This is a genomic window from Pedobacter sp. UYP24 (genome assembly GCF_054057295.1).
On record NZ_JBSRZD010000008.1, the window covers coordinates 1 to 195,695 of the forward strand.

The window sequence follows — 195,695 nt, forward strand, 5'->3', positions numbered from 1 at the left end:
GGAGGGCCTTTCGTGCAGGCTACTAGGTATCTTGTAGCACTAGAGGTACCCTTTTCCCCTCCAAAGTACCTATAAAAGTGGTTTGAGTGCTACAATACCCCTAACAACTTGTCATACTTAAATTGAAAAAAAGTAAAAATTCTGAGTTTCTGCAGCGGTATCTTTGATGATTTTTAGGAATAGAAAACCGACGGTTCCCGACTACAATCAACATATCTGCCATGCTGGTTTATTCCTAGCTAAAACAAATGGCACAATAGCTTATTTTCATGCTATTTTATTATCAAAAACTCATTATCAAAAATAGAAATATTGATTTGATTAATGGAATGGGTTTATGATAATCAGTAAAAAGAAGAAAGATTTTGCAGGCTTAATTGGGACAGGTTTGACTTGGTTTAGTACAAGAGTTTTTGATCAAGATATTTATTATTATACCAGGGAATAGTGATAGAAATTTCACCTCATCCACTGTTTGCTTACTCTAAATTGCTAATGTATGCGTTGACTTCTGACATATAAAGATCACTGTCGGTATCCTTTGTCATTTTGTAAAAGCATTCTAAATGGTTACAATCCCAGGTTACCAATCTCGATTTTGCATTAAGGTTAATGAACTCTGAATAATCTGTTGACTTTGTAACAATGTCTTTTAAACCGGAAAATAGCAAGATTGGAATTGATGATGGTTTTTTGTTAGATTCAGAATACTCATGTGCAACATTTGGAAGTAATACATGCTTGTTTTTTATTTCCAAAATTCTGTTAACAACTAGATTAGGGTCAATTACAAAAGAATCCAATATAACCCCATTGATGGACGTGTCCTTATTCAGGACGCTTTTTGAAATAATCGTGCCCATGGATAATCCGTATAGAACAACCTTCTTCGGCGCGTAAGCCTTTCTTACAAAAAATAATACTGTTCGCAAGTCTTCTGCAAATTCCTCATAATACATCATGTTGCGGTTTATTTCAAAGTCAGAGCTTTCTCCAAATCCTCTATAGTCATACAAGATGACATTGTATCCTGCTTTGAAAAATTCACTAGCTTGCCCTAGGCAATTTGACATGTTTCCAGCATCAGAATTGGAAACAATTATGAATGGTTTGCTCTTATTGTCTTGTAGGAAAATCCAAGAGTTAAGTTCGACACTAGAGTTAACTTTAATTTTTTTGGCCTGATATTTCAAACCAAGCTGTTCAGGTCTAACTGAATACTCCCGCACCGGATTGATAGCCATAGCATGAAATGAAAGAATTAATAGAACAATTAAAGTAGCAAGTTTTTTCATTGAGGTTTTTAATTTTGTTCAGGTATATGTTTATGGAATTGGTTAAAGTTAGTCTTTTCACGAATGTTTTCAGTTGTTATCTTCAATAATCAAGATGACTAGTATCCTGTTCAGAATTGAAGTAATTACGGCTTAGGAGACACTAAACTGGCATTATCATTTAATGGTGGATTTTTAATAATTCAAATTGTACTTTATCAGATAGCCAAGGTTGTTGATTAAATAATTAGTGACTCAATGTCAAACCCTGTCGGTCATTCTTTAACAAATTTTCGGTAAGGTGCTACCGTTCTTTCAGATGGAGCTTACTCTTCCTCATCAACAAACTCGCTTTTGTTAAAATCTTCAATAATCTTTATAGCCTGGTCATAATCAGCACTTGAAACGATAACCTTAACGGGATTAAATCCACCCGCTGAAACTCTCCAGGGAGCAATAGTTCCCATTAGCTCATTTTCTAGGAATACTTTAATTTGATTGTCTTCTAAAATATTCTGAATCATTGTAGCTTGCCAGAGTTCGCCAGCAAATGCTTCAATTAAATTAATTTCGCTTTGGTCTGCCATTGTTATATATTAAAAGAATAAAATATTGTCTTCTTGCGGTCTTTAACGTTTGTATTTAACTAGTAGATATTACTAATACTGTAAATCAGTTAAACAAATATTACACCAGGTAAATTATTTTTTGTGCACAACCTTTCGACCAATTTCCATTAATTTTTAGAAATAAACAAATCTGGTTTTAAATCCGCTATCTACCACGTTTAATGGTACTCACACCAATTGGGGTTGTAATCAGGTAGTTGTAGGAAGTACATAAGTAGGCGATCATTTGTTAAAGTATCTTAATCAAAAATCACTATACTTTATTTATCGTTATTATTGAAAATTTCTTTGTAAGCTGTTTCCATGCTACCAATTTCTCCTTCAGTCAACTTCGCAAAGTCTTTACGCCGCCTGTTAGGGAACACACCTTTGTTTTGATGTAAAAATATAATCATCAAATCAATATCCTTATCAGGCATATCAACAATGTTCTGCAACTCTCGTTTCAATTCATCGTAGTGCTGTATAAATTCTAACTCTTCCGGCATATCCTGGTTGATGGTTTCCTGTATGGTTTGAGCTAAAAACACAGATTGAGCTGTTAGATCAGGATAACGAAAATAGGCTTCGACTTCTTCGGGATTAGTGACCTCTAATGTTCCACCCGCTTTTTTGGTGTAACTGATTTGTTGAATTAGCGGCATGGAATATTGTTCCAAAGCACTATCATATTCCTGCATATTGTTGAGCATGTGAGCGGATACAGGAATAATTAAACCATCTGGCACCACGCCATCCCTAACCAACATGTCGTGTATTAGGAAACGATGTAATCTTCCGTTTCCATCCTCAAATGGATGAATAAACACAAATCCAAAAGCGATTAATGCGGCTCTTATGATAGGGTATGTACCTTCTGTTTTATCTGCTGCTATCTTTAGCCCATCCATTAATGAAGCCAAATATTGTGCTGGCGGACAGATATAATGGATTAGTTCATTGCCATAAGGTAGCGACTGTCCAATATAGTTTTGAAAATCGCGAAAGCCTGGAGAAGCAAAGCGGGGGTCAACAATCGAATTTTGTAATGTGGTCAAACTTTCTTCACTAAGCATTTTTTCGCTTGGCTTTCTGCCGGCTTGCATTAATAGCGCAATAAATCGGTTCATTCGTTCTACGGATGGTTTTTCCTTTTCTATTTCATAGGAGGAGCGGGTTTCTTTACTATACAGGTAATTGGTGGCCCTCCGAAAAATATCTGCCGAATAATTTGCTTTTAGGTCTTCAATCTGCGATCTAATGTCTGTGCTTAATAGTTGATTTAAAACGGTCGTTCTTCTTATTACCGGACAAAATAAAAATGTGCCTAATAAATTATTATTGATCCTCCAGCGGTTATCTTTTATGCTCCGGCCTGTTATATATTCGCTTTCCTCCAACAGGTTGGTATAATTACCTGAAATCAGGTATGGTAACTCCAATACTATATCACAAAGAAATTCATATAGAAAACCAATTTTGCGTGCGTACTTGCCTGATGGGGATGCCGAAATGAAATCTATAATTTCTTGTGGGCTATGCTGATTGAAAACCGCTTTTAGAAATGAAAGATCTAAATGATCATATTTTAATGAAAAAATGACATGTGCTAAAGGTGTATCTTCTTCCGGTATATATTTTCTACCGTAAATTTGACTTACCTCACCTTGAGCATTTATTTCCACTTTCTCATTGTTTCCTATATAAGAGTTATGCGTTAAGCGGTAATTTTTGAGATTAAAATGCTCCCGTAGCCATAAATTACCAACAGTTCTTAATGCCATGTGTTACGAGTTACGGTAAAACTGATTTTTTGTACTGTAATTTGATTGTAATGGTATAAACATACAGTAAAACAATTATATGGTATGATGTTTTAGCATATATTATTTGGGAAGGTGTATTTGGCCTGCTTTAAGTTGAACATAAATGTATGTCTTTATGCTCAACCTTTCGACCAGGTTCAAAAAATATTAAGCTTAAATTGTCGTTTTAACTTCTTTCCCATTGCTTTAATTTGCCACTTCCTATGCGAATCTTACCAAATACTATTTTATCATTGTAGGCCGGTAGGTATTAGTACATTTTTGATGATGTAATAATTAAGGTTTTAAAATTAGCATCATGAAAAAGTCATTACTCATTTTTTGGTTAAGTTTCCAAGTTCTCGCTCCAGCTATTTCCTGGGCTCAGTCTAGACAATTCTTTCAATTTGACCTCAAAAGTCGTCGTTTTCCCAGTAATACAGATCTGGAAACTCTTTCGGTTTCAGATACGGCGATTTACCAGGCTTTTAATTTCATGTCTCCAAAAAACCAAGATATGGAACCGAAAAGCCCCATTATGCTTGGGGTTAAGTTCAGGTCGGCAGGGTATAAAGGCTCCGGATTTAAAGTAAGTTCCATGAATAAAGTTTACGCTGCATATTTCCTTAAAGATAGCGATGAAGTAACAGTTATCGCGTTAGGGATAAATGAAAGAAACATCAATGATTATCAGTATCGGGTTGTAGAAAATGACAGCAGCGAAATCACGCCTTGGTCCAAGATCCCAAAACTAGAGCAAAAATACGGTGCAAAAAAAGCCTATGGCTTTATTAACAAGTTCAAAGCGCCTGGGAAGCAGTTATTTTTAGAGGTAAGGAACAAGAGAAATTATAGTATAAGAGATGGCGTAATATTCGACTGGCGGCGGGATTTCAAGCCGTTACTTAAGCAAGTTAACCTTACTGTTAAGTTAAACGATACACTGTTTACAACGGTTTTAAAGGACGACCAATATAAACTAGGTTTTACAAAACTAGTGGATTCAAAAACTAATGTTCCCATTGATTTCAAATTTAAAGGGGGCTTAGTTAAGGGAATCACCTTATATTTCAACAACCACGGAACTGTTCCATACGATATCTTCATCAGCCGCAAGACCGAAGGAGATACACTTCAAAAATGGCTGGAAGTTTATTCTTTTACTGAAGACAATAAGACGATTTATGACGAATTTGTTTACCCTGGAAAATATGAGATAATTGTTAGCCGCAGCGAATCAATCGGTAAATCACCAGAAAAAGATATATTAAGAATACCTTTTGAAGTGCTGCCAGGGCAGGTTGATTCTAAAGCTCCACCCATTGAACTGGTGATTATGCTTTCTCTAATTGTCATTCTTTTGGGGCTACTAATATTTCTAATTTATTACAATCGGAGTAAGAGAAGGCTTCAAAAATCCAAACAAGAACAGCAAGTGGCAGTGTTAAAACTGAAGTCAATCCGGTCGCAGCTTAATCCGCACTTTATGTTCAACGCATTAACTTCCATTCAGAATTTGATTAACAAAAATAACATTGGCGATGCGAATTTCTATCTGTCAAAATTTGCTGGGCTCACCAGACAAGTGCTGGACAGTAACAACGAAAACCTTTTGAGTCTCGAAGACGAGGTAAAAATGTTGACCGATTACTTGGAGATGGAACAGCTCCGATTTAATTTTCAATTTGAAATGCAAGTAGATCCCTCTTTAAATCAGGCCAATATTGAAGTCCCGGCAATGTTGTTGCAACCTTTTGTAGAAAACGCGGTGAAGCATGGCGTTTCTGGAATTCATAAGGGAGGCAAGATTCAAGTCATAATTAAAGAAATTGGTGCAGACCTCGAAATGCGGGTTCAGGATAATGGTGGAGGGTATGACCAGAATGCAGCCTCATCAGGCTACGGAATTAAGCTAAGTGAGGAACGTGTGGAACTATTAAATCAACTTTATAAAGATCAATCGATATCTTTATCAACGGACTCAACAGTAGCAGGAACCGTAATTACGATACGTTTATCTAACTGGATATCATAAAATGATCAAAGCCATTATTATAGACGATGAGGCAAACAACATCGAAAATCTACAAGCCATCATTGCGAAAAACTGTAGCAACATTCAGCTGGTCGGATCAGCGTTAGACGCAGATACAGGAAGGCGACTGATCTCTTCGAAGTTGCCCGACCTTATATTTCTGGATATTCAAATGCCAGGTAAGTCAGGCTTTGATCTACTGAAAGAACTTCCTAAAATAGATTTTGAAGTCATATTTATTACTGCTTATGATCGCTATGGAATTCAGGCAATTAAGTTTTCTGCATTAGATTACCTGCTAAAACCCATAAACATCAATGAGTTTCTATTAGCTGTGGAAAAGGCGGAACAGAAGATTAGCTCCAAGAAGGAAAGCAACAATCTGGAAAACCTGTTAAAGTACTTAAAAGGCGGTAAAGAGGTTCCGAAGATCGCTTTGCCTACACTTAAAGAAATCATGTATGTCAAAGTTTCAGATATTTTGAGGTGTGAAGCGGAAAACAATTACACCAATTTTCACCTGCTAAATGGAGAGCAGATATTGGTTTGTAAAACGCTCAAAGAATTTGCTGATTTACTGAAGCCTCATAACTTTCTCCGCAGCCATCAGTCGCACCTGGTAAATATTGAATGTGTAAAAAGCTTCCTTAAAGAGGATGGAGGGACGCTACTTATGACAAATCTAGAGAGAGTTCCTATTTCCAGACAAAACAGAGAAATGGTTAAAGAAGTACTTAATAGGGTAAATTAATCTAAATTAGACTGGTAACAACTCTGTAAAGGTTGCATAAAATGTAAGTGAGGTAGCCAACCTATAGATTTCATTAATAGCTATAGAGGTATGTATCAAAAAAATAAAATATTTTGTCAGGTTTTCAGTTAAACTACGACTACTTATACAATAAATCAATTATTTACTTAAATCAAAAAAAATGAAAAAATTATTAGTTGTAACGATGCTATTTATGAGCATTGCAATTACCGGGTTTGCACAAAAGGTTAAAGTTATCGCACTGGTAAACAAAGCCTCTTGGTGCCATGTTTGTAAGGAAAATGGCCCTCGTTTCGAGAAAGACATTATGCCGATGGCAATGCAAAACAAGAAAGTGACAGTTGTTATGAACGACCTTTCAGACGACAAGACCAAAGCCGCTTCATTGCCTATGCTTCAAAAAGCAGGCGTCGCAGCATTCGCGAAGAAAAACACGGGAACTGGTATGTTGTACTTTATTAATTCAAAATCAAAAAAACTGATTGCCGAAGTTAGCCTCGCGGAAAGTAACGAAGAGATTAAAAAAGTTTACATGGCAGCTCTTGCTAAAAGCTAAATTAAGACATAAATAGAAGATGGGTGGCTTGTCTTTAATATTAAAGTTTATGCCTTAAAACTCGCAGCGTTACTGCCGGAAGAAAGACAGCAAAATTATCAAAAGCTGAAATATTGAAGGTTGTTGCAGATGCCTATGATAGTGGACTTAAGGGATATTGAACTTATTGTTTACCTGCGCCTAAAAGGGATTAAATCGCCAGATTAATTTGGCTAGTAAAGCTACCTTGATGCATTAGGTAAGTTTTCTTGCGCATTTATGGAACACGCCATCAGAGACTTTGAGAATGTTTCTGAATTTCCTGGCAGCGTTCATTTGCGTTAATTTTAGTTCTGAAAGCAACATCTCCTTAGCAAGTGTTTGGTAAAGTTGTTTGGTACCGCTATCGGCCTCGGCCATACCCGGCACGTTATGCACGGCAATTGCCAGTGCATAGTCTACCAAATGGGGCAATTTTTGAGATATTAGCTTTGTTTTCATAGGTAATCAAGTATATCCAAAATCCGTGCCTGTTTAACAATTCCCTTAAGATTATTATATGAAAATCATCTTACTCATAATCAGTCTATAGCGGGTTTTTTACAATAAAATGTCTAATAATACTTGTTGCTATGCTCGGTTTTGCTAATATTTGTAGTATTATGGCATTGAAGCTAACTATTACCGTTTTAGCAATAAAAGAACCCCGGCCGGGAGTTGTGTTACCTCTTGAAAAAGTTATGGACGACAGGCTAAATCGTCTTGCTGCAGAAATGGCTGCTGCTTTGGAGGATCGAGTGGGTAATGAGCAAGAATTTGATGATCTTGTAGTTTGGTTGAGCTACAGTTCTAGCTATGCTATTCGCTGGAAAATTGTAAATGATGTTCCCTCAAGGATTGAAGAAGTAGTCAACAAACTCTGCGCAATTTTAGGTTATGTGGTTTGGAAGGGGAGTGTACTTGATTTAAAATCTAAACGCTAATAAATAAGATAATTAAAAGAGTTTCTTCATTTCCATCAGGCCAAACCTGATTCTGCTTTTTACTGTTCCTAGTGGAAGACTAAGTGCTTCAGCAACTTCAGTATGTGTGTAGCCTTCAAAATAAACCATATTAAGAACCACACGATGTAATGGGTTCAGCAGCCTCATTAAACCACGAACACCTATCGTATCTGTGTTGTAAGAACTGGCTTTAATTACATCTATTTCAAAAGAGATTTCTCCTATATCTACATTTTTGCTACTGTTGATGTGACTTTTTCTTCTTAATTGATCCAATGCAACATTACGGGCTAGGGTAGACATCCAAGTAAACAATCGTCCTTTAGCATCCTGATACTGATGAAAAGAGGTCCAGATTTTCACAAAAGTTTCCTGTAACAGATCTTCTGTTAATTCTTCGTTTATAACAATGCGATGGATGATCCCTTTAAGGGCTGGTCCATATAATTTATATAATCGCGAGAGCGATTTCTGGTCTTTAAGTCGTAACCCTATGATCAGCTCCCTTTCCATATCAGACGGAATACTCCCCGTTGGGGGAATAGGCAATCTGTTTATGTGTGGTAGTGCAATCATGATAATTTGGTTAGACTAAAGTAGTTGCAAATGTTATGCCCTAAATAACTGTTATTCCATTTAAGTGTAAAGGCCTTTGTTTTCAGTATTAAATTTCCCCTTATTCTAGTTTATATACGAGAATGATAACCACAAAGTTGCTTGACGGATTATTTAAGTAAACTAAATTTGTTAGCAATTTTTACAGATATTTTAAATAATAATCTAGTTTTGTAATAGTTTTAAAAATTAGTTTACCTAAAATGGAATTCATTAATAGGGGTTTTATCGGGGAAACACCATGGCACCGTGATTGGAAGATGGCATTTCCAAAGGAATTTAGGGAAGTATGTACTACGAACATGCTAACTGGAGAATTGCATCGGGCTGATGTATACACGTATTGCGGTACAACGATTGAGTTTCAGAATTCACCCATTACGGCAGAAGAACTATTGAGCAGGGAAGCATTTTACCCTAATCTAATTTGGGTACTTAACGGTAAAAAATTTGGTGGTTTTCGTATTCTTAAACACCTTCCGGATATAGATGATCCGAAATTAGCAGCGTACGAGTTTAGGCATACAGATCATTTATCTATGGTTAGAAAAACTGAGGTAATGCAAGGAATAAGTAAACCTAAGGTATTGAATTTTCATCATCCAGAGATTAGGCATTTGGTGCTTTCAAGTTCTTATTATTCATTTTGCTGGAAAAGACCACATAGGGTTTGGTTGAAATCTAAGGCACCTATATTTGTGGATTTGGGTGGACACTTTATTTATCAAATAAAGCTACGCAGACAGCTTTCAGAAGATTATCCCTATCTGCACATGATATCCAGAAAGTCATTTATAGACCAGTTTTTGCCATCTTGAATTTAAATTTGTTTACATTTGTTGCCCGGTATCAATTGAAATTGATATAGAACTTAAAAAAAAAATCATATGAAAACATCAATTAAATTTCTTTCCTTTTTACTATTGTCAGCCGTTACAATTACTGCTTGTAACAGTGAGAAAAAAACAGATGCAACTACAACGGATTCAACTTCTGTAAAAGCTGTTGATTCTTCAGTTGTAGTTTCAGAGCCTGCGAAAGAAACTGTACTTAACCTGGAAGCGAACGATCAGATGAAGTATAATCTAACCGAGCTTAAGGCCGTTGCCGGACAACCAATTAAACTCACTTTAAAGCATACAGGTAAATTCCCTATTACAGCTATGGGACACAACGTTGTGATTTTAAAACCAGGTACTGATGTTGCTGCATTCGCTGCTAAAGCGCTTCAAGCAAAAGACACGCAATACATTCCTAAATCAGAAGAAAGTTCAATCCTTGCCCATACAAAGTTAGTGGGTGGTGGAGAAGAAGATACCATAACCTTCACGATTGCTGAAAAAGGAACTTACACTTATATCTGTTCTTTCCCTGGTCATTATACAATGATGAAGGGTGTTTTAATTGTTGAGTAATCTTCAAAAAGCGATTTTATTAAGCAGCCTTCTATAAGAGGGCTGTTTTTGTTTTTGATATTTCTTTTGCAAATGATGTGTACCATTAAATTCAAATAATCAAAGCAAGCAGCGTTATGAACGAGGCTTATGTTTAATGCAACCAAACCAATTAAATAAATTGTATGAAACCAATCTTCAGAAAATCTTCGCTTTTTTTTAGTTTGCTATTTGCCGGTTTTGCAGCATTGGCACAAAATGCAATTACTCCAGCAACTGCTTTAAAGCGGTACCTGGATAATGGCGACAAGACTTATAACTGGTTGGTAAAGGATTCGTTTACTGTAGCTGATGTTACTGTTTATAATATTTTGTTAACCTCTCAGAAATGGAGAGCGCATATTTGGACACATCAGCTGACTTTGCTGGTTCCGAAAGATACCAAGTATGATGGTGCACTTCTTTTCATTACAGGCGGCAGTATTGGTAAAGAAGGACAGCCCAATTGGACTGATAAAAGCAACAAAGAAATATATGGAATGGGGATAATAGCAAAGCAAAACAAAGCTATTGTAGCAGTTTTGAAACAAACACCCAATCAGCCCCTTTACAATGGTTTAACAGAGGATGCTTTGATTTCTTACACGCTACATAATTTTAAGAATGACGGCGATTATAGTTGGCCATTGCTATTCCCTATGGTTAAATCTGCTACTAGTGCAATGACTGCAGTTCAGGAGTTTGTCCAACAAGTGCTAAATAAGAAGATTGGTAGGTTTGTGGTATCTGGCGCATCTAAAAGAGGCTGGACTACCTGGCTAACTGGAGCAGTAGATAAAAGGGTAACTGCGATAGCCCCAATGGTTATCGACATGTTGAACATGCCGGTAAGTATGAACTATCAGATTAAAGTTTGGAAAGATTATAGTGTTCAAATTGAAGATTATGTAAAACTTGGTCTGGTTCAGGAAATGGGTACAAAAAGCAGCAATGCGCTCACCACTATGATAGATCCTTACTCCTATAGAAAGATGCTTATCATGCCTAAAATGATTATTATGGGTACTAACGACGAATACTGGCCAATTGATAACATTAAAAATTACTATGATAGTATACCTGGTCAGAACTTGATTAAGTATGTGCCGAACGTTGGCCATAACCTTGGTGATGGGGTTGAAGCTTTAACTAGCCTCAGCGCTTTTTTTGGTTATACATTGGCTAAAAGCCCTTATCCAGTCTGTAGCTGGAAATCTACGGTTAATAGTAAAGGAGTTAAGCTTAACATAAAAGCTACTGCAGATAAATTGGTGGATGTTATTGTCTGGCATGCAGATTCTCCAGACCTTGATTTTAGAAATGATAAATGGACATCTGAAACTCTTGGGATACATAACACATCAAAAGTTGAAACCCTGGAATCATTCCCTGCATCAGGATATCGAGCTTTTTATGTTAACCTGAAATACAAAGATGCGGTTGGAGGTGAATACACTGAAAGCACCAGAGTCTTTATGACTGATAGTAAGGTTTTATACTAATCGTATCTGATTGTTTTGGTGAATTTGAAGGTATTAGAATACAAAGATTAATATGATGATTGAAAGCGTAATACTTGTTGATGAAAAAGATAATATTCTAGGAACGATGGACAAAATGGAGGCGCATGTTTTGGGGAAACTTCACCGGGCATTTTCTGTATTTATCTTTAATGGAAAAGGAGAACTCCTGTTGCAACAGCGCGCATTTGATAAATACCATTCTGGCGGGAAGTGGACGAATACCTGTTGCAGTCATCCGCGGTTAGGTGAGGAAACATTATCTGCTGCCAAACGAAGACTTAAAGAAGAAATGGGAATGAATTGTGAGTTGGAATATAGCTTTAATTTTACTTACAAAGCCGCATTAAACGATGGTATAGCGGAACATGAATTGGACCATGTTTTTTTTGGTGTTTGCGATGATCTGCCAATAATTAATGAGGAGGAGGTAGCTAGCTATAGATATATGGCTATGGGAGATCTTTCTAATGAAATACTTGAACACCCAGAATTTTATACTGAGTGGTTAAAGATTTGTTTTAAACAAGTAGAACAAACTTATTCCACACTATTTTAGATATGAACTTTAAGATATAAGCTACTGTTATAATCGGGAAAGGACGGGTGTTTTGTTTCGATTAACTGGCTGTCATATTTTTTAAACATTACTTCTTTTTCAAAAATTTGGCCTAAATTTCCCGTCACAATGAGAAATCCTGCTATTTTAAGGTCGGTTAACGTTACTCGATACGTATCCCCATTAAGGGAGGGAGGATCCATGCCCGCTATTGCTGAAGCTGATGATGAATTTCTATATGTAGTGAAATTTAGAGGAGCTGGACAGGGCACTAAAGCATTAGTGGCAGAAATAATAGGAGGAGAACTGGCCAGGGTTTTGGGTTTCAGAGTACCCGAAATTGTTTATGTTAACCTAGATGCTGCTTTTGGTAGAACAGAGCCTGATGAAGAGATCCAGGATTTACTTAAAGCAAGTGTTGGTCTTAATTTAGGACTTCATTATTTATCCGGCTCTATTACCTATGATCCGGCAGTAGTAAATATAGATTCAAAGTTGGCATCTCAAATTGTATGGCTAGACTGTTTGCTTACCAATATGGACCGTACACCTCGTAATACCAATATGCTGATGTGGCATAAAGAGCTCTGGTTGATTGACCATGGTGCATGTTTGTATTTTCATCACAACCTGGGCAATTGGGAAGAGCAGGCCATTAAACCATTTACACTGATCAAAGATCACGTATTGTTACCACAAGCAGCTTTATTGGAAGAGGTGGATCAGGAGTTTAAATCATTACTTAATGAAGAGGTGATTAATTCAATTGTGGCAATGATACCTGATGAATTTCTAATAAATGAATATACAGTAGAGACAGCTGAGGAGATGCGTGCAATTTATGCCCATTTTCTATTGTTGCGTATAGACAATTCTCACACTTTTATAAATGAAGCCAACAATGCAAGAGCAACAGTTATATGAGTATGCGGTAATCCGCTGGGTGCCGCAGGTGGAACGTGATGAATTTGTAAATATTGGGGTGATCATGTACTGTTCAAAGCACAAGTATTTAAAGGTAGTTTATGAACTGGATTACAAGAGGCTTTTTTCTTTTAACGGTTTGTACAACGAATTGGAAGTAGAACCTCACCTTATGGCTATTGATTTCATCTGCAATGGCAATTTAACTGGCGGACCAATTGCGTTACTTGATTTAGCATCGCGATTTAGGTGGCTTACAGCTATGAGAAGTACAACAATACAAACATCAAGGGTGCATCCGGGGTTCTGTTTAAATCCCCAAGAGACACTGGCTAAGCTGTTTAAGCAGTTGGTTTTGCTACCATAGCAACCGGATATAATAATTAATTCTTTTTAACAAGATCAACAAATGAACGAGGACTTCTACCAACATTTACACCATAAACAGAATCTGATAGAAGCCGTGCCTTCTAATCAGGAAATATCAGAATGGGTAATGAACCTGCTCAATTTACTATATCCAGAACGCTTAACCACACCTGATTATTCTGTAAATGAAATTAAACGCTTGTTTCAAAAGCAGGAAAATGAATTGATACGAATATTGAACACGACCAAAGTATGCGAAGATTGCGACAATAAAGCGATTGCTGCAACCTTCTTTAGCAGCTTGCCTGAACTTTATAGAAAGATGAATTCAGATATCAATGCAATAATAACTGGTGACCCAGCTGCAAAGAGCGAATTTGAAGTGATACGTAGCTATCCTGGGTTTCTTGCAATTGCCTTGTATCGCATTGCTCATGCTTTGTTGAATGCAGATATTCCTATAATACCTAGAATACTTACCGAGTACGCCCATTCAGTGACTGGGATAGATATACATCCAGGAGCTAAAATTGGGGAACATTTGTTTATAGACCACGGTACTGGTATTGTAATAGGTGAGACGGCAGTTATCGGAAATCATGTAAAACTGTATCAGGGTGTTACATTGGGCGCATTAAGTGTAGATAAAAATAAAGCAAATACCAAAAGACATCCAACTATTGAAGACCATGTAATTATATATTCAGGAGCAACTATACTCGGTGGAAATACTGTTATCGGTGCTTCTTGTGTTATAGGTGGAAATGTATGGTTAACTAAAAGCGTTCCTGCTAACTCAACCGTATATCATCAATCTACTGTTAAAGTAGTAGAAACAAAAAGTACAATTTAATTATGGGTAATATTATTGATTTTGTAGGCAACACACCGCTGGTTGAGATCCAGAGAATGCATAATAATCCAACTGTTAAAATTTATGCAAAGTTAGAGGGTAATAATCCCGGCGGAAGCGTGAAAGACAGGGCCGCTTTAAATATGATTAAAAGTGCTATTAAACGAGGCGATATAAAAGAGGGGACTAAATTGATTGAGGCTACAAGTGGAAATACAGGTATTGCGCTTGCGATGATTGCTAGTATGTATGACCTGGAGATCGAATTGGTTATGCCATCAAATTCCACAAAGGAGAGAACCCTTACCATGGAAGCCTATGGCGCAAAGGTAACTTTGTTGGACAATATTGAGACTTGCAGAGATTATTCGGAAGAGAAGGGGTCGACTGATGGGTACTATTTATTGAATCAGTTTGCAAATCCTGATAATTACCTTGCTCATTACAAGACAACTGGTCCTGAAATATGGAAGGATACTGAAGGTAAGATTACCCATTTTGTAAGTGCAATGGGAACAACGGGAAGTATTATGGGTAACTCTATGTATTTAAAAGAGCAAAACAACGAAGTGCAAATTGTAGGTTGCCAGCCAACTGAAGAATCGTCTATTCCGGGAATTAGAAGGTGGCCGACAGCCTATCTACCAAAGATATTTGATGCGAGCCGCGTAGATCGGATTATGGATGTTTCGCAACAGGAAGCAACAGACATGACAAGAAAGTTGGCGAAAAAAGAGGGCATATTTTCCGGAATGAGCACTGGAGGTGCATTGGCATGCACGCTAAAATTGGCTGAAGAACTTGAGTCAGGACTAATCGTTTTTATTGCGTGTGATCGGGGTGATAGATACTTAAGCAGCACCCTTTTTGGCTAATTTACACGATAACGATTGCGTAAATAAAATCATGACAATGCAATCAATCTATATTTTATTTATGTAGACTTGTTCAAGCACTGTATGAATTTATTAAATGATCTTATCAAAGCAAACAATAGGCGAATTTGCGCATGCCGATATAGAACTCCCGGCTCAAACCAATTTTAATCTTCCTGAAAAGGTATTGCAATTTGGCACGGGTGTACTCCTGCGTGGTCTTCCAGACTATTTTATAGACAAAGCCAATAAAAAAGGAATATTTAACGGGCGCATTGTAGTCGTTAAATCTACAAACAAAGGAGATACGGCCGATTTTGAAAAACAGGATGGACTGTACACCATTTGTGTTAGGGGGCTGATAGATGGTAAAGATGTTAAAGAAAATATCATTAATTCTGCTATAAGCAGGGTATTGTCTGCCAGCGATCATTGGAGCGAAGTGCTAGCCCTGGCAAAACTTCCTTCACTTCAGATAATTGTATCTAATACCACTGAGGTTGGTATTGTATTGGTTAATGAATCTATAATACATGCTGATCCGCCAGTTTCTTATCCTGCCAAGTTGCTGGCAGTGTTGTATAGCAGATATCAGTCATTGAAAGGTGATAATGCAGCAATTGTGGTAATTGCTACAGAACTTATTCCTAATAATGGTAAAAAATTGAAATCTATTGTAGAGGAACTAGTTATTTATAACGATTTGGAGCATGAATTCTCTCTTTGGCTATCAGATTATGTAATATTTTGTGATTCATTGGTTGATCGTATTATTCCTGGTAAACCAGATCATCCTTTTTTAGCCGAACTATCCAAAGACTTGGGTTACGATGATGAATTGCTAATTATGGCTGAGCCTTATTGTTTATGGGCAATTGAAGGTGAGGAGCGCGCAGCACTTATTATTGATTTGGAAAAGGCAGATAGTGGGGTAATCATAAAGCCAAATATTGAAATATATCGGGAACTTAAGGTGCGTTTATTAAACGGCACCCACACATTGGCTTGCGGAATTGCCTGTCTTTCAAGTATCGATACCGTGGCTAATGGAATGAATGACCCGATATTAAATAGCTACATCGATGCTCTAATGCAGGATGAGATTATTCCGGCAATTCCTTATGAAGTAGCATTAGCTGATGCGCAGGCATTCTCAAAAACGGTATTGGATAGATTTGCAAATCCATACATCCAGCATCAGTGGATAAATATCACTTTTCAATACAGTATGAAACTAAAGATTAGGATTTTGCCTGTACTGATCGAGTATTTTAAAGTATTTAAGATTTCCCCTTTACGTATTGCCTTTGGTTTTGCAGCCTATTTAATTTTTATGAAGGTGGATAAGAAAGAAGGAGAAATTTACTTAGGGTATTTTGAAGGAAAAAATTATACAATTACTGATGATCAGGCTGAATACTTTTTAGGTAAAGTGGATGTGCCTGAATTTCCTGTTAACGTACTAAATGATAAAAATTTCTGGGGGCATGATTTAGCATCACTCCCGGGATTTATAGCAGAAGTTGAAGATAATTATCACCACATTAATAAATACGGAATTACTGCTGCCTTGTGCAGATTAAAATAATAATACTACACCAAACCAAATATAATGACTGGGAAAAAAGTTACCAAATACAGGTGGACTATTTGTGCATTGCTGTTTTTCGCCACTACTGTAAATTATCTTGACAGACAAGTATTAAGTCTTCTTAAACCTCATCTTGAGGATGTTTTTGGTTGGAGTAATAGCGACTATGCCAACATAGCTTCCGTATTTCAATTTACGTATGCTATTTCTATGATTTTTGCAGGAAGGATTGTAGATAAGCTTGGAACAAAAAAGGGCTATGCCTGGGCACTTATCATCTGGTCTATAGGAGCTATTGTCCATGCACTTGCTATTCCTATAGGACAGGGAATTGCTACGGTACTAGGGTTTGTGGGAATTACCTCAATTTCAATTTCTATTGCAGGCTTTATGTTCTCAAGGGCACTTCTTGGATTTGGTGAAGCAGGGAATTTTCCGGCTGCTATAAAGGCAACAGCAGAGTATTTTCCAAAAAAGGAGCGATCATTCGCAACGGGCATATTCAATTCTGGAACGAACGTAGGTGCGGTATTGGCTCCCTTAACTGTACCGTACATAGCAAAACACTGGGGTTGGGAAACAGCATTTTTAATAATAGGTGGTATTGGGTTTTTGTGGTTAATATTTTGGTTTAAATACTATGATAAACCAGAAGAGCAAAAAAGAATGTCAGCCGAAGAATTGGCTTACATAAATGATGAGAGAATTGAAGAATTTGTTCCAATAAAAGATCCCGTTTCGGCTGATGTAAAGGTGTCATGGATTAAATTATTAGGTTATAGACAAACATGGGCTTTCATTGTAGGGAAATTCATGACGGATGGGATATGGTGGTTTTTCTTGTTTTGGCTGCCTGCTTACTTAAAAGACCAGTATGGAATGGTTGATACGCAGATAATGCTTCCGCTTGCTGTACTTTATAGCATGACCATGTTTGGAAGTGTTGGCGGTGGATGGTTTCCTATGTACTTTATTAAAAAGGGTTTTGAGCCTTATGACGGACGTATGAAAGCAATGTTGATGATTGCGTTTTTTCCGCTTGTGGTACTTGCCGCACAGCCTTTAGGCCATATTAGTTTTTGGCTTCCTGTTATCCTGATAGGAGTTGGGGCATCAGCACATCAGGCATGGTCTGCCAATCTTTTTACTACTGTTTCAGATATGTTCCCCAAAAAAGCGATAGGTTCTGTTGTTGGTATTGGGGGAATGGTGGGCGGTCTTGGAGGTGTTTTTATTACCAAGTTAGGTGGTGCATTATTTGATAAATATAAAGCGCTAGGTACTATAGAAACTGGCTATACCATAATGTTTACGATTTGTGCGCTTGCTTATCTTGTTGCCTGGATTATAATGAAAATACTCGTTCCGAAATATAAACTCGTGACCGACTTGTAGTAGTGTAATCATTGCACAACGAAATGTTGTTAACACACAACTTAGCATTTATTTTTAGTTTTATTTTTGAAGGTAAAATAAGATATCTAATATGTGGAGATTTCGAATTATAGCCTGGAAAGTAGTAATGGTTTTTTGTTTTGGCTTTTTACAGTCGGCAAGTGCTAATTTGCAAACTAATAAAGCAAAAACGGTAACAATCCCATTTGGAAAATATTCGACGATAGTTTACAATTTTCAATCTGGAACGTATGATGTGAAAATCGGAACACAAATCGTTATCCATGCTGCCGGTAGTAAAGTACTAAATGGTAGCCAGATTTTAAAGAGTACAGATTACCAATCGATTAAACTAAATCAGTTAACTATAAAGGATCAATTTGGTGTAGGTAGAAAGTATGTGTTTATCCTCTCAAAAGTTGGTATGCCAACAATGGAGCAAGTTTTTTATACCTACACAAGTAAAACATATTTCCTTTCAGAAGTTGTGCTAAGAGGTGCCAAAATATCGAGTAATAATATAAGTCCGCTTTTCACCGGCAATGTGAATCTTCATGCGATAGGAGATAATCGAGTCCTTTTTGCACCGTTCGACAATGATACTTTTGTCAGGTATAATGCAAAATCAACAACAAAAGAAATTGAAAATACAAGTTCGGAAGTTGGCGCCCTGTATGACAATGACACCAGGAAAGGATTAATTGTAGGTTCTCTTGAACATACGGTATGGAAGACAGGAGTGAGAAGCAAGGGTATTGGAGACCAATTGTCAGAACTGGATGTGTTTGGCGGATATACTAGTGAGGAAAATACTAGAGATAAGATAGCTCATGGGTACATTTCAGGTAGTGCAATTAAATCTCCAAAGATATTTGTGGGATATTTTGAAGACTGGAGAAAGGGTCTGGAGGAATATGGTAAAGCAAATCGTTTGCAAGAACCACCGTTTGTTTTCAGCTGGACAAAACCAGTACCATTTGGCTGGAATAGTTGGGGTGTTATTCAGGAAAAGTTAACTTATCAAAAGGCAATTGACGTAGTAGACTACTTCTCCTCTGAACTGCCAGAATTTAGAAATGATGAAACCGCTTATATAGATCTTGATTCATTCTGGGATAATTTTACCGGTGGTATGCGTGGAGATTTCGGTAAATTAAAAGCCTTTGCAGATTACTGCAAGAGGAAAGGATTACAGCCAGGAGTTTATTGGGCACCTTTTACGGATTGGGGCTACAAATCCAGTAATGACCGCGAAGCGGAAGGGAGTAACTATAAATTCTCTGAAATGTGGACTAAAGTAGGAGTGGGTTATCATGATTTTGATGGAGCGCGAGCACTTGATCCCACTCATCCAGGTACATTGAGGCGCATAGATTACATTATCGACAAACTAAATGCATGTGGCTTTAAAATGATAAAGATTGACTTCCTTGGACACGCCGCAGCGGAATCCACAAATTTTTACGATAAATCGGTAAGTACGGGTATGCAGGCCTATCGCATCGGGATGGAGCATTTGGTGAACAGACTGGATAGTAAAATGTTAATATATGCGGCTATCTCCCCAAGTTTGGCAACGGGAAGATACGCCCATACCAGAAGAATAGCATGTGATGCATGGAAAACAATAAAAGATACTGAATTCACATTAAATAGTGTCAATTACGGATGGTGGCAAACTTATGTATATAATTTCATAGATGCAGATCACGTAGTGTTTAGTAATGAAAATGAGGGAACGAACAAAGCAAGGCTTGCATCTGCATTGATTACTGGTACACTAATTACGGGGGATGATTTTTCTTCTGATGGACCTTGGAAAGAACGTTCTAAAAGTTTGTTACAGAATAAAGATTTGCTTGAAGTAGCTCATAATGGTAAAGCATTTATGCCATTTGATGGGAACACAGGAACAAGTTCAAATACAATTTTTGTAAAGCATGTGGGTAAATCTCTTTATGTAGCATTATTTAATTTTTCGAAGGAGGATAAAGATTATGATGTTTCTTTTAAAAAATTAGGACTAACCAAAGATAAGTATGAAGCAGTAGAGTTGTTTAGTAAAGTTGTTGTTAAAATAAAGGGTAGTTTAAAGTACCGTTTAAACGGTACTGACGCAGTCATATTGAAAATTGAAATTTAGCAAATTTTGAGTTTTAACTCTAAATTTGCTTAACATTAACTTAACATTTAAAGTGCATCTTTGCATATGTTTTTATATACCATAGCGGCAGTATTCTTTTTATTTGCCATAATTGCTGCCTTTAAAATGGAATCTCCTTTAAAAGGTATTTTGTTTATACTATCGCTTATTCTGGTTTGCGGCGTTCTCTATATTTTTATTTTTTTTCCTGGCTTATCCGGCTTATCAGTAGCTTTAATGCTAATTGTTTTTATTCTTAGGCAAAATAAAAAGTAAGTGTTAAAAGATGTACTAAATGGCTCAGACTATCATTTAAAGTCACTAACAAGTTTAAATAGTTCTCTGCACCTTTTAGAAAGCCAATCATATCCGACAGCATCAGCTGGTTGATCGAAAAGCTTGGAGCCCAAACCAAGTGCAGTGGCACCAGCTTTGAGCCAGTTATTTACATTCTGATCTTCAAGGCTTACACCTCCGGTTGGCATAAATTTAAGAGATGGAAATAAAGGCTTTATGGCTTTTAGAAAACCAGCACCTAATACATCTCCCGGAAATAGTTTAATCAATTGAGCTCCCAGTTCATCTGCGACACTAATCTCAGTTGGAGTCATGCAACCAGGAATCCAGAAAACGTTATGCTTGGCAGTAATTGCCGCAATTTCGGGTTTTACAATTGGGCTAACAATGAAATCCGCATTAAGATTTATGTACTGCTCTGCTTTTTCTGCTGTTTTGATTGTGCCTATTCCAAGGATAAGACCAGGTAAATGCTTATCTCTGTAATTTAGCATTGCCTTAAAGTTGGTTAGGGCATTGACACCACGATCAGTAAATTCAAATACACGGATTCCTCCTTGATAACAACTGATTAAAATATCAATACATGTGGCTTCATCGTCATTATAGTAGACTGGAATAACTGGATTTTGTACTATGTGTTCTAGTATGGTGTTGTTCATAATGATCTCTTAAAATTGCCGTCGCCAAAGTCGCCTTTCACAAAAAGCTTATTATACCCAGCATTTGTTGCTACTTCAATAATTTGTTCTCCGTTTAATCCGCTAAAAATTCCATGTAGTAACCCTGCCATAAAAGCATCACCACTTCCAATTCTATCGATAACCTTGTTGGTCTCTAAAATAGCGGAAAGGTAATTGTTCTTTCTCGTATGGTACGCACCATAAAACAGATTATGTGTGTTATTGTCCATAAACCTAAATGTATTGGCAACATGATCACAAACCGGAAAATTTGCGAAAATTTCCTCTGCGTTTTTGATTGACTCTCTAAAATAAATATCCGGGCTGGTATGGCGGTCAAGGTTTTCATTTATGCTTGTCCCAAGCATCTTATTGGCTGCCCAAATATTACCCATAATCACATTACAGTGTCTAACAAGGTTAGGCATTATTTCTTTCGGTGTAGCGCCATAATCCCATAGCCTGTTTCTATAATTTAAATCTACAGATATTTTTAGCCCATTTCTTGTTGCAGCATCCAATGCTTCTTCCATTACAAGGCTTAGATTAGCACTTAACGCAGGAGTCAGTGCAGACCAATGAAACCATGTATGCCCTTTCATTATTTCATCCCAGTTGATCTGCCCTGCTTCAAGCATACTGAAGGCGGAGTGCTTTCTGTCGTACACAACTTCCCCATTGGTAAGACCATTTGGCGATAAAAGAAAGTATAGGCCTAATCTCGTCCCAGAAATCACTGATTTATCGGTTTTTACACCTAAGGATTTCAAGCTTTCCAAGGCCGAATCTGCTAAGGCATTTTCTGGACATGCTGTAATATAAGAAACAGAGTTGCCAGATTGAGCTAAAGATGCTGAAACGTTAGCTTCAGATCCCCCAGGAAAAATCGAGGCGCTATTTTGCCCATTAAGAAACTCAGCAGACGAGCTCAGCCTTATCAGCAATTCGCCAAATACTAATACATTGTAATCCTGTTGCATAATTGGTTAGAAACAATATTGCAATTATACATGTATTATAGTTAACCTAATAAGGATCTTTCAATTAAGCACGCAAACGATTTCGGGTAGAATCCCTTATCATTAAAATTGTATCCAGCACAATTGTTTCAAAGTCTGTAACGCTATACTTGCTTTCAATAAGTGAAATAAGTTTGCTTGCAGCTAATTGTCCAATTTCGAAAGCAGGTTGATGAACAGTACTTAATGAAGGATTTAGTGCATCTGCAAGATCGGTATTAGTAAAACCTATGATAGCAATATCTTCAGGTATCTTATATTTTAGCCTATTCAAAATTGCCAAACATCTGGTGGTTATCTGATCGGTTGCTGTAAATATTGCATCCGGCTTTACATCTAGATTCATGAGATATTGAATAGCTTGTTCCAGGTCAGTTATTAATTTTGCCGTGTCTGCATAATCACAAGATCTTACTAATTCTGGTCTGAATTCAATTCCATAATCTGTGAGCGCTTTTTTGTAACCATTTAGACGTTCTGTTGTAATGCTTAATGTAGTATCAGTATTTAAGTGAGCTATACGATTTCGACCGGTCTTTATCAAATGTACTGTTGCGTCATAAGCACCTTTGAAATTATCAGCCCCAACCTTATGGGTTTGAATTTGATCACTTAATCTATCAAACAATACAATTGGTAAACCACTATCCTGAAGTGAAATCAAATAACTTAAGTCCACATTCTCATAGGCTGGTGAAATGAGAATGCCGTCTACACCTCCGGCATATAAGAGGGAAAGACACGCGCTTTCTTGCTCATGAGACTCTTTGCTCTGCATGATGATGATCTGATAGGATTTTTCTGTGCTATATTTGTCAATACCATCCAACATTTGGGAAACAAAATTATTGTCTAAAGAACACACTACAACCCCTATTGATCTGCTCTTTCCTTCCTTAAGACCCTTAGCCATTCGGTTTGGAGAATAGTGGTGAGATTTAGCATAAGCTAAAACTTTCTCTTTTGTTTCCGCGCTGATCTCATAACTGTCGTTTAACGATTTAGAGATAGTTGAGATAGACAAATCTAATGCTTTAGCAATATCTTTTAGAGTTATATTGTTATTCATAAAAGCTTTTTATCCTAACCAATTATTTTAATTTATCCTATAATAATAAGCTTTTCTATTCGGTTTTCGTATTTGACAAATATATGATAGATTATATCAATTGTGTTTCTACTTTTGCTTAACGGTGTTAGATTATTTATTACTCTAAAAATCACATGGCAAGTAAAGAACGTATTGCACGACTAAAAGATGAAACCAGGACTAATATTTTGGATGCATCTTTGGATATAGTTAAAGAGGAGGGCTGGCAGTCATTAAGCATGCGTAAGATTGCAGATAAAATAGAATACACTGCGCCTATCATTTATGAATATTTTGCCAACAAAGAAGGCATTCTTTTGGAGTTGACCAGAAAGGGTTATTTAATTCTTGCTGCAGACGTAAAGCAGGCCATGAAGAAATCGGAAGAAACAGGCATGCAGTTGGAAAACATGTGGATTGCCTACTGGGATTTTGCATTCGCAAACAAAGAGCTTTATCAATTGATGTACGGCGTAGATATGAATTGTTGTGAGCTGAAGAAATCCATGCCTGAAGCAGAAATAGCAGATGATATGTTTTATGACACAATTGAAAAATTAATCAATAAGGAAAATCGAACAGAAGATTTTGTTTGTCGCAAATTCTATACTTTTTGGTCCGTTATTCATGGGCTCATCTCCATTAATCTGGTAAACAAAGGAAGAGGTCAGGAAATGAATCAGCACATTTTAAAAGATGCTTTAAAAGGAATTATAAAATACATCAACGAATAAAAATCTAAAGGTTTATTTAATAAGCCTTTTTTTGCCAGTTTAACTTAACGATGTTAAATTACTTAATCACGTTACAATAAAAATTAATCTTTAAAATTATGAACTACAAAACATCTTACACACAATTACTTAACAGTGTTAAATTATATAATATTGTTATAGTTATTTCATGCTTTACTTTTTTCCTATTATTTAGCTGTTCAGGACCAAATAAAATGCAGGTTTCAGCACCAGTTATCCAATCATTACCTGTAGTAACAGTGAATAAAAGCGCTGAGACTACTTATGCTGAGTATCCTGCTTCAATCGAAGGTACTGTAGACTTGGAGATCCGCCCTCAGGTTTCTGGAATGCTTGAAAAAGTATTCGTAAATGAAGGCGCAGCCGTAAAAAAGGGACAACTACTATTTAAAATTAATGAATCTACTTTTAGAGCAGCCCTAAATGATGCAAAAGCATCTCTTCAATCTGCAAAAGCCGCGCAAACTAATGCGCGACTTGAAGTAGAAAAACTTACACCTCTGGTTAATAGTAGAGTTGTATCAGACTTTCAACTTAGAAGTGCTAAAGCTACCTATGACGCTGCTTTAGCACATGTTGAACAAGCTCTTGCTGCTGTTGATGCTGCAAATATTAATTTAGCATACACTTTAATTAAAGCGCCTGTTAACGGCTACGTTGGGCGATTACCAAAAAAGCAAGGAAGTCTTGTTAGTTCAACAGATGTATTGCCATTAACACAACTTTCTGATGCACACGAAGTTCACGTATATTTTTCATTAGGTGAAGATGATTTCATTGATTTCAATGCCAGCTACAAAGGTAATTCTGTTGAGCAAAGGGTAAAGAATCTTCCTCATGTAGAACTTGTTTTGTCAGATGAAACAGTTTATGGTCTTAAAGGAACAATTGATATGGTTGACGGGCAATTCGATAAAAATACTGGTTCAATTTCACTGAGAGCAACATTTTTAAATACGAGTGGAGTTTTAAGATCTGGCAATACGGGTAAGATTCGTCTTGGATTAATACATACTGATGCACTGATTATACCTCAATCGGCCACATTAGAAATGCAAGATAAAGTCTTTGTATTTGCTTTAGCAGACAGCAATAAAGTAAAGAAAATGCCCATAACCATAACGGGGAAAAGTGGGAGTAACTACCTGGTGAAAGATGGATTAAAAGCCGGAGATCAAATTGTAATCAGCGGTATGGATAGATTACAGGAAGGACAGGTTATTAACCCTTCCAAGCCAGCAGAAAAAGTTGCCAAATTAAATTAATCAATAAAAAATTACAAAATGTTTAAGATATTCATTCAGCGTCCTGTACTTGCCACAGTTATATCGATACTACTCGTTATTCTTGGGGTACTGGGATTAACAAAATTACCCTTACAACAATTTCCAGACATAGCGCCACCATCAGTCTTGGTTACAGCCGTTTATCCTGGTGCCAATGCAGAAACAGTATTACGCTCGGTCGCACCCTCTTTAGAGGAATCTATTAACGGAGTAGAAAACATGAGCTACATGAGCTCTACTGCTAGTAATGACGGCTCATTAGCCATAACAGTTTACTTTAAATTGGGTACTGATCCAGATCAGGCTGCGGTTAATGTTCAAAATCGTGTAGCTCAAGCCACAAGTCAACTACCAGCAGAGGTGGTACAACAAGGTATCATCACTGCAAAACAGCAAAATAGCTTTATTATGGCTATAGGTTTGTATACAGAAGACGAGTCAAAATATGACCAAACTTTTGTAGCCAATTATGCACAGATAAATATCATTCCAGAGATTAAGAGAATTCCTGGTGTTGGCTCTGCCAGTATTTTTGGAGGAGTTAAAGATTATTCAATGCGTGTGTGGTTAAATCCTACGCAGATGTCTAATTACAAAGTTACGCCTAACGAGGTTATGGCTTCCATACAAGATAAGAGCCTTGAGGCTGCTCCCGGCAGATTTGGAGAAAAAAGTAAGGAAGTATTTGAATATGTAATCAAATATAAGGGTAAGCTGACAAAACCTGATGAGTATGAAAATATTGCAATTCGTGCTAATCCTGATGGTTCTATTTTACATCTCAAAGACGTAGCGCGCATTGAGTTTGGTGCATATTCTTATTCAAGTGTTACGCGCCTTAATGGAAAAAAAGGAATTGTTATCGGAGTTATACAACTGGCTGGTTCTAATTCAAATAACATTCAGGTTGAGATAAATAAACTAATGGATAAGGTGTCCAAAGATTTTCCACCTGGCATTAAAAAGAATATTTTTTATAGTACTAAGATTGCACTTGATCAGTCAATAGACCAGGTTAAACACACCCTGATAGAAGCATTCATCCTGGTGTTTATTGTAGTATTTATATTCTTACAAGATTTTCGGTCCACTTTGATTCCTGCAATAGCAGTTCCGGTTGCTATTTTGGGTACGTTCTTTTTTATGCAGTTATTTGGTTTTTCAATTAACCTGCTTACACTATTTGCCTTGGTTCTGGCTATCGGTATAGTAGTGGATGATGCAATTGTAGTAGTGGAGGCTGTTCACGCCAAAATGGAGCACAAACATCTCCCACCTAAACTAGCCACTGCCGAAGCAATGCACGAAATTACGGGTGCAATCATTTCAATTACGTTGGTAATGGCAGCTGTTTTTCTGCCGGTTGGATTTATGGAAGGCTCTACGGGAGTGTTTTACAGGCAATTTGCATTCACAATGGCCATTGCGATTGTAATTTCCGCAATTAATGCGCTAACTCTTAGTCCCGCACTTGCAGCCTTATTTTTGAAGGATAATCATGCCAATGGCCAACAGAAAAGAACATTTTCTCAGAAGTTTTTTAATGGATTTAATAACAGTTTTAACTCATTAAGCAACAGATATGTTGGCAGCTTAAAGTTCCTTATACGTAATAAGTGGGTTAGTTTAGGTGGATTGACCCTTATCACACTGGCAACAATCTGGATGGTAAAAACAACGCCAGCAGGATTTATTCCAACAGAAGATCAAGGCTTTATTGCAATTGCGGTATCTACGCCATCTGGAACTTCCTTGAACGGAACATCTGCAGTGATGACGGAAGCTGAAACGAAGCTAAAATCAATGGATGCTTCAAGATTTGTAACAGCAATCTCAGGCTTCAACCTTCTTACCAACTCAACAAGCCCCTCTTCTGCGGTATGTTTTGTTTTGCTAAAACCTACAGATGAAAGAGGTAAAATTAAAGATATCAATGCCATAATGGATTTAGTGCGTGGAGAACTTTCGGGAATTACCGGTGGAAGTTTCTTTGTTTTTAGTTTTCCTACCGTGCCGGGATTCAGTAATGTTGAAGCTTTGGATTTGGTATTGCAAGACAAGACCGGCGGTAAACTGGATAAGTTCAGTGGCATTGCGAATGGCTTTATTGGCGATTTGATGAAACGACCTGAAATTGCTGTCGCTTTCACTAGTTTCAAAGCAGATTATCCACAGTTAGAGTTAGAAATAAATGATGAAAAGGCAGATCAGCTTGGTGTGAATGTTAAAGATATATTGCAAACCATGCAAACTTACTTCGGTAGTGCACAGGCTTCAGATTTTAATAGATTTGGTAAATATTATCGTGTAATCGTTCAGGCAGATGTAACAGATAGGGCGGATCCTTCTGCTATTGACAAAGTTTTCGTCAAGAACAAAATAGGGGATATGGTTCCCGTCAAGACGTTAGTAAAACTTAAGCGCATCTATGGTTCAGAAACTGCTTCAAGATACAACCTCTTCAATTCAATCCAGGTCAATGCCATACCCAAACCAGGTTATAGCTCTGGTGATGCCATCAAAGCCATTCAGGAAGTAGCGCAACAACTGCCATCAGGTTATGTTCAGGAATTCTCTGGTCAAACAAAAGAAGAATTATCTTCTGGTGGTCAATCTACCATTATATTCCTGTTGTGTCTGGTATTTATTTATTTTCTATTAGCGGCACAATACGAAAGTTATGTACTTCCTTTGGCAGTTATACTATCAATTCCTGCAGGTATTTTTGGCGTATTCGTTGCCATTGGTTTAACCGGTATAGTAAATAATATATACGTTCAGGTTGCCCTTATTATGTTAATTGGTTTGCTTTCAAAGAATGCCATTCTTATTGTTGAATTTGCTGTGCAAAGAAGACGCTCAGGTCAGCCATTAGTTGCTGCAGCACTTGAGGCAGCCAAACTCAGATTACGCCCAATTATCATGACCTCTTTAGCTTTCGTAGTAGGGTTGATACCTATGATGAATGCTACAGGTCCATCTGCACAAGGTAACCACTCCATTAGTATTGGTGCCGCAGGAGGAATGATCTCTGGAGTAATTCTTGGATTGCTTATCATTCCGGTACTATTCATCATCTTCCAGTTTTTGCAGGAAAAGATCACCCCTAAACCTTCCCCTTCCATTCAAAAAAGTAACCATGTTAAAGAACTCATTCATGAAATCGCATAATATTTTATTCACACTGTTGATATTTATTACATTATCAGTGGGTTGCAAAGTATCGAAAGATGTTTTACGGCCTGCAGGCATTGCTCCGCAAAGTTTTAGAAATGCGAGCGATACATCAGGTAATAGCATAGGTAAGCTGAAGATCAATGATTTTATTGCAGATCCTCAAATTAGAGATCTGATTGATTCAGCAATATTGAGGAACTATGATTTGCAAATAGCACTTAAGAACGTTGAAGCATCAGCACTTTTATTAAGTCAGGTAAAGTTAAATGTACTTCCATCTGTTACAATGCAGGTTTCTGTAAGTTCTACCAGTCCTTCTGAAAATAGTCTTAATGGATTAAGTTCCAGTCAGTTTCTTGGAACAACACATATTGAAGATTTCAATGCTCAAATTGGTCTTAGTTGGGAGGCAGATATCTGGTCTAAAATTAAAAGCCAGAAGCAAGCTGCGCTTGCATCCTATTTGCAAACTTCAGAAGCGCGCAAAGCAGTGCAAACAAGAATTGTAGCAACAGTGGCACAGGGATATTATCAGCTTTTGATGATGGATACACAAATGCAGATAGCAAAGAAAAATATTTTGTTGAGCGACAGCACACTTTCTATGATCAAATTGCAGTTTGATGCCGGCCAGGTTACTTCCCTGGCTATTCAGCAAGCTGAAGCACAACTTTTAGTAGCTAAGCAGATTATTCCTAATCTAGAACAGGAAATAATCATACAGGAAAATGCGCTAAGAATCCTGACCGGAAAAATTCCTTCTGCTATTGCAAGACAGATAACACTTGCAGGTACTGACGTCCCAGAAAATTTATCAGCTGGAGTTCCAACTGAAATGCTGAGTACTAGACCAGATGTTAAAATTGCTGAATTATCCTTAATTTTAGCTAACGCGAAGGTTGGTGTGGCCAAGGCAAATATGTATCCTTCGCTTTACATTACTGCTGCCGGAGGATTAAACTCACTAAAAGCAAGTAACTGGTTTAATATCCCTGCATCACTTTTTGGATCTGTGGCAGGGGGTATTGTACAGCCTATTTTTCAACGCAGGCAATTAAAAACCCAATATGAGGTGGAGAAGTTGAATCGTGATAAAGTTGTGTTGGAGTTTAGGCAGTCTGTATTAAATGCGGTAGGTGAGGTTTCTGATGAGTTAACTAGAATTGAGAAACTAAAAGATCAATATTTCATCGCCCAAAACAGAACCTCTACCCTACAAAAAGCAGTCAATAATGCAAGTTTGCTATTTAAAAATGGTATGGCAACCTATCTGGAGGTGATAACGGCACAAAGTAATTATTTGCAAAGTGAGCTAGATTTAGCAGCGCTTAAAACAGCTCGCTTATCAGCAACTGTGCGCCTTTATCGCTCTTTAGGAGGAGGAGCCTAATTGTACATTTATAAACTGTAAGTAAAGTTTAGCGCTTAACATCAAATTGTGTTAGCAAAAAAAAACTTTATTCATCTGAATATCGTTAGTTTTGCTAACACATAAAGAAAACGGAATATGAAAAACTTGTTTTTAATGGCTTTTGCAGTGCTATTTAGCATGTCAGTTAGTGGACAAATCCTCAAACCAGTTAAATGGGGATATGTTGCTAAAAGAACATCTAAAACTGAGGCCACTTTATTTATTAGGGCAACAATAGAACAGGGATGGCATATCTATTCTCAGAACGTTGGAGAAGGCGGACCTATAAAAACTACATTTTCGTTTGTACTGGCTAAGGCCTATACATTAATAGGTAAGACAGTAGAGCCAAAAGCGATCGTTAAGTTCGAGAAGACTTTTGATATGAATGTTAGTTATTTCGAAAAGACGGTTACCTTTCAACAAAAAGTTAAAGTTGGCCCTTCAAAAACTTTAGTTAAAGGAAGTGTTGAGTTCATGGTTTGTGATGATCATCAATGTTTGCCACCAGAAACTATCGAGTTTTCCATCCCCGTTAGCTAATCATAAATGAATTTTAATTATTATAAAGTTACTTTTAGAGTGCTCCTTTTGGGAGTACTCTTTTTTTTAGGTTCTATACCAATATATGCTCAAAAGGCAGATACTTCTGTATCTGATCTGGAATTTACGGAGATAGTTCCAGATACAAGTGTAGCGGATACTGCTGTAACAACAATGGTAACCACTAAAGCTATTGCCGATACTACTTTGGCTGCAAAAGTTCCTGAAAAAACTCCTACAATAGCCAAAGAGGCTAAAAGAACTTTATGGCAAACATTCATTGCTGGTTTGATTGGTGGTTTCCTGGCTTTTTTAATGCCATGTATTTTTCCAATGGTGCCACTAACCATTAGCTATTTTACCAAAAGGGCTGGGAGCAAGCAAAAAGGCATTGGTCAGGCATTAATATACGGATTATCAATCATTGTAATCTATGTTGCATTTGGTTTATTGATTACTATTCTTTTTGGATCGGCAGGACTCAATGCATTCAGTTCGAGCGGTATTTTTAACTTCTTCTTTTTCTTGGTGCTGGTCACCTTCGCAATTTCGTTTTTTGGTGCATTTGAAATCACCTTGCCAAGTTCCTTTGTCAATAAAATTGACCAAAAAGCCGATGATAGTAAAGGTCTTGGTGGGATATTTTTTATGGCTGCATCTCTGGCACTAGTTTCTTTCTCATGTACAGGCCCAATCATAGGTACCTTATTGGTAGAGGCAAGTTCAAAAGGCACTTATCTTGGTCCGGCAGTTGGTATGTTTGGATTTGCCCTTGCTTTGGCATTACCTTTTACATTATCTGCTATATTTCCAGGCTTTCTAAATTCAATGCCTAAATCCGGTGGCTGGTTAAACAGTGTAAAGGTTTGTCTTGGTTTTTTAGAACTTGCATTTGCACTAAAATTCCTTTCTGCTGCAGATCTTGTGTGGCATTGGGAGTGGTTTGATCGTGAGGTATTCCTGGTATTATGGATTGTGATCTTCTTCCTTATGGGATTATACTTGTTGGGTAAATTGAAGTTTTCTCATGATAGCGACTTGCCTTATGTTTCTGTACCTAGGCTTTTTCTGGCAATTTTCTCTTTTGCATTTTCCATTTATATGATACCTGGATTGTGGGGCGCACCTGTAAGTGTACTTAGCGGACTTGCACCTCCTATGAATACACAGGATTTTATTCTTTCCGGTAATGATAATTCTCCAGTTTCCGCTAAAGACAGTGGGTTTCCGACTAGTGTAAAATACGATACTGTTTTTAAGAAGCCAGTTGGATTTACGCCGTTCTTTGATTTGGATGAAGGTTTGGCTTATGCAAAAAAGGTAAATAAACCTGTAATGATAGATTTTACGGGTTGGGCATGCGTAAATTGCCGTAGGATGGAGGATAATGTTTGGGTAAAACCACAAGTAGCCAATCTGATCAAGCAATATGTATTAATTCAATTGTATGTAGATGAGCGCAAAATAAAAATGCCTGCTGATAAAGTTCACTATTCGAAGATCCTTAGGCATAAAACCGATGATCTTGGTTGGTGGAATGGGGATTTTCAGGCAAGTCGATACAATACAAACTCACAGCCATTCTATGTGTTAACTAGTCAGGATTTGGAACCAATGGTAAAGCCTATGGGCGCCATATTTGATGTTGCTGAGTACGTTCAATATCTTCAAAGTGGACTTGACGTATTTGCTAAAAAGTAAAACAATACTTTTTGTTTTCTGGTAATAATCGGTCGAGATTCGCTTTGCTACCTACTTCGGTAGTATCTGCGTTTAGGGTTCGATTATCTTTTGTGTATGGTTAAAGTGTTATTTCGGTATGGTTGGAAGGTCAATTGACCTTCCAACCATACCGAAACCATCTACATACGATGCAGCAATGATTACCGAATACACTAGCCAGGACGAATCCATGCACTAGCCGTATCCCTATAGGGGCCAAGCCAAAATTACTGAATGATTTAGCAATATTGTTAATAAAAGGCTTACAGCCAAGGCTATCTTTGAAATAACAATCAAATAAATCTTTATGAGTATAAAAAAAACGTCTTTAAAAGTTTTGGCACTTGGACTATCAGTCATTGTAACCTCTGGTTCGGTATCTGCTAACACGCTGAAAGACTCTACTGGGTTTAAGCATCCAATTCCAGCAAAAGTAGAAACATCCAGAACAGCCTGGTGGGAGAAGGCACGTTTTGGTATGTTTATCCATTGGGGAGTGTATACCATCCCTGCGGGAAAATACAATGGTAAATATTACCCTGGTTTGGGAGAGTGGATCATGCGGGATGCAAATATCCCTGTATCAACCTATAAGGATTATGCAAAGCAATTTAATCCAACCCAATACGATCCAGAGGCCTGGGTAAAAATGGCTAAAGATGCAGGTATGAAGTATATTGTAATTACCACAAAACACCACGATGGATTTGCACTGTTTGATAGTAAGGCTTCTGATTGGAACGTGGTAAAAGCTACACCTTATGGCAAGGATTTAATCAAACCTTTAGCAGAGGCTTGCAGGAAATTAGGTATGAAATTAGGCTTCTATTACTCTCAGGCTAACGATTGGGGAAATAAAGGTGGAGCAACAGAGAGAGGATCTTGGGATAAGGATCAAGTTGGAAGTATGGACGAGTATATTGACAAAGTTGCTGTTCCTCAAGTCCGTGAAATATTAACCAATTATGGAGACGTTGCCGAATTGTGGTGGGATGTTCCTACAAACATGACAAAGGAACGTGCAGCAAAATTTCTTCCTCTTTTAAAATTACAGCCACAAATTATTACGAACGATAGGTTAGGAGGCGATATTAAGGGTGATTTATTTACGCCGGAACAGTATATTCCTGCGACTGGAATAAAAGGTTTATGGGAGACCTGTATGACCATGAATGACACTTGGGGATTTAAAACTGATGATCACAATTGGAAGTCAAGTAAACAACTTATTCGTAACCTAATAGAAGCTTCCTCAAAAGGTGGTAATTATTTACTAAACGTTGGTCCAGAACCAACTGGAAAATTTCCTGCACCCATTATTCAACGTCTTGCAGACATAGGAAAATGGATGAAAGTTAATAGTGAATCTATTTATGGAACAATTCCAGGTCCGTTCAAAGTAATTCCCTGGGGAAAAGTAACAGAAAAGCCTCTGTCTAATGGTAGTACTGCCCTTTATCTACATGTCTTTAACTGGCCAAAGGATAGGAAATTACTACTTCCCGGACTTAGTAATGCGCTTTCATCTGCCCAGCTTTTGGCTGGTGGTAAATCTCTTTTATTTAAAAAAGAAGACAATAATGTTGTAATCAATGTTCCTCAAAATGCGCCTGATGAGAATGCAACAGTCATTAAGATTGTTATAAAAGGAAAGCCTGAAGTAACTTCATTTATTCAAGGTCCTGAAGCTGATGGAAGTATCATACTTTATCCCGGATTGGCAGATTTCGCTGCACCTTCCGGAGCTGAAATGATGCGTCCTGAGGGTGGCGAAGAACAAAATATTGGTTTTTGGACCGATGCAAGATCTTCGGCAAGCTGGCAGTTCAACGTTAAAACGCCAGGAACTTATACATTAGAGACCTATGTAGGGACGGCTTCGGAAAGCTCTGTTATTATATTGAGCTCTGGAAATCAGGTGTTAACAAAAATACTTCCAAAAACAGGCGGATATAATATTTATAAAAAGGTCAATCTAGGGCAGTTTATATTTACCAAAGCAGGATTAACTATGATTAAATTAGCAGCAGAGTCTAACAATTGGTCGCCAGTAAATATGAAGAAAATTGTAATGATTCATTAATCAGAAAAAACATAGCAAAAGCCGTAGGCAGACGGCTTTTGTTAGTTTTTCATAAAGAGCATACGAATAATTTAAGAGCGTTATACAATTATTTAAAATAATTAACCTTAACCAGCACTAAAAACTTATTACAAACATAGCTGCTAAGTTGATTCAAGTCAACTGCGAAAACACACAGTTTTTTAATTGCCAAAAAGTGTTAGTTGGTGTGGATTAGTTTGTTTGTGATGTTCCAGTAAATCACCAAAGTTGGATAATGATATTCCCAACAGCCTTACCGCTTTTTCTTCCAGGTCTATGTTTGTAAGCAAAAATTTAGCGGTATCGAAAATGGTGGAGTAGTCTCCAATAGGATTTGCGAAAGAAGAGTTGCGGGTAATTTGCTTAAAATCGCTGAATTTTATTTTTAGTGTTAAGGTTCTTCCTTTCAGTTGATGTTTTTCCAATCTAACAGCAACTTTATCTGCTAACTTTCCCAGTTCAGTATTCATCTCCTCAATTGATATTAGATCATGTGCAAAAGTGTCTTCAGCAGCTAATGATTTAGCTTCTCTGTTCGATCGAACTGGCCGCTCGTCAATTCCTCTTACAATCTTAAAATAAAAGCTGCCTGATTTTCCGAAACAATTAATTAATTCTTGTTCGGTCCATTTTTTTAGATCTGCGCCGGTGTGCAAGTGCATACTTTTCATCTTTTTAGCAGTAACTTTTCCTACGCCAAAAAACCTTTCTACTGGCAATTGTTCCATAAAAGTGCTTATCTTGGATGGACCAACAAAAGTGAGTCCGTCCGGCTTATTCATGTCGGAGGCTATCTTGGCTACGAATTTGTTTGATGAAACACCAGCAGAGGCAGTTAAGTTTAATTCATCTTTAATGGCTTGTTTAATTTGTTTGGCTATTTCCAGTGCGTAGCCAATTTTCATTTTATCAGCTGTTACATCCAAAAATGCCTCATCCAGAGAGAGTGGTTCAATTAAATCTGTGTAACGACTAAATATTTCTCTAATATGAATGGAAACAGCTTTGTAAGCATCAAAACGAGGTCTCACAAAAATTGCATGCGGACAAAGCTGATAGGCCTGGCGAGAAGACATGGCAGATTTGATACCGAATTTCCTGGCTTCGTAGCTTGCTGTTGCAACTACGCCACGGCTTTCCGGTGATCCACCGACCACAATGGGCTTATTGCGGTACTCGGGAAAATCTCGCTGTTCAACTGATGCATAAAATGCATCCATATCAATATGGATAATTTTTCTCACTTCAAACAATAACTAGAACCCTTTGTTAGTAAAGTACAAGGAGCAAAAAATATGGATAATACGCAAGAAAAAGATCTAAATCCCTACGAATTTACTATCGAAATTGATGGAGAACCAAATGCAGTAAGGATAGAAGTCCCTAAAACAGGTGATTACATCGTTTACATAAACGGAGAACGTTTAGGGCACATATATTCTGAAGCTGAAGACGCAGAAAGAAAATGGAAAACCAAAGACGACATCAGTCAGCAACTTGTTGACAAGTTAGGTGCCCATATTGAAATTCTGGAGATCAATACTGCAGACTAGTGTCCGGAGTTTTTACTCTTTTTTATAAATGAAAGATAAAATGCAACAAAAATAATAACAGCTACAACACATAATAAAGTAATTAACGTTTGGGCTCCCTGGGCAGATTGATGATGTTCCATAGTCTTAATTTTTGATGAAGGTAAAAAAAATTGTTTGGATGAAAAACAAATATAAATTTAATGGATTAAAGGATTTGCAAGCCAAGCAGTTGGAACTGAAATCTGAAACACAACTTTCTGGTGAACACATATTGGCTAATGCAAAACTTATTGCAACAGATTTTTCCGTTAACAAATTATTTAAAGCTAAAATTCAAAAGAAATCTTTAATTTCTACTAAAAAACTCAACAGTAATGATATGCTGTCTGGTAAAATAGTTTCTTTTGCACTGCCATTACTACTTAATAAAACCATTTTTAAAGGTTCTGGAATACTCACTAAAACTGCAGTTGGTTTAATTTCAAGCAAAACAGGCGCAAAAATAGGAGGATATCTTTTCAAATTGTTAATGACAAAGGCAAAAGTATAAAGGCTAACGTACGGAATAGGCCGCTTACAGCTGGAGAGCTATAAGTACCGGTTAAATACATTAGCGTATTCACGATGGGATCCTCTACATAGAGGGCTTAAAAAACTACATATCTATCTACACTATATTTCTTTAAAATGATACGCAGTCGCGAAGGTCTTTAAATGTAATTTCAAAAGCCCTTCGCTATAATAATTACGTATATTGTATCTCAAAGCATTATACTAAATAAATGATTCTGAGGCTTCTTTCCATTCTATTAATCAGCCTAATAATTAGCCTCAATAGCTATGCTTCAATTAACGTTTCAGGTGTTGATGGCCCTCTTTCCGAAGCAGACGTTGTTATAACTTCTGCAAATTGTACACAAGGAGGCTCTTTGGTTATACCATTAACAAAACCAGCAACTTATACCTTTTCGTGGCGAAACTCATCTGATGTAGAGATAAGCAGCGATCAGTCTGCCCTTAATCTTTATCCAGGGGACTATAAATTGATTTATAGTCCAGATCTGGGGATAAATACTTATACTTTAAATTTCACTGTTAGGAGCAGTAAACCTACCACTGCAACACAAACACTTACTATACCATGCGGAGAATCTTCTCTAATGGTTCACGCAGACAATTTTTCAGGTAAACCAATCATAAAATACATATGGGAAGATGAATCCGGACGTGTGCTCTCTAATTTTGCAACTACCGCACTAACTGCTGGTAAATATTATATCAGCGTTACGGATGAGGCACAATGTACATCTGATAAAGCATTAGTTACCATTCTTCCTACACCATTTAGACCAACTATATATGAGGCTGATAAAATTGTAAATAATGCTTCATGTACCTCAAATGACGGCTCAATTACAGGGTTAAAAGTGGTTCTTTCAGAGCCAGGACCGGTTTCCTATCGCTGGGTCAATGATAAAGGCGATTTAATTGGGACTTCTATAGATGTTTACAATCTGCCCCCCGGAAAATATCGCTTAACAGCAGTTCAGTCTACCGCAGCATGCGAGTCTATATCTACGGAAATCACTATTCTGCTAAAGAATCAAATAACTTCAAATACAAATTTCAGTGTAACTAAAACTGCAGACTGCGGACTGCCAAATGGCAGCGTTACAGGCGTTATCACCAATGCAACCAGTTACCAATGGGTGGACGTGAATAATAAGGTTGTCGCTACTACACTTGATCTGACTAACGTAAGCCAGGGGTTTTATGATCTGATACTCTTTAACGATTTTGGTTGCAGCATTACTATCGGGCCTTTTCACATTCAGTCAGGCAGCCAGCCAATTCAGTTATTAACGCCAGCGGTAATTAAACCTGACAATTGTGGTTTAAATATTGGAAGTATTACGGGTATAACTGTTCCAGGATCAGGTATACGCTATAGTTGGACCAATGATGCAGGTCAACAAATATCCATAGATCCAGAGCTTCGTAATGTCCCTTCCGGTAATTATCATCTTCAGGTTAGAAATGCTTCATGTGATGAAACCTACGAATATTATATTCCTGAAGTGGACCTGTCCTTGCAAACACCATCAATAGGAGATAAGTTTATCTGTTCACCGACAGAAATAACTATTAATTTTGATGTAGTAGCACCCCTATATAGAGTTTATGACTCAAATGGGAGCCTCGTTAAAGAAAGCAAAAGCAAAGACTTTAAGCTCATTATAAAAGGAAATACAACTCTTTATGCTGCTGTGGCCAACGGAGCCTGCGAAAGTAGCCAAACAGAATTCAAAATTACCATCGGCGATGCTGCGCTCAAAATCCCAACTTCTTTTACACCCAATGGTGATGGAATAAATGATAAGTGGGTGATTAATGGTCTTGAATTGTATAGTTCGGCAAATATTAAGGTGTTTAATCGTTATGGTTCAACTGTATACGAGAGTTCAGATAACACAAATACTTTTGAAGGTAAAAATAAAGGTATTGAGCTGCCCGCTGGTGTTTATTATTATATCATAAAGCTTACAAGTGCTTGTAATCCCTTTAGCGGAAGTGTTACAATTATCAGATAATAATTGGTACACTTTTAGCGTACAATATCAAACACCAAAAAAATATATGAAGAAGATTAATGGTTTAATAACGCTCTTATTACTTTTAGTTTTAAATGCTTCAGCACAACAGCCGGGCTGGCTACATAAGGACCTTAAGACGGATAGCATTTTTGGAATAAGTACTGAAAAAGCTTATGCAGAACTTCTAAAAGGAAAGAAATCAACACAAGTAATAGTTGGGGTTATCGATGCCGGTATGGATTTTAAACATGAAGACCTCAAAAAGGTAGCCTGGGTCAATAAAAAGGAAAAGTCCGGTAATGGAAAAGATGATGACAATAATGGTTACGCTGATGATGTTAACGGTTGGAATTTCTTAGGTTCAGCAAAGGGTAGTGTAACTTATGATAATTTGGAACTGGCAAGGATTGTAAAAGCGCATCCCGAATCACCATTAAAAGATACTCTTGATCAGAAAATCGCAAAATCTACCCAGCTGCGTGATAATATGACGGGCTTTAAAACAATCTTGGATGGAATGCTTAAATCAATGGGCAATTCTGCTCCGGATAGTTCAACTTTTGCCAATTACAAACCTAAAACTATGTCTGAACAACAAGTTCAGAAGATAGTGCTGGAAATACTCAAAGAAATGCCTGGTGTAGCAGAAGTTGTAAAAGGGATCAATGGTGATATAAAACACGTTGAAGACGAATTGAAATATAATTACAATAAGGACTACAATTCTAGAGATACAGTAGGTGATGATCCGAAAAACATTGATCAGAAATTCTATGGGAATCCAACTGTGGATGCTTACGATTGTGATCATGGTACCCATGTTGCAGGTATTATTGCTGCAGACAGGACCAACAACATTGGTATTATGGGTATTGCTGATCATACACTGATCATGCCTGTTAGAGCAGTGCCAACTGGCGATGAACGCGATAAGGATATTGCAAATGCAATTTATTATGCAGTGAATAATGGCGCTAAAGTATTAAATATGAGCTTCGGGAAGGGTTATTCCCCTAATAAAGAAGCTGTTGATAAAGCAGTTAAATATGCAATTAGCAAAGATGTTTTAATCGTACATGCAGCTGGAAATGAAAGTTCAAATAATGATTTGGGACATAATTTCCCAACTGCATTATACCTTAACGGTGGAGATGCCAAAGGTAACTGGATCGAAGTAGGTGCATCAAGTTTTAAAGATACCGAAGCACTTCCTGCCAGCTTTAGCAATTATGGTTCTAAAATGGTCGATCTTTTTGCTCCCGGTGTCGCCATAAATTCTACTACTCCTGGATCTAAGTATGAGAATCATGATGGTACTAGCATGGCTTCACCGGTAGTAGTTGGCGTAGCAGCTCTGGTTAGAGAATATTATCCAAAGCTAACTGCCGCTCAGGTTAAAGAGATCTTAATGAAATCGGTAACTAAAGTTACGCATGATGTTTTACTTCCTGGTAGTACCGATGGCAAATTAGTTCCGTTTACTGATTTATGTGTCTCAGGAGGTATAGTAAATGCGTATGATGCTTTAAAACTAGCTGCTACTTATAAATAGCAGCTAGTTTTTCGTATATCTGTACTTAAAACGTGCATTGGGTGCAGTATCGCCATTGTCCATCCAATGCATTGGATCATTTCCTGTTAATCCGGCATTATCGGCCCATTTAAATAATACACTAAAATGTTTGGAGTTAATTATACCAAGTTGCTTTAATGAAATGCTTAACTCCAATTCATTACCTGCCATTTTATAGCGAATTATGTGTTTTTGTTTAGTGAAATTCCCCCTTGTAAAAGTGCTTAACGTGGTCGTTTCTGCGCTAAGCACTTTTTGATTCAATAGATATTGAAAATCCTGCCAGCTTTCTTTTTTAGTTCCCTCAATGCCAATATATAATTGCATCCAATCTACATCTTTCCAGTTACTTAGCTTCTCTTTAGTTTTAACATAGAAGTACACATTTCTTTTATCAGACGCAACTTTGCATTGAATGATATCATTTCTACCACTAGTATTAACATATTCTTTAATTCTACCCCAACCGGGGTGTTTTCTGTGATATGTATCCCCTTCATCATCTTTATATACTCCTTCAACATTAATCCAGTCACCAAATTTACCATCAACTAAAATGGTATGATCTATTACTTTCAAGGTTTGCAATTTCCTCACTCCCTTGAACTTCCTTATGTTATCTACTAATTGGTAATAATAATTATCTTTAGTTAAGCCATTCTCTGGTTCTGCATCTCTGCTAAACTCTGCATTATATAAGTCGACAAAATACGTCTCACCTTTACTTATTTTTTTGCCTAAAAATGTACCTGATGCCCCATCATTGAAACGCATTGCTACCCATTCATTCCATCCAGTTACAAATACAAATTCCGGATCTACTTCCAAAGCCCTCTTCCATTGCTCTTCAAAATAAAGCCCTTGCTCAGTAGAAGGTACCAAAGGCTCCTTTCCATTGTGGAAACTGCGACCGATGTTCGACATAGGATGCTGTGCAATTGAAACTGTTAATTGTTCTGGTTTATCTTTACTTTCATGCCATCCATAAGCTTGAGGGTAATGGTCTAACCATGGCCATTTATCATGCCCATCCTCAAACCACTTTTGTGCTTTGCTCCACGCCCATGATTGTCTTGACGAGAAAAATGAACCCGTATTTGAATCCAGTGCTTCAGGCGGACACAATAACAGTGGCTTTCCTTTCCAGTTAAACCAAAGATCTTTAAATAGACCTTTACTATAAATCTCTTTATATAACTTATCTACAGTCTGCTTAGGTATGCTGTTCACAATAAAAGAAATAGATGGTGTGCTAATTCCAGATGCCCTTAGTTTACTGTAAACTGTAGCAATTTTGGTTATCTGTGGTAGATATATTGCTGCATTTGTAGCATCCAGTATAATTACATCAACTCCGGCGTCAGATAACATTTGCGCATGCTTTCTAATTACCCATTCATCGTCGGCCAGGTAATACCCAAAATAGGGTTCGCCCCAATGATGAAATGCATTTATTGGACCATACTTTGGGGCCAAAGGATTTGCTTTTAAAAGCTTGGTAATATCATAAGGGCTAACAGTGTCCTGTGCTGTCTTAGCCATAATTCCGCCATCTGGTGCTCCACCACGATGGTGATCGTATCCGTGAGCGCCTTGCCATACAAAGTAAAAAATCCCAACATATTTATCTATACGTGTTTTTGGGTAGTTTTCAGGTTTTATCGTTCTACCTAAATCATCTTTTGCAATCCAGCCATCTGCTCCTGAGGAAGAAACAATACTTTTAGCAGATGATGGCGTGCTGAAGGTAGTGTTAATTGGTGAATTGGTAGTGGCAGACTGCGCAAAAATGCTTGAGGAAGTGATAATTAAGCATATGGTTAACAAAGGCCTTAGCATCTTAAAAAGTTAATGGGTTATCTCTAAATATACATTAATCAATTAAAAAAAATCATTTATCTTGCATTTAAATGAAACATGTATATACAAGATTGTTGTTCCTTGCGCTACTTTTATTAGTTGCAAATAGTGCCTTACCTCAAGCTAAAAAGCACATTCGCCTTTTTGATTTAAGTTACACTCTAAAATCTGATTTTAAGGATCCAAAAAATGTCAAAACAGCTTGGGAAGATGTCCATTTTGTTTCTTCTTTACAGGGTATTGTTAACCGCAACTCTTCAAAACTATATGTCTTTTTTGTAGCAAATGGAGACATTAACATCGATAAATATTGGTGGAATATGTATAGAAAACCTGCTCAATGGTTGTATGGTGCAGATACAACTTTCTATAATGATATCATTAGTCTTGTCAAATCATTCAGGTCAGACATCAATGGAGCAGTAGTTTATGACCCAAACGTAGCCGCTACAAGTAATGTGGCCTCTTCAATAGCAGGTGTAGAAAACTTGGTGGCTATTCGTTATGATACTTCTGCAACTAGTTTATATTCAAAGTTGGTGCTTAGCGGACCTAAACTGCCAGTTAAATCATGGCTCATCAATAAAGATGGATCTCCATTGTATACCGGATCAGGTTTCATTCCTGGTACCAAACGGATTTCTTCAGGCTCTGCAAAAAATGATGCTTATTTGTGGTTTCTGGAAAAATATATTAAAAAAGGAAAAGTAAATACCAAATATGGCGCTTATTACATTGATCAGGACTGGCTAAAAAACCCAGGCGCAGCAGGCCGTAACCACCATACACTATCTAACCATGATTTCTTTATCAGCAAAAGGGGTTTCTTTTTTGACCTAAGTCCATGGGCTGATGAACCAGCAACTGATGATCCATCGCAAAAAATAGGCACCGATAACAATACCCTAAAAGAACTATTAATGGAGGCTTACGAACAGAGAAAAGGAGCGGGGTTTGCGTATCTTGGAGGGTTTCCACCCTGGGCTTTTAAATATACGCAACATGCAGGTGGCAAACATGACGATGTGCCAACAGAATGGGAATACTCTCGAATAATTAGTGCCTATAATGCCTTTAAAGATGCCGATGCAATAGGCTATGGAGCACTTGCAAATGCCTCATTCTGGCAGCATTTTCCGCTAAAGGAAAAATATCCACAACCTTGGGTTAGTTCCAATGAACTTAAAGCAAGAGGTTATTTAACTGCAGATGGTAAAGTAGATTTTAAAGGTAGGCAGTTCATGATTTTTTACGTGGGCGATTATGATGCCTCTTCATGGGTTTCGCAAATGACACCTTACCTATGGGATAGTAAAGATAGGGGCAAGCTTCCACTCATGTGGTGCATTAGCCCGGTTTTGGAACAACGCATACCTATGGCGCTTGATTACATACGTAGATCGGCTTCTAAAAATGACTATTTCGCAGCGGCAGATAATGGTGCAGGCTACCTGATGCCAGGGATGTTACAAGCACCGCGACAAATTTCCGGACTTCCGGATGCAATTGATGCATGGGCAGTACACAACGCTCCATACTATAAACGCTGGGATATTACGATTACAGGATTTATCATAGATGGTTTGGCACCTGGTTTAAATCAGCGAGGTTTAGATGCCTATTCGAAATTCAGTCCAAACGGTATTGTTCCACAAAAGACTCCTTTAACGTTATTACATGGCGATATGCCTGTTATTAGAGCAGATGCAGATATTAATCAAGGTAATCCTAAAGAGGCTGCCGAAGCAATTATAGATAGGGTAAGCAAAAGGCCTATTCCTTTCCACTGGTTTCGCAATATTTTAAAAAGCCCAACATGGTATATCTCAGTTATGGATCAGCTCAAGCTAAAAAATCCAAATATCGAATTACTGGATGCACCTACATTTTTTGAATTGTACCGCATTTGGCTAAAGCAAAAGATTCTATGATTGGCCAAATTGCAAGGGTACAACCAAAATATGGGTAGGCATTATCTTTGAGGCTAGAGAAATCTCCTGTTGGACCATTTGGACCCATCATTAAGATATGGGATACTTCATAGGAACTCCAGCTAAATTCCTTTTTTAGTTATAATGCAAAAGCACAACCAAGCTTATCTAAAAAAGGAGAACTGCTGATCAGCTATAATGTCAATTCATTTGATTTTTTTAAACATATTGAAACACACCAGCATCTTTATAGACCACGCTTCATCACCTTGAAACTGGAATAGTAATTATTCAATACCTTTAACCTTCATAGGTATGGTGTAAATCGATTTTTTGGCAGTTACAAATAGTGTTTTCTTATCACTTCCTCCAAAGCAAACATTCGAAGTTCCAGGTATTTTAATTTGTCCAATCTCCTCTCCATCTTTACTGTATATGGTTATTCCATTGCCGGTCAGGTAGATATTACCTTTTTCATCAAGCGTCATTCCATCTGATCCTCGGTTAATAAAGAGCATCTTCCCACTTAGGGTCCCATTTTTACCAATGTTATAACGATAAATTTTGCCTGCACCTGCATCTGCAACATACAAAAGCTTTCCATCGGGAGATCCGCAAATTCCATTTGGTTGGTTCAGACTATCCGCTGCCAAAATCACTTTAGCACTACCTTTAGGTACCATGTAAACACTTTGCTTTGCAAGGTCCGGTTTTGTACGTATCCAATAATCGCGGTGATAATAGGGGTCTGTAAAGAATAAATTACCAGCCGGGCCTATCCAAACATCATTTGGGCCATTTAATTGCTTTCCTTCAAAGTCTTTTGCAATTACCTTGGCTTTACCACTTTTATCTAACGACCATAATTCTCCTTTTTCGTCAGCGCACAAAATCAGGTTTCCCTTTTTATCGAAAAACGTACCGTTTGCTCGTCCTGTTTTATCCAAAGCAATGCTCAACTTGCCATCGGTCCCGTATTTCCAAAGCTTATCGTTAGGTTGATCTGTAAAAAATACATTTCCAGCTTTATCTGCAGAACATCCTTCGGTAAAACTGAAATCGGAGGATACCAACTTAAGCTGGTCCTGATCAAAGAGATCAGATTTAACTGCAATTTCATTTTGTGCGTATAGTTGGGTAGTTGTAATCAATATCCCGCATAGGACGGTTGCAAAGTACTTTGGCATCATAAATTAAATCTTAATTTAAAAACAAGATAGCAGTTTAACCTTAAAAATGCTAATTCAACAAGGAAAGCTTAAACGTAGTACCAACATTCACCTCACTTTCTATAGAGATAGTGCCACCTAACGCCTCTATTTGGTTTTTGGTAATAAACAAGCCAATCCCTCTTGAATCTGGATGCTCATGAAAGGTTTTATACATGCCGAATAGCTTTTTACCATGTACATTCAAATCAATGCCCAATCCATTATCTGCAATTTCAAGTATAATTCTGTCACTTTCTACAAATCCCTTTACAGTAATGTCTGGTTGCCTATTGGGATGCTTGTATTTAATGGCATTGGTAAAGAGATTCAATAATATGCTTTCAAGATAGGCTGGATTGTAATTTACATTCAAATCTTCTTGCATTAAAATCGTGAATTTTGCATTCTCTTTTTCTACAAGTGCCTGTATGCCGTTTATGGTTTTTCGGATCTGTTCACGTATATTGATGGATTTGGTCTGCTTTTTATCATTTAGCTGAAAGCTTACCACCTCATTCAAGTTTGCAATCGTTTCAGACAAATTATTTGCATTTCGTGTCAGTAAACCAAGCATGTGTATTTTTTCTTTTTCATCCTGCTCTTGTTGGAGCAATTCCAGTAACATCTGGAAGTTTCCTGCATGGGAGCGTAGGTTGTGCGAAACGATATGCGCAAAATTGATCAGGCGCTTATTCTGATCGCTGATGATATTCATGGTATTCAGCTGTACCTCTTCTATTTGTTTTCTTCTTGAAATATCTTCCCGAGTGCCAAGCATAACCAGTGGTTTCTTGTCGGCCGACCATTTGATGACCTTCCCATTACTCTTAATCCATACCCAACTTCCATCTTTATGCCGCATCCGGTACTCACATTGATAGTAGTCGGTCTTTTGTCTAAAACATTCTTCAAGTCGTTCATTTATCATGAATACATCATCTGGATGAAGTTGAGCATGTAATACTTCAGTCTTTGCAATTTCTACTTCATCTTTTATGTAACCCAGGATAGTAAAGCAGCGCTCGTCGCTTGTTATTTTATTTTGCGTAAAATTCCATTCCCAAGTGCCAATACGGGTAGTTTCAATTACGTTGTTAAGTCGCTGGCGTTCCTTTTTAAGTCGCTCATTCTGTTTAGTATTGTCTGTAATATCTTGGATTTGTGAAATGAAATATAGTGGTGTATCATCAGCATTCCATACTATTGCTACAGTAAGATCACTCCATACTATTTCTCCATTTTTGTGGAAATAACGTTTTTGCATGGAATAAGTAGAGGCTTGCTTATTTAGTAGGCTAGACACATGTTCCAGATCTGTCTGCAGATCTTCAGGATGCGTAAGGTCTTGAAAGGTGAGCGCCATTAATTCCTCCCGCTCATAACCAAGAATAGAGCAAAGACTATTGTTCACCTTTATCCATTTGCCTTCGGGCGATACAAGCGCCATGCCAATTGGTGCATAATCAAAGGCCGTAAGAAATTTATAATGATTAAGTTCCAGATCTTCAATTAGCTTCTTGTTTGAAGTAATATCTTGTATAGTGCCTACTAGGCGTATGCAATCCTCTTTAACAAACTCTGCCTGGGAGTTGATCTCCACCCACTTGACGTTTCCTTTAAATGTTCTGATCTGAAATTGGCTTGTTATTGACTTTCCCGTCAATATTGTTTCACTAATTTCGTTTACTATGTGATCATTTTTTGTTCCTTCAACGTATAACGAAAGTGCCTCGTGTAATAAGGGTTGATAATTATCTGGTGTTTCAAATATTTTTTTTGTAATGAAATCCCAAAACAGCTCATTGTTCTTAATGGTAAGCTCCCAAATACCAATGTTAGCAAGTTCTGCGGCTTTTTTATATAAATCTAGTTCTCGGTTCATTTAGAAAGAGCAAAATATGAAGGCATTCAAATATAATAATCTAACAGCTAAGAATAAATATATATACAACATTGTGTTTTACTTACAGCTTTAGTTTAGCAGTCAAACTTTTTACCTCTTTTTTCGAAAGGATAAATGCATTAAAAATAATTGGAGTCAGTGGTACTGCCGATTTATCTGTTGCCACCTTATTAATTGCATCTGCAACCTCCTGTCCTTCAACAATTTCACCAAATAGGGTATAGTCCATATCTAAATGGGGTGTACCACCAAAAGTTTTATATACCTCACGGTGAGCAGCAGAAATTTTCCTGCCTGTACGTTTTTCTGTTGCATCTAACATTGCATCTGTTTGGAGCTTTCCGGAAACCAAATAAATCTGGTTAAAATAAGAGCTTTTATTAGGATTGTCGTCTCTTCCTGCGCCCAAAGCGCCTTTTTTATGAATCAGGTTACTATCCAACTCTGCAGCTAAACGCTTTGGTTTTATTTCTGGGTGTAGTTTTTCACGTGCTAATATAGGCTCATCGAGTTCACCGGCTTGGCTTACAAAATCTTTTATTACCCGGTTAAAATGTGCATTGTTATAAGTGCCATTCTTAACCGCATTTAAGAACATAGCTTTATGGTTCGGTGTGGCATCGTAAAGCATCAGTGTAATGTTGCCCTTGTCGGTTTCTAAGCGCACAAAATTGTGCTGTGCTTTTGTACAAAATGTAACCAACAAAAACAATAAAGTTAAGCTTAATCTTCTCATTTACATTTCTTCAGGTCAATTACAATCATTACCGGGAAATGATCTGATGGCAGGCGTGCCTCATATTCTTCAAGCTGAAGTTCTTTTGGAAAGTTGCCATTAGTTTTTACACTAGATTTTTTAGCAGCTGGGCTCCTGTAAGTATCTGTCAAAACGCCGTAACGTTTTACTACAATGCATTGCGATAAAAAGATATGATCAATTCGGCTATCCGTCTTCGCATTTGCATCAAAATGGTTAAATGTTCCGTTAACCGCATACCTGAAAGCTGAAGAAACATAAGCATCCTTTAATACTGAGCCATTTAAAATTCCATATATCTCATTGTTCTGATCCACATTAAAATCACCAGTTAGAATAGTAGGCTCGTCGCCTGCTAATACTTTGATCTTTTGTAAGATCAACTTGGAACTTTCGCGCCTTGCTATAATCCCCACATGGTCGAAATGTGTATTAAAGAAAAAGAACTTTACACCACTATTAATTTCTTCAAACTGTCCCCAACAACAAATACGAGGCAATGCGGCATCCCAGCCTCTGTTTGGCTTCTCTGTGTTTTCAGACAGCCAAAAGTTGCCGGCTTTCAATAACTTAAATTTTTCTTTTTTGTAAAATATGGGTGCATATTCTCCGGCCTCCTTCCCATTATTCCTCCCAACACCTACATATGTGTAGTCTGGCAAGCTATCTAACAGATCTACCAATTGCTCATGCAATACTTCTTGGGTGCCAAAAATATCAAAATCATGGAACTTAACCATTCCCGCAATCACGGGTTCCCTCAAATCCCAACCATTACCATCTCGCTTGTCGCCACCATTTTTATTCCTAATGTTATACGTAGCTACGTTAATTTGTTGGGCAAAGGACTGGCTAACAAAGGCCAATAGCATTGTTGAAAATAGGATTGTTCTTAACAGGGTTGAAAATTTCATTATTTGTTGTTCCTTTAATTTCACTTGAGGTCGGCAATATACCCAACATCTATTAATTACGTATATTGATTTTATTAACCTAAAGCTACCTTTTAATGATAATTAAACCCATTTTCACCTTAATTTTTACATTATTAAGCTTTTATGCTTATGCTCAAATTGATACTACACAAGCAACTAACCGTTACCTGGATGTCTACAAAGCAAACCGGGATTTTTCCTATACTTCGCCAAAAGGCGAACTTGGCAGTCCTAATAAATTTATTCTTAACGGTCGTTTAACAACCAGCTATTTTTTGCTAGCTAGTCCCAAACTACCCATTGCTTTCGCTCTTGTGCCAGATTTTACTGTTAAGGTTTTGGATCAGCGTTCGGCGGGGGTTAGAACGCCAAGTTTAAAAATTGGTGGTATCTTATACGTAAAACTTAATCAAAATACCTCCAATTATAGATATGCAACGCTGAGATTTACCCACCATTCTAACGGACAAGATGGCGATGCAATTAATACAGATGGTAGCATCAATACCGCAACTGGTAATTTTAGTACCAATTACCTCACCACATCTTATCATTTCGGTAAAACCATAAAAAGCAAAGAGGAGCGTAGTTATAGTTTAAATCACGACGGGGGAATAGAGTGGCACAAATGGTTTAACTATGAAAAGGCTTTAGAGAATGATTACGGTTTTACACGATTAATTTATAACTTCTCCCTTAGGAAATATTTTAAGGTGCATGAGAACTGGCGACTAAATGCAGGATTCAGTTATGCGATAAATAAGATGGAAATTTATAAAATTACCGCTGCTAAAAAGCGCCTTAATACTGAAGTTTCCTATCACTACAGTTTTCCATTTATGCATAAAGCATTTTTAATGGTTGCCGCAGGCTACTACGGCGAGGATCCTTACAATATTTACTACCGTGATAAGTATGGTTATTTAAGGTTTGGGGTATCAACAAATCTTTAAAAAACAGGAGTAAATGGATAAATCTACAACTCAGAAAGTTTGAATTAGTTATTTATTAAGCTTTTTTTAATAATTATTGTTTCATTTGAATAAGAATGCTAACACACACTGTACTCCACGCCAAATGAAACACTACCGAAAAGTAATCGCTATACTAATTATGCTTTCCTGCAGCTTTACGCTAAATCTGGCTGCTCAAAGTAAACATAGTAAATCATCGAAATTTACATCCTATAAAGGGTTAATAATGGCTGGCTATCAGGGATGGCACAATGCGCCAGACGATGGGGCAGGGCGAGGCTGGTATCATTACACTTCAAGAGGTAAGTTTGAGCCAGGAAGTACCAATATAGATCTATGGGCAGAGACTAAAGAGTACCCCGTTGTTTATAAAACCCCGTTTGTACTGGCAGATGGCAGTTCAGCCTACCTGCAAAGCGCATATGATGCCTCTACAGTAAATGTGCATTTCCGTTGGATGAAGGAATACGGAGTAGATGGGGTATTTATGCAGCGTTTCGTAACTGAAATACGAGGCCAATCTGGGCGCAATCATTTCAATAAAGTACTTAGTAATGCTTTGTTGTCAGCTCAAAAATACAGCAGGGCGATATCGGTGATGTACGATTTATCAGGTTGTCAAGATAGTGTTGATGTTCCAGTTTTGATTAACGACTGGAAAAATCTGGTGGATAGCCTTAAAATTACAAGTCGCGGTAATAATCAGAGTTACTTATATCATAACGGTAAACCACTTGTAGTACTTTGGGGTGTTGGGTTTAACGACAATAGAAAGTATACGCTTAAAGACGTAGCTAAAATTATAGATTTTCTTCAAAATGATCCCGTTTATGGAGGCTGTTCGGTTATGCTGGGCGTACCAACCTATTGGAGAGAATTTGGAAATGATACAATGAAAGATCCTACATTGCACGAACTGATCAAGAAAGTAGATATTGTTCATCCCTGGACGGTAGGCCGCTATGCCAATGAATCTGCATATAACCGATACGCGGAAGTCCAGCGCGGAGACATTTCATGGTGTAAGGCAAATAAGGTGGATTATGTTGGCGTAGTTTACCCTGGTTTTAGCTGGCATAACATGAATCCAAGATCTCCATCAAACCAAATCCCGCGTAATAGAGGGGTTTTTTTCTGGAAACAACTTTCCACTGCAATCAAAAATGGCGTAGAAATGCTGTATGTAGCTATGTTTGACGAAGTGGATGAAGGAACCGCAATTTTTAAGATCTCAAAAAATCCACCCGTTGGTGCCAGCACTTTTGTCCCATTTGAAGAAGGTATTCCTTCAGATTATTATTTGTACCTAACGGGATACGCTGGTAAAATGCTTAGAAAACAAGTTCCCTTTAGCTTTGAAGCTCCGGCTGTAAAAAGGTAAATATCGTTTTGTTAATTTTTCCATTCTACTAAGTCTCATCACATTCTCTGGATGGATGCGTAATACTTTTATACGCTTATAACCCTGGTTGGCCGGTTAAGGCTATTCCTTAACGACTTTTGCTTTTACTGTTTTTTTCTTAACTACTTTAACAGGTGTTTCTTTAGCTTGCTTTTCTTTGGAAACACTTTCTTTGACTACTTTCTCTTTGGCAACAGGCGTTTTAACAGTTTTCTTAGCAACTGGTTTTTCTTGAGTAACAGGTTTTGCTAAAGGCTTTTCCTTAGTTGCTTTCGCTTCAACAGGATCTTCAGTAGCAACTACTTCTTCTTCTGCAATTTGCTCTTTTGCTACCTTAGATTTAACAGGCTTTTTCAAATGAACTGCTTCCTCATTTAATGGTTTTTCAGTAACAGCTTTCGTTTTAACCACTTTCTTTTCTACAATTGGTTTTTCTGCTACCGGTTCTTCAACAGTTTTCAGTTTAACGCTAGGTTGTTCTTTTATAATAACTTGTTCTCTAACCGCAGGTTGTTCTTTAACAGGAGCTGGGTTGCTACGGTTAGTCAAGTAATTATTAAGAATATTTTTTAGATAAATATCTGGCTTAGGCATATTGATTACCGTTCCAGGCTCTTTATCCTGCGATTGCTTAATGTAAGTGGATTTAATCTTTCCCCAATCTTTTGAAAAAAGTTGGATAAAAGTTTCAACAAACTGCTTGTCGGTATATTTTTTAGGAAGCTTGCTTAATACTGCTTCTAATTTTTGCTCTTTATTGTGTAATACTGCCATGTTTGTTATGTAGAAAGAGGCGAAGTTACAATTAAAATAGCATAGTGTTAAAAAACAGTTCTCTATTAGGCCTTGTAACATTGTTGCAGGTGTGTTTCCAAATACAGGGTTGTTTACATACAGTTAGAGGTTGTTGTACCTAATCTGCAACCTCATCTAATTTTTTTCAAATTTATTTAGTAAAATAATATATTAATTCTATCTTTGCACCCTCTTCAAAAAGAGAATGATTCCGTAGCTCAGCTGGTAGAGCATTACACTTTTAATGTAGTGGTCCTGGGTTCGAATCCCAGCGGGATCACAGGGCCCTGCAAGACAAAGGATTGCAGGGCTTTATTTTACACTGATAAAATGACTTCGTAGCTCAGTTGGTAGAGCAACTGACTCTTAATCAGTGGGTCCAGGGTTCGAATCCCTGCGAGGTCACAAAAAACATAAGCCTTCAAAATAATTTATTTTGAAGGCTTATTTGGTTCTATTACCTTTTTTCTTGCACAGACCTTTTCAAAGGTTCGACTACGTCGATTTTGTCAATTTTGTGGACCAGGCGGACAGAGGCCTGTTAAGAAATATCGAAAATTAAGAAGTAGTCCATCAGCTATTTAACTGCCCCGAATGCAGCGAAGCACGAGTGTTTATGAAGGAGTTCAACACTACGAAATCCTACTTTCTCTAGTAATTTCATTTGAAAGTTGACCGAGCGCGCACTATCTTCCTTTGCAATATAGGCAAACACACTATCCCTATAGGTTTCGTCTTTCAACCCAACAAGGTAATTTCCATAACGCTCCTTGTATATCAGTTGCTGAATAGCGGAAGTTTCTTGTACAACTAAATCCGAAATCCACAGACTGCCACCTGGTTTCAACAGGCGATAAAGTTTAGTGAATACCGTTTCCCAGTCGCTGTTGTCTCGCAAGTGATGTAAAACAGCGGCAGCCATTATTGTACAATAATGATTATCCGGTAAGTTTGCAGTTCGTATATCATCCTGAACTAAGGTAATAGTGCCTTTATTCACAGCTTCAATACGTTCCTTGGCCCGGTTAAGCATAGGTAAACTAAGATCTAACAAGGTGCAATCTAGTGGAGCCTTTTTTGATAGCAGCTTCATTGTATAATTTCCCGCCCCACAGCCTACATCTAAGACCGTCTTCAAACCAGGTGAGTGAACCATTATGCTTTCCACGATGAGCTCCATGCTATAAGATGCATCGGTAGTAGTTTGCTGCCCCGTTTCCAAATTCGAAAAGCGGTCTACATCCTCATCAAAGCGCGCTTTAATTTCCTGTACGGTAGATTTTTCTGATAAATTTTCCATCATCTTTAATTATTTGTTTACAAAAATATCTTTCTTTATGATACTTTGAAAATACTATTATTTGCAATTATTAATACCTTTAAGGTATTATGGAACTTAGACACCTTGTTTATTTTAAAGCTGTAGCAGAGCTGTTGCATTTCAGCAAAGCTGCGGAGCAATTGCACATTTCACAACCACCCCTAACACGGCAAATCAAAGAATTGGAAAAGGAACTGGGTGCTGTGCTGTTTTTCCGAAACAATAAACGGGTTACGCTTACCGATGCAGGGCATTTCTTTCTGAATGAATGCGACTTGCTCATTCAGCAGTTGGAGCGTAGCAAACAGATGGTTAAGCAGATACACGAATCCGTAGGCGGTGATTTTCGTATTGGTTATATCAGTTCTACGCCGCTGACTTCCCTGGCTGCTATACTGCAACAATTAAAAAGTCAATTTCCGATGCTAAAAACTCGTCTTTATGAACTCCCTACCGCCAAACAGATTAAAGCCTTGGAACAAGGTAAGTTAGATGTTGGGATTCTCCGTGCACCCGTTACCTCCACCTCGTTGGAGATTACTTCGCTTTGGCAGGATCCGTTTATACTGGTTTCCCATGTCACAAATTCTAATACAATGACCGTGGCCGACCTTTCCTATACGCCATTCATTTCTTACAATAGTGGGTATGCTCCTTTTTATCATCAGCAATTTATTGCGTGCTGTAACCGCATTGGTTTTACACCACAGGTGATCCATGAGTGCAATAATATACATTCTATACTCAGACTAGTTGAAAGTGGATTAGGGGTTGCCATCGTTCCATCTTCAATAAAAAATCAGTACCCAAATCTATACCTACAGTTTACAGAACTGGACAATATTCAGATATATACCGAAATAGTTATGGCTCATCATCGTCAGACAGAACATCCTGCACTGACCAGCTTTAAAAGGCTGAGCCATCTTTTTCAATAGGTACAGCTCTTCGGCGCTAAAAGCTTAAAATCATCTATTAATTGGGTCGAGTTATGGAACTTCAGAAAGTTATGTTATGGCTTAGAAAAAATATTGAAAGTAAGCTTAATAGCTGGAAATTAACTGTACACATAAAAGATATAATGAAGAAAAATACTGCATTAATATAAACAATTCAATAGGGGTATTGTACTGCAAGTACTTTTACATTTAAACGTTCAAAAGTCTCCATCTTGATTGTCGGTAGTTGGTTTGCTTTGCCGCTGCTCCAATTTGCTAATATCACTACCTACAACAGATAGTCCTATAAATATCAGGTTATTTTAAGCTCCTATTAAAGCAGAATTACCAAAGAAAATATAGCTATACATCTGCCATAATTTTGGTTCAAAAACAAGCGTTAAATGGGCTTTAAAATCAGTCCTTTCTTAGTCACAAAAAATGTAAATAACTTACTGTAAATCAATGAGTTTAATTCTAAAAAATCCAATATTTTATTTGGAAATACCAACTATTTTACCTACATTTGCACTTGGAATAAAGAGAGCTTTTTAAAAGCCAAATTATACTAATCTATTGGATAAATCCGAATAGATTTTATGAGTATGGAACGCGCTCCACCATTGCTGATCAGCTAAAAATATTAGGCATTGTTCCTGTTTCAATTTTTAAATAAATCGACTAGTTAGATTTAACCTGCCAGCTGTGATAGCCGGCAGCAGAAGTTCATTGACATATTAAAAGCCTGTATGGCTTTATTATTAGACAGCCTTGGAACTGCTACGGTACTTCTTCGATACACAGACCATACTTCTTCGCAAAAAGGTACCCCTTTAGTGGAAAAGTATGGTCTGAATATGGTTCTAGTATGGTATTAGTGTAAAAGCAGGGGGTGAGCAGTCTTGATGGTGTTTAAAAATCCTACATACTCTTATAGCTAATAAAACTGGGTTCATTTTTGTCGCTTTCGTAATAGTAGCAAAAGAAGAATACTTTAGTAGGTTTAGTAAGGGTCTTATAGGTGCCAATCTTCAGATCTTTTTTTAAAAGCGCTAGATATGCTTGATTCATCTTCATATTCTTAAACTGTTTTAATGCTTTAATTTTACCGATTGATAAAATAGTTTTCACATCTACACTGTAAACCGCCATCCGATTTGCATTTTTATACCCTTTAAGTGAGGAAACATCTGGTGTATAAAATAAGCCAAAAATCCTATCCAAAACCGTTCTCATTGCGCTAAGCATTCCTCTAACATAGCAAATGATAATGGCAAACACTTCTTAAATGTTTTTGGTAAACTGGATGAATTTCAATTTAAATGTTAAATTTGATTAAGTAATACTATTAACGAATCTCAAATTTGATCAACCTATGCTTATACCTCATAGTCCAATTAAAGCAAAGGTCTCAATGGTCAAAATCCTTTTAGCACTTTGCTTTTTTATTTTACAGTATGTAAATTGTTTTCCCCAAACACCAACAACGATGGCATTAAAAAAGATTTTACAGGCATCCGGAAATTTTAACAAAACATTACCCCCCGAAAAAGTTTATATACAGACTGACAAGCTTGAATATTTTATTGGTGATACACTTTGGTTGAAGAGTTACGTTTTTACTGCCGCCGATCTCAAAGCTTCTCTAATCAGTCCGATTGTTTACGTTGAATTGCGAGATAGGGAAAATGAATTGGTGAGAAGAATTAGTCTAAAAATTACCAAGGGCGAGGGGAACGTTCAGATTCCTTTAATTCAGGAGATTTTTGCTCCGGGCGAACACACGCTTGTTGCTTACACAACGTGGATGCGAAATTTCCATCAGGAGATTTTTTTTAGGAAGAAAATCTATATCGGCGATAAAAGATCATGGCTGGTAAACCTTAAACCAATAGTTGCTGACAGTATTAGGAAAAATGATTTTACTATACGCTTTGATTTAAAGACAAAAGACTTGGAGCCAATCGGTTTAAAAGAACTTCAGTTAAGGGTTTTAGATGATGCAAAAATTTATTACGAAAAGGAAAGTAGAACATTGCAAGATGGAAGTTTGGCCTTTCAATATCATGCGGGAAATTCTGCCAATAGCGCCGGCGGATTGAGAATGGAACTAATTGACTTGAATAAAAGCAGTACTGTTCCCAAGACAGTATTTCCGCTAGACCTAAAGAGAAATGCTAAGCTTGACTTGCAGTTTTTAGTAGAAGGAGGTCACCTTGTAGCCGGAATAAAGTCTATCGTAGGATACAAAGCCTTGAATGAAAACGGTGTAAGTGTATCTGTTGAAGGCAAAATATTTGATAGTAAAAATAATTATATCGCAACCTTTAAGAGTCTGCATGATGGCATGGGTGTTTTCGAATTTATCCCCAAAGCCATGGAAACTTATCACGCTGTGACTAACGGAAATAAAACATATAAGCTGCCTGTAGTTTTGCCTGCGGGCAGTGTTCTTCATATTGATAATCCAGAAAGATCAGACTCGATAATCGTATACATCAACAGTTCCAAAGGGCTAATTACAGAGGGAAACTATTTTCTTCTTGGAACATCGAATGGTCAAATACGTTTTGCGCAAAACATCAATACTGCATCAAAAATAATTTCGATTCCTAAATCGCTTTTTCCAACAGGGACTTCTGCTATTACCTTAATGCGAGACACTATGGCAATAAACGAGAGGATGATTTTCATAGACCATAATGATGATCTGGATATTGCCATTCAGCCTCAAAAAAATGACTACAAAACAGTGGATAGCATTGTACTCCAATTAAAGGTTGCAGATCATATTGGAAAGCCGGTAAAAGGTAGCTTTTCTTTATCCGTTACCCATGATGGGTTAGTATCTTCAGATGAAGCTGAAAATTTTGGTATAAAAGCAAATCTGTTATTGAAAGTCAATCTTATGGGGAATGTTGAAAATCCTGGTTTTTATGTCAATAGGAAAAGCCCTGTAGCGTGGAAGGCTCTAGATAATTTGATGATTATTCAGGGTTGGAAAGGTTTTGAGTGGCAAGATGTTTTTTCTAAAGCAAAATTACACAATTACAAACCTGAACAAAATTATCAAGATGTGGATAGTTATGGAGTTGTGTCATTAACTCTTAACGATCAGAGCCAGTTAAATCCATGGTTTTTAAATACTTTGACATCCAATCCGGCATCAAAAGCAATATTACAACAATTGCAAGATGCAGAAAAAAGAATTACTGGGAATTTGCTGAGTGAAGTTGAGATCGTTTCACGAAAGCGTAACTATAATGCATTTAACTTAAATGGTTATGGACAAGCAGACATCATTTTGGATACAAATGACATTAGAACTTCCAAAACTGCCGGTCTTTATCAATTGCTCAAGCAAAAGTGGCCGGAACTGTCTATCGGATATACTTATGTAGCAGATAAAGTTCAGGGCATGACGCTAAAGACAAAGAATCATCAGCTTGTGAAAATTAGAATTGATGGCGGTATCTCTCAAATGTACCTTGGACATAATGTTGAAAGTCTGAAAAGGCTACTTAATAAGATTAAAGTTGATAATTTGCTAAGTGTTGAGATTATGTATTCTCAAAAGTACTTGTGGAAATATTTTCCTCCAGCGCTTCCAAAGCCTTTCGAGCCGGGAGAAAGGGCCAGAATTGTGGAAAGTTATGCAAAAGCTGGAATGTCTCCACCTACTAATGAGGTTAAAGAATATGCAGTAGTGCAAATTACAACTGCAAATAAGATTTTAAACAAGGTATATAGTTTTACTAATGCAGTAAAATATTATTCGCCTAAGTATTCAATTAAAACCCTTCCCGAACCAATAGATTTCCGGCCGACCGTTTTTTGGGAGCCTAACATAGTCACAGATGAATTCGGTAATGCAAAAATTACGTTTTATTCTAACAGGCTTTCAGGGTCATACACTTTGAATTTGCAGGGTGCAGATATGAATGGCCATATCGGAAGCTTCAAAACAAAGCTTGCAATTTCGAACGGCAACGGGAGGTGAGTTCAGTTGCTTATAGCACAGATAGATCAATGTTGTGGTGCATAAAAGGTTTATGACCTAATCAAAGGAATTCAGAGTCTTGAGATTAATTACGGATGTGAATAGCTTGACTAAATAAATTGGTTAACCTATTATTAAAAAGGTTGTCGTTCTATTTTATCCGGATTAAACGAATTGGTTCTGGTATATCTACAATTAGTGGTACCTGCTCAATAGTTACGAAACTAGAATCTAGGCCAAAACCCCTGCGCTCTGATATACTCAGTATTTTAAGTATTCTATGGCATGACATAGTTAAACGTTCAATGAAACGTAAGCTATTTGAGTTGGAAAGTATCTTTTCAATGACCACGAAACGGAAATCGCCAGGAATATTTTGTGCTTCAAGTGATTTATATTTACTGGTGATATCAAATTCGCCACTGGCAACCAACTCTTCTACTACTTTTCTAAAGAGTACGTTAATACGCTGCTCTACCCGGAAGCCGAGACGAAAATCAATCCTGATCAGCTTATCCTGTATCATTTGGTCTACTTCGTATTCCATAGTATAGGGTTCATCGGTTACATCAACGTGCAGCACCCAATATACATCTGCACGTTTTGGATGCTTTTGAATAATGGAATAAATTACTGATGATTCTATTTCTGTATTGAAATTTGCACTGGTAAGGTAAACTAGGTTAGATGCGTATTTTGGTATAGATTCATCAGTGCTAATGTTATTAAGCAGTGGAAAAAATGTTTCTATATCTACAAATTTCATGTAGCGGTTTCTGATGCGGCGACCGTTATGCCAGGTCCACATTATGGCAAACAAAGATATACCCATAATTAGGGTAAACCAACCACCATGAAGAATCTTAGCAGCATTACCAGCTAGGAAGGTCAATTCAATAACACCATAAACGGTAAGGAAAATGCCGACAAGATAGATCGGCACCTTTTTACGCATTAGGAAGACAGAAACCAGAATGGTGGTCATAAGCATTGCAACGGTGATAGAAAGTCCGTAAGCCGCTTCCATATTAACTGATTTTTGGAAAATTAGTACTACTATTATACAACCTGCCAGTAAAATCCAATTCATAGAAGGAACATACAATTGTCCTTTTTGCTCACTAGGATAGTTGATCTTTACTTTTGGCCAAAGATTCAGTCTTACCGCTTCTGCAATAAGGGTAAATGAACCAGATATAAGCGCCTGACTAGCTATTGCTGCAGCTACTGTAGCGATAAGAATTCCATAGATAAGGAACCAGTCTGGCATAAGGTGGTAGAAAGGGTTAACGTCGCCTAGCTTTGTGCCTTGCAGTTTCCACAGCCACACGCCCTGACCCATGTAATTCAGGATCAAGCAAATTTTAACGTAAATCCAACTGATACGTATATTTGCACGGCCACAGTGACCAAGGTCTGAATACAAGGCCTCTGCCCCAGTTGTACACAAAAACACCGCCCCTATAATAAGGAATGCTTCTGGGTTAGTACTTAGGATATGGTAAGCATAATATGGATTGATGGATTTAAGTATTTCCGGCAATTGAAGTACATAAGCCAGTCCCAATAGGGCAATCATGGTAAACCAGATCCACATAACAGGGCCAAAGGCCTTGCCTACCAAAGAGGTGCCAAATTGCTGAAGTACAAATAAAAATATTAATATGGCCAATACAATCGGAACTGTTGGTAGGTCTGAATAAATAAGTCCAAGTCCTTCAATTGCTGCTGAAACGGTTACTGCGGGTGTCATAATCCCATCGGCAAGTAGCGCTGCTCCACCAATCATGGCCGGAATGATGAGCCATTTGGCTTTTCGCTTCACCAGAGAATATAATGAGAAAATACCACCTTCACCCTTGTTGTCAGCCTGAAGGGTAATAATTACATATTTAAGCGTGGTTTGAAGTGTTAATGTCCAGAAGATACAGGAAAGGCCACCCAATATTAGATCTGGAGTGATTAACCTGTCGCCAACAATCGCCTTAAAAACGTAAAGGGGAGAGGTACCTATGTCGCCGTAAATAATCCCTAAACTAATTAATAACCCCGCCGCACTTAATTTTTGAATGTGTTTATTGTGACTCATTTTGCTTGAAAAAATAATTGGCCAAATGTATGAAAAAATAAAAGGCTGGTATACTATATACCAGCCTTTTACAAATATGTTTATAAAATTTATTTTACTACAGGAAAAGCAGAGATTCTAAGCCTTGCACCACCCATAGGAACAAGTGTTAAAACCGTTTCTTTTTCTGCATTGGCAACTGGGCTTTTGGGTAGTACATCAACCAGTCCATATTTGTCTATTTTCCATTCTGGAATCAGCTTGCCCTTAGCCCTAAGTTCTATAGGGGCATTTCCATGGGTGAATGGGTTATTGTCTTTAGGCCAGGCCTTTTTAACTACAGTAAAGGAATTTGCAGGATTTACTTTGTCCAGAAGTAAACCATAGTTCCAGGCTGATTTGGGGTGAATCTCAAACGATGGCCACTTTTTAGGGTCTGCACCTGGTTGCCATTGCGAATCTCCTATCGCAGTTTCTTTACTGTCTTTCTGGATATAGTCCTCGTCAATTTTTAATGAATAGGTTAGTGGTCCGTAATTAACGCTAATACTGTTTTTATTCTTTTCCCATTCTCTAACCTTCAATTCCATAGGGAATTGCAAGTTTACTTTATCACCATTTTTCCAAGTACTGGTTAGTTTTATATATCCGCCTGCGTTTGCTGCTACAGCAATAGTTTTATTATTTACTTTAACCACGGGATTTTTGCACCATACCGGTACGCGAAGATATAATGGAAAGCTAACCGGTTTGGTAGTTTTAACTTCTATATCAACTTGATCTTCAAATGGATATTTAGTGGTCTCATTAAGTGTTACTTCAATACCAGAACCAACTTTTGCCTTAACAGATGCTTCTGCATAGAGTTGAGCTGCAATGCCATTATCTGGTGTAGCCATCCATAGATTTTCTGCATAATACACCCATCCGGCAGCATGATTGTGCTGACAGCAACGGCTGCTAAAAGGGTTCATCATCAGGAATGGTCCTGAATTATCAATACCGGGACTGTGATTTTTTGCATCACTTACAACCATGTTAGGTGCAGTAAGATACCTAAGCGCTTTATAATCTGGTGTAAATGCGGCCGAAAAGGTATTAAATGCTACATCTTCGCAGTTTTCTGCCCAATAGGTATCACCTGTAATGCCCAGCATCATTTGGTCGGAGGTCATCTGTTCAACCAATCCACAAGTTTCTACGGCTTGTCGCGGATCATCATATCCCTTTCTAGAATTTTCGTCACCCCCGAACATACCACCAGGAACTTGTCCGTAGATGCTTCTAATCAATTCCTGGTTATTGTAACTGGCCTTTAAATCTGCATCATTATGACTTTGTAAGTAATAGGTTGCAGGTTCTCTAAAACACTGGGCTATATTTACATTATGCCAGTTGGGTAAATTTGTTGCTTGTCGCCAATTCGCTGTGTTTTTGTCCATTTTGGTGGCAAGGTCTAAAAGGAATTTATCACCTGTACGATTATAAAGCCAATAAATGCTAACAATGTTATCACCACCGCGGCTATTTTCCCAATAGTCTTCTAACAGTTGATCATCTGGAATAGTAAGCTGCCATTTAAAATATTTAGTCATTAACGGTATTACCCTGGCATCTTTACTGTATTCGTAGTAGGATTGAAGGCACCACAGCATTGGCATATTGGTCCATAGATCCCTTTTGCCCTTTCCTTTTTCTACAAAAGGACCAAAGTCGCCATTATCCCGTTGGTTTTTCAGTACTGCATCAATCCAGAATTTAGTTTCTGAAAGCATTTTAGGGTCTTTAAGCATATATCCTATATTGGCATAACCTTTTAACCAATAGGGAAGTTCTTCCCATCCATGTTTACCTATACCTTCTTTATTAAGCCACGCATTGTCGGTTTTGGATAGCCATATGCTAATCTCACCCAAATTTCCTGTTAAACCATCCTTTTGAAGGACCAGCACATTTCTTAACCATCCGCCTGGTTGTATACTGCCGATTGGTAATTTTATGAAGTGGTTTTTTAGTAATGGAGCTTTATTACTAACGTAGTAACTATTTGTAGCAATGTTGGCGGTGTTGGCAACAGCCTCGGCCTTTACCGATTGTGCCTGCGCACTTAAGCCCTGCAACCCTGTTAAAAGGATTGCAGCGGCTAGTGTTTGTTTGATGTTTAACATGCTCATCTTTCCTTACTTTAGCTGAACTAATGATTTGTTGTATAGTTTGTCAGTCACTGCCTTAAGCTTTTCTACAGGTACTTTGATCACTTTTCTGTCGTACGTCATGAAACCATTTGTCTCATTCTCTACATCAGTTGTCTGCGTGTAAACTGCTGCAGATAAACCTTTTTTAATTAGATCCTCCATCGTAACCATAAAGGATGTGTACTTGTCAAATAACTCATCAGCATTCTTGAAAGTTTGATAACCCCAGTTTTTATCTTTTAACCAGGTATGCTCTGGAACAGGTAAGCCTAAGCCACCAAATTCACCCAATACAACCACATGTGTTGGACCAAATAAGTCTGGTCTGGGCATTGCAGGATTTGGATAATGGTGAAGATCTACAATGTCTCCCGTGATCACATGATTACCACCACTTGCACTGTTTACAAGTCTGGAAGGATCTTTTTCTTTAGTCCATTCTGCAATTTCCTTAGTCTTAAACTGTCCCCAAGCTTCATTAAATGGAGTCCATACTACAATACTTGGAAAGTTGTGCAGGTGGTCCATAATCCTGTTCCACTCTTTTCTATAAATGGCTTCCGACTCAGCAGTACGGTCTTTGTCTTTACCGCCCATTTGACCCAGATTCGGCTCCCATTGATTTCCAAGATCGCCACTTGGCATATCCTGCCATACTAGTATCCCCAATTTATCACAGTTATAGTACCATAGGGCAGGTTCAACTTTAATGTGCTTACGAATCATATTAAAGCCCATTTCTTTTGTTTTAATGATGTCAAATACCAATGCCTCTGTTGTTGGAGCAGTGTATAAACCATCTGGCCACCAGCCCTGATCAAGTGGGCCATATTGGAACACAAATTCATTGTTTAATAACATTCTTTGAACACCATTTACATCAGGACCCATGGATGACTTACGCATAGCAAAATAACTACTGATCTCGTCAACTGTTTTTCCATTACGGATAACAGCAACTTTTAAGTCGTAAAGGAATGGCGTATTTGGCGACCATAACTTAGGATTTGGAATACTCAATAAAGCAGTTTCTGTCGCTTCAACTTGTGCTTCACCAACTTTGGTAGTGCCATCAAAAGCGGTTACTCTAAGCATATCACCTGGTTGTGCTGATGTTACATTAGCTGATAAAGAGAGTGTTTTGCTATCTATATCAGGTGTTTGTTTAGTAGTAGCAATGAACGTCTTAGCCACGCCTTCTAACCATACCGTTTGCCAGATACCACTTACAGGTGTGTACCAGATACCTTCAGGCTTTTTCTGTTGCTTGCCTCTTGGTTGAGGCCCCTCATCTGTCGGATCCCAAACGCTGATTACGAGTTCTTGTTTAGTACCTTTCTTTAGGAATGGGGTAATGTCAAAGCTAAAAGGATCAAATCCACCTTCATGGCTTCCTACTCTTTTTCCGTTAAGCCAAAGCTCGGTTTTCCAGTCCACTGCGCCAAAATGCAACAACACCGTATTCTTCATGTTAGCAGGAATAGTAAAGCTAGTTTTGTACCAGAGTAAGTTGTTCTTATCGATCGTTTTACCAACTCCTGAAAGCGAAGATTCAATAGCGAAAGGGACAAGGATTTTACCCTGATAAGATTTTGGTGCAGCTTCTTCTTTGTTGGTAATGGCATAATCCCATAGTCCGTTTAGGTTTTTCCAGTTGTTTTTGCGAACTAATTGAGGCCTTGGATATTCCGGAAGAGGACTTGCAGGATTTAATTTTTCTGCCCATGGAGTAGAGATCTTACCACCAACGGGTTTCCATGTTTGTGCGTTTGCCGGCAACGTTTGTACTAACGTTTGAGCCAGGCATAATCCAATAATATAGGATGTTAACTTCATAATGATGTATTTGGTTATTTATGTGTGTTTGCTGCAATTATGGTTGCAACTGATGATTCAAAATAAGGTATTTAGTTTTAACAAATCGGCTCAAACTTTTATCAATTTGTCTCAAATTGCCTTGAATTTCTTTATTTTGGCATCCTCAACCTGTTATCAGATATAAACCTTTAACTATTTTAGATTGAAAAAAATCTGTTTAATTCTTTTATTACTGATTAATGTTATTGCTAAACTTGCTGCACAATCATATGATTTTAGACATTATCAGGTGGAGCAAGGGCTATCTTACAACTCAGTTTTCGATATCACTCAAGATTCAAAAGGATTTTTATGGTTTGCTTCAAAAGATGGGTTAAATCGTTTCGACGGATATAGTTTTAAAATTTTCAGAAATGAACCAGCCGATACCAATAGTATAGGTAGTAATGTAACACTTTCGGTTTTTGAAGACCAGCAAAAGGAGCTGTGGATTGGTACATCTAAAGGTTTATTTCAATACAACGACACGACGGAGCGATTTAAAATTGTGCCTTTTACAAGAGATAAATACATTTCATCATTGAAAAGCGACGGTAATAATAACATTTGTTTTATATCCGATTCAAAGATTTTTAAGTATAATAAAACATCAGGTGAAGTAAGCTTATATTCTGATAAGCAGAATTTTAATGTATCATCTATGTTGTTCTTACCAGATGGTACATTATGGTTAAGTACAAATGATGGACTTCTCAAAAAGTACATGACTAAAAGTGATTCTTTCGTGAGTTATGACTTATTTAGTCATTCGCCAGGAGTTACCTCACGCTGGGTGGATAAGATTTATGCTACAAAAACAAACGCTATTTTTGTAGGTACTTCCCATCAGGGTGTAAAGCTATTTGATTTGGTAACCTTGAATTACAAGGACGTACTAACCTACAACAAAGATAGGACGGCTATTTTTGCGAAAAACTTTATCCATTATGATGGCGATATTTATTGGATAGCTACAGAATCAGGGATATTCGTTTACAATATTAAAACTGGAGAACATCAACAACTGAGAAAAAGTCCCGGCAATCCTTATGCCTTATCAGATAATGCGGTTTATACCTTTGCGAAAGACAAGGAAGGTGGTATATGGGTGGGTACCTATTTTGGTGGCGTAAATTATTACCCAAAACCCTTTAGTGCTTTTGATAGATATTTTCCAAAGAGTGATGTTTATCCGATCAGTGGAAATGCAGTAAGAGAAATAACTGCCGACCAATTTGGTGGTTTATGGGTTGGTACAGAAGACGTTGGGCTAAACAAGATAACTAAAACAGTAAAAATGTTTTTGCCGGATGGCACCAAAACAAGTATTGCCCATACCAATATTCACGGTTTACTTGCTACGGGAAATGAACTATGGATTGGCACTTATGAGCAAGGGCTTGATGTGATGGATGTAAGAACAGGAATGGTACTTCGCCATTATGATAAAGGAAATGGGCCAAATGACTTAAAAAGTAATTTTGTTGAATCAATATATGAGACAAAAAGTGGAGAAATCCTACTGGGCAGCTCTTATGGCATTTACAAATACAACAGATTAAGTGATAATTTTAGTTTGCTTAATGGCTTTCCAGATAACTATCATTATTTAACGATACTGGAAGATGATAAAGGAACGATTTGGGCGGGTACCATAAACAATGGATTGTATTTTGTCAACTACAAAAATGGCAAAAGTGGCGCATTTCGTTATGTGAAAGAAAGGGCCAATAGCATTAGCGATAACTTCATCAATTCAATATTTCTTGATAAGGATAAGAAGTTATGGGTGACTACCGAGAATGGCCTTAATAAATTTGATTCAAGAACTAATACGTTTCAACGTTTTGGTACAAAGGATGGTTTCCCCAGCAATGTGTTCTATTGTACAGAACAAGATGATTTTGGATATCTATGGTTAAGTACGTCCAGGGGTTTGGCAAAGTTTAATCCTAAAACGGATGAAGTTAAAGTCTTTACTCAAGCAAGCGGATTATTGAGCGACCAGTTCAATTATAATTCTTCATTTAAGGATGCCAACGGGAAACTCTATTTTGGTAGTGTTAACGGGATGATTGCTTTCAATCCAACTAAATTTACCCCTAACCAGGTAATACCTAATGTTTTTATCACTGGTTTTCAGGTTTTTAATCAGGAAGTACTCATTGACAATAAATTACTTAAAAAATCCATCACCTACACAGATAAAATAAAACTTGCTTATGATCAGTCTACATTTAGTATAGACTTTGCCGCCCTTGTATATACGGGGTTTGAAACTGCGCAATATGCATATAAGCTGGAAGGTTTGGATAAAGAATACACTTACTTGAAAAGAAATAGAAAGGTTTTCTATACAAAACTTTCTCCAGGTACCTATACTTTCTTGGTCAAAGGTGCTAACAGTAGTGGCATTTGGAACAGTAAACCTGCCAAGTTGATAATAGTTATTAGTCCTCCATTTTGGTTAAGTATCTGGGCGTATATATTATATCTTATAATACTGGTTGCAGGTATTTACTATGGAATTGTGTATCTAAATCATCGTGCTAAACTTAAGAACAAAAATAAGATAGAAGCATTAGAAAGCCAAAAAGAACGTGAAGTTTACCAGGCCAGAGTAGATTCATTTACCCACCTGATTACAATAGCACAATCTAAACCAGATCAGGCTTTGTTGAATAAATTGAACGATTACATTCATCAAAATTTATCTAATACCAATTTGGATGTAGATCTGCTGGCAGAAAGTTTAAACATGAGCAGGGCCACATTTTATCGGAAAATAAAAGCAATATCAAACCTTACACCAAACGAACTAATCAACATTACTAGACTTAAGAAAGCGGCAGAGTTGCTGTTAAATTCAAGTTTAAAGATACAGCAGATCGCAAATCAAACAGGATTTAGTTCTCAGGCACAGTTTGGGAGGTCTTTTACAAAGCAATTTGGGGTTCCCCCATCAGAATACGCACAAAGTAAACGCACGTTATCATAGTGGTCTAATTATTTTAAAGTGATCCCAAACTAAAATATACTTATTTTTGTTTAAGCATTATCTGATTATCATAAACTAGTTATAACTAATAATGCTAAATATTTTGCTCGCAATAGACCAGACGCTGGTTAGAGATGGAATTAAAATGCTGCTTGAAACAAGCGGAGGTATTTCTATTATTGATGAAGCTTCAAACCTTAATGAGCTATCTTCGGCAATTGTAAACCATATTGATGCCGATATTATTCTGCTTGATTTGGACTTCATAAATCCTGACTTACCAGCCACAATACGTCGTTTAAGAAGTTTGAACAAAAATGCAAAACTGATACTATTATCCTCAAATACTAACCTAAGGTTAATAGCCAGCCTTTTTGAAGCGGGCTTGTGTGGTTACTTGCTTAAGACAATTGGTAAACAAGAGCTGTTATTTGCACTTAACCATGTGCAGAAAACAGGGAAGTACATCTGTACAGAGTTTTCATCGCAACTGCTTGAAAAACTAGCTATAAGTTCTCAATTGGCAATTGATGAAAGCGCTCGTGCGGCATTATTCTCAGAAAGGGAGATGGAAGTACTCCAACTGATTGGTGAGGGTTTAACCAATGTAGAAATATCAGATAAGCTTTTCCTGAGCAAAAGAACGGTAGAGGGCCATAGACAAAACCTTATTGATAAAACGGAGTCTAGAAATACAGCAACTTTAATCCGTTATGCCCTCATAAATGGTTTGATCAACTAGTTCCTTTAATTTTCTAATCTGCCTACTCAAACAAATCTTTAAGTATTCCGTTGTTTAATTCAATAAAAAGATGGTTATGAAAGGGTATAAAATACTAGTGTTAATGGCATTTACTGTGCTATTCTACTCTTGTTCAAGTGATAATAGAAAAAATACAGCTGGCTCTGATTCATTGGATAAAGATACAGTAAGCACATCAAATGCAATTAAAACAGAATTAACTCAAGATTCTTTACTAATACCCGGTAAGTCTGCCGGATTAATTCACATTGATCAGGATGCTTCAGAAGTCATGAAAATTTATGGTAAAGCAGATTCTGGAGATGCGGCTATGCAAAAGGCAGTAGCAATTTGGTACAAGGATCATAATCCTAAGTCATATTCAACTGCAATTTATACAGTTAGGGATACAGGTAGTAATCCTCCCGCAAGGATAAGGCAAATTAGAGTTACGGCACCTGGTTTTAAAACTGCAGAAGGTTTGGGTATTTCATCTTCATTGGATAAACTATCAAAAACATATGCTATTAGTAAGGTAAAGCCAGGTAAAGACACTAATAAGGAGATTTACGATAGTAAAACAGGGATAACCTTTGAAATTGATAAGGAAAAAAAGTGTACTGCCATTATCATTCATGAAAGCGGACAAGCCCTTAGTTCAACTTATCTTCCCTTTTGGTAAAATAAGCCTTTTTCATAACTTTACTGCTATTCCTCAAGAATCAAACGCAGTAATATGTCTCAAGAACTAAATATAGAAAGTCTTAAAGAAATTGCCAGTCAGCTAAGCAGGCCAATTGGCGAAATGGGACTAGTTACCTCTCAAAAAATGGCCGATAGTAACGGCAATATGATTCTCCAAACCATAGCGCTAATGGATTTAGGTCAGTATGAATCCATTCTGGAAATAGGCCCTGCAGGTGGGCGACATGTAAGTTTATTGTTTACAGAAATTGGAAACCTTGACTATTATGGAATTGATATTTCTGAATTAATGGTAGTGGAGGCTTCTAAGATAAATGCATCACTTTCCCAGTCAGGTAATGTAACTTTTTCACTTACAGATGGAGAAACCATTCCTTTCGAAAATGAGTTTTTTAACAAAGTCTTTACTGTAAATACACTTTATTTCTGGAAAGACCCAATAGCTTATGCAAAAGAGATTTATAGGGTACTAAAACCTGGTGCACAGTTGTATCTTTCTTTCGCAGAAAGAGAATTTATGGAGAAACTACCCTTTACCCAGTTCGGTTTTGAGTTGTATAATAAAGAGGAAACGGAGCATCTTCTTAAAATGGCAGGCTTTACTATTGCTGAAGCAAAAACCTATGTGGAATCAGTTAAGGTTAATGAAATAACTGAAGTAGAAAGGGAATTTATTGTGATCATTGCAACAAAATAATGATATGAGTTTAAGTAAAATAGGATTTATTGGATTAGGTACCATAGGAACGCCTATGTGCGGTACGCTATTGAAAGCAGGTTACCAGTTAACAGTTTACAACAGGAATAGGGCTAAAGCAGAATTGTTTGCTAAAGAAGGAGCAGACATTGCAGATCATCCTTCAGAATTGATTAAGCAGGTAGACGTGCTAATTCTTATGGTTACAGATGATAAAGCTACAGATGACGTTTTTAATGGACCAAATGGAATACTTGCCGCCGGCGCTACAGGTAAATTAATTATTAACATGAGTACTGTTTCTGCTGCTATCAGTCAGGAAGTCGCATCAAAGTGCACTATACAAGGAAACCAATACCTTGATGCTCCAGTTTCTGGAAGTGTCAAACAAGCCAATGAAGCATCCCTGATTATATTAGTCGGTGGTGAGCTCAGTGCATTTGAAAAGGCAAAACCAATTTTTGATGCACTTGGTAAAATGGCAATACACTTTGGTGATATCGGATCGGGTAACAAAGCCAAAATTATTGTAAATACTTTTTTAGCCATTCAGGCACAGGCCTTGGCCGAAGTCATGGTTTTTGCAAAGAATGCTGGCGTGGATCAGGCAGCACTTCTTAACGTAATTAGCAATGGCGCATTGGGCAGTCCTTTCGTTAAAATAAAGGGAGAAGCCATCTTAAATAACACCTTTACACCTGCTTTTACGGTGAGCAATACCGTAAAGGATTTGAAGTTGGCCAGGGATCTAGGACTTTCAACTCCACTGGGTGAAACCGCATTAAATACCTTTAGTAATGCAGAGGCAATATATGGCAATGAAGATATTATTGTAATTGTAAAAGCCTTAATCAGCTAATCTTTTACTGTAAAATGATGTATTAAAAACAATAACGAAGCCATGTAAGTATATTTTTTTGTTGTAATTCTTTTTCTAAATTGGTATTATTGAGTAATCAACTGATACTTTAATTCTTATAGAAACAACTAAAAAGACCTATGGAACGCAGATCCTTTCTTAGAAATACCGCTGTTGCCACCGCCGGATTCTCTATTTTACCTGGCGGAAGCCTGTTTGCAAAATCTAAAGATAGAGTACGACTAGGTTATATTGGCGTCGGCGCTAGGGGTATGAGCCATATTTCTGAAGGTACATTACGTGATGATGTGGAAGTTGTGGCCATTTGCGATATACAAGAAAGTTCGTTAAAAACATGCAGAGAGTTTATTAGTAAAAAAGGAAAGTCTGCTGCCGTTGAGTATACTGGAGGTTTGGATGCCTATAAGAAGTTGCTCGACAGGAAGGACATCGATGCTGTAATTATTTCCACTCCATGGCAGTTTCATAAAGACCAGGCAATCTATGCAATGAAAGCAGGTAAGTATGTTGGTTGTGAAGTAATTGCAGGATTAACAGTACAAGATCACTGGGATATTGTAAATACATGTGAGAGAACCGGAATACCTTACATGACGTTAGAGAATGTATGCTATCGCAGAGATGTAATGGCAGTACTCAACATGGTGCGCCAAAACCTATTTGGCGAGCTGGTTCATTTTGAAGGTGGTTATCAGCATAACCTGAGGGGCGTATTATTTAATGACGGCAAATCATTTTACGGTCAAGGAGTATATTTCGGGCCAAAAGCATTGAGCGAAGCCCAATGGAGAACTCAGTTTAATATAGATCAGGATGGAGATTTATACCCGACACATGGTGTAGGCCCCATCATGCAGTATGCGAACATCAATAGGGGTAACCGTTTTACAAACCTTGTTTCTTTCAGTTCTAAGGCAAGAGGCTTATCCAGTTATGTAGAGGAATTGTCGCCCGGAAATCCAACCGCTAAAATCAACTATAGAAATGGTGATGTTACCACAACTTTGATTAATTGTGCCAATGGCGAAACGGTAATTCTCAGTCACGATACGCATTTACCAAGGCCTTATTCTTTAGGGTTCCGTGTACAAGGCACCAACGGAATCTGGATGGATGTTAATAAATCAATTTACATAGAGAAAAAAGCCAAAAGCAACGATGTATGGGATCCTGTTCAGCCATGGTTGGATCAATATGACCATCCACTTTGGAAAAAACACGCAGAAGAAGCAGTAAGTGCTGGCCACGGTGGTATGGATTGGTTTGTATTTAACGGCTTTATACAGGCGGTTAAAGAGAAAAAGCAAACCCCTATAGACGTTTATGATTCTGTTACCATGAGCGTAATTACACCGCTTTCCACTAAATCACTCAAAGAAGGTAATATGCCACAGAAATTCCCAGACTTTACTAAAGGCAAATGGAGAGGAAGGAAGAATACCTTTGCATTGGACGATAGTGGGTTCTAGCCAGTAATTATCTTAAAATCTTTCTCAGATTCTATGTACTTACTCAGCAAAGTTAATTGATTGCGTGACCGCATCAGGTTATGCTCGGGGTATTTTATAGGATAATAAATGTCTTTATTAAGAAAGTCAGTTAAGAACCTCAGTGCCTGCATAAAGATCATAAGCTCACCACTATAGGTAAATAAGGATTTTTCAGCAGGGCTGAGGGTATTACCCATTTCTTCCATATAACCGTTATAAATTTCCTTAAAAACATCTTTACGGATACTGATCTTAGATAGGTCTCGCTCTTCCTCGGTTGCGGCACATAAATAAGTTCGCATCATATCTCCCACATCACTTATAAAGTATCCAGGCATAACAGTATCCAAGTCTATAACGCAAAGACCTTGGTCTTGCTCGTTAAAAAGCACATTGCTAATCTTAGTGTCGTGATGGATTACCCTTAAAGGAATTGTTTTATTTCTTAACAAGTTATTAAACTGTTCACTGATATCTAAGTGGCTTTGTATTGCTGCAATTTCTGCATCAGCAGCAGCAATGTGCTCACTGTCGGCATTTTTCATTGCCTCATTGAACTGCTCAATCCTAAGTGCAAGGTTATGGAAATCGGGTAGGGTGTAGGTCAAGACAGCCGAGTTAAAATTGTTTAACAACCTGCTAAATTGACCAAATTGCTTTGCGGCTTGGTAAGCTTGTTCTGGGGTTTCGATGGCATCTATGGTATGAGAGCCTATTATAAAAGGTTGTAAGCGATAATGGCCATCCTCCATAATAACCGTAGTAGAACCATCATTTGCAACAAGCGGTCCAGCAAATAAATATTCAGGGTAATGGGTTTCAAAAAAAGCTTTTAACTGCCTCAGGTTGTTGTCTATGTTTTCTGGCTTTTTAAATACAGCCGTATTAATACGTTGTAAAATATATACCTTATTTAAATAGGTAACCTTCCAGGTATGGTTAATCAGCCCAGTGCCAAATTGCTCAATAAGGCAATCAGTGGCATTAATTTGATAGTGTTTTAAAATATCATTTAGCATCACTGCTAAATATCAGCATATTTCTAATAAAAATAGGAATTTAGAAACTAAGCGGCACGCAAAAATTTATTTACCTTATTTAAAATAACAAAAAGATCAAATGGCTTTGCTATAAAGCTATCTGCACATGATTCCCTTTTTACCAAATCTGAAGGCAGGTGGGCCGACATAATTAATACAGGTTTCTCTTTTAAAGCCTCTTGGTGCTTAATTTCCGAGCAAACTTCCAAGCCATCCCCATCGGGTAGCATCACGTCCAGCAAAAATAGGTCTGGTATTTTTTTTGATAACCTGGAATTAAACGAAGCAACTGTTTCAAACAGTTCTACATCAAATCCCTCGTCATTTAAGAAATATTGAAGTATAAAACCAATATCCTTATTATCCTCTACAATGTAGATGCTTTTCTTTTCCATAATAGTAATTCATAGGTAGATGAATTGTTAATTGCTTAACAACTAATAACTAACAAAGGTTGTGCCGAGATTAGCTTCATTTTTAAAGAACATTTTTTACTGTAAACTGTTAGCATAATACATATTGAAAAACACCTATTACCTATGGATAGTATTAATAAAAATCAGCCGGAGCACAACAGAGAGAATTTGTTTAGTACAGCGGCTTTAGAAAAAATTAAAGAGATTATCTCTCAAACCGATACCTGCTTTTTTTGCACAGAACCTGCACTAGGCCCATCTAATGGTGTTAGACCGATGAGCATTCAAGAAGTAGATGATGAGGGTAATCTGTGGATCGTCATATCTAATGATAGCAATACACATCAGGAAATACATTCAGACTCAAGGGTTAAACTCTATTTCCAGGCATCAAAACACTCAGATTTCCTTTACTTTACTGCTGATGCGCAGCTTGTACATGATAAAGCAAAAGTTAAATCACTTTGGAGTCCTTTAATGAAAACCTGGTTTACAGAAGGTGAAGACGATCCAAGGATAGCTTTGGTAAAGATTGTACCTTCAGACGGATATTATTGGGACAATAAACATGGTGATTTTGTTGCAGGCATTAAGATGATGGTAGGTGCAGCAATTGGCAAAACATTGGATGATTCCATTGAGGGCAAGATCAAAAACGTATAAGTACAGTTTACCTATTCGCTTTAATACCAGAAGCATAATCAAGCTTTAAGGTTTATTTAATACATTTAGATAAATCTTAAAGCTTTTTTATTAATGAATTTTTTAAAATATCCCTTTCTCTTTTGTGTACTTGCGTTATGCCTATCCGCAAAATCACAAGACTTTTATACTTCTGCTCAAAGGTCTGCCTGGCTTAAAAAGGCCGAAAACAACATACCTGCCTTAATTGAGCAGGAAAAAAGGCCAGTGCAACTTGTAAAACTCATTGCTGATGCGAATGCCTTTCAGGGCTGGAAAACAGAGCCCGCTGGTAAAATAGAAGAACTTTACAACAAATCATTCAAATCTCAGTCGGGTGTTGTGGTAGATTTTGGAGCGCACTTAACCGGCTATTATACTTTTACCATTAAAGAAATACATAATTACCAGGATGGTCCGCTGCGGTTTAAACTTACATTTGGAGAAGTACCTGCCGAACTGGCAACACCATTTGATCCCTATCCCGGTGGTTTAAGCAGGGCATGGCTGCAAGACGAAACCGTAACGGTAAGCCAACTTCCTGCAACTATTACCATACCCAGACGATTGGCTTTTCGCTATCTTAAAATAGAGCTGCTGGCAAGTTCAAATGGCTTTGATTTCCAAATCAGCGATATGAAGTTCAAGGCTATGTCTTCCGTAAATAATCAGCCTGCTCCACTGGCATCAACTACTAGTCCATTAATAGCAAAAATAGACCAGGTGGGCTTAAATACCTTAAAAGAGTGTATGCAAACGGTATATGAAGACGGCCCTAAGCGGGATAGGCGACTATGGATAGGAGATCTCTATTTGGAATCCATCACCAATGCCCAATCTTTCAAAAACCACCAATTAACCAAGCGCTGCCTGTATATTTTAGCGGGTTTAAGTCAAAAGAACGGATATTTATACGCCAGTACATTTGAAAAACCCTCTTTACATGCGCAAGAGGGTCAGGCTTTTCTATTCGAATATTCTTTGCTCTACAATGCAGCACTTAAAGAATATCTTTTAGCCAGTGGCGATAAGGAAACGGCGGTCGATTTATGGCCAGTTGCCAAAAAACAGACTGAAAATATCGGTAAACACTTGGATATTAACGGACTATTTGATGCCGATGCAGCGCAACGCGACGGCTGGTGGCTGTTTACTGATTGGAGGGAGGGTCTTGATAAACAGGCCTCTTTGCAAGGTATTATGATATTTGCTATGAAAGAAACCCTTGCTCTGGCCAAACAATTGGGTAAAGAAAAAGAAGTAGCAGATCTTCCGGCCTTAATTTCCAAAATGACAAAGGCTGGCAGAAGTAGCTTATATGACCAATCCTTAGGACTGTTTACCAGCGGTAAATCTAAACAGATTTCTTATGCTTCTCAATCATGGATGGTGCTGAGTGATGTAGCTACAAAAGCAGAAGCACAAAGGGCACTGAAAGCAATTGTAAAAACTAATAACGCAGTTAAACCCGGAACACCGTACCTAACTCACTATTATACTGCTGCTTTAATTAAAGCGGGACTATCAAAAGAAGCAAAGGAGCTAGTAGAAAACTATTGGGGTGGCATGGTCAAAAAGGGTGCTGATACCTTTTGGGAAACCTATGATCCGGACAATGACAAGCTTTCCCCTTATAACTTCTTCCCAATAAATAATTATTGCCATGCATGGAGTTGTACGCCTGTATATTTTATCAGGAAGTATCCACAGATATTTCAATAGCTTAAAAAGAGATATTTTATATATTTGAGGAACCACTTACTAAACTTGAAAATGAATAATCAAACCAAAGGCATTTTAATCGCCATAATGATGCTGCTACTTGTGGTGCCTAATGTAAAATCTCAATCTAATAAAGGTTACACTCAGTATGTGAACACATTTGTAGGCACTTATCCGCTAACAGATCCAAAAATATTGGGTTATGAACTACCTAAGGGATGGCGGTCATGGGCTGGCTTGACTTTCCCTGGAAGCTCTTTGCCCAATGCAATGGTTCAATTAAGTCCTATGACGGAGTATGGATCTGGTGCAGGTTATGAGTATGAAGATGATGCCATCTTAAGTTTTACACATACCAATAAGGGCCATTGGAACCTCTGTAATATTCCAATTTTGCCTGTGTCCAGCCTTGCAGGCGATGCTCCTGTGTTAAATAAGGGAAGTAAGTTTGGTTCCAGATTCTCTCACAAAAAAGAAAGTTCTTCCCCTGGCTTTTATCAGGTATACCTGGATGATTATAATGTAAATGTTAGCCTTACATCAACCCTGAGGTGCGGTTATCATAAATATGAATATAAAAACGGGGCAGATAGGCAAATCCTATTTGATCTAGCCAAAGCTAATAGCAGGGTAAATGGCTGGAAAATAGAGCAGGAAGGAACATCTATAGTTAAAGGGTATCAACAATCCGGCGGCAAAATCTATTTCTATGCAATCAGCAATACGCCTATTGAAAAGCTTGAAGTTAACCAGGAAGGGGCAAGTGACGGTTACGCCATGCTGCATCTTGCCAATAACGCCAACAGTGCTGTGGAACTAAAAATAGGTTTATCCTTTGTTAGTGTAGAAAACGCTAAGCTAAACCTGGAGACAGAAATTGGTAATAAAACTTTTGATGCCGTACGCAAAGAGGCCAACCAGACCTGGGAAAACCTGCTTTCTTCAATCCAGGTAAAAGGCGGTACCGGTAAGCAAAAAGGAATGCTTTATTCTTGTCTTTATCGATCATTCTTATGGCCTGTTTTAAGAAGTGATGTAAACGGAGAGTTTACTGATGCCAAAAGAAACATTGTAAAAGCAGATTATAACTATTATACTGAACCTTCCTTATGGGACACTTACCGCAATAAAGACGTGCTTTTAGGATTGATTACTCCAAATGTTACGCTTGATGTTATCAAGTCTATGAAGGAAGTGGGCGATAAAACAGGTTTCATTCCTACATTTTTTCATGGAGACCATGGCACTTCATCCATTGCAGGTGCTTATTTAAGAGGGATTGATAACTTTGATATTAAAGGCACTTACCAAATCTTATTAAGGAACGCAAATGTAACACCGGGTGCGCGTCCATTTGTAGATGAATACATTAAAAAAGGTTTCATATCAGATCCAGACGTTACCGACCCTAAAGTAGAAACAAAAGGAAGAGCTGGTGTTTCTAAAACATTGGAGTATTCTTATGATGATTATTCCCTAGCCCAAATAGCCAAGAAACTCGGTGATACCGCCAATTACAGAATACTGATGGCCAGATCTCAAAACTATAAGAATATGTTTGATCCTTCTACCAGGTTTATGAGAGGAAGGCTGGAAAATGGCGACTGGATTAAACCGTTTAATCCGCAATATCCTTATTACGAATACATGTACAGAGAAGCTAATGCATGGCAGGTATCGTTTTTCGCTCCGCATGATATGCCTGGTTTAATAAAACTATATGGCGGTCCGAAAGGATTTGAATCAAAACTAGATTCTCTTTTTACCTTGCCATGGAACCCTAAATACATTGCGCGTAACGTAGAAACCATGATTGGTCAGTATTGTCAAGGCAATCAGCCAGACCATGAAGCTCCATTCGCATATACCTTTATCGGCAAACCAGAAAAAACTCAAAAAATCTTAGACAACATTTTAAACAACCTTTATGGCATTGGTCCGGAAGGACTAGCCCTTTCTGGTATGGATGACGCAGGCGAGATGTCGGCCTGGTACGTATTCTCTTCTCTAGGTTTGTACACGTTTTCGGCAACGGATCCAGAATATCTGGTAACCGCACCATTGTTTGACGAAGTAAAATGGAAAACGAGTAGTGGTAAAACCATTACTATCAGCAAACCAGGTAAGGGTAGGGCAATAACTGGTATAAAGGTAAATGGAAAGGAAAATAAAGGATATTTTGTATCGCATGATTTGTTCAAAAATGGCGGTACAATTGATATCACTACGAAATAGGGGGTGGGGGTGCTATACGAACCTCTATTTTAAACAATTCAGCATTTTCCGTTTCCCAGTCTTTACTACCAAAAGAAAGTTCCCCTCTTAATACCATACCATCTTTTAATTTGTACTGATCATTGAATAGTGCATGAAATATCGTGCATTCCTCTCTATCTGAATACCTCACCTGTAAACCTTCAATTACCGCACAATGTACCATAAAGGGGACAAATTTATAACCCTCAAATTGCTGCTCTACTGCTATTTTTATACCGTTAAATAGGGTTTCAAATTCTCCATACGGAGAAATAGTAACCACATTTATGGCATGGTATTGCCATTGAAAAGTTTTTTCGGCTTTTTCTTTTATAAAGGTTTCATCAATCCCAAATATCGCAAAGAATTTGCCGGCCAAACTCACCGCTAATACTAACTTTTTAACTCTTCTGAACTCTGGAGTATCTACATCCTCGAGAATGAATTCTGCGCTATTACTTGGTGCCTGTCCCATCGTGGTTCCCATATGCTTTACCTGAAATTTAGAGGAAAGTTGTTCCATAAAAGCTTGCCATGCTTTGAACTTTTTATTATCCTCCCCATGAATTGCCTCTACAACAATATTGTCTAATTCCTTTAGGCCAGGGTAGTCAAAGTAAACCGAGTTTTCCAATCGTTTAATCCCAATGGGATAATATTTTTTTACAGTATCATAAATTGGCCAATAGTTATAAGCATAAGAATTGAAATTTAGGTCTCTTTTGTAGTAGGGAGTGATCATAATGGTTTGAAGTTGAGTTAATTTGAGATAAGAGGTTGTCTAAATTTGAATAGGTGTTTAAAACATAAAGTTAATATTTTTATTGGGTTGCGTATATTGCGGGAGCTAAGCTCAATTTAGCCCTGTAAAATTGTTATGAAAAAGATCATTTTATTTTTTTGCTGCTTTCCAATAATGTTGGCAAATGCGCAAACCCCTAATATGCATGAGATATTTAATGGTAAAAATCTGGAAGGTTGGTCCAAATATCTTAAAAGTCAGGGTGTTAACAAAGACCCTCAAAATGTGATTACCGTACAAGATGAAGCAATTCATGTAACCGGTCAGGATTTTGGTTATATCGTTACTGATAAAAAGTATGGCGATTTCCACCTCTCACTTGAGTTTAAATGGGGAGAAAAGAAGTTTCCGCCAAGAGAAAAAGAAAAACGTGATGCAGGTATTTGCTTTAGTGTGGATCTTTCTGTCAACAAAATATGGCCCCGCGGGGCTGAATGCCAAATACAGGAAGGCGATGTTGGCGATTTATGGCTTATTGATAGCGTAACTGCATTTGTTGATGGCATTAAAATAGAGCCAACAGACAACTCATACATGGCTAAGATAAAAGATGGGGAGCGGCCGCATGGCGAATGGAATACCGTTGAAGTAGTCTTTAAAAAAGGTCGCTTTAAATTTTTTGTTAATGAAGTTCTTGTAAACGAAGGGGAGTATTTATCATTAACCAGCGGTAGAATACTGCTGCAATCTGAAGGTGCAGAGGTATTCTACCGTAAGATAAAAATAGAAGAGTTTTAGCTGAGTAACGCCGCTCCGGCGTAGATGCTTGTGCTCACCATATCAAGTTCGCTGTTTTCGTAAAACATCCAGCAATGCAACTCCTTGCCGGTAAAGTAAAGTGGAAGCTGTAATTGTATTTCGCTTTCATCCCGGTTTGCCACACGTTCAAACCATTCAAAATTGCATTCAACAGGGTCGAATACGACAAAAGTCGCTACATCTTTACTTTTGTTAAACGAAGAATAAGAAGCGTTGACCCATTTAATTTCAAGCACATTATTTTCTAATCCGTCCATTGCTATGACTACTGAGGGGCAAAGGAAGCCGTTGCTGATGATTACCTTACTGAAATCTATTACAAACTCTGGTGATGAACCTGCTATAGCGGTTTTCATCAATATAGAGGCTGCTTCATTTATTGGGGTTTTACGCTCTTTAATATGTTGAAAACCAATGTTAATAATCTTCTTTAGGGGATGCAGCCACCTGTTGGCAAGTGTAAATTTATATTGCTGGTCTAGCTGACCAGCACTGCGCGGTTTGTCTGACGGCGTGTAAAGACTTCTCAAATAGTCAATTCCTCGCCACGAAGCCCCAACAACTGTACCGCAGGTACCAGAAATTGGGCCCATGATACCTTTTTTGTATCTAGCCATGTTTAATAAAAAATTATAAAGTTCAATTTCCCGAATACTTTTCACAATGAAGGCCAATGTTGGGATCTCTGCCTAAGGTAACGCGAGGTTACATTTAAGAACTCGGCAACCCTCGGTTGCTTGTCTTTTTTATTGAGGTTTTAAAGAATTTTTTAACTGTACTATTTTCAAATATTAAAGTTCGGATACTTAACTAATTCATGCGGATACTTATCGCCGCCATAGTCAGGAGTACAATTATACTGCAAAGGTAAGGAGAATAACTCAGGTTTCCTTCTTACTTGTTCCACCTTAATGGTATGTTTCTCCCACAATTGTCCCATAAAAGTATCTTTTAGTGGGAGAAATGTACCATTTGTATAGGAGAAGGGCAGGATATGTTCCCTGGCTGTATATTGCCAATTCATATCGTTTCCGGTCGTAATTAATGACGTTATAGGGCAATATCACGTATGGTTTCGTTAGATTCAGATTGCAAAAGAAAATATTATTAAATAAATAATTCAGGTTTGTCCAATTTCTAAAATCCGGTTGTCATTAGGTTTTAATCATTAAATTATAACAAAATGCAACAGAGAATCAACGTCCATGTAAAAGGACAAAACGCAATGGAATCATTATTTGCACTAACTGGCTATTTGAAAAATACACCTGTAGAGCACGAGCTATTGGAACTGGTAAACTTTAGGGTATCTCAAATTAACAACTGTGCATATTGTTTAGACATGCATTCAAAGGAGCTAAGAGCGGCCGGCGAAACTGAACAACGTTTGTATGGATTGAGTGCGTGGAAAGAAGCACCCTATTACTCAGACCGTGAAAGAGCAGCTTTAGCATGGGCAGAAGCGCTTACCACCTGCCATGTTACAGATCAGGTTTATGACCAAGCTAAAGCACAGTTTACCGATGAAGAATTAATTGACTTAACTTTTGCAATTACTACCATTAATACCTGGAACCGCTTTAACTTAGCATTTCCAACCAAAGCGGGCAGTTACCAGGTTGGACAATTTGGTTAATTCTTTGATTTACAATTTGATTTTTTACAACCTTAATAAGCATATAATGAACGAATTTTTATTAGTGATCCATAGGGATTTGATTAGCAAAGATGCTACACCATCTCCAGAGCAAATGCAGCTGGCCATAAAACCTTTTCAAGATTGGATAGGCGGCATTGCCGCACAGAATAAACTGGTAGAACCACCAAAACGTTGGGATGGCGAAGGCCGCGTGGTTAAGCACAATAGCGTGGTAACTAATGGTCCGTATGCAGAGATCAAAGAATCTATTGGTGGCGTGTTGTTGATCAGAGCTGAGGATTATGATGATGCTGTAGAAATTGCTAAAGGTTGCCCAATATTACATTGGGGCGCTACGGTGGAGATCAGGATGGCAAGCCCTATTAAATAAACAAGGTGAACAATCAAGTGCTCCTACCACATTTATTTAGAACAGAGTATCGGAAAATGGTTTCGGTACTCTGTTATTTATTTGGTATTGAGCATGTTGAAATTGCTGAAGATCTAGTTAGTGATACTTTCCTATCGGCTACTGAGTTGTGGAGCGTTAAAGGTGTTCCAGAAAATCCAACAGCATGGCTGTATACCGTTGCTAAAAATAAAACTAAGAACTATCTAAAAAGGAATAACCTTTTGGAGCAAAAGCTTGCAGTGTTGACCTATACTAACTCGCATATTGAAGAGATTGATATAGATTTCTCTCATAAAAACATAGTTGACAGTCAGCTGGCTATGATATTTACGGTTTGTAATCCAATTATTTCTGAGGAATCTCAAATAGCCCTTGCTTTAAATTTGCTTTGCGGCTTTGGAATACAAGAGGTTGCGGATGCATTTCTGACTAATAAAGACGTAGTTTACAAAAGGTTGCAACGTGCAAAAGAAAAATTGAGGGCTTCGGGTATTAAGATTGGACAACCCTCTGCACTAGACATTACAAACAGGTTAGACTTGGTTATAAAAACAATCTACCTTTTGTTTTCAGAGGGCTACTATTCCGTTGCACAAGAAGAGACGTTAAGAAAAGAGCTGTGTGATGAGGCCATGCGTTTAACGCAATTACTTATTGAAAACGAAACCACCAACCATCCATCTGTAAATGCTTTGTTTGCATTGATGTGTTTTCATGCTTCACGTTTTGCAGCGCGGACTAATGAAAATGGAGAAATGATTTTGTATCAGGATCAAAACGATAGTTTATGGGACAAGCAATTAATAGAAAAAGGGATAGTTTTTTTAAATAAAGCCGCAGTTGGTAGTAGTTTATCAAGATACCATTTGGAAGCGGGTATTGCGTACTGGCACACCCAACATGAGGACACAAAAAACAAATGGATGAGCATTCTTGATTTATATAACGAACTGCTCATGTTAGAATACACCACAATTGCCGCCTTAAATAGAACCTATGCACTGTCTAAAGCCAACAGCTGTGAAGAAGCAATAGTTGAAGCAGAAAAACTGAAATTGTTTGATAACCATTTTTACCATTCCCTACTAGGAAACTTATACACCAGTTTGGATAATGTAAAGGCTTTGTATCATTATCAACAAGCATTAAAGCTGGCAAATTCAACAGCTGATAAGGCAAACATTTTAAATAGTATAAAGAAGCTGAATAGTTAAATTAGTCCTGCACTCTCTCTTTTCCTTTCCAATGCAATTCTCCTTCCAGCAATCTGGTTTCAAATTCATATACCGGATATTTGCTTTCAATAACCCTAATCAGCATCTCAGCAGCAATTTCCCCCATCTCAAATGCTCGCTGGCGGATAAAAGATATGCCGGGCGACAATAGGTCTATTACATCAGAATTGGAGAATCCAATTATAGTTAATTCATCTGCTTTGCCTAATCTATTTAAAACACGCATGGCGGAAGTGCTGATCCGATCGCTGGATATCAGCAACGCATCAGCTTTAACCTCGTCAGTTAAATAATGTGCAACCGCTGTTTCAATCTCTTCCGGGTTTCTGCCACCTTCCTGACAATAATATACCAATCCCTCATTAAAAGGAATATTATTCGCTGCTAATGCTGCCTGATAACCATGAAGGCGCTCAATGGTAATGGAAAGCTGGGGTGCATTGGTAAGATGGCCTATACTTTTGTAGCCTTTTTTTATTAGAAGTTCTGTGGCTTCGTAAGCAGCTTTAAAATTATCGGTAGTCACTTTAAAGGTTTCAATCTCATCGAGTATCCTATCAAAGAATACAATTGGCATTCCCCGCTCGTGGAGGTTGGTTATGTGATCATAGTTAGTGGTTTGAGAGGACATAGAAACTAAAATCCCATCAATAGACCTACTGGCAAGGTGGCCCATATTGGTTACTTCGCGCTCAAAAGAATCATGGCTTTGGGTGATGATCACGTGATAACCCTTTTTATAAGCAATAGATTCAATGCCATTAATTACCTGCGAGAAAAAACTGCTCGCCACATCAGATAGCAATACGCCTATAGCATTGCTTTTCCCCCTTTTTAAACTAACTGCAATGGGGTTAGATTGGTAACCGATCTTATCGGCGTATTCGCGGATTATTCTTTTCGTTTCTGCGCTTACTTCATGGCTGTCGCTCAGCGCTCTTGATACCGTTGAGATAGAAACGGATAAGGCTTCGGCTATTTGTTTGATCGTGGTAGCTCGGTACATAGACAATTATAGCTAAATTCAATAGTTATTGCAAGATGCTTATTTTTGGTAACGATTGCGTAGTTTTAATCACACCTATATTTTTTTTGTAGCCTGCTACTATTTAATCTTGCTTCTTATTGTATTTAACCAAATTGTAATCTAAAAGATCCCTATGAAAAAAATATTGCTTCCATTACTGCTCACTATATCTTGTTTCAGTGCATTCTCGCAGGGTACTGTAGTAAAGTATCTTTCAGGTATCGATAAAGATAATACCGTACAATGGGATTTTTACTGCACTGCTGGCAGAAAAAGCGGGGTCTGGACAAAAATAGCTGTCCCATCAAATTGGGAGTTGCAGGGTTTTGGTACCTATAATTACGGACACGATAACAATAAGGCTAGTGAACAAGGTCAATATAAACACGAGTTTTTAACTGAAAACTGGAAAGGTAAAAAGGTTTACATTGTATTTGAGGGTTCAATGACTGATACTAAAGTGATGATCAATGGTAAACTAGCGGGACCAATACATCAAGGTAGTTTTTATCGCTTTAAATATGATATTACTGATCTGCTTAAACCTTCTGGTAAGAATTTATTGGAGGTTATGGTTGATAAAACATCTGCCAATGCCTCAATAAATAGGGCAGAACGCAAGAGCGATTTTTGGGTGTTTGGTGGTATATTCCGACCTGTTTACTTAGAGATTGTGCCTGAGGTGTTTATAGACCGATTGGCCATCAATGCAAAGGCTGATGGTTCTTTTGAAATGGATGTATTCCCACTTCATTTAAAGGGCAATGAAACTATTGAAGCGCAAGTGCAAAAACTAAACGGGCAAAACGTTGGTAAGTCATTTGTTGTTGTGTCTAATACAAGTACCGACCACGCCTCTTTGAAGGCTAATTTTGTAAAGCCGGCTTTGTGGAGTGCTGAGTTTCCTAACAGGTATCAGGTGGTGGTAAGCGTTAAGAATAAGAAACAAGTTCTACATCGCGTTACGCAAAAGTTCGGTTTCCGTACGGTAGAGCTTCGTATAAATGATGGCCTCTATGTAAATGGAAACAGGATCATATTAAAGGGAAGCAATCGACATAGCTTTTGGCCAGAAACTGGAAGAACCTTGAGTCATGGTGTTCATTTATTGGATGTTAGTTTAATGAAAGAAATGAATATGAATGCGGTAAGGATGTCTCATTATCCGCCAGATCAGGATTTTCTGGAGGTTTGTGATTCATTAGGTTTATACGTTTTGGATGAGTTAACTGGCTGGCAAGCGTTTTATGATACAGAGGTTGGGCGTAAACTTGTTAAGGAGCTGGTAGTTAGAGATGTTAACCACCCTGCTATATTATTCTGGGATAATGGAAATGAGGGTGGGTTTAACAGGGAACTGGATAACGATTATGCGTTATATGATCCACAGAAACGTACGGTAATTCACCCTTGGGAGAAGTTTAACGGTACAGATACCCATCATTATCCAGATTATAATGCCATTGTTAAAACTACGGCCAGCGGTCAGGAAGTATTCTTTACCACTGAGTTTATGCACGGCCTTTACGATGGCGGGGCGGGTGCAGCTTTAGATGATTTTTGGTCAGAGATGCAAAAACATCCTCATGGTGCAGGCGGTTTTATATGGGCTTTTGCTGATGAGGCAGTTATCCGTACCGATAAGAATGGCGCGTATGATACTGACGGTAACCATGCTCCAGATGGAATTGTTGGTCCGCATAGAGAAAAGGAAGGTAGTTTTTATACCATAAAAGAAATCTGGTCGCCAGTTTATATCAATCCACAACCTATTAATGGGGCTTTTAATGGTAAGATTCCTGTAGAGAATAGGTATTCCTTTACCAATTTAAACCAATGCACCTTTAAATGGAAACTGGTTAATTTTCCTTTACCAGGATCAACAAGTATTGATGCAATGGTAAAAGCTAGTGGTTCAGTTGTACCGTCAAATCTAAAGCCAGGAGAAAAAGGATTTCTTAGTCTGGCATTGCCAGCAAACTGGAGAGCAAACGATGCATTATATTTAACTGCATACGGGCCTGATAAGAAAGAGATTTTTACCTGGAGCTGGTCTATCACTACACCATCAATTGTGGCTCAAAAGGCCAATCCATTAATAGCTTCAAATCGCGCTGGTGCAAAACCATCGGCGATAGAAGAGGGACAAGTACTAACCGTAAAATGTGATGGACTTAGCTATTACTTCGATAAATCAACAGGGTATATCCAGCAGGTGGTTAAACCAGGTGGTACTATTTATCTTTCTGGCGGACCAGTTTTAGCAGGTGTGCAAACAACATTAAAAGCATTTAGCCACAAGGCGGATAACGGTAAATACATCGTTGAATCAGATTATGAGGGTGCAGGTGCGTTACATGTTAAATGGACTTTCCAATCCGGACAGCACGCTAAACTAGAATATGCATACAAACAACAAGGTGAGTTTGATTTCTCTGGCATCACCTTTAATTATCCAGAAGAAAAGATTACTGGTATGAAGTGGTTGGGTAGAGGGCCTTACCGTGTTTGGCAGAACAGGTTAAAAGGACAGCAGTTTGCCGTATTCCATAAAGACTATAACAATACCATAACCGGTGAAACGTGGAATTACCCTGAGTTTAAAGGTTATCATTCAGAAGTGAATTGGGTGACTATAGAAACCAAAGAATCCCCTTTTACGGTTTATACAACAGATCCAAACCTATACTTTCAAATGCTAAAACCTGCCAGAGAAAAGGCTGCTTTAGATAACAATAATGTAGAGCCCCCATTTCCTGCTGGAAGCCTTGGATTCTTACAAAACATTAGCGCTATCGGCACTAAATTTCAGTCAGCAAAATCAATGGGTCCGCAAAGTCAGAAAGCCAAACTTGACGGAAGTGCTATTGCAGGTACTTTATGGTTTGATTTTGGCAAGTAAAAAATAACTTATAAAATAACACACAATATATCAACTCATTATGAAAATATTATCTTTACTGGGCATCAGCATTATTACGTTAATGCAACCTGTTATTGCAGCAGAACCTCCTGTTATTACCCTAAAGGTTCAAAAAATTTCTGGGGGCCTTGTGGCACCTACAGCAATTGCTTTTCCTACTGCCGGAGAGATTTGGGTAACCGAACAAACTGGTAAAATCCGTTCCATTAAAAATGGTAAGCTAAGTGAAACAGCAGTGCTTGATCTAAGTAGCAAAATTCCAAAGCTGAACAAAGGTTACGAAGAACGCGGATTGCTAGGTATCGCTTTGCACCCTCAATTTAAGACCAATAGGAAGTTTTATGTGTACTACAGTGCGCCATCTCCTGGGTTTAACCACAAAGGTGTGGTAGCTGAGTTTAAATTGGGTGCTTCTGGAATAGCAGATATAAACAGTGAGAAATTGATTCTTGCTCTTGATGAGCCTGATGGTAACCACAATGGTGGTTGCGTTCAGTTTGGTAAAGACGGTTATCTGTACATCTCTTATGGAGATGGAGGCGGACAAGGCGATAAGCATGGCGAAGCGGGTAACGGACAAGATATGACTACCTGGTTGGGCAAGATTCTCCGTGTGGATATCAATACAGAAGCACCATATAAAGTGCCTGCAAACAACCCTTTTGTTGGTCAGCCTAACATCAAGCCAGAGATTTTTGCTTATGGTTTCCGTAATCCATATCGCTTTTCATTTGATAGATTATCAGGACAACTATTTGCTGGTGAAGTAGGTCAGGATTTATGGGAAGAGGTTGATATTGTAAAGAAAGGTGGTAATTACGGTTGGCGCATTACAGAAGGAACGCATTGTTATAATCCAGCTACTGGCTGTGATATTAAAGGTATCATTATGCCTATTATGGAGTATCCGCACCGCGAAGGAGTTTCTGTAACAGGTGGCTACGTATATAATGGTAAGACTATTCCCTTGTTAAAAGGCAAGTATGTGTATGCCGATTGGACAGGCCCAATGTGGTACCTTAAAAAGGTTGGTACAGCTTGGCAGAGGGGAAATATCACTTTATCTAACATTCCTGAAGGCTTAAAAGTTACTGGTTTTGGTGAAAATAACAATGGCGAAATTTATATGGTTACCAATCCTGATACTGGTCCTAGTAACTCAAATGGCGTTATTTTCAAAATCACTAAATAACCTTAATTATGAAACAGACAACAACTTTAGCAGGATTTAAATACTTATGTCCATTGTTATTTGCACTCATAGGATTATCAAATTCAACTTCTGCGCAAACCGCTGTTATTGCCCCAAAAGAGTTACCAGGGAAAGGCTTAAAGCAATTTGATTTCTTTTATGCGGGTGAGGCTAAAGCCCGCAACATGTACATCATTAAAAACGGAAAAATAGCCTGGTCTTACATTGATACAGTAGGCAAGGGAGAGATCAGTGATGCAGTTATGCTAACAAATGGAAACGTACTTTTTGCGCATCAATTTGGCATTACGCTAATAAACAAGGATAAAAAAGTGCTATGGAAATACGATGCACCAGATGGTTTCGAAACCCATACCGCTCAGCCAATTGGTGAAGACCATGTAATCTTTGTTCAAAACGGCAATCCTGCCAAGGTTTGTGTAATGAACATCAAAACCAATACAGTGGTCAAGGAATTTGCTATCCCCTTTAAAAGCGGCACCCACGGACAAATTCGCCATGCCCGTTTAACGAAGGAAGGCACTTTACTTATCGCACACATGGATCTAGCAAAGGTAAATGAGTACGATTTGGATGGAAAAATCTTATCCTCAATAGATGTACCAAGTGTTTGGTCGGCAGCACAATTACCTTCTGGTAATTTACTGGTAGCCAGTAACCAACGGTTTGTAAAAGAGCTCAATAGAAAAGGTGATGTAGTATGGGAATACCTTTTAGATGACGTGAAGGACTATAAACTTACGAGTCCTCAAATTGCGATGCGCCTACCCAATGGGAATACACTCATTAACAATTGGTTTAACCAGTGGGATGGTAAAGTAGTTGCCGGAAATGAGCCTGTGCAAGCTGTGGAAGTTACCCCAGATAAAAAGATTGTATGGGCATTAAGATCATGGAATGCGCCAGTTAACCTTGGCCCGTCCACTACTTTCCAGTTACTCAATGATCCCAATGGAATTACAGAGCATGTTCATTTTGGCAGTATAAAATAGGTGACATAAATGAAAACAATATTTGATGAAGCTACAAGAAGCGAGTTGATACATAGAATCAACTCGCTTAGCGAAAATAATAAGGCAGAATGGGGTAAAATGAATGTTATCCAAATGCTTAAGCACTGCAATGTTGCAGAAGAAATGTATTTAGGCCTTACTGCTTATAAGCGTACACTGCTGGGAAGGATAATTGGTCCCTGGGTATTAAGGGGATTAATAAACGATGATGTCCCTATGCATAAAAATGCACCTACCAGTCCGGATTTCATAATTAAAGAAACCGATGGAGATATAGCGGCAGAAAAGAACAAATGGATTGGTTTAATCAATGCGTATGCTAATTACAATAATCCGTTACTATTACATTGGTTTTTCGGTAAAATGACCAAAGATCAAGTGGGTGTATTTGTGTACAAACATGCGGATCATCACTTGCGTCAATTTGGCGCTTAATATCCTCAATCAATATTTGCTTGTAATTCCTATCTTTAAGAAACCAAATTCTTGAGCCTTATGAAATATACACGCATTTTACTTTTCTTGTTAATGGTTATTGGCATTTCCCCTAAGCTTCAGGCACAAGCAAAAGGCACGATTGCTGATGTGAGTTTTATCCAGGGAAACTGGAAAGCCATCATGCCAGACGGGCAAACAATAGAAGGCTTTTGGTTACCTCCTTCAGGAGAGAACATGCTTGGCTTTATGAGAATGATGCATGGTGCCAATCCCGATTTGTACGAAATATTGGCTTATGAGCAAACTGCTGATGGTTTAGTATCTATGGTTAAGCATTTCAAACCCGGATTAATTGGTCAGGAAGAAAAAGATAAACAAGACCGGTATCTGTTTCTTGAAGCATCCAAAGACAAAGCCATCTTTCAGAAAGAGGGTGGAGGCTTAAGGATCTTATATGAAAAACGCTCTGGTACCCAATTTGTAATTGCAAGAGGTACTGAAGAAGATGGAAAATGGATCTATAAAGACTTATTTGTATTCAATAAAGTAAAATAGCCGCTATTTCTTAGCGGCTGCTTTCTTACCAAACTGCCTTGGGTAATAAGACAGTGTTGTCATAAAGTATTGCTTCAAAACATTCTGTGTACCTATAGTATAACTATTAGCATTACCGTAGTTGATCACACTGGTATTCTGTCTTAACAAATCCAGGGCAGCAAATTTGACCTCTGCATTATTACCCTTAAGAAAACGATAAACCATATTGGCATTCCAGATGGTGTATGTAATGTTTTTAGAGTTTGAAGAAGAACTATTGTTATTACTGATGCTGCTATTTAAAGTAAGCTTTTTGGTAATGTTATAGCTGGCAGTTAAAGTTGTTCCAACAGTTTTTCCGCTGTACTGGGTATTAAATGCTTCTTGTTTTGAGCGGTATGTAGACCAAGACTGGCTAAGTGCCATTGCTAAATAACTCTTGTACGTATAGTTTATCCCACCACTGGTATAAGTATTTAAGTTGCTGGAGTAGGTAAACACGCCATTTGTGTAGCCTGGGTTTTTATTGACATTGAAGTTATTATAAATGTTAAACTGCAATTCTGATGACTTCAACTTAAGTGCCTTTCTAATATTTGCTTCCCCATTAATATATTTATGACCCTCAGCATTGACGCGATAAACTGTACGCCTGTTCTGTTCGTCAATTATCAAACTATCTGCAATATTATGAGCAATCATACCTGCCCTTACTGTTAGAGAGTAATTCAGGGTATTTTTACTACGTTGATCATATTTATAGAAACTAAAAGACAGTTCGCGCTGAACGGCTTCTTTAAGGTTAAGATTTCCCCTTTCCAGATAATAGACGTTGCTACTATCGGTTAACGGGGCTAGCTGGTTAATATCAGGCAGCTTCATTGTTGTTCTATAATTTAGATCATAGTTGTTGGAAGATTCACCATACTGATAATTATTATAACTTATTCCTGCATCTGGAGCAAACCTGCTGTAGTTGCGTTTTATGTTTTGAAACGAACGATCAGATTTATTATCCTGACTCACTAACAATTCTTTGGGAGAAAATTTGATTGTTAGTGACTTATTGTATCTATTTGATAACCTTTTGTAAAAACTCTTTTGTAAATTTAAACCAGGCGTTTCCTCAATAACACTTGTTGTTAATTGATTGTTCAAATACGAATTGGTACGATAAATATTACTTATAGTATCCAGATCTTGTACTTTATTATTGTTTTTGTTTGAGTTGATTACTAGTTTATTGGTCAAATTAATATTAAACGTAGAGTAGTTTTTAGTGCCAAAAATAATCCTTTTTATATCTGGTATAGTAAAGTTTAGTTCTTGTCTAAGACCATCAGCCAGGGAGTTATATTTTCTATTAAATTTTTGGTTAGCCGCCGTTCCTTTAAAAGATTTAAACTCTGTGAGGTTCAATCGATCATTTTCATTGTTATAAGTGGTTAAATTATAATCTGCACGAAGCCCAGTAAACCTAGTCTTTTCGGTAATGATATAAGGAGAATAATCGTAGTTACCACTAAACCTAAAGTTTTTATTATTGTAGTTTCCAGTGTTAAAAGAGTTATTGGTACTGGTTAAAATATCCTGTAAATTACTAGCTGTTCGGAAGGTTTGATTGGTGTTGTCGCCATGACTAAGGTTTACTGCCTGAGAAAAATTGAAATTATGACCTTTCTTTTTATACTCATATTCTGAATCAAACGTTTGAGTAGTGTTAGAAGACTGATTGTTTGTATTGCTATTCTCAATTACCTTATCTGTACTATTAACAGAGGTAGTAGTTTTTACATCCGATAGGTAATTGGTGTTCTTATCTTGTAAAAAGTAATTTGATTTTAGCGTATTTGTAAGCTCATAAGTAGGTTTCTCTATAAAATTGTAAGTAAAATTTGCGCCCAATGCACTAGGTCTTGTAATTCCTTCCGACCGAAAATCTGGCTGGTATTCAACATTTGTTCCCACACCCTTAAAAGTGCTGTTAGACATTAGGTCACTTGTGTTGTCGGCAATCTTATTAATATTATTCATTGCCCCCACAACAGCCAATTGCATTTTAGGTGTAAACATATTTATACTGGCATCCGTCTCAAATCTATTATTGGTGCCGTATCCTGCACCAATCTTACCGAAAAACCCAATATCCTTACCCTTTTTCAGCTTGATATTCATTTCTAAGGTAGAATCGGCTGGATTAGTACTTTGTTGACTCCTGGATTTGTTGTACACCTGTATTTTCTGCACTGCATTTTTGGCCAGATTCTGAGTGGCAAGCTTCATATCACCACCAAAAAAGGATTTACCATTTACCAATAAACTCTTAACTTCTTTTCCATTTACAGTTATTTGTCCGTCTCCCCACAGCGTGATGTTTGGTATTTGCCTTAGCAAATCTTCAACAACCGCATTGCTATCCAATTTAAATGCAGCGGCATTGAATTCAAGCGTATCACCATTCATACTTATGGGAGGAACAGAGATTACCACATCATCCAAATTAATGTCCTTCCGGTTTGCAATAATGGTCTGCAGGTTAATCGTATTCTTGTCTGCTGGTATCGTAAATGTCTTTCTGGAAGTGGCATAACCTATATTGCTAACATCAAGCCTCAGTGAAACATTTACAGGTAAGTTCTTAAAATTAAATTCCCCATAATTATTCGTTACCTGATAGCTTATTAAAGTGCTATCTGCAGATTTATAGACAGATACAGTTGCAGATTTGAGTACGTAATTTTGTGCGGTATCCCTCACAATACCTTTTGCACTTCCCGGATTTGTGGGGTTTGCTTGTTGTGCCTTAAGCGTAAAAAAGGCTGTACTGAACAGAAATGCCAGCGTTATAGAAATTACTTTATACATGGAGCGTTAATTTTTCTTTGGTTTTAATTGGATAATTATAGGGTTGCTTTTCTTGTTTTGTGTTTTAAAATACTGAGTTAAAACGGCGTTATACTTTCTGTTTTTATCCTCGTTTTGTTCTTTAGCGGTAAAAAGTGTTAGGGATGAATAACTATTGTAAAAATATTCAGGAGTCACGATGTGGAAGCCTCTATTTGTAAAATCATACTGCGATGCCAAATCAGTAACTGGTAAGAATTGCGAAGTGGAATCAGGCTCGATATCTGCAACAGACGTCAATTCATTTGTCTTCAAATTATAGATAAAAGCTTTTTTTTCATCTCTGCTCCAGTTCCAGTTTCTAACCTGAAAATACAGGTTGTTGTAATGGAGATAACTATTGGTCATTTCATAAAAAACATCTCTATTTTTGTCATAATACTCATAGCCTTTTCCTTTGTAAATAGGATTGGTATCAAAATCCATAGGCAAAGAATTTCCAGCTGGAAAAAGGATTCGGTAAGCCAAGGATAAGTTTTTGGATGTTAATTTGTAAATATTATAATAGAAGTTCCTGATATAAAGATATTCGTCAGGATTGCCATAGTCATACAACCTTCCACCGTGCCATCTCTCGTCATCTTTATAGTCTGTAGTTTTATAGGAAAAATAGCTCTCTACTCGTTTTTTGTCTTTAATTAAACTGAGGTGATAATAGGTGCTGTCTTTATCATTTTTTTCAAGGAATCCCTGGTCTATAACAGTACCATCACTAAATTTTTTATAGTTGGTGTAATCTATTTCTTTGTTAAGTGGATCTTTAATAATAGGTACTTTTTTTGCCAGTTTTCCATCAAAATCAAAATAATAAACCTGTTTACCGGCAGCAATTTGGATTAATGATTTACCATCCTGAGTCACAATATTAAAGCCGTAAAAACTCTGGTCCTTAACAGCTGGGTCTTTCTCTATTTTGCTGGCATTAATTTTAGCAATATACTTTCCTTCCTTAGTGAAGATTAATACAGCCTTAGTTTCGTAATCGTAAATGACATAATGCTCATTGGTCATTTTCAGTTGATTAATTGAACCAAACAAACTTTCCTTTGTAGTTTCTAAAGGAATAAAGTTTACTTCATCAAAGAGTTGTGATACAGCAGCACCTCTGGCACTAGAAGGATCAATTCTTAGTGTTACCATTCCAGTGCTATCAATTTTGCTTGCTTGGGCCATAACCTGACCGCCTAATAGTGTGCAGATAATTACACTGCAGAGAGCGATTTTAAACATAAGAGTATTCATTTGGTTTACTAAAGATATTATTTTAACCCCTTTGTAACAAATAAACCACAGTTATTTAGGAAAATTTAACATTTCAAACCTTTATATTTGATCATTGCGTATGTAGTAATATTAGTGCTTAACCTTATTACAGCTATATTTTAAATGCCACCAAAAATGCTTTCAAACTTGCTTTCACTCCAACTTCATTTTAACAGAATAGGTGCACTATTTGCCTTTATAATAGTTGCAGCTCTAATTTCTCCAACAAATGCTGTTGCTCAACTGGGACCCGCTAAAGCCATGACCGAGCGTGTGCACCTGCATACAGACAGGTCTTCCTACTCCATAGGCGATACCATTTGGTTTAAAGGTTATATTACGGGTAGCACTGCACAGAAAAATAGTCCATTAAGTAAAGTTTTATACATAGATCTCATCAACGAAAGGGATTCTGTGCAAAAAAGCCTTAAACTTGAAATTGTAAATGGTGTAGTATATGGCAACTTTGCCTTAAGTGGTGATCTAGAAGAAGGCTTAATCAGGTTGCGTGCTTACACCAAGTGGATGCGTAACTTCTCTACCGATTATTTCTTCGACAAAACATTACTTATTTTAAATCCATTCACTGGCGAGCTTTCTGCTAATCCTGTTTTTGAATATAAAACTGCAGCAGGTATACCTTCACTTAGTGCTAACATTAGAATTACCAATCCAAGTGGTAATAAAATGGCAAATACTGCAGTGCGTTACCGTTTATCTACCAACCATGAAACAGCCAATAGCGGCAACGAAAAAACAGATGCTGATGGGTTATTAAAAATAAATATACCAGCTAAAACCAGTAGACTGCCCACTTCATCCTATCTGGAAACTTATCCAGAAGTTAAAAATCAGATGGCCATTAGTAAGTCATTCGCAATTAATACGGCTTTAAAGGACATAGATCTTCAGTTTCTGCCGGAAGGTGGAACATTAATTTATGGTATGCCAATTAAAATAGGTTTTAAGGCCATAGGTATTGATGGGAGAGGCTTGCTTATCAGTGGTACATTGGTTGATGAGCTGGGTAAGAAGCTTTCTACCTTCAAGAGCTATTTTGCAGGAATGGGTAGCTTTATGTTTACACCTGAAAAGGGACATACCTATGCTGTAGTTATTGATAACGAAGATGTTAAACAAAAAAAATACAACTTACCTCAACCTAAATTAGAAGGTTACACTATTGCGGTAACGCAAACTGACGACAGCCTTTTTGTTAAATTAAATAGTTTTATACCTACCAATACAGATTCGCTTCATTTGAGGATTACTTCCGCTGGTAATACCATAACTGAGCAACCTATTCGTCAGCAATCAGCGCACCAAGCGCTAACTTTTAATAAGAATAACCTGCCTTACGGCATCTGTCAAATTACATTGGAAACCAACTCAGGCACTGTCTATGCTCAACGTATAGTATTTATAAAGAATAGCAAAAAGCTGCAGTTAAATCTAGCTTCTAATAAAATTAGCTATTCGGCAACTCAACCGGTTAAGCTTAATATAAAGGCATCTGAGGCTGGTAAAATCGATACCTCTGCTAGTTTATCCATCTCCATATCCAGAGAAGAATTCCAAATTAAGGAGCAAGAAGAGACTTCGATCTATTCCAGTTTACTATTGTCGCCTGAGTTGAAAGGCTATATTGAATCGCCTAATTATTATTTCATGTCGGATAGCGCTAATGTAAATGAGGCTTTAGACAACCTGATGCTTACTCAAGGATACAGAGAATATTCACCTTCAGTCAAAGAATATTCCCTTTCAACTTTACCAAAGGCACCACTTTTTAAGCCAGAGCTTAAAGGGATTGAGGTAACTGGCATCGCTAGGAATACCCTTGGTTCTGCAGCAATAAATGCAAGGGTAACACTATTGTCTTTAAACGCTGGTATCATGGAAGAGGTAATGAGCGGTAAGGATGGCCGCTTTTCCGTTGATAGTCTTAATTTCCTAAATGGCGTTAAGTTTACTGTTCAAGCTAAATATCCTGAAAATACCAAAAAGATTAGGATTAGTATGGATAACCCCAATCCACAACTAGTTACGCCAAGTAGAAATGGCCCTTCAATACCACTTTTCTATCCAGATATTAAATCAACAAATGGTGCAAATGACGAGTTACCAATTATCCCAAGATCCAGGGCATTAAAAGAAGTGAGTATCCAGTCAAATGCTGTTGATAGAATAGCCTACGTGCGCCAGTCGTCCATACAGATACCTGAGGGTCATGCAGATCAAACCATTTACTTAAACGCTGCAGAAAAGTGCGCCAACCTGGGTAGTTGCCTAAATAGCTTAACTGTTGGCATCCAGTTTAAACTCTATCGATCGGTAATGAGCTATCCATTTTATAGAGATAGTGCTATGAACGTTATTTTAAATGGCAGATTGGTAACCGATTCCGTAGAAATTGCTGGTATTTTTGATAACAACACAATACAACCAGAGGACGTTGGAAAGGTAGATATAGTACGTACTAATCTAGCACTAATCAACACGATATCAAGTAACGGCAAGGCTTCCATACTCATCCTCACCAAAAGAAAATACGCCAACTTAGATACCTACATACCAGATTTTACCTATTACATTCCAGAGGGATATAGTCAAACGGCTAATCTATATGTTCCGAAATATGCCTTTGACGGCACGAATGTATCAAAGTCATCTGTTTATACACTCTATTGGGATTCAAGCGTGCATCCTGATGACAAAGGTGATATAGAGGTAGAATTAAACAAAAACATGCCTATGGGTACTTATAGGTTTGCCATAGAAGGAATTAGCGCAACAGGTGCTATCGGTCGCAAAACTTTTAGATTTAGTGTAAAGTGATGATGAGAAGATTAATCTATTTTGTACTAACCACAACTTTACTAATTGGCTTAAACATAACCAATAGCGATGCTCAATTTCCAGTTTTAGGCAACAGCCAGAAGCTAAATGGAAAGGTAAAGTCATTTTTCGAAAACTGTTACGATACCTCCTTAGGTAATAAGACGCTGGTAGTAAAGCGCAATTTTAAGTTTGACGCCAGCGGTGTGCTGCAGCAATGTATCATTTACGACACCATAGACAGTAACCAGGTAGCAGACTCCATTACCTACCAATATGAGAATAAGTTACTAATGCAGGAAACAGGCAAGAAGTTTACAATCAGGTATGTGTACGATGATAGAGAAAACCTGGCTGCCAAAAGATACAGATCTGCCGACGTAAACTACCTTACCAGATACGTTTATAATCGTGATCACTTACTTCTAGAATCAGTTACTTATAACAATAGAAATAAACAGGTGTACCGAGACAACTATAAATATAATGACACAAAGAACCTAATAGCAAGGAGTCATTTTGTATTAGATACCCTGTCGCAAGGCTTCAATGCTGTTTATACTTCAGATCTTCAGGGCAATAGATATAGTGAACGCGTTTACGCCTTAACAGGGTACGTGCTTCATTTCTCTAAATTTTGGCATGATGATGACAACAATCTGTTGTCAGACTGGAGGTACAATGCATCAGGTAGTTTTGATCGAAGAAAGGAGTATTCCTATATTAAAGATGAACTACGCAACTGGACCTCAATGGTAACAAAGAGCAGGAAAATCACCTTTTTAACCACTCGGATTATCCAATATCAATCGAAGTAAAAAACTTTTGCTATATTATATCTTATTACTGGAACTATTCTTTGATTCACAACATGATTGTTTTATTGAAAGAATCTATGCTTTTAATCTAAATCATCTTACGTAACCTACAGATCAATAAACTATTACTAAACTGTTACTTTGCCGGTTCGCCTTATTTTACCTTTTACATCGCCTAATTTCACAGCTTCATCAATAGAGTGAGACTTATGAATATCGCCGTCCTTTTCTGCAGCATCGGCTAGCTTTTGGTAATATTTTTTTAGTACATCCAGCTCATCTTCTGACAAGTCCTCAATATCTACTAAACGATTGCTAGTATATCTGGACGCCGCAATCAACTCATTGAGCTTAAGTTGTATGGCTTTGCCATCTTTATTTTGAGATTTCTGTATCAGGAATACCATCAGAAAAGTAATAATAGTAGTTCCGGTATTAATCACCAGTTGCCAGGTTTCAGAGTAGTTAAAAACAGGACCACTAAACGCCCAAACAACAACAATAAGTGCGGCAGTACCAAAGGCTGGTCCGCTACCCGTCCAACTTGTTATTCTATTCGCAATTTTCTCAAAGAAGCTTCCCTTTTTTTTCATTATGTAAATTTGTATTTTAACTATAACCAAAAGAAACAGAAAATGTTTAAGAAGTCTTTAATTCTTAAGATTAAAGCTAATATTATTTTTACTCAATCTTGCATTGGTGTCATCTGTCGTATTGGTTTCTTGTAAAAAGAATGCTATACAACCAGATCCCATTAAAGCAGTAAAAGCAACTACCGACATTAAAGTTCCAACAGGGTTTACCTGGGAGAACTCCAGAAATATCAATTTCACTATTGGTGTAAAAAGCATTAACTTGCTTGATGCTATCCATGTTGTTTCTATCTATAATGAAGCAACAGGAAAGCTACTTACTAAAGGTTCTGCAACTTTAATTGCGCCATTTAAAGCTAAAGTTTATCTGTCTAACCTAATCACATCAATTTACATCAAGGCGTATAATAACTATTCTGCGGCAGAGGGTGGATCAACTTCTGCTTTTGAAGATCAATGGCCAATTATGGGCGATTATGATGTTAACGACTTAGTGATAACAGCAAGGTATAATGCGATTACCAACTCAAAAAATATTGTAGTACAAGTAACTGGCGAATTTTCTTTAGCAGCGGCAGGAGGTTCAACCTCTAATGGATTTGGTGTAGAGTTTCCTATTCCACGTGCCATGGTTAGCAAGTTGAAAGGTGCCGTGCTGGAAGCAGAGCAGCCAAAGGCTGTGATTATACTTTTTACAGATACTCACAAAGAATTATCTGCTTGGAATACCGTGCTAGGCGCACCTACTGCTCAAGCTAAAAACTACAGCGTAACTTTCGACCTAATAGATGGACCAGAACTAGACAAGTTTGGCACAGATTACAATGGATTTATATTTAACTATGTAGGTGCGTCAAGAAGGGAAGTTCATGCATTAGGGAAAGCACCAACAGCTTTAGCCGATCTTAAAGTTTTTGGTACACTTGATGACGCTAGCGATCTAAGCATTGGCAAATATTATGTAACAAAAACAGGTCTTCCTTTTTGTATAAACTTACCAGCAGGTACATTTAGTTATCCAGTCGAGTATACAGATATATCTAAGGCCTATCTTCATTTTAAAGAATGGGCAGAATCTGGAGGCAAATCTTTTCCAGATTGGTATTCTAATCTGAATTCTGATTACAGAAATAACGAATTGATCTATAAAAAATAGAGAGACCTCAATAATCAAATATTAATTCCTAAAAATAACTGCAAGCAGTGCGTTCACTTTTGAAAACCTTATATAGGTAATTAATTAGATTGGAAATGTGTTGTTGGTAGTTATTTTTTTAGGCAGCTTCATTATTTTATTTATATACCACTTTCCCAATAATCATTAATAACCTGCTCTAGTTGCGCTAATCTTAGTGGCTTAACTAGATATCCTGATATTTCTTCAATGCATTTAGCCTGCTCTAAATCTCTGCTATCGTTTGATGAGCTTACCATGTAAATCGTTATTGGTTTAGCTACTTTTTCTTTAAATTTTTTAAACTCTGCTAAAAATTGCCATCCATCCATTATGGGCATATTAATATCCAGGAAGATAATATCAGGCAATTCCATAGCGTTTTGCTTTTGATCAAACAGATACTTTACTGCAGCTTCACCATCATCAAATAACCATAATTTATCGGCTAAATTTTTACTGGTTACCAATCTTTTAACCGTAAACTGGTAAATAACATCATCATCAATAAAGCACAAGTTTAGTAGTTCTCTCATGATTCCAATTTATTAAAAATAATTTTAAATGTAGTACCCTTTTCTACCTCGCTCTTTGCAGAAATTTCGCCGCCCATAGCCTCTACCTGGGTTTTTACAATAAATAACCCAAGTCCTTTTGCATTTGGATGCCGGTGAAAAGTTTTACGCATACCAAAAAGATTTTTTCCATGCATATCCAAATCTATACCTAGTCCATTGTCTGTTACAGTTAGCACGGTTTCACCATTTACTAGTTCAGTAATGATCGTAATTTCAGGTATACGATCTGGCGACCGATATTTTATGGCGTTAGAAACCAGATTTAATAAGATGCTTTCCAGATAAACCTTCGGGTATAAAATAACCGGTGCTTTTAAGAAATCTGATTTGATTACGGCTTTACTTTCCAAAAGTTCTCCAATCAGGATGTCCGTAACCGATTTAAAGATCTGATCAAAATACAGTTCTTGTCTTTTCTTTTCTGTATTTTCCTGAATACTTATGGTTTCCAGCAGCTCATCCAAGGTTGTAGTTAGGTGATTTACAACCGTATCTATCTTTTCAATAAGTTGTTGCTGATCTTCAGCACTAGTGTTTTCCTTATAAAAAAGGAGCAACATATTTAGGTTGCTAACTGGCGATCGTAAATTGTGAGAAGTAATGTGAGCAAAGCTGAGCAACTGTTTATTTCGCCCGGTAAGTCTAACTGCGAGTCCTTCAGTTTCCTGGTATGCTATGGCGAGTTTTTCCTCCGCATTTTTACGATCTGTAATGTCATAGATGAAAGACATCATGTATTGCTGATCATGTTCAACAAATTTTTCCATCGTTACAAGACAGTGTTTGGTGGATCCATTTTTGTCTTTTAAGGTCATTTCAATATTTGCGGGCCTACCCTCACTTACCAAAATAGACATCAAATGCTGGCGTGTTTCGGCGTTAATTACCAACAAATCTGTAGAAAGACGACCAATCATTTCCTCTTTGGTATATTTTAATATGCTTAATAATGCGGGGTTAACATTTCTATATTCCCCTGTATCCACCTTACTAATTGCTATTCCAGCAGGATTAGAATTAAATATTTTAACAAAAAGGTCATTACTAAGTTTTAATTCTGATGTACGCTTCAAAATTGTTTCTTCCAGATTTTTATTCAGTAACCTGATTTCGTCCTCTGCTGCAGATTTTTTAAAATCTAGACTGTTCATATTTCTTAACACTCCCCTAAATAAGAACAAGGCAGCAAAAACAAATAAAACTATAGAGATCAACTCCCCAAATTCCGGACTAATAAACTGATGTCTTTGCAACCACATGCTAGTGTAGGCACAAATTAATAAGATAATTATTAAACGAGGGAAGAGCTTACGAGCGATTATATTTCCAATTTCCTCACCAGCAAAAACACGCATAATGCCCAGGTTCCTATTTAGATTTGCGGCAACAACAGAAATTAACAAAAAAGTTGCCGATGTATTTATCGCCATCGAAGAGAAAAACGTTAATTTTGGAGTATAAGGAACACTAAGCAAAAAGCCAATGACTGAAATAAAGGCTATTAAAGAAACCAAATGCAAGCCATATTGCGCAAAAAAATTAATGCGATGGTTTTTAATACTCAATCCTAATAGCGATATGGACATCAAAAAGAAAGATAATGAGCTGGGGGGAGACATCCTGCCGGGAAAAGCTCCATGTGCTTTAATCATTTCCATATCTTTAATTGCCCATTGATCAATCCCCGCCGAAAAATTAAATAAATCTTGTGCTAAAGTTATTGCTGATATAATACCCAGGACAATCAATAGTGTATATGAAACTATTTTAAGTACTTTGATCTCAGCTTTAATGAACAGGCTAAATGCAGCTCCCAAAATCATAAAACACATTGCTGTATTAAACTTCAAAGTAGGGTAGTATGGTAATATACTTTTGAAAGCTTCTATGCCAACCAACCAGCCAAGTAAACCCACCGCTGCAGAAAACATTACAAAAAACCCCGTTAACAAAAACAGGCCTCCTAATTTCACTTTGCGTAAATTATTGAAAACCATAGCAGAGAATTTCTTTTAAAGTAACCTTTATAAATATATCAATTTAACAGCAATATTAATTATATTAATGCTTTAGAAAGTTAAAAATTTAACATTATTCTAAACAATTTTTCTTTGGTATTTGCAAGTTTTTTAAAAATACCTACATTTAATAAAATTTCAAGCAAATGAATTCTGTTACGTCAAGCCGCATCGTTCCCATTTATATTTATGCAGTAGTCTTCTCATCTTTGAGTATTGTTGTGGGACTGATATGGGATATTTCCTGGCACACCAGTATTGGTAGAGATGGGTTGTTTTCTCCGCCGCATTTACTCATCTACTTGGGTGCGGTAACGGCAGGCTTATTTTCAGGATATCATGTCCTCCGACTTACCTTTGCTGGTACTGCGGCAGAAAAGGACATTTCTGTACGATTCTGGAATATATTTTACGGCTCTTTAGGCGCGCTGTTTTGTATCTGGGGAGCCTTTACCATGATCACTTCTGCGCCATTTGACGATTGGTGGCACAATACTTTTGGGCTTGATATAGAGATACTTTCCCCGCCGCATACGATACTTTTACTGGGTATGATTACCGTTCAGTTTGGTGCCATGGTAAGTGTACTTGCCTATCAAAACCGATTGGCAACATCATCAGATTCCGTAAAAAAAGTATTGAACTGGAGCTTTAAGCTATCAGCAGGTTTTATGCTGGTTATGATATTTACCATCTCTTCAGAATATTTTGGCAGGCATGACATGCACGCCTCATTTTTCTATATAGTTGGAGGATTGATTTTTCCGCTACTGCTTGTTGCGGTGGCTGTTGCGTCGCCCAGTCGCTGGGCTGCTACACAAACTACGGCTATTTATATGTTAGTAATGGCCCTGATGGTTTGGATTTTACCGCTTTTTGCTGCCGAACCACGTTTGGGTCCGGTGCTAAATCACATTACACATTACCAGAGCTTTAACTTTCCGCTGCTACTTATTTTTCCCGCAATGGCAATAGATTGGCTAAATAACAAAATGCAAAGTAAGAAAGAAATTGTAAAAGCTTTGATTTTGGGGCCAGCTTTTATACTCGTTTTTCTAGCAGTACACTGGCCAATGGGTAATTTCCTAATGTCTACCTATGCCCGCAACTGGGTTTTCGGAACTACATCATGGTTTTATGGTGCAGATCCTAATTGGGAATTCCGTTACGCATTTGCGCCTTGGCATGTACAAGCTATGGCAGCATTTATCAAGGGTATTGCAATAGCCATGTTGATCGCATCAGCATCTGCATGGTTGGGCTTAACCTGGGGCAAGTGGATGAAATCTGTAAAACGTTAAATGATGAAAAAATTAATTATACTGATCGGATTTTTATTATCATCGATCTGCAGCAATGCCCATGTTGGTAGTCCGGGTGTAACTTTTGAAGGCAACGCAGGCCCTTATAAACTCCTTGTAAACATCACACCACCAGACGTAATACCAGGCACAGCGGCGGTTACCATCTATTTACAAAATGCCAGTAAAGGTGTAGAAATCAGCGCCAAACCGGTTTTTTGGTTCGTAGGGGCTGATGGCACACCCCGTGCAGATATCGCTCAGGCATCGGCTTTAGAGCCAGGGAAGTATGACATGAAGATTTGGATGATGAGTGCCGGGGCATCAAGTATAGACATTACTGTAAATGGACCTTTGGGTAAAGGCACAGTGGTGATTCCGGTAATGGCCCTGTCCACTGCAAAGCGCAGTATGCCAGCTGCTTTAGGATGGGGACTGTTCCTGATGGCTGTATTTTTGGTGGTGCTGATGGTTACCATTATTATGTCTAGCGTTAGCGATAGTCAGCTTAACCCGGCAGAAAAATTAACTCCTAAATTGCGGAGAAAAAGAGTAATAGGAGGTGTTGCTACATTGGTAATATTGGTGTTGATATTGTGGGGTGGAAGGTCATGGTGGAATGCTGCCGCCAACGATTATAATCGGTTTTTATACCAGCCCATACAGGCCACTACAACAGTAAACGCACAAAATGGCGTGCTTACGATGGTTATTGATACCAATGCGTTTAAGCAGATGGCACAAAGAAAAAGCATGCGGATTAGTCGCAATATGAATTACCTGGTGCCAGATCATGGAAAGCTGATGCACTTTTTTTTAATTAGGGCGGGTAGTTTAGATGTCTTTGCTCACTTGCATCCTCGAAGACTTGATTCAATAACATTTGTCACTTCAGCCCCTAAATTACCTCCAGGTAAGTATTGGGTATATGCGGACATTACCCGTCTTAGCGGCTTTTCTGAAACGATTGTAGACACCCTTGTTATTCCAGAAGTTAAATATCGAATAGTAAGTAACGAGGAGACAGCACCCACCTCAGATAAAGACGATACTTACTTTACCACGAATTCAATAATGAGAAATAGTAAGACAGGAGATCTTGTACCTACGTTGTTGTGCGGTTTGCCAGGCATAGAATCCAAATTACCAGACGGATCTACCGCGGTGTGGCTACAAGGGCCAGGAGAGGAAATTAAGGCTGGAAAATTAACTACGCTGAAATTTCAAATACTTGATGAAAATAAGAAGCCAGCTAAGCTAGAACCCTATTTAGGAATGCCTGCCCATGCGGTTATCCTCAAAGATGATGGCAGCGTTTACAACCATCTACACTCTACCGGCAGTTATTCTATGGGCGCTCAAAAAGCAATGTTGGATAGGATTGCTTTCCATCAGCCAATAGATAAATATTTGCCACAGCCAAATGTCTTTGCGGACAGTATTAATAGGTTTGTAGCTAGTTTGGATGCAATGGATGAAACTAAGCGCAATGAGATTTTAATGGCCGGAATGCAAAGCAGCAATAAAGGAAATGGGGACCATAAAATGGACGATATCAGTTTCGTTTATACTTTTCCACAGCCAGGAAAGTACCGGATCTGGGTGCAGACAAAGAGGAATGGTAAAATTCTAAATTGTGCTTTTGATACTATGGTAATTAAGTGAGATTTAAAGGCTGATGTTTACACACGGTATATCCAAAATAAATTTATGCAAATGGAATGGTTAACAACAGAAACAGAATACGAAGGCTTTCCGCTTTATTTAAGGGTTCCTAAATATAAAAATATATGGCTATTTAAAAGCAACAACCAAAACCGAGTTTGTATAACACATAATTTCGATAAAGTCAAAGAAAATGGACTTCCATCACCTGAATACAATAAAACGCTGTCTGATTTTGATGACGAAACCGTTAATCTATTGATCGATAATGGTATCATATTTTTAGTTGAAACCTATGGCGGTGCAAGGAATTATTGGTACTACGTTAAAGATTCAAAACAAGCAATACAAGCATTTGATTTATTGAAAAATAATCATAGTGACAAACAGTTAGAATTTGATATTTCAAATGATTCGGAATGGGATTTTCTAGACGAATATCCTATAAAACTTTATGGCAGATAGGGAAACTAATTCCAACCATTTGCGTTCTGATGGCTCATGGTAAAAAACAGTATGGGTTGGCAACAACCCATACTGTTTTTTAAGAATTGTAAATAAAAGGAGCTTTATTGAAATAGGTATCCTCAGAAATTTGTTTAATGAGGAAGGTAGCAATATTGCCGGCATCTATTTTATTTCCTAAACAATCATCCAGGTTAACACACACGTCACCTGTTCCCGTGTTGAATTCGATAAAAGGTACTCGTACCAATGTCCAATTAATATTACTATTGGCCAAAAGAGTATAAGCTTTTTGCCTGTCTTCTTGAATTATGGGAAAGTTTGTTTTCATATAATTCGTGGCAATAATTGTTTGAGAACCTTTATTATCAAAAGGCGTGTCAATATTGATACCAGCTACAAGAACATATCGGGCTATACCATGAGATGCCATTGCATTTAAAATATTTCTTGTCACTTGCTCAGCAACCAATGGTTCACCTGGGCGCTGTCCTATGGTGCTTATTACACATTTGCAGCCTTCTAACAGATCATTGACTGCTATTGAGTCAATTGCGTCCCCTTGAATTATTTCTATTAATGGGCTCTTGATTTGGAAAGTATTTGGATTTCTGAGTAGTACCTTAATGCTAAAACCATTTTCTATTAGTTGAGCAATGAGGTATTGCCCAGTTCTTCCACCACCACCTAAGATGGCTATCTTTATATTCTGATTCATTGTTTCTTGTAAAATTTGTCAATATTTAGCTAGACCTAAACATTTAGCTTACGCCATTTACACAATCGGATACCGATTATGTATTGAAGTCAATATTTTACAAGACAATTCTAATAGAGGCAAAAATATAAAAAATAATGGATAGGGTATATAGGAATATTATACTCTTTTTTTACTCTGATCTTTTGGCTGCAATATCTTTTAATACCCAATCTAACTCCAAATCCTTTTTGGCTAAATAATCTTCAATAGTATAAATGATTGGTATATCAGGCATTAAACCACGCCCATCAATAACTTTGATTTCACCAAAATACATAGGGATCACACCATAAGTAAGTAAGAGTTTGGTGGTAGGAAGCATTCTTTTCTTGATTATTCCGGCAGTAAAGATATTTTTGTTACCTCCGGTTTCTTCTCCCACAAAAGTTACATTTTTTAGACTGCGTAAATTGGCTGCCAGTAAACTAGCTGCAGAGAAGCTGCCGCCATCTATCAACACATATAATTTACCTTTAAATATGCTCGTATCAGGTGTAACAATTGTTTGCTTAAATTTAGATGCCGTTTTGACCCAAATTTTTGTTTTTGAATTATCATTCAGCAGCTTTTGCTGTTTAATTTCTGTAGGGATTCTGTAGAAGAACGTTGGTGTATTTATTAAAAAACTATAAATGCTCGATGCCCAAGCAGTTTCACCACCCATATTTCCACGGAGGTCTATTATCAATGTTTTTAATTTCCTTTTGTTTATGTCGGCGAAAATACTGTGATATCCTACATACTTATCGCCATTTAAAAAACTTCGAATTTTAAGGTAGGCGATGTTACTATCGGCAGTCAACAATTTGTATGCTATAGTTGGCGGAGATGAAATGCTACTGCTGTCATATCCTGGTTTTTCAAAAGCGTTTAGCCTGAGAAGTTTTGTACCTTGTTTGGATTGTAGTTTGAAATCCAGTGGTTCCTTTTTTGGATATAAAAAACGATAGCGTTCTGCAAATAGTCCGGTACTCATTACAAAACGTTTAAAGGAAGTATTATAACCATCTGAAGTAATGTAGTGGCTAAAACTATCTATCAACTTAGCAGCAGACATCTCATTTATGCTTAATATCTCAGTGCCCTCGGCTATTGTTTTATCTCCAGTTAAATTCTTGCTGATGAATAACCTGTTTGCTATAACACGGTAATCAAATTGATAAATGGGATGCTGTAATGTTGGTTTTTTCAAAAAATCTTTATCATTGGGTGAAAACTTTGATATGTCGATGCTGATGTTTAAATGGCCATCACCTATGTAACTGATTACGCTTAGTAATTTAACATATAGCGCTATGCTGGTAAGTGGTTGGTTAATGGTATTCCTTAAACTATCAAACTTCTGGGTCAGTTCCTTTTTACCTATATAAAGGTAAATGTTTGGATTCTCCTTTTCCAATAGGGTTTGAACTAGCCAAACATCTTTTTTAAGATCAGATGGCTCATATAATTTTACAGAAATTGCATCAAGATATTGGGCGTTGCTAAAATTACTAGAAAGAAGCAGACAGAAAAGGGATATAAAATATTTTAGGAGAGAAATAGGGTTGATCAAGGTGTTTTTCAAATCTAAATTATTACAAATGTGCAAATTCTAACGCTTTATCAAACACTTCGTCTTTTCCAGCTTTCAGTCCAGCAGGAGTTGAATAGACTGGTATATCTGGTATTATTCCTTTTAAATGGCTCTTTGATCCATCTGCATTGGTAACCTTCATGCCGGTAAAGTATACCGCAAATTCATCTAATAATGAAATGGTATGAACTTGACCGTTCGTCCCAGAAGTAGGCTTACCAACGATTGTTCCAAGCTTTAGCCCTTTAACATAACCCAAAATACTTTCGGATTGACTCTGCGCACATGCATCAGAAAGGAAAATGATCTTACCCTTAAAAAACGGTGCATTAGCTCCCAAATCCCATCCTGAGCTTTCAAATCTCTTTCCAATTGTACCATATGCTATCTTCGGAATGTGCATCCATCTGGAATGCTCAGAATCTTCTAACAAATGCCTTAAAACCGGGCGGAGATCTTCTTTTGGGTAACCCCGCATATCAAACATGATTGATTTGGCATCCTTAAGCGCTGTTAAGGATGCGTTAATTTTGCTCATGACTGAATCGCCAGTCAGGTTAAAATAATAAATGTTATCAGCAATTAATCCATCGTTTGGAATATATCCTGGCAAAGCTACGGGACGATATTCTTGATCTAAAATGGTTCTGGCGAGCCGATATGTTTTTCGGGTTCCGCTATCATTTAGCACCACCTTCACGGTATCGCCTATTCCGTCAAATAAGGCAAGAAGGGACTTGTAAGTCCGCCATTGTGGAGAACCTGAAATTAGCCTGAATTTAGATTGGAAAATTTTCAAAGCAGACACTCCGTCTATAGAATCAATAATACTCCCACTAGCTAATGATTTTAGTGATGGAGTGAGCACCTGTTTTACATAAATTTTGTTGTCGATCATTTCAGATACCAATTCAATAGATTTTTCCTGAACCCGCTCAGGACCATTATAGTATATTCCCATATGGCCATCATTTAATTTAGCAGACATCAATCTTAACGTCTCCAAGAAATCCAGATCTGTTTTATCTTTTATAGTTTTGGAAAATAAAAATGAGAACAATTGATCAGGATTGGTTTTGGTATCCTTCCAATATGGAAAGGCGAACTTAAGAACTAATAACGTGTTAATCATATTTGCAAATCTGGCATCCTTGCTATATTCCGGTGGCTTATTGGACCAAAAATCTTTAAGCTTTTTTTTGAAAGCATCAAAAACTAGGGAGTCTACTTGGGGGAAAGTTGCTGTGGGTGTCGCATACAAACTAGTAGGTACAGATGCATATAGTTTTTCACCAAGTTTTAAGGAGATAATATCTGAAACCGAGGTAGTGCCAGTTTTATAGAATTTTTTATCTTCAGCAATGGCTAAAGTAATATTTGCCGCAGCTTTATGCTCATCAAATGGTTCTTTAAAACTGTAAGCTTTGGCGTTACTACCGTTCATGATATAAATAGTAGGATGATTTATTTTAACAATCCTTTGCTTTGGTAATCTTAATGTGAAGTTGATATAACTGGTTCCTTTCGGAAGATATCCTTGGAATCTGTACTTTATGTATTTTTTGGTAACGTAATCAATTGTAGATTTATTTTTTAGCCGGTTAGATCCTTCAAAGGAAGCAGCAAACAACTTATCTTTTTTGCGATCGGTTGAGTCACAAATAATCTCCACCGTAAAATCAAAATTTCCACCTGAACTTTGATCTATCAACATGGTAGAGAGGGGATAATCTATATAACTTATCTCTATGATATCTCTATTTAGTCTTTGACTTTTGTAAACCGTGGATTCTTCATACAAAGCCAGTCCATGATGAACCCAGGAAACAAGCTTGTAATTAATGAGGTTATTTGGTGATATTTTGTTGATAATGAGCTTATTATGTATCGGTACGCTGTCAATTAACACTGACGGCGCAATTGGTAATATCAGTGATTTCAACTCTTCAATTAGTTCACGATCGTTCTTAACGCCCCGCATTTTATGGACACCGTATAATGAAAATAGGAACCAATTTACTTTTGCAGATTCATCTGAGGGATGAAAAAAGCGAACACGACCGTATAGTTCTGAGAAAGCTTTTATGTTTTTTTTCTGCTGTTGTTGAGTTTGTGCAAATACAACACTACATGCTGTCAATAAAAAAAGAAATAGACAGATGTAAAATACTTTTAGCATAAATTTTTCATGGTCAAGTTTTAGGGCACTACAAATGCCTTTATATCAAGTTTAAAAAGTTAAAGTGTATGCACCTCAAAATTAGCTTCCTAAGTTGCCAATTGAGAATCTGTGTGTGTTAATATATGTTAAATGTGGTGTCTGCCTTTTAGCTTTTTTACAAAATCGCTGATGGCTTTACTTGGTAGGTATTCTATTTGAAGGTGTACGTGGTCAGCACTTACTACTCCGGATAAAATTACAACATCCTCGGCTTCACAAATTTGCTTTATGAGTGTCCTGCACCTAGCCTTTATCTCTCCGTCAAGCACTTTGTAACGATATTTTGTTACCCATACAACATGTGCAGTTAGCCTTGAGACAGTATGTCCGCTATGCCTTTGTTTGTTCTCCACATATCAAAAGTATCTATTTCCGCTTTGTGGAAAGAATTTCATTCTTTCTGGGCAACAAACCTATGGACTTTCAGTCCATAGTGGTTTATTTATCTATATTTATCTATGATTATGAATTTCTTAAAATCTTTGAGCCGCAATCAGTATAGGCTATTATGCTTTGTTTCAGTGATCATTGTTTTCGTACCAATTTCACGGTTTTTATTACACAAGGACTGGTTTTTTATCGGTATTTTCATTGCATTTTTTGGCTTTATAGAAGTTTTTGAGTATGGCAGAAGACGTTCTAATTCAAAGACTCACCATTTTAGAAAGAGCTAAACATCCGTCATTCTGGTTTACTAAAGTTAAAAGTTAAAGCTTTGCTATAAGCAAACAAATAAATTCTATGCTTTAAACACTGCTGAGGAGAGATCGGCAAGTGTATCCTTCAAAATTTCTGACGAACTTATCGGCATATCTAAACTTCGCCATGCAATAAAACCATCTGGCCGTATAAGGGAAGCGCCAAGACTTGTTATGCCAAATGCCGCCAAAAATGCCTGCTCATTTTCTGCAGTAAAGTCTTTTCCTAGTTTCAAGAATTTCAAGGAAATACCCGTTGATTTACCCGCATCATTGGCTGCTTGTTGCCATTGATCGTCACCGGATAGGAGAACCCAGCCTTTTTGAAAATATGATAATGTAGAAATTGTCTTTTTATTGGCAGTTACCCAAAGATGAGGCGCACGAGTACCTGGTTGGCCAGCCCATTCATCTGGCTTACGGGCATGGAGTAGGTTATCCTTAGCTTTCATAATTGCTGAAGATTGATACAGTTGCCCAAATTCCATTGCTGCATCATCAAGAATTGTAGTGGCACGTGTTTCCTCATTGCCATAGGCTGCATAATCAGGCCGTGCAAATGTTTGCAAATATCTTTCCCATGCTACGGGTTGTCTTTCTGCACTATAGGTTTGTAATAACCTTGGCGAGGATATCTTTGAAATTACAGCCGCTAATTTCCAGGCAAGGTTATGTGCATCATGGATCCCAGTATTGGCGCCAAATCCACCCCGTGTGGGCGGTAAAGTATGTGCTGCATCGCCGGTAATGAATACGCGGCCCTGTGAATATTTTTCTGCAATTAATGCTTCCAGTTCCCAGCGACCAGTTGTAATAATTTCTACTTCGATGTCCAACCTTCCTATGGCTTTATAAATAGTAGCCAATTGTTCTTCGGGGTTCATTTCTACATCATCATTGAACATTAGCACCCATCGTCCGTCGTTGTAAGTAGTCAAAAAAGCCTTTAAACCGGGCTGATTTATTTGAAACTGGTGGATGCCGGTCTGCAGATATTCTTCTAATGGCGCACGGAATAAAACGCTGCGAATGGTGTTTAAATGTCCAAGTCCTTTACGTTTTATGCCCAGTGTTTTACGCACTTGGCTATCGCTGCCATCTGCGGCTATCATGTATTCTGCCTGCATTGAATATTCTTTACCGTTTCGCTCCCTCACAATTGCAGTGACACCATTTTCGTCTTCTGCAAATGAAATGAGTTCTGTGCTGTATCTTAAATCGGCCCCTAATTCTGTAGCTCGCATCCGCAATATAGGCTCGAGCTTATCCTGAGCTAAAGATGCACCCGTGTATGGTGAGTATTCTTTTTTTTGTTCTTGAATGTTCTTTTGAGTAGGAGGCGTCCATTCTGTATCTTCCATCCATTTCCCTGCAAGGCTTTCTATTTCGGCGCGTTTAAGTCTAAAATCTTTTGAAACCTGCGGAATTTGGTCTAAAATTCCTGCCTCTGCAAAAAGCTCCATGGTTCTTTGAGTATAACCTATAGCTCGTGGATGAGCCGAGCTTCCCTGATGTTTTTCTACCACAATAGTTTTTACATTTTTTAAGCCAAGAAATAGGGCAGAAGAAAGACCAACCAGTGAGCCTCCAATTATAAGTACCTGTGTTTTTTCTGTTTGCATTAGTTGAAGTAGTTTTAATGTAAAGCAAAACTAGTCAGCAGGATTGGCGCAAAATTGTATAAATCAGTCCTTTTTTAGGGAAAATTGTAAGAGATCAGTTATCGAGGTTTGGAAATGTTGTAAAATTTACGAATTGGTCGTTTTTGTTTTTACTCAATTCTTTGGGTACGACACCAGCAAACTTTTTTACTTCCTTTATAAAATGTGCCTGGTCAGTATAATTTTGCTCAGGATAAAGTTTGCCGACTTTTAAGTGTGGAAAAGAGGCTCGAAATCTTAAAATATTACAATAAGACTTTAAAGAAATTCCAAATTGGCGTTGAAAATATCGGTTAATCTGAAGGCTGCTCCAATGAACTTTTTCGGACAATTCATTTACTGTTATTGCCCCATTGGTATCATAAATATGACGAAATAAAAGTAATTTCCTTTCGTCGACTTTCTTGCTAATTAAGCCTATCATTTTTTCGGAGGCCTTTTTACAGAAACTTTCGAAATCTTTTAAGTCGTTTTTAGAAATACCCCAAAATCCATTTTGTAACAAGGTTGCCTTATTTACATAAGTAGCAACGCTATTTGGTAAAATATATTCCGCGCCGAGAAGCTTGAAACTGATAGCAAAAGTTAAAGAGTGGGGTGGGAGCATGCTTACAAGCGGCTCGTTACCCAGGCCCATAAGTAATGTATTAAAAGGTTCGTTTGCAGCATACCCAAAAGCAACGTCAATTCTCCCATCCGGTAATACAACTACTTCTCTTTCTTGGTCGTCATCGTTTTGACACATCCAAAAAAAGTCCACGAAATCATCAAGTGATGAAGGTGGCGAAGCAATTGCGTATTTGATAGGCTTGTTCAATCCTAATGGGTGTCGCCTCTTGTAACGCCATTTTCACCAAAAGCATCTATAGCAAACCAATACTTCTGGTCTTTATTTAGACTGCGAATTGTGAGTTCGGTTTCATTATAAACCTGGTATACCCGATTCAAGTTGTCTTTTTGAACGCCAAACCTAATGTTATAACCCGTAGCGTTTGCTTGTTTTTTCCAACTTAGCTTAACGTTACGTGTATCGTTTACATCCCTTAACATTTCAAATGAGGATATTTTTGTAGGCTTTTTTCCTATACCTTTTCCAAAAACGCGGAAACCGGAAATAGCAAAAGTACCACTTGGCACCCTGTAATTGGTCACCTTAAAATAACGAGCTTTAACTGGTGTTTTAAATACATGATATTGATGGGTAAGATCAATATCATTGGTTGTTTTATCAACCAGTTTTTTCCAATTCTTTTTATCGGTAGAATATTCTAAAAGATACTGCTGTGCCAACACACCATCGCGACCAAAAAGCTGGGTATCATTTTCGGCAAAGTTTAGTTGCACAGCATTAACAGTTGATATGGAGCCCAAATCAACGCTCAACCATTCGCCTTTATTACCTGTCTTAGCACTCCAGTGATCTCGTATCTCCTCATTAAAAGCGAGCGAAGGAGGTGTTGTATCAATGCTAGATGATGCCTTAGCAGATTTTTTATAAGATAGTAGCATCCAATTTGGGAAAAGTTCGCTTACATCTTTTATTTTATGACTGGGGATCACCATCGGATAATCTGCAAATTCAGTATGGGCAACCATGTTATCATTCTTATCAAATGTTACAGGTATTAGGCCCAGTCTGCGCTCAAATATGTGCTTTACAGAAATTACCATTGTTACTATACGCCAGTAGTTGCCATATTTATCTGTAAAAGTTGCCGCATGTCCTGCTCCAGTAATAAATCCCTCAGGTTTTGCTGAGAAAGGGCTATTCTGTGCATAAGTGAATGGGCCCATTGGCTTATCAGAAACATAATAACCATCAGCATAACTTTTATATTGGGTGCCGGGAGCAGAGTATTGATAATAGTATTTCCCATTATGCTTAGTCATCCAGGGAGCTTCTGTCCAGGGGTTCTGGGTCATGGTATTATAATCGCCAGGTCTTTCCCATCCATGCTCCAGAGGGTTTCCTTTTAATACATTTACTGGTTGCCCTATTGGGTTTAACTTTTTATTTACATCCAATTCAATAACCTGTAAATAGCCATTATTGGTACATCCAAAATACATATATACTTTTCCATCTGTATCTTGGAACAGGTCAGGATCTCCTATTGACATTGGGAAAGCATCATTATAGATTTCCCACTTTCCAGCAATAGGATCAGTTGCTTTGTAAATGATCTGGCTGTTTAAAGGCATATAATATAGGGAGCCATTTATTACTGCGGCAGCTGGTGCGTCTTTTTCAAACGGCAAATCTTTGGTGGTCACAAACACCCAATTAATCAAATCTTTTGAATGCCAGTAACCCCCTGAAGCCGTAGCAAATAAATAATAATTGTCTTTATATAACACTATAACCGGATCAGCAGCTGCTCTACGTGAGGGCTTATCTGGTGTAAATCGGTAACTTATATTTAAAGGGTTACAAATTGTTTGCTGGCTTTTTACGTCAAACGGCAGGAGTATGTTTAAACTAACTAAACATACCATTAAAGTGAAAAAATATTTTTTCATAAACAGGCTAAATTCATTGCAATATAACATTTTAGAAATAGCATCGCAGATTCTGATCCTATGCAAGCTTTTTCCGCAACCATTTGCGAACCGGCTCATCATACCATTTCAATGCTGCATAGGCCAAAAGGATTGCACCTGTTAAAATAAGTGCTGCATAAGGCCAGGCTTGTGCCAGCGTTATTCCCTTATTATTGCTGATCCATGCCACATAAAAATAGACCATTGGGTAATGTACCATGTAAAGCGGATAGGATACTTTACCTAAGAATTTGCATATCCTGTTCTCTCTTTGGGTTTGGATTACGCCACTTGCACCAAGATATACGATTAGTGGGAAAACGATAATAATGCAAAGCGCATCATAGATACCGTTCATCCAAAGGTGCTCAGCTCCGCCGATGCGTGGCATGTAAAGCACAATTACTACCAAAAGGCTGCACCATAAAAAGGCATTTTTAATTTGAGTAGGCTTAAATATGCGTGAAAGTAAAAGACCAGCGAAGAAAGGATACATTGTGCGGGTAAAGCCAATACGTACCTGTTCTACATTTAGTGTCCAGCCACCACTTACATCGCCGTTACTGATTGCCAGGTGCGCGAGTGCGACAGCGGATATGGCTACTAATATACTTAAGGCCATTATAGAGAATTTCCTGATCCAAACTGCATAAAGAATGTTGGCAATGTATTCAAAGAACAATGACCAGCCTACGCTATTAAGAGGGTGCATCTCTTGCCAGCCACGTATATCAAGCGATAATGGTACGGGTAGGATAGTATAGCCTATCAGCATCACCAGGAGCATTTTCCAAATGGGAATAGTATGAATGAGGGGCCATAGTGTAGAATCTGTATAGTAGAACCCTATTGCACCGAGGGTCATCCCCAATATCACCATGGGTTGAAGACGTTCTATACGGCGTTTGAAAAAATTGCCGACCGACATTTTATGCCAGCGATCGTCGTAAGCATAGCCGATTACGAAACCCGATAATAAAAAGAAAAAGTCGACAGCCAGATAACCGTGATTAACCATTTTATCCAAGTTGCCTGTGGAGAATGGTTCGGCCAGGTGAAATGTTACAACGATTATGGCTGCAACACCGCGAAGGCCGTCTAATATGGGGTAGTGTGGCTTGGTGGCCATCTCGTTAGTTAAATCAGATCTCATGCAATGGGTTGTAAAATTTGCAATTTGTAAAAAAAAGTTAAGATTTAGGTATCCGAATAAATTTTGTGGTTAAGACTTTTTTACAACTGCAACGTTCCCCTAATAAATACTTTCTGCAACCCTTTTGCGTTCAAAGCTTGTTAAGCTAAATTACACATGCACCAAATGATCTCTAAGTGCTTCGCTAAATATAAACCAGCCTTTTTCATTATAACGGTTCATCCCTCCAGTAAAATCATCGGCCATCTGAATTTCCGGACTATAAATCACCATCATCAACTGATCATTAAAAGTATTTCCCTTTTTCGTGTCTTTCTCAAGCTCAGGCTTAGGGTATCGAATGCCGATAATGTGACCAGTATATCTTTAACCATCCGGCGCTTTCCTTGCTCAGTATGAGACGGAATTAATGTTCAACCGCGTTTTTGGAAATAATTTACGGATACGCTCGATACCAGCTGGAGTTATCTTGCCAGTAATACGAAAACTTGTTATTTCGATTTTAGCAAGCTCCTTAGGTACGTTGATATCTTTGATGAAATCGATTTGCAGATTTGTAATTTTAGGTAAGGAAAACAATTGTGCAGGAATCGAGTCAACACGGATGTAAATTCCTTCAAACGGTTCTGTAGCACCTTCTTCAAATTTCTGAAGCATGGTCTGACTTAACAAATTGTCTTTTTTATGAACCATCCAGCCCATTCTGGGTTTTAAAGCAAACGTTTTCTCATCTTGATCAAGTCCAACAAATCCAGACCAAAGCTCTAGGGGGGTGGTTACTATAGCCCCATCGCTTATTTCAGAATGTAGGAAGTCGACTTTTAAAATTTCGGAGGGTAGCATCCCAGAACCACCTAGTTCTTTTAATGTATTTCTATAGCCGTCGTTGTTGTATGGATAGAATTTCACAATCCAACCATCGATTACTTTGGGCGATCCATATTTTTTTAAAGTATGGTACTTAAACATATTTCTCCAAAAGTCCTTATCGACCCTACCTTTAGATGCATTGACAAATTCTTTGAGTACTGGCTCTAGCTGGTCGATCCACCAAGAAAGCTCGTATCTTTTCATAAATCTGGCCTTTTCCAGAACCCGCTCCCAATCTTTAGTATTTCCTTCCAGGGTTATTTCGGGGATTCCACAGGCTATTCTAATCTGAATAAATTCAAAGTAAGGCTTAACGGATTCCATTAATGCGGTTTGAGTTGCAACACGAGAAACTGGAGTACTGGTACTGAAATCTGCTGTTAATGATTTTACTAACGTTTTATTCGTATTTTTCTGGATCTCAGTTGCGAAATTTTCGAAGGCTTCTTCCCATGGGCTTGATGGATCATCAAGCTTTATTTTATTATTGCTAATTACTAAATTGAGCTTCCCGCTATGAGAAACGAAATGATTCCGTAAAGCTTCTGCATTAAATTTAACATGACGTGCAAATCCCTGATCCAAAAGTAAAAGAATCATATCCGGCGAAAGTACAAATGGCCGATGATCTGCATAAGCCTGGTACATTCCATTAAAAAAAGGATGCTGGCCAAAAGCTACCATGCTGTCAGGATCCTTACTTTTAGCTACAATGTTATATTTAAAAGGAATTGTGTCATTTGCAACCTCAAACGCAGAACGCCCTGCATCAAAAGCTATCATGTTATTATAGACATTTTTAGAGGCAATCATTGAAAGAGATTTGACTGGTGGAACTAGTTTCTCCACTTCAAAAGTAAATCGTTTCTGAGCCCATGCAGGAACTGAAAAAATTAATAGTAGAACAACCACAGCCCACTTCATTGCCAGAATATATTTGGTTGGTTTTCTCATAATTACGAACTGCTATTTAAACTCCCCAAAATGCCAGAGAATTCCGGAAGGATCATGTAAGAAACATTCCCTGCCCCAATTTTCTACGCGGATAGGAATTAACCTTACTTCCGGGTATTTAGCTTTTAGATCCAAGGCAAGTAGGTCATGATAAACTTGATCCAGTTTTTTAACTTCGATGAAGACCATTGTATTGTCTACCCAATCTTTTATATAGGCATTTTGAAGATAAAATGCCGCTTTTTCATTCTTGAATAGCGACAAGTTTGGTTCGAGACTTACTTCGGTAAAACCAATGTCGAGGTAGAAACTCCGCGACTGTTCAAAATTCTTTGCTCCAATGAATGGTCGGATAGAAATTGCATTGTGTTCCATGTCTTTAATTGGTGTTAGGTAATGCTAATAAAGATACTAAATGAGGTTCATAGATCAACTTGATTATGATTAAGAAATTTTTTGTGTTAGGAATAACTTCTCTTTTAATCTGTTTATCCTGCGATAATATTGATTCTGCGGTTATTTCCTAAAATAACTATAGAATTTCTTGTTAATTTCGCACATGCTAAAACGAAATATCATAGTATTGCTATCAATGCTGGCATTTGTTGCCTGTAAGGATAAAGTTAACAAAACCGTACAACGTGCTGATCAACATTCTTTTGCGCAACCTGATAACGCGGTTGTTAAACACTTGGAACTTGATATTAATGTTGATTTTGAAAAACATCAAATATCCGGCAAAGCGGTATGGAAAATAGAAAACAAGGCTAAAGCTGAAGAGATAGTTTTTGATGATAGCGGCCTGAATATTAGCAAAATAACCTTGGGTAAAGATGAGAAGGAAACTACTTTTACACTTGACAAGCAGGTTAAATATCTAGGTACTGCTTTACACATCGCTATAGCAGAGAATACGGAGATTATAAATATTTATTATTCTACTAATAAAGGCGCTTCGGCATTGCAATGGCTTAATCCAGAGCAAACTGCGGGTAAAAAACATCCTTATTTGTTTACACAATCTGAGAGTATCGCGGCCAGAAGTTGGATCCCTTGTCAGGATAGTCCGGGTATTCGCTTCACCTATAATGCTAAAGTGAGTGTTCCAAAAGAGTTGCTGGCATTGATGAGTGCAGAAAATCCGCAGGAAAAGAATGATAATGGAGTGTATACATTTAAACAAACACATGCAATTCCTTCTTATTTGCTAGCGCTGGCGGTTGGTGATATCGCTTTTAAAAATGTGGATAGCAGAACGGGTGTTTATGCCGAGCCATCTGTGCTGGGTAAGGCTGCTTATGAGTTTGCTGATATGGGAAAAATGGTTACAGCTGCAGAAAAGTTGTATGGCCCCTATAGGTGGGGAAGGTATGATATTTTGATACTTCCGCCTAGTTTCCCATTTGGTGGGATGGAAAATCCTAATTTGAATTTTATAACACCAACCATAATTGCAGGGGATAGGTCTTTAGTTAGCATTATTTGTCACGAGTTGGCACATAGTTGGAGTGGCAATCTGGTTACCAATGCCACATGGAATGATTTTTGGCTTAATGAGGGTTTTACCAATTATTTTGAGCGCCGTATTGACGAGGAATTGTATGGCAAAACGGAAGCCCAAATGCAGGAAGAATTTGGTAGGCAGGCGCTTGATGCCGCCGTTAAGGATATGGCTGGTAAAGAAAAAGATACCTATTTGAAGACAAGTTACATGGACAGAAGTCCCGATGATGCGACTAATGATATCGCCTACGAAAAGGGGTATTTCTTTTTGCGGACCATTGAAGAGGCAGTAGGCAGACCAGCGTTTGATAAATTTTTGAGGGGCTGGTTTGATGGTCACGCTTTTACATCCGTTACTACCGAGGATTTTGTGAATTATTTGAATAAAAACCTGATAAAGGGTAATGCAGAAGTGGAAAAGAAAATTCGCATTAAGGATTGGGTTTATGGCCCGGGTATCCCGTCTAACATGGTGTATAGCAATGTGCTTTGGAAGGAAGGCGGTAAGTTTAATGAGATTGATGCAATGGAAAAGATGTGGGCAAATAACCCGATGTATAATCCTAATATTTTAAGAGAAAATGTAGTTACTACTAACGAAAAGCGTTTCTTTCTGAGCAGGTTACCAGAAAAGTTAAGTTTTGAACAAATGGATTACTTGGATAGGACCTTTTACTTAACTGCCTCTAAAAATACTGATATACAGTTGATTTGGTATACTATGGCTATTAAAAATAACTATACACTTGCAAATAAACGTATTGCAGCATATTTAATTGAAAATGGTCGTGCATGGCACATTATTCCTTTATATAAGGAGTTGCTTAAAACAGAGCAGGGTAAAAAAAGGGCAAAAGAAATTTATAAGTTGGCCAGGCCCAACTATCACCCTATGACTTATAAGTTGATTGATGCCTTAATGAAATAATGTTTATGCTGGAAATTATTTATCAGGATGATCACCTTATTGCCATTAATAAACCACATGGTTTGCTAGTACACCGTTCTTCCATTGCTACTGATGCTAAGGAATTTGCATTACAATTATTGAGGGATCAGGTAGGGAGGCATGTAAGTCCTGTTCATCGTATTGATAGAAAAACAGGTGGCTCGTTGCTGTTTGCTTTCGAAAAGGAGGTGGAAATTGCGATGCAACAACAGTTTCAAAATGGAGAGGTTAAAAAGAAGTATCTGGCAGTATTGAGAGGTCATGCGCCAGATAGTTTGGATATTGATTATCCGCTGGCTAAAGAAAATGGCACCATACAAGAAGCTTTTACTGCTTTTGTAACACTAAAAAGGGCAGAGTTGGATGTTCCTTTTGGCAAGCATGCTACTTCCAGGTATTCTCTTGTGGAGGCTACACCTACAACTGGCAGAATGCATCAGCTTCGCAAACATTTTGCCCATATATTTTATCCTATTATTGGCGATAGGAAACATGGTTGTAATAAACAAAATAAGTTTTTTTTGGAACAGTGGCAGATGACAACCATGTTGCTGCACGCGTCTGAATTGTCTTTTAAACATCCCGTTACCGGAGCTGAAATATTAATTAATGCTGCTATACAAGAGGAATTTATGCGAATGTACAAGCTTATGGGCTGGGAAATATAGTCTGATTTTCATTTATATGTCATAACATGAGGGTTTATCCTTCAGTCTGACTTTTTTACTACAAAATTCAAAAGTTGAGTATTAACTTTGCTGTGTTTTAAAACCAATACCCCCAAAAACTAAAACAGCATAATAATGAAATTACATATAAAATTAACTTTACTCTCTCTTATTTTTTCTTTCCTTTTTGTCTCTCCATTGTTTGCACAGCAAACAGTTTTGTCTGGCGTTGTTACTGATGCAATAACCAAAGAGACGCTACCTTATGTTTCTTTTATTATAACGGGCAGCGGACAAGGTGGCAAAACAGATTTAGACGGTAAATACAAAATTGCTATTAGCGGTGCTTACAACGAACTTAAATTTAGCTATGTAGGTTACAAAACGCTAATTAAAGTATTTAAAGCTGGCCAAAGTCAGGTTTTAGACATTAAATTGCAAAACGAAGGCATGCAAATGGACGAGGTAGTAATTAATGCGGGGAAGAAACCCAAGTATACCAATAAAGAAAATCCCGCGGTTGCGCTGATTAGGAAAGTTATTGAAAATAAGTCGAAAAATAGGGTGGAGGCTTATGATTATGTTGCCTATAAGAAGTACGAGCGGATGCTTTTTTCTATGAGTAACCTTTCAGACAAGTTTAAGAATAGGCGCATATTCCATAATTATCAATTTCTTTTTCAGGAGCAGGACTCTACTAAAATAGGAGGTAAGAATGTGTTGCCGGTTTTCCAGCAGGAGAAACTTTCTGATAATTTTTACAGGAAAAACCCAGAGAAGCTAAAAACGGTGGTACTTGCAGATAAGCAGGTTAATTTTGATGAACGTTTTATAGATAATAAAGGACTGAGTACCTATTTTGAACGGATGTATCAGGATATTGATATTTACGATAATAATATCTCTGTAGTAAGCAATCAGCTCTTGAGTCCTATTGCTGATGGTGCACCAGCTTTTTATAAGTATTTTATTACAGATACCATAAAAACGCAAACGGCACAATTGGTTGAGCTTTCCTTTACGCCAAGGACTAAAGGTGGTTTGCTTTTTGAAGGTAAACTTTATGTAACTCTGGATGGTAATTATGCTATACAGAACGCCTTTCTTTCTGTAAATAAAAACATTAACCTAAATTTTGTGAGGGCTTTGGAAGCTAAACTTGATTTTGAACAAAATGCTGATCGCCGTTATCACCTCAGTAAAAGCAATTTAATAGTAGATTTTGGTATCAGTAAAAACAGCGGTGCGGGCTTTACTGGTGAACGTACTGTTAACTATAGAGATTATAAGATTAATGAACACCTTGCAGATTCTTTATATACAGGAACTGTACCTCTTGTATTTGCTGCCGATGCTCAGAAGAAATCTGAGCAATATTGGGTAACCAATCGCCCTGAAACGCTTAATGCAGTTAATGCACGTGTTTATACCAATTTGGATACGTTACAAAGTATTCCTTCTTTTAAGAGAACCTTGGATGCTGTTACCATTTTGTTTGCCGGATACAAAGATCTCGGTCCGTTTGAAGTTGGGCCGGTAAACACTTTTTACAGCTTTAATAATGTAGAAGGTTTTAGGGTAAGGCTTGGGGGAAGGACAACTCCTGCATTGAGCAAGCGTTATTACTTTGAAACATATGGTGCTTACGGTTTCACAGATCAAAAATGGAAGTTCTTTTTGAGTGCAAGTTATTCGCTTAATAATAAATCAATATATGCTTTTCCACAGAGTTATGTAAGAGCAAGTTTCCAAAGAGATACGAAAATACCAGGTCAGGAGCTGCAGTTTGTGCAGGAGGACAACTTTTTGCTTTCCTTCAAAAGAGGAGAGAACAACATGCTGTTGTATAACGATTTCTATCGTGTAGACTATATGAAGGAATTTGAGAATCACGTTTCTTATAGTGTTGGCTTGCGTAAATGGGATCAGACTCCTGCAGGTTCACTTTATTTTAACGGTTTGAACAATACACCTTTTAATAAAAATAATAGCATCAGCACATCTGAAGTTACTGTTTCACTAAGGTATGCTCCACATGAGAAGTTTTACCAGGGTAAAGTTTATCGCAGACCAATTATTGATAAATATCCCAAATTGAATTTTAGGTATACCGCTGGCATAAAGGGAGTTTTGGGTGGAGAGTACAATTACCATAATTTCCTGACAAGTGTTGATAAGCGTTTGTACTTGTCTCAATTGGGCTATACAGACGTAACAGTAGAGGGGTCTTACATTATTGGAAAGGTGCCTTTTCCTTTGCTTTCTATCCACAGGGCTAACCAAACTTATGCCTACCAATTGAATTCTTATAACTTAATGAACTTTCTGGAGTTTGTGAGCGACAAGTATGCCAGCATTAATATAGATCAGAATTTTAATGGTTTCTTTTTTAACAGGGTGCCATTACTAAGCAGATTGAAATTACGTGAGGTGATGTCTTTTAAAGCACTTTATGGTGGCTTGAGGGATGAGAATAATCCAGCTTTGAATAGTTCTAGCATGCAATTTGTGAGGAACGATAGTGGGATACCCATTACCAATTCATTAAATAGAGGTCCTTATATTGAAGGTAGCATTGGTGTTGGAAATATCTTTAAGCTACTGCGTGTAGACATGGTAAAAAGATTTACTTACCTAAATAATCCGCTTGTTTCTGAGTGGGGATTAAGAGCCAGGGTGAAATTCGATTTTTAGTGTTTATATTCACGGTATGAACCGTGTTAAACACTATCCTCTAGGGGATTCTGCCATAGTTATTCAATTTGGAGATGTTATTGATGCTGGGGTTAATGAGCAGATCTGTGCCATTTGCTCCTGGTTAGACGATTATACCTTTGAGGGATTTGTTGAATATGTGCCTGCCTATACCACAATAACTATTTACTATCACCCTTGGGTTGTTCCGTATACTGAAATACTGGAAATGGTTAAGGAAATGCTGGCTGGTATTGCTGAAGATCCACCTGAACTGGCAGAAAAGCGAATTGTTGAGATTCCAGTTGTTTACGGTGGTATTTATGGATTGGATATCGATTTTGTAGCTAGTAATTGTGGTTTGAATGTGGAAGAAGTGATCGCCATCCATACTGCGCCTCAGTATTTAGTTTATATGGTGGGTTTTGCACCGGGTTTCCCTTACTTGGGCGGTTTAGATGAACGGCTTGCCGTGCCCAGGAAGGCCACGCCACAAGCTGTAGTATCTGCTGGGTCTGTTGGTATTGCTGGTATGCAAACCGGCGTTTATCCAATAGAAACGCCTGGTGGATGGCAAATTATCGGACGAAGTCCTATTGATTTTTTTGATATCGACAATCAGCAACCGTCCTTGCTAAAAGCTGGAGATTTGGTTCGGTTTAAGTCGATCTCTGAATATGAATACCTTACCTGGAAAGGGGAATCTGATGGGTATTAAAGTAGTTAAGTCGGGCTTGTTGAGCACAATACAAGATTTGGGGCGGATTGGCTACCAAAAAGATGGCGTAATAGTGAGCGGCGCTATGGATACTTTAGCGTTGCGTATTGGAAATTTGTTGGTTGGTAACGCTGAAGGCGAAGCCGGAATAGAAATAACACTTTTAGGTGGTAGTATTCTTTTTGAGCAGGACCAGGTTATAGCGATAGCCGGCGCAAATTTGAGCGCAAAAATAGATGGTGTGGAAGCACCAATCTGGAAACCCTTTTTAGTTAGTAAGGGCAGTATTCTAAGTTTTGGTAAACCGATAACCGGTTGCAGAACTTATTTGCTTGTTCAGGGTGGATTTGAATTGAGAGCAGTTTTATCGAGCTATTCTACCTATTTAAAAGCCGATTTTGGCGGCTGGGAGGGCAGGGCATTTAGAGTTGGTGATTGCATTCCTTTTAAGAAGAAACTGAAAAATTTGACTACGAAGTTTAACTGGTCGGTAGATTTGAAATGTTATCCCTCATTAAATAGCAAAGTCATTCGGTATATAGAAGGGCCCCATTTTGATTCTTTTAAAGATATTCATCATTTTTCAAGGTTTAAGGTAAGTAATCAGGCCGATAGGATGGGCTATCAGCTTGAGGGTGCACGCTTGGAGCTTAAACATAAATTTGAACTGTTATCTACTGCCGTAACATTTGGTACCATACAGGTTCCGCCAGATGGGAATCTAATTTTGTTGATGGCAGATCATCAGACTACTGGAGGTTATCCGATTGTGGCACAGGTGATAGGCGTTGATCTGACTTTGCTGGCGCAGAAAAAGCCAGGGGATGAATTGGTATTTGAACTGACAACACTGGAGCATGCGCAGGAGCTTTTATCGCAGAGAGAAGAGCTGATGAGGCAATTAAAACAAGTTTTAAGTCTTAAACATGGTTAAACGATATATAGCCGACCTAAACTGCGACATGGGTGAGAGTTTTGGAGCTTTCACCATTGGTAATGATACAGCGATTATGCCTTTTGTTTCTTCTGTAAATATTGCCTGCGGCTTTCATGCTGGTGATCCGTCTGTAATGAGGACAACAGTAAGAAATGCGCTTGCACATAATTTGTTAATTGGGGCACATCCTGGCTTGCCAGATTTACCAGGTTTTGGCAGGCGGGAAATGGCAATTTCTCCTCAGGAAGTTTTCGATATTGTTGTTTACCAGATTGGAGCTTTAAATGCTTTTGTGAAATCTGAAGGGGGAAGGATGCATCATGTTAAACCACATGGAGCGCTGTACAATATGGCTGCTGTCAGGAAAGATTTAGCAGATGCTATTGCAAAAGCAGTTTATAAAGTTGATCCTGATTTGTTGTTGTATGGGTTGTCGAATAGTGAAATGATCTCATCTGCCGCGGCCATAGGTTTGGCTACCGCTAGTGAAGTTTTTGCAGACAGGACTTATCAACCTGACGGAACGCTTACTTCGCGTAGCAAATCTAATGCATTACTTACCGATGATAAATTAGCTATTGATCAGGTTATTAAAATGGTGAAAGAGCAAATTGTTATTGCTGAGAACGGTGCGGTTGTACCCATTAATGCGGATACGATTTGTATTCATGGTGATGGCCCGCATGCACTGGAGTTTGCCAGGCTGATATCGGCGCGTTTTAAAGAAGAAGGAATTTCTTTAGTATGAAAGTACATAACAAAAGCGCATTGGCCGGAGCAGCTTTTTTAATGGCAACGTCGGCTATTGGTCCGGGTTTTTTAACGCAAACAACAGTTTTTACCCAATCGCTTGGGGCAAGTTTTGGTTTTGTTATACTCACTTCTGTGCTCATTGATATGGCTGTTCAATTGAACATATGGAGAGTTATTGCGGTATCTGAAATGCGGGCACAGGATATTGCAAACCGCTTGTTGCCTGGATTGGGTAGTTTTATTTCTGTGCTGATTGTACTTGGTGGTCTTGCATTTAATATTGGAAATATAGCTGGTGCAGGATTGGGACTGAATGCATTATTGGGTATATCTGTAATGAATGGTGCAATTATAGCTGCTTTTTTGGCAATCGCGATATTTGTGATAAAGGAGGCGGGCAAAGTGATGGATAGATTTGCACAGTTGCTTGGTTTTGTAATGGTTATTGCCATTATATACATTGCTTTTAGTTCATCCCCACCTTATGCAGCCGCTGCCTATCATACCATTATTCCTGCTAAAATAGACTTAAAGACGATTGTTACATTGGTTGGAGGAACTGTAGGTGGCTACATTACTTTTTCTGGTGGCCACCGTTTGCTTGATGCAGGTATTAAAGGGAAATTATCTTTAAAAGAGGTAACTAAGAGTGCCGTGATGGGAATTAGTGTGGCATCGCTGGTAAGGGTATTTCTTTTTCTGGCTGCTTTGGGTGTAGTTGCAAAAGGTTATATGATAGATGCAGGCAACCCGACAGGTTCAGTTTTTAAGTTAGCAGCTGGTCATGTTGGTTATAAATTGTTTGGCCTGGTCATGTTTTCTGCTGCTATAACCTCTGTTATTGGCTCTGCTTATACCTCAGTATCCTTTATTAAATCGTTCAGTTCTTCAATTGCTATAAATGAGAATAAATATATCATTGGTTTTATTGTTATAGCTGCCATTACCTTTATTGTAGTAGGAAAACCTGTAAGCTTATTGATTATGGCGGGTGTTGTTAATGGCTTTATTTTGCCGATAACGCTTACGGCCGTATTGTTTTCAGCATACAAGACCAGGATTATTGGCGATTACAGGCACCCGTTATTGTTAACCGTGTTTGGGGTGTTGGTTGTTCTAATAATGACATATATGAGCGGTAGTGTGTTAATTGATATGTGGAGCTAAATCAATAATCTTTATATTGGCCTGTACATAATTAGATGCGCAAACTACTCCAAAAATTGTTGACCGATCTGGTTATTCGCTTAGCGAATAAATACAGTTCAAGACCTGATGCCAGCAGGGTACAGGAAGCACTTACAGCTTTGTATAATAGAATACAGCAGGAGCCAGGAAAGAGAGGCGTGATTTTAGACCTGGACAAGAGCTCAAAAGTGATTATCTTCTCTGATCAGCACAAAGGCTCAAGAAATCATTCAGATGATTTTGCGCTGTCGGAAAAAAACTACTTAGCCGCACTCAATTATTATAATGGAGAAAATTTCATGTACTGCAATCTGGGTGATAGCGAGGAGTTTTGGAAAAACACGGTGTTTGCTGTTTTAAAAGCAAATAAGGCCACTTTTAACGCTGAAAAGCAGTTCTTGCAAAGAAAAGCTTTTATCAAGTTGTTTGGTAACCACGATTTGTATTGGGATAATGATCCGCTTGCATGGTATCAAATTAAGCGAGTTTATGGAGAAAAGATGCCTATATATGAGGGGGCTATATTCAGGTATAAGATAGAGAATACTTTATTGTCTATTTTTTTAACGCATGGTCATCAGGGTGATTTGCAGAGCGATGGTAATTGGTTTAGCAAATGGTTTGTTTCCAATGTTTGGGCTCCGTTTCAATCCTATTTGCGTATTAATCCAAATACCCCTGCGTTTGACAATCAACTTAAATCTGCTCATAATGCCATTATGTACAGCTGGACAGCTAAACAATCTAACCTGGCATTAATAACCGGCCATACGCATCAGCCGGTTTTCAATTCTCTAACCCATCTGGAGCGGGTATATATCCAGTTGGAAGCCGCTAGAAAATCTGGAGATAAGGATATGATTCAAAAGCTGGAAGGAGAATTACTTGCAGGCAAAGTAAGTGGAGAAAAATCGCCAAGAATAGATCATTCCAAAAACACTTACTTTAATAGTGGTTGCTGCTGCTTTAGTGATGGAGACATTACCGGGATTGAGATTGCCGATGGAATGATTAGATTAATCAAATGGAAATCAACCGATAAGGGTTCTAAACGTATAGTATTAGAAGAGGCTGGTCTTGAAGTGTTGCTGGATCAAATCAATCCTGTATCTTGAGCTTAATTTATAGTTAAAAAAAAGGATGCTTATTGGTTAAGCATCCTTTTTTGTTGATTAGTTAATCGGTTTATTCTGGAAATTCGCTTGCAAAGTTATTATATCTGGTTTCCATTTCGTCCTTATAGCCTTTTGCTTTATCAACCCATTCAGGCGCTTTATCTTTTAGATCATCTACAATAGATCTTCCTGTTAGTTCGTCTTTTTTAGTGATATATTTAATTGCGCCGTAAACCGCGGCTCCAATCAATGCTGTTTTTAGTAGTCCCATGTTATTTTTGTTAAGTTTCAATTCTAACATATCAGACTATAAAATGTTTTTATTATTACAAGTTCTTGCTTATATTTCTACTTTAGAATAAGTTAGCTACCAAATACCTTATGAAACTGAAGTTTTTTACAATTGCGCTCCTGTTTAATTTGCTACAATTTCAAGCACAGGCTCAGCATTCTTCCTTAAGGATGCAATCGTTGAAGGTATCATATAATCACCGATTTTTGGTCTATGAAAATGGTAAGCCGTTTTTCTATTTAGGAGATACGGCCTGGGAATTATTCCATCGCTTAACGCTTAAGGAAGCAGGAGTTTACATGGAAAACAGACGCCAAAAGGGGTTCACTGTTTTGCAAGTGGTCATTCTTGCAGAATTGAATGGGATAGATGGGCCTAATGCAATGGGACATACACCAATGAGGGATCATGATCCTTCCAAATTGAATGAAGATTTTTTTAAAGACATAGATGCCTTTATCAGATTGGCAGAAAGCAAAGGACTTTATATCGGGCTGTTACCAACCTGGGGAGATAAGTTGTTTAAAAACAGTTGGGGCATGGGGCCTGAAATTTTTAATCAGCAGAATGCAGGTGATTATGGTAAATTTCTAGGTAGTCGCTATCGGAATCAAAAGAATATTATCTGGATTTTGGGTGGTGATCGGAATCCAAGAGATGCAAAAGATGTTGAAGTTTGGAGAGCAATGGGTAACGGCATTGCAGAGGGTGCTGGAGGATACTACAAGACTTTAATGACCTATCATCCGCAACCAAAAGAAAATGGCGGTTCTTCCACTTGGTTTCATAATGATAAATGGTTGGACTTTAATATGATGCAAACTGGACATTGCAAAGACGGAACAAATTACGATAAGATTACTTACGATTATAATCTGAAGCCTGTAAAACCTACAATGGATGGAGAACCTTTGTATGAGGACCATCCGATATGTTTTGACTGGAAAAAGAATGGGTTTTCAAATGCAGATGACATCAGGAAGTTAGCCTATTGGCAGGTATTTTCTGGTGCGATGGGTCATACTTATGGATGCCATGCCATTTGGCAATTTTATGCACCTGGTAGGGAACCTGTAAACGCACCCCAGCACACTTGGCAACACGCGATGGATTTACCTGGTGCAACGCAAATGGGTTATGTAAAAAAATTAATGTTATCAGTTTCTTTTTTAGACAGGATTCCTGATCAATCACTCATTAAGAACGAAAATCTTAAAACCGGCGACTATTGCGTAGCCACCAGGGCGATAGATGGACATTATGCATTTATTTACACGCCAACAGGTAAATCATTACATATCAATTTGCTTAGCATGAAAAGTAAGCAGGTTTACTGCAAATGGTTCAATCCCAGATCTGGCCAGTTTACAAAGCAATTTAAACAGGCCAAGTTGGAAGACATGGCCTTCAATACACCTGATCATGGCTCTGGAAAAGACTGGGTGTTGGTACTTACCACCAAACCTTAAATTAGTTCGACCTGTTCTCTTTATCTGGCCTGATGATCAATCTTAATGTTGGATCATTGGTTACAAAACTCCAAAACCAATTAAATGCGAGTTTTGCCTTGTTTCTAAAACCTGCTATTGGAATGATATGAATAAACAACCATACCAACCATGCAAAAAATCCTTTAAAAAACCCTTTAGGTAAATCTACTACGGCTTTAAATTTGGATATAATGGCCATGCTGCCTTTATCATTGTATTCAAATGGTATAAGAAGTTTGCCATTTATAATATTATCCAGGTTTTTAGCGAGCAATTTTCCATGCTGTATAGCAACCTGTGCCAGTTGCGGATGGCCATTAGGGAATTTCAAATCGGTAGTTTGCATGCTTTGATCGCCAATGGCGAAAATGTTGTCATAACCATTTACCAGATTGAATTCATTAACCAATATTCTTCTTCCACGAGCTATTACCTCTGGGGGTAAACCATTTACGGCTTTGGCAATTACTCCCGTTGCCCAAATTAAAGTAGAGCTATTGATGGTTTCGCCATTGCCAAGAATCACTTTGTCGTCTACATAGTCTTTAACAACCGTATTCAGGTGTATTTTAACCCCTAATTCTTTAAGAACTTTATAGGCCTCATCCTGAGAATTTTTGCTCATAGGTCCGAGAAGCGTGTCTCCTGAATCTACCAAATAGATCTTACCCTGGGCATGTTTTGCTGTCGGATAATCCTTAACTACTATATTTTTACCCATTTCTGCCAGCATACCGGCAATCTCAACACCAGTAGGGCCACCCCCTGCAATGACCACATTTCCAAGTCTTTCCTTGTCCCTGATGTTGGTGGCGCGGACAGCTTCTTCCAATTTTAATAAAACATGGTTGCGCATGTGCAAAGCATCATCAATACTTTTCATTGGGAGTGCTCTTGCCTTTACGTTTTCCAGACCAAAAAAGTTGGTCTCTGTTCCCATTGCCAGCACAAGATAATCATATGGAATTGAGCCATTTTCAGTATCTATGGTGTTTAATTCAGGATTAACCTGGGTTAAGCCACCCATATAAAAGCTCAGGTTCTTTTTGCCTTGAAACATTCTTCTAAAAGGATAACTGATGTTAGAAGCCTCAATGAAAGCAGTTGAAACCTGATATAGAAGTGGGGGGAAGAAATGATAATTGTTCTTATCAACTAATATAACATTGAATTGGAGATTATCAGCTAGCTTTTTAGCTAGGTTTAGTCCGGCAAAGCCACCACCGACTATAACAACTTTTTTAGTAAGAGACATCTTCATGCAATAAAATACCTTCCCTAATTGAATTCATTAATGGCAAGTCGATTTGGCAATCCACGCTTTCGCAATGCTCATGATCTTGATTGTCAAGCTGTATTGTGCCTACTTTCTCTTCTTCTTTGTAAATATTATATTTATTATTGCCAATGGAATAGATGTCGAAGAAATAACCTCGTCCACCCATTGCCACTTCTAGTTTGAATTGTTCCATAATAGTAATCGTACATTTTTATATTATAACAAAATTATTAGCTAAAAGTTTATTGAAATACATGCGAAAGGTATACTATTGACCAGCTAGAAACAAAGGTATTATGAACAGAGCAGCTATAACTCACTGCTAATTTAGCGTTTCTTGATGCTAACTTTATATATTTGATAAATAGTGCGATACCACCAATCAAATGAAAATACTAAAAGCTCTTGTTATCATCCAACTTATTTCAGTTTGTGCATTTGGGCAAAAGTCTGCTTCAAAAAAAACAGTAAAATTAAAGGATGCTTTTGGCGTAAATGCTTTTGAGTGGGATTTTCTGGATGATAAGAATGGATTAGTTGTTAATGAAGCCGAACTTAAAGCAATGAAATCTTTTTCTTCCATAAGACATTATATGGATTGGGAAAAGTTGGAGCAGGAGGAGGGTAGTTATACTTTTAATCCAACAAGGAGTGGTGGCTGGAATTATGATGCATTTTACCAGAGTTGCAAAGCACAAAATATTATGGTATTGGCTTGCCTTAAAACGATACCAAAGTGGATGCAAGAAACTTATCCGGCAGACATGAGGGATGCAGAAAATGTTCCGGTAAAATATGGAAAGGAATTCTCGGATCCCAAATCATACATTGAGCAGGCTAAAGTGGCATTTCAGTATGCTGCCAGATATGGAAGCAATAACAAAGTTGAGCTTTCTTTATTAAAAGTTAATGGAAATCCACGTTGGGGAGGTGATCAGGTAAATGTGGTAAAAAGAGGAATGGATTTGATAAAATATATCGAATGCGATAACGAGCGGGATAAATGGTGGAAAGGCCCTAAAGCGTACTCTTCTGGTAAAAATTTCGCAGCAAACATGTCGGCATTTTATGATGGTCATAAGAACACCATGGGACCTGGAGTAGGTGTTAAAAATGCAGATCCCGGTATGATCGTTGTAATGGGTGGGCTGGCGAAACCAAATATAGCTTATGTTAAAGAGATGATTGACTGGTGCAGAGAAAATAGAGGATTAAAAAAAGATGGTTCTGTTAATCTATGTTGGGATGTGATCAATTATCATTACTATACTGGCGATGATAGTTCGCCAACCGGTGGCGAAGGAGACAGAGGTAAATCTCCAGAAGCTTCCAGTGCAGAAAGACTGGCCAGAGAATTTGTAGGCCTTTCTAAATCTTATGCTGGAAATATGCCGGTTTGGTTGAGCGAAACTGGTTATGATGTAAATGCAGGAAGCCCGCTAAAAGCACTTCCTGTTGGGAATAAAAGTGCGCTGCTAACACAGGCCGATTGGATCTTGAGAACATCATTATTAAATATAAGAAATGGAATATCAAGGGTCTTCTTTTATCAAGCCTATGATTTCAATCTGGCGAATCCAGGTAAATTTTCCTCGTCGGGTCTATTAAATGCCAACAGAACAAGAAAGCCTGCGGCAGATTACCTATTTCAGGCTAGTAAATTAATTGGTAATTATACTTTTTACGCTACAGCAGGAAAGGATGTGATTGTAGACGAATATCTCATGGGTGAAAAAAAAGCATTTATTCTTACAAAACCTACTGAAGATGGAACCAAAGTTAGTATTACGTTGGCGCTTACGGGTGTAAAATCGGTAAAAATATGCAAGCCATCACCTGGATCAGACCAAATGTCTGAAGAGTTGGTAAACGTAAAAAACGGAAAGTTGAACATTTTTGTTACAGAAACTCCGACTTTTATCTTGCCTGTAAAATAAAATTTATAAATTGGCGATAATTACCAATTAAAACCACCAAGCCAATTCGTATTTGCGTATATCTCATACTGATAATACAAAATTTATCATTCCAGTAACCAACCAAATATTGTCAACAACAATCCTAATGAAAAATCTTTACATATTTATAGCGGCCCTGTTTTTACTATCAGCGTGTAATAGGTCTGAAAAAACAGAACAAAATAAGGTGACTGAAAAGCCACTTTTCAAACTGCTTGATTCCACCAAAACAAATATATTCTTTAGTAATAATATATCCGAAACCTTTGAACACAACGTGTTTAACTATCCTGCCTTTTATAACGGGAGCGGTGTTGCAGTAGGCGATTTAAATGGTGATGGACAAGATGAAATTTACTTTTCTGGTAACATGAGTGGCAACAAACTCTATTTTAATCAGGGTGATATGCATTTTGCTGACATCACGGAAATTGCAGGTGTTGCAGGCAGACCAGGAAGTTGGAAGAATGGTGTAAATATGGCTGACGTTAATGGGGACGGGAAATTGGATATTTATGTATGCTATTCTGGCGATTATAGTCCCGAATTAAGAAAGAATCAGCTTTTTATTAATCAGGGACTGAATGCAGAAGGTATACCAACATTTAAGGATGAGGCGGAGAAATACGGATTAGCTGATCCCGCATATAGTACTCAATCCTACTTTTTTGATTATGATCGCGATGGTGATCTTGATATGTTACTGGTAAATGAAAATATTAAAGTACTCACAAATCTTGACGATATAACTATCCAGCAATTAAGGAAAAAGGCTGATTTGCAGTCTGGATCTAAACTATACCGGAACGATGGTGGGCACTTTACAGAGGTAACGGTTAAAGCGGGGTTAAATAATTCTGTACTATCTTATGGTTTAAGTGCTTCTATATCCGATGTAAATAACGACGGTTGGCCTGATATGTATATTTCCAACGATTATTCAATCCAGGATCACTTGTATATCAACAACAAGAATGGAACATTTACTGATCAGTTAAATAATAATCTGGATCATATTTCCATGTATTCGATGGGTAATAATATTTCTGATGTAAACAACGATGGTTTGCCTGACATTTTTACACTAGATATGATTCCTGAAGACAATAAGCGGCAGAAATTGCTGCAAGGATTTGATAATTACGAATTCTTCTACCTAAACCTTAGGAATGGTTTGTACTACCAATACATGCGTAACATGCTCCATATTAACAATGGTAATGGTAGTTTTAGTGAGATTGGACAGTTATCTGGAATCTCAAATACCGACTGGAGCTGGGCGCCTCTTTTTGCAGATTTTGACAACGATGGATGGAAAGATCTATTTGTAACCAATGGTTACTTGCATGATTTTACCAACATGGACGTAGTAAAATACAATGAAAACTATTTTAAAAGTATAAATGGTGATGTGGAGCCAAGACACATTATGGAAATGCTAAGTAAGCTGCCATCCTCTGATGTAAAAAACTACATGTACAAAAACAATGGCAATCTTAACTTCTCTAAAAAAACAAGTAATTGGGGTTTTGACACGCCATCTAACAGTAGCGGCGCAGTTTATTCAGATCTTGACAATGATGGAGATCTTGATCTTATCGTTAACAATATAAATAAGGCGGCCTTTGTTTACCAAAATCAGGGAAGTCCTAAAAGTCATTATCTCAAACTTAAGCTAAAGGGTGAAAAAAAGAATACAGATGGGCTGGGAGCCAAAGTAACCATATACTATGGAAATAAAATTCAATGGCTTGATCAGATGCCCGCTAAAGGATACTTGTCTAGTGTTTCATCCACGTTGCACTTTGGTTTGGGGAACCAAACTAAGCTGGATTCAGTTCGTATAGTTTGGCTAAGTGGTAAACAACAAGTGCTTAAAAATGTGCAGGCAGACCTCACCCTGTATTTGAATGAAAAGGATGCAACTGGTACTTACATGGCACCCAAAGCTAAGCCAGCAGTATTTAATGAGATTGCGTCGCCTGTGGCTTATGCCCAGCAAAAAAATACAGTGAATGATTTTAAGCGTCAAACACTGCTTGTAAATGCACTCTCTTTTTCAGGGCCATGTATGGCTAAAGCCGATGTAAATGGTGATGGTTTGGAAGATGTGTTTGTAGGTAGTGATATTAATATAGCAGGTAAGATTTTTCTGCAACAAAAAAACGGTAAGTTTTTGGGCAGTTCTAAAGCTTTTGAAACAGATAAAGCTAGTGAGGATACGGATGCCATATTCTTGGATGCAAATGGTGACGGCTTTCAGGATCTTTATGTGGTAAGTGGTGGTTACAATAATTATGCGATTAATGATCCACTCTTTCAAGACAGGTTATACTTAAATGATGGGAAAGGTAATTTTACCAAAGCGGTTAATGCACTTCCTTTAATGCACTCTAGTAAGAGTTGTGCGAGAGTGGGCGATTTCAATGGCGATGGTCATCCAGATATCTTTGTTGGTGGTCGGGTAATCCCTTCAAGGTATCCTGAAGCTCCCCAAAGTTATCTGCTCATAAATGATGGTAAAGGAAATTTTAAGGATAAACTTGCAACTATTGCTCCAGATCTAAAATCTGCAGGGATGATCACTGATGCAGCTTGGATAGACCTCAATGGCGACAAGAAACAGGACTTGATTTTAGTAGGAGAGTGGATGCCGATTGCTGTTTATATTAATACCGGAGGTAAGCTTAAGAACCAAACAACCAGTTATTTTGATAAAAAATATAGTGGCTTCTGGAATAAGTTAAAAGTTGAGGACATGAATGGCGATGGAAAGCCTGATCTTATTGTAGGTAACTTAGGTTTAAATAGTCAGTGTAAAGTGAGCGATAGCGAGCCCGCTACCTTGGTTTATAAGGACTTTGATGATAACGGTGCGGTTGATCCTATTTTATGTTTTTATATTATGGGTAAGTGCTATCCGTATGTTACCAGAGACGAGATGCTGGATCAGATCAGTTCTTTGCGCCCAAAATTCCCTGATTATCAAAGCTATGCTGATGCAGAAATGAAAGACATCTTTACTCCAGAGGAACTCAAGGATGCTAAAACACTAACGGCCAATTATTTGAAGACGGCTTACTTTGAGAGTGGTAAGAACGGAAAGTTTAAGGAGAAACCTTTGCCAATGGAGGCTCAGTTCTCGCCTGTATTTACCATAACACCGTTGGACTATGATGGCGATGGGCATAAGGATCTTTTACTTTGTGGTAATATTAATCAATCAAGGTTGCGCTTCGGTAAATATGACGCCAATCATGGTATACTCTTAAAAGGGAATGGTAAAGGAGGTTTTACCTACGTTAATCAGCAACAATCCGGATTAAAGATTAGAGGTGATGTTAGGAGTGTGATTCAGTTAAAAAACACCTTGCTTATAGGTATCAACCAGGATAAAATGAAAGCATATCAATTTAATAACAAATAGTAAACAAACAAATAGAAAACAAACTAACAAACCAAAGAATGAAAAAAATCTTTACCATTATCTTTTTTGCCTTGCTATCAGCTAAAGGTTACTCCCAGGGCTGCGTAGCAATTAGAAGTACAGGAGGTATTTGTAGCCTTACAGGTCACCCCGATAGTGCGAATATGAAAGGCGGAAGCTGGGTCTTTAATGCCAATACCCGTTATTTTATGTCTAACAAGCACTACAAGGGTGATGTTTATCAAGCAGCACGTATCAAAGCTGGAACCGAGGTGATCAACCACCAATTTGCCACTGATTTAACATTGATTAGAGTATTTGACGACCGCTGGTCGGCCATGATTGATGTTCCTGTTGTTTCAAATGCAAGGTCTTCCAAATATGAACACAACATGCCTGCAAATATAAATACGGGAGAAAGACATAGCACGCATTCTTTTGGTTTGGGTGATATCCGAATTGCTGCATACCGTTGGTTGTTCAATCCAACTTCTAGTCCTCAGGCAAATCTACAGGTAGGTCTGGGTATTAAATTTGCAACTGGAGATTATAACTATAAAGATTACTGGCAAAACGTAGGTCCGGGTGGTACACCAGAGTTACGTACTGTAGATCAATCAATTCAATTGGGTGATGGCGGTACTGGTTTAACATTAGAATTGAATGGTTTTGTTGCAGTTGCTAAAAATTTTGGCCTATATGCCAATGCATTTTATTTAAGTAATCCAAGAGAAAACAATGGGGTAAGAACCTATCGTGAACTCATTGCTCCGCCTAAACTAGCAAATGAAGCGATTAGCAGTGTGCCAGATCAATTTATGGGGAGATTGGGTGCAAACTTCGCTATTGATAAATTTGTCATTTCTGCAGGTGCACGTGCTGAAGGAATTCCTGTTCGTGATGTGATTGGAGGGAGTGGAGATTTCCGCAGACCGGGATATGTGATTTCTGTTGAACCAAGTTTGACTTACCAACTGGGTAAAGTAAATCTTTACGCATCTGTTCCTACCGCAGTTTATAGAAAACGTACCCAAAGTATTACAGATAGGGCAAGCTCAACCAATACCTTAGTTGTAAACGGTGATGCAGCATTTGCTGATTATTCTGTAAACGTAGGCATTTCATTTAGACTATAATCTTTAAATCTATTTAGTTGTAACCCTCATCAGGAATCTATCCTTATGAGGGTTTTTTGTGCGATATTTTAATTAAATTAGTTGCTCATCACTAAGTCTATGAAGCATCTGATCATTTACTGTATCCTCTTCTTGGTTATTTTCAAAACATCTGCACAGCAAACGCAAAAACCTGTACTTCACGGTAGCAATTGGATGGCAATAACGGGCAAACCATTGGCAGCAACAGCAGGAGCAATGACTTTTCAAAAAGGTGGAAATGCAGTGGATGCCGCCTGTGCAATGTTGGCAGCAGCATGCATCATGTGGGATACGCTAAGTTGGGGTGGAGAAACGCAGGTATTGATCTACAATCCTAAAACAAAAAAAGTAACCGCAATTAATGCAATGGGTGTTGCGCCTACAGGTGCCACAGTAAAATTTTTTAAAGATAAAGGCTACAATTTTCCGCCAGAGTATGGTCCGCTTGCGGCAACAACACCGGGTACTCCAGGAGGCATCATTTATATGCTAATAAACTATGGCACGATGAGTTTGGAACAAGTTCTTGCTCCCGCTATGCAAATGGCAGCAGGGTATCCAATTGAAGCTCAGGCAGCAAATACAATGGAGCGCCAAAAAGTGCTCATTAAACAATGGCCATACAGTAAAAAAGTATTTTTAACGCATCAGGGAGAAACCAGGGAAGCTCCTGAAGCAGGAGAAATGTTTGTACAAAAGGATTTACTGGCTACACTAACTAAAATGGTTGAAGCAGAACGTAAGGCGCTAAAACAAGGGAAAAGTAGAAAGGAAGCATTGATGGCTGCATACGATCGCTTTTACAAAGGTGATATTGCAGAAGAGTTTGTGAGGGGAAGTAAGGAGCAGGGAGGTTTAATAACAATGCAAGATCTGGCAAACTGGAAACCTATTGAAGAGCAACCGCTTACTGTAAACTATAAAGGTATAGACGTATATAAAATGCAACAATGGACCCAAGGGCCAGTAATGTTGCAGGCACTGAATATCTTGGAGAACTTTGATTTAAAATCGATGGGTTATAACAGTTCAAAATACATTCACACTGTTTATCAGGCAATGAACCTTGCCTTTGCTGACCGCGACTTTTATTATGGTGATCCGTATGTAAGTCCGGCTGAGCCTATCAAGGGTCTGTTAAGTAAAGAATATGCAAAACAACGCGCACAGTTGATAGATTTCAAAAAGAACAATCCAGCTATTGGGCCAGGTAATCCCTATCCTTTTGAAGGTAGATCAAATCCTTACATTCACTTACTGAAAAATAGGGGCTTTGAAATGGATACAACTAAGCGGAATTTTGCACCTGTTCATGATTTAGGAAATACCGCTAAACCGCAGGATTATCATGACATGCTTTGGAGAGGAACAACTTCTGTAGAAGCGGCTGATAAGGAGGGTTGGGTTGTTTCTATTACACCTAGCGGCGGTTGGTTGCCAGCCTGCATAGCTGGGAGAACAGGAATAGGAATGAGTCAGCGGATGCAGAGTTTTGTGCTGGACTCAACCTTAAATCCATTTAATGTAGTTGCACCTGGAAAGCGTCCGCGGGTAACGCTCTCTCCTTCACTAGCCTTAAAAGACGGCAAACCCTTTGTTTCGTCAGCTGTACAGGGAGGAGACACGCAGGATCAGAACTTATTACAGTTTTTCCTAAACATGACTGAATTTGGTATGAATGTGCAACAAGCTACTGAGGCACCAAACTTTAACACCAATCAGCTTTGGTTATCACTGGGCGGCACAAAAACTAGCGATAGAATGCCTAAGCCCGGACAGATATTATTGCAGGATAGGACAACAGAAAGCGTTAGGGAAGAATTAAAGAAAATGGGTTATATATTAAGCTTTGATGACCGCACTAGTGGCCCAATAAATGCTATTTATTTCGACTGGAAACACAATACCCTTTGGGGGGGGTCAAGTAATCATGGAGAAGATTATGGAATTGGCTGGTAAAACTCATCATCTTAAAAACATAAATATGAAAACTATAACACCTTATTTAATCGCCCTTCTTGTTTCTACACTATTTGCATGTAGTTCTACGGAAAAGCCCAATAGTCAAATAGTTGCAACTAAGCTTGATTCTGCTAATATGAAGTGTTACACCGCAGTAGATGGTACAGATACAGCAAAACTAAGCCTCATTACAGCAAAGGATGGCAAGATAACTGGATCGTTGTTAATAAACTACCTGGAAAAGGGAGATAGTGAAGGCAACGTGCTTGGTAAATTCAAAGGAGATACTTTATTTGTTGACTATACATTCCAAATAGGTGCAATTAATAAGACTTTTTATAAAAACCCTCTGGCATTTCTTAAAAAGGAAGACAAACTATTTATGGGTGTTGGTCAAATCGAAATTTTTTTAGGTAAATCATCCTTTGTGAAGGATAAGCCGATCAATTTTGAAAGGGGAAGGTTTGTTTTCTCTTCAAGTCCTTGCCCATAAACTGAGTTTTTACGCAGTTTAATCCAATCATATAGTTGTAATTGTTAAATTTGGGCAGTTCCAGCTTTTAACTATATGAAACTAATGAACGATTTAGAAAGCCGCATCACAAAAAAGATTAATAGCATTATTGTACTTGCAGATCAGCTTCCAGGAGTCATCATCATCCACCGTATGCCTGACTTTGGTGTAGAGTATATGTCTGAGCGCGGATTGTCTGGTTTAAATATAGATCTTAATGAAGTACGAAGCCTTACAGCAGCGGAGTATTATAGTCGGTTTTTTAACCCGGCAGATGCAGAGGATTACTTGCCTAAGATGAAAGGTTTTATCCATCAAAATGATGAGAAAAGCATATCCTTTTTTCAGCAGGTAAGATTGGTATCTGAAAATAACGATTGGGTATGGCACTTTAGTACTACCAGGATATTAATGAGGGACGACAGCAACTTACCATTACTAACAATTACCACCTCTTATCAGGTTGATTCCCTTCAGCATGTCAATAATAAAGTTGAACGATTATTGGAAGAAAATAACTTCCTTAAAGCAAACTGTAGCCAGTTTTCAAAGTTAACTAAACGGGAATGTGATGTCCTTAAACTTCAGTCGTTGGGTAAATTCTCTACGGAAATAGCAGAACAACTCTTTATTTCCGTAGGAACTGTAGAAACGCATAGAAAAAATATAAGGCAGAAGCTTAATGTAAGCTCCTCTTTTGAGCTTTCGCAATATGCCAGAGCTTTCGATCTGATATGATAATTTAACTTTTCTTAGAAGTAGTCAATATGACTACACCTGCAATAAGTATAACACCACCCACGTATGGTGGCCAATTAACACTTTTCTCTTTATCTGCAGAGATTTGAATAGGTCCTGCATCTACTAGATTTTCCTTCTGGGTGTAAGTAAATCCTGTCCATACCAACATAATGATTCCAAGTACAATCATTACTAAAGCTATTGTTCTGTTCATATTATTTTGTTTTATACCAGAATAACAGCAAAGTGTGTTAAATGTTTCTCTTGGTGAGGAACCATGCCCACCATATCAATAAAAACTGGATTATCAATCGGATGTTTGCCAACAGGTGAGACCCAGCACCTGGATGTTCTCTAAACACATCAACTACATGAAATGGCAGGAAAAAGATCATCATGAGTAAGAGGAGTGTAGCGGCTTTTTTGTTGTACTTCGGTAGTAATAAACCCAATCCTGTGGCAAACTCTATAGCACCTACAGTATAATTCACCAAAATAAGTGGCATCCAGTGGGGGATGAACCCCTGATAAAATGCTGGGTTTATAAAATGATTGATCCCTGCAATCATCATAATTATTGCGAATAGCCACTTTAAAAATACTTTCATAAATTTTACCATTAAAAGAAAAAGCATCCCTTTTGAGGATGCTTTTTATTAACTTATAAAATGAGTTTAATTAACTGATCTTAACATTAATAGCGTTTAAGCCTTTTTTACCTTGCTCAACGTCATAGCTAACTGAATCGTTCTCACGAATGCTATCAATTAGGCCTGAAGAGTGTACAAAGATCTCAGCGTCACCATTAGATGGTACGATAAATCCAAAACCTTTTGTCTCATTGAAAAATTTTACTGTTCCTTGTTGCATTGTATTATTAATTAAATATCCACAAATATACATTAATTTATTGTTAGTCAGTAAATTATTTAAAAAATATATTTATCAGCTCAAAAAGGTGTAAAACCATTGTACGTTTAACCTGTTTTAGTATTAAATGAAAACCAAAAATGGAAGCTAAAAAAAATAAAGACCAAACCGTAAAATCTACAAAATCCACAGACTCAGACCAACAAACAAAAAAGGAGTATAACGTAGAAAAAAAGGAAGACATTAAAGAACGATTGTCAGACGAGCCGGATAGTTTGGGTATTAACCTAGATGGAACAAATCCTGGATCAAATGCGCATCAAACTGACTAGATAATTAGCAGGATAATACTAATATTTAGTACCTTGGGTCATCAAATAGTATCCCGAATGAGAAATTTAATGCTCTTTATTTTTTGTCTGTTATTTTCAATGTCATTGTTTGGGCAAACGAAAAGGAAATATTTCTTGAATACAAGAGAGGTTTCCGGCCCCTCTTTCTATTGCCTGGAGCCAACTTCTATAGATTCTGTTAAGAGCTGTAGTGCAGTTTACGCTAGAAAAGTTTATAGGATTGACCCCGGTGATGCAGATTCCGTCCATATTGTTTTCATAAAGGATGTTGCTGATGTAGTTTCTTATAAAGAGTTGCTTAACCTTTATGATCTAAATGATAATGCAATTAATTTTCAACTTGGTATATCAACCTATCCTAATATTACCGATAAAGAACGAACTGTGTTTTCTAAAAAGTATGTAACAGGGGTTCGCATTTATGGATGGACTTCTAAAAAGAAATTCTATTTGTCTGTAAATATACCTCAAATCATAGGAGCATGGCCAGAATATAAAAATGAAGACATTATGATACCCATATTGAGAGCCTTGAATAAAGAGGGTTTTGATAAAGACAGAATTAAAAACAGCGAGGAATGAGAATAATTACACTATTGATATTGGCCTTGTTGTTTTCTTGCTCATTAAAAGCTCAAAAAAATAGCAGTAAAAGGGCTGATTCCATTGATCAGCGTCCAGCACTTGTACTTAATGGGAAAAGAGTAGATGCACTATCACTCTTCCTGCTTAACAAAGCAGACTTCCAAAGTATGGTTTCCCTTTCTCCTATACGAGCTACTAAACGCTATGGAGAAGCGGGTAAGTATGGTGCCATAGTAATTAACTTAATTAAAGATAGAAAGGTCTATAATTGGTTAGAGATCATTCAAATCTTTAGTTTTAAACCATCCCTAGCCTCACTGAAATGTATGTTAAAATTAGATGACTTGGGCTGGGCTTTAATGCCTGCGGCAGATGCGATGATGATTGTTTCGTCAGAATATAAGTTGAATAATTTAGAGGTCACCAAAGCTAACAAAGGAGAACCCATGGTTGTAACTTTTGATCGGGGTTATGATGACTTCAGAGCACCAAAGGTGAATACCCCTTTTGATCAGCAAATGGATTCTGTTACCAGGATATTTAAGTTCGAAGCTGCTCAACGCAGTTCTGGGCGCGCCTACTAATCACTGTAAATCGATATATTTAACGCATGAAACTTTTCAAATCTATTTTAATACTACTGATTCTAATTGCTGTTAATCCTATTTATGCACAGAAGAAGGTGATTGTTGCCTATGTGACATCCTGGACTACGGTAATGCCTGATCCAAATTATGTGACCCATATCAATTATGCTTTTGGGCATGTTAACGACACTTTTAATGGGGTACGGATAGATAATGAAGGTAGACTTAAAAATATTGTAGCGCTAAAAAAGCAGTATCCGAAACTTAAGGTAGTAGTTTCTATTGGAGGATGGGGTAGTGGTAAGTTTAGTGAAATGGCTGCTACAGCGGAGAACAGGAACAAATTTGCATCAGATTGTAAGCGAATAGTGAATGAATTTAAGCTGGATGGTATAGATATAGATTGGGAATACCCATCAAGTAATGCAGCTAAAATATCATCATCTCCAGATGATACTAAAAATTATACCTTAATGATGGTGGAAATCAGAAATAGCATTGGAAATACCAAGTTGCTTACGCTTGCCTCTGCCGCTGATGCCAAATACATTAATTTTAAGGACATAAGCCCAATTGTAGATTTTGTAAATATTATGGCGTATGACATGGGCAATCCTCCTTATCACCATGCAGGTCTGTATAAATCTAAAGCTACAAATGGTTTAAGTGTTGATGAAGCAGTAGATGCGCATGTAAATGCGGGTATGCCAATTGGCAAACTGGTGTTAGGTATTCCATTTTATGGGCACGGCAGAAACGGTGTTGCCGGTTATATCGATTATCGGGATATTGTAAAGCTTACCGGATTTAAGCAGCAATGGGACGCGGAGGCCAAAGCCCCTTACTGGGAAAATGACAAAGGTGAGTTTGTTTTGAGTTATGAAACACCCGAATCTATAGCTATTAAATGCGATTACTTAGTTAAGAAGGGAATGATGGGGGCTATGTATTGGGATTATGGTGCCGATACAGATGATGGAGTTTTAAGAAAAGCGGTACGCGCCGGAATTAAATAAACATGATGAAAAAAATAATATTATTAATGCTCACTTGCATCTTGTTAAGCTCTTGTGGTAACGCACAAAACACAGGTGTAAAATCTGCCGACGGTAGCACGCAACTGACCTATGAGGAATGGCAAAAGGCAGCACAATCCGAAATCAGGTTAAATCCTAAATATGGTAAGGCACAAAAAACCGCTGATCAGAAAGTTGCAGATCAGGAATTGATCAATAGTTATGTGAGTCAGACAGGTAGCAGACACAATGGTTCAGATACATTGATTAAAATCGGATTCAAGTATTTATACAATGGAAATACCAGAACGGCAATGTATCGCTTTAACCAGGCCTGGCTGCTGGATTCTACCAATGCAGATGTTTTCTGGGGATTTTCGGCAGTCTATTTTACCTATAAGGATACCAAAAAGGCCATGGATATGCTAGAGGAAGGCTTAAAGATAAATCCAAGAAGCGCACATTTAATTACCGATAAGGCTTCCATATATCTAACAAAATTCTATAGTGATAAGGATCAACAGGATCTATTTAAAGCAATTATGATCTTGCAAGAATCTTATGAAATTGATCCGCTATACGACAATACGCTTTTTAAGCTTTCTATTTGTTATTTTCTTAAGCAGGATTGTGTAAATGCAAACCGGTATTATAAGGAGTGTATGAAAGTTGGCGGGCGACCAATACCTGCGGATTATTCAGCTGCATTAAAAGAAAGGTGTAAATAAAACATAAGAATATGGTATCCTATAAAGACGAATGGTTAGCTCTTTTATTGAAACAGAAATTGCAGGGGTGGCTCATTGCCAGCGACCGTAATCATATTTTTATTAACGTTCCGGATGATCAGGATCTTGACGTTGCCATGCAGGCATTTCAAACGTTACTCGGTGGATTAAAGATTCAAATTAAAAGCAAACCGACCAAACTTGGTTTCTTTCTTGGCAACAGCATAGATAGTAAATTTTACGAACTGAGCTAAAGCATTATCCTTTACCTCCAAATAACTGATTTATGAACTTGTCAGCCTCTGCATCTGCAGGGTCAGGAAATTCTTGTGCCTGTTCTTCACGGTAACGCCGGCTTTCATCGTCGCTCATTTCTTTGATAGCTCCCCGCCAAAATTTAAAAAACAAGTCTGTCAACAATTTGTAGCTTTTATATAAATCCACATCAGGATATTTTTTGATCCATTCATCTGGATAAGCAAAACCATAAGTTCTATATTCTGTTCCTTTTTTAGTTTCAATCAGGAAATTGCCATTGTATAAAGAATCTCTAACCGTTTGACTAGGCAATGTAAATACTCCAATGGCTGTAATGGCTTTCATTACAGAATCGAGGTCATGGTCTGTAATCTTATATTTTAACATTGGAGAGTCATAGTCGCCTGTCTTTTCATACACTGCCATTAAATGCTCTCTTTTATATAAAAAAGCTTCGTATTTTTCAGTGTTCTTTGCTAAAATAGCAGTGTAATTTGGGCCAGCATGACCGTTAGCCCGGAAACGTACTTCAATATCGTTAGTAGATTTTTTAATGTCAGGAAACTCATTCCATTTACACTCTTTGCAAAAGTGATCCAGATCATACTTTGGAGAAAAGATGGGTATTTTTATATCCCTTAAAAAAGCCCTAAGCATATCATATTTTTGGCTACATGCAACTCCAAAGATATCCTTGTCTGACAGTGAACGATTTCTGGAGCATTCAAAGCACACTTCCAGGTAATCAATCACATTATCATCCTTGTCTAAAAAAATGAAAGCATTTCTAGGAATAAATCGTGCTCCAAAATCTTCCACGCCTACCGCTCCTTTAAAGCCAGTATTGAAAAATATAGCAGACAGTTTATCTATTTGTCTATCATTGAGGGTGGTCGAAAAAGCTATACTGGTACTATCCAGCTTTCCCCCCTTTAAATGTAAGCCGAAGTTCATTATTTTTGAGGTGTCTCTAACCTCACCATTTACGTTTTCATAAGCAATTGCCTTTACCTTAACCGCTTTGTTAAAAGGATACATCTTTAAACGCTGCACCAGGTTGTATTTATTTGTTACCACACATGCTGTACCATTCTCCCCATATTTCTGTGCACTTACATGCAAAAAAGCAAAAGTGAATAACAATATTGACAGTGTAAATTTGAAAGCATTCATATATATATGTTAATACTGAAAGATACGATATGCCTATTATTACTGCAATATTTTTATGCTAAATCCCTTCAACCATTTAGTTTTTACCATCTAATGTAACCTTTTGTGTTTTTTATCGTCTTTATAAGATAACATTAGCAAATTTGAGATATGAGAACTATTCTGATAACACTAGCAAGTTTGATTGTCCTTTCATTACACAGCAATGCTCAACAAGCAAGCTTGGTAGCTGATCAAAATCCACGTTATGAAGGAAGCAGGGCGAAATACATGAACATGTCTGATTCATTAACCAGCAACCAGGGAACAACCATTCAGGAAACCTATAAAGCATACGATTGGTATGAGAACCGGGAAGCAAAACGCAAATTGAGAAGGGAAACTAATTATCAGAACTCGCTGGTAGACTATTCCTTTTATGGTGGTCCTTTCTTTTACCCAACCCTTAGGTACAACAATTTCGGGTACCGCAATTATGGTAATGGGTATAGAAATTACAACAGAGGATCCCATTTTGGTTGGTAATACTGCAATCTTCCAAATAATTAACCCAATTAAATAATACAAATCAAACTATAAATTATGTATTTCAACAAATTAAAAAACATTACTGCAATTGCAATTTTAGGAGTAATGCTTAGTGCATGCGGCAGACAAGTAACTCGTATAAATACAGAAAGTGCGCCGGATATTAGTGGAAACTGGAACGCAACTGATTCCAGGCTAGTAGCAGATGAGATGACAAAAAGCATTGCATCAGCAAAATGGTTGCCTGCATATTTAGAAAGTAAGGCAGGTAAAAAACCAACCATCATTGTTGGTCTGGTTCAAAACAAAAGTCACGAGCACATAGATGCAGAAACCTTTGTTAAGGATGTGGAGTCTTCTTTTGTTAAAAATGGTGCCATTCGTCTGGTTCAAGGGGGTAAACAAAGAGAAGAGTTGCGTGCAGAAAAAGCCGATCAACAAGATAATGCCTCAGTCTCCACAATGAAGAAGTTTGGATTAGAAAATGGTGCTGATTACATTTTACAAGGTTCAATCAACTCTATTGTAGACTCACATAAAAGAAACAAGGTGGTTTATTATCAGGTAAACCTAGAACTTACGGATATACAAACTAACGAGGTGGTATGGATTGGTGATAAAAAAATCACAAAAGCAGTTAAAAATTAGGGCTTAGTTTAGGCCTTATCTATATGAATACCAAAGAATTTTTTAGGGCATCAATTGTAATCGGATTGATGCCTTTTCTTTTCAGCTGTGCAAGTTATAATGACAAGATCGCTGGTTATTACAAGCAGATTAGAGCGGGTAACTATGCCGAAGCAGGTAGAGAACTAGACAAGAATGCATTGCTCAAAAAGCCCAGAAATAAGTTGCTGTTTTTGATGGAGCGCGGAAAAACCAGCCATCTTAATGGAGAATTTGAAGTCAGTAATAATTATTTCAATGAGGCCGATCAGCTGTTGGAGAATGGCTCTGCTGGGGTTGCAGATGCGCTTGTAGGTACTTTGGTAAACCCAATGAATCAGACCTATAAAGGAGAAGACTTCGAAAAATTTATGATCCATTATTATAAGGCGCTTAATTACTTGTACTTAAACAAAACTGAAGACGCAATAGTAGAAGCCATAAGAATAAGTCTCCAATCTCAGGAGCAGGATGACAAGTTTAATAACAAAGAAAAACGCTATTCTAAGGATGCCTTTTCACTAATGCTTCAGGGCCTAATTTATGAAAGTGCAAATGATTTGAACAACGCCTTCATTGCCTATAGAAATGCTGCCGAAGTTTACCTGAATGCAAAGGACAGTACCTGGTACGGCACTACAATGCCTAAAACTCTTGAACATGATTTGTTAAGAATGGCCTATGTTAACGGTTTTAAAACCGAGCTTTCCCATTTTGAAGAGTTATTCCATACCACATACCAGCCACAACCCAAATTAGAAGGAGGAGAGGTAGTCTTCTTTTGGGAGAATGGTGTTGCCCCCATTAAGAAGCAGGAAGAATTCTTTTTCTCGCTAATTAAAGGTAGTAACGGCGACCTGGTTTTTACAAACGGAGGTAATGTGTTCATCCCTTATCAGGGAACGGGAGACATCAATCTTAATGGTGTTTCCAGTCTGCGGGCAACCTATCCAAAATACGTAGCGCAACCCCCATATTATACTGGAGCAACCATTAGTAACGGCCAAACTAATTTTGTTTTTGAGAAAGCAGAGGATATCAATTATCTGGCGTTTAAAACATTGGATCAGCGTTTTCTAAAAGAAATGGGTAAAACCTTAACAAGGATTGCCGTTAAAAAAAGCGCAGAATATGTGCTTAAAGAAAGTGCTAAAGGCACTGGAGAAAAGGGTAAAGACAATAGTTTATTGGAAGGATTAGGTTTTGGTATGCAGTTGTATAGTTTACTATCAGAGAAAGCTGATACCCGTAACTGGCAATCCTTGCCTGCACTAATTAACTATGCCAGAGTCCCTTTAAAAACTGGAGTTAATACCATTACCCTAAATTTCAAAAACAATTCAGGTGGTGATGAAACCAAAACGATAACCATAAACGGAAACGGAAGACTGCAGTTCTATAATTATTCTACATTGAGATAACGAGAACTACTCGGCTGTTAGACCCATTAACAATTCCTGATTACTCATAATAGCATTTTGAACGAAAGTCAAATTTTGTAAACTAATTAAACCGCTTCGCAATTCAATTCCTCTGTATGGAACTTGTTTTAGATGAAGCATAGTAATCAATTATTATTGCTAGTTTTAATAATGCGTAACCTCCTTACCATCTGTTTCATTTTTATTGCTTTGGCTGTCAATGGACAATGTGATACCCTATCATTAAAGAGAGATGCTACGTTGTATGCCAACGCAACGTTAAAAGGCGATGTAAATACAGTTTTGAAATATACCTATCCAAGTCTTTTTAATATCAATGGCGGTAAATCCAGATTAGAGCGGGAGTTTCAAAAAAATAAAATGGAAATGCTTGATGCCGGTGAGGTACTTACGGCAGTTGATATTGTAGATATCTCCAAAGTAAATAGAGCTAACAATGGCTTATACGCAATACTTCACCTTCGATATTCAGGGCATTGTCCGGGTGGAGTCTATAATTTAGCAATACCTATATTAGCGCTCAGTGATGGGAATGGTAAATTTTGGACGTTTATGGAAACAAAAAAGCTATCTAACCCAAGTGTATTAAACCTTTTTCCATTCCTTGATAATATTGCTTCCATTCCAATGGTTAAACTATGGACATATTTAGAAAACCAAAAGTTTAGTGGAGCAATGGTAAACTACAATAGGTCTTTTAAACATAAACTCAGGGAATTTGACCTGGATTTTAGACCCCCTGTTGGTTATAAATTATCCGATTCTATTTATAATATTTACTACGATGGTCGTGGAGGAGCCCTTCATGCTCATAGTGAACTAGCACTGAAATCGGCAGACGGCATCTTAATTTTTATAACATTTAATCAAATAGATACTTTTAATAGGGAGAAATTGCGTGGATTTCCTGGCCCGGGTGGATTGCCTTTTGATATCAACAGAAATTGGATCCCTGCTTTTGATGCCAAATATGAATTATTTCCCACCACTTATTCAAACAAAACATTCAATGCAGACTCCTGCGGGATTTACGATTTTGTTCCAAACAAGCGCGTAAATATTTTGTCTAAAGATGAAAAGTATAAGGTTTTATTTATCCATAAGGAAAATGAATTGGATATCGAAATAATGTATTTTTATACTCCAGAAACTGAACGGTTTTTAAAAAAGCATATGGATGCGACAAGAGATATGCTTAAGTTTAAGTATTGAAATTATAAAGAAGCGACAATTTGGTTAATAGGTAGGGGAATAACTCTGGAAGCCTTTGGGATGGATTCGCCATGAATCCGCGGTGAGTGCGCAGTGAGTCCGCCCTGAGTCCGCCTTTTTACTGAAAAAAGGCGGACTCAGGGCGGACGGGATGCTGACGGAATGCGCAGTCATGCAAACTCCAACCCTAACACATCCCCTAACCATGCCGACGAATTTCCAGACGGTGCTGAGAGCTGATTAAATTACTGGTAATTTGTCAATATAATCGATAGTTTTAAAAGAAAATATTTCGAGTTCATGATTCATGTAACCTGTGCGATAATTGTAAATACAAAAGGAGAAGTACTCGTTACCCAGCGCAGTGCCAATATGAGCCAGCCGCTTAAGATCGAATTTCCAGGAGGAAAAATAGAAGCAGGGGAGAGTGCGCGTGATTGTCTTATCCGTGAGATAAAAGAGGAACTTGATGTCGATATTGAATTGCTGTCTGAAATGCCAGCGAACATTCATTCCTATATTGATTTAGCTATCAATCTAATTCCTTTCGTTTGCAAAATTGTTAGCGGAACCATAAAACTAAAAGAACACCTCAGTTATCAGTGGTTACACCCTAAAGAACTATTAGATTTGGATTGGGCAGCTGCAGATATATTAATTGTAAAAAACTACTTGTCGGCCACCGGTTTTTTGTAGTCTATTTAGGTTTATTTTTCAGTCCTATATTCCTTATAACTAAAAATATGACAAAGACGGCAAGAATTATTAAAATTATTTCTGATAAACCAACATTGTGGTCAAACATTGTAAATGCTAGATTACTCATAGCCTGTAATATAGTTATATAAAGCTAGATTTTTTAGTATATTATAGGATAAGCCTTGGTTTTCTTGTTGATTTAAGGTAGTTTGTTTAAATTAGACAAACAATAGCCAACAAACATGACACAAGAAAACCTTGATCAGATGACTTCTGAAGAATTAATTAAGTATCAAAGATTAATGTCCTTATCAACAAAAATAATTGGAATATGCGTTTTAGTAATGGCAGCAGCAGGGGTATTCATTACTCTTAAACGCGGTTTTAATGTATTTACTATAACACCGATTGTATTTCTGATCATTTTGGGTCTCAAATATACTAACCTTAAAATGGTTAAGGAAGCAGTTAAAGCTCGTGGGTAGATAATTGTTAGTTTTTAAAGTTCATATTTAAAGTTATTTTTCCAATTGTGTAAGTTTCAATCCAGTCTTGCAACTAATTGGTTAAATATTAAGATATGAAATTATTACTTGCCTTTTTAATGGTCACATTGGTAGCCTGCGGACCAACATCTTCTCCTGAGAAGCGTTCAAAAATTAGAGATCAGGATCTTAAAGTTCAGATTGACAGTTTGAAACTGCAGAATAGTGTGATTCTTAATCGACTTGATTCCATCCAGAAGAGATTAAGTCAATTGGAAGCTGATCAGTCCAAAGCTCGCTAATCATGCATCCAATTATACAAAGCAATGGTTAGTAGTGCCGACAAAAATAAAGCTGATTTTGTGCTATTGATTGACCAGCAGAATGGCATTATTCATAAAATATGTCGTTTATATCGCGATAGGACGGAGGATCGTCAAGATCTTTTTCAGGAGATAACCTATCAGCTTTGGAAAGCTTACCCCAGCTTTAAAGGTGCATCTAAAATAAGCACCTGGTTATACAGGATCGCTTTAAACACAGCCATTAGCTCATTTCGTAAGAAGAATCTTGATATAAGCTATCCATCAGAACTACCAGATGTGGCGGATGACCAGGTGGATGACGAACAAATTACCAGGCATGAAAAGCTTTTTAAAGCCTTACAGAAACTTAATGACGCAGATAAAGCGATTATAACACTGTATCTGGAAGATTTAAGTTATCAGCAGATTGCAGAGATCAGCGGAATCAATGAAAATTATGTCGGTGTAAAGATTAACCGAATAAAAACGAAAATCCAATCTTATATCAAATAACAATGGAAGAGAATGAACTGAAGTCGCTATGGAACATGGCAGCTCCCGATAAAAAGACAAGTGAGGAGATTATTTACATGCTGGAAGAAAAGCACCACCCGGTTTTAAAGGGAATAAGAATACAAATTACCATAGAAATAGTTAGTTGGTCGGCCTTTATGCTTTGTTATTTTTCTGCGTTTGATGGCGCCGAAAAGCCGGGTTATATCAACTTGATTCTAATATTTTCGGTATTGGTACCATTAATTCATAATATCTATGGGTACCGTTTAACCAATCAAATGGTAGATAGTCCTACTCTATTGAGTTCATTGAAGAAACGTATTAAGGATACCAAGATTTACGGTTTACGCTCCATTATAACCCGTACGGTATTCACGTTAGGACTGATGATATTCTTTAGTTACAATGTTAATTTTACACCTTCAAGGTTTTATTTGGTGGTCGGAGCGATTATTGCTCTTACAATAATACAAGTGTTTTTACTTAGTAAAATTTGGTCAAGTAGGGTTAAAAAGCTAAAAGAGGCTTTAGCGGGATTTGATTAGGAAGGGAAGCACATATGTTTGTTTACCTCATTAAACCCTTTTAGAATAATATTTGTATTTTGAATTTAAGCGCAAATAGTTTGAAATGTTATTTTAACAAAAAAACCGCAGACAATTGCTCGTCTACGGTTCAATTTTCATAGGTAATTGAAAATTATTTTGGCATCAATACGGTATCAACAACATGGATAACACCATTTTTTTGCATTACATTTGAAATGGTTACTGTACTCATTCCGCCTTTTTCGTCCTTAAGGACAAGTTTTTTACCTTTCATCCAGGCCCAAAGCTTTCCACCTTCTACTGTAGTTAATTCTGCTTTACCACCACCAGCTTTAATTGCTTTTGCAATAGCTTTAGAATCCATTTTACCAGCAACTACATGATAAGTTAAAATTTTAGTTAACATGGCTTTGTTTTCTGGTTTAACCAAAGTTGCAACTGTGCCAGCAGGAAGTTTGTCGAATGCCGCATTAGTAGGGGCGAATACGGTAAACGGACCAGCGCTTTTTAAGGTTTCTACTAAACCAGCTGCTTTAACTGCTGCAACAAGTGTAGTGTGGTCTTTAGAATTAACTGCATTGTCTACAATATCCTTAGTCGAATACATAGCAGCACCGCCAACCATTGGGTTTTTTTGAGCTTGAACTTGAGTTGTTAATGCCATAGTTACTACAGCAACAACAGATAGAATAATTTTTTTCATTTTGTTTTTCTTAGGTATGACAGCATTTACGCTTGCCACGATCCTTTGGTTTTTTAGAACCAATAATAATCGTTAAATGCCTGATATAAAGGTGTGTTTAATTTTTAAACCTTAAATTGAGTAAAGGTATTTATGTTCCTGGTTTTCGGATTTCTCTGGCATTGATGAGAGTAATAGCTTTTCATTGGTAATAAAGCTTGTAAAATCACATTTTGATGTGGGTGTGGTACAATACCAGACTTCCCTTAAGCAGTAAGTGCCGGGATGACTTGTTCCTTTAGTGGGATGGTGAACCAAAATGTGCTACCAACACCAATTTCGCTGTTAACACCAATTTGTCCGTGGTGTATTTTAATGATTTCTGAGCTGATGTAAAGTCCCAATCCAAGCCCGTTATAACTGGTATCACTATGGTCAACTCTGTAATATCTATCAAACAATTTTGCTAGTTTATTGGGATCGATACCTGGGCCTTTGTCTGTTACAGAGATTTTAAGGTCTAGTCCTACTATTTCTATATTGATCAGTATTTCAGTTGATAGTGGTGCGTATTTAATGGCATTATTTACAAAGTTTACGATGATCTGCTCAATTCTTACCGCATCAGCAAATACCTCAAAATTTCCATCACCTTGTGTTATAATATTGTAATTGGCTTCCATGCGTACCTGCTCACAACACTGTGCAATTAGAATTCCTATATTAACCGGCTTTTGGTTAATGTGTAACTGTCCCTCGTTTGCTAAACTTGCATTGAGCAGATCTTCAATCAGAACATTTACTTTGTTCAGGTTTCTATTGGCTTGCCCAATCAACACTGATAACATTTCTGATGCCGGTTTATGTTTTATCTTATCAAGCAATTGAAGGGAAGCTTTTAAACTGGTTATTGGTGTCTTCAACTCGTGACTGGCAATGCTTATAAAGTCATCCTTATGCTGCTGCAGTTGTTTAAGTTCCTCAATATCAGTTGCAGTTCCTACCCAAAGACGAACTTCTTTATGTTCATCCAAAATAGGCATAATACGGATCAGGTGCCACCTATAAACTCCATCAGCTCGCTTTGCTCTGACTTGAAATTCGCCACCACTTTGTGTATTTAAGATACTCCTGAATTGAGTAGCATACATTCGGCGGTCTTCCATTTTTATTACCGCGTTATAACTACGCAATCCATACTCATCTTCAATCAGGCCTGTATAATCATACCATCGTTGATTATAAAACATCACCTTTCCCTTTATTGTATTTGTCCAGGCTATTTGAGGGATGGTTTCCATCATGGTTCTGAAGGTGCTTTCACTTTCAGCAAGCGCTTTTGTTCTTCTTTCTACCCGCTGTTCCAGTTCCTTATTAAAGACAGAAAGTTCTAAATTGATTACCCTAACTTTTTCTTTTTCAGCAATAAGTTTCTGATTTGCTTTTTGAAGTTGTTCCTGCTGAACTTTTAACTTACTAGCTATAATTTGCCTTTCTTTTTCATGCTCAACATCTTTTAATGCCCTGTCTATCTTTGTAGAAAGCGTGAAAAGTTTTTGCTTTGATATATAATCAGTAACACCTTGTTTAATTAATTCTACCGCATTCTCTTCACCAATAGTGCCAGATACAATGATGAAAGGTACGTGTGCATGCTTTTGTTGTTTAATTTTAAATGCGGTAGCGGCATCAAATGATGGCATTGAATAATCTGATAGGATCAGGTTTGGCTGAAAATCTTCAAGGAGCGTTTCAAATCCTGTACGAGTATGTACAATCTTTGAAGTAAACTGCAACCCAGACTTTTGCAGTTCGCGATTAATCAGATCTGCATCAGTTTCATTGTCCTCCAGAATTAAGATCCTCAGCATAGTTATCATACTTGAATTTTAGGTCAGTTAATTGCCACTCTGACTTAAATCCATCCAATACAAACCAATTGCTTTAATGGCTTGGAAAAAATTATCACTGTCTACCGGTTTAACAATATAGCTATTTGCTCCAAGTGCATAACATTGTTCAATATCAGGCCCCTCATTAGAAGAAGTTAACATTACTATAGGAATGGAACTCATTTCTGGATTCGATTTAATCTTTTCAAGCACCTGTAGTCCTGAAACCTTTGGCATTTTAAGATCAAGTAAAATCAGCTTTGGATGGTCATTTATATTTCTTTCACTATAAATCCCCTTGCAGTACATAAAATCTAGGGCGTCTGCACCATCCGTAGCATGATGCAGTTTATTGTTATAACCACTCTTTTTTAATGCACGCATGGTTAACATGGCGTCGTCAAAGCTGTCTTCAACGAATAAAATTTCAATGTTGTCGTAATTCATTTTAAAATTTGCTTATACTAGGCAAGCTGAAATAAAAACAGGTGCCCTTAGTTAATATTGATTCCGCCCACACACTACCATTGTGTCGGCTTACTATTTTTTGAACAATAGCTAAACCTATTCCAGTACCCTCAAACTCAGCTTGGGAGTGTAATCGCTGGAAAACTCCAAAAAGTTTATCATAGTAAGCCATATCAAAACCTGCACCTTCATCTTTTACCGAATATACAATTTGATTTCCTTTTGTATAAGAGTCTATCTGAATTGTAGTATTCTCCTTATATTTTGAGTACTTGATTGCATTAGATATCAAGTTAATCCAAACTTGTTTAATCAATGCCTGGTCGCCACTTGCGGCAGGGAGGGCGCCGATTTTAAATTTGGGTACATTTTCTCCAGCTCCAAACATCAGTTCTTCTCTTACCGAGGATACCAGCTTCATCATATCTATTTCTAAAAAAGCTACCTGTTTTCGGCCCAACTTAGAAAAGGCGAGGAGATCGTCTATTAGCTGCCCCATTTTCTTAGAATTGTTGATGATAGATTTCAGGATCTTTAGTCCATCTTCATCAAATTTATCGCTGTAGTCTTCTATTATTATTTTTGTGTAGCCGTCAATAGCACGTATAGGGGCTCGTAAATCATGCGAAACGGAGTAGGAGAAAGACTCTAGTTCTTTGTTTACAGATTCTAGTTGGGCAGTTCTTTCTATAACTTTTTGCTCCAGTTCATCATTAAGCTTACGCACATTATCTTCAGCTTTCTTTAGTTCCTCATTGGCAACAATAAGCTCAGCAGCCCGCAGCTCTTTCTCTTTGTTTTGAAAAACAAGCTCTTCATTGGCTACAATCAGTTCAGCAGCTCTAAGCTCTTTCTCTTTGTTTTGGAAAGCCAGTTCAGCATTGGCTACAACCAATTCCTGAGCACGCTTTTCTTTCTCTTCATTCTGAAAGACGAGTTCTTTATTTGCAATAATGAGTTCGGCCGCCCGTAGCTCCTTTTCCTTATTTTGAAAAACAAGCTCTTGATTGGCCACTATTAGTTCTGCGGCACGGAGTTCCTTCTCTTTATTCTGGAAAGCGAGTTCATCATTAGCGATAACCAATTCCTGTGCGCGCTTTTCCTTTTCTCTATTTTGAAAAGCAAGCTCTTTATTCGCAATAGCTAGTTCATTTGCCCGTTTTTCTTTTTCCTGATTCTGGAAAATAAGCTCATTATTGGCAATTATCAGTTCACCTGCACGGAGTTCTTTCTCTTTATTCTGAAAATCAATGGCTTTGTTTGCAATGATTAACTCATTAGAATCGTCATTCTCCATATAGCTATGCTGCTTTTGTACTTTAAAAAAGGTGAAGTCTTGGGAAATCAGGTGGTCTTCTGAAATGACTTCCTTTGGGTAAGTCTCTAAATCTAACATAATATTAGCATAACTTAACATTTTATGATTTATGCTATAGAAAGTTTGACTGATTTATTTAAGTTAAACTTCCTTTGCAGTATCTTGCGCAAAAGCACGGCTCAGCATCGTATAAAGTTCAGGATGACTGTTTTGAAACTGTTCTGGTTTTTCGAAAAAATATTCTGAAGTAACAGCAAAAAATTCTGCTTGGTTTGTGATGGCATAAGGATTAATATCTGAATGGCCTTTTTCTATTCTGTTGATTTCCTGATGCATCATTTTAACCCAGGGTGCAGTGTATTTATGCTTAAGAAAACCTTCAGGTATACCATCGGTTGCCCCATCTGCACCATCAACCAGGTGTACAAACTCATGGATTGCCGTATTTTCCTTGCCTGCGTTTTTAGAAAAGCCTTTTTGCAACGCACTTCTGGATAAGATCATTTGTCCATTCATGTATCCACTACCTACCATTCCTTCAATATTGCGGCCTTCTCCCTCAAATTGAAACTCATGATCAAAAGTATCCGGGTACAAAAGCACATTAGTGATGTTTCTATAAGTCCAGCCTTCAAAACCAAAAATGGGGATCACTGCGCTAGCTGCCACCATGATCCGGTCGGTATCGTTAACTTCAAATCCTACTCCCTCAAGGCTTACATAAGAAAGAAACTGCTCAATTTTCTGCTCAAATAAATCTTGTTTAGCCGGGCTTAATCGGTTATAAAATTCAATATGTATGGATAATAGTTGTTTAAGTTGAATGGGTTTATATTGTATTACAGGTTTCTTTTTACGGAATATAAAATAGCTGGCTGCAATTACAACGATCAGGATAGCAATGTAAATCATGGTGAATTATATTTATGCAGTCAATGTAAATAAAGATGATTTGATATTTCGTATAAAAGTCCTAAATTTCTGCGGCAATCAACAATTAAATATACGTGTTAATTTACTATGCGGGGTTTACTTATTATACTTCTTTCATTACTAATTTTTACTGGTTGCCATTCGCCAAAGCAGGAGCAAGCTAATGATATTAGTCAACCAAAACCCATTGAAGCATTAAAATTCGAAATACGAGGAAGTATGTCTGTTGCTTCGGGTGTAAAATTAGCTATATTAACCTACGGTCATGCTGACAATCAAAGCATCGATAGTGCAGCTGTTGTAGGTGGAAAATTCTTTTTTAGTTGCATTATTACAGACATTTGTGATGCCAGTCTAAGAATCAAACATAGTGGCGTAAATAAGATAAACCCTGATAATGAGGATCGTTTGCTGTTTTATCTGGAACCGGGCGTAATAAAACTCATTGCTAAAGATTCTATTGAATACGCAAAAATAGAGGGGTCGCAAATAAACGATGATCAGGAGCTTTTCTTGGCACTCGCTGCACCAAATAAATCCAAGTTTGATGACCTTTCCAAAGCCTACGAAAGCGGTACTGCAGAAGAAAAAAAAGATCAGCAATACCGCAATAGGTTCATAGAAAAGGATAAGCTGCTCAAAAAGGAACGTTTAGTAATGGAAAGGAATTTTCGTTTATCGCATCCAAATTCCTGGTATTCACTGCATTTATTGGAAGAAAGAATTCTTTTAGGCGATGAAAGGGAGGTAAGTACCGTTAAAAAAGAGTTTAATCAATTTTCAAAAGCACTACGTGCAACAAATGTTGGGCAAAACATCAGCAAAGCAATAGTAAACATGAAATAACTTTTAAAATTGGTATGTGAATTGATTATAACTGTTCATGCTTAAAGAATATCCTTTCTACATTAAGGTTCCTGTTATATTATTAGGACTGGTAATTTCAGTATTCATATTATATGTCCTAAAAGACATACTGGTTCCGTTGGCTTTTGCCTGCCTGATAGCAACTTTACTTAATCCATTGTCTAACAGACTTGAGCGTAAAATGCCCAAGATATTGGCAATTATTATTTCCCTGCTATTAGCTATTATAATACTTATTGGTGTGTTTTACTTTTTGTCTACCCAGGTTGCCCATTTCTTTGATGACCTGGATGCAATTAAAACAAAATTCAACGAGCTGATCCATATGATACAAGTTTGGCTTCAAAAGTCATTAGGACTTTCGGCAAGTAAGCAAAAACAATTGGTTAGTGAAGCCGCCAATAGCAGCAAGGGCATGATAGGGCAGACATTAAGTGGCATCTTAGCGATGCTGAGTATTGTATTCTTGATCCCTGTCTATGTATTCCTAATGATGCTTTATAAAACGCTGATACTTAATTTCTTTTACGAAGTGTTTTCTGAGGAGAATCAAGGTAAAGTAGGAGAGATTTTAACAGAAACTAAGTCTGCCATTCAAAGTTATATAGTTGGTCTTTTAATAGAAACCTCCATTGTTGCAGTGTTAAATTCTGCAGCATTAATTTTACTTGGGGTACAAAATGCCATATTAATAGGAGTGATAGGTGCCATCTTGAACCTCTTACCATATATAGGAGGTATAGTAGCCATTGCATTACCTATATTGATGGCAACAGTTACAACAGATGGATTTACTACCCAGCTTCTCATTTTACTGTCTTACGCAGTTATCCAGTTTGTAGATAATAACATATTGGTTCCAAGGATAGTATCTTCTAAAGTGCAGATCAATGCACTAATTTCTATCGTGATTGTGTTATTAGGAGCGGCACTTTGGGGTATTCCAGGTATGTTTCTTTCTATTCCTTTTATTGCCGTGCTTAAGATCATTTTTGATCGTATAGATGGGTTAAAACCATGGGGCAAGCTACTTGGAGATAATGTGCCGACTGAGCACATGGGTCAGTTGAAGAGGTTTAGGAGAAAAAAGACCGTAGCAGCCAAGTAAGTTGTTTCTGATTGTAGTTGTTTGTAGACATTTATTGGCAGTTGGTCGGGATTGAAGTGAAACTGGTATAATAGTATAAATAACCGTGCAACTCTTGCCAGTTCTGGACGTCATATAAGCATGAACCAGAACAATTACACCCGTTTTTTTACTTTATGTAGTATATTGATGTTTTTCAATTTAATGTCGCTGCAACTTAACGCACAAACAAATGATCTTCAAGGAAAACTATCAGGAAAAGTTTTAGATGAATCCAAAAAGGCCTTTCCTTACACCACAGTAAGCTTACTAAATGCCAAAGATTCTACGGTAGTAAAAGGTACGCTAAGTGATGATAATGGCGGTTTTTCATTTTCAGGAATTAAAACCGGAAATTACTTGATAGCTTTTTATATTATAGGTTATAGAAAGACATTCAAAGGTCCTTACCAGTATTCAGAAGCATTAAAAATTCATCAGATAGGAGAGGTACAGTTGTTGCCAGATGCACAATTGTTAAAAGGCGTAGAAATAGTTAAGCACAAGCCATTGATTGAGCGTCAGGTTGATAAGACTGTGATCAATGTAGAAAATAGCGCTCTTGCAGCGGGTAACAGCGCTTTAGAAATACTACAAAAATCGCCGGGAGTAACGGTGGATAAAGATGGAAATATTAGTCTGCGGGGCAAACAGGGTGTTAATATCATGCTTGATGGAAAGCCAACCTATTTGTCATCAGAACAATTGGCAAATCTGTTGCGTTCTACAGAAGGTAACGCAATACAAAGCATAGAGCTGATCACTAATCCCTCCTCTAAATACGATGCTGCGGGCAATTCGGGGGTCATTAATATCAAACTTAAAAAGAACAGGAATTACGGAACAAATGGTGCGATAACTGCAGGTGCAGGTTATGGAAAATATTATAAGGCGTATGGCGGACTAAACTTAAATCATCGTGAAAAGAAGTTTAATATATATGGAAATACTGATTTTGGTAAAGGTAAGAGATTTGGTAGTACCGACATCGTAAGGGTAAACAATACTGTAGCAGATAAGACCTATTTTGATCAGACCAATTTAGCGCTAAAGATTAGAAGTAATGGTAATTACAAGGCGGGTATTGATTATTTTGTTAACGACAATAATACCATAGGGTTTGCTTTTAATGGCTCAAACAGCAACGGAAATAATAGTGCTAATGTGCTTACGCTGATTGGCGACAGGCCCGGTAAAGCAGATTCTTCTGTAGGGGCAAAAAATCCCAGCGATTCTCATTATACTAGTATGTCTTACAACCTTAACTATAAGGGCGTTTTAGACACATTGGGTCAGGAAATCAGTGCAGATGCAGATTTCTCACAGTATATCGGTAAAGAGAAGAATGACTTTAACAATATGTATTATGATGCTGTTGGTAAAACTCTTAAGCCAGATTACTATTTCAGGAATGCCAGACCAACAAAGACAACCATCCGATCTGCAAAAACAGATTACACTTACCCAATAAATAAAGAGACTAAGCTGGAAATGGGTTTAAAGACCAGCTTTGTAGCTACAGACAATAACTTTATGTTTGAGAACTTTGAAAACAACGCGTGGACCAATGATCAAAAAAGAAGCAACCAGTTCTTATATGATGAAAATATTAATGCAGCTTATGCCAATCTTGGAAAAAAATTTAAGGGGACCTCTTTGCAATTGGGAGTTCGCGCTGAGCAAACCAATTCTAAAGGCAATTCCATCACTGATAAAAAGGTAGTAAACAGGCACTATCTAAACCTGTTTCCAAGCCTATTTATAAATCAGGAATTATCAAAAGATCATGAACTAGGTTTCTCCTACAGCAGAAGGATAGACAGGCCGGATTATGGTTCTCTTAATCCTTTCATTAGCTATGTAGATTTGTATTCTTACCGTTATGGTAACCCATTCTTAAAACCACAATACACCAATTCCTTTGAGCTTTCTTATGCCTACAAAAAAACCTTAAACATAACAGTTGGCTATAGCCGTACAACAGATGTAATAACAGATGTTTTACTGACGGATACAGTAAAGAAAACCATTTTCATTTCTAATCAAAATCTAGCTACTCAAGATTCTTACAATTTAAACATCAGCTATCCATTACAAATAACCAAGTGGTGGAATACCAGCAATAACTTAACTACTTATTATAATAATTTTAAAACTCCAGATTTGTTGGGTGCAAAGTATGATAGCGGAAAGGTGGCACTAAATTTTAATACAAACCAAACTTTTAAATTAAACACAACTACTAGTCTAGAAATGAGCGGTTACTATCAGTCGAAGCAAATCTCCGGAACAATAGTTATTGATCCGCAATATGGTATAGACTTTGGGATTAAGAAATCTCTTTTGGATAAGAAAATGGATTTTAAGCTGGCTGCAAATGATGTTTTCAATCTACAAAGAAGTAGAATAACAAGTGCCCTGCCATCTCAAAAATATGTTGTAAAAGAGCGTTGGGAGAGCCGGGTTTTCCGTTTAACCTGTACCTATCGTTTTGGAAGTAAAGAAATTAAGGCTGCAAGGCAACGTTCCAACAGTTCGGAAGATGAAGGTAGACGCGTTAAATCGCAATAACATAACCTTTAGTCTGTGTTCTGGTCATTAATGTTTTACAAATCCCGCAACGCGGTCGTTGTTAATTTCTATAAGGTCGTTTAATACTGTTGTGTTTTTCATAATGGTAGTTTTGGTAATACAACATCCCCTTTAATAAGTTGTTTTTAAATTTTATAGATTTGTAGGCTTAACCTCATTCAATGCCCTTTAGTTTAAACCTGTTTGATTTCTCTAAGAAAATAAATTACAAAACCGAGGTTTTGGCTGGTCTAACCGTAGCCATGACTATGATGCCCGAGTCTTTATCCTTTGCCATACTGGCTGGATTTCCGCCCCTTACAGGCTTATATGCGGCTTTTATTATGGGATTGGTAACTTCCATATTTGGAGGCAGACCGGGTTTGATTTCCGGCGGTGCCGGAGCAGTGGTAATTGTGCTAATCGCTTTGATGAAGACGCATGGATTGGAATACGTTTTTGCCGCAGTGGCAATGGCAGGCGTTATACAAATCTGCATTGGCTTATTTAAACTGGGTAAGTTCATTAGGCTAGTACCACAGCCTGTTATGTATGGCTTTGTAAACGGGTTGGCAGTTGTTATCTTCATGGCACAGTTAGCGCAATTTAAAACTGTTGTTAATGGTACTACAACATGGTTAATCGGTACACCATTAATGATAATGGGTGGATTGGTGGCCTTAACCATAGCAATTGTATTGTTTTTTCCAAAAATAAGTAAAGCTGTTCCATCATCGCTTGTAGCCATTATAGTTGTTTACCTGCTGGTATTGGGCTTTGGTATTCCTACCAAAACAGTTGCAGATATAGCGTCTGTAAGTGGTGGTTTCCCACCGTTTCACATCCCTAGGATCCCTTTCAATTTTGAAACACTAAAAGTTATTTTTCCGTATGGAATAGTTATGGCAGGAGTAGGTTTAACAGAAGGATTGCTTACTTTAAATCTGGTTGACGAGATCACGGCAACAAGAGGCAATAGGAATAGAGAATGTATAGCACAAGGTAGTGCCAACATCTTAAATGGATTTTTCTTTGGTATGGGCGGATGCCCTATGATTGCCCAGACTTTTGTAAACCTTTCTGCAGGAGCTAGGGCCAGACTTTCTGGTATTGTTGCATCGCTAACTATCCTTGCCATCATCCTGTTTGGTGCTCCTATAATCGGTCGCGTACCAATGGCAGCTTTAACTGGGGTAATGATTATGGTAGCTATAGGTACATTTGAGTGGGCCAGTTTTAGGATTATTAATAAGATGCCAAAACAAGATATCTTTGTAGGCATTACAGTAGCAATTATCACCATTGTGCTCCATAATCTCGCCCTTGCGGTGCTAATCGGAGTCATCATATCAGCTCTTGTTTTTGCCTGGGATAGCGCGAAAAGAATAAGGGCTAAGAAATATATAGACGATACCGGTGCAAAACATTATGAAATATACGGACCGTTATTTTTTGGATCTGTAACGGCCTTTAATGAGAAATTTGATATAGTGGCAGATCCGAATCGGGTAATCATTGACTTTAAAGACAGCAGAGTGGCAGATATGTCTGGGATAGACGCCCTCCATAAATTAACACAGCGCTATCAAAAAGAGGGTAAAATGGTTTTTTTAAGTAACCTAAGTGATGATTGTAGGATATTGCTAAAAGATGCTGCAGGTATTATTGAAGTTAATATACTGGAGAAGTTATAGTCTACTAAAATACCGTAATAAGGCTGCCAATAATTGCCATGACCAGAGCAATGATTACTGCAGGAACAAAACCTTTTACTTCAAAATCAGAAAATAAAACATCTGCTAATTTTATCATCAATGCTGTTACTACCAGATGGATAAGAAAGGAGAGTAGACCCAGCGTTACAATATTTAGCGGCACCCTGATTATAAAACCAACTGTTGCATTAAGTAAACCAATAACAAGCGCCACCCAGATTGCAGTAACATAATTCTTAATACGTACTGTAGGCAGTAGATAAGTCATACCTAAAAGGATACCTGCATCAATAAGCAACTGTATAATAAAATTCATAGTGTTTTTATATTTACTAATGTAACAATTGATTTGTTGAGGTGTTAATATAGTAACTAAAAATAATATTATGGCAAGTTTTCAGGAAATCATAAACTCAGATAAACCGGTACTGGTAGATTTTTCGGCCGAGTGGTGTGGGCCATGTAAAATGATGGCACCAATACTGCAGCAGCTTAAAGGAATGGTGGGAGAAGAAACTACTATTCTAAAAATTGATGTGGATAAAAACCCCAAGGTCTCTGCCCAATATAACATACAAGGTGTACCAACTTTAATAGTATTTAAAAATGGAGAAATTAAATGGCGACGAAGCGGCGTAATACAGGCCAGTCAGCTAAAAGGTATTATTGACGGTTTTTCTTAGGGCTTAAATAAGTTTTTATTTTTTAAAACCATATATTCAGGTAAAATTTGCTGTATGGGAAGGTTGTTAATTATACAATATTGGTTTACAGCATGTTAAATACCTGTATAGATCCATAGTATGTTCTCAGAAATTAATAAGAATGTAACCAGTTATGTGAGTTTTAGCGTTGAAGACCTTGGTCAATTCAATAAGCTATTAAAAAACAAGACTTATCCTAAAAAAACCTTTCTGCTCCGTGCCGGAGAAATTTGCAACTTTGAAGCTTTCATTGTAAAGGGATGTTTACGTAAATATTATATAGACGATCACGGTAATGAAGTGATTATTCAGTTTGGTATAGAAAATGGATGAATAAGCGATATAGCAAGTTTCGCAAATCAAAAACCCAGTAACCTTTTTATCGAAACACTGGAAGATTGTGAACTCCTTTACCTTAACCCTCGCAGTAAAGAAGAATTATTAGAAAAAGTGCCTTGCTTTGAACGCTTTTACCGCATTCTGGTTGAGCGTAACGTGGCTTCAATGCAAAACAGGCTGTTTTTTAGCATTGCTAAAACTGCAGAGCAGAAGTATCTTGATTTTTTGGATCATTACCCAACTATCCCCCAGCGCGTAGCGCAACACTATATTGCATCCTATTTGGGTATGACGCCTGAGTTCCTGAGTAAAGTGCGCAAACGAATGGTTAAAGAAAAAAAATAGACATCATATTCTTTCTTGTCCTAGTTCAATGCCAGGTGATTTATGTCACCCTATCTTTGATGTATTAAAAACAAAAAGATCATGGAAAATAGAATTTTAGGCATCCATCACATCACTGCAATAGCAGGAGACGCCAACCGCAATTTTGACTTTTACACCCGGATATTGGGATTACGTTTCTTAAAGAAAACAGTAAATTTTGATGATCCGCATACCTACCACTTTTACTTTGGCGATGAAACAGGTAGCGCTGGTACCATCTTAACTTTCTTCCCATGGGGTGATGAAATACAACAAGGCAGAAAAGGATCAGGTATGGCTACAGAGATTGGTTACGCCATTCCAAAAGGAAGTATCGACTTCTGGATCAAAAGATTTGAAGACAATAATGTAATTTATAATAAACCTGCAGAAAAGTTTGGTCAGAAATATTTAACCTTTCTAGATCCTGACGGTTTGAAACTGGAGCTTACTGAAGTAGAGAATGACAGTCGCAAACCATGGGTAACCAATGAGGTTACTACAGAAACAGCTACAAGAGGTTTTCATCATGTAACGTTGACGTTGAAAGATAAAACAGCTACTGAAGCTATATTAACTGATGTGTTTGGTTATAGACTGATGGTAACAGAAGGTAATAGATTCCGTTATGCAACTGATGCTGCTAATGAAACTTCAATAATAGACATCGTGGAAATCCCATCAGAAAACAGGGGCTTTAATGCCAACGGAACGGTACACCACGTGGCATTTAGAGTTAAGAACGACGAGATATTGATGGAGTTCAGGGAAAAAATAGTGAAACTTGGCTTGAGTATCACACCTCAAATTGACCGTAACTATTTCCATTCACTTTACTTCAGAGAACCAGGAGGCGTATTGTTTGAAATTGCGACTGAAAACCCAGGCTTTACAGTAGATGAGCCCTTGGAAGAATTGGGTCAAAATTTAAAATTACCAGTACAATATGAAAGTCAGCGTGCAGAAATAGAAGCAAGATTAGTAAAATTAGATTAAGCTAAAGATCATGAACTATCAATCATTAAAATACATATACAAAGCTTCGGGAAATCCCGATGCCAATACCCTTCTTTTATTACATGGAACAGGAGGTAATGAGAAAGACCTGATCTCGTTGGGCGAAAGCTTTGGCGCAAACATTAACCTGTTAAGCGTAAGAGGAAACGTTTCTGAACGTGGTATGCCCAGGTTTTTTAAACGTTTGGGTATGGGAATATTCGACGAGAAAGACATTGCTTTCAGAACAGATGAACTACTGGCTTTTTTACAAGATACTGCCGTAAAAGAAGGCTTTGATATCAGCAAACTCATCGCCCTTGGCTATTCTAATGGAGCAAATATCGCAGGTGCGATGCTGATAAAATACCCTAATGCTTTGGCAGGTGCCATCCTATTCAGACCAATGCAGCCATTTAAAGAACTGGGTACTATTACAGTGGAAAACGCTGTACCTATTTTTATTACCAATGGCGCTGCAGACCCAACTGTTGATCCGAAAAGTACCGCGAATTACCTGAAGGCTTTGCTGGCAGGTGGTTTTAATGTAGAATCAGTTAGCTTGCCCGCAAAGCATAATTTGACGCAACAAGATGTAACGCTGGCTTTAAATTGGTATAGTAAATATTTTAGCTATATTGGTGTATAAAACCAAATATCATGAAGCTCCTCTTTTCCCTCCTTTTAACAACAATACTCAGTTCAGCATACGCACAAAAGGTTAGTCGAGATATGCTTATAGTTGACCTCAATGCTGATAAAGGTGTTGTTGTTGCAGATGGTGATAAAGTAGAGCGATGGAAGAACCAGGTGAAATCTTTTGTAGTGAAAGACTTTTCCAAGCGGGATGAAGGAAGAAAAGTACCCGGATCTGGACGACCACAACTTACCAAGAAAGTCACATCGCTTAAAGGCCATAACACCCTTGTGTTTAACAAACAAGAATTGGTTAATATGGATGAAGATGCTTTTGATCACCTCACTAAAGGTGGCGGATACACCTGGTTTGCAGTATTAAAGGCTGGAAAACAATCCGGCGAGTTACCTAATGTAAATTGCTTTTTCGGTAACCTGCGCAACAAGCCAAATAATGAAGGCTTCTGGGGAGGTTTTAATGACGATAATAGCTTCTGGATGAGCAGCAGAAACGCCATAACGTTCGGTCGCTGGGATCAAAACAACCCTTATGTAACATCTAAAGAAGTTGTAAAACAAGATCAGTATTACCTGATCATGGGCAGAATGGGGAAGGGAACTGAAACAGTCACCCTTTCTTTATACCTTAACGATGGCGCAAAACCAATTACCTGTAATCCATTTCCGGTAAGTCAAAACGTTAACCCTTCTAGGATGGCAATAGGTCAGGAACGTGATGCTGTAGAACATCCCGGCAGAGAGTCATTTGTTGGTGAAATGGCTAGGTTTATGCTTTTCGATCGCCCGCTTACCGATCAGGAAATGGAGTTGAGTGCAAAGGAAATCGTTGCCTATTACGGAATTAAACCCTATGTCCCAATTCCATCGCTAGGTGAGGTACTAGGTGTTAGAGATTATGATCTAGATAATTCAATTTTATATGTTATAAAGGATGGTAAAAAAGATATTATTCTAAAGGGATCATTTCATGGGTCAGGTAACCGCAGTGTTCTGAGTGTTATACCTCAGAAAAATATAGCCTCATTAGAAGTGTTAAAGGAAGCTAGTGCGACGCACTTTATGGTAGTGATGGTAAGGACGGAGTTATTATTATAGGTATTATTGACTCAGAGATGGAAAACGTCCGCAAAATCCTTAAAGCAGAGGGCTTCATCGATTAACCCTCGTTCCTTCTTTGTCATTCAGGCTAGCCTTTGTCATTCAGCGCGCAGTGAAGAATCTCTTTAGGCTCTTAACAACTCCGATCAAATTACTGATTATCACAATTGCACTATATAAAATCTTAACAAAAATAAAAAGAACTTTCTTAGCGATTTAGATTCTTCGCTGCGCTCTGAATGACAAGAAATCCCTTGAATGACAACGACTGGACTGAATGACAAGAAATGCTCTGAATGACGAATATTATAAAGAAAAAAATAACTTTTAATTAATAAATGTGTTTGTCATAATTGTTTCTGCTTTAATTTGCATGGGAATAGGTTCATTGCCTTGAGCAGATGCATTTTGGTTTAACTTTATATTGCCCAGTATATCTTGCTTCATTTTGATTTCAGTAATCATCCCAGTCTTCTTGTCAATTTTATTGTTAGAAGTCATTGTGCCATTCAAATTGTACTGTATCGGTAAACTACCGGGACCGGTGCTTTTAAAAGTCAATTTAGCCTTCATACTAACTAAATATTCAGAACTGGTTATTTTATCCAATGTATAGATCGACTCAATATTAGGCAGCATAATTTCATTACCACCAGATCTATTTGTAGTCCATGTATCACCCTCTTTAATTGCCTTATTGGGATAAAGACTAGTACTCATTTGGCTGTTTTCTTTAATGGCCTTATCACCATAAGAATGAGCCATTTGCTTTAACATAGCGGTTTTAAAAGCCTCCGGAACCCCCGGCATATTGCTAAATAACTTAGAGAAAAGAGAATCAGCACCAATAGTTTCAATCACACGACCAGTATTAGACATTTTAGTAAGGTATTCTTTGCCCTTTAACCCGTCAAGGATCTTAGCCACAGTGTTGTTATCTGTTGGAACAGCTACTCCATCTTTAACCATTTTTACCGACATGGATACATAAGTGATCTTAATTGTATAAATAGTATCGGTAACATCCACAACTTCAGCTAAGTTCACCGCATCTGAAATACTCGTGGTAGACATAGGTTTGCCCATTATGGTCTGACTGGAAGTCGATGTTGAAATCATATGCTGATTGTATTTCTGACCTTTGTTTAGTTTAATCAGTATCCTTTCAGGTTCAGATTTGCAGTTAAAAAGGAAAGTTGCAGCTAGGAAGAGCAATAAAGATTGTTTCATAAAGCGTTATTTAATTATTCGATTAAGGTAATAAAACTAATGGATTAAACAGCTACTCCAAAATCTTTATGGTTCTATGCATAGTTTACTTTAGCAAAGTATTGATTCGATTTATAGTGCTGCTTGCTGATGGTCTAGGGGCTTCTTCATTAGCAGCTTTACCTGTTTTATCGAATATCAAATACCTTGGGATAGTTTTAACATTAAACTGTCTACTGAAATCATCAGACTGATCATAGCTTAAAAAATAGTTTTCACCCTCAATCTTGTGACCTGCGACTAACGTTTTCCAAATACTTTCAGTTGGCGAGTTTATGCAAATGTAAAGGAATACTACATCTTTACCTGCCAGCTTTTCCCTTAGCTTCTTTGAATTTCCCATTTCCATTAAACAGGGCACACACCAGGTTGCCCACACATCCACGTACACCACCTTGCCTTTGTATTTGTCTATAATGCCTTGAAAAAAGGCAGTCCCAGGCAATGTTTTCGCATCATTATAAACTGTTTTGGCTGATGGCTTATCCTTATAGAATTCACGATAGGCTTCATTGTATTCTTTAAGGAACTGGGCTTTTACCGGATTATTATTTACTATCTTTTTGTAGTCATCAATTAATGAATTGATATAAACCAGCTGATTAAATTTTAACTGGGTTCTTAATAATTTGGTTAAATATATGTCTCTTATAAAAGGGTCGTTATTTTTAGAAATGTAATCGAAAACTATCCTATTGCTATAATCGGTTGAATATTCACTTCCGTAGGAGGCCATGTAATTATCATAAAAATTCCTTCTATCTGCTCCGCTAGCTCTATTAACAGTGTCTGCTATTCTTACGAATAATGAACGCTCAACTGATGGAAATTCCGGATGTGCTTTAAGCAAGTATTCTGCCAGCATTGGAAAAGTAACCTTTATCGCTTTATAGTTTTCCATCGCTTCACGTTCCAATATCAGATAATACTGATCCACAATAAGCTTGTAGTTATCATTGCCAAATGCAGCAGGGTTATTTAGTACAATTCCATTTGAACTTAAAAAATTTAGCAGATCTGGATCTTTTTGCTTTGTTCTAGATAGTGCCTGAAATATAAAATTAGCGGCAGTATAACGCATCTTCATATCTAGCTGATTTCTTAAGAACACACCTGTTTTATGTTCCCTAAAATAATTGGCGTTATAAGCCAAACCTTCCTTAAGCTTTTTAGTAACATATTGTTTAAAAGCGGGATAACCATCAGGCTTTATTGAATCCAGCTCACTATACTCTAAAAAACTCGCTTTTGGATCTAGGTCTGTTTTATTGGTATAGGCCACCTTTTGATTGTTGATGTCTGCCATCTTTCCTTTAAAATCTGCAGTCCTAATCTTATGATCTTTTGAGACATAGAAATTTAGCTCCATATCGCTACCTGGGGATACGAAAAAGTACAACTGAATTAATCCACCAAATATGATATCCTCTCCCTGAATTTTATAACCCTGGACTAGTGAAATTTGCTGATAACTATTTACCTGAAAAGTGACTTTAAAATTTCCTGCGGTGTCCTTATTTATTGGAATCGTTACACGTTCATTAGTAACCAAATCTCTATATTGAAATGCGAAAGCATCAACCATACTCCCATATAAGGCCAATTGTTTAATATTTCCTTTTATGGTGATGTTCTTTTGCTCAGCAATTTTAAGTTTCGATAATTTATATTTCTCCCCGTTTTGTGCAAAAGTTACAGATTGAGAAAGTGTTAAAAAAGCCAAAACAATTGTAAGCCGAAGATATAGGAGAGGAGTGCGCATATGATATCTGGTTATTAATCAAAGGCAATATAATAAAAATGAGCTAATCTCTTATTTTATCATTTTATGCGCCTTCAAAAATCTAGTCTCACCAACGCTAAAATGATCGTCGTCAATTGCAGGTGCAGAAATTAGCTTAGCAATGTTTAGCTCATCCATAATATCTACAAAATTCTTGTAGCTGGAAGCTTTAGTGGGTTTGATAATTACTACTAAAGATTTCCGAGGATTATTGGCATTCGCTTGAGCCACTTTATTTCTGTTATTGCTAATATGGCTTTGGATTTCGCCAAAAGTTGAAACAGTGGGGTCAGTTTGTCCATCAACGCCCATATACCAGGCAATTTCATTTTTAGCACCCAATAGGATTGTCATGGTTCTTGAGGCGGGGAGCTCATTCCATGCATCTATATTTTCGTCGGGTTTGGCAATATCCATTGCTATTGGTTTGGATAGCGAGGTGGTAAGCATAAAAAAAGGTGATCAGCAAAAATGCAAGATCAACCATTGCGGTTAAATCCACTTTTGGAGCTGCTTTTCTGTTTGAGGAAATACTTAATTCGGCCATGATATTAGGGGTTAGGTTTAACTTATGATGTATCCTAAGTCATTATTCCATACATTCAGATTAAAATAAGTTACGCCTTCTAAAAATATCTTTTCACCAGCTAATAGATGCCCAATAATCCGACCTATTAATAGGTTTGATAAAAATCATATCCACAAAAAACCTGTAAAAATTGTAAATCTTAAAACGTTTTCCGGTAGTTAACCATTGCACCTACATTTAATACAATTGCAAAGCCCAATATAGTAAGCAGATGAAACCTGATGTCATACAAGCCGCTTCCTTTTATGATCACCATACGCATTACGGCTATAAAATAGCTTACAGGGTTAAACTTTGATACCATTTTAGCCCAGTCTGGCATACTGTCGATAGAGGTAAACAGTCCTCCCATTAAAATAAAGATCATTATAAAGAAAAACATGATCAGCATGGCCTGTTGCTGAGTATCACAAAATGTAGAGATTAGCAAACCAAAACCCAATATAGCCAGCAAGTAAACCATTACGAAAGTGTACAAGGTGATTAAGCTACCTAAAGGAACAATTCCATAAATACAGAATGCCACTAAAAGTCCGAGTGTGAAAACCACATTGCCTAAAATCCAAAAGGGGATAAGCTTGCCCAAAATAAAATGATATTTCTTAACCGGCGAAACGTTGATCTGCTCAATGGTGCCTGCTTCTTTTTCTTTTACAATGTTTAATGCAGATAGAAATCCACCAACAATGGTAACCAATAGGGCCATAATCCCCGGAACCATAAACAACTGGTAGTTCAAATTTGGATTGTACCAGTTGGATGATTGTATTTGAATGGTGGGCGCTAAATTAAACTTACCGGGAACTTGCAGCTTGCTCCTCAATTGTTGATTGTACTGCTGGATAATTTCGTTAATGTAACCTGCACCGAGACCGGCTTTAACACCATTTATGGCGTTTACAGCAATAAAAAGCCGTTCAGAGTTTTCCCTAAGCAATATAGATTCAAAATGAGGTGGAATCTGCAGAATCAAATCGGTTTTATCATGCTCCACCAGCATAAGCGCCTCATTATAGGAGCTGCAATAGCCAGACAACCTGAAATAACCAGATGAAGTAATCTTGCTGATCAATGCCCTCGAATAATCGGAGTGATCATTGTCTACCACTGCCAATGCAATATTCTTTACCTCAAAATTTGCTGCAAGGGGTAAAATTATCAGCTGTATTACAGGCATCACCATAATTACAACCAGAATGGCCTTGTTCCTAAAAATTTGCTTAAACTCTTTTACCAGTAGAAATTTTAGTATTCTCATGCCAGTCTGATTTTAAAGCTTTTAAGACTTATCAATAGTAAAAATAGAGTAATACCTACCAGTATCAACGTCTCTTTCCAGATGTAAGAAAAGCCCAATCCTTTTATCATAATGCTTTTTACAATGAGGTAATACCATTTAGCAGGCACAACATTAGAAAACACCTGCAGGGGTAAAGGCATATTCTCTATGGGAAACAAGAAACCGCTAAAAAGTAGGGTGGGTAACAGCATCCCCACTAAAGATATCAACATGGCAGTTTGCTGCGAATCGGTCTTTACAGAGATAAAAATACCTAGGGTGAGGCAGGTTATGATAAATAAAATGCTTTCCGCAAACAACAACAAGATGCTGCCTGCAATAGGTAAGTCTAATACAAAAACGCTGAGCAGCAATATGGTGATCACATTAATTATGGAAAGAAGTAAGTAAGGCAGGGCCTTTGCCAATATCACCATGATGGGTTTAAATGGCGAAACCAGCAATATCTCCATGGTGCCATTCTCTTTTTCCTTTACAATGGAAATCGCAGTCATCATTACGCAAACCAGCATCAGCACGAGCGACATAACGCCTGGTACAAAATTAGGCGCGCCTTTAAGCTGTGGGTTGTACAACATCCGCAGCTCAGGTTGTATACTGTAAGGCAGCTGATTCGTTACATTCATCTCGGTCTGGTAGTCTCTTATTATCGAAGAAACATAGTTGGTTAAGGTTGTTGCCGTATTTGGGTCTGATGCATCAGCAATGACCTGGATCTGTGCCGTATTTTGATGCTGCAGACTTTCTGCGAAGCCTGCAGGAAATACGATGGCCATTTTTATTTTGCCGGTTCTAAAAGCAGCTTCCAAATCATTACTGCCAGCAATGATTTTCTCAATCTGAAAATAGCGACTCGCCTCTATCCTGGTAATGATGGCCTGAGATGATAAATCCTTCGCATTATCCACGACTACTATAGTCGAGTTTTTGACCTCATTGGTTAGCGCGAAACCAAATATCAGTATTTGCACCACAGGCATACCGAACAAAATAAACAGGGTTTTCCGGTCTCGCAATACATGGAGAAACTCTTTTCTTACAAATGATAAAAACTGTTTCATGTTATTCCCCTCGTTTTGCTTCCCTTGCCAAATGGTAAAATACCTCGTCCATGGTGTTTGCGCTAAATTGTTCCTTCAAGTTTGAAGGCGTATCCAGTGCAGCAACTTTCCCATCAACCATAATGGACACCCTTTTGCAGTATTCTGCCTCATCCATGTAATGTGTAGTTACAAAAATGGAGATGCCATTGTCGGCAGCTTCATAGATCAACTCCCAAAACTGTCTTCTCGTTACCGGATCAACGCCGCCAGTTGGCTCATCCAAGAATACAATTTCGGGCTTGTGGATTACCGCTGTAGAAAATGCAAGTTTTTGTTTCCAGCCCAATGGCAGAGAACTTACCATCTTTTTAGCCTGATCCTGCATCCCTAGTTGCAGGAGCAACTCATCGCCATTTTTCTTTATTTCCGCATCCCTAAGCCCGTAAATTCCCGCAAAAAAAGTAATGTTTTCTTGCACGGTAAGGTCATCGTATAGGGAGAATTTCTGACTCATATATCCGATGTTCTTTTTTATCTGTTCCGTTTGCTTATACACATCAAAACCGGCAATCGTTGCCTTTCCAGAACTTGGGGTAGACAAGCCGCATAACATCCTCATGGCTGTGGTTTTACCCGCACCATTAGCCCCCAGAAAACCAAATATTTCACCCTTATTCACTTCAAAAGTAATGGCATCTACTGCTGTAAAATCTCCAAAACGTTTTGTTAGTCCGTTGCATACAATCACCTGTTCCATTAGCCTAGCAGTTTAATAAAGCTGTCTTCAATAGTTATATCCGCTTTTTTAACCATAACCTCCTTTAGGCCATGCTGTTCCAGGTAGTTAACCAAACCATTAGTATCTGGCGTTCCCTTAAATGAAAAATGCGCAAACTCACCAAAAGCATAACTGCTTAACCGCTCCTGATATTTAAGTAATTGCTGCAACAACTGATGCATGTTGGTAGCCTTAACCGCAAACAAAACATCAGGATAACTTTTAATGATATTAGCAGGTGTGTCAATAGAAAGGATTTTCCCTTCCTGAATCAAAGCAATCCGGTCGCATAGGTTGGCTTCATCCATATAAGGGGTTGATACCATGATGGTAATGTCCTGTTTCTTCAACCTTTTTAGCATCTCCCAAAATTCCTTACGGGATACAGGATCCACACCAGTAGTAGGCTCGTCAAGAAACAATACATTAGGTTTATGAATTAAGGCACAGCACAATGCTAACTTTTGTTTCATGCCACCAGATAATTTACCTGCCCTTCTATTTTTAAAAGGCGCTATCTGAACGTATATATCTTTAATCAACTCGTAATTTTCTGCTACAGTAGTACCAAACAGGGTAGCAAAAAAAGATAGGTTTTCTTCGACAGTAAGGTCCTGATAAAGTGAGAATTTACCGGGCATATAACCAATAGTTTGACGAATTTGCTCAAAATCTTTAACTACATCCAACCCGCCAACTGATGCCGAACCGCCATCAGGAAGCAGGAGTGTAGTCAGCACCCTAAATATACTAGTCTTGCCCGCACCATCAGCACCAATCAATCCAAAAATTTCCCCCTTATCTACAGAAAAAGAAACGTCATCAACAGCCACCTTCTTTTCCTTGCCATATATCTTAGTCAAATGGCTAACAATTACGGTATGCATAACTATAATTTTACTTCAGCATACATGCCTATTTTTAAATAGCCATCATTCTTTACCTTCACCTTAACGGCATACACCAGGTTGGCACGTTCCGCTTTAGTTTGTATGGTTTTAGGCGTAAACTCTGCCTTGTCGCTTATCCATTCCAACTTGCCGGTATATTCCTTATAATCACCCTTTGCAGCATCAACAAAAACTTTAACCGTTTGGCCCAATTTAACAGAAGGGAGCTGCGCTCCGGTAATATAAACCCTTAATATGATGTTAGTTAAATCTGCTATTTTATATAAAGGTTTACCAATAGTGGCCATTTCACCTGGTTCAGCATACTTAGTCAATACCGTTCCGTTGGCTTTATTTACGATACTAGATTTTGAAATCTGATCGGCAATCTGTTCCACCTGCACCCGCAAAGTTTGCGCTTCATCGTTAATACTGGTGGTGCCAATACTCAACTCTGCGCGCACCGCATTCATCTGTTTCTTTAAAACCGATACCCTACTATTTGCATCATCCAGTTGTTTCTTAGTAGCGGCATCTGCCTTTACCAGGTTTTCCATGCGTAGCTGATCTGTCTGCGCCTGTTTCATTTGTTCCCGATAAACATCCAATTGGGCATTGGCATTGGGTCTCCTGCTTTTTGTGGCCTTTATCTGCGCCATTAACTGCTGTCTTTTTAAATTTAGCTGTGTGGTATCAATATAACCCAACACCTGGCCTTCTTTTAAAACATCGCCTTCGGCTACATTTAAAGCTTTAATGATACCCGAGGCTTCTGCAGGGCTAATGGTTTCTACCGCTTCAAAAGTACCTGTGGCATCAAACTGGCTCTTATCGGCTGAGCAAGACAACAATAAGGCGGATAGCGTGATATATAAAATTATTTTCATGATCGTTTAGTTACCAGTTATTAGAATTTGTCTGTATTGGGCCAATAGCAATTCAGTTTGGTGTACGGTTTTACTTTGAACCGCCTCATGCTCCTCATTAACCTCTCTCAAATAATCGCTCGGGGTGATCACCCCATTCTCCAATTGTGCCAGTGCAGCCTTTTTTACCCTGCTGCGTAGGGTAATTATTTCATCATCAGTAGCCAGGTATTGTTGCAGTTTATCAATCTCTGCAGATTGTAGCTTGACCAATTGCTGTGTTTGAAATAAGAAAGCACCCTTATCTGCTTCCAGTTCCTGCTTATTCAAATCAATCAGCTGGTTTTGTTTCCGGGCGGTATATAAACCAGAGAAAGACCAGTTTAAACGAACACCGCCAATGTAATACCATTCAAAACCCTCCTTAAGAAAATTTAGGGCTGGGTTGCCAATTCCGCTTTGCACAAATAAGTTCAGTTTGGGGCGGTTGCCTGCCAATATTGTTTTCTTTCCTAAATCAAGATGCGTATTGCGGTATTCAAACAAGGCCAGTTCAGGGCGATGGATGTCTGTGGTTTCTGCAAGTGCTTTCGGAACTGATAGTTTTGTGTTATCATTTAATTCCCTGCCTATAAAAAGACCCAGCATTTCCAGGTAGGCTTTTCTGTAACTGCGGATACTAATGGCCTGCTGATCTGCTTTCAGGTACTCGGCTTTTAACAAATCCACGCTACTGCGATAAGCCGTTCCAGCAGCCAGTTGTGCTGCTATCGATTTGATACCGATGTTGAGGTCGTCCTTTAACAAATTGTTTTGGCGCAGCTGCTCTTCAAAAAGCAAAACACCAAAATACAAGTCGTTCACCTTTTGTTTTACAGCATACAGGTCTACCTCCAACTGTTGCTGCATTACTTTGGTTTGCGAGGTACTAAGGTCTTGCTGTTGTTTAATCATGCCACCATCATACAATACCTGATTTATTTCACTGTAGGCTTTATATTGATCTTTATTTAACGACGATATAGAAGTGCCCGGAATGCTGATGGGTAACTTGGTAACAGCCGACTGGTATGTTGCCTGACCCAATATGCTGAATTGCGGGAAGTAGCCCTTGGCAATATTATCTACCGTATATTCATTGCTAAGGTCAATCAGTTCGCGCTTTTTGGATAGGGGATAGTTTTGCCTTGCCAGCTGGTAGCAATCCTGTATGGTAAGTAACCCGTTATTTTCCTGAGCATAGCCAGCGGTGGCGAAGAGCAAGAGTAAAAAAAACAGTTTCATATATTAGTGTTTAATATTTCATTTTAATCATGAGGTCAAATTGTAGATAAAAAAAAGCTAAGCCTCCAGCAGGGCATTAAACCAAATACCAATTAGGTTTTTTCTTTCCGCTACAAGTGATTCAAATGCCTTTCCTGTTATCACGTTAGCAGCTTCCAAAACCGGCTGACAAATAAATGGGAAAATAGACATGCCCAATAAGTTTAACATTAAATGAAGCGGATTGATGTCTGGACGCCTTTCCTGAATTTGCTTAACGAAATAAGATTCAGTCAATAATTTACCAGCATGAATTTTGTCGCCAAACATTTGAGGATTATTGCGTATTTCGCTTAACACAAATAATGGTAAACCAGGATTGTTGACCAGCATGGTAATGTAAGCATCAGCAATATCGCTGGCCTTTTTTTCCAAAGTCGTATCCATATTGTTCACTATCGGTCCTATAGTACCAAATAACTGAACTACCTTTTCGGCCATTATGATTTCGAACAACTTTTCCTTACTTCTAAAATAGTAGTTTAGCAAAGCGAGGTTTAAGCCAGATTCCTCGGCTATATCCCTTGTGCGCGTAGCCGCATAACCTTTTTGGGTAAAAACCTTTCTTGCGGCTTCGATAATTTTTTCTTCTGTGCTGGCGTCTTTATCCTTTTTCATTTAGGGGTTGTTACATAAGCAAAGATAGTATATTGAATTATATTAATCAAATGATTAAATTGAATGATTTAATTTAAAGCGTGTTATTTATTTGTACATTACATTATGCTTTTTTTTGGTTAGAATTTACGTTACAGAACTTTATGAAACAACTACTTGCTTTTTTAATCGTCCTATTTAGTTTAAACTGCTTTGCCCAGAATCAATCTATAAATATTGAATTGAAGAAGCAACTAGATACAATTCTATTGACAGATCAGGGATTTAGAGAGTTCTCTGACACGGAAGTCTCCGAAAAGCGCAAAGATACATTAGCGTTATTATTAGGCTATACAAAAAGTGAAATCTCGAAACAAGGATGGAAACTTGTTCAAAGATCAGATTCGACAAATCTGGCAAAGGTTGAGCGCATTATCGCTAAATACGGTTACCCGGGAAAATCCATCGTTGGCGAACCTACAAATACAGCGGTATTCTACACTATTCAGCATTCGGGGAAAATTGACCAATATTATCCAATTATTGAAGCAGCCGGTAAAGCCGGAGAACTTCCATTTAGATTTGTAGCGATGATGCTGGACAGGAAGCTTGCCAATGAAAACAAGGAGCAGGTTTACGGCACGCAGGTTTACATGAGAACCATCAAGAATCCAAAGACTGGCAATAAAGAACCATTTGAATATGTTGTGCCGATTAAGGATCCTAAAAATGTAAATAAAAGACGCAAGGACGCTGGTTTCGACAGTACTGTAGAAGCTAATGCCAAAAGGTTGGGTATCGTTTATAAACCTTACACGCTGGAAGAGATCAAACAAATTTTGAGTACTGGCATTATTTCAAAGCTTCAGTCTTTTTAATCGCAAGGCATTGGCTATTACAGAAACAGAACTAAAACTCATGGCGGCCGCGGCGATCATGGGCGAGAGCAAAAGTCCGAAAAACGGATAGAGAATACCAGCAGCTATAGGTATACCTAATACGTTATACCCAAAAGCAAAAATTAAGTTTTGCTTTATATTTTGCATCACTTTATGACTTAAGGCTTTTGCTTTTACAATACCTTGCAAATCTCCTTTAAGTAACGTAATCTGTGCACTTTCAATAGCTACATCTGTACCCGTGCCCATTGCAATACCAATATCTGCCTGGGCCAAAGCAGGAGCATCATTAATACCATCACCTGCCATTGCCACTACTTTACCCTGAGCCTGCAGTTTTTTTATCTCTTCCAATTTATCTTGTGGTAAACACTCAGCCCTGAAATTGCTGAGTTTCAATTCGTCGGCCACCGCTTTGGCGGTATTGTGGTTGTCGCCAGTAAGCATTATCACTTCCACACCCTCCGCCATCAATTTTTGAATGGCAATTTTACTGCCGTCTTTTATTGCATCAGAGATAACCAGGAAACCCTCCAATTTGCCATCAATGGCGAAATAGGAAACCGTTTTACCTTTCTTTTGCTCAGTAATGATCATATCTTTTTGATTTTCGGAAATGCCTACATTCTTATCTTGCAACAATTTATCATTACCAATAACAATGCTTTTATTGTCTACCATTCCTACTACACCTTTACCGGAAACCGCCTCGAAATTTGAAATAGGTTTTAAAGACTGATTCTCTTTTTTTGCCTTATTTACAATCGCTTCCGCTAAAGGGTGTTCACTTTGCGCATTAATTGAAGCAGCCAGTAACAAAAGTTCATTTTCCTGATAATCTTGAAAAGCATGTATTTTTTCCAGAGATGGCTTTCCTTCTGTAATCGTACCTGTTTTATCGGTAATCAGTACATCTACTTTATTCATTTTTTCGAGTGCCTCAGCATTTTTTATCAATATGCCGTTTTGAGCACCTTTTCCAACCCCAACCATCACACTCATAGGCGTGGCTAAACCCAGCGCACACGGACAAGCTATAATCAGAACCGCTAAAGCATTAACAAAAGCATAAACATAAGATGGTTCAGGTCCGTAAAACTTCCAGACAATAAAGGTAATAACTGAAGCAGCTATAACAGTAGGCACAAAATACCTGGCAACCTTATCAGCTAACTTTTGAATAGGAGCCTTGCTTCTGCTGGCATCATTTACCATTTTAATAATCTGCGCAAGTAAAGTTTCATCGCCCACCTTCTCGGCTTTCATAACAAAAGACTTATTGCCATTTATGGTACCAGAACTCACTTTATCGTTGATATTCTTTTCTACAGGAATGGGTTCTCCCGATATCATACTTTCATCAATATTGCTGCTGCCTTCCGTAATGCTGCCATCAACAGGTATTTTATCACCTGGCTTTACCCGCAGCAAATCACCCACTTTAATATCGTGGATGGAAATTGTCTTTTCTGTACCATTCTCAACCAATATCGCCTGTGTAGGTGCCAATTTTAGTAGTTCTTTTATAGCACCACTCGTTTGGCTGTGCGCCCTGGCTTCGAGTACTTGTCCCAATAGCACCAAGGTTAAAATAACAGTTACAGCTTCAAAATACAGAAAAACACTGCCATCCATATTTTTAAACTGATCTGGAAAAATAGACGGAAAGAGCAAAGCGATCACACTAAATATAAATGCTGCACCAGCACCTATGCCAATCAGGCTAAACATATTTAGGTTCCAGGTTTTGAAAGAAGTATAGGCGCGTTGAAAAAACATCCAGGCGGCATAAAATACCACTGGTAGTGAAAGCGCAAATTGCAACCAGTTTTTAACATCCACATTAAACCAGTTGTTTATTGGGTTGTTGGGTATCATTTCGCCCATTACTAAAATCAGTAGGGGTACCGTACACACTACCGCAATCTTAAATTTTATAAGTAGCGTTTTATAGGATGCATTATCATCCTCCTTCGGTTCCATAGGCACCAGATCCATACCACAAACGGGACAGTCGCCTGGTTTATCGTACAATTTATCACCTTCACAATGCATTGGGCAGTAGTACTTTCCGCTGCTGCTAGATTTTGAAAGAGATGCCTTTGATGGGGTTGCTTCCATTTGTTCATTCAGCATTCCAATACCATAATGCCCGCCATCTTTTACTAATGCAGCTTTAAAGTCTTCCAGAGGAATGTGTTTATCCATCTCTATACTAGCTGTCTTTTCTTCAAGATTTACCTGAACTTTAGTTACACCATTAACTGTGCTTAAAGTTTTTTCAACGTGATTACTACAGCCACTGCAGGTCATGCCTGATATTTGATATTGATGTTCCATTTTCTAGCAATTGAACTACAAATCTCGACAAATAGAATAACAGGCGTGTTACACAATTATGAGTTTTATTTATAACATTTGGCCTTAGTCATCGTTCTTCAATAATTTTGTATGTTTTGTTGATCTGCCATAAATAAGTTCGTGAGTTCCGTACGTTTTATTTAGATTGCCTCTTCAAAAACCCGGTGCGTATTTAATGGCTTCATTCCCAATTCCAGAAAATGAAAATGATCGTTTAAAAGCGTTAGCTTCTTATCAGATTATGGATACACTTCCAGAGACAGATCTTGATGAGCTTACGCAACTAGCATCAGAAATTTGTCAAACACCTGTTGCCCTGGTTAGTCTTTTGGACGATCAGCGACAGTGGTTTAAAAGCTATGTAGGAGTAGATGCTAAAGAAACACCAAAAGATCAGGCTTTTTGTTCGCACGCGATACTGAATCCACAGGAAACAATGGTGATCACAGATGCACGTACTGACAAACGGTTTTCTTCTAACCCATTGGTAACTGGCGATCCAAATATTGTCTTTTATGCAGGAGTACCGCTGGTAAATAATGAAGGTTTTGCATTGGGTACCTTATGCGTAATAGACAGGATGCCAAGGCATTTAACTGAAGGTCAAATTAAGGCACTTAACATATTGGCAAAGCAAGTGCTGACTAAACTAGAGCTGCGAAGAAAGATGGTAGAGTTAGAAAAAGCAAATTTGATATTGAAGGAAAACAATGCTTTTATCCGTGATTTTGCATTAACAGCGGCGCACGACATCAAAAACCCACTTAGTTCCATGCTGATGACTTCCCAACTGTTGCGTTCTGCGCTTGAAAATGAGGATAATCCAAGGGTCTTAAGATTGGTAGATATGGGTATCAATTCTGCAAAGCGGTTAACCGAACTGGTTAATTCTATGTTGGATTATTCTTTAAAACCATCCTTATTGATGTCGGCCAATGAAGAATTCATACTTGATGACTTGTTGGTTAAGATATGCGCATTGGTAAATCCGGAGGAGAAGGCCAGTATCAATTGGGTGAAAAATGATGACACCGTCCATTGTTCAGCCATTGCTTTAGAGCAGATCTTCTTAAACCTATTAACCAACGCCATTAGGTATAACGATAAAGATCAGGTTATAATTCATATCGAGTTTATGGATTCAGCAGATTACTACCATTTTAAAGTTACCGACAATGGTATAGGCATCGCCGAAGTTGATCAAAATAAAATCTTCGAAAAACATACCACACTTAACGTTATGGATCGTTTTGAACAAGCTGGAACGGGTATAGGCCTGGCCAATGTAAAAGGGCTAATAGAAAAGCTGAGTGGGCAGATTGAAATCGAATCTGAAATAGGGAAGGGCAGTACCTTTAGTTTCATTATCAGCAAGAACCCAAAAAACGCAGAATAGATCACTGTCATATTCTTGCTGAAGTATGCTATCTACTTCCAGATCGAATTCACTTAATTTTCCTGCCTCCTTCAAGCCCATTAACCTGGCCATCATTCTGGTAAATTTTTGAAGCTCAACTAATATATAATCTCTTTGGAACATTTGTTATGTGGTTTTAATAGTCGCAATAATGATCTCCATAATTTCCTTTGCATTAGCATAAACCATGAAATGTCCGCCGCCTTTGATGACAAAATCAGGATGCGTATACTTTATGGGCAAGATATTGTCTGCCGTTCCGTGAATATGAGTAAGATTTCCAGGCCGTTCGTTATTTCTCCAGTTTAGTATACAAGACATAGCCCACTTAATAAAAGCCGGATCACTATCCAGCACCAATTGCTTTAGTAGTTTTCGTTCATCAGTGGTTTTAGCACCAAGGAATTTCAAGCCGATGGTGTTTCCAGACTTTAATAATGCCTCTGGAATAGCTCTCTGCAAAGCGATACTCCCGGCTGCTTTAAAATACCAGGGTAGGTCTTTATAAACCGGCGTGCTGGATATTAAAAAAGTATGTATAGGATACAGCTTTTTTGCAATTTCTGTGGCCAGCATTCCGCCAAATGACAATCCAACCAAGTAAAATGGGTTAGAAGTATCTATACCCAAAGAAAGACGCTCTGCATATGCTACCAAAGATTCATTGCGCAAAGCAGAAATCCAATTCAAATGAACCAATTCAAATTGTTTAGGGAAGACAAGCTTTCTAAAAGCGCGGCTATCCGCTCCAAGACCACTAACGAAATATATTTTAGTCATCATCATTCATTTCGCCAATAAAATCATCTGGCCCCAGTAGTGAAGCAATGCTTTGATCTGAAACGAGTGAAGGAAAACCCAATTGCTTATGCTCGTCGGGCATCCCAAACCTCATAAACGCGAAAAAGGTTATAAAAGCAAGGATAAATAAATTGAAAAGTAAAAGAATTAGCTTAGTCATCAATAAAGGTTTGGCAGTTAGCGTTACATTAAGGCTAATACCATCATATCTACAGTCAAAATTGCTCTTAATGGCCATGTACAGTCTTTTTATATAAGCAATAGCTTACAGGAATGGTTGGAAGTAATTTCTCCGGCTTACTAATTGTTTCTATTTGAAAGGTTTGCGATTGTGCTGAGGCATTTAAAGCCAATAAAGCAATGCAGAGTAGCGTTAATAAAGATTTGATCATAGCAATACTTGGTTAGATATGAACTATGGTGCAAAGTATTCATTTATTTCATAGGAATTGGCATTTTCTGTTACTGATCAGGTAGCTTTAATCACTTTCTATATATTCTTTTCGTAACTTTAAGTAAATCACTTGATCAAAAGGAACTTTGACCCTATCATAATGGCAAAACAGGTAATAACTGAAATTACAATCCAGGAACTCAATAGACAGAAAAATATCCTCATCGGTATTATGCTTGGTGCTGGTATCGTATTATTCTTCATAGCGGGAGGTACCTTATACATGGTATTTGAAGAAGGACGATATTATATGGTCTTAACTATTATTAGCTGCATTGCCTGTTTGATCCCGGGATTTATCGGATTGTCTGAGATCAATAAAGAATTCAGTAGGCGAGCCATGGCAAAATAACGTAACTTAAAATCACTACCAAATTTATGGTCAAATTACGCCTCATTCTGTCATTTTTCCTTTTAACGGTATGTTCTGTCAAGCTAGCAGCGAGACAAAATGTTGCGTTAAAAGACGTAGTGAAGGTGGGGTTGATTAATAGTCCTGATGGCTTTTTTGGTGATCCAACTTTGTTTCGTAAATATGAGATTACTAATGAGAATGGAAATTGGATTAGCAACAAAATTTGAATAGCACATCAAACTTCTTAGTATTTAGAAGTATTTATCAAAATATTTCATTTTAAAGTTGGTATATGTGTAAGGAATAGTAGAAGTTAGTCGAGCCAAGCAAAACAACTGGCTATTGCAATGAAGAAATCAAAAATACCAACGCCCTATATTTTAATAAAAGCATATACTGATAGCGAGTGGGACAAGTGCAACTTTGCTATTTTTCATATTACCGATGAATGGAAGAGTAATATGGAAAACCGGGTAAAACTCTTAAAGCCGCTCTTGGATACCAAAGACTTTTACAGCATGGCATTTATGGATGTAGTAGTGGGATACTTTAAGTTTAGGATAACAGGTCGTTCAAAAGTGAGTTCAAAACTTAATGCTGCTTCTGTATTTACTAATGACGAGGATTGGTGTTATGTAGATGCGAATCCTAATATGATAAAAGTTCTTACACGAACATTAAGCCAGCAGCATGCACACAAATTCGTTCTGTTAACTGATAATTCTGGTTATTATACATCCACAGGAAACCATAATGGCGAAGAATTCTGGACTGAAGACTTTAAACTCTCCACCTTTATCGATGGGCTATAAATTCCATTCTTCGTAAGAGAATGCTATTTATTTTTATGTTTCTTACCTTTTGAATGTCCTTTCCCTTTTCCTCTGGACTTCCCGGGAGCATAGTTTATGTAAGCATTCTCATCACCATTCTGTTCAGGTTGCGCATTCAGACTTTCTGCGTTGGCAATTGAATCCTGTAGCCTCTGGTTCTCCAGATTGATTGCGGCTGTATCAGTTAATTCTTTTTCCGGATTATTTAGCATCGAATAACCGCCAAATAAGACTAATAAAGCTAGTAAAATCCCTAAACCTATAACTACAGGTTTTAGTTCCCCCAAAGATTTGGGCAACCAGGTTGCAAAATGTTTTTTGTTACCTGGATTGAGGGGATCGCTACCCCTAGTTGAAGGTAAAACTTCCGAATTTCCTAAAACATTTTCTTCAGTATGCTCTAAAGCAGGAGGAGAAGAATCTACAAGGTTCAACGCACTTCCTGCTAAAATTGCAGCACTTGCCGGATTGTAAATAAAAATATCTTTTGAGGAGATGCTGTTTACAATCGCTTTATGTAAATCAATACCAGAACCGAATCTGTTTTCAGGTCGCTTTTCTAAACATTTAGCAACAACAGCAAGTAACCAACCGGGAACAAGCATTTCAAAGTCGCGTTTTTGCTGCTCCCAGTTTACAGGCAAATTTTGCTTACGTAATTCAAGGATATCAGGGGGTGCTGTTTCCATATGGGAAATCATAACCGAAATTCTTGAAGTTTCGCTTTTGTTATTTAAAGGAAAAGGAACTGATCCAGCTAACAATTCAAAAAGTATGATCCCAAAGCTGTAAATATCAGACCGCAAAAGCAGTTCTCCTTCGTTCTGTTCTGGCGCCATAAATTCTATTGCTCCAGCACGCCGTAAACTGGTTCGTCTTTGTTCCTCAGTCATGATAGACAAGCCAAAATCCAACAACATATAGTTGCCCGTCTTAATGTCAAGCTTCACATTGTTGCTTTTTATATCCCCGTGTTTAACAGATACATTATGGCAATGGGCCAACGCATTGGATATTTGTTCGGCAAATTTTATGGCCTCGCTTATGGAAAAAACCTTTTCATGAGGTGGCTGAATTAAATCCTCTAAATCCGGACCTTCAATGAATTGCATTTCAATGAACGGAAGGGACCCACTTTCTGTAATACCAGAACTTAAAATTTTAACAATATGAGGATTAGGGTTCTCATTTACCTTTTTAAGTTTAGATACCTCGTTTTGAAAGTCCCTGTAATTTTTGTCATTTACATCCTCACTGTGCAAGGGGGTGGGTAAAATTTTAACAGCGGATATCACTTCACCACGCCTGACTTTATAAACAGAGCCTTGTCCACCAGTGCTTAAAGCACCGAGATTTTCCAGCCCTTCGGTTATTGTAAATACTTTAGCCATTTGGTGTAAATATGCTCATATTAATTTCAGTAAATTACCCTTAATTGAAAACAATAGGTGAATTAATACTTTCATCTTGCTCCACTATCTTGTGTGTCATCAGGATTGTGTAAATTACCTAGCTATTTTTTCGTAATGTTGCATTATGAGCTTTTTAACAGCCGAATGGAGGAAACTGGCAATTGCCAATTATGTTATAAACCCGCAGTTATTGGAACCCTACCTTCCTGCAGGGACAGAACTAGATCTCTGGAACGGCAACTGTTATGTTAGCTTAATCGGTTTCCTATTTAAAAACACAAAGCTTCTGGGAATTCGTGTACCATTTCATTCCAATTTTGAAGAAGTTAACCTTCGCTTTTACGTGCGTTACAACGATCAGGGAACCTGGAAAAGGGGAGTGGTGTTTATCAAAGAAATAGTGCCGAAAGTTGCCCTAACCTTTATAGCCAATACCATTTATAATGAAAACTATGTCGCTACCGCGATGAAACATAGCTGGAATGAGGCAGACACCAGTCGCGAAGTTGCTTATTCCTGGAAATGTAAAGGCAAATGGCAGCACATCAGCGTGATTGCAGATAAAGAACCCCAACCAATACCTGAGCACAGCGAAATAGAATTCATTACCGAGCACTACTGGGGATACGCCAAATGTAATGCGCTTAAAACCAATCAGTATGAAGTTAGGCACCCCAGATGGGAGCATTATCCCGTAACCAGCTTTAATATCAATTCAGATTTTGAGTTGAACTACGGAAACACATTTGCATTTTTAAACCAACAGCAACCCGCTTCTGTAATGCTGGCAGAAGGATCGGTAATTTCAGTGGAGGGTAAGACTGTGCTGCGGATACCAGCCCAAATGTAACAATACGCCCCCATCCTTATCTAAAAGCCGACTAAACTATAACTGTATGGCCGGCTGGAAATTATTCCCGAAGAAGGATGATGCACAAATAAAGAAGAGCAAAAAGAAAGAATGGTTTGATGCCATTGTTTTTGCTGTTGTTGCGGCTACACTGATCAGGGTATTCTTTATCGAAGCTTATACGATTCCGAGTGGTTCAATGGAGAAATCACTTTTAATTGGCGACTACCTTTTTGTAAGTAAAGTCAATTATGGCGCCCGCATACCAAATACACCAGTTGCGTTTCCTTTTGCGCACCATACCATGCCAATTACCGGCACAAAGGCATACTGGGATGGCATTCAATTAAAATACCATAGGCTGCCTGGGCTTTCAGCTATCAAAAGGAATGATATTGTCGTATTTAATCTGCCAGTTGGCGATACCGTTGCACTGGAAAACCAGGAACCCAGTTACTATACTTTAGTGCGGCAATTTGGCTGGAAATCAATTCACAATCAATACACCATCACCAGCAGACCGGTAGATAAAAGAGAAAACATCATCAAAAGGTGTATCGGCATTTCGGGAGACGTGGTGAGCATGAAGAACGGCATCATTAGGATTAACGGTAATATATCGGCACTTGCAAATACCGGACAGATGCCTTATAAGATTCAGTTCAAAACGCCCAACGTTAATTTCGACGTGTTTACCAAGCTCGGATTTAACGTGGGTGAAATGCAACAGCTCAGTACGGATACCTACCTGGCCATAGCTACCTCAGAGATGATAGCGAATATAAAAACCCTCGATTTTATAAAAGCCGTTGAGCTAGATGTGAAAGCAAGCACAGTAGATGATGGCGATCTTTTTCCACTAGACAGCAATAGGAAATGGAACGTAGACAACTTCGGACCGGTTAAAATTCCATCGAAGGGTTGGACAGTTCAACTAGACAGCAATACCATGCCATTATATTACCGGGCAATTAGAACTTATGAAGGTAATAAAGTAGAAAAGAAAGCAGATGGCTGGTACATCAATGATCAGCGTACTTCCACCTATACCTTTAAAATGAACTATTACTGGATGATGGGGGATAACCGACACAATTCCACTGATTCACGCTACTGGGGCTTTCTACCCGAAGATCACGTGGTAGGTAAAGCACTTTTTATATGGATGAGTTGGGATAAAGATGCTTCTTTCCTACACAAAATCAGATGGGATAGATTGCTGAGAGGGATACATTAGAAAGCTGGAGGCATTTTCAAGCTTCCTCAATCTGCCTTGTCATAATTTCTATTCCTTCTTCCTGAGATGTTATATTTCCAAATTCGCGCATGGATTCCTCATCTGTATAAATACCGTTGCGATCATTCCATTGTAACCATTCGAGTATTTCGTGCCGCTTCATTTTTGCAATTTCTTGTTGAAGAGCATCACCCTTTAATTCCATTATTTTATATCTAGGGTCACGTAGTTTCCAGATATCGTTCATGTTTAAATCATTCATAATACTAAACTGGTTGGTTTTAAATTAAAAATACAACTAAATGGGGAAATATTTATAAATAATATTGCTACTTTTTTCAAATGTGTTTATAGCTCTATGAATGTTATAGAACTTTAAAATTTTTAAATTGTTATATAGACGGATTGTAATTAAAAACTAGAAAGCGTGATTAGCAAAGTTCCAAGATTCAAGAAAGACGGTAGATTTCATGCTACGTTAGAGCGAAGTAATCTAATGTCTAAAATAAGGCATAAAAATACCAAACCTGAAATGTATCTACGGCGTGCCATGTGGAATCGTAACTTACGATTCAGGATTCATGTTGATAACCTTCCAGGCAAACCAGATATTGCAATAAAAAAATATAGACTTGCAATATTTGTTGATGGTGAATTTTGGCACGGCTACAATTGGGAAAAGAAAAAAAAATCTATTAACTCAAATAGAGAATATTGGATTCCAAAAATTGAGAAAAATATTCAAAATGATATCATTATTAATGACAAATTAAGATCTATAGGATATACTGTATTCCGATTTTGGAGCTTGGATGTTTTTAAGTCTCTACCGAGATGCCTAAATCAAATTCTTCTATACATTGAATCTGCTGAACGGTTCGCTATTCCTGAAAGTTAGTGTGTTTTACTAAAAATAATAGTATTTGACTATCAATCGTTTATCTAAATCATAGAGTATTTTTGACATAATATTTGCAGATATGCTAATATGATGGTAATATTGATAATCAAATTAAATTATATGTCGATATGGAATGACAAAACCAAAAGACTCTTAAAGTCAGAGTTAGTTAAAAGAGGAATATCTAATGCAGATTTGGTATCACTACTAAAACATATAGGTGTAAATGAAACCAAAGCCAGTATCGATAGTAAGATAAGTAGGGGAACGTTCAGTGCTGTCTTTTTTCTACAATGTCTTTCTGTTATTAATTGTAACAGGGTAGAAATTGAAGGATATAGTAATTACTTGAATTTAGTAGCTGAGCCATCGGAAGATTTTTTTTACCAAAAAAAATGAGGAACAAAACCATAAAATTTATTGATCTATTTGCGGGTTTAGGAGGCATTAGATTAGGATTTGAAAAGGCATTTAACGACTTGGGATTTTCAACTTCGTGTGTTATGACTTCCGAAATAAAGCGCTATTCTTTGGAAACTCTTCACCACAATTTTAAGCATGATTACTTTGTTGGTGATATTTTCAAGGTCAATAATGAAGATGTGCCTAACTTCGATTTTCTACTTGGAGGATTTCCTTGTCAACCTTTCAGTGCCGGAGGAAAGCGACAGGGATTTCTTGATACTAGGGGAACGCTTTTCTTTGAAATTGAACGAATTCTCAGAGAAAAAAAGCCATATGGTTTTATATTAGAAAATGTCGAAGGCTTAGTTAAGCATGATTTGGAAGCAAAAGGAGACGAAATTGGTCGAACTCTTAAAACTATTATTTACAAACTAGAAGTCGAATTAGGTTATAAAGTGTCTTGGAAGGTGTTAGACTCTATTCACTTCGGAGTACCACAATCAAGAAAGAGAGTTTTCATAGTGGGAACAAAAGATATTAAAGTTGAAATGAATCATTTTGAGCCGAGATACTCCTTACTAAAAGATATTTTAGAAGAGGGTCTTCCATGTATGGAAGGTGATTTTGTAAATAAAATTCTTGCTCAATTTAATATAGAAGATCTTTTTGGAAAATCAATCAAAGATAAAAGGGGTGGTAACAACAATATCCATAGTTGGGAAATTGGCCTCAAGGGAGAGGTCTCTAAGGATCAATCAATATTACTTAGTCGACTTTTTCGTGAGAGAAGAAAGAAGCATTGGGCTGCGGAAATAGGTATCATATGGATGGATGGTATGCCGTTGACATTAACTCAGATTCAAACTTTTGCCTATCCAGATTTATTTTCTATAGATACAAATGTCGCAGATATGTTAGAAGATTTAGTAAGAAAAGGCTACTTAAAGTTTGAACATCCAAAAAAATTGGTAGAAGAAACAACGATTGAAGGTATTCGCACATTTAGAACTTACGATTATTCTAAACCTAAAGGATTTAATATAGTTTCTGGTAAACTAAGTTTTGAAATAAATAAAATCTTAGACCCTAAAGATATTGCCCCAACAATTGTAGCAACCGACGTCTCCAGACTTGCTGTGCCAGATAGGAATGGATTAAGAAGATTGACCATCAGGGAAGGATTAAGACTGTTTGGATATCCAGAATGGTATGAGATTCCTGTAAAAGAAAGTGAAGCATTTGATCTTTTGGGGAATACTGTTGCAGTACCGGTAGTCGAATTTGTGGCTAAGTCAATTGCTGAAGCCTACGCAACATATCATAATTATTTAACTTCTAATAAAATACCAGTATGCTCTTCATAATTTTTTAGCACTTGAGCAAGCCAATGTCCATTTGTATGTCTAGTTTGAGGATATTGATACCTTGTGTCATTTAGCGCTGTTAAAAATTCTTCCTTGGACCCGAATGGAGCAAATTTGGCTCTTTTTCCATACCAAATAGATGGTCTTATATTATATATTACGCTTTTTTTCTCTTGAACTTTTAGAGGATAGGTTCCGCTTGGACAGGCTAGTTCCCATATTTTTTTCAACCATACGTCCTTAATTGTTATTACGCTTCCATGCATTTCATAGGCAAAAATTAGATAATCTGAATCAAGCCGATACGAACTTGTTAAAAGAGAATTGCAAAATGAATCAAAGTTGGCAATATCAAAACCGGGACCTCTTTTCCAATCAAAAGTTTTAACTTCTAAAAGATCGATTTTTTTATTGTGCTTATTTAAATAGAAGTCGGGAAATACTTGAGAGTTTACATTTTCTTCAAACTCTACAAACTGTGTTTGCATCCACGCTTTTAACCATTCTTGAAGTAAATTACCAACAGTATCTTTTGTTTCTATCAAAATTTCCAAATCTCGAACTGTAAACTTGATTGAGGCTTGCTCACCAATAATTTTATATTCTTCAACTAGTTTGATATAAAGGTCTTGAGCTGTTAATTGCATATTTCGCGAATCTGATATTTAAAAGTTTAAACGTAATAATGCAATGATAAATATAAACGATGAAATTACATTTATTTTGATGCCATTTCACGTAAATAATTTGCAGTTTGTTTACGTTCTTGAAATAAATTTCGAATAATTGATTTCGTATTTCTATAACCTTTTTACCCAAGAATAATTAATTCAGCTATTATGGATACATTCATTTTGATTAAAGCTGTGCATTTACGGTTATCAGCTTTTTACTCACGAATTGCTAGCAAATTTCCTTCGATTCATTTAATCGAAATAAGTTAACAATTTATATGCATTTATTTACGGACGTATATTGGTAATAGCAATTAGTTTATAATTGTGATGCAAATCTAAAGAAGTAACAAGTCTATCAGGTAAATAACAATTGCGCAATTTGTCAATGTGGTTTTTGAAATCGAAGAATAAACTCATTATTAGAATAAACAAAATCATCTATTTTAGTAATTTCTTCTCCTGCTATGACCCTGATGCTACCGTTATTAAGTTTCATCATTTGATTTATCTGCCACATACCAATACCATCCCCATTTAATTTAGATTCTTTTGCAGTTTTTCCAGAAAAACCCTCCGTAAAAATCTTATCAGTTTCTTCTACGCCAATGTAAAGACTTTTCATTTTGAATCTGACATCAATAAACATCCCTTTTTCCTGAAACAAAATTTCAATGCTACTATCTGGCATCGTGTATTTTGATGCGTTCTCTATCAAATGATATAATGCCACCTGAATACTTTCATAATCAATGAGAACTTTTCCGAAAAATTCTCCAACTTTTACATAGATGCCCTTGTTTGTAAAATCAGTAAAAAATGTATGAAGTACATTCATCAAAACTTTTTGTACCGGATGATTTCTAAATTCCATTACAGCATCTTCTCTATCTAATTTTTTGTAAATTGAGAATTCAGACTTCATATGTATGTTATGCTTTGCAATTCTTAAAAACATTATGGCAGCTTTTTTTGTGTTTTTTCTTAGTTCACTTTGAATAAAATCGAGCTGCTTTTGGTAATCAGAAGTTAGAAGATCTTGTGGAACTAAATTATATATTTCCTGAATATTGTGAGCGTTTATAGATGTTAAATTATGCACCAAACGATTGACACGTTGCTGTTCAATCCGCTTCGCATCTTTCTCATATTGTTCTTTAGGGATTAGTAAATCATAATAAGCATATGATAAAGCTTCTAGTTTTTCTCTAAACAATTTTGTCGTTTTGGTCTCATCGCAACATAGAAAAGTCGTCCCACTGTTATTTAAAATCTTTCCTTGTCTTCTCTGGCCTCCATACTTTGGGCATGGGTTAATCGTTGAACCTTTGCTGGTACAATCCTTCGAACAGACAATGCACTCGGCCGCGAGGTTGTCAATAATGCGTTCACCATTTTTTGAACTTATAGAGTAATGTTTCACTGCATTCCCTTCGATAAATTCTCAACTAAATCAATGAACTGATACGGTTCTGCATTTTTAGGGAGGCAATCGTCAACCTGTCTCAGTGCTTTATGAAATCTGTCACCGAGAGTTTCTGCAGAATAGATAACTATCTTTTTCTTAGGATATTTGTTTTTGAGAGCAGTTGCTAATCCCAAACCTTGGTCTTCAAACATCGTTAAACCTACGCCATTTATATCAACAAAAATAATATCACTCTCTGTTACAATATTATTATCTAAGTCTGTTATGTCCTTTATTGCCCTAGTATTTATCCATCCTGCTCTTTTCAAAATAGACACCATTTTATAATCGGTGTGATTGTCATCAACAAATAAGATTTTTATAGTGGATTTCATTCGATTTTCACTTTGACTAACGTCTGAACCAACTGATTCATTCTCTTGATATGGCTTTGTATAGTTATTTGTAATATTGATTGGAATATTGTTAGTATTAGTTGCGTTGGAATTGTTAGTTTCAGAACCGATTAAACGCTCAATATCTTTAATGGGTTTTACACTTTTTTTTGTAAAGTTCTTATAGGCAATGATTAAACCACTACCAGATATGGCGACAGCAACAAGGTAATACCAATTCAGTGTCCAAAAATTTGGCGCAATAATTTCTGAGAATAATCTGTTCATTTAGTCTATATTATGGTTATATTTTATCATTTATAAATCTTCTAGTTGCTTTAATGATAAGATTTTTAAAGATAAGTAAATTAATCGTTAAGTGAACATATACTTTATATGCGTAACTTTCTTCAAGTTATGTCTTGCTAATAACCTGAGTTCGATTTAAAAAAGTGTTATTTGTGTTGAAGCATCAGTTTGATATTTGATTGCTGGTTTTTTCGGAAAGAAGCTATAGGCGA

Annotated in this window: 178 protein-coding genes, 2 tRNA genes and 1 pseudogene; 107 read left to right on the forward strand and 74 right to left on the reverse strand. The window is 37.6% G+C overall.

The features are described 5' to 3' along the window. Positions 1-479 precede the first annotated feature (479 nt). The 3 genes from ACVWYN_RS13820 to ACVWYN_RS13830 all read right to left on the reverse strand — a co-directional run bounded on the left by ACVWYN_RS13820 (position 480) and on the right by ACVWYN_RS13830 (position 3,666). Positions 480-1,295, reverse strand: coding sequence for an alpha/beta hydrolase (locus ACVWYN_RS13820; protein WP_457289456.1), 816 nt, complete (start codon positions 1,293-1,295; stop codon positions 480-482). Positions 1,296-1,600: 305 nt separating this feature from the next. After that, positions 1,601-1,861 (reverse strand): putative signal transducing protein, encoded by a 261-nt coding sequence (locus tag ACVWYN_RS13825; RefSeq protein ID WP_457289457.1) that lies wholly within the window; start codon positions 1,859-1,861, stop codon positions 1,601-1,603. Positions 1,862-2,163: 302 nt separating this feature from the next. Continuing rightward, positions 2,164-3,666: a Fic family protein gene (locus ACVWYN_RS13830; RefSeq protein ID WP_457289458.1), complete on the reverse strand. Its 1,503-nt coding sequence runs from the start codon at positions 3,664-3,666 to the stop codon at positions 2,164-2,166. 340 nt (positions 3,667-4,006) lie between these two features. On the opposite strand from ACVWYN_RS13830, the gene ACVWYN_RS13835 reads away from it, so the two are divergent. The 3 genes from ACVWYN_RS13835 to ACVWYN_RS13845 all read left to right on the forward strand — a co-directional run bounded on the left by ACVWYN_RS13835 (position 4,007) and on the right by ACVWYN_RS13845 (position 7,050). Further along, positions 4,007-5,722, forward strand: a complete 1,716-nt coding sequence (locus tag ACVWYN_RS13835) for a sensor histidine kinase (RefSeq protein WP_457289459.1) — start codon at positions 4,007-4,009, stop codon at positions 5,720-5,722. Position 5,723: 1 nt separating this feature from the next. Next, positions 5,724-6,473, forward strand: a complete 750-nt coding sequence (locus tag ACVWYN_RS13840; protein WP_457289460.1) for a LytR/AlgR family response regulator transcription factor — start codon at positions 5,724-5,726, stop codon at positions 6,471-6,473. Positions 6,474-6,654: 181 nt separating this feature from the next. Then, positions 6,655-7,050, forward strand: coding sequence for a hypothetical protein (locus ACVWYN_RS13845; RefSeq protein WP_457289461.1), 396 nt, complete (start codon positions 6,655-6,657; stop codon positions 7,048-7,050). Positions 7,051-7,284: 234 nt separating this feature from the next. On the opposite strand, the gene ACVWYN_RS13850 is transcribed toward ACVWYN_RS13845, so the two are convergent. Continuing rightward, positions 7,285-7,530, reverse strand: a complete 246-nt coding sequence (locus ACVWYN_RS13850; RefSeq protein ID WP_457289462.1) for a hypothetical protein — start codon at positions 7,528-7,530, stop codon at positions 7,285-7,287. 161 nt (positions 7,531-7,691) lie between these two features. Here ACVWYN_RS13850 and ACVWYN_RS13855 point away from each other — a divergent pair, with 161 nt between their 5' ends. Further along, a complete protein-coding gene (locus ACVWYN_RS13855; protein WP_457289463.1) occupies positions 7,692-8,012 on the forward strand; it encodes a hypothetical protein in 321 nt (106 codons plus the stop codon). A 12-nt stretch (positions 8,013-8,024) separates the two neighbouring features. Here ACVWYN_RS13855 and ACVWYN_RS13860 read toward each other — a convergent pair whose 3' ends face one another. Next, complete coding sequence (locus tag ACVWYN_RS13860) at positions 8,025-8,609, reverse strand: RNA polymerase sigma factor (protein WP_457289464.1); 585 nt, start codon at positions 8,607-8,609, stop codon at positions 8,025-8,027. A gap of 242 nt (positions 8,610-8,851) precedes the next feature. On the opposite strand from ACVWYN_RS13860, the gene ACVWYN_RS13865 reads away from it, so the two are divergent. From ACVWYN_RS13865 to ACVWYN_RS13915, 11 genes are all read left to right on the forward strand, one after another. Further along, positions 8,852-9,466, forward strand: coding sequence for a competence protein (locus ACVWYN_RS13865; protein WP_457289465.1), 615 nt, complete (start codon positions 8,852-8,854; stop codon positions 9,464-9,466). 69 nt (positions 9,467-9,535) lie between these two features. After that, positions 9,536-10,063 carry an azurin gene (gene azu / locus ACVWYN_RS13870; RefSeq protein WP_457289466.1) on the forward strand — a complete coding sequence of 176 codons (528 nt, stop codon included), beginning with the start codon at positions 9,536-9,538 and terminating at the stop codon, positions 10,061-10,063. 164 nt (positions 10,064-10,227) lie between these two features. Continuing rightward, complete coding sequence (locus ACVWYN_RS13875; protein WP_457289467.1) at positions 10,228-11,583, forward strand: PhoPQ-activated pathogenicity-related family protein; 1,356 nt, start codon at positions 10,228-10,230, stop codon at positions 11,581-11,583. Positions 11,584-11,635: 52 nt separating this feature from the next. Continuing rightward, a complete protein-coding gene (gene idi / locus ACVWYN_RS13880; protein WP_457289468.1) occupies positions 11,636-12,160 on the forward strand; it encodes an isopentenyl-diphosphate Delta-isomerase in 525 nt (174 codons plus the stop codon). A 129-nt stretch (positions 12,161-12,289) separates the two neighbouring features. Then, positions 12,290-13,084, forward strand: coding sequence for a HipA family kinase (locus ACVWYN_RS13885; protein ID WP_457289469.1), 795 nt, complete (start codon positions 12,290-12,292; stop codon positions 13,082-13,084). Next, a complete protein-coding gene (locus ACVWYN_RS13890; protein WP_457289470.1) occupies positions 13,062-13,451 on the forward strand; it encodes a DUF3037 domain-containing protein in 390 nt (129 codons plus the stop codon). The genes ACVWYN_RS13885 and ACVWYN_RS13890 overlap by 23 nt, the downstream gene beginning before the upstream one ends. A 42-nt stretch (positions 13,452-13,493) precedes the next feature. Continuing rightward, positions 13,494-14,306, forward strand: a complete 813-nt coding sequence (epsC, locus tag ACVWYN_RS13895) for a serine O-acetyltransferase EpsC (protein ID WP_457289471.1) — start codon at positions 13,494-13,496, stop codon at positions 14,304-14,306. A 2-nt stretch (positions 14,307-14,308) separates the two neighbouring features. Next, complete coding sequence (gene cysM / locus ACVWYN_RS13900; RefSeq protein WP_457289472.1) at positions 14,309-15,181, forward strand: cysteine synthase CysM; 873 nt, start codon at positions 14,309-14,311, stop codon at positions 15,179-15,181. Positions 15,182-15,278: 97 nt separating this feature from the next. Beyond that, a complete protein-coding gene (locus ACVWYN_RS13905; RefSeq protein ID WP_457289473.1) occupies positions 15,279-16,769 on the forward strand; it encodes a tagaturonate reductase in 1,491 nt (496 codons plus the stop codon). A gap of 24 nt (positions 16,770-16,793) precedes the next feature. Next, positions 16,794-18,167 (forward strand): MFS transporter, encoded by a 1,374-nt coding sequence (locus tag ACVWYN_RS13910; protein WP_457289474.1) that lies wholly within the window; start codon positions 16,794-16,796, stop codon positions 18,165-18,167. A gap of 91 nt (positions 18,168-18,258) precedes the next feature. Further along, positions 18,259-20,310, forward strand: coding sequence for an alpha-galactosidase (locus tag ACVWYN_RS13915; protein WP_457289475.1), 2,052 nt, complete (start codon positions 18,259-18,261; stop codon positions 20,308-20,310). A gap of 308 nt (positions 20,311-20,618) precedes the next feature. Here ACVWYN_RS13915 and ACVWYN_RS13920 read toward each other — a convergent pair whose 3' ends face one another. From ACVWYN_RS13920 to ACVWYN_RS13930, 3 genes are all read right to left on the reverse strand, one after another. Then, entirely contained in the window at positions 20,619-21,269 is a 651-nt protein-coding gene (locus ACVWYN_RS13920; protein WP_457289476.1) for a bifunctional 4-hydroxy-2-oxoglutarate aldolase/2-dehydro-3-deoxy-phosphogluconate aldolase, read from the reverse strand. Beyond that, entirely contained in the window at positions 21,266-22,270 is a 1,005-nt protein-coding gene (locus tag ACVWYN_RS13925) for a PfkB family carbohydrate kinase (protein WP_457289477.1), read from the reverse strand. The genes ACVWYN_RS13920 and ACVWYN_RS13925 overlap by 4 nt, the downstream gene beginning before the upstream one ends. 64 nt (positions 22,271-22,334) lie before the next feature. Continuing rightward, positions 22,335-23,378 (reverse strand): LacI family DNA-binding transcriptional regulator, encoded by a 1,044-nt coding sequence (locus ACVWYN_RS13930; RefSeq protein ID WP_457289478.1) that lies wholly within the window; start codon positions 23,376-23,378, stop codon positions 22,335-22,337. A 155-nt stretch (positions 23,379-23,533) separates the two neighbouring features. Between ACVWYN_RS13930 and ACVWYN_RS13935 the strand changes: the two genes are divergently transcribed. The 7 genes from ACVWYN_RS13935 to ACVWYN_RS13965 all read left to right on the forward strand — a co-directional run bounded on the left by ACVWYN_RS13935 (position 23,534) and on the right by ACVWYN_RS13965 (position 34,376). Further along, entirely contained in the window at positions 23,534-24,133 is a 600-nt protein-coding gene (locus tag ACVWYN_RS13935; RefSeq protein ID WP_457289479.1) for a TetR/AcrR family transcriptional regulator, read from the forward strand. A 98-nt stretch (positions 24,134-24,231) separates the two neighbouring features. Then, positions 24,232-25,419 carry an efflux RND transporter periplasmic adaptor subunit gene (locus ACVWYN_RS13940; RefSeq protein ID WP_457289480.1) on the forward strand — a complete coding sequence of 396 codons (1,188 nt, stop codon included), beginning with the start codon at positions 24,232-24,234 and terminating at the stop codon, positions 25,417-25,419. Positions 25,420-25,437: 18 nt separating this feature from the next. Continuing rightward, positions 25,438-28,611 carry an efflux RND transporter permease subunit gene (locus tag ACVWYN_RS13945; RefSeq protein ID WP_457289481.1) on the forward strand — a complete coding sequence of 1,058 codons (3,174 nt, stop codon included), beginning with the start codon at positions 25,438-25,440 and terminating at the stop codon, positions 28,609-28,611. Next, positions 28,598-30,007 (forward strand): TolC family protein, encoded by a 1,410-nt coding sequence (locus ACVWYN_RS13950; RefSeq protein WP_457289482.1) that lies wholly within the window; start codon positions 28,598-28,600, stop codon positions 30,005-30,007. The genes ACVWYN_RS13945 and ACVWYN_RS13950 overlap by 14 nt, the downstream gene beginning before the upstream one ends. 117 nt (positions 30,008-30,124) lie before the next feature. Next, positions 30,125-30,571 (forward strand): protein-disulfide reductase DsbD N-terminal domain-containing protein, encoded by a 447-nt coding sequence (locus tag ACVWYN_RS13955; RefSeq protein ID WP_457289483.1) that lies wholly within the window; start codon positions 30,125-30,127, stop codon positions 30,569-30,571. A gap of 6 nt (positions 30,572-30,577) precedes the next feature. Next, a complete protein-coding gene (locus ACVWYN_RS13960) occupies positions 30,578-32,272 on the forward strand; it encodes a protein-disulfide reductase DsbD family protein (protein WP_457289484.1) in 1,695 nt (564 codons plus the stop codon). 328 nt (positions 32,273-32,600) lie between these two features. After that, entirely contained in the window at positions 32,601-34,376 is a 1,776-nt protein-coding gene (locus tag ACVWYN_RS13965) for an alpha-L-fucosidase (RefSeq protein ID WP_457289485.1), read from the forward strand. 182 nt (positions 34,377-34,558) lie between these two features. On the opposite strand, the gene dinB is transcribed toward ACVWYN_RS13965, so the two are convergent. Next, positions 34,559-35,617 carry a DNA polymerase IV gene (dinB, locus tag ACVWYN_RS13970; RefSeq protein ID WP_457289633.1) on the reverse strand — a complete coding sequence of 353 codons (1,059 nt, stop codon included), beginning with the start codon at positions 35,615-35,617 and terminating at the stop codon, positions 34,559-34,561. 75 nt (positions 35,618-35,692) lie between these two features. Between dinB and ACVWYN_RS13975 the strand changes: the two genes are divergently transcribed. From ACVWYN_RS13975 to ACVWYN_RS13990, 4 genes are all read left to right on the forward strand, one after another. Continuing rightward, positions 35,693-35,950 carry a hypothetical protein gene (locus ACVWYN_RS13975; RefSeq protein ID WP_457289486.1) on the forward strand — a complete coding sequence of 86 codons (258 nt, stop codon included), beginning with the start codon at positions 35,693-35,695 and terminating at the stop codon, positions 35,948-35,950. A gap of 136 nt (positions 35,951-36,086) precedes the next feature. After that, positions 36,087-36,482 carry a hypothetical protein gene (locus tag ACVWYN_RS13980; RefSeq protein WP_457289487.1) on the forward strand — a complete coding sequence of 132 codons (396 nt, stop codon included), beginning with the start codon at positions 36,087-36,089 and terminating at the stop codon, positions 36,480-36,482. Positions 36,483-36,714: 232 nt separating this feature from the next. Next, a complete protein-coding gene (locus ACVWYN_RS13985; RefSeq protein WP_457289488.1) occupies positions 36,715-38,523 on the forward strand; it encodes a gliding motility-associated C-terminal domain-containing protein in 1,809 nt (602 codons plus the stop codon). A 46-nt stretch (positions 38,524-38,569) separates the two neighbouring features. Further along, entirely contained in the window at positions 38,570-40,078 is a 1,509-nt protein-coding gene (locus ACVWYN_RS13990; protein ID WP_457289489.1) for a S8 family peptidase, read from the forward strand. Between the two features lie 3 nt (positions 40,079-40,081). On the opposite strand, the gene ACVWYN_RS13995 is transcribed toward ACVWYN_RS13990, so the two are convergent. Next, complete coding sequence (locus ACVWYN_RS13995) at positions 40,082-41,938, reverse strand: hypothetical protein (RefSeq protein ID WP_457289490.1); 1,857 nt, start codon at positions 41,936-41,938, stop codon at positions 40,082-40,084. Positions 41,939-42,009: 71 nt separating this feature from the next. On the opposite strand from ACVWYN_RS13995, the gene ACVWYN_RS14000 reads away from it, so the two are divergent. Then, complete coding sequence (locus tag ACVWYN_RS14000; protein ID WP_457289491.1) at positions 42,010-43,890, forward strand: hypothetical protein; 1,881 nt, start codon at positions 42,010-42,012, stop codon at positions 43,888-43,890. 287 nt (positions 43,891-44,177) lie between these two features. Here ACVWYN_RS14000 and ACVWYN_RS14005 read toward each other — a convergent pair whose 3' ends face one another. From ACVWYN_RS14005 to ACVWYN_RS14020, 4 genes are all read right to left on the reverse strand, one after another. Beyond that, entirely contained in the window at positions 44,178-45,080 is a 903-nt protein-coding gene (locus ACVWYN_RS14005; protein WP_457289492.1) for an SMP-30/gluconolactonase/LRE family protein, read from the reverse strand. Positions 45,081-45,129: 49 nt separating this feature from the next. Continuing rightward, entirely contained in the window at positions 45,130-46,983 is a 1,854-nt protein-coding gene (locus tag ACVWYN_RS14010; RefSeq protein WP_457289493.1) for a PAS domain S-box protein, read from the reverse strand. A gap of 82 nt (positions 46,984-47,065) precedes the next feature. Further along, positions 47,066-47,740 carry a peptidylprolyl isomerase gene (locus ACVWYN_RS14015; protein ID WP_457289494.1) on the reverse strand — a complete coding sequence of 225 codons (675 nt, stop codon included), beginning with the start codon at positions 47,738-47,740 and terminating at the stop codon, positions 47,066-47,068. Then, a complete protein-coding gene (locus ACVWYN_RS14020) occupies positions 47,737-48,675 on the reverse strand; it encodes an endonuclease/exonuclease/phosphatase family protein (protein WP_457289495.1) in 939 nt (312 codons plus the stop codon). The genes ACVWYN_RS14015 and ACVWYN_RS14020 overlap by 4 nt, the downstream gene beginning before the upstream one ends. 95 nt (positions 48,676-48,770) lie before the next feature. Between ACVWYN_RS14020 and ACVWYN_RS14025 the strand changes: the two genes are divergently transcribed. Next, positions 48,771-49,649, forward strand: a complete 879-nt coding sequence (locus ACVWYN_RS14025) for a hypothetical protein (protein WP_457289496.1) — start codon at positions 48,771-48,773, stop codon at positions 49,647-49,649. 124 nt (positions 49,650-49,773) lie between these two features. Further along, positions 49,774-51,051: a glycoside hydrolase family 71/99-like protein gene (locus ACVWYN_RS14030; RefSeq protein WP_457289497.1), complete on the forward strand. Its 1,278-nt coding sequence runs from the start codon at positions 49,774-49,776 to the stop codon at positions 51,049-51,051. Positions 51,052-51,153: 102 nt separating this feature from the next. Here ACVWYN_RS14030 and ACVWYN_RS14035 read toward each other — a convergent pair whose 3' ends face one another. After that, complete coding sequence (locus tag ACVWYN_RS14035) at positions 51,154-51,846, reverse strand: hypothetical protein (RefSeq protein WP_457289498.1); 693 nt, start codon at positions 51,844-51,846, stop codon at positions 51,154-51,156. Between the two features lie 228 nt (positions 51,847-52,074). On the opposite strand from ACVWYN_RS14035, the gene ACVWYN_RS14040 reads away from it, so the two are divergent. Both ACVWYN_RS14040 and ACVWYN_RS14045 read left to right on the forward strand, forming a co-directional pair. After that, positions 52,075-52,147, forward strand: a tRNA-Lys gene (locus ACVWYN_RS14040). Between the two features lie 52 nt (positions 52,148-52,199). Beyond that, a tRNA-Lys gene (locus ACVWYN_RS14045) sits at positions 52,200-52,272 on the forward strand. A gap of 172 nt (positions 52,273-52,444) precedes the next feature. Here ACVWYN_RS14045 and ACVWYN_RS14050 read toward each other — a convergent pair. After that, positions 52,445-53,170: a class I SAM-dependent methyltransferase gene (locus ACVWYN_RS14050; RefSeq protein ID WP_457289499.1), complete on the reverse strand. Its 726-nt coding sequence runs from the start codon at positions 53,168-53,170 to the stop codon at positions 52,445-52,447. 86 nt (positions 53,171-53,256) lie between these two features. Between ACVWYN_RS14050 and ACVWYN_RS14055 the strand changes: the two genes are divergently transcribed. Together ACVWYN_RS14055 and ACVWYN_RS14060 are read left to right on the forward strand one after the other, a co-directional pair. Continuing rightward, the gene (locus ACVWYN_RS14055) at positions 53,257-54,126 is read left to right on the forward strand and encodes a LysR family transcriptional regulator (protein WP_457289500.1); all 870 of its coding nucleotides are present in this window, start codon (positions 53,257-53,259) and stop codon (positions 54,124-54,126) included. Between the two features lie 749 nt (positions 54,127-54,875). After that, positions 54,876-55,004, forward strand: a complete 129-nt coding sequence (locus tag ACVWYN_RS14060; protein ID WP_457289501.1) for a hypothetical protein — start codon at positions 54,876-54,878, stop codon at positions 55,002-55,004. A gap of 43 nt (positions 55,005-55,047) precedes the next feature. Here the strand turns inward: ACVWYN_RS14060 and ACVWYN_RS14065 are convergent, their stop codons facing one another. Beyond that, positions 55,048-55,362: a hypothetical protein gene (locus ACVWYN_RS14065; RefSeq protein WP_457289502.1), complete on the reverse strand. Its 315-nt coding sequence runs from the start codon at positions 55,360-55,362 to the stop codon at positions 55,048-55,050. Between the two features lie 253 nt (positions 55,363-55,615). Here ACVWYN_RS14065 and ACVWYN_RS14070 point away from each other — a divergent pair, with 253 nt between their 5' ends. Next, positions 55,616-58,126, forward strand: a complete 2,511-nt coding sequence (locus tag ACVWYN_RS14070) for a hypothetical protein (protein WP_457289503.1) — start codon at positions 55,616-55,618, stop codon at positions 58,124-58,126. Between the two features lie 151 nt (positions 58,127-58,277). Here the strand turns inward: ACVWYN_RS14070 and ACVWYN_RS14075 are convergent, their stop codons facing one another. From ACVWYN_RS14075 to ACVWYN_RS14085, 3 genes are all read right to left on the reverse strand, one after another. After that, positions 58,278-60,215: a KUP/HAK/KT family potassium transporter gene (locus ACVWYN_RS14075; RefSeq protein ID WP_457289504.1), complete on the reverse strand. Its 1,938-nt coding sequence runs from the start codon at positions 60,213-60,215 to the stop codon at positions 58,278-58,280. Between the two features lie 89 nt (positions 60,216-60,304). After that, positions 60,305-62,368: a beta-L-arabinofuranosidase domain-containing protein gene (locus tag ACVWYN_RS14080; protein ID WP_457289505.1), complete on the reverse strand. Its 2,064-nt coding sequence runs from the start codon at positions 62,366-62,368 to the stop codon at positions 60,305-60,307. Positions 62,369-62,374: 6 nt separating this feature from the next. Next, on the reverse strand, positions 62,375-64,225 hold the full coding sequence (locus ACVWYN_RS14085) for a glycoside hydrolase family 2 protein (RefSeq protein WP_457289506.1): 1,851 nt from the start codon (positions 64,223-64,225) through the stop codon (positions 62,375-62,377). A gap of 184 nt (positions 64,226-64,409) precedes the next feature. Here ACVWYN_RS14085 and ACVWYN_RS14090 point away from each other — a divergent pair, with 184 nt between their 5' ends. The 6 genes from ACVWYN_RS14090 to ACVWYN_RS14115 all read left to right on the forward strand — a co-directional run bounded on the left by ACVWYN_RS14090 (position 64,410) and on the right by ACVWYN_RS14115 (position 71,737). After that, entirely contained in the window at positions 64,410-67,244 is a 2,835-nt protein-coding gene (locus ACVWYN_RS14090) for a two-component regulator propeller domain-containing protein (protein WP_457289507.1), read from the forward strand. Between the two features lie 91 nt (positions 67,245-67,335). Continuing rightward, on the forward strand, positions 67,336-67,986 hold the full coding sequence (locus tag ACVWYN_RS14095; protein ID WP_457289508.1) for a LuxR C-terminal-related transcriptional regulator: 651 nt from the start codon (positions 67,336-67,338) through the stop codon (positions 67,984-67,986). Between the two features lie 76 nt (positions 67,987-68,062). Beyond that, a complete protein-coding gene (locus ACVWYN_RS14100) occupies positions 68,063-68,668 on the forward strand; it encodes a hypothetical protein (RefSeq protein ID WP_457289509.1) in 606 nt (201 codons plus the stop codon). 54 nt (positions 68,669-68,722) lie between these two features. Then, positions 68,723-69,388, forward strand: a complete 666-nt coding sequence (locus tag ACVWYN_RS14105; protein ID WP_457289510.1) for a class I SAM-dependent methyltransferase — start codon at positions 68,723-68,725, stop codon at positions 69,386-69,388. A gap of 4 nt (positions 69,389-69,392) precedes the next feature. Next, positions 69,393-70,247: an NAD(P)-dependent oxidoreductase gene (locus ACVWYN_RS14110; protein ID WP_457289511.1), complete on the forward strand. Its 855-nt coding sequence runs from the start codon at positions 69,393-69,395 to the stop codon at positions 70,245-70,247. 140 nt (positions 70,248-70,387) lie between these two features. Then, positions 70,388-71,737, forward strand: coding sequence for a Gfo/Idh/MocA family protein (locus ACVWYN_RS14115; RefSeq protein ID WP_457289512.1), 1,350 nt, complete (start codon positions 70,388-70,390; stop codon positions 71,735-71,737). On the opposite strand, the gene ACVWYN_RS14120 is transcribed toward ACVWYN_RS14115, so the two are convergent. Then, positions 71,734-72,777 (reverse strand): phosphotransferase enzyme family protein, encoded by a 1,044-nt coding sequence (locus ACVWYN_RS14120; RefSeq protein ID WP_457289513.1) that lies wholly within the window; start codon positions 72,775-72,777, stop codon positions 71,734-71,736. The two genes, ACVWYN_RS14115 and ACVWYN_RS14120, sit on opposite strands and share 4 nt — an antisense overlap. Before the next feature lie 47 nt (positions 72,778-72,824). Beyond that, the gene (locus tag ACVWYN_RS14125) at positions 72,825-73,193 is read right to left on the reverse strand and encodes a response regulator transcription factor (RefSeq protein WP_457289514.1); all 369 of its coding nucleotides are present in this window, start codon (positions 73,191-73,193) and stop codon (positions 72,825-72,827) included. A gap of 144 nt (positions 73,194-73,337) precedes the next feature. Between ACVWYN_RS14125 and ACVWYN_RS14130 the strand changes: the two genes are divergently transcribed. The 3 genes from ACVWYN_RS14130 to ACVWYN_RS14140 all read left to right on the forward strand — a co-directional run bounded on the left by ACVWYN_RS14130 (position 73,338) and on the right by ACVWYN_RS14140 (position 77,852). Then, positions 73,338-73,877 carry a pyridoxamine 5'-phosphate oxidase family protein gene (locus tag ACVWYN_RS14130; RefSeq protein ID WP_457289515.1) on the forward strand — a complete coding sequence of 180 codons (540 nt, stop codon included), beginning with the start codon at positions 73,338-73,340 and terminating at the stop codon, positions 73,875-73,877. A 93-nt stretch (positions 73,878-73,970) separates the two neighbouring features. After that, positions 73,971-75,617 carry an alpha-L-rhamnosidase-related protein gene (locus tag ACVWYN_RS14135; RefSeq protein WP_457289516.1) on the forward strand — a complete coding sequence of 549 codons (1,647 nt, stop codon included), beginning with the start codon at positions 73,971-73,973 and terminating at the stop codon, positions 75,615-75,617. Between the two features lie 51 nt (positions 75,618-75,668). Next, positions 75,669-77,852, forward strand: a complete 2,184-nt coding sequence (locus ACVWYN_RS14140; RefSeq protein ID WP_457289517.1) for a GH92 family glycosyl hydrolase — start codon at positions 75,669-75,671, stop codon at positions 77,850-77,852. Here ACVWYN_RS14140 and ACVWYN_RS14145 read toward each other — a convergent pair. After that, on the reverse strand, positions 77,842-78,615 hold the full coding sequence (locus ACVWYN_RS14145; protein ID WP_457289518.1) for a hypothetical protein: 774 nt from the start codon (positions 78,613-78,615) through the stop codon (positions 77,842-77,844). The genes ACVWYN_RS14140 and ACVWYN_RS14145 overlap by 11 nt on opposite strands. A gap of 135 nt (positions 78,616-78,750) precedes the next feature. On the opposite strand from ACVWYN_RS14145, the gene ACVWYN_RS14150 reads away from it, so the two are divergent. Next, positions 78,751-79,413 carry a 3-keto-disaccharide hydrolase gene (locus ACVWYN_RS14150; protein WP_457289519.1) on the forward strand — a complete coding sequence of 221 codons (663 nt, stop codon included), beginning with the start codon at positions 78,751-78,753 and terminating at the stop codon, positions 79,411-79,413. On the opposite strand, the gene ACVWYN_RS14155 is transcribed toward ACVWYN_RS14150, so the two are convergent. Further along, positions 79,410-80,051 carry a DUF6266 family protein gene (locus ACVWYN_RS14155; protein ID WP_457289520.1) on the reverse strand — a complete coding sequence of 214 codons (642 nt, stop codon included), beginning with the start codon at positions 80,049-80,051 and terminating at the stop codon, positions 79,410-79,412. The two genes, ACVWYN_RS14150 and ACVWYN_RS14155, sit on opposite strands and share 4 nt — an antisense overlap. 167 nt (positions 80,052-80,218) lie before the next feature. Beyond that, a complete protein-coding gene (locus ACVWYN_RS14160) occupies positions 80,219-80,458 on the reverse strand; it encodes a hypothetical protein (protein WP_457289521.1) in 240 nt (79 codons plus the stop codon). Positions 80,459-80,617: 159 nt separating this feature from the next. Between ACVWYN_RS14160 and ACVWYN_RS14165 the strand changes: the two genes are divergently transcribed. Genes ACVWYN_RS14165 through ACVWYN_RS14175 form a run of 3 tightly spaced genes read left to right on the forward strand, consistent with a single transcriptional unit; the run spans position 80,618 to position 82,699 of the window. Continuing rightward, positions 80,618-81,070 carry a carboxymuconolactone decarboxylase family protein gene (locus ACVWYN_RS14165; RefSeq protein ID WP_457289522.1) on the forward strand — a complete coding sequence of 151 codons (453 nt, stop codon included), beginning with the start codon at positions 80,618-80,620 and terminating at the stop codon, positions 81,068-81,070. 46 nt (positions 81,071-81,116) lie between these two features. After that, positions 81,117-81,464, forward strand: coding sequence for a YciI family protein (locus ACVWYN_RS14170; protein ID WP_457289523.1), 348 nt, complete (start codon positions 81,117-81,119; stop codon positions 81,462-81,464). 5 nt (positions 81,465-81,469) lie between these two features. Further along, positions 81,470-82,699 (forward strand): RNA polymerase sigma factor, encoded by a 1,230-nt coding sequence (locus ACVWYN_RS14175; protein ID WP_457289524.1) that lies wholly within the window; start codon positions 81,470-81,472, stop codon positions 82,697-82,699. A gap of 1 nt (position 82,700) precedes the next feature. On the opposite strand, the gene ACVWYN_RS14180 is transcribed toward ACVWYN_RS14175, so the two are convergent. Further along, positions 82,701-83,726: a LacI family DNA-binding transcriptional regulator gene (locus tag ACVWYN_RS14180; RefSeq protein ID WP_457289525.1), complete on the reverse strand. Its 1,026-nt coding sequence runs from the start codon at positions 83,724-83,726 to the stop codon at positions 82,701-82,703. Positions 83,727-83,880: 154 nt separating this feature from the next. On the opposite strand from ACVWYN_RS14180, the gene ACVWYN_RS14185 reads away from it, so the two are divergent. The 5 genes from ACVWYN_RS14185 to ACVWYN_RS14205 are packed head-to-tail and all read left to right on the forward strand — an operon-like array spanning position 83,881 to position 89,889. Continuing rightward, on the forward strand, positions 83,881-86,649 hold the full coding sequence (locus ACVWYN_RS14185) for a glycoside hydrolase family 2 TIM barrel-domain containing protein (RefSeq protein WP_457289526.1): 2,769 nt from the start codon (positions 83,881-83,883) through the stop codon (positions 86,647-86,649). Positions 86,650-86,689: 40 nt separating this feature from the next. Further along, on the forward strand, positions 86,690-87,862 hold the full coding sequence (locus tag ACVWYN_RS14190) for a PQQ-dependent sugar dehydrogenase (protein WP_457289527.1): 1,173 nt from the start codon (positions 86,690-86,692) through the stop codon (positions 87,860-87,862). A gap of 8 nt (positions 87,863-87,870) precedes the next feature. Continuing rightward, positions 87,871-88,875 (forward strand): beta-propeller domain-containing protein, encoded by a 1,005-nt coding sequence (locus tag ACVWYN_RS14195; RefSeq protein WP_457289528.1) that lies wholly within the window; start codon positions 87,871-87,873, stop codon positions 88,873-88,875. Between the two features lie 9 nt (positions 88,876-88,884). Beyond that, on the forward strand, positions 88,885-89,331 hold the full coding sequence (locus tag ACVWYN_RS14200; RefSeq protein ID WP_457289529.1) for a DUF1569 domain-containing protein: 447 nt from the start codon (positions 88,885-88,887) through the stop codon (positions 89,329-89,331). Between the two features lie 60 nt (positions 89,332-89,391). Further along, positions 89,392-89,889 carry a DUF6265 family protein gene (locus ACVWYN_RS14205; protein WP_457289530.1) on the forward strand — a complete coding sequence of 166 codons (498 nt, stop codon included), beginning with the start codon at positions 89,392-89,394 and terminating at the stop codon, positions 89,887-89,889. A gap of 3 nt (positions 89,890-89,892) precedes the next feature. Here the strand turns inward: ACVWYN_RS14205 and ACVWYN_RS14210 are convergent, their stop codons facing one another. Continuing rightward, complete coding sequence (locus tag ACVWYN_RS14210; RefSeq protein WP_457289531.1) at positions 89,893-92,736, reverse strand: carboxypeptidase regulatory-like domain-containing protein; 2,844 nt, start codon at positions 92,734-92,736, stop codon at positions 89,893-89,895. A 6-nt stretch (positions 92,737-92,742) separates the two neighbouring features. Beyond that, on the reverse strand, positions 92,743-94,005 hold the full coding sequence (locus tag ACVWYN_RS14215) for a 6-bladed beta-propeller (RefSeq protein ID WP_457289532.1): 1,263 nt from the start codon (positions 94,003-94,005) through the stop codon (positions 92,743-92,745). 168 nt (positions 94,006-94,173) lie between these two features. Here ACVWYN_RS14215 and ACVWYN_RS14220 point away from each other — a divergent pair, with 168 nt between their 5' ends. Both ACVWYN_RS14220 and ACVWYN_RS14225 read left to right on the forward strand, forming a co-directional pair. Further along, entirely contained in the window at positions 94,174-96,876 is a 2,703-nt protein-coding gene (locus ACVWYN_RS14220; RefSeq protein WP_457289533.1) for a carboxypeptidase-like regulatory domain-containing protein, read from the forward strand. Next, positions 96,876-97,694 carry a hypothetical protein gene (locus tag ACVWYN_RS14225; RefSeq protein WP_457289534.1) on the forward strand — a complete coding sequence of 273 codons (819 nt, stop codon included), beginning with the start codon at positions 96,876-96,878 and terminating at the stop codon, positions 97,692-97,694. The genes ACVWYN_RS14220 and ACVWYN_RS14225 overlap by 1 nt, the downstream gene beginning before the upstream one ends. 128 nt (positions 97,695-97,822) lie before the next feature. Here the strand turns inward: ACVWYN_RS14225 and ACVWYN_RS14230 are convergent, their stop codons facing one another. Next, a complete protein-coding gene (locus tag ACVWYN_RS14230; RefSeq protein WP_457289535.1) occupies positions 97,823-98,287 on the reverse strand; it encodes a low affinity iron permease family protein in 465 nt (154 codons plus the stop codon). 106 nt (positions 98,288-98,393) lie between these two features. Here ACVWYN_RS14230 and ACVWYN_RS14235 point away from each other — a divergent pair, with 106 nt between their 5' ends. Continuing rightward, positions 98,394-99,443 carry an LruC domain-containing protein gene (locus tag ACVWYN_RS14235; RefSeq protein ID WP_457289536.1) on the forward strand — a complete coding sequence of 350 codons (1,050 nt, stop codon included), beginning with the start codon at positions 98,394-98,396 and terminating at the stop codon, positions 99,441-99,443. A gap of 140 nt (positions 99,444-99,583) precedes the next feature. On the opposite strand, the gene ACVWYN_RS14240 is transcribed toward ACVWYN_RS14235, so the two are convergent. Next, positions 99,584-99,997, reverse strand: coding sequence for a response regulator (locus ACVWYN_RS14240; protein WP_457289537.1), 414 nt, complete (start codon positions 99,995-99,997; stop codon positions 99,584-99,586). Further along, positions 99,994-102,036 (reverse strand): sensor histidine kinase, encoded by a 2,043-nt coding sequence (locus tag ACVWYN_RS14245; protein ID WP_457289538.1) that lies wholly within the window; start codon positions 102,034-102,036, stop codon positions 99,994-99,996. Before ACVWYN_RS14245 ends, ACVWYN_RS14240 begins: the two co-directional genes overlap by 4 nt. A 167-nt stretch (positions 102,037-102,203) precedes the next feature. Here ACVWYN_RS14245 and ACVWYN_RS14250 point away from each other — a divergent pair, with 167 nt between their 5' ends. The 3 genes from ACVWYN_RS14250 to ACVWYN_RS14260 are packed head-to-tail and all read left to right on the forward strand — an operon-like array spanning position 102,204 to position 105,488. Further along, positions 102,204-103,358 (forward strand): hypothetical protein, encoded by a 1,155-nt coding sequence (locus ACVWYN_RS14250; RefSeq protein ID WP_457289539.1) that lies wholly within the window; start codon positions 102,204-102,206, stop codon positions 103,356-103,358. Next, a complete protein-coding gene (locus ACVWYN_RS14255; protein ID WP_457289540.1) occupies positions 103,359-105,023 on the forward strand; it encodes a hypothetical protein in 1,665 nt (554 codons plus the stop codon). It abuts the gene before it with no gap. A gap of 51 nt (positions 105,024-105,074) precedes the next feature. After that, on the forward strand, positions 105,075-105,488 hold the full coding sequence (locus tag ACVWYN_RS14260) for a DUF695 domain-containing protein (protein WP_457289541.1): 414 nt from the start codon (positions 105,075-105,077) through the stop codon (positions 105,486-105,488). 79 nt (positions 105,489-105,567) lie between these two features. Here the strand turns inward: ACVWYN_RS14260 and ACVWYN_RS14265 are convergent, their stop codons facing one another. From ACVWYN_RS14265 to ACVWYN_RS14315, 11 genes and pseudogenes are all read right to left on the reverse strand, one after another. Continuing rightward, positions 105,568-106,206 (reverse strand): NAD(P)-dependent oxidoreductase, encoded by a 639-nt coding sequence (locus ACVWYN_RS14265; protein ID WP_457289542.1) that lies wholly within the window; start codon positions 106,204-106,206, stop codon positions 105,568-105,570. 172 nt (positions 106,207-106,378) lie between these two features. Next, a complete protein-coding gene (locus tag ACVWYN_RS14270; protein ID WP_457289543.1) occupies positions 106,379-107,815 on the reverse strand; it encodes a S41 family peptidase in 1,437 nt (478 codons plus the stop codon). Between the two features lie 10 nt (positions 107,816-107,825). Beyond that, positions 107,826-110,003: a S41 family peptidase gene (locus ACVWYN_RS14275; RefSeq protein WP_457289544.1), complete on the reverse strand. Its 2,178-nt coding sequence runs from the start codon at positions 110,001-110,003 to the stop codon at positions 107,826-107,828. A gap of 140 nt (positions 110,004-110,143) precedes the next feature. Continuing rightward, positions 110,144-110,398, reverse strand: a pseudogene (tnpA, locus tag ACVWYN_RS14280) (IS200/IS605 family transposase); the annotation flags it as partial. Positions 110,399-110,784: 386 nt separating this feature from the next. Next, positions 110,785-112,365 (reverse strand): FAD-dependent oxidoreductase, encoded by a 1,581-nt coding sequence (locus ACVWYN_RS14285; protein WP_457289545.1) that lies wholly within the window; start codon positions 112,363-112,365, stop codon positions 110,785-110,787. A gap of 94 nt (positions 112,366-112,459) precedes the next feature. Continuing rightward, positions 112,460-113,221 carry a DUF6597 domain-containing transcriptional factor gene (locus tag ACVWYN_RS14290; RefSeq protein WP_457289546.1) on the reverse strand — a complete coding sequence of 254 codons (762 nt, stop codon included), beginning with the start codon at positions 113,219-113,221 and terminating at the stop codon, positions 112,460-112,462. A 2-nt stretch (positions 113,222-113,223) separates the two neighbouring features. Beyond that, a complete protein-coding gene (locus ACVWYN_RS14295; protein ID WP_457289547.1) occupies positions 113,224-114,924 on the reverse strand; it encodes a family 43 glycosylhydrolase in 1,701 nt (566 codons plus the stop codon). Between the two features lie 58 nt (positions 114,925-114,982). Next, on the reverse strand, positions 114,983-116,098 hold the full coding sequence (locus ACVWYN_RS14300; protein ID WP_457289548.1) for an acyltransferase family protein: 1,116 nt from the start codon (positions 116,096-116,098) through the stop codon (positions 114,983-114,985). A 150-nt stretch (positions 116,099-116,248) separates the two neighbouring features. Further along, a complete protein-coding gene (locus ACVWYN_RS14305) occupies positions 116,249-116,374 on the reverse strand; it encodes a hypothetical protein (RefSeq protein ID WP_457289549.1) in 126 nt (41 codons plus the stop codon). A gap of 114 nt (positions 116,375-116,488) precedes the next feature. Further along, positions 116,489-117,922, reverse strand: coding sequence for a DUF4419 domain-containing protein (locus tag ACVWYN_RS14310; RefSeq protein ID WP_457289550.1), 1,434 nt, complete (start codon positions 117,920-117,922; stop codon positions 116,489-116,491). A gap of 12 nt (positions 117,923-117,934) precedes the next feature. Continuing rightward, the gene (locus ACVWYN_RS14315) at positions 117,935-118,297 is read right to left on the reverse strand and encodes a glyoxalase (RefSeq protein WP_457289551.1); all 363 of its coding nucleotides are present in this window, start codon (positions 118,295-118,297) and stop codon (positions 117,935-117,937) included. Positions 118,298-118,481: 184 nt separating this feature from the next. Between ACVWYN_RS14315 and ACVWYN_RS14320 the strand changes: the two genes are divergently transcribed. From ACVWYN_RS14320 to ACVWYN_RS14355, 8 genes are all read left to right on the forward strand, one after another. Beyond that, complete coding sequence (locus tag ACVWYN_RS14320; RefSeq protein ID WP_457289552.1) at positions 118,482-120,353, forward strand: M1 family metallopeptidase; 1,872 nt, start codon at positions 118,482-118,484, stop codon at positions 120,351-120,353. Between the two features lie 5 nt (positions 120,354-120,358). Further along, the gene (locus ACVWYN_RS14325; protein ID WP_457289553.1) at positions 120,359-121,042 is read left to right on the forward strand and encodes a pseudouridine synthase; all 684 of its coding nucleotides are present in this window, start codon (positions 120,359-120,361) and stop codon (positions 121,040-121,042) included. Between the two features lie 135 nt (positions 121,043-121,177). Next, positions 121,178-123,736, forward strand: a complete 2,559-nt coding sequence (locus ACVWYN_RS14330) for a DUF5686 family protein (RefSeq protein ID WP_457289554.1) — start codon at positions 121,178-121,180, stop codon at positions 123,734-123,736. A gap of 16 nt (positions 123,737-123,752) precedes the next feature. Then, positions 123,753-124,454 (forward strand): 5-oxoprolinase subunit PxpB, encoded by a 702-nt coding sequence (gene pxpB, locus ACVWYN_RS14335; RefSeq protein WP_457289555.1) that lies wholly within the window; start codon positions 123,753-123,755, stop codon positions 124,452-124,454. Further along, a complete protein-coding gene (locus tag ACVWYN_RS14340) occupies positions 124,414-125,388 on the forward strand; it encodes a 5-oxoprolinase subunit C family protein (RefSeq protein WP_457289556.1) in 975 nt (324 codons plus the stop codon). The genes pxpB and ACVWYN_RS14340 overlap by 41 nt, the downstream gene beginning before the upstream one ends. After that, a complete protein-coding gene (locus ACVWYN_RS14345) occupies positions 125,381-126,139 on the forward strand; it encodes a LamB/YcsF family protein (protein WP_457289557.1) in 759 nt (252 codons plus the stop codon). Before ACVWYN_RS14340 ends, ACVWYN_RS14345 begins: the two co-directional genes overlap by 8 nt. Further along, a complete protein-coding gene (locus tag ACVWYN_RS14350) occupies positions 126,136-127,311 on the forward strand; it encodes an NRAMP family divalent metal transporter (protein ID WP_457289558.1) in 1,176 nt (391 codons plus the stop codon). The genes ACVWYN_RS14345 and ACVWYN_RS14350 overlap by 4 nt, the downstream gene beginning before the upstream one ends. Before the next feature lie 35 nt (positions 127,312-127,346). Beyond that, complete coding sequence (locus tag ACVWYN_RS14355; RefSeq protein WP_457289559.1) at positions 127,347-128,447, forward strand: metallophosphoesterase; 1,101 nt, start codon at positions 127,347-127,349, stop codon at positions 128,445-128,447. 70 nt (positions 128,448-128,517) lie between these two features. Here the strand turns inward: ACVWYN_RS14355 and ACVWYN_RS14360 are convergent, their stop codons facing one another. Further along, positions 128,518-128,718 (reverse strand): YtxH domain-containing protein, encoded by a 201-nt coding sequence (locus ACVWYN_RS14360; RefSeq protein WP_457289560.1) that lies wholly within the window; start codon positions 128,716-128,718, stop codon positions 128,518-128,520. Positions 128,719-128,828: 110 nt separating this feature from the next. Here ACVWYN_RS14360 and ACVWYN_RS14365 point away from each other — a divergent pair, with 110 nt between their 5' ends. Beyond that, positions 128,829-130,208 (forward strand): glycoside hydrolase family 140 protein, encoded by a 1,380-nt coding sequence (locus ACVWYN_RS14365; RefSeq protein WP_457289561.1) that lies wholly within the window; start codon positions 128,829-128,831, stop codon positions 130,206-130,208. A 1-nt stretch (position 130,209) separates the two neighbouring features. Here ACVWYN_RS14365 and ACVWYN_RS14370 read toward each other — a convergent pair whose 3' ends face one another. Further along, entirely contained in the window at positions 130,210-131,484 is a 1,275-nt protein-coding gene (locus tag ACVWYN_RS14370; protein ID WP_457289562.1) for an NAD(P)/FAD-dependent oxidoreductase, read from the reverse strand. Beyond that, positions 131,471-131,701, reverse strand: coding sequence for a hypothetical protein (locus ACVWYN_RS14375; protein WP_457289563.1), 231 nt, complete (start codon positions 131,699-131,701; stop codon positions 131,471-131,473). Before ACVWYN_RS14375 ends, ACVWYN_RS14370 begins: the two co-directional genes overlap by 14 nt. 193 nt (positions 131,702-131,894) lie before the next feature. Between ACVWYN_RS14375 and ACVWYN_RS14380 the strand changes: the two genes are divergently transcribed. The 6 genes from ACVWYN_RS14380 to ACVWYN_RS14405 all read left to right on the forward strand — a co-directional run bounded on the left by ACVWYN_RS14380 (position 131,895) and on the right by ACVWYN_RS14405 (position 141,264). Beyond that, a complete protein-coding gene (locus tag ACVWYN_RS14380) occupies positions 131,895-133,445 on the forward strand; it encodes a hypothetical protein (protein WP_457289564.1) in 1,551 nt (516 codons plus the stop codon). 127 nt (positions 133,446-133,572) lie between these two features. Then, complete coding sequence (locus ACVWYN_RS14385; RefSeq protein ID WP_457289565.1) at positions 133,573-136,893, forward strand: VCBS repeat-containing protein; 3,321 nt, start codon at positions 133,573-133,575, stop codon at positions 136,891-136,893. Positions 136,894-136,931: 38 nt separating this feature from the next. Next, entirely contained in the window at positions 136,932-138,029 is a 1,098-nt protein-coding gene (locus ACVWYN_RS14390) for a hypothetical protein (protein ID WP_457289566.1), read from the forward strand. A gap of 99 nt (positions 138,030-138,128) precedes the next feature. Further along, a complete protein-coding gene (locus tag ACVWYN_RS14395; protein WP_457289567.1) occupies positions 138,129-140,009 on the forward strand; it encodes a gamma-glutamyltransferase family protein in 1,881 nt (626 codons plus the stop codon). Positions 140,010-140,034: 25 nt separating this feature from the next. Next, complete coding sequence (locus ACVWYN_RS14400; RefSeq protein ID WP_457289568.1) at positions 140,035-140,505, forward strand: hypothetical protein; 471 nt, start codon at positions 140,035-140,037, stop codon at positions 140,503-140,505. Positions 140,506-140,589: 84 nt separating this feature from the next. After that, entirely contained in the window at positions 140,590-141,264 is a 675-nt protein-coding gene (locus tag ACVWYN_RS14405) for a response regulator transcription factor (protein WP_457289569.1), read from the forward strand. A gap of 4 nt (positions 141,265-141,268) precedes the next feature. Here ACVWYN_RS14405 and ACVWYN_RS14410 read toward each other — a convergent pair whose 3' ends face one another. From ACVWYN_RS14410 to ACVWYN_RS14420, 3 genes are all read right to left on the reverse strand, one after another. Beyond that, a complete protein-coding gene (locus ACVWYN_RS14410) occupies positions 141,269-141,481 on the reverse strand; it encodes a hypothetical protein (RefSeq protein ID WP_457289570.1) in 213 nt (70 codons plus the stop codon). A 37-nt stretch (positions 141,482-141,518) separates the two neighbouring features. Beyond that, a complete protein-coding gene (locus tag ACVWYN_RS14415) occupies positions 141,519-141,875 on the reverse strand; it encodes a DoxX family protein (RefSeq protein ID WP_457289571.1) in 357 nt (118 codons plus the stop codon). Positions 141,876-141,945: 70 nt separating this feature from the next. Further along, entirely contained in the window at positions 141,946-142,137 is a 192-nt protein-coding gene (locus tag ACVWYN_RS14420; protein WP_457289572.1) for a cold-shock protein, read from the reverse strand. Between the two features lie 140 nt (positions 142,138-142,277). On the opposite strand from ACVWYN_RS14420, the gene ACVWYN_RS14425 reads away from it, so the two are divergent. From ACVWYN_RS14425 to ACVWYN_RS14450, 6 genes are all read left to right on the forward strand, one after another. Then, positions 142,278-142,469: a hypothetical protein gene (locus ACVWYN_RS14425; RefSeq protein ID WP_457289573.1), complete on the forward strand. Its 192-nt coding sequence runs from the start codon at positions 142,278-142,280 to the stop codon at positions 142,467-142,469. A 135-nt stretch (positions 142,470-142,604) separates the two neighbouring features. Continuing rightward, positions 142,605-143,072: a hypothetical protein gene (locus tag ACVWYN_RS14430; RefSeq protein ID WP_457289574.1), complete on the forward strand. Its 468-nt coding sequence runs from the start codon at positions 142,605-142,607 to the stop codon at positions 143,070-143,072. Continuing rightward, positions 143,069-143,659 (forward strand): hypothetical protein, encoded by a 591-nt coding sequence (locus ACVWYN_RS14435; RefSeq protein WP_457289575.1) that lies wholly within the window; start codon positions 143,069-143,071, stop codon positions 143,657-143,659. Before ACVWYN_RS14430 ends, ACVWYN_RS14435 begins: the two co-directional genes overlap by 4 nt. A gap of 26 nt (positions 143,660-143,685) precedes the next feature. Continuing rightward, positions 143,686-144,678 (forward strand): glycoside hydrolase family 18 protein, encoded by a 993-nt coding sequence (locus ACVWYN_RS14440; RefSeq protein WP_457289576.1) that lies wholly within the window; start codon positions 143,686-143,688, stop codon positions 144,676-144,678. A gap of 2 nt (positions 144,679-144,680) precedes the next feature. Next, positions 144,681-145,406 (forward strand): tetratricopeptide repeat protein, encoded by a 726-nt coding sequence (locus ACVWYN_RS14445; RefSeq protein ID WP_457289577.1) that lies wholly within the window; start codon positions 144,681-144,683, stop codon positions 145,404-145,406. A gap of 11 nt (positions 145,407-145,417) precedes the next feature. Further along, entirely contained in the window at positions 145,418-145,660 is a 243-nt protein-coding gene (locus ACVWYN_RS14450) for a hypothetical protein (RefSeq protein WP_457289578.1), read from the forward strand. Positions 145,661-145,664: 4 nt separating this feature from the next. Here the strand turns inward: ACVWYN_RS14450 and ACVWYN_RS14455 are convergent, their stop codons facing one another. Further along, complete coding sequence (locus ACVWYN_RS14455; protein ID WP_457289579.1) at positions 145,665-146,837, reverse strand: hypothetical protein; 1,173 nt, start codon at positions 146,835-146,837, stop codon at positions 145,665-145,667. Between the two features lie 150 nt (positions 146,838-146,987). Here ACVWYN_RS14455 and ACVWYN_RS14460 point away from each other — a divergent pair, with 150 nt between their 5' ends. The 9 genes from ACVWYN_RS14460 to ACVWYN_RS14500 all read left to right on the forward strand — a co-directional run bounded on the left by ACVWYN_RS14460 (position 146,988) and on the right by ACVWYN_RS14500 (position 153,235). Beyond that, positions 146,988-147,362, forward strand: a complete 375-nt coding sequence (locus tag ACVWYN_RS14460) for a hypothetical protein (RefSeq protein WP_457289580.1) — start codon at positions 146,988-146,990, stop codon at positions 147,360-147,362. Positions 147,363-147,419: 57 nt separating this feature from the next. Then, positions 147,420-148,013 carry a penicillin-binding protein activator LpoB gene (locus ACVWYN_RS14465; RefSeq protein ID WP_457289581.1) on the forward strand — a complete coding sequence of 198 codons (594 nt, stop codon included), beginning with the start codon at positions 147,420-147,422 and terminating at the stop codon, positions 148,011-148,013. Between the two features lie 23 nt (positions 148,014-148,036). Further along, on the forward strand, positions 148,037-149,452 hold the full coding sequence (locus tag ACVWYN_RS14470; RefSeq protein ID WP_457289582.1) for a COG3014 family protein: 1,416 nt from the start codon (positions 148,037-148,039) through the stop codon (positions 149,450-149,452). A gap of 171 nt (positions 149,453-149,623) precedes the next feature. Beyond that, positions 149,624-150,685, forward strand: coding sequence for a hypothetical protein (locus ACVWYN_RS14475; RefSeq protein ID WP_457289583.1), 1,062 nt, complete (start codon positions 149,624-149,626; stop codon positions 150,683-150,685). Positions 150,686-150,985: 300 nt separating this feature from the next. Beyond that, positions 150,986-151,381 carry a (deoxy)nucleoside triphosphate pyrophosphohydrolase gene (locus ACVWYN_RS14480; RefSeq protein ID WP_457289584.1) on the forward strand — a complete coding sequence of 132 codons (396 nt, stop codon included), beginning with the start codon at positions 150,986-150,988 and terminating at the stop codon, positions 151,379-151,381. 245 nt (positions 151,382-151,626) lie between these two features. Then, the gene (locus tag ACVWYN_RS14485) at positions 151,627-151,869 is read left to right on the forward strand and encodes a hypothetical protein (RefSeq protein ID WP_457289585.1); all 243 of its coding nucleotides are present in this window, start codon (positions 151,627-151,629) and stop codon (positions 151,867-151,869) included. A 95-nt stretch (positions 151,870-151,964) separates the two neighbouring features. After that, complete coding sequence (locus ACVWYN_RS14490) at positions 151,965-152,171, forward strand: hypothetical protein (protein WP_457289586.1); 207 nt, start codon at positions 151,965-151,967, stop codon at positions 152,169-152,171. A gap of 24 nt (positions 152,172-152,195) precedes the next feature. Continuing rightward, positions 152,196-152,687: an RNA polymerase sigma factor gene (locus tag ACVWYN_RS14495; RefSeq protein WP_457289587.1), complete on the forward strand. Its 492-nt coding sequence runs from the start codon at positions 152,196-152,198 to the stop codon at positions 152,685-152,687. A 2-nt stretch (positions 152,688-152,689) separates the two neighbouring features. Beyond that, positions 152,690-153,235 (forward strand): hypothetical protein, encoded by a 546-nt coding sequence (locus ACVWYN_RS14500; RefSeq protein WP_457289588.1) that lies wholly within the window; start codon positions 152,690-152,692, stop codon positions 153,233-153,235. Positions 153,236-153,389: 154 nt separating this feature from the next. Here ACVWYN_RS14500 and ACVWYN_RS14505 read toward each other — a convergent pair whose 3' ends face one another. The 5 genes from ACVWYN_RS14505 to ACVWYN_RS14525 form a co-directional block, all read right to left on the reverse strand. Next, the gene (locus ACVWYN_RS14505) at positions 153,390-153,941 is read right to left on the reverse strand and encodes a fasciclin domain-containing protein (RefSeq protein ID WP_457289589.1); all 552 of its coding nucleotides are present in this window, start codon (positions 153,939-153,941) and stop codon (positions 153,390-153,392) included. Positions 153,942-154,186: 245 nt separating this feature from the next. Beyond that, positions 154,187-155,791, reverse strand: a complete 1,605-nt coding sequence (locus ACVWYN_RS14510) for an ATP-binding protein (RefSeq protein ID WP_457289590.1) — start codon at positions 155,789-155,791, stop codon at positions 154,187-154,189. 27 nt (positions 155,792-155,818) lie between these two features. Beyond that, on the reverse strand, positions 155,819-156,259 hold the full coding sequence (locus tag ACVWYN_RS14515; protein ID WP_457289591.1) for a response regulator: 441 nt from the start codon (positions 156,257-156,259) through the stop codon (positions 155,819-155,821). Position 156,260: 1 nt separating this feature from the next. Then, positions 156,261-157,676, reverse strand: coding sequence for a sensor histidine kinase (locus ACVWYN_RS14520; protein ID WP_457289592.1), 1,416 nt, complete (start codon positions 157,674-157,676; stop codon positions 156,261-156,263). A 63-nt stretch (positions 157,677-157,739) separates the two neighbouring features. Continuing rightward, positions 157,740-158,510, reverse strand: coding sequence for a M90 family metallopeptidase (locus ACVWYN_RS14525; protein WP_457289593.1), 771 nt, complete (start codon positions 158,508-158,510; stop codon positions 157,740-157,742). A 108-nt stretch (positions 158,511-158,618) separates the two neighbouring features. Here ACVWYN_RS14525 and ACVWYN_RS14530 point away from each other — a divergent pair, with 108 nt between their 5' ends. From ACVWYN_RS14530 to ACVWYN_RS14545, 4 genes are all read left to right on the forward strand, one after another. Beyond that, entirely contained in the window at positions 158,619-159,377 is a 759-nt protein-coding gene (locus ACVWYN_RS14530) for a DUF4369 domain-containing protein (RefSeq protein ID WP_457289594.1), read from the forward strand. Positions 159,378-159,414: 37 nt separating this feature from the next. Then, positions 159,415-160,506 (forward strand): AI-2E family transporter, encoded by a 1,092-nt coding sequence (locus ACVWYN_RS14535; RefSeq protein ID WP_457289595.1) that lies wholly within the window; start codon positions 159,415-159,417, stop codon positions 160,504-160,506. A 183-nt stretch (positions 160,507-160,689) separates the two neighbouring features. Beyond that, the gene (locus ACVWYN_RS14540) at positions 160,690-163,095 is read left to right on the forward strand and encodes an outer membrane beta-barrel protein (protein ID WP_457289596.1); all 2,406 of its coding nucleotides are present in this window, start codon (positions 160,690-160,692) and stop codon (positions 163,093-163,095) included. Between the two features lie 182 nt (positions 163,096-163,277). After that, complete coding sequence (locus ACVWYN_RS14545; protein ID WP_457289597.1) at positions 163,278-164,789, forward strand: SulP family inorganic anion transporter; 1,512 nt, start codon at positions 163,278-163,280, stop codon at positions 164,787-164,789. 4 nt (positions 164,790-164,793) lie between these two features. Here the strand turns inward: ACVWYN_RS14545 and ACVWYN_RS14550 are convergent, their stop codons facing one another. Further along, positions 164,794-165,126, reverse strand: coding sequence for a phage holin family protein (locus ACVWYN_RS14550; protein ID WP_457289598.1), 333 nt, complete (start codon positions 165,124-165,126; stop codon positions 164,794-164,796). Between the two features lie 70 nt (positions 165,127-165,196). Between ACVWYN_RS14550 and trxA the strand changes: the two genes are divergently transcribed. The 6 genes from trxA to ACVWYN_RS14580 all read left to right on the forward strand — a co-directional run bounded on the left by trxA (position 165,197) and on the right by ACVWYN_RS14580 (position 168,967). Then, positions 165,197-165,493, forward strand: a complete 297-nt coding sequence (gene trxA / locus ACVWYN_RS14555) for a thioredoxin (protein WP_457289599.1) — start codon at positions 165,197-165,199, stop codon at positions 165,491-165,493. Between the two features lie 120 nt (positions 165,494-165,613). Next, complete coding sequence (locus ACVWYN_RS14560; RefSeq protein WP_457289600.1) at positions 165,614-165,847, forward strand: Crp/Fnr family transcriptional regulator; 234 nt, start codon at positions 165,614-165,616, stop codon at positions 165,845-165,847. A 117-nt stretch (positions 165,848-165,964) separates the two neighbouring features. After that, positions 165,965-166,198, forward strand: coding sequence for a hypothetical protein (locus tag ACVWYN_RS14565; RefSeq protein ID WP_457289601.1), 234 nt, complete (start codon positions 165,965-165,967; stop codon positions 166,196-166,198). Positions 166,199-166,279: 81 nt separating this feature from the next. Further along, the gene (locus ACVWYN_RS14570; protein WP_457289602.1) at positions 166,280-167,215 is read left to right on the forward strand and encodes a ring-cleaving dioxygenase; all 936 of its coding nucleotides are present in this window, start codon (positions 166,280-166,282) and stop codon (positions 167,213-167,215) included. 10 nt (positions 167,216-167,225) lie between these two features. Then, positions 167,226-167,864, forward strand: a complete 639-nt coding sequence (locus ACVWYN_RS14575) for an alpha/beta hydrolase (protein ID WP_457289603.1) — start codon at positions 167,226-167,228, stop codon at positions 167,862-167,864. Positions 167,865-167,875: 11 nt separating this feature from the next. Beyond that, complete coding sequence (locus tag ACVWYN_RS14580; protein WP_457289604.1) at positions 167,876-168,967, forward strand: hypothetical protein; 1,092 nt, start codon at positions 167,876-167,878, stop codon at positions 168,965-168,967. A gap of 330 nt (positions 168,968-169,297) precedes the next feature. On the opposite strand, the gene ACVWYN_RS14585 is transcribed toward ACVWYN_RS14580, so the two are convergent. The 10 genes from ACVWYN_RS14585 to ACVWYN_RS14630 form a co-directional block, all read right to left on the reverse strand. Next, positions 169,298-170,200, reverse strand: coding sequence for a DUF6263 family protein (locus tag ACVWYN_RS14585; protein WP_457289605.1), 903 nt, complete (start codon positions 170,198-170,200; stop codon positions 169,298-169,300). Between the two features lie 85 nt (positions 170,201-170,285). Then, on the reverse strand, positions 170,286-172,001 hold the full coding sequence (locus ACVWYN_RS14590) for a TlpA family protein disulfide reductase (protein WP_457289606.1): 1,716 nt from the start codon (positions 171,999-172,001) through the stop codon (positions 170,286-170,288). Between the two features lie 51 nt (positions 172,002-172,052). Continuing rightward, entirely contained in the window at positions 172,053-172,439 is a 387-nt protein-coding gene (locus ACVWYN_RS14595; RefSeq protein ID WP_457289607.1) for a biopolymer transporter ExbD, read from the reverse strand. A 311-nt stretch (positions 172,440-172,750) separates the two neighbouring features. Then, positions 172,751-173,869 (reverse strand): ABC transporter permease, encoded by a 1,119-nt coding sequence (locus tag ACVWYN_RS14600; protein WP_457289608.1) that lies wholly within the window; start codon positions 173,867-173,869, stop codon positions 172,751-172,753. Further along, entirely contained in the window at positions 173,866-174,972 is a 1,107-nt protein-coding gene (locus ACVWYN_RS14605) for an ABC transporter permease (protein ID WP_457289609.1), read from the reverse strand. Before ACVWYN_RS14605 ends, ACVWYN_RS14600 begins: the two co-directional genes overlap by 4 nt. 1 nt (position 174,973) lies before the next feature. After that, complete coding sequence (locus ACVWYN_RS14610) at positions 174,974-175,711, reverse strand: ABC transporter ATP-binding protein (protein WP_457289610.1); 738 nt, start codon at positions 175,709-175,711, stop codon at positions 174,974-174,976. Then, positions 175,711-176,619 carry an ABC transporter ATP-binding protein gene (locus tag ACVWYN_RS14615; protein WP_457289611.1) on the reverse strand — a complete coding sequence of 303 codons (909 nt, stop codon included), beginning with the start codon at positions 176,617-176,619 and terminating at the stop codon, positions 175,711-175,713. Before ACVWYN_RS14615 ends, ACVWYN_RS14610 begins: the two co-directional genes overlap by 1 nt. Before the next feature lie 2 nt (positions 176,620-176,621). Then, positions 176,622-177,509 carry an HlyD family secretion protein gene (locus ACVWYN_RS14620; RefSeq protein WP_457289612.1) on the reverse strand — a complete coding sequence of 296 codons (888 nt, stop codon included), beginning with the start codon at positions 177,507-177,509 and terminating at the stop codon, positions 176,622-176,624. A 6-nt stretch (positions 177,510-177,515) separates the two neighbouring features. Next, positions 177,516-178,772, reverse strand: coding sequence for a TolC family protein (locus ACVWYN_RS14625; protein WP_457289613.1), 1,257 nt, complete (start codon positions 178,770-178,772; stop codon positions 177,516-177,518). A 57-nt stretch (positions 178,773-178,829) separates the two neighbouring features. Next, positions 178,830-179,429: a TetR/AcrR family transcriptional regulator gene (locus ACVWYN_RS14630; protein ID WP_457289614.1), complete on the reverse strand. Its 600-nt coding sequence runs from the start codon at positions 179,427-179,429 to the stop codon at positions 178,830-178,832. A 143-nt stretch (positions 179,430-179,572) separates the two neighbouring features. On the opposite strand from ACVWYN_RS14630, the gene ACVWYN_RS14635 reads away from it, so the two are divergent. Then, a complete protein-coding gene (locus tag ACVWYN_RS14635; RefSeq protein ID WP_457289615.1) occupies positions 179,573-180,286 on the forward strand; it encodes a DUF6624 domain-containing protein in 714 nt (237 codons plus the stop codon). Here the strand turns inward: ACVWYN_RS14635 and ACVWYN_RS14640 are convergent. Then, positions 180,266-182,647 (reverse strand): heavy metal translocating P-type ATPase, encoded by a 2,382-nt coding sequence (locus ACVWYN_RS14640; RefSeq protein WP_457289616.1) that lies wholly within the window; start codon positions 182,645-182,647, stop codon positions 180,266-180,268. The genes ACVWYN_RS14635 and ACVWYN_RS14640 overlap by 21 nt on opposite strands. A gap of 196 nt (positions 182,648-182,843) precedes the next feature. Here ACVWYN_RS14640 and ACVWYN_RS14645 point away from each other — a divergent pair, with 196 nt between their 5' ends. After that, positions 182,844-184,064: a GAF domain-containing sensor histidine kinase gene (locus ACVWYN_RS14645; protein ID WP_457289617.1), complete on the forward strand. Its 1,221-nt coding sequence runs from the start codon at positions 182,844-182,846 to the stop codon at positions 184,062-184,064. Between the two features lie 147 nt (positions 184,065-184,211). Here the strand turns inward: ACVWYN_RS14645 and ACVWYN_RS14650 are convergent, their stop codons facing one another. Genes ACVWYN_RS14650 through ACVWYN_RS14660 form a run of 3 tightly spaced genes read right to left on the reverse strand, consistent with a single transcriptional unit; the run spans position 184,212 to position 185,278 of the window. Further along, positions 184,212-184,871: an alpha/beta fold hydrolase gene (locus ACVWYN_RS14650; RefSeq protein WP_457289618.1), complete on the reverse strand. Its 660-nt coding sequence runs from the start codon at positions 184,869-184,871 to the stop codon at positions 184,212-184,214. Further along, complete coding sequence (locus ACVWYN_RS14655) at positions 184,858-185,124, reverse strand: hypothetical protein (protein ID WP_457289619.1); 267 nt, start codon at positions 185,122-185,124, stop codon at positions 184,858-184,860. Before ACVWYN_RS14655 ends, ACVWYN_RS14650 begins: the two co-directional genes overlap by 14 nt. Next, positions 185,114-185,278, reverse strand: coding sequence for a hypothetical protein (locus ACVWYN_RS14660; protein ID WP_457289620.1), 165 nt, complete (start codon positions 185,276-185,278; stop codon positions 185,114-185,116). The genes ACVWYN_RS14655 and ACVWYN_RS14660 overlap by 11 nt, the downstream gene beginning before the upstream one ends. Before the next feature lie 162 nt (positions 185,279-185,440). Between ACVWYN_RS14660 and ACVWYN_RS14665 the strand changes: the two genes are divergently transcribed. Both ACVWYN_RS14665 and ACVWYN_RS14670 read left to right on the forward strand, forming a co-directional pair. Next, positions 185,441-185,692, forward strand: coding sequence for a hypothetical protein (locus tag ACVWYN_RS14665; protein ID WP_457289621.1), 252 nt, complete (start codon positions 185,441-185,443; stop codon positions 185,690-185,692). Between the two features lie 350 nt (positions 185,693-186,042). Further along, a complete protein-coding gene (locus ACVWYN_RS14670; protein WP_457289622.1) occupies positions 186,043-186,507 on the forward strand; it encodes a hypothetical protein in 465 nt (154 codons plus the stop codon). Between the two features lie 23 nt (positions 186,508-186,530). On the opposite strand, the gene ACVWYN_RS14675 is transcribed toward ACVWYN_RS14670, so the two are convergent. Next, positions 186,531-187,919, reverse strand: a complete 1,389-nt coding sequence (locus ACVWYN_RS14675; RefSeq protein ID WP_457289623.1) for a serine/threonine protein kinase — start codon at positions 187,917-187,919, stop codon at positions 186,531-186,533. 145 nt (positions 187,920-188,064) lie between these two features. On the opposite strand from ACVWYN_RS14675, the gene ACVWYN_RS14680 reads away from it, so the two are divergent. Together ACVWYN_RS14680 and lepB are read left to right on the forward strand one after the other, a co-directional pair. Beyond that, positions 188,065-188,790: a YqjF family protein gene (locus ACVWYN_RS14680; protein ID WP_457289624.1), complete on the forward strand. Its 726-nt coding sequence runs from the start codon at positions 188,065-188,067 to the stop codon at positions 188,788-188,790. Positions 188,791-188,836: 46 nt separating this feature from the next. Next, positions 188,837-190,027: a signal peptidase I gene (gene lepB, locus ACVWYN_RS14685; protein ID WP_457289625.1), complete on the forward strand. Its 1,191-nt coding sequence runs from the start codon at positions 188,837-188,839 to the stop codon at positions 190,025-190,027. 16 nt (positions 190,028-190,043) lie between these two features. Here the strand turns inward: lepB and ACVWYN_RS14690 are convergent, their stop codons facing one another. Then, on the reverse strand, positions 190,044-190,274 hold the full coding sequence (locus ACVWYN_RS14690; protein WP_457289626.1) for a hypothetical protein: 231 nt from the start codon (positions 190,272-190,274) through the stop codon (positions 190,044-190,046). A gap of 180 nt (positions 190,275-190,454) precedes the next feature. On the opposite strand from ACVWYN_RS14690, the gene ACVWYN_RS14695 reads away from it, so the two are divergent. The 3 genes from ACVWYN_RS14695 (at position 190,455) to dcm (ending at position 192,697) form a co-directional block, all read left to right on the forward strand. Continuing rightward, positions 190,455-190,925: a very short patch repair endonuclease gene (locus ACVWYN_RS14695; RefSeq protein WP_457289627.1), complete on the forward strand. Its 471-nt coding sequence runs from the start codon at positions 190,455-190,457 to the stop codon at positions 190,923-190,925. Between the two features lie 123 nt (positions 190,926-191,048). Next, the gene (locus ACVWYN_RS14700; protein ID WP_457289628.1) at positions 191,049-191,327 is read left to right on the forward strand and encodes a DUF6471 domain-containing protein; all 279 of its coding nucleotides are present in this window, start codon (positions 191,049-191,051) and stop codon (positions 191,325-191,327) included. Continuing rightward, the gene (gene dcm, locus ACVWYN_RS14705) at positions 191,324-192,697 is read left to right on the forward strand and encodes a DNA (cytosine-5-)-methyltransferase (RefSeq protein ID WP_457289629.1); all 1,374 of its coding nucleotides are present in this window, start codon (positions 191,324-191,326) and stop codon (positions 192,695-192,697) included. Before ACVWYN_RS14700 ends, dcm begins: the two co-directional genes overlap by 4 nt. On the opposite strand, the gene ACVWYN_RS14710 is transcribed toward dcm, so the two are convergent. The 3 genes from ACVWYN_RS14710 to ACVWYN_RS14720 form a co-directional block, all read right to left on the reverse strand. Continuing rightward, entirely contained in the window at positions 192,658-193,344 is a 687-nt protein-coding gene (locus tag ACVWYN_RS14710) for an NgoBV family restriction endonuclease (protein ID WP_457289630.1), read from the reverse strand. The genes dcm and ACVWYN_RS14710 overlap by 40 nt on opposite strands. A 412-nt stretch (positions 193,345-193,756) precedes the next feature. Then, positions 193,757-194,587, reverse strand: a complete 831-nt coding sequence (locus ACVWYN_RS14715; RefSeq protein WP_457289631.1) for a sensor histidine kinase — start codon at positions 194,585-194,587, stop codon at positions 193,757-193,759. A gap of 203 nt (positions 194,588-194,790) precedes the next feature. Next, positions 194,791-195,462, reverse strand: coding sequence for a hypothetical protein (locus ACVWYN_RS14720; RefSeq protein WP_457289632.1), 672 nt, complete (start codon positions 195,460-195,462; stop codon positions 194,791-194,793). Positions 195,463-195,695: the final 233 nt, after the last annotated feature.

What these genes read in the sequence shown, in the direction of transcription:
- ACVWYN_RS13820 (WP_457289456.1), bottom strand. Translation starts at nt 1,295, where the DNA reads ATGAAAAAACTTGCTACTTTAATTGTTCTATTAATTCTTTCATTTCAT.
- ACVWYN_RS13825 (WP_457289457.1), bottom strand. Translation starts at nt 1,861, where the DNA reads ATGGCAGACCAAAGCGAAATTAATTTAATTGAAGCATTTGCTGGCGAA.
- ACVWYN_RS13830 (WP_457289458.1), bottom strand. Translation starts at nt 3,666, where the DNA reads ATGGCATTAAGAACTGTTGGTAATTTATGGCTACGGGAGCATTTTAAT.
- ACVWYN_RS13835 (WP_457289459.1), top strand. Translation starts at nt 4,007, where the DNA reads ATGAAAAAGTCATTACTCATTTTTTGGTTAAGTTTCCAAGTTCTCGCT.
- ACVWYN_RS13840 (WP_457289460.1), top strand. Translation starts at nt 5,724, where the DNA reads ATGATCAAAGCCATTATTATAGACGATGAGGCAAACAACATCGAAAAT.
- ACVWYN_RS13845 (WP_457289461.1), top strand. Translation starts at nt 6,655, where the DNA reads ATGAAAAAATTATTAGTTGTAACGATGCTATTTATGAGCATTGCAATT.
- ACVWYN_RS13850 (WP_457289462.1), bottom strand. Translation starts at nt 7,530, where the DNA reads ATGAAAACAAAGCTAATATCTCAAAAATTGCCCCATTTGGTAGACTAT.
- ACVWYN_RS13855 (WP_457289463.1), top strand. Translation starts at nt 7,692, where the DNA reads ATGGCATTGAAGCTAACTATTACCGTTTTAGCAATAAAAGAACCCCGG.
- ACVWYN_RS13860 (WP_457289464.1), bottom strand. Translation starts at nt 8,609, where the DNA reads ATGATTGCACTACCACACATAAACAGATTGCCTATTCCCCCAACGGGG.
- ACVWYN_RS13865 (WP_457289465.1), top strand. Translation starts at nt 8,852, where the DNA reads ATGGAATTCATTAATAGGGGTTTTATCGGGGAAACACCATGGCACCGT.
- azu (WP_457289466.1), top strand. Translation starts at nt 9,536, where the DNA reads ATGAAAACATCAATTAAATTTCTTTCCTTTTTACTATTGTCAGCCGTT.
- ACVWYN_RS13875 (WP_457289467.1), top strand. Translation starts at nt 10,228, where the DNA reads ATGAAACCAATCTTCAGAAAATCTTCGCTTTTTTTTAGTTTGCTATTT.
- idi (WP_457289468.1), top strand. Translation starts at nt 11,636, where the DNA reads ATGATGATTGAAAGCGTAATACTTGTTGATGAAAAAGATAATATTCTA.
- ACVWYN_RS13885 (WP_457289469.1), top strand. Translation starts at nt 12,290, where the DNA reads ATGAGAAATCCTGCTATTTTAAGGTCGGTTAACGTTACTCGATACGTA.
- ACVWYN_RS13890 (WP_457289470.1), top strand. Translation starts at nt 13,062, where the DNA reads ATGCAAGAGCAACAGTTATATGAGTATGCGGTAATCCGCTGGGTGCCG.
- epsC (WP_457289471.1), top strand. Translation starts at nt 13,494, where the DNA reads ATGAACGAGGACTTCTACCAACATTTACACCATAAACAGAATCTGATA.
- cysM (WP_457289472.1), top strand. Translation starts at nt 14,309, where the DNA reads ATGGGTAATATTATTGATTTTGTAGGCAACACACCGCTGGTTGAGATC.
- ACVWYN_RS13905 (WP_457289473.1), top strand. Translation starts at nt 15,279, where the DNA reads ATGATCTTATCAAAGCAAACAATAGGCGAATTTGCGCATGCCGATATA.
- ACVWYN_RS13910 (WP_457289474.1), top strand. Translation starts at nt 16,794, where the DNA reads ATGACTGGGAAAAAAGTTACCAAATACAGGTGGACTATTTGTGCATTG.
- ACVWYN_RS13915 (WP_457289475.1), top strand. Translation starts at nt 18,259, where the DNA reads ATGTGGAGATTTCGAATTATAGCCTGGAAAGTAGTAATGGTTTTTTGT.
- ACVWYN_RS13920 (WP_457289476.1), bottom strand. Translation starts at nt 21,269, where the DNA reads ATGAACAACACCATACTAGAACACATAGTACAAAATCCAGTTATTCCA.
- ACVWYN_RS13925 (WP_457289477.1), bottom strand. Translation starts at nt 22,270, where the DNA reads ATGCAACAGGATTACAATGTATTAGTATTTGGCGAATTGCTGATAAGG.
- ACVWYN_RS13930 (WP_457289478.1), bottom strand. Translation starts at nt 23,378, where the DNA reads ATGAATAACAATATAACTCTAAAAGATATTGCTAAAGCATTAGATTTG.
- ACVWYN_RS13935 (WP_457289479.1), top strand. Translation starts at nt 23,534, where the DNA reads ATGGCAAGTAAAGAACGTATTGCACGACTAAAAGATGAAACCAGGACT.
- ACVWYN_RS13940 (WP_457289480.1), top strand. Translation starts at nt 24,232, where the DNA reads ATGAACTACAAAACATCTTACACACAATTACTTAACAGTGTTAAATTA.
- ACVWYN_RS13945 (WP_457289481.1), top strand. Translation starts at nt 25,438, where the DNA reads ATGTTTAAGATATTCATTCAGCGTCCTGTACTTGCCACAGTTATATCG.
- ACVWYN_RS13950 (WP_457289482.1), top strand. Translation starts at nt 28,598, where the DNA reads ATGAAATCGCATAATATTTTATTCACACTGTTGATATTTATTACATTA.
- ACVWYN_RS13955 (WP_457289483.1), top strand. Translation starts at nt 30,125, where the DNA reads ATGAAAAACTTGTTTTTAATGGCTTTTGCAGTGCTATTTAGCATGTCA.
- ACVWYN_RS13960 (WP_457289484.1), top strand. Translation starts at nt 30,578, where the DNA reads ATGAATTTTAATTATTATAAAGTTACTTTTAGAGTGCTCCTTTTGGGA.
- ACVWYN_RS13965 (WP_457289485.1), top strand. Translation starts at nt 32,601, where the DNA reads ATGAGTATAAAAAAAACGTCTTTAAAAGTTTTGGCACTTGGACTATCA.
- dinB (WP_457289633.1), bottom strand. Translation starts at nt 35,617, where the DNA reads ATGGATGCATTTTATGCATCAGTTGAACAGCGAGATTTTCCCGAGTAC.
- ACVWYN_RS13975 (WP_457289486.1), top strand. Translation starts at nt 35,693, where the DNA reads ATGGATAATACGCAAGAAAAAGATCTAAATCCCTACGAATTTACTATC.
- ACVWYN_RS13980 (WP_457289487.1), top strand. Translation starts at nt 36,087, where the DNA reads ATGAAGGTAAAAAAAATTGTTTGGATGAAAAACAAATATAAATTTAAT.
- ACVWYN_RS13985 (WP_457289488.1), top strand. Translation starts at nt 36,715, where the DNA reads ATGATTCTGAGGCTTCTTTCCATTCTATTAATCAGCCTAATAATTAGC.
- ACVWYN_RS13990 (WP_457289489.1), top strand. Translation starts at nt 38,570, where the DNA reads ATGAAGAAGATTAATGGTTTAATAACGCTCTTATTACTTTTAGTTTTA.
- ACVWYN_RS13995 (WP_457289490.1), bottom strand. Translation starts at nt 41,938, where the DNA reads ATGCTAAGGCCTTTGTTAACCATATGCTTAATTATCACTTCCTCAAGC.
- ACVWYN_RS14000 (WP_457289491.1), top strand. Translation starts at nt 42,010, where the DNA reads ATGAAACATGTATATACAAGATTGTTGTTCCTTGCGCTACTTTTATTA.
- ACVWYN_RS14005 (WP_457289492.1), bottom strand. Translation starts at nt 45,080, where the DNA reads ATGATGCCAAAGTACTTTGCAACCGTCCTATGCGGGATATTGATTACA.
- ACVWYN_RS14010 (WP_457289493.1), bottom strand. Translation starts at nt 46,983, where the DNA reads ATGAACCGAGAACTAGATTTATATAAAAAAGCCGCAGAACTTGCTAAC.
- ACVWYN_RS14015 (WP_457289494.1), bottom strand. Translation starts at nt 47,740, where the DNA reads ATGAGAAGATTAAGCTTAACTTTATTGTTTTTGTTGGTTACATTTTGT.
- ACVWYN_RS14020 (WP_457289495.1), bottom strand. Translation starts at nt 48,675, where the DNA reads ATGAAATTTTCAACCCTGTTAAGAACAATCCTATTTTCAACAATGCTA.
- ACVWYN_RS14025 (WP_457289496.1), top strand. Translation starts at nt 48,771, where the DNA reads ATGATAATTAAACCCATTTTCACCTTAATTTTTACATTATTAAGCTTT.
- ACVWYN_RS14030 (WP_457289497.1), top strand. Translation starts at nt 49,774, where the DNA reads ATGAAACACTACCGAAAAGTAATCGCTATACTAATTATGCTTTCCTGC.
- ACVWYN_RS14035 (WP_457289498.1), bottom strand. Translation starts at nt 51,846, where the DNA reads ATGGCAGTATTACACAATAAAGAGCAAAAATTAGAAGCAGTATTAAGC.
- ACVWYN_RS14050 (WP_457289499.1), bottom strand. Translation starts at nt 53,170, where the DNA reads ATGATGGAAAATTTATCAGAAAAATCTACCGTACAGGAAATTAAAGCG.
- ACVWYN_RS14055 (WP_457289500.1), top strand. Translation starts at nt 53,257, where the DNA reads ATGGAACTTAGACACCTTGTTTATTTTAAAGCTGTAGCAGAGCTGTTG.
- ACVWYN_RS14060 (WP_457289501.1), top strand. Translation starts at nt 54,876, where the DNA reads ATGGCTTTATTATTAGACAGCCTTGGAACTGCTACGGTACTTCTTCGA.
- ACVWYN_RS14065 (WP_457289502.1), bottom strand. Translation starts at nt 55,362, where the DNA reads ATGAGAACGGTTTTGGATAGGATTTTTGGCTTATTTTATACACCAGAT.
- ACVWYN_RS14070 (WP_457289503.1), top strand. Translation starts at nt 55,616, where the DNA reads ATGGCATTAAAAAAGATTTTACAGGCATCCGGAAATTTTAACAAAACA.
- ACVWYN_RS14075 (WP_457289504.1), bottom strand. Translation starts at nt 60,215, where the DNA reads ATGAGTCACAATAAACACATTCAAAAATTAAGTGCGGCGGGGTTATTA.
- ACVWYN_RS14080 (WP_457289505.1), bottom strand. Translation starts at nt 62,368, where the DNA reads ATGAGCATGTTAAACATCAAACAAACACTAGCCGCTGCAATCCTTTTA.
- ACVWYN_RS14085 (WP_457289506.1), bottom strand. Translation starts at nt 64,225, where the DNA reads ATGAAGTTAACATCCTATATTATTGGATTATGCCTGGCTCAAACGTTA.
- ACVWYN_RS14095 (WP_457289508.1), top strand. Translation starts at nt 67,336, where the DNA reads ATGCTAAATATTTTGCTCGCAATAGACCAGACGCTGGTTAGAGATGGA.
- ACVWYN_RS14100 (WP_457289509.1), top strand. Translation starts at nt 68,063, where the DNA reads ATGAAAGGGTATAAAATACTAGTGTTAATGGCATTTACTGTGCTATTC.
- ACVWYN_RS14105 (WP_457289510.1), top strand. Translation starts at nt 68,723, where the DNA reads ATGTCTCAAGAACTAAATATAGAAAGTCTTAAAGAAATTGCCAGTCAG.
- ACVWYN_RS14110 (WP_457289511.1), top strand. Translation starts at nt 69,393, where the DNA reads ATGAGTTTAAGTAAAATAGGATTTATTGGATTAGGTACCATAGGAACG.
- ACVWYN_RS14115 (WP_457289512.1), top strand. Translation starts at nt 70,388, where the DNA reads ATGGAACGCAGATCCTTTCTTAGAAATACCGCTGTTGCCACCGCCGGA.
- ACVWYN_RS14120 (WP_457289513.1), bottom strand. Translation starts at nt 72,777, where the DNA reads ATGCTAAATGATATTTTAAAACACTATCAAATTAATGCCACTGATTGC.
- ACVWYN_RS14125 (WP_457289514.1), bottom strand. Translation starts at nt 73,193, where the DNA reads ATGGAAAAGAAAAGCATCTACATTGTAGAGGATAATAAGGATATTGGT.
- ACVWYN_RS14130 (WP_457289515.1), top strand. Translation starts at nt 73,338, where the DNA reads ATGGATAGTATTAATAAAAATCAGCCGGAGCACAACAGAGAGAATTTG.
- ACVWYN_RS14135 (WP_457289516.1), top strand. Translation starts at nt 73,971, where the DNA reads ATGAATTTTTTAAAATATCCCTTTCTCTTTTGTGTACTTGCGTTATGC.
- ACVWYN_RS14140 (WP_457289517.1), top strand. Translation starts at nt 75,669, where the DNA reads ATGAATAATCAAACCAAAGGCATTTTAATCGCCATAATGATGCTGCTA.
- ACVWYN_RS14145 (WP_457289518.1), bottom strand. Translation starts at nt 78,615, where the DNA reads ATGATCACTCCCTACTACAAAAGAGACCTAAATTTCAATTCTTATGCT.
- ACVWYN_RS14150 (WP_457289519.1), top strand. Translation starts at nt 78,751, where the DNA reads ATGAAAAAGATCATTTTATTTTTTTGCTGCTTTCCAATAATGTTGGCA.
- ACVWYN_RS14155 (WP_457289520.1), bottom strand. Translation starts at nt 80,051, where the DNA reads ATGGCTAGATACAAAAAAGGTATCATGGGCCCAATTTCTGGTACCTGC.
- ACVWYN_RS14160 (WP_457289521.1), bottom strand. Translation starts at nt 80,458, where the DNA reads ATGAATTGGCAATATACAGCCAGGGAACATATCCTGCCCTTCTCCTAT.
- ACVWYN_RS14165 (WP_457289522.1), top strand. Translation starts at nt 80,618, where the DNA reads ATGCAACAGAGAATCAACGTCCATGTAAAAGGACAAAACGCAATGGAA.
- ACVWYN_RS14170 (WP_457289523.1), top strand. Translation starts at nt 81,117, where the DNA reads ATGAACGAATTTTTATTAGTGATCCATAGGGATTTGATTAGCAAAGAT.
- ACVWYN_RS14180 (WP_457289525.1), bottom strand. Translation starts at nt 83,726, where the DNA reads ATGTACCGAGCTACCACGATCAAACAAATAGCCGAAGCCTTATCCGTT.
- ACVWYN_RS14185 (WP_457289526.1), top strand. Translation starts at nt 83,881, where the DNA reads ATGAAAAAAATATTGCTTCCATTACTGCTCACTATATCTTGTTTCAGT.
- ACVWYN_RS14190 (WP_457289527.1), top strand. Translation starts at nt 86,690, where the DNA reads ATGAAAATATTATCTTTACTGGGCATCAGCATTATTACGTTAATGCAA.
- ACVWYN_RS14195 (WP_457289528.1), top strand. Translation starts at nt 87,871, where the DNA reads ATGAAACAGACAACAACTTTAGCAGGATTTAAATACTTATGTCCATTG.
- ACVWYN_RS14200 (WP_457289529.1), top strand. Translation starts at nt 88,885, where the DNA reads ATGAAAACAATATTTGATGAAGCTACAAGAAGCGAGTTGATACATAGA.
- ACVWYN_RS14205 (WP_457289530.1), top strand. Translation starts at nt 89,392, where the DNA reads ATGAAATATACACGCATTTTACTTTTCTTGTTAATGGTTATTGGCATT.
- ACVWYN_RS14210 (WP_457289531.1), bottom strand. Translation starts at nt 92,736, where the DNA reads ATGTATAAAGTAATTTCTATAACGCTGGCATTTCTGTTCAGTACAGCC.
- ACVWYN_RS14215 (WP_457289532.1), bottom strand. Translation starts at nt 94,005, where the DNA reads ATGTTTAAAATCGCTCTCTGCAGTGTAATTATCTGCACACTATTAGGC.
- ACVWYN_RS14220 (WP_457289533.1), top strand. Translation starts at nt 94,174, where the DNA reads ATGCTTTCAAACTTGCTTTCACTCCAACTTCATTTTAACAGAATAGGT.
- ACVWYN_RS14225 (WP_457289534.1), top strand. Translation starts at nt 96,876, where the DNA reads ATGATGAGAAGATTAATCTATTTTGTACTAACCACAACTTTACTAATT.
- ACVWYN_RS14230 (WP_457289535.1), bottom strand. Translation starts at nt 98,287, where the DNA reads ATGAAAAAAAAGGGAAGCTTCTTTGAGAAAATTGCGAATAGAATAACA.
- ACVWYN_RS14240 (WP_457289537.1), bottom strand. Translation starts at nt 99,997, where the DNA reads ATGAGAGAACTACTAAACTTGTGCTTTATTGATGATGATGTTATTTAC.
- ACVWYN_RS14245 (WP_457289538.1), bottom strand. Translation starts at nt 102,036, where the DNA reads ATGGTTTTCAATAATTTACGCAAAGTGAAATTAGGAGGCCTGTTTTTG.
- ACVWYN_RS14250 (WP_457289539.1), top strand. Translation starts at nt 102,204, where the DNA reads ATGAATTCTGTTACGTCAAGCCGCATCGTTCCCATTTATATTTATGCA.
- ACVWYN_RS14255 (WP_457289540.1), top strand. Translation starts at nt 103,359, where the DNA reads ATGATGAAAAAATTAATTATACTGATCGGATTTTTATTATCATCGATC.
- ACVWYN_RS14260 (WP_457289541.1), top strand. Translation starts at nt 105,075, where the DNA reads ATGGAATGGTTAACAACAGAAACAGAATACGAAGGCTTTCCGCTTTAT.
- ACVWYN_RS14265 (WP_457289542.1), bottom strand. Translation starts at nt 106,206, where the DNA reads ATGAATCAGAATATAAAGATAGCCATCTTAGGTGGTGGTGGAAGAACT.
- ACVWYN_RS14275 (WP_457289544.1), bottom strand. Translation starts at nt 110,003, where the DNA reads ATGCTAAAAGTATTTTACATCTGTCTATTTCTTTTTTTATTGACAGCA.
- ACVWYN_RS14285 (WP_457289545.1), bottom strand. Translation starts at nt 112,365, where the DNA reads ATGCAAACAGAAAAAACACAGGTACTTATAATTGGAGGCTCACTGGTT.
- ACVWYN_RS14295 (WP_457289547.1), bottom strand. Translation starts at nt 114,924, where the DNA reads ATGAAAAAATATTTTTTCACTTTAATGGTATGTTTAGTTAGTTTAAAC.
- ACVWYN_RS14300 (WP_457289548.1), bottom strand. Translation starts at nt 116,098, where the DNA reads ATGAGATCTGATTTAACTAACGAGATGGCCACCAAGCCACACTACCCC.
- ACVWYN_RS14305 (WP_457289549.1), bottom strand. Translation starts at nt 116,374, where the DNA reads ATGATGGTGATTTATAGTCCGGAAATTCAGATGGCCGATGATTTTACT.
- ACVWYN_RS14310 (WP_457289550.1), bottom strand. Translation starts at nt 117,922, where the DNA reads ATGAGAAAACCAACCAAATATATTCTGGCAATGAAGTGGGCTGTGGTT.
- ACVWYN_RS14315 (WP_457289551.1), bottom strand. Translation starts at nt 118,297, where the DNA reads ATGGAACACAATGCAATTTCTATCCGACCATTCATTGGAGCAAAGAAT.
- ACVWYN_RS14320 (WP_457289552.1), top strand. Translation starts at nt 118,482, where the DNA reads ATGCTAAAACGAAATATCATAGTATTGCTATCAATGCTGGCATTTGTT.
- ACVWYN_RS14325 (WP_457289553.1), top strand. Translation starts at nt 120,359, where the DNA reads ATGCTGGAAATTATTTATCAGGATGATCACCTTATTGCCATTAATAAA.
- ACVWYN_RS14330 (WP_457289554.1), top strand. Translation starts at nt 121,178, where the DNA reads ATGAAATTACATATAAAATTAACTTTACTCTCTCTTATTTTTTCTTTC.
- pxpB (WP_457289555.1), top strand. Translation starts at nt 123,753, where the DNA reads ATGAACCGTGTTAAACACTATCCTCTAGGGGATTCTGCCATAGTTATT.
- ACVWYN_RS14340 (WP_457289556.1), top strand. Translation starts at nt 124,414, where the DNA reads ATGAATACCTTACCTGGAAAGGGGAATCTGATGGGTATTAAAGTAGTT.
- ACVWYN_RS14345 (WP_457289557.1), top strand. Translation starts at nt 125,381, where the DNA reads ATGGTTAAACGATATATAGCCGACCTAAACTGCGACATGGGTGAGAGT.
- ACVWYN_RS14350 (WP_457289558.1), top strand. Translation starts at nt 126,136, where the DNA reads ATGAAAGTACATAACAAAAGCGCATTGGCCGGAGCAGCTTTTTTAATG.
- ACVWYN_RS14355 (WP_457289559.1), top strand. Translation starts at nt 127,347, where the DNA reads ATGCGCAAACTACTCCAAAAATTGTTGACCGATCTGGTTATTCGCTTA.
- ACVWYN_RS14360 (WP_457289560.1), bottom strand. Translation starts at nt 128,718, where the DNA reads ATGGGACTACTAAAAACAGCATTGATTGGAGCCGCGGTTTACGGCGCA.
- ACVWYN_RS14365 (WP_457289561.1), top strand. Translation starts at nt 128,829, where the DNA reads ATGAAACTGAAGTTTTTTACAATTGCGCTCCTGTTTAATTTGCTACAA.
- ACVWYN_RS14370 (WP_457289562.1), bottom strand. Translation starts at nt 131,484, where the DNA reads ATGTCTCTTACTAAAAAAGTTGTTATAGTCGGTGGTGGCTTTGCCGGA.
- ACVWYN_RS14375 (WP_457289563.1), bottom strand. Translation starts at nt 131,701, where the DNA reads ATGGAACAATTCAAACTAGAAGTGGCAATGGGTGGACGAGGTTATTTC.
- ACVWYN_RS14380 (WP_457289564.1), top strand. Translation starts at nt 131,895, where the DNA reads ATGAAAATACTAAAAGCTCTTGTTATCATCCAACTTATTTCAGTTTGT.
- ACVWYN_RS14385 (WP_457289565.1), top strand. Translation starts at nt 133,573, where the DNA reads ATGAAAAATCTTTACATATTTATAGCGGCCCTGTTTTTACTATCAGCG.
- ACVWYN_RS14390 (WP_457289566.1), top strand. Translation starts at nt 136,932, where the DNA reads ATGAAAAAAATCTTTACCATTATCTTTTTTGCCTTGCTATCAGCTAAA.
- ACVWYN_RS14395 (WP_457289567.1), top strand. Translation starts at nt 138,129, where the DNA reads ATGAAGCATCTGATCATTTACTGTATCCTCTTCTTGGTTATTTTCAAA.
- ACVWYN_RS14400 (WP_457289568.1), top strand. Translation starts at nt 140,035, where the DNA reads ATGAAAACTATAACACCTTATTTAATCGCCCTTCTTGTTTCTACACTA.
- ACVWYN_RS14405 (WP_457289569.1), top strand. Translation starts at nt 140,590, where the DNA reads ATGAACGATTTAGAAAGCCGCATCACAAAAAAGATTAATAGCATTATT.
- ACVWYN_RS14410 (WP_457289570.1), bottom strand. Translation starts at nt 141,481, where the DNA reads ATGAACAGAACAATAGCTTTAGTAATGATTGTACTTGGAATCATTATG.
- ACVWYN_RS14415 (WP_457289571.1), bottom strand. Translation starts at nt 141,875, where the DNA reads ATGAAAGTATTTTTAAAGTGGCTATTCGCAATAATTATGATGATTGCA.
- ACVWYN_RS14420 (WP_457289572.1), bottom strand. Translation starts at nt 142,137, where the DNA reads ATGCAACAAGGAACAGTAAAATTTTTCAATGAGACAAAAGGTTTTGGA.
- ACVWYN_RS14425 (WP_457289573.1), top strand. Translation starts at nt 142,278, where the DNA reads ATGGAAGCTAAAAAAAATAAAGACCAAACCGTAAAATCTACAAAATCC.
- ACVWYN_RS14435 (WP_457289575.1), top strand. Translation starts at nt 143,069, where the DNA reads ATGAGAATAATTACACTATTGATATTGGCCTTGTTGTTTTCTTGCTCA.
- ACVWYN_RS14440 (WP_457289576.1), top strand. Translation starts at nt 143,686, where the DNA reads ATGAAACTTTTCAAATCTATTTTAATACTACTGATTCTAATTGCTGTT.
- ACVWYN_RS14445 (WP_457289577.1), top strand. Translation starts at nt 144,681, where the DNA reads ATGATGAAAAAAATAATATTATTAATGCTCACTTGCATCTTGTTAAGC.
- ACVWYN_RS14450 (WP_457289578.1), top strand. Translation starts at nt 145,418, where the DNA reads ATGGTATCCTATAAAGACGAATGGTTAGCTCTTTTATTGAAACAGAAA.
- ACVWYN_RS14455 (WP_457289579.1), bottom strand. Translation starts at nt 146,837, where the DNA reads ATGAATGCTTTCAAATTTACACTGTCAATATTGTTATTCACTTTTGCT.
- ACVWYN_RS14460 (WP_457289580.1), top strand. Translation starts at nt 146,988, where the DNA reads ATGAGAACTATTCTGATAACACTAGCAAGTTTGATTGTCCTTTCATTA.
- ACVWYN_RS14465 (WP_457289581.1), top strand. Translation starts at nt 147,420, where the DNA reads ATGTATTTCAACAAATTAAAAAACATTACTGCAATTGCAATTTTAGGA.
- ACVWYN_RS14470 (WP_457289582.1), top strand. Translation starts at nt 148,037, where the DNA reads ATGAATACCAAAGAATTTTTTAGGGCATCAATTGTAATCGGATTGATG.
- ACVWYN_RS14475 (WP_457289583.1), top strand. Translation starts at nt 149,624, where the DNA reads ATGCGTAACCTCCTTACCATCTGTTTCATTTTTATTGCTTTGGCTGTC.
- ACVWYN_RS14480 (WP_457289584.1), top strand. Translation starts at nt 150,986, where the DNA reads ATGATTCATGTAACCTGTGCGATAATTGTAAATACAAAAGGAGAAGTA.
- ACVWYN_RS14485 (WP_457289585.1), top strand. Translation starts at nt 151,627, where the DNA reads ATGACACAAGAAAACCTTGATCAGATGACTTCTGAAGAATTAATTAAG.
- ACVWYN_RS14490 (WP_457289586.1), top strand. Translation starts at nt 151,965, where the DNA reads ATGAAATTATTACTTGCCTTTTTAATGGTCACATTGGTAGCCTGCGGA.
- ACVWYN_RS14495 (WP_457289587.1), top strand. Translation starts at nt 152,196, where the DNA reads ATGGTTAGTAGTGCCGACAAAAATAAAGCTGATTTTGTGCTATTGATT.
- ACVWYN_RS14500 (WP_457289588.1), top strand. Translation starts at nt 152,690, where the DNA reads ATGGAAGAGAATGAACTGAAGTCGCTATGGAACATGGCAGCTCCCGAT.
- ACVWYN_RS14505 (WP_457289589.1), bottom strand. Translation starts at nt 153,941, where the DNA reads ATGAAAAAAATTATTCTATCTGTTGTTGCTGTAGTAACTATGGCATTA.
- ACVWYN_RS14510 (WP_457289590.1), bottom strand. Translation starts at nt 155,791, where the DNA reads ATGCTGAGGATCTTAATTCTGGAGGACAATGAAACTGATGCAGATCTG.
- ACVWYN_RS14515 (WP_457289591.1), bottom strand. Translation starts at nt 156,259, where the DNA reads ATGAATTACGACAACATTGAAATTTTATTCGTTGAAGACAGCTTTGAC.
- ACVWYN_RS14520 (WP_457289592.1), bottom strand. Translation starts at nt 157,676, where the DNA reads ATGTTAGATTTAGAGACTTACCCAAAGGAAGTCATTTCAGAAGACCAC.
- ACVWYN_RS14525 (WP_457289593.1), bottom strand. Translation starts at nt 158,510, where the DNA reads ATGATTTACATTGCTATCCTGATCGTTGTAATTGCAGCCAGCTATTTT.
- ACVWYN_RS14530 (WP_457289594.1), top strand. Translation starts at nt 158,619, where the DNA reads ATGCGGGGTTTACTTATTATACTTCTTTCATTACTAATTTTTACTGGT.
- ACVWYN_RS14535 (WP_457289595.1), top strand. Translation starts at nt 159,415, where the DNA reads ATGCTTAAAGAATATCCTTTCTACATTAAGGTTCCTGTTATATTATTA.
- ACVWYN_RS14540 (WP_457289596.1), top strand. Translation starts at nt 160,690, where the DNA reads ATGTCGCTGCAACTTAACGCACAAACAAATGATCTTCAAGGAAAACTA.
- ACVWYN_RS14545 (WP_457289597.1), top strand. Translation starts at nt 163,278, where the DNA reads ATGCCCTTTAGTTTAAACCTGTTTGATTTCTCTAAGAAAATAAATTAC.
- ACVWYN_RS14550 (WP_457289598.1), bottom strand. Translation starts at nt 165,126, where the DNA reads ATGAATTTTATTATACAGTTGCTTATTGATGCAGGTATCCTTTTAGGT.
- trxA (WP_457289599.1), top strand. Translation starts at nt 165,197, where the DNA reads ATGGCAAGTTTTCAGGAAATCATAAACTCAGATAAACCGGTACTGGTA.
- ACVWYN_RS14560 (WP_457289600.1), top strand. Translation starts at nt 165,614, where the DNA reads ATGTTCTCAGAAATTAATAAGAATGTAACCAGTTATGTGAGTTTTAGC.
- ACVWYN_RS14570 (WP_457289602.1), top strand. Translation starts at nt 166,280, where the DNA reads ATGGAAAATAGAATTTTAGGCATCCATCACATCACTGCAATAGCAGGA.
- ACVWYN_RS14575 (WP_457289603.1), top strand. Translation starts at nt 167,226, where the DNA reads ATGAACTATCAATCATTAAAATACATATACAAAGCTTCGGGAAATCCC.
- ACVWYN_RS14580 (WP_457289604.1), top strand. Translation starts at nt 167,876, where the DNA reads ATGAAGCTCCTCTTTTCCCTCCTTTTAACAACAATACTCAGTTCAGCA.
- ACVWYN_RS14585 (WP_457289605.1), bottom strand. Translation starts at nt 170,200, where the DNA reads ATGAAACAATCTTTATTGCTCTTCCTAGCTGCAACTTTCCTTTTTAAC.
- ACVWYN_RS14590 (WP_457289606.1), bottom strand. Translation starts at nt 172,001, where the DNA reads ATGCGCACTCCTCTCCTATATCTTCGGCTTACAATTGTTTTGGCTTTT.
- ACVWYN_RS14595 (WP_457289607.1), bottom strand. Translation starts at nt 172,439, where the DNA reads ATGGATATTGCCAAACCCGACGAAAATATAGATGCATGGAATGAGCTC.
- ACVWYN_RS14600 (WP_457289608.1), bottom strand. Translation starts at nt 173,869, where the DNA reads ATGAGAATACTAAAATTTCTACTGGTAAAAGAGTTTAAGCAAATTTTT.
- ACVWYN_RS14605 (WP_457289609.1), bottom strand. Translation starts at nt 174,972, where the DNA reads ATGAAACAGTTTTTATCATTTGTAAGAAAAGAGTTTCTCCATGTATTG.
- ACVWYN_RS14610 (WP_457289610.1), bottom strand. Translation starts at nt 175,711, where the DNA reads ATGGAACAGGTGATTGTATGCAACGGACTAACAAAACGTTTTGGAGAT.
- ACVWYN_RS14615 (WP_457289611.1), bottom strand. Translation starts at nt 176,619, where the DNA reads ATGCATACCGTAATTGTTAGCCATTTGACTAAGATATATGGCAAGGAA.
- ACVWYN_RS14620 (WP_457289612.1), bottom strand. Translation starts at nt 177,509, where the DNA reads ATGAAAATAATTTTATATATCACGCTATCCGCCTTATTGTTGTCTTGC.
- ACVWYN_RS14625 (WP_457289613.1), bottom strand. Translation starts at nt 178,772, where the DNA reads ATGAAACTGTTTTTTTTACTCTTGCTCTTCGCCACCGCTGGCTATGCT.
- ACVWYN_RS14630 (WP_457289614.1), bottom strand. Translation starts at nt 179,429, where the DNA reads ATGAAAAAGGATAAAGACGCCAGCACAGAAGAAAAAATTATCGAAGCC.
- ACVWYN_RS14635 (WP_457289615.1), top strand. Translation starts at nt 179,573, where the DNA reads ATGAAACAACTACTTGCTTTTTTAATCGTCCTATTTAGTTTAAACTGC.
- ACVWYN_RS14640 (WP_457289616.1), bottom strand. Translation starts at nt 182,647, where the DNA reads ATGGAACATCAATATCAAATATCAGGCATGACCTGCAGTGGCTGTAGT.
- ACVWYN_RS14645 (WP_457289617.1), top strand. Translation starts at nt 182,844, where the DNA reads ATGGCTTCATTCCCAATTCCAGAAAATGAAAATGATCGTTTAAAAGCG.
- ACVWYN_RS14650 (WP_457289618.1), bottom strand. Translation starts at nt 184,871, where the DNA reads ATGATGATGACTAAAATATATTTCGTTAGTGGTCTTGGAGCGGATAGC.
- ACVWYN_RS14655 (WP_457289619.1), bottom strand. Translation starts at nt 185,124, where the DNA reads ATGGCCATTAAGAGCAATTTTGACTGTAGATATGATGGTATTAGCCTT.
- ACVWYN_RS14660 (WP_457289620.1), bottom strand. Translation starts at nt 185,278, where the DNA reads ATGATCAAATCTTTATTAACGCTACTCTGCATTGCTTTATTGGCTTTA.
- ACVWYN_RS14665 (WP_457289621.1), top strand. Translation starts at nt 185,441, where the DNA reads ATGGCAAAACAGGTAATAACTGAAATTACAATCCAGGAACTCAATAGA.
- ACVWYN_RS14670 (WP_457289622.1), top strand. Translation starts at nt 186,043, where the DNA reads ATGAAGAAATCAAAAATACCAACGCCCTATATTTTAATAAAAGCATAT.
- ACVWYN_RS14675 (WP_457289623.1), bottom strand. Translation starts at nt 187,919, where the DNA reads ATGGCTAAAGTATTTACAATAACCGAAGGGCTGGAAAATCTCGGTGCT.
- ACVWYN_RS14680 (WP_457289624.1), top strand. Translation starts at nt 188,065, where the DNA reads ATGAGCTTTTTAACAGCCGAATGGAGGAAACTGGCAATTGCCAATTAT.
- lepB (WP_457289625.1), top strand. Translation starts at nt 188,837, where the DNA reads ATGGCCGGCTGGAAATTATTCCCGAAGAAGGATGATGCACAAATAAAG.
- ACVWYN_RS14690 (WP_457289626.1), bottom strand. Translation starts at nt 190,274, where the DNA reads ATGAACGATATCTGGAAACTACGTGACCCTAGATATAAAATAATGGAA.
- ACVWYN_RS14700 (WP_457289628.1), top strand. Translation starts at nt 191,049, where the DNA reads ATGTCGATATGGAATGACAAAACCAAAAGACTCTTAAAGTCAGAGTTA.
- dcm (WP_457289629.1), top strand. Translation starts at nt 191,324, where the DNA reads ATGAGGAACAAAACCATAAAATTTATTGATCTATTTGCGGGTTTAGGA.
- ACVWYN_RS14710 (WP_457289630.1), bottom strand. Translation starts at nt 193,344, where the DNA reads ATGCAATTAACAGCTCAAGACCTTTATATCAAACTAGTTGAAGAATAT.
- ACVWYN_RS14720 (WP_457289632.1), bottom strand. Translation starts at nt 195,462, where the DNA reads ATGAACAGATTATTCTCAGAAATTATTGCGCCAAATTTTTGGACACTG.